The sequence below is a fragment of the Facklamia sp. P9177 genome, assembly GCF_050409585.1.
Taxonomy (GTDB): Bacteria; Bacillota; Bacilli; order Lactobacillales; family Aerococcaceae; genus Facklamia.
In genome coordinates this window covers 1-198,940 of the sequence record NZ_JBNUPE010000001.1, presented here as the reverse complement: position 1 = coordinate 198,940, position 198,940 = coordinate 1, and the positions used below count along the sequence as shown (strand labels likewise).

Annotated in this window: 189 protein-coding genes, 1 tRNA gene, 1 other RNA gene, 2 pseudogenes, 2 riboswitches and 2 other annotated features; of the genes and pseudogenes, 123 read left to right on the top strand and 70 right to left on the bottom strand. The window is 36.2% G+C overall.

Annotation, left to right across the window (positions count from 1 at the left end; translation table 11 throughout):
* Positions 1-212: 212 nt before the first annotated feature.
* On the top strand, positions 213-884 hold the full coding sequence (locus ACQV18_RS00965; RefSeq protein ID WP_428892396.1) for a prepilin peptidase: 672 nt from the start codon (positions 213-215) through the stop codon (positions 882-884).
* 454 nt (positions 885-1,338) lie between these two features.
* Positions 1,339-1,482, top strand: coding sequence for a hypothetical protein (locus ACQV18_RS00960; RefSeq protein WP_428874500.1), 144 nt, complete (start codon positions 1,339-1,341; stop codon positions 1,480-1,482).
* A 320-nt stretch (positions 1,483-1,802) separates the two neighbouring features.
* Here ACQV18_RS00960 and rpoC read toward each other — a convergent pair whose 3' ends face one another.
* The 5 genes from rpoC to ACQV18_RS00935 form a co-directional block, all read right to left on the bottom strand.
* On the bottom strand, positions 1,803-5,429 hold the full coding sequence (rpoC, locus tag ACQV18_RS00955; RefSeq protein ID WP_428874501.1) for a DNA-directed RNA polymerase subunit beta': 3,627 nt from the start codon (positions 5,427-5,429) through the stop codon (positions 1,803-1,805).
* Between the two features lie 89 nt (positions 5,430-5,518).
* A complete protein-coding gene (gene rpoB, locus ACQV18_RS00950) occupies positions 5,519-9,127 on the bottom strand; it encodes a DNA-directed RNA polymerase subunit beta (RefSeq protein WP_428874502.1) in 3,609 nt (1,202 codons plus the stop codon).
* Between the two features lie 370 nt (positions 9,128-9,497).
* Positions 9,498-10,163: a potassium channel family protein gene (locus tag ACQV18_RS00945; protein ID WP_428874503.1), complete on the bottom strand. Its 666-nt coding sequence runs from the start codon at positions 10,161-10,163 to the stop codon at positions 9,498-9,500.
* 16 nt (positions 10,164-10,179) lie between these two features.
* Positions 10,180-11,526: a TrkH family potassium uptake protein gene (locus ACQV18_RS00940; RefSeq protein ID WP_428874504.1), complete on the bottom strand. Its 1,347-nt coding sequence runs from the start codon at positions 11,524-11,526 to the stop codon at positions 10,180-10,182.
* A 48-nt stretch (positions 11,527-11,574) separates the two neighbouring features.
* Positions 11,575-12,195 (bottom strand): class I SAM-dependent methyltransferase, encoded by a 621-nt coding sequence (locus tag ACQV18_RS00935; protein ID WP_428876580.1) that lies wholly within the window; start codon positions 12,193-12,195, stop codon positions 11,575-11,577.
* Between the two features lie 147 nt (positions 12,196-12,342).
* Between ACQV18_RS00935 and ACQV18_RS00930 the strand changes: the two genes are divergently transcribed.
* Positions 12,343-12,966: a thioredoxin family protein gene (locus ACQV18_RS00930; RefSeq protein WP_428892395.1), complete on the top strand. Its 624-nt coding sequence runs from the start codon at positions 12,343-12,345 to the stop codon at positions 12,964-12,966.
* Between the two features lie 56 nt (positions 12,967-13,022).
* On the opposite strand, the gene ACQV18_RS00925 is transcribed toward ACQV18_RS00930, so the two are convergent.
* The 31 genes from ACQV18_RS00925 to rpmH all read right to left on the bottom strand — a co-directional run bounded on the left by ACQV18_RS00925 (position 13,023) and on the right by rpmH (position 41,628).
* Complete coding sequence (locus tag ACQV18_RS00925; RefSeq protein ID WP_428892394.1) at positions 13,023-14,129, bottom strand: hypothetical protein; 1,107 nt, start codon at positions 14,127-14,129, stop codon at positions 13,023-13,025.
* A gap of 21 nt (positions 14,130-14,150) precedes the next feature.
* Positions 14,151-15,152, bottom strand: a complete 1,002-nt coding sequence (locus ACQV18_RS00920) for a hypothetical protein (RefSeq protein WP_428892393.1) — start codon at positions 15,150-15,152, stop codon at positions 14,151-14,153.
* A gap of 940 nt (positions 15,153-16,092) precedes the next feature.
* Positions 16,093-17,481: an LPXTG cell wall anchor domain-containing protein gene (locus tag ACQV18_RS00915; RefSeq protein WP_428892392.1), complete on the bottom strand. Its 1,389-nt coding sequence runs from the start codon at positions 17,479-17,481 to the stop codon at positions 16,093-16,095.
* A 298-nt stretch (positions 17,482-17,779) separates the two neighbouring features.
* On the bottom strand, positions 17,780-19,027 hold the full coding sequence (locus tag ACQV18_RS00910; RefSeq protein ID WP_428892391.1) for a sensor histidine kinase: 1,248 nt from the start codon (positions 19,025-19,027) through the stop codon (positions 17,780-17,782).
* Positions 19,017-19,721, bottom strand: a complete 705-nt coding sequence (locus ACQV18_RS00905; protein ID WP_428874541.1) for a response regulator transcription factor — start codon at positions 19,719-19,721, stop codon at positions 19,017-19,019. The genes ACQV18_RS00910 and ACQV18_RS00905 overlap by 11 nt, the downstream gene beginning before the upstream one ends.
* Positions 19,722-19,838: 117 nt before the next feature.
* Complete coding sequence (rplL, locus tag ACQV18_RS00900; RefSeq protein ID WP_428874540.1) at positions 19,839-20,216, bottom strand: 50S ribosomal protein L7/L12; 378 nt, start codon at positions 20,214-20,216, stop codon at positions 19,839-19,841.
* Between the two features lie 59 nt (positions 20,217-20,275).
* A complete protein-coding gene (gene rplJ / locus ACQV18_RS00895; protein WP_428874539.1) occupies positions 20,276-20,812 on the bottom strand; it encodes a 50S ribosomal protein L10 in 537 nt (178 codons plus the stop codon).
* 38 nt (positions 20,813-20,850) lie between these two features.
* Positions 20,851-20,973 (bottom strand) — a sequence feature (ribosomal protein L10 leader region).
* A gap of 37 nt (positions 20,974-21,010) precedes the next feature.
* Positions 21,011-21,700: a 50S ribosomal protein L1 gene (gene rplA / locus ACQV18_RS00890; protein ID WP_428874538.1), complete on the bottom strand. Its 690-nt coding sequence runs from the start codon at positions 21,698-21,700 to the stop codon at positions 21,011-21,013.
* Between the two features lie 82 nt (positions 21,701-21,782).
* The gene (gene rplK / locus ACQV18_RS00885; RefSeq protein WP_428874537.1) at positions 21,783-22,208 is read right to left on the bottom strand and encodes a 50S ribosomal protein L11; all 426 of its coding nucleotides are present in this window, start codon (positions 22,206-22,208) and stop codon (positions 21,783-21,785) included.
* A gap of 143 nt (positions 22,209-22,351) precedes the next feature.
* On the bottom strand, positions 22,352-23,275 hold the full coding sequence (locus tag ACQV18_RS00880; protein WP_428892390.1) for a lysostaphin resistance A-like protein: 924 nt from the start codon (positions 23,273-23,275) through the stop codon (positions 22,352-22,354).
* Between the two features lie 20 nt (positions 23,276-23,295).
* A complete protein-coding gene (locus ACQV18_RS00875; protein ID WP_428876486.1) occupies positions 23,296-24,096 on the bottom strand; it encodes a hypothetical protein in 801 nt (266 codons plus the stop codon).
* Positions 24,097-24,108: 12 nt separating this feature from the next.
* A complete protein-coding gene (nusG, locus tag ACQV18_RS00870; protein ID WP_428873018.1) occupies positions 24,109-24,648 on the bottom strand; it encodes a transcription termination/antitermination protein NusG in 540 nt (179 codons plus the stop codon).
* A gap of 110 nt (positions 24,649-24,758) precedes the next feature.
* Positions 24,759-24,938 carry a preprotein translocase subunit SecE gene (secE, locus tag ACQV18_RS00865; protein ID WP_090289890.1) on the bottom strand — a complete coding sequence of 60 codons (180 nt, stop codon included), beginning with the start codon at positions 24,936-24,938 and terminating at the stop codon, positions 24,759-24,761.
* Between the two features lie 14 nt (positions 24,939-24,952).
* Positions 24,953-25,105 (bottom strand): 50S ribosomal protein L33, encoded by a 153-nt coding sequence (rpmG, locus tag ACQV18_RS00860; RefSeq protein ID WP_258436941.1) that lies wholly within the window; start codon positions 25,103-25,105, stop codon positions 24,953-24,955.
* 87 nt (positions 25,106-25,192) lie between these two features.
* The gene (gene msrA / locus ACQV18_RS00855; protein WP_428876487.1) at positions 25,193-25,726 is read right to left on the bottom strand and encodes a peptide-methionine (S)-S-oxide reductase MsrA; all 534 of its coding nucleotides are present in this window, start codon (positions 25,724-25,726) and stop codon (positions 25,193-25,195) included.
* A gap of 17 nt (positions 25,727-25,743) precedes the next feature.
* A complete protein-coding gene (locus ACQV18_RS00850) occupies positions 25,744-27,114 on the bottom strand; it encodes a D-alanyl-D-alanine carboxypeptidase (protein ID WP_428873022.1) in 1,371 nt (456 codons plus the stop codon).
* A gap of 288 nt (positions 27,115-27,402) precedes the next feature.
* On the bottom strand, positions 27,403-28,878 hold the full coding sequence (gene guaB, locus ACQV18_RS00845; RefSeq protein ID WP_428875083.1) for an IMP dehydrogenase: 1,476 nt from the start codon (positions 28,876-28,878) through the stop codon (positions 27,403-27,405).
* A 152-nt stretch (positions 28,879-29,030) separates the two neighbouring features.
* On the bottom strand, positions 29,031-29,795 hold the full coding sequence (locus tag ACQV18_RS00840; protein WP_428885063.1) for a DUF1129 domain-containing protein: 765 nt from the start codon (positions 29,793-29,795) through the stop codon (positions 29,031-29,033).
* Between the two features lie 11 nt (positions 29,796-29,806).
* Positions 29,807-30,907, bottom strand: coding sequence for a redox-regulated ATPase YchF (gene ychF / locus ACQV18_RS00835; RefSeq protein ID WP_428873027.1), 1,101 nt, complete (start codon positions 30,905-30,907; stop codon positions 29,807-29,809).
* A 15-nt stretch (positions 30,908-30,922) separates the two neighbouring features.
* Entirely contained in the window at positions 30,923-31,129 is a 207-nt protein-coding gene (locus ACQV18_RS00830) for a DUF951 domain-containing protein (protein WP_428873029.1), read from the bottom strand.
* 24 nt (positions 31,130-31,153) lie between these two features.
* Complete coding sequence (locus tag ACQV18_RS00825; protein WP_428873031.1) at positions 31,154-32,032, bottom strand: ParB/RepB/Spo0J family partition protein; 879 nt, start codon at positions 32,030-32,032, stop codon at positions 31,154-31,156.
* Positions 32,022-32,786: a ParA family protein gene (locus ACQV18_RS00820; RefSeq protein WP_428873033.1), complete on the bottom strand. Its 765-nt coding sequence runs from the start codon at positions 32,784-32,786 to the stop codon at positions 32,022-32,024. The genes ACQV18_RS00825 and ACQV18_RS00820 overlap by 11 nt, the downstream gene beginning before the upstream one ends.
* 13 nt (positions 32,787-32,799) lie before the next feature.
* On the bottom strand, positions 32,800-33,525 hold the full coding sequence (rsmG, locus tag ACQV18_RS00815; RefSeq protein ID WP_428892389.1) for a 16S rRNA (guanine(527)-N(7))-methyltransferase RsmG: 726 nt from the start codon (positions 33,523-33,525) through the stop codon (positions 32,800-32,802).
* Between the two features lie 221 nt (positions 33,526-33,746).
* Positions 33,747-35,654 carry a tRNA uridine-5-carboxymethylaminomethyl(34) synthesis enzyme MnmG gene (gene mnmG, locus ACQV18_RS00810; RefSeq protein WP_428892388.1) on the bottom strand — a complete coding sequence of 636 codons (1,908 nt, stop codon included), beginning with the start codon at positions 35,652-35,654 and terminating at the stop codon, positions 33,747-33,749.
* Entirely contained in the window at positions 35,654-36,145 is a 492-nt protein-coding gene (locus ACQV18_RS00805; protein WP_428873037.1) for an NUDIX hydrolase, read from the bottom strand. The genes mnmG and ACQV18_RS00805 overlap by 1 nt, the downstream gene beginning before the upstream one ends.
* A 10-nt stretch (positions 36,146-36,155) precedes the next feature.
* Positions 36,156-37,532 (bottom strand): tRNA uridine-5-carboxymethylaminomethyl(34) synthesis GTPase MnmE, encoded by a 1,377-nt coding sequence (gene mnmE, locus ACQV18_RS00800; protein ID WP_428873038.1) that lies wholly within the window; start codon positions 37,530-37,532, stop codon positions 36,156-36,158.
* A 261-nt stretch (positions 37,533-37,793) separates the two neighbouring features.
* A complete protein-coding gene (locus tag ACQV18_RS00795) occupies positions 37,794-38,996 on the bottom strand; it encodes a hypothetical protein (RefSeq protein ID WP_428892387.1) in 1,203 nt (400 codons plus the stop codon).
* A 190-nt stretch (positions 38,997-39,186) separates the two neighbouring features.
* Entirely contained in the window at positions 39,187-40,149 is a 963-nt protein-coding gene (jag, locus tag ACQV18_RS00790) for an RNA-binding cell elongation regulator Jag/EloR (protein WP_428892386.1), read from the bottom strand.
* A gap of 18 nt (positions 40,150-40,167) precedes the next feature.
* Positions 40,168-41,007, bottom strand: a complete 840-nt coding sequence (gene yidC, locus ACQV18_RS00785; protein WP_428881933.1) for a membrane protein insertase YidC — start codon at positions 41,005-41,007, stop codon at positions 40,168-40,170.
* Entirely contained in the window at positions 40,997-41,377 is a 381-nt protein-coding gene (gene rnpA / locus ACQV18_RS00780) for a ribonuclease P protein component (RefSeq protein WP_428873042.1), read from the bottom strand. The genes yidC and rnpA overlap by 11 nt, the downstream gene beginning before the upstream one ends.
* 113 nt (positions 41,378-41,490) lie before the next feature.
* The gene (gene rpmH, locus ACQV18_RS00775; RefSeq protein WP_258436956.1) at positions 41,491-41,628 is read right to left on the bottom strand and encodes a 50S ribosomal protein L34; all 138 of its coding nucleotides are present in this window, start codon (positions 41,626-41,628) and stop codon (positions 41,491-41,493) included.
* A gap of 488 nt (positions 41,629-42,116) precedes the next feature.
* Between rpmH and dnaA the strand changes: the two genes are divergently transcribed.
* From dnaA to ACQV18_RS00705, 14 genes are all read left to right on the top strand, one after another.
* Positions 42,117-43,457, top strand: coding sequence for a chromosomal replication initiator protein DnaA (dnaA, locus tag ACQV18_RS00770; RefSeq protein WP_428873043.1), 1,341 nt, complete (start codon positions 42,117-42,119; stop codon positions 43,455-43,457).
* Positions 43,458-43,615: 158 nt separating this feature from the next.
* Positions 43,616-44,764, top strand: a complete 1,149-nt coding sequence (dnaN, locus tag ACQV18_RS00765; protein WP_428873044.1) for a DNA polymerase III subunit beta — start codon at positions 43,616-43,618, stop codon at positions 44,762-44,764.
* A gap of 195 nt (positions 44,765-44,959) precedes the next feature.
* A complete protein-coding gene (yaaA, locus tag ACQV18_RS00760; protein WP_428873045.1) occupies positions 44,960-45,184 on the top strand; it encodes a S4 domain-containing protein YaaA in 225 nt (74 codons plus the stop codon).
* A gap of 8 nt (positions 45,185-45,192) precedes the next feature.
* Positions 45,193-46,302, top strand: coding sequence for a DNA replication/repair protein RecF (gene recF / locus ACQV18_RS00755; RefSeq protein ID WP_428873046.1), 1,110 nt, complete (start codon positions 45,193-45,195; stop codon positions 46,300-46,302).
* A gap of 10 nt (positions 46,303-46,312) precedes the next feature.
* Positions 46,313-48,247: a DNA topoisomerase (ATP-hydrolyzing) subunit B gene (gene gyrB / locus ACQV18_RS00750; RefSeq protein ID WP_428873047.1), complete on the top strand. Its 1,935-nt coding sequence runs from the start codon at positions 46,313-46,315 to the stop codon at positions 48,245-48,247.
* Between the two features lie 24 nt (positions 48,248-48,271).
* The gene (gyrA, locus tag ACQV18_RS00745; RefSeq protein ID WP_428892385.1) at positions 48,272-50,785 is read left to right on the top strand and encodes a DNA gyrase subunit A; all 2,514 of its coding nucleotides are present in this window, start codon (positions 48,272-48,274) and stop codon (positions 50,783-50,785) included.
* Between the two features lie 115 nt (positions 50,786-50,900).
* Entirely contained in the window at positions 50,901-51,200 is a 300-nt protein-coding gene (gene rpsF / locus ACQV18_RS00740) for a 30S ribosomal protein S6 (protein ID WP_428875074.1), read from the top strand.
* A gap of 36 nt (positions 51,201-51,236) precedes the next feature.
* Positions 51,237-51,749: a single-stranded DNA-binding protein gene (ssb, locus tag ACQV18_RS00735; protein ID WP_428873160.1), complete on the top strand. Its 513-nt coding sequence runs from the start codon at positions 51,237-51,239 to the stop codon at positions 51,747-51,749.
* A gap of 23 nt (positions 51,750-51,772) precedes the next feature.
* The gene (gene rpsR, locus ACQV18_RS00730) at positions 51,773-52,006 is read left to right on the top strand and encodes a 30S ribosomal protein S18 (protein WP_428873050.1); all 234 of its coding nucleotides are present in this window, start codon (positions 51,773-51,775) and stop codon (positions 52,004-52,006) included.
* A gap of 121 nt (positions 52,007-52,127) precedes the next feature.
* Positions 52,128-54,125: a DHH family phosphoesterase gene (locus ACQV18_RS00725; RefSeq protein WP_428873051.1), complete on the top strand. Its 1,998-nt coding sequence runs from the start codon at positions 52,128-52,130 to the stop codon at positions 54,123-54,125.
* A gap of 2 nt (positions 54,126-54,127) precedes the next feature.
* Complete coding sequence (gene rplI / locus ACQV18_RS00720; protein WP_428873052.1) at positions 54,128-54,580, top strand: 50S ribosomal protein L9; 453 nt, start codon at positions 54,128-54,130, stop codon at positions 54,578-54,580.
* A gap of 23 nt (positions 54,581-54,603) precedes the next feature.
* Positions 54,604-55,983: a replicative DNA helicase gene (gene dnaB, locus ACQV18_RS00715; protein ID WP_428892384.1), complete on the top strand. Its 1,380-nt coding sequence runs from the start codon at positions 54,604-54,606 to the stop codon at positions 55,981-55,983.
* Between the two features lie 69 nt (positions 55,984-56,052).
* Positions 56,053-56,871 (top strand): hypothetical protein, encoded by an 819-nt coding sequence (locus ACQV18_RS00710; RefSeq protein WP_428873054.1) that lies wholly within the window; start codon positions 56,053-56,055, stop codon positions 56,869-56,871.
* Between the two features lie 33 nt (positions 56,872-56,904).
* Entirely contained in the window at positions 56,905-58,095 is a 1,191-nt protein-coding gene (locus ACQV18_RS00705) for an acetyl-CoA C-acetyltransferase (RefSeq protein WP_428875071.1), read from the top strand.
* Between the two features lie 563 nt (positions 58,096-58,658).
* Here ACQV18_RS00705 and ACQV18_RS00700 read toward each other — a convergent pair.
* Together ACQV18_RS00700 and ACQV18_RS00695 are read right to left on the bottom strand one after the other, a co-directional pair.
* Positions 58,659-59,516, bottom strand: a complete 858-nt coding sequence (locus ACQV18_RS00700) for a cation diffusion facilitator family transporter (RefSeq protein WP_428885072.1) — start codon at positions 59,514-59,516, stop codon at positions 58,659-58,661.
* Between the two features lie 43 nt (positions 59,517-59,559).
* A complete protein-coding gene (locus ACQV18_RS00695; RefSeq protein WP_428876222.1) occupies positions 59,560-60,507 on the bottom strand; it encodes a C39 family peptidase in 948 nt (315 codons plus the stop codon).
* 212 nt (positions 60,508-60,719) lie between these two features.
* Here ACQV18_RS00695 and ACQV18_RS00690 point away from each other — a divergent pair, with 212 nt between their 5' ends.
* From ACQV18_RS00690 to ACQV18_RS00575, 24 genes are all read left to right on the top strand, one after another.
* On the top strand, positions 60,720-62,189 hold the full coding sequence (locus tag ACQV18_RS00690; RefSeq protein ID WP_428873058.1) for an alpha-amylase: 1,470 nt from the start codon (positions 60,720-60,722) through the stop codon (positions 62,187-62,189).
* A 121-nt stretch (positions 62,190-62,310) separates the two neighbouring features.
* The gene (locus tag ACQV18_RS00685) at positions 62,311-62,847 is read left to right on the top strand and encodes a dUTP diphosphatase (protein ID WP_428873059.1); all 537 of its coding nucleotides are present in this window, start codon (positions 62,311-62,313) and stop codon (positions 62,845-62,847) included.
* 12 nt (positions 62,848-62,859) lie between these two features.
* Positions 62,860-64,236: a DNA repair protein RadA gene (radA, locus tag ACQV18_RS00680; RefSeq protein WP_428892383.1), complete on the top strand. Its 1,377-nt coding sequence runs from the start codon at positions 62,860-62,862 to the stop codon at positions 64,234-64,236.
* Positions 64,237-64,265: 29 nt separating this feature from the next.
* The gene (locus ACQV18_RS00675; protein ID WP_428873061.1) at positions 64,266-65,360 is read left to right on the top strand and encodes a PIN/TRAM domain-containing protein; all 1,095 of its coding nucleotides are present in this window, start codon (positions 64,266-64,268) and stop codon (positions 65,358-65,360) included.
* A 73-nt stretch (positions 65,361-65,433) separates the two neighbouring features.
* Entirely contained in the window at positions 65,434-66,906 is a 1,473-nt protein-coding gene (gene gltX / locus ACQV18_RS00670) for a glutamate--tRNA ligase (protein WP_428881941.1), read from the top strand.
* Between the two features lie 110 nt (positions 66,907-67,016).
* Positions 67,017-68,024 (top strand): lipoate--protein ligase, encoded by a 1,008-nt coding sequence (locus ACQV18_RS00665; RefSeq protein WP_428873063.1) that lies wholly within the window; start codon positions 67,017-67,019, stop codon positions 68,022-68,024.
* Between the two features lie 145 nt (positions 68,025-68,169).
* Positions 68,170-69,600, top strand: coding sequence for a cysteine--tRNA ligase (gene cysS / locus ACQV18_RS00660; RefSeq protein WP_428873064.1), 1,431 nt, complete (start codon positions 68,170-68,172; stop codon positions 69,598-69,600).
* A 2-nt stretch (positions 69,601-69,602) separates the two neighbouring features.
* Positions 69,603-70,019: a Mini-ribonuclease 3 gene (locus tag ACQV18_RS00655; RefSeq protein ID WP_428873065.1), complete on the top strand. Its 417-nt coding sequence runs from the start codon at positions 69,603-69,605 to the stop codon at positions 70,017-70,019.
* A 2-nt stretch (positions 70,020-70,021) separates the two neighbouring features.
* Complete coding sequence (gene rlmB, locus ACQV18_RS00650) at positions 70,022-70,852, top strand: 23S rRNA (guanosine(2251)-2'-O)-methyltransferase RlmB (RefSeq protein WP_428873066.1); 831 nt, start codon at positions 70,022-70,024, stop codon at positions 70,850-70,852.
* 8 nt (positions 70,853-70,860) lie between these two features.
* A complete protein-coding gene (locus ACQV18_RS00645; protein WP_428873067.1) occupies positions 70,861-71,403 on the top strand; it encodes an NYN domain-containing protein in 543 nt (180 codons plus the stop codon).
* Positions 71,404-71,415: 12 nt separating this feature from the next.
* Positions 71,416-72,021, top strand: coding sequence for a sigma-70 family RNA polymerase sigma factor (locus tag ACQV18_RS00640; RefSeq protein ID WP_428873068.1), 606 nt, complete (start codon positions 71,416-71,418; stop codon positions 72,019-72,021).
* Between the two features lie 207 nt (positions 72,022-72,228).
* Positions 72,229-72,753: a QueT transporter family protein gene (locus ACQV18_RS00635; protein WP_428873069.1), complete on the top strand. Its 525-nt coding sequence runs from the start codon at positions 72,229-72,231 to the stop codon at positions 72,751-72,753.
* Positions 72,754-72,890: 137 nt separating this feature from the next.
* Positions 72,891-72,990: riboswitch (TPP riboswitch) on the top strand.
* A 47-nt stretch (positions 72,991-73,037) separates the two neighbouring features.
* Positions 73,038-73,592, top strand: a complete 555-nt coding sequence (gene thiT, locus ACQV18_RS00630) for an energy-coupled thiamine transporter ThiT (protein WP_428891955.1) — start codon at positions 73,038-73,040, stop codon at positions 73,590-73,592.
* Between the two features lie 221 nt (positions 73,593-73,813).
* Positions 73,814-74,545: a methionine ABC transporter ATP-binding protein gene (locus ACQV18_RS00625; protein ID WP_428891956.1), complete on the top strand. Its 732-nt coding sequence runs from the start codon at positions 73,814-73,816 to the stop codon at positions 74,543-74,545.
* 1 nt (position 74,546) lies between these two features.
* Positions 74,547-75,236: a methionine ABC transporter permease gene (locus tag ACQV18_RS00620; RefSeq protein WP_428892382.1), complete on the top strand. Its 690-nt coding sequence runs from the start codon at positions 74,547-74,549 to the stop codon at positions 75,234-75,236.
* Between the two features lie 13 nt (positions 75,237-75,249).
* Positions 75,250-76,146: a MetQ/NlpA family ABC transporter substrate-binding protein gene (locus ACQV18_RS00615; RefSeq protein WP_428873073.1), complete on the top strand. Its 897-nt coding sequence runs from the start codon at positions 75,250-75,252 to the stop codon at positions 76,144-76,146.
* A gap of 143 nt (positions 76,147-76,289) precedes the next feature.
* Entirely contained in the window at positions 76,290-77,606 is a 1,317-nt protein-coding gene (gene brnQ / locus ACQV18_RS00610; protein WP_428875067.1) for a branched-chain amino acid transport system II carrier protein, read from the top strand.
* A gap of 575 nt (positions 77,607-78,181) precedes the next feature.
* Positions 78,182-79,702: an ABC transporter substrate-binding protein gene (locus ACQV18_RS00605; protein ID WP_428873075.1), complete on the top strand. Its 1,521-nt coding sequence runs from the start codon at positions 78,182-78,184 to the stop codon at positions 79,700-79,702.
* 63 nt (positions 79,703-79,765) lie between these two features.
* On the top strand, positions 79,766-80,695 hold the full coding sequence (locus ACQV18_RS00600; protein WP_428873076.1) for an ABC transporter permease: 930 nt from the start codon (positions 79,766-79,768) through the stop codon (positions 80,693-80,695).
* A gap of 12 nt (positions 80,696-80,707) precedes the next feature.
* Positions 80,708-81,685 (top strand): nickel transporter permease, encoded by a 978-nt coding sequence (gene nikC, locus ACQV18_RS00595; protein ID WP_428881943.1) that lies wholly within the window; start codon positions 80,708-80,710, stop codon positions 81,683-81,685.
* Between the two features lie 11 nt (positions 81,686-81,696).
* Positions 81,697-82,680, top strand: coding sequence for an ABC transporter ATP-binding protein (locus tag ACQV18_RS00590; protein ID WP_428873078.1), 984 nt, complete (start codon positions 81,697-81,699; stop codon positions 82,678-82,680).
* Entirely contained in the window at positions 82,673-83,692 is a 1,020-nt protein-coding gene (locus ACQV18_RS00585) for an ABC transporter ATP-binding protein (protein ID WP_428875065.1), read from the top strand. Before ACQV18_RS00590 ends, ACQV18_RS00585 begins: the two co-directional genes overlap by 8 nt.
* Before the next feature lie 357 nt (positions 83,693-84,049).
* Positions 84,050-84,307 carry a hypothetical protein gene (locus ACQV18_RS00580; protein WP_428892400.1) on the top strand — a complete coding sequence of 86 codons (258 nt, stop codon included), beginning with the start codon at positions 84,050-84,052 and terminating at the stop codon, positions 84,305-84,307.
* A complete protein-coding gene (locus ACQV18_RS00575) occupies positions 84,300-84,521 on the top strand; it encodes a helix-turn-helix transcriptional regulator (RefSeq protein WP_428892381.1) in 222 nt (73 codons plus the stop codon). Before ACQV18_RS00580 ends, ACQV18_RS00575 begins: the two co-directional genes overlap by 8 nt.
* 171 nt (positions 84,522-84,692) lie before the next feature.
* On the opposite strand, the gene ACQV18_RS00570 is transcribed toward ACQV18_RS00575, so the two are convergent.
* Together ACQV18_RS00570 and ACQV18_RS00565 are read right to left on the bottom strand one after the other, a co-directional pair.
* Positions 84,693-85,397, bottom strand: coding sequence for a YaaA family protein (locus ACQV18_RS00570; protein WP_428892380.1), 705 nt, complete (start codon positions 85,395-85,397; stop codon positions 84,693-84,695).
* Between the two features lie 12 nt (positions 85,398-85,409).
* Positions 85,410-86,063: a YitT family protein gene (locus ACQV18_RS00565; RefSeq protein WP_428892379.1), complete on the bottom strand. Its 654-nt coding sequence runs from the start codon at positions 86,061-86,063 to the stop codon at positions 85,410-85,412.
* 386 nt (positions 86,064-86,449) lie between these two features.
* A riboswitch (Fluoride riboswitch) is annotated at positions 86,450-86,532 on the top strand.
* Positions 86,533-86,575: 43 nt separating this feature from the next.
* On the opposite strand from ACQV18_RS00565, the gene ACQV18_RS00560 reads away from it, so the two are divergent.
* A complete protein-coding gene (locus ACQV18_RS00560) occupies positions 86,576-87,769 on the top strand; it encodes a cation:proton antiporter (RefSeq protein WP_428876234.1) in 1,194 nt (397 codons plus the stop codon).
* Between the two features lie 109 nt (positions 87,770-87,878).
* Here ACQV18_RS00560 and ACQV18_RS00555 read toward each other — a convergent pair whose 3' ends face one another.
* Together ACQV18_RS00555 and ACQV18_RS00550 are read right to left on the bottom strand one after the other, a co-directional pair.
* Complete coding sequence (locus ACQV18_RS00555) at positions 87,879-88,034, bottom strand: transposase (protein WP_428885083.1); 156 nt, start codon at positions 88,032-88,034, stop codon at positions 87,879-87,881.
* A 351-nt stretch (positions 88,035-88,385) separates the two neighbouring features.
* On the bottom strand, positions 88,386-88,688 hold the full coding sequence (locus ACQV18_RS00550; RefSeq protein WP_428875062.1) for a rhodanese-like domain-containing protein: 303 nt from the start codon (positions 88,686-88,688) through the stop codon (positions 88,386-88,388).
* A gap of 167 nt (positions 88,689-88,855) precedes the next feature.
* On the opposite strand from ACQV18_RS00550, the gene ACQV18_RS00545 reads away from it, so the two are divergent.
* The 5 genes and pseudogenes from ACQV18_RS00545 to ACQV18_RS00525 all read left to right on the top strand — a co-directional run bounded on the left by ACQV18_RS00545 (position 88,856) and on the right by ACQV18_RS00525 (position 93,551).
* Positions 88,856-89,122 (top strand): metal-sensitive transcriptional regulator, encoded by a 267-nt coding sequence (locus ACQV18_RS00545; protein WP_428873085.1) that lies wholly within the window; start codon positions 88,856-88,858, stop codon positions 89,120-89,122.
* Positions 89,123-89,239: 117 nt separating this feature from the next.
* Positions 89,240-89,650, top strand: a complete 411-nt coding sequence (locus ACQV18_RS00540) for an OsmC family protein (RefSeq protein WP_428873086.1) — start codon at positions 89,240-89,242, stop codon at positions 89,648-89,650.
* A gap of 47 nt (positions 89,651-89,697) precedes the next feature.
* Positions 89,698-91,017, top strand: coding sequence for a DUF4767 domain-containing protein (locus ACQV18_RS00535; RefSeq protein ID WP_428892378.1), 1,320 nt, complete (start codon positions 89,698-89,700; stop codon positions 91,015-91,017).
* A gap of 130 nt (positions 91,018-91,147) precedes the next feature.
* Positions 91,148-92,419 (top strand): GntP family permease, encoded by a 1,272-nt coding sequence (locus ACQV18_RS00530; RefSeq protein ID WP_428892377.1) that lies wholly within the window; start codon positions 91,148-91,150, stop codon positions 92,417-92,419.
* An 8-nt stretch (positions 92,420-92,427) separates the two neighbouring features.
* Positions 92,428-93,551, top strand: a pseudogene (locus tag ACQV18_RS00525) (glycerate kinase).
* A gap of 58 nt (positions 93,552-93,609) precedes the next feature.
* Here the strand turns inward: ACQV18_RS00525 and ACQV18_RS00520 are convergent.
* The 6 genes from ACQV18_RS00520 to ACQV18_RS00495 all read right to left on the bottom strand — a co-directional run bounded on the left by ACQV18_RS00520 (position 93,610) and on the right by ACQV18_RS00495 (position 102,765).
* A complete protein-coding gene (locus ACQV18_RS00520; RefSeq protein WP_428875060.1) occupies positions 93,610-94,500 on the bottom strand; it encodes an ABC transporter ATP-binding protein in 891 nt (296 codons plus the stop codon).
* Complete coding sequence (locus ACQV18_RS00515; protein ID WP_428892376.1) at positions 94,493-95,563, bottom strand: ABC transporter ATP-binding protein; 1,071 nt, start codon at positions 95,561-95,563, stop codon at positions 94,493-94,495. The genes ACQV18_RS00520 and ACQV18_RS00515 overlap by 8 nt, the downstream gene beginning before the upstream one ends.
* 8 nt (positions 95,564-95,571) lie before the next feature.
* A complete protein-coding gene (gene opp3C, locus ACQV18_RS00510; protein ID WP_428873092.1) occupies positions 95,572-96,642 on the bottom strand; it encodes an oligopeptide ABC transporter permease in 1,071 nt (356 codons plus the stop codon).
* Complete coding sequence (locus ACQV18_RS00505) at positions 96,643-97,584, bottom strand: ABC transporter permease (RefSeq protein WP_428873093.1); 942 nt, start codon at positions 97,582-97,584, stop codon at positions 96,643-96,645.
* Between the two features lie 770 nt (positions 97,585-98,354).
* On the bottom strand, positions 98,355-99,989 hold the full coding sequence (locus tag ACQV18_RS00500; RefSeq protein ID WP_428876237.1) for a peptide ABC transporter substrate-binding protein: 1,635 nt from the start codon (positions 99,987-99,989) through the stop codon (positions 98,355-98,357).
* Between the two features lie 163 nt (positions 99,990-100,152).
* Positions 100,153-102,765 carry a vitamin B12-dependent ribonucleotide reductase gene (locus ACQV18_RS00495; RefSeq protein WP_428892375.1) on the bottom strand — a complete coding sequence of 871 codons (2,613 nt, stop codon included), beginning with the start codon at positions 102,763-102,765 and terminating at the stop codon, positions 100,153-100,155.
* A gap of 320 nt (positions 102,766-103,085) precedes the next feature.
* On the opposite strand from ACQV18_RS00495, the gene ACQV18_RS00490 reads away from it, so the two are divergent.
* From ACQV18_RS00490 to ACQV18_RS00445, 10 genes are all read left to right on the top strand, one after another.
* Positions 103,086-103,556 (top strand): CtsR family transcriptional regulator, encoded by a 471-nt coding sequence (locus tag ACQV18_RS00490; protein WP_428873096.1) that lies wholly within the window; start codon positions 103,086-103,088, stop codon positions 103,554-103,556.
* 36 nt (positions 103,557-103,592) lie between these two features.
* Positions 103,593-106,064 (top strand): ATP-dependent Clp protease ATP-binding subunit, encoded by a 2,472-nt coding sequence (locus ACQV18_RS00485; protein ID WP_428873097.1) that lies wholly within the window; start codon positions 103,593-103,595, stop codon positions 106,062-106,064.
* Positions 106,065-106,249: 185 nt separating this feature from the next.
* The gene (locus ACQV18_RS00480; RefSeq protein WP_258437020.1) at positions 106,250-106,600 is read left to right on the top strand and encodes a hypothetical protein; all 351 of its coding nucleotides are present in this window, start codon (positions 106,250-106,252) and stop codon (positions 106,598-106,600) included.
* A gap of 86 nt (positions 106,601-106,686) precedes the next feature.
* Positions 106,687-107,211, top strand: a complete 525-nt coding sequence (gene tadA, locus ACQV18_RS00475) for a tRNA adenosine(34) deaminase TadA (protein ID WP_428873098.1) — start codon at positions 106,687-106,689, stop codon at positions 107,209-107,211.
* Between the two features lie 117 nt (positions 107,212-107,328).
* Positions 107,329-107,419, top strand: an RNA gene (gene ffs / locus ACQV18_RS00470) — signal recognition particle sRNA small type.
* A 707-nt stretch (positions 107,420-108,126) separates the two neighbouring features.
* Positions 108,127-109,443 carry an ABC transporter substrate-binding protein gene (locus ACQV18_RS00465; RefSeq protein ID WP_428873099.1) on the top strand — a complete coding sequence of 439 codons (1,317 nt, stop codon included), beginning with the start codon at positions 108,127-108,129 and terminating at the stop codon, positions 109,441-109,443.
* Positions 109,444-109,540: 97 nt separating this feature from the next.
* Entirely contained in the window at positions 109,541-110,425 is an 885-nt protein-coding gene (locus tag ACQV18_RS00460; protein WP_428892374.1) for a carbohydrate ABC transporter permease, read from the top strand.
* A complete protein-coding gene (locus ACQV18_RS00455; RefSeq protein WP_428873101.1) occupies positions 110,425-111,297 on the top strand; it encodes a carbohydrate ABC transporter permease in 873 nt (290 codons plus the stop codon). Before ACQV18_RS00460 ends, ACQV18_RS00455 begins: the two co-directional genes overlap by 1 nt.
* A gap of 13 nt (positions 111,298-111,310) precedes the next feature.
* A complete protein-coding gene (locus tag ACQV18_RS00450; RefSeq protein ID WP_428873102.1) occupies positions 111,311-112,444 on the top strand; it encodes an ABC transporter ATP-binding protein in 1,134 nt (377 codons plus the stop codon).
* Positions 112,444-113,178: a glycerophosphodiester phosphodiesterase gene (locus tag ACQV18_RS00445; protein WP_428892373.1), complete on the top strand. Its 735-nt coding sequence runs from the start codon at positions 112,444-112,446 to the stop codon at positions 113,176-113,178. Before ACQV18_RS00450 ends, ACQV18_RS00445 begins: the two co-directional genes overlap by 1 nt.
* Before the next feature lie 265 nt (positions 113,179-113,443).
* On the opposite strand, the gene ACQV18_RS00440 is transcribed toward ACQV18_RS00445, so the two are convergent.
* The 6 genes from ACQV18_RS00440 to sufC form a co-directional block, all read right to left on the bottom strand.
* Positions 113,444-113,644 carry a cold-shock protein gene (locus ACQV18_RS00440; RefSeq protein ID WP_428892372.1) on the bottom strand — a complete coding sequence of 67 codons (201 nt, stop codon included), beginning with the start codon at positions 113,642-113,644 and terminating at the stop codon, positions 113,444-113,446.
* Between the two features lie 197 nt (positions 113,645-113,841).
* The gene (gene sufB / locus ACQV18_RS00435; protein WP_428892371.1) at positions 113,842-115,236 is read right to left on the bottom strand and encodes a Fe-S cluster assembly protein SufB; all 1,395 of its coding nucleotides are present in this window, start codon (positions 115,234-115,236) and stop codon (positions 113,842-113,844) included.
* The gene (gene sufU / locus ACQV18_RS00430; RefSeq protein WP_428875226.1) at positions 115,236-115,745 is read right to left on the bottom strand and encodes a Fe-S cluster assembly sulfur transfer protein SufU; all 510 of its coding nucleotides are present in this window, start codon (positions 115,743-115,745) and stop codon (positions 115,236-115,238) included. Before sufU ends, sufB begins: the two co-directional genes overlap by 1 nt.
* Entirely contained in the window at positions 115,735-116,982 is a 1,248-nt protein-coding gene (locus tag ACQV18_RS00425) for an aminotransferase class V-fold PLP-dependent enzyme (RefSeq protein ID WP_428892370.1), read from the bottom strand. Before ACQV18_RS00425 ends, sufU begins: the two co-directional genes overlap by 11 nt.
* On the bottom strand, positions 116,966-118,135 hold the full coding sequence (locus ACQV18_RS00420; RefSeq protein ID WP_428892369.1) for a SufB/SufD family protein: 1,170 nt from the start codon (positions 118,133-118,135) through the stop codon (positions 116,966-116,968). The genes ACQV18_RS00425 and ACQV18_RS00420 overlap by 17 nt, the downstream gene beginning before the upstream one ends.
* Positions 118,136-118,143: 8 nt before the next feature.
* Positions 118,144-118,911 carry a Fe-S cluster assembly ATPase SufC gene (gene sufC, locus ACQV18_RS00415; protein WP_428873109.1) on the bottom strand — a complete coding sequence of 256 codons (768 nt, stop codon included), beginning with the start codon at positions 118,909-118,911 and terminating at the stop codon, positions 118,144-118,146.
* 164 nt (positions 118,912-119,075) lie between these two features.
* Here sufC and dnaX point away from each other — a divergent pair, with 164 nt between their 5' ends.
* The 12 genes from dnaX to ACQV18_RS00355 all read left to right on the top strand — a co-directional run bounded on the left by dnaX (position 119,076) and on the right by ACQV18_RS00355 (position 128,387).
* Positions 119,076-121,118, top strand: coding sequence for a DNA polymerase III subunit gamma/tau (dnaX, locus tag ACQV18_RS00410; RefSeq protein ID WP_428892368.1), 2,043 nt, complete (start codon positions 119,076-119,078; stop codon positions 121,116-121,118).
* Between the two features lie 316 nt (positions 121,119-121,434).
* On the top strand, positions 121,435-121,740 hold the full coding sequence (locus ACQV18_RS00405) for a YbaB/EbfC family nucleoid-associated protein (protein ID WP_428873163.1): 306 nt from the start codon (positions 121,435-121,437) through the stop codon (positions 121,738-121,740).
* Between the two features lie 27 nt (positions 121,741-121,767).
* Positions 121,768-122,364 carry a recombination mediator RecR gene (gene recR / locus ACQV18_RS00400; protein WP_428873111.1) on the top strand — a complete coding sequence of 199 codons (597 nt, stop codon included), beginning with the start codon at positions 121,768-121,770 and terminating at the stop codon, positions 122,362-122,364.
* 14 nt (positions 122,365-122,378) lie between these two features.
* A complete protein-coding gene (tmk, locus tag ACQV18_RS00395; RefSeq protein WP_428873112.1) occupies positions 122,379-123,014 on the top strand; it encodes a dTMP kinase in 636 nt (211 codons plus the stop codon).
* A gap of 21 nt (positions 123,015-123,035) precedes the next feature.
* The gene (locus ACQV18_RS00390; RefSeq protein WP_428873113.1) at positions 123,036-123,365 is read left to right on the top strand and encodes a cyclic-di-AMP receptor; all 330 of its coding nucleotides are present in this window, start codon (positions 123,036-123,038) and stop codon (positions 123,363-123,365) included.
* Between the two features lie 27 nt (positions 123,366-123,392).
* On the top strand, positions 123,393-124,373 hold the full coding sequence (locus ACQV18_RS00385; protein WP_428873114.1) for a DNA polymerase III subunit delta': 981 nt from the start codon (positions 123,393-123,395) through the stop codon (positions 124,371-124,373).
* Positions 124,374-124,392: 19 nt separating this feature from the next.
* Positions 124,393-124,764: an initiation control protein YabA gene (locus ACQV18_RS00380; RefSeq protein ID WP_428873115.1), complete on the top strand. Its 372-nt coding sequence runs from the start codon at positions 124,393-124,395 to the stop codon at positions 124,762-124,764.
* Positions 124,765-125,553, top strand: a complete 789-nt coding sequence (locus tag ACQV18_RS00375) for a tRNA1(Val) (adenine(37)-N6)-methyltransferase (protein ID WP_428873116.1) — start codon at positions 124,765-124,767, stop codon at positions 125,551-125,553.
* Positions 125,540-125,914 carry a GIY-YIG nuclease family protein gene (locus ACQV18_RS00370; RefSeq protein WP_428873117.1) on the top strand — a complete coding sequence of 125 codons (375 nt, stop codon included), beginning with the start codon at positions 125,540-125,542 and terminating at the stop codon, positions 125,912-125,914. Before ACQV18_RS00375 ends, ACQV18_RS00370 begins: the two co-directional genes overlap by 14 nt.
* On the top strand, positions 125,911-126,798 hold the full coding sequence (rsmI, locus tag ACQV18_RS00365) for a 16S rRNA (cytidine(1402)-2'-O)-methyltransferase (protein ID WP_428875231.1): 888 nt from the start codon (positions 125,911-125,913) through the stop codon (positions 126,796-126,798). Before ACQV18_RS00370 ends, rsmI begins: the two co-directional genes overlap by 4 nt.
* 161 nt (positions 126,799-126,959) lie before the next feature.
* Positions 126,960-127,823 carry a YdcF family protein gene (locus ACQV18_RS00360; protein ID WP_428892367.1) on the top strand — a complete coding sequence of 288 codons (864 nt, stop codon included), beginning with the start codon at positions 126,960-126,962 and terminating at the stop codon, positions 127,821-127,823.
* A 9-nt stretch (positions 127,824-127,832) separates the two neighbouring features.
* Positions 127,833-128,387: a DNA-3-methyladenine glycosylase I gene (locus ACQV18_RS00355; RefSeq protein ID WP_428873120.1), complete on the top strand. Its 555-nt coding sequence runs from the start codon at positions 127,833-127,835 to the stop codon at positions 128,385-128,387.
* Positions 128,388-128,457: 70 nt separating this feature from the next.
* On the opposite strand, the gene ACQV18_RS00350 is transcribed toward ACQV18_RS00355, so the two are convergent.
* From ACQV18_RS00350 to ACQV18_RS00335, 4 genes are all read right to left on the bottom strand, one after another.
* The gene (locus ACQV18_RS00350; protein WP_428892366.1) at positions 128,458-129,138 is read right to left on the bottom strand and encodes a PucR family transcriptional regulator; all 681 of its coding nucleotides are present in this window, start codon (positions 129,136-129,138) and stop codon (positions 128,458-128,460) included.
* 45 nt (positions 129,139-129,183) lie between these two features.
* The gene (locus tag ACQV18_RS00345; RefSeq protein WP_428892365.1) at positions 129,184-130,287 is read right to left on the bottom strand and encodes an ABC transporter ATP-binding protein; all 1,104 of its coding nucleotides are present in this window, start codon (positions 130,285-130,287) and stop codon (positions 129,184-129,186) included.
* Between the two features lie 128 nt (positions 130,288-130,415).
* Positions 130,416-130,790, bottom strand: coding sequence for a large conductance mechanosensitive channel protein MscL (mscL, locus tag ACQV18_RS00340; protein WP_428873123.1), 375 nt, complete (start codon positions 130,788-130,790; stop codon positions 130,416-130,418).
* 86 nt (positions 130,791-130,876) lie between these two features.
* Entirely contained in the window at positions 130,877-132,004 is a 1,128-nt protein-coding gene (locus tag ACQV18_RS00335; protein ID WP_428892364.1) for an NAD(P)/FAD-dependent oxidoreductase, read from the bottom strand.
* Positions 132,005-132,123: 119 nt separating this feature from the next.
* Between ACQV18_RS00335 and ACQV18_RS00330 the strand changes: the two genes are divergently transcribed.
* The 5 genes from ACQV18_RS00330 (at position 132,124) to ACQV18_RS00310 (ending at position 136,827) form a co-directional block, all read left to right on the top strand.
* On the top strand, positions 132,124-132,852 hold the full coding sequence (locus ACQV18_RS00330) for a nitroreductase family protein (RefSeq protein WP_428892399.1): 729 nt from the start codon (positions 132,124-132,126) through the stop codon (positions 132,850-132,852).
* Positions 132,853-133,028: 176 nt separating this feature from the next.
* Positions 133,029-133,287: a binding site (T-box leader), on the top strand.
* A 41-nt stretch (positions 133,288-133,328) separates the two neighbouring features.
* Entirely contained in the window at positions 133,329-134,384 is a 1,056-nt protein-coding gene (locus ACQV18_RS00325; protein ID WP_428873126.1) for a methionine ABC transporter ATP-binding protein, read from the top strand.
* Positions 134,385-134,404: 20 nt separating this feature from the next.
* Positions 134,405-135,121 (top strand): methionine ABC transporter permease, encoded by a 717-nt coding sequence (locus ACQV18_RS00320; protein ID WP_428873164.1) that lies wholly within the window; start codon positions 134,405-134,407, stop codon positions 135,119-135,121.
* 15 nt (positions 135,122-135,136) lie between these two features.
* Positions 135,137-135,964: a MetQ/NlpA family ABC transporter substrate-binding protein gene (locus ACQV18_RS00315; protein ID WP_428873127.1), complete on the top strand. Its 828-nt coding sequence runs from the start codon at positions 135,137-135,139 to the stop codon at positions 135,962-135,964.
* Between the two features lie 125 nt (positions 135,965-136,089).
* A complete protein-coding gene (locus tag ACQV18_RS00310; protein WP_428873128.1) occupies positions 136,090-136,827 on the top strand; it encodes a DUF3021 family protein in 738 nt (245 codons plus the stop codon).
* Between the two features lie 70 nt (positions 136,828-136,897).
* On the opposite strand, the gene ACQV18_RS00305 is transcribed toward ACQV18_RS00310, so the two are convergent.
* The 3 genes from ACQV18_RS00305 to ACQV18_RS00295 are packed head-to-tail and all read right to left on the bottom strand — an operon-like array spanning position 136,898 to position 139,601.
* Entirely contained in the window at positions 136,898-137,302 is a 405-nt protein-coding gene (locus tag ACQV18_RS00305; RefSeq protein ID WP_428873129.1) for a bis(5'-nucleosyl)-tetraphosphatase, read from the bottom strand.
* Positions 137,303-137,313: 11 nt separating this feature from the next.
* Positions 137,314-138,717 carry an HD domain-containing protein gene (locus ACQV18_RS00300; protein WP_428873130.1) on the bottom strand — a complete coding sequence of 468 codons (1,404 nt, stop codon included), beginning with the start codon at positions 138,715-138,717 and terminating at the stop codon, positions 137,314-137,316.
* 23 nt (positions 138,718-138,740) lie between these two features.
* The gene (locus tag ACQV18_RS00295) at positions 138,741-139,601 is read right to left on the bottom strand and encodes a lipoate--protein ligase family protein (protein WP_428892363.1); all 861 of its coding nucleotides are present in this window, start codon (positions 139,599-139,601) and stop codon (positions 138,741-138,743) included.
* 116 nt (positions 139,602-139,717) lie between these two features.
* Between ACQV18_RS00295 and ACQV18_RS00290 the strand changes: the two genes are divergently transcribed.
* From ACQV18_RS00290 to pcp, 10 genes and pseudogenes are all read left to right on the top strand, one after another.
* Positions 139,718-139,790 (top strand) — tRNA-Arg (locus ACQV18_RS00290).
* 31 nt (positions 139,791-139,821) lie between these two features.
* The gene (locus ACQV18_RS00285; protein ID WP_428873132.1) at positions 139,822-140,244 is read left to right on the top strand and encodes a DUF1934 domain-containing protein; all 423 of its coding nucleotides are present in this window, start codon (positions 139,822-139,824) and stop codon (positions 140,242-140,244) included.
* 38 nt (positions 140,245-140,282) lie between these two features.
* Positions 140,283-140,546, top strand: a pseudogene (gene rpoE / locus ACQV18_RS00280) (DNA-directed RNA polymerase subunit delta); the annotation flags it as partial.
* Positions 140,547-141,105: 559 nt separating this feature from the next.
* Complete coding sequence (locus tag ACQV18_RS00275) at positions 141,106-141,951, top strand: hypothetical protein (protein WP_428892362.1); 846 nt, start codon at positions 141,106-141,108, stop codon at positions 141,949-141,951.
* A gap of 32 nt (positions 141,952-141,983) precedes the next feature.
* Entirely contained in the window at positions 141,984-143,243 is a 1,260-nt protein-coding gene (locus ACQV18_RS00270; RefSeq protein WP_428873134.1) for a UDP-N-acetylglucosamine 1-carboxyvinyltransferase, read from the top strand.
* Positions 143,244-143,257: 14 nt separating this feature from the next.
* Complete coding sequence (gene rho / locus ACQV18_RS00265) at positions 143,258-144,523, top strand: transcription termination factor Rho (RefSeq protein ID WP_428873135.1); 1,266 nt, start codon at positions 143,258-143,260, stop codon at positions 144,521-144,523.
* A gap of 94 nt (positions 144,524-144,617) precedes the next feature.
* Positions 144,618-145,790 (top strand): zinc-ribbon domain-containing protein, encoded by a 1,173-nt coding sequence (locus ACQV18_RS00260; protein ID WP_428892361.1) that lies wholly within the window; start codon positions 144,618-144,620, stop codon positions 145,788-145,790.
* A 140-nt stretch (positions 145,791-145,930) separates the two neighbouring features.
* Positions 145,931-146,614 (top strand): DUF969 domain-containing protein, encoded by a 684-nt coding sequence (locus ACQV18_RS00255; protein WP_428873137.1) that lies wholly within the window; start codon positions 145,931-145,933, stop codon positions 146,612-146,614.
* Between the two features lie 83 nt (positions 146,615-146,697).
* Positions 146,698-147,603, top strand: a complete 906-nt coding sequence (locus ACQV18_RS00250; RefSeq protein WP_428873165.1) for a DUF979 domain-containing protein — start codon at positions 146,698-146,700, stop codon at positions 147,601-147,603.
* 32 nt (positions 147,604-147,635) lie between these two features.
* The gene (gene pcp / locus ACQV18_RS00245) at positions 147,636-148,283 is read left to right on the top strand and encodes a pyroglutamyl-peptidase I (RefSeq protein WP_428873138.1); all 648 of its coding nucleotides are present in this window, start codon (positions 147,636-147,638) and stop codon (positions 148,281-148,283) included.
* A gap of 76 nt (positions 148,284-148,359) precedes the next feature.
* Here pcp and ACQV18_RS00240 read toward each other — a convergent pair whose 3' ends face one another.
* The 4 genes from ACQV18_RS00240 to ACQV18_RS00225 all read right to left on the bottom strand — a co-directional run bounded on the left by ACQV18_RS00240 (position 148,360) and on the right by ACQV18_RS00225 (position 152,876).
* Entirely contained in the window at positions 148,360-149,091 is a 732-nt protein-coding gene (locus tag ACQV18_RS00240) for an amino acid ABC transporter ATP-binding protein (protein WP_428876065.1), read from the bottom strand.
* 20 nt (positions 149,092-149,111) lie between these two features.
* Positions 149,112-150,668, bottom strand: coding sequence for an ABC transporter substrate-binding protein/permease (locus tag ACQV18_RS00235; RefSeq protein WP_428892360.1), 1,557 nt, complete (start codon positions 150,666-150,668; stop codon positions 149,112-149,114).
* Positions 150,669-150,835: 167 nt separating this feature from the next.
* Entirely contained in the window at positions 150,836-152,413 is a 1,578-nt protein-coding gene (locus tag ACQV18_RS00230) for an AbgT family transporter (protein WP_428885150.1), read from the bottom strand.
* A 193-nt stretch (positions 152,414-152,606) separates the two neighbouring features.
* A complete protein-coding gene (locus tag ACQV18_RS00225; RefSeq protein WP_428873142.1) occupies positions 152,607-152,876 on the bottom strand; it encodes a type B 50S ribosomal protein L31 in 270 nt (89 codons plus the stop codon).
* Between the two features lie 201 nt (positions 152,877-153,077).
* Between ACQV18_RS00225 and ACQV18_RS00220 the strand changes: the two genes are divergently transcribed.
* The 7 genes from ACQV18_RS00220 to ypfJ all read left to right on the top strand — a co-directional run bounded on the left by ACQV18_RS00220 (position 153,078) and on the right by ypfJ (position 159,865).
* Complete coding sequence (locus tag ACQV18_RS00220; RefSeq protein WP_428873143.1) at positions 153,078-153,734, top strand: NUDIX hydrolase; 657 nt, start codon at positions 153,078-153,080, stop codon at positions 153,732-153,734.
* Positions 153,727-154,464 (top strand): peptidoglycan editing factor PgeF, encoded by a 738-nt coding sequence (gene pgeF, locus ACQV18_RS00215; protein ID WP_428881978.1) that lies wholly within the window; start codon positions 153,727-153,729, stop codon positions 154,462-154,464. The genes ACQV18_RS00220 and pgeF overlap by 8 nt, the downstream gene beginning before the upstream one ends.
* Before the next feature lie 99 nt (positions 154,465-154,563).
* Positions 154,564-154,773, top strand: a complete 210-nt coding sequence (locus ACQV18_RS00210; protein WP_428881979.1) for a hypothetical protein — start codon at positions 154,564-154,566, stop codon at positions 154,771-154,773.
* Between the two features lie 30 nt (positions 154,774-154,803).
* Positions 154,804-155,253 (top strand): hypothetical protein, encoded by a 450-nt coding sequence (locus ACQV18_RS00205; RefSeq protein ID WP_428881981.1) that lies wholly within the window; start codon positions 154,804-154,806, stop codon positions 155,251-155,253.
* A 72-nt stretch (positions 155,254-155,325) separates the two neighbouring features.
* Entirely contained in the window at positions 155,326-157,326 is a 2,001-nt protein-coding gene (gene tkt / locus ACQV18_RS00200; RefSeq protein WP_428873147.1) for a transketolase, read from the top strand.
* Positions 157,327-157,346: 20 nt separating this feature from the next.
* Positions 157,347-158,906 carry a cardiolipin synthase gene (gene cls, locus ACQV18_RS00195; protein WP_428873148.1) on the top strand — a complete coding sequence of 520 codons (1,560 nt, stop codon included), beginning with the start codon at positions 157,347-157,349 and terminating at the stop codon, positions 158,904-158,906.
* A gap of 17 nt (positions 158,907-158,923) precedes the next feature.
* Positions 158,924-159,865 carry a KPN_02809 family neutral zinc metallopeptidase gene (gene ypfJ, locus ACQV18_RS00190; protein ID WP_428873149.1) on the top strand — a complete coding sequence of 314 codons (942 nt, stop codon included), beginning with the start codon at positions 158,924-158,926 and terminating at the stop codon, positions 159,863-159,865.
* A gap of 59 nt (positions 159,866-159,924) precedes the next feature.
* On the opposite strand, the gene pepD is transcribed toward ypfJ, so the two are convergent.
* Complete coding sequence (gene pepD / locus ACQV18_RS00185; protein WP_428892359.1) at positions 159,925-161,340, bottom strand: beta-Ala-His dipeptidase; 1,416 nt, start codon at positions 161,338-161,340, stop codon at positions 159,925-159,927.
* Positions 161,341-161,582: 242 nt separating this feature from the next.
* Between pepD and ACQV18_RS00180 the strand changes: the two genes are divergently transcribed.
* Positions 161,583-162,860 (top strand): RNA polymerase subunit sigma-54, encoded by a 1,278-nt coding sequence (locus ACQV18_RS00180; RefSeq protein WP_428875246.1) that lies wholly within the window; start codon positions 161,583-161,585, stop codon positions 162,858-162,860.
* Positions 162,861-162,904: 44 nt separating this feature from the next.
* Here the strand turns inward: ACQV18_RS00180 and ACQV18_RS00175 are convergent, their stop codons facing one another.
* Positions 162,905-163,588 (bottom strand): hypothetical protein, encoded by a 684-nt coding sequence (locus ACQV18_RS00175; RefSeq protein ID WP_428892358.1) that lies wholly within the window; start codon positions 163,586-163,588, stop codon positions 162,905-162,907.
* Positions 163,589-163,815: 227 nt separating this feature from the next.
* On the opposite strand from ACQV18_RS00175, the gene ACQV18_RS00170 reads away from it, so the two are divergent.
* On the top strand, positions 163,816-165,126 hold the full coding sequence (locus tag ACQV18_RS00170) for a uracil-xanthine permease family protein (protein WP_428892357.1): 1,311 nt from the start codon (positions 163,816-163,818) through the stop codon (positions 165,124-165,126).
* Positions 165,127-165,191: 65 nt separating this feature from the next.
* Here the strand turns inward: ACQV18_RS00170 and ACQV18_RS00165 are convergent, their stop codons facing one another.
* A complete protein-coding gene (locus tag ACQV18_RS00165) occupies positions 165,192-165,599 on the bottom strand; it encodes a transposase (RefSeq protein ID WP_428873154.1) in 408 nt (135 codons plus the stop codon).
* 422 nt (positions 165,600-166,021) lie between these two features.
* Positions 166,022-166,273 carry a helix-turn-helix domain-containing protein gene (locus tag ACQV18_RS00160; RefSeq protein ID WP_428892398.1) on the bottom strand — a complete coding sequence of 84 codons (252 nt, stop codon included), beginning with the start codon at positions 166,271-166,273 and terminating at the stop codon, positions 166,022-166,024.
* A 375-nt stretch (positions 166,274-166,648) separates the two neighbouring features.
* Between ACQV18_RS00160 and ACQV18_RS00155 the strand changes: the two genes are divergently transcribed.
* The 13 genes from ACQV18_RS00155 (at position 166,649) to ACQV18_RS00095 (ending at position 180,754) form a co-directional block, all read left to right on the top strand.
* Positions 166,649-167,347: a zinc metallopeptidase gene (locus ACQV18_RS00155; RefSeq protein ID WP_428892356.1), complete on the top strand. Its 699-nt coding sequence runs from the start codon at positions 166,649-166,651 to the stop codon at positions 167,345-167,347.
* A 20-nt stretch (positions 167,348-167,367) separates the two neighbouring features.
* Positions 167,368-168,573, top strand: a complete 1,206-nt coding sequence (locus tag ACQV18_RS00150; RefSeq protein ID WP_428892355.1) for a YcjF family protein — start codon at positions 167,368-167,370, stop codon at positions 168,571-168,573.
* A gap of 151 nt (positions 168,574-168,724) precedes the next feature.
* Entirely contained in the window at positions 168,725-169,702 is a 978-nt protein-coding gene (locus ACQV18_RS00145) for a metal ABC transporter solute-binding protein, Zn/Mn family (protein ID WP_428892354.1), read from the top strand.
* A gap of 23 nt (positions 169,703-169,725) precedes the next feature.
* Positions 169,726-170,421: a metal ABC transporter ATP-binding protein gene (locus ACQV18_RS00140; RefSeq protein ID WP_428876081.1), complete on the top strand. Its 696-nt coding sequence runs from the start codon at positions 169,726-169,728 to the stop codon at positions 170,419-170,421.
* Positions 170,379-171,203, top strand: coding sequence for a metal ABC transporter permease (locus tag ACQV18_RS00135; RefSeq protein WP_428873159.1), 825 nt, complete (start codon positions 170,379-170,381; stop codon positions 171,201-171,203). The genes ACQV18_RS00140 and ACQV18_RS00135 overlap by 43 nt, the downstream gene beginning before the upstream one ends.
* Positions 171,204-171,321: 118 nt before the next feature.
* The gene (gene purR, locus ACQV18_RS00130) at positions 171,322-172,152 is read left to right on the top strand and encodes a pur operon repressor (protein ID WP_428874163.1); all 831 of its coding nucleotides are present in this window, start codon (positions 171,322-171,324) and stop codon (positions 172,150-172,152) included.
* A 76-nt stretch (positions 172,153-172,228) separates the two neighbouring features.
* Entirely contained in the window at positions 172,229-173,596 is a 1,368-nt protein-coding gene (gene glmU / locus ACQV18_RS00125) for a bifunctional UDP-N-acetylglucosamine diphosphorylase/glucosamine-1-phosphate N-acetyltransferase GlmU (RefSeq protein ID WP_428874164.1), read from the top strand.
* 22 nt (positions 173,597-173,618) lie between these two features.
* Positions 173,619-174,602, top strand: a complete 984-nt coding sequence (locus tag ACQV18_RS00120; RefSeq protein WP_428874165.1) for a ribose-phosphate diphosphokinase — start codon at positions 173,619-173,621, stop codon at positions 174,600-174,602.
* Between the two features lie 187 nt (positions 174,603-174,789).
* Positions 174,790-176,181: a sugar transferase gene (locus tag ACQV18_RS00115; RefSeq protein ID WP_428874195.1), complete on the top strand. Its 1,392-nt coding sequence runs from the start codon at positions 174,790-174,792 to the stop codon at positions 176,179-176,181.
* A 65-nt stretch (positions 176,182-176,246) separates the two neighbouring features.
* Entirely contained in the window at positions 176,247-177,218 is a 972-nt protein-coding gene (locus ACQV18_RS00110) for a hypothetical protein (protein WP_428892353.1), read from the top strand.
* A 137-nt stretch (positions 177,219-177,355) separates the two neighbouring features.
* A complete protein-coding gene (locus ACQV18_RS00105; RefSeq protein WP_428874168.1) occupies positions 177,356-178,846 on the top strand; it encodes a nicotinate phosphoribosyltransferase in 1,491 nt (496 codons plus the stop codon).
* Between the two features lie 13 nt (positions 178,847-178,859).
* Complete coding sequence (gene nadE / locus ACQV18_RS00100; RefSeq protein ID WP_428874169.1) at positions 178,860-179,693, top strand: ammonia-dependent NAD(+) synthetase; 834 nt, start codon at positions 178,860-178,862, stop codon at positions 179,691-179,693.
* 17 nt (positions 179,694-179,710) lie between these two features.
* Positions 179,711-180,754: an MraY family glycosyltransferase gene (locus tag ACQV18_RS00095; protein ID WP_428874170.1), complete on the top strand. Its 1,044-nt coding sequence runs from the start codon at positions 179,711-179,713 to the stop codon at positions 180,752-180,754.
* Between the two features lie 6 nt (positions 180,755-180,760).
* Here the strand turns inward: ACQV18_RS00095 and ACQV18_RS00090 are convergent, their stop codons facing one another.
* Positions 180,761-181,402, bottom strand: coding sequence for a YigZ family protein (locus ACQV18_RS00090; RefSeq protein ID WP_428892352.1), 642 nt, complete (start codon positions 181,400-181,402; stop codon positions 180,761-180,763).
* A gap of 113 nt (positions 181,403-181,515) precedes the next feature.
* On the opposite strand from ACQV18_RS00090, the gene ACQV18_RS00085 reads away from it, so the two are divergent.
* The 17 genes from ACQV18_RS00085 to ACQV18_RS00005 all read left to right on the top strand — a co-directional run.
* Positions 181,516-182,388: a DegV family protein gene (locus ACQV18_RS00085; protein WP_428874172.1), complete on the top strand. Its 873-nt coding sequence runs from the start codon at positions 181,516-181,518 to the stop codon at positions 182,386-182,388.
* A gap of 72 nt (positions 182,389-182,460) precedes the next feature.
* Positions 182,461-183,858, top strand: a complete 1,398-nt coding sequence (locus ACQV18_RS00080) for a DEAD/DEAH box helicase (protein ID WP_428881992.1) — start codon at positions 182,461-182,463, stop codon at positions 183,856-183,858.
* Positions 183,859-183,874: 16 nt separating this feature from the next.
* Positions 183,875-184,633: a ComF family protein gene (locus ACQV18_RS00075; protein ID WP_428874174.1), complete on the top strand. Its 759-nt coding sequence runs from the start codon at positions 183,875-183,877 to the stop codon at positions 184,631-184,633.
* A 118-nt stretch (positions 184,634-184,751) separates the two neighbouring features.
* Positions 184,752-185,324 carry a ribosome hibernation-promoting factor, HPF/YfiA family gene (hpf, locus tag ACQV18_RS00070; RefSeq protein ID WP_428874175.1) on the top strand — a complete coding sequence of 191 codons (573 nt, stop codon included), beginning with the start codon at positions 184,752-184,754 and terminating at the stop codon, positions 185,322-185,324.
* A gap of 225 nt (positions 185,325-185,549) precedes the next feature.
* Positions 185,550-188,006 carry a preprotein translocase subunit SecA gene (gene secA / locus ACQV18_RS00065; RefSeq protein WP_428874176.1) on the top strand — a complete coding sequence of 819 codons (2,457 nt, stop codon included), beginning with the start codon at positions 185,550-185,552 and terminating at the stop codon, positions 188,004-188,006.
* A 77-nt stretch (positions 188,007-188,083) separates the two neighbouring features.
* A protein-coding gene (prfB, locus tag ACQV18_RS00060) for a peptide chain release factor 2 (RefSeq protein WP_428892351.1) occupies positions 188,084-189,194 on the top strand; the annotation gives its coding sequence in 2 pieces (ribosomal slippage) (positions 188,084-188,155 and positions 188,157-189,194; 1,110 coding nt in all).
* A 42-nt stretch (positions 189,195-189,236) separates the two neighbouring features.
* The gene (gene ftsE, locus ACQV18_RS00055) at positions 189,237-189,923 is read left to right on the top strand and encodes a cell division ATP-binding protein FtsE (RefSeq protein WP_428874178.1); all 687 of its coding nucleotides are present in this window, start codon (positions 189,237-189,239) and stop codon (positions 189,921-189,923) included.
* Positions 189,910-190,794: a permease-like cell division protein FtsX gene (ftsX, locus tag ACQV18_RS00050; RefSeq protein ID WP_428874179.1), complete on the top strand. Its 885-nt coding sequence runs from the start codon at positions 189,910-189,912 to the stop codon at positions 190,792-190,794. Before ftsE ends, ftsX begins: the two co-directional genes overlap by 14 nt.
* 137 nt (positions 190,795-190,931) lie before the next feature.
* Positions 190,932-191,699, top strand: a complete 768-nt coding sequence (locus ACQV18_RS00045; protein WP_428874180.1) for a response regulator transcription factor — start codon at positions 190,932-190,934, stop codon at positions 191,697-191,699.
* Positions 191,696-193,453: a two-component system histidine kinase PnpS gene (pnpS, locus tag ACQV18_RS00040; protein WP_428874181.1), complete on the top strand. Its 1,758-nt coding sequence runs from the start codon at positions 191,696-191,698 to the stop codon at positions 193,451-193,453. Before ACQV18_RS00045 ends, pnpS begins: the two co-directional genes overlap by 4 nt.
* Before the next feature lie 177 nt (positions 193,454-193,630).
* Positions 193,631-194,539 carry a phosphate ABC transporter permease subunit PstC gene (gene pstC / locus ACQV18_RS00035; RefSeq protein WP_428874182.1) on the top strand — a complete coding sequence of 303 codons (909 nt, stop codon included), beginning with the start codon at positions 193,631-193,633 and terminating at the stop codon, positions 194,537-194,539.
* Entirely contained in the window at positions 194,539-195,354 is an 816-nt protein-coding gene (gene pstA, locus ACQV18_RS00030) for a phosphate ABC transporter permease PstA (RefSeq protein WP_428874183.1), read from the top strand. Before pstC ends, pstA begins: the two co-directional genes overlap by 1 nt.
* A 1-nt stretch (position 195,355) precedes the next feature.
* Positions 195,356-196,117, top strand: a complete 762-nt coding sequence (pstB, locus tag ACQV18_RS00025) for a phosphate ABC transporter ATP-binding protein PstB (protein WP_428874184.1) — start codon at positions 195,356-195,358, stop codon at positions 196,115-196,117.
* Between the two features lie 20 nt (positions 196,118-196,137).
* On the top strand, positions 196,138-196,797 hold the full coding sequence (gene phoU / locus ACQV18_RS00020; protein ID WP_428874185.1) for a phosphate signaling complex protein PhoU: 660 nt from the start codon (positions 196,138-196,140) through the stop codon (positions 196,795-196,797).
* Between the two features lie 139 nt (positions 196,798-196,936).
* Positions 196,937-197,884 carry a substrate-binding domain-containing protein gene (locus ACQV18_RS00015; protein WP_428892350.1) on the top strand — a complete coding sequence of 316 codons (948 nt, stop codon included), beginning with the start codon at positions 196,937-196,939 and terminating at the stop codon, positions 197,882-197,884.
* 135 nt (positions 197,885-198,019) lie between these two features.
* Positions 198,020-198,604, top strand: coding sequence for a transposase (locus ACQV18_RS00010; protein WP_428892397.1), 585 nt, complete (start codon positions 198,020-198,022; stop codon positions 198,602-198,604).
* A gap of 86 nt (positions 198,605-198,690) precedes the next feature.
* Positions 198,691-198,940, top strand: a 250-nt coding sequence (locus ACQV18_RS00005; protein ID WP_428892349.1) for a transposase, incomplete at its 3' end; no start/stop codon positions are given.

Genomic DNA, 198,940 nt, shown 5'->3' with positions numbered 1-198,940 from the left:
ATAAGTGACAACTTCTATATACTAGCATGGTTTAGATTTTTTGTCAAACCTTTTTGAAGATTTTTTGAATTTTCTTCTAAATATCTGCTTTTTTAAAAGATATTCGCTAGCAGGAATTACATTTTACTATCTTTTTTAATTTGTGTCAATAATTTTTAGCACTTTTTTTCTTTTTTACGTGTATTTAAGCCTATAACTTATAAAAGGAGTTAATGATGACTCATATACTGTACTTTTATATTGGATCTTGTATAGCGAGTTTTGTTTACTATCTTTCTTATTCCATTATAAATAAAAGCTTTAGTTGGAAAGCACGATCTTCTTGTGATTATTGCCAGCACAAACTCTACTTTTGGCAGTTATTTCCTTTGTTTTCATATTTATTGCTGAAGGGGCATTGTTATTTTTGCTGTCGGAAAATAAGTGTCAATCACTTTTACTTTGAATTGTTTGGTGGACTCTGCTCTTTCTTCTTTTTTCTATTCACTGCTTTTTCTTTTTTTAATCTGATTTTATTACTTATCTTTCTATTCATGACCTTCATGGATATACTTGATCAGTGGGTTCCTGATTTTCTACAGCTTTCTTTTTTGACGCTCGGATTACTCTATAATTATTCATATAATATTATTCCCTTTCAGTATTTTCTTATTTTCTGTCTTATCAGCTTTCTTCTTATAAGAACAGAACAGTCTTGGATGGGAGGTGCCGATTTAAAATTCATCTGTATTTCTCTATTGTTTATTCCCCTAAGCTCTATTCCTTACTTTTTATTTTTAGCAGCTTCACTTGGACTTTTGTATTGTTATCTTTCTAAAAGTAAAATAATTCCATTTATCCCTTTTTTAATATTTTCTTTTATAACTAGTTATGTTTTGATATGATGCATTGTAAAATTTAATGCAACACGAGTAAAAATAAAACTCATAACAAATTTAATTCATGTAAAATGTCATTACTATAAAACATACACATGAAAGAGATTGTTATGAGCCCTATATATTACCACGGATGATAGAAGTAAGACTTTTCCCAAATACCTTCTCCTTTAAGACATTCTATAATTGGATATATAAGGAGACTTTATCCGTTTCCTTGCAGGTGTTAAGGAGAAAAGGTCACTCTAAAAAAACGAAAGAAAGAAGAGAAAGATTTGATATCAATACTTCTGTTTAGAAAAGACCCAAAGTGGTGAAGAAGCGCACTGAATTTGGACACTGACAACTTGATATTCTAGTATCTTCTTGAGGAAAAAGCAAAGAATGTTTAGCTACTTTTGCAGAAAGGAAGACTCGTACCTATTTTGTGATAAAAACATCAGACAGAAGTAAACAATCTATGTTAGAAGCGCTTTATCAATTAACAAAATCCTTACCACAAGGAGCCTTTAAAACATTCACATCCGATAGAGGAAAAGAATTCGCTTGCTATGACGTAGTAGAGAGTAAGTTAGGGATAGGTTTTTACTTTGCCGATGCCTAGAGTGCATGGCAAAGAGGCACCAATGAAGGCAGCAATGGCTTGCTAAGGGAATTCTTTCCTAAGAAAACGGATTTCGCACAGCTAAAGGATCAAGACTTGTTTAAAGCTATCTATAAAGTAAACGCTAGACCAAGGAAATGTCTAGCGTTTGAAGCACCCTTTGAACGTTATATTGAGGAATTGAATTTGTTAACAGAAGTGTCGTAATAATTATTGCAATATATCATATAAAAATACCCTTCAATTATGAAAAACTCCCCCTAAAATAGTTTTACTTTTGGGGGAGCAGTTCAATAATTGAAGGGTTTAATCTATTTTGTTTATTTCATTTGCTGTGGTTCCTCTGTTATCTCAGTTGGCATAGGAATAGTATCTTGAGTGGTTTGGATTTCCAAATCACGGTAGCTGTTCATTCCAGTACCAGCTGGGATTAATTTACCAATAATGACGTTTTCTTTTAGACCAATTAAGTAGTCACGGTCTCCACGAATAGCCGCATCGGTCAAGACACGTGTTGTCTCTTGGAAAGAAGCAGCTGAGATAAATGATTTTGTCTCAAGAGCAGCTTTAGTAATTCCAAGTAAGACGGGTCGAGCCGTAGCTGGTGTTTCCCCGCTTGTAATGGTGTCTTTATTAGCTTTAGCAAAGTCTGCGATATCCATTAAGGCCCCTGGTAAAATAGATGTAGAAGCAGGGTCCATTACACGAACTTTACGTAACATTTGACGAGCCATCACCTCAACGTGTTTATCACCAATTTCTACCCCTTGGCCACGATATACGGCTTGAACTTCGCGCATAATGTATTTTTGGACCGTTAAGACGTCAGTAACTGCTAATAATTCTTTGGGATCGATTGATCCTTCTGTTAAGGCTTGACCACGTTCTACACGATCGCCTTCATTGACTTTAAGGCGAGCAGCATAAGCCACTTTATAAGTGCGGTTATCCGTAACTCCTGTAACGGTAATTTCTTTCAACCGCTCGCTTGATTTTTCTTCAATCGAAGTAACAACTCCGGCAACTTCCGTAATGGTTGCTTGTCCTTTTGGAACACGCGCTTCAAAAATTTCTTGAATACGTGGTAAACCTTGAGTAATATCACCACCACCGGCAACCCCTCCCGTATGGAAGGTACGCATGGTTAACTGAGTACCAGGCTCACCGATAGATTGAGCAGCGATTGTACCTACTGCTTCTCCAACTTCTACTTCTGATCCAGTCGCTAAGTTGCGTCCATAGCAATGTTTACATACACCATGGTCAGTATTACATGTAAAGACTGAACGAATAGTTACAGCTTCAATACCTGCTTTAATAATTTCTGCAGCCTTCTCATCTGTAATCAATTCTTGAGCCTTAACAATTTCTTCTCCAGTTTCTGGATGAATGACTGATTTATGTGCATAACGTCCTTGTAAACGTTCTTCTAGGGACTCAATAACCGAATTACCATCGGCAATTTCACGAATTTCAACTCCACGGTCTGTTCCACAATCTTCCTCACGGATAATGACATCTTGAGCGACATCAACTAATCGACGTGTTAAATAACCTGAGTCAGCGGTCTTCAAGGCCGTATCGGTCATCCCTTTACGCGCTCCGTGAGTGGAGATAAACATTTCCATAACGTTTAAGCCTTCACGGAAGTTGGATGTAATTGGTAATTCGATAATTTTCCCAGAAGGAGCCGCCATATTCCCACGCATTCCGGCTAGCTGGGTAAAGTTAGAAATATTACCACGGGCACCAGAGTCAGACATCATAAAGATGGGGTTTAGACGTGGCAAGCTCTTTTGTAGATCCTTTTGAATCTGATCTTTGGCTTTTTCCCATGTACGAATAACATTTTCATAGCGCTCGTCTTCAGTTAGAAGTCCGCGTCGTCTCATTCGAGTAATCTCATCAACTTTAGCATGAGCTTTCTCTAAGATTTCTGCTTTACTATCTAAACTGAGAACATCCGCTACCCCTACGGTGATACCTGATTGCGTAGAATATTTATAACCCAAATCTTTCATCTTATCTAGCATAATTGATGTTTGAGTAATATGATAATGTTTAAAGACTTCAGCAATAATATTACCAAAATCTTTTTTCTTAAACGGTGACACAGGCTCCATCTGTTCAATAGCTTCTTTAACGTTTACACCTGGTTCCAAGAAGTACTTATCAGGTGTTTGTTGCGTTAGGTTCTCATTTGATGGCTCATTTAAATATGGGAATTCATCTGGCATGATTTCGTTAAAGAATAATTTACCAATAGTTGTAACCATTAAACGTTCTCTTTGCCAGTCAGTGAAAGTTTTATTAGTGAAAGACTTAGCAGGAATCGCTACACGGGTATGTAAATGCACATAGCCATTTTGATATGCAATCTCTGCTTCTGAAATGGAGCTTAGAATCATTCCTTCGCCCACACGTCCCGGTTCTTCAATTGTTAAATAATAATTACCAAGCACCATGTCCTGTGAAGGTGTTGCAACTGGCTTACCGTCCTTAGGACTTAGGATGTTTTGTGCACCTAACATTAACAGACGGGCTTCAGCTTGAGCTTCTTCAGATAACGGTACGTGAACTGCCATTTGGTCCCCATCAAAGTCAGCGTTATAAGCGTTACATACTAATGGGTGTAGACGAATTGCTTTCCCTTCAATTAAAACCGGTTCAAAAGCTTGAATACCTAATCGGTGAAGAGTAGGTGCTCGGTTAAGTAGTACGGGGTGTTCCTTAATAACATCTTCAATAACAGGCCAAATCGCATCATGTTGAACTTCAATCATACGTTTAGCATTTTTTACATTGCTAGCTATTTCGCGTTCTACTAATTCTTTCATTACGAACGGTTTAAATAGTTCGATGGCCATTTCTTTTGGTATACCACATTGGTACATTTTTAAAGACGGTCCAACAACGATAACCGAACGACCAGAATAGTCCACACGTTTTCCTAAAAGATTTTGACGAAAACGTCCTTGTTTACCTTTAAGCATGTGAGAAAGAGATTTTAATGGACGATTACCAGGACCAGTAACAGCACGTCCACGACGACCATTATCAATCAAAGCATCTACTGCCTCTTGTAACATTCGTTTTTCGTTTTGCACAATAATATTTGGTGCACCTAAATCTAAAAGGCGTTTCAAACGATTGTTACGATTAATCACTCGACGGTAAAGATCATTTAAGTCAGAAGTTGCAAAGCGTCCTCCTTCCAACTGAACCATCGGTCTTAAATCAGGTGGTATAACTGGCAAAACATCCATAACCATCCATTCTGGTTTATTTCCTGATTCTTGGAAAGAATCCAAGATATCTAAACGACGAATCGCTCGCGTTCTTTTTTGTCCAGTCAACGTTTTAAGCTCTTCTCGTAAACCACTGATCTCAGCATCTACATCAACTGCATGTAGGAGTTCTTTAATCGCTTCTGCACCCATTTTGGCATAAAAACGGTTGCCGAACTCACGTTTTTTCTCACGATACTCTGTCTCAGTGAGTAATGATTTATATTCTAGACCCGTATCGCCTGGATCAATAACTATGTAAGAAGCAAAATAAATCACTTCTTCTAATAGTCTTGGGCTCATGTCAAGGATCAAGCCGATACGGCTTGGAATCCCTTTGAAATACCACACATGAGTAACTGGGGCTGCTAATTCTATATGCCCCATTCTTTCACGACGAACTTTAGCGCGAGTCACTTCCACGCCACAACGGTCACATACGCGACCTTTATAGCGAACACGTTTTAACTTCCCACAAGAACATTCCCAATCCTTGGTAGGACCAAAAATACGCTCGCAAAAGAGTCCATCTTTTTCGGGTTTTAAAGTTCGATAGTTGATGGTTTCTGGTTTTTTGACTTCCCCATAAGACCATGAACGAATTTTTTCTGGGGATGCGAGACCGATTTTCATGGAATCAAATTTATTAACATCTATCAAGGGGCCGACCTCCTTCTTGATTTAAGCTGGTGTTTCCACCAATTAATGGAGTGCCTTTTCTCCAATGGCTCCAAGGCATTTAGACATTACTAGTCCTCTTTAGTTGTATCTCCACTAGTAATTGAGGCTGAACTTTCATTAGTTTCACTTGTTTGAACGACGCTCTTTTCTTCAGCGGCTTTTTGATCTTCTTTATACTTCTCAAGCGCATTAAAGTTAATTACATCATCTTCATCGTCATCATCCAATAGTTCAATTTCTTTATCTTCAGCATCCAAGACTTTCAAGTCCAATCCTAAAGCTTGTAGTTCTTTAACTAATACACGGAAGGATTCTGGTACACCAGGTTTGGGAATAGCTTCTCCTTTGACAATGGCTTCGTATGTCTTCACACGACCTACTACATCATCTGATTTATAAGTCAAGATTTCTTGTAAGGTATAAGCTGCACCATAGGCTTCTAAGGCCCAAACTTCCATCTCGCCAAAACGTTGTCCACCAAACTGTGCTTTACCTCCGAGCGGTTGTTGGGTTACTAATGAATATGGGCCCGTTGAGCGTGCATGCAGCTTGTCATCGACCATGTGTGCGAGTTTCAACATATACATGACACCGACTGAAACTTTTCGGTCAAATGGTTCTCCAGTACGACCGTCATATAGAGTTGTCTTAGCATCCGGTTCTAATCCGGCTTCTCTAACTGTTTCCCAAACCTCTTCTTCATTCGCCCCATCAAAGACAGGTGTAGCAAAATTAATGCCTAATTGACGTCCGGCCATTCCTAAATGTAATTCAAAGACCTGTCCAATATTCATCCTTGAAGGCACCCCTAATGGGTTTAACATAATATCAACTGGTGTCCCATCAGGCATAAATGGCATATCTTCTTCCGGCATGATTAAAGAGACAACCCCTTTATTTCCATGACGTCCAGCCATCTTGTCACCGACTTGAATTTTACGTTTTTGAACAATATAAACACGAACCAATTTATTCACTCCTGGTGAAAGCTCGTCGCCATTTTCACGAGTGAATACCTTAACATCGTGCACAATTCCACCACCACCATGGGGAACTCTTAAGGAAGTGTCACGAACTTCACGTGCTTTTTCACCAAAAATAGCGTGTAAGAGGCGTTCTTCTGCTGTCAATTCAGTCACACCTTTTGGTGTGACTTTTCCGACTAGAATATCTCCATCGCGTACTTCCGCACCGACCATAATAATTCCATCTTTATCTAAATATTTGAGGGATTCCTCACTAACATTAGGGATTTCGCGCGTAATTTCTTCTGGTCCTAACTTAGTATCACGTGATTCTGATTCATATTCTTCAATATGAATAGAGGTATAGACATCGTCTTTAACTAGACGTTCAGACATGATGATGGCATCCTCGTAGTTATAACCATCCCAAGTCATAAAGGCTACCAATGGGTTTTGACCTAAGGCCATTTCACCGTTTTCCATCGAAGATCCATCTGCTAAAATTTCATTAGCATCAACTTGATCTCCAACAACAACAATTGGACGTTGGTTGTAACATGTTCCCGCATTGGAACGTGCAAATTTAGTTAAGCGGTATTCATCAACAGAACCATCTTCTAATTGCACACGAATACGTTCAGCATCCACATAGGTTACTCGACCTGGACGTCGGCAAATCAATGCCGCACCCGAGTCGTGAGCAGCTTTATACTCAATACCTGTTCCGATAATCGGTGCTTTGGGACGAATTAAAGGAACTGCTTGACGTTGCATGTTAGCTCCCATTAAAGCACGGTTGGAGTCATCGTTTTCTAAGAAAGGAATCGATGCCGTTGCTACTGCAACTACCTGTTTTGGTGAAACATCCATAAAATCGACTGTGTTAGTTTTGACCTCTAAGTTTTGGTCTTTATAACGAGCCATAACCGTGTCATTTTCAAAAGTACCATCTTCATTTAAACGAGAGTTAGCTTGAGCAATGATGTATAAATCTTCTTCATCTGCTGATAAATACGCAATTTCTTCTGTAACGGTCTTGTTAGCCTTATCCACTTTACGATAAGGTGTTTCAATGAAACCATAACGGTTTATTTTTGCATATGAAGATAAGGAGTTAATTAATCCAATGTTTGGACCTTCTGGTGTTTCAATTGGACACATACGACCGTAGTGAGAGTAGTGAACGTCACGCACTTCATAACCAGCGCGATCACGTGTTAACCCTCCCGGTCCTAAAGCAGAAAGACGACGCTTGTGAGTCAATTCACCCAATGGATTGGTTTGATCCATAAATTGTGATAATTGAGAAGAGCCAAAGAACTCTTTAATAGCCGCTACAACTGGACGGATATTAATTAACTGTTGCGGTGTCATTGTTGAAATATCTTGTAAGGACATTCTTTCACGGACTACTCTTTCCATACGCGATAAGCCAATACGGAATTGATTTTGCAGTAATTCACCGACTGAACGAATACGACGGTTGCCCAAATGATCAATATCATCTGTTGAGCCCACTTGTTCATTTAATAATAAATAGTAGTTCATTGACGCGATAATATCTGCTGGGGTTAAGTGATGCACTCCTTCAAGATTAGCGTTACCGACAATATTAATCACACGGTCCGAATCAAGAGGGGAGTATACTTTGACCACTTGCAAGTCAATCGGTTCACCAATCACACCATCTGGTGAAGGAGTATAAGTATAAACATTCAAACCATTATCTAAATAAGGGATTAAACGTTCAATATCTCCTGCAGAAAGTTCAGTTCCTTCTGTGAAGAGTACTTCACCTGTTTCTGGGTCTGCCAAAGTTTCTGCGAGTGTCATTCCTAAAAGACGGTGCTTTAAGTGGAGTTTTTTATTAATCTTATAACGTCCAACTGGCGCTAAATCATAACGTCTTGGATCAAAGAAACGAGCCGTTAATAAGTTACGTGAAGAATCTGCTGTCTTCGGCTCACCAGGACGTAGGCGTTCATAAATATCTTTCAAGGCTTCTTCAGCACGGGAGTCAGAAATGTTTTTATGGACATCTTTAGCTAAAGTGTCATTCAATAGGGTAGTTTCAGATAAGATTTCAACAATCTCGTCATCTTCGCCAAAACCAAGTGCACGAATTAAGGCTGTAATTGGCAATTTACGTGTCCGGTCAATTCTGACATAGGCAATTCCTTTAGCATCCGTTTCAAATTCTAGCCAAGCTCCTCGGTTAGGAATAACGGTTGAAGCAAAAGTATGTCTTGATTTTTTGTCTACTTTATCATGGAAGTAGACACCTGGAGAACGTACTAATTGTGAAACAATAACACGTTCTGCCCCATTAATGATGAAGGTTCCCATATCCGTCATAATTGGGAAATCGCCAAAGAATACTTCTTGTTCTTTTACTTCACCAGATTCCTTATTAACTAAGCGCAAATTAACATAGATTGGTTTAGAGTAGTTGGCATCGTGGGAACGAGCTTCCTCTACTGTATATTTAGCCTCTTGAAATGAGTAATCATGGAAATAAAGTTCTAAATTTTCTGTATGATCGACGATTGGCGAGATATCTTGGAACATGGTCTTTAATCCTTCTTCTAAAAACCATTGATAGGAATCGGTTTGGATTTCAATCAAGTTTGGTAATTCCAAAACCTCATCAATTCGTGCATAACTACGACGTTCTGCTTTTTTACCATATTTCACGATATGATGCTGACTCAAACAATTCACCCCTCTTTAATATTACGTAGCGAATGGTGATTCTTCTGGGCTTGCTTTAACTATCGACCAGCAGATTACAATATGTTTACAAATATTATAATTTGATAACAAAATGCTTTTTGTCCTTTTTAAGGGCAAAAAAAAGACAAAAGAATTGATTTTAATCGCCTAAGCTTCCTCAATCTTTTGTTTACTCTGCCAAAATCGCCGACCGGACAATATTTCGGTGCCATTTTGAATTCAATGTTCACGCTATGCGTTATTCAATATTACACTTATTTTTTATCAAAGTCAAGACTTTCTTTCTCAGACTTTAAAAGCAAAAGACCACTCGAATTAAATTAGCAAGTGGTCTTATAAATATAAAATCTTAAATTTCTTTTTCTAATAAAACTTTCGCATTATTGGTGTTGGTTAAGCCGACAAAGAGGTCGCTTTCTTCAATAATAAAGTCTGGATTGACATTAATATCAAATCCTTCTTCAATACGAGACTTAATCGCAATCAAATTAATATCATAACGGCTTCTAAAATTTATTTCTTCAATCGTCTTCCCTATCCAATTCTTACGAGCGGTAAATTCAACAATGTGGCTCTGAGCGTCTAATTGAATTAAATCGAGTACCGAATCATTGGTCAGTTCATTACCAATCCGAATCCCCATATCTGTTTCGGGTAAAATAACGCGATCAACGCCTAATTTCAAAAGCACTTCTTTATACTCTTCTTTGCGCGTTTTTGCGATAATGGTCGGTACTTCTAACTTTTGCAAAGATAATAAGGTAGTAATCGTATTATCAAACTTTGAAGAGGAGGCAATAATTGCCATTTGTGCTTCACCAACTCCGGCTTCTTTTAATACTTCATACTTGGTAAAGTCACCTTGTACAGCTACTTCCACCTTACTAGCAATAGCTTCAACTAGCTCCATGTCGCGATCAATCACGATTACTTGCTTGTGGTTTTCCGCTAAAGTTTTGGCTAAGGATGTTCCGAATAATCCGAGACCTAAAACTGCTGTGATTTCTTTTTTCATGAAAGTTTCTCCCTTTCTATCCTATCATCAAGTTACCATGCGGGTATTTAATCTTTGATGGCTTTCTTCCCATACTCGCTGACCAAAAAATAGTTAACAACCCGATTCGACCAATAAACATCATAAAAATTAAAACGGTTTTACCAATACCAGTTAAATTAGGGGTTAAACCCATACTTAAACCAACTGTTGAAAAGCAAGAGACAACTTCTACTACTACATATTCGATGCCGAATCCTGGAGGAATTGTTTCTGTTATTAACAAGATCATGGTGACAAAGGTAATTAAGCTTAAGCCTGAAATTAAAATAAAGATGGCCTTCAAAATAGCTCCTTCAGGGATGGTACGCTTAAAGATAACCGATCCTCTACGACGAATAGCTGAAGAAGAAAAAATTAAAAGACTTGCTAAAGTAGTGGTCTTAACCCCACCCCCGGTGGATCCCGAAGAAGCGCCTAGAAACATTAAGACAATGGTTAAGAAAATACCGGCAGATGATAAAGCGGTATAGTCCACATTCGAAAAGCCAGCGGTTCGTGGTGTCACCGCTAGAAAAAGATAGTTTACAAGTCTAATAAAGAAGGGTTGGTCCTTAAACAAAGGACTAGGTTGTTCAGTTAGAGCGAATAATACTGTTCCTAAAAGGAGTAAAATAGCCGTTGTAGTCAAAACTATTTTAGTATGCCACAATAATTTACGATTGCGATAAAAGGTTAGCAAATCTCGCCAAACAATGAAACCTAATCCACCAATGATAATCAAACCCATACAAGTTAGGAGAACTAAAGGATTGTCTTGGAAACCAATCATAGAATCTCCCAACAAATCAAAACCGGCATTACAAAAGGCGGACACACTATGAAAGATGGCATAATAAGTTCCTTTTAACCAGCCAAAGCGTGGAATAAAGTCAATTCCTAATAAAGCCGCCCCAATAATCTGTACAATCAAAGAGAATTGGATGATATAGCTCAAAAGATTTCTAACTTCAGAAATATCGGAGATATTTAAAGATTCAAGTAAAACTTTATGCAGTCTTAGATTTATTTGCTTGCCCATATAGATAAAAACGGTAACCCATAAGGTCATAAATCCAAGTCCACCAATTTCAATTAAAACTAGAATAATCGTTCGTCCAAAATAATTCCAATGGTCTGTAGTGTTAACTGTTACATTTCCCGTTACACAAACAGCTGAAACAGCTGTAAACCAAGCATCAATTAGCTTCGTCCATTCACCTGATCGACTAGCTAAAGGAGTGGCTAATAGTATTCCTCCAATAAAGGAAATCACGACAAACGTCAGCACAATATAAATAGGAGCTGAAATCTGAGTAACATAATTTTTAACTTTATCGAACAAATAAACGCTTCCCCTCTAATCAATAATGACTTTTTAAAACCAATGTGTTTAATCTTGAAACAACTTGATGGATTGTAAAATCCAATAGCCTTTAGAGCGATCGATTTCACTGACATTACCAAATGTTTCTTCCATAAACTTTTTCATACTGGGTGCCCCTTGTTTTTTCTGGATAACCAGCCATAACTGTCCTTCCTCTTTTAGTGCTTGATAGGCTTGGGTCACAAATTGCTGAACAATAGTCTTACCAGCTCGAATAGGTGGATTAGTTAAAACATAATCATAAATTGGCTCGAAATTATGAGTGACAACATCTGCTTGTATAAAATCCAGATTTGTCACTCGATTCAACCGCATATTTTCCTTAGCTAATGCCAAGGCTCGCTGATTAACTTCCAAACCCAACACTTGAAGTGACTGCGATTGATCAGCAATAGCAACCGAAATTGGCCCATAACCTGAGCCTAACTCCAATAGTTGGCCGGAATTTATACTTTGATTAAGCTTTAAAAAATTTTCTATCAAGAGGCGCGAACCAAAGTCCACTCTACCTTTGGAAAAAACTCCCGCATCGGTAGAAAACTGATAACTTTGGTGAAAAAGCTGTGCTTCAATATAACGTTCATCATGACTGCTTTGTGGTTGCTGACTATAATAATGATCGGACATAAATACACCCCTTGCTTGAATCGATCTCATATATCTTAACATTATTGCTAAAAAAGTGATATAATTTAATTATTATCATGCTTAAGTAATTAAATATTTTCTATAAGAGTTAAACCATTACTAAGCTTTTTAGAAAGGAAGTTTACAGTGAAATTATTAAATAAAAAATTGTTCCTACTAATGTCAGTCTGTTTCTTACTAACTGCTTGCCAACTAAATGATTCTAAAATAGACAAACAAGAAAATCCAATCACAAATCAAAAAAGCAAGATTGAAAAAAGCGACTACATTGGAGAAGATGGTCAAGTTTCTTTTAAGGAAGACCTTATTCTTTTAAACTTAGATAAAGAAACGAAAGAAAAAGTCTATAAAGAGCTAGACAAGATTGAAAAATATGCCGGTGAAGTAAGTATCGCCCCTTTAAAGATGTCTAACCTTTCTAAAATAGAAGGTCAAACTGCTTATGAAGCAGTTATCGAAGATTCTAAAAATGAAGCCAAACTAATCTATGTAGGTTTTGATTCTTGTCCATATTGTCGTGTTTTTCTACCTAAGTTAAATCAATTAGCTAAAGAAATGAACCTAAATTATCATTATTATAATACCGATGAGCGAATGGAGGATGATAATTTCCGTGATGTTGTCGATAATTTCTTTGAAATTTCCACGGTTCCCCAACTGCTCATTGTTAAAGATGGTAAAGTAGACAGTAAATTGGAAAACTCCAATTCAATGGCTGACTTAGAAAAATTCCTTCTAAAGCTTAATTAATTAAGCTATTTAAAAATCGCCCTCATCTAAATTGAGGGCGATTTTTTAACCAATCTCTAATTTTCCATCGTTGTTTCTTCTGAGTCTTCTAAATAACTTTCCATCTCTTCACTTGATTCTTCTTCTATTTCAAGAGGAGTCATGGTCACTTCTTTTTCAGTATCAGATATTACTTCTTCTGAGAATGTAAACTCACCAGGAAAAGCCTCTTCTACAGCCATTTGAATCTCATCGATAAACTCACCTGTTAATTCATCAGCTTTAACGATATATTGATATTCTTCGCGATCTGCCTCATATTGAACTTCAAAGGTTGCTTCATCGTAAGTTAGCGCTTGGGTTTCGGTGCCTGGTCGAATACCTAAGATGATATCGAATTTATCGTCCACTTTGATCATTTCTCCAGCAACAAAAAGATCCGGATAAATCAGTAATTGCTTCTCTAAGTATTCCTCCGCTGCTTCTTCTGTTTCAAATTCACTCGAAATATAGAATAAAATGTAGCGTCCTTTTTCTTCAACCTCTTCTGCATAGGTCACTCGAACCAAAATAAAGTCTTCATCAATGATTTCTTTTTCAGCAATAAAGCGGTCTTTTGTCGCTTCATCTTCTTCAATCAATTGAATAAAATCATCCGCTTCTGACTCTTCTTTGAAGACATTAGCATTAAAAGTAATGAATTCTCCCTCAAATAAGTCAATCTCTTCTTCTACTTCCGTCTCTTCTTCCATTTCAATACTTGTTTCTGGTATCTTAATCACTTCAATATCTTCTGGTCGATTGGAAGGCTGTGGGCGACTTGGAATATAAGGTTGAGTTGGTCTAGGGTTTGGATTAGGTTGGGGCTGGCTAGCAACCGTTGTTACAGTCGTTTCTGTAGTTTGAACAGTTGTTTCTTTTGGGCTTTCAACTGTAGTGTTAGCAACAGTTGTTTCTTTCTCTTCAGACTCACCGCTACCATTGTTAGGCTTAGTTGTAGTTTCATTTTGAGGTTTACTAGGTGCAATCGTAGACTCCTGTGGTGCAGGCTGATTTCCTTCGTTTGCGGGTGGGGTTTGCTCAGTGTCCGGCTTATTTTCAGTGTCATCCTGAGCAAAAATTGTCCCCACGCATCCAAACGTTAAAACGGTAACTACTAAAAGATTAATAAGTTTATTCTTCATTCTATTTTCTTCCTTTCTTATTTAGCGACGGAAACCTAAAACAATTAAGACAATTCCTAAAAGGAATAAAACAACTGCAACTCCTATAGTTACAATAGAAACATTATCTTCAGAAATCCCTAGGTTCATTAACTTTTCCTTTAAGTTTATCTGTGTTAAATAGTCATCAACTTTGGTGTTGAATTGAGAAAATAGATTTCCTGCCATGTTTGAGCCGTTATCATCACTTTCTACACTCGCTTGCCTCTCAGATAAAGGTAGTTGGCGAAGTGTCACTAACGTTTTGCCATTTTCTTCTACACTTTCAAAACTGAATTCACCAGGAAAACGTTCTTCAATGGCTTGACGATAAGGGTCATCACCATTTGATTCTAATTCATACTGATAAGGCTCTCTTTGATCATAGTATTCAATTTCTTGCTTAGCTGTATCGATACCAAAGCCATCTGCATTGGCATTAACTTTCAAAGCAAAAGCCAGATCATATCCATCACCTTGTGATGTCAGTTCACCTTTTTCAAACAAATCGGGATAATATAATAAATGTTTATCCAAGACTTCTTGGGCTTGACTTTGATCGGAAATATTGACTGGAAAATATAAAACAATCAGTTGACCATCTTCTTTAGCACTGTCACGATAATTAGCTGAAAGTAAAAAGCGACTCTCTTCAGAGACATCCTCTAAAATTATCTGATCATTCAGACTTGAATCATTCTTTACATAATCGGCGAAGTTTTCCAATGATTCTTGATCTTCAAATTCATTTAGGGGATAGACAACAATATCCGTTTCAAACAAACCTTCTTCCACTGTATTGCTAGATGCTTTTTGCTCATTCTGGCCAGCAGATGATTCGTCGTCAGAATTAGTAGATTCTTCTACTTTCTTTAAGTCTGACGGAAGGGCAGGTCGTGGAATGAAAGGGTCAGAAGTTGCTTCTACCATCAAGTTAGAACAAGTATAAAGACTGAACAGGAACCCTATTAACAAACAATAAAAAAAACTCTTTTTCTTTTGCATAAACCGAACTCCTCTAAATTTGTTAACTACATTATAACAGTCTTATACCTTTTTTAATAATAGAAACTTTGAATTTTTTAAAAAAGAGACCTTAACAAAGTCCCAAACAATCAGTCCCAATAATCCGAATGCAGGGTAGTTTCATAAAGGGGATCATAAGCAAGTTTTTGCCTATACTATTCAAACAGCTTGCGATTGCAAGGGGGTGGGTATTAGCTTATAGTGTCTACTCTAGAAATACCCACTATACGCAAGTATTTCGATTACTATTTAAAAAGATTACTCTTTTTAATTCCACTCATCTCATTGCAGAGGCGAGCTATAAAACGCCCACCATCGTTCAATTTCTTTTAAACCAATCCACCATACCAGTGTTTCCTTATACGCGACCAAGACGTAAACCCGAGCATAGAGAGTGTATCTATGATGAATACTATGACTGTTATTTAGATGAAAAAATGGGGTCTATCATTCTACGACCACTAATCAAAAAGGCTATCGAGAGTACAAAGCCTCTCGTCAAGATCAGGAGAACAATCAAAATAAATGTGTAATTAGCCGACATGTGTGGCAAAAAACCCTTGAAAGGTGTGAGGATATCAGGTATTCAGAGGGTATGCGTGCTCTTTATAAAGAATCCAAAGAGTCCGCTGACAGAATATTCGGCACTGCTAAAGAACATCATGGCTTTCGATAGACGCATTTTATTGGAAAAATCTTGATGGAATTTAAAGCAGGGCTCACTTTTACTTGTTTAAACATGAAGAAATTGGCAAATATACTAGAGATGAAGAGCTAGAAAGGCTTCGATTTTTTATTTTACAGGAAACTTTTAAGACAAATAAAGACAAACCCTTCCTTGAGAGTTACTCAAATAGGGTTTGTCTTCAATCTGAGAGCAAAATTATCTTGCTCTTTTAAATAGCTGCTATTAAATTAACTATGCTTCTTCACGTTTCTTAGCAACTAAGCCTAATCCTGCTAATACAGATAATGCTGCTGCACCATAAATTGCGAAGGTTGAACCTTCACCAGTTTGTGGTAATTCAGATTTAGATCCACCATTAGATTCTGGTTTAGATTCTGGTTTAGATCCTGGTTTATCTTCTTCGTGATCACCTTTATTTTGATCTTCTTTATCTTCTTTATCTAACTTATTTTCATCTGCAGCGATTTGATCTTCAATATCTTTGATTTTGTCTAAAGCTTTATCAGTGTCATTCATAACTTCTTTAAGAGCAGCTTCGTGTTCTTTACCGATTTGGTTGACAACTTTAGCAGCATCTACGTTTTCACACTTAGCAAGGTTAGCGATTTCTACTAAAAGCTTAGAAACTTTTACGTTAGCTTTTTTAGCATTAACTTGAGCGCCTAATAAAACTGCTTCTTGCTTCTTACGAGCTTTAACTGCTGCTTTGTGAGCATTCATAGTAGTCTCTACATTTGGTTCTACTTGAGCTAATTTAGTAGCTGCTGCTGTAGCTTTTTCTTCTGCTGCATCTAAAGCTTTTTGAGCTGCTGGGATTTTCCCAGTTTCTTTATAATTATCATTTGTTTCATAGTCAAATTCCAAGTTTTGAATGGCTGTGTTGTATTTATTTACAGCTGTTTCATCTGCTGTTGATTTAGTATTCATCGCTGCTGATTTAACTGCAAGGAATTCTTTTTCTGCAATTTGAACAGCGTTTTTAGCATTATTATGGTTAGTTTCCCATGCTGTAACTTTAGCTATTAATGCTTGATGAGCTTCTTCAGAAGCATCTTCATTTGTATCTGTTGTGGTTTCATAAGCTTCTAATACAGCTTTTGCATTATTCCATTCAGTTAATGCATTTTTTTCTTCTGTTTTAGCTGAGTCAACCTTAGCTTGAGCTGCTCCAACAGTGTTCTCATAAGCTTTTTGAGCTGCAGCTTTTTCTTGTTTCATTAATTCTTCTGCTGCTTTTTTAGCATTAGAATATTCTTTTTTTAATTGATCAAAATGTTTTTGAGCTGCATTTAATTCTGCTTTAGCTTCTTTATCAGCTGCTACTGCTTCATCATAAGCTTTTTTAGCTTCTTCATGTGCTGCTTCTGCTTCTTTTTCAGCATTTAATAATTCTGCTAATTTTTCTTCTGCTGCAATAACTGCTGCTTCTGCGTCACCTTTAGCTGTATTAGCTGCATTTAATTGATGTCCTGCTTCAGCTAATTTAGCTTGAGTTTGCTCTTTAGTGTAACGTACAGCGCACTCATTCGTTTGAGTTTGTGCGTTTACTGATGTTGCTACTGGCATTCCTGCTGCTGCAACAGTTAATGCTGCAACTGAAGTTAATAATAATTTTTTCATTTATTATACCTCTTTCTTTTTTTGTTTTTTACTTTTCTAGCGACGGCTGGAAAGCTTTTTGCATTCCTTACTTTTAATATTAACAAACTTCTAAATAATTTTCAAGGCTTTTTAAAGATAAAATTTAAAAACTTTAGGAATTCTTTAGAGTTTTGTTAGTACTTAAGTTTGAATAAGCATTTAACTTTCTTCCGACATGAATAATTATAACTTTCTCTTAAAGAATAGCAAGTAAATCTAAAGTTTTTAAAGATACAATTCGGTTTCAAATATTACAAGTATTGTAATGTTTGATTCTTTAATGTAAGTCTTCCCTTAAGATTGGAATTTCGACCCGAAAGACAAGATCTTGATCTTCCACAATTCCATAAGCTACCCCTTGATGAAGGGCAACCATATTGCGTACAATCGCTAACCCTAAGCCTGATCCCGGTTTTTGAGAGGTCCGTGAGCTGTCAGCTCGATAGGATCGTTCAAATACTCGTTCCAAATCTTCCTCATTCAATAAGGTGCCATTATTTCGAAACTCGATAACCACCCATTTTTCTGTTTTAATCGTATCCAGTCTGTTTTTTTGATAGCGAGTATATTTTTTATACTCTTGATCAGTCATTTCTGTCACTAATATTTTTTGATAAGTGGCACCTTCTCCGTATTTAAAAGTGTTGGTTATAAAGTTGTTAAATACTCTTACCATTTTTTCAGGATCAATTTCTAATACCAAGTCACTTGGTGTGACTTGACAGAACATTTCAATCCCTGCTTGCTTGGCTTGCAAATTAAAGTCAGCAAGCACCTGTTCTGTAAAAGCTTGCATAGCTATAGCTTGTTTATTAACTTTTGCAGTCGTTTGTTGGGTGGAAGTATATTCAAACAGATCATTGATTAATACTTGCATACTTTTAGCTTTACTATGCACTGTTTTTATATAAGAGGCCAGTTCTTCTTGAGTTAAATCTGAGCTGTCTTGAATCAGTCTTAAATACCCAAGTATTGAGGTAAGTGGCGTTCGAATATCATGACCTATATTATTCATTAATTCATCTTTTGTTTTCTCGGTCTCGTCTCTTTCCTTAAAAGCTTGATTAATAGAGTCCATCAGGGTGTTCACATCCTGAGCCAAAGTGACATAGTCTCCAATTCCCTCATTGGGAATTCTCAGGTCATACTTGCCTTTAGCCATGGCGGAAATATATTTACGAATATACCTTAAAGTAATCCGATTTCTTTCATGAATATATCTAAAAGTCACTGTAATAAATAAAGTAGCAAGATAAAGACCAATTAATATTTGATTACTTTTATTATAGAGTGTATATGCGATAATGTTATCTTTCAAATTTGTTTTAATGGTCCATCCTAAATTGAATGTTAAAAAATTTAAGAGTTGTTGATAGCTAAACATTAGCACAAGATAAATAAAGGAAACGGTACCAGCTACTATAAATAGATTTATCGTCATTTCAATGCGGTCGCTTTTACTTAGTTTAAAACTTTTAAAAGAAGGAATTAGTCCAGCCTTTTTTTCTTCATTCTTATTTATCAATCTTATAGCCCACTCCCCACACGGTTTGAATAACTTTCTCGCCGCCAGTTGCTTCTTCTATTTTATTTCTGAGGTTACTTACATGGACCATTACCGTTTTAGTAGAAGCAGAGGAATTATCCTTCCAAACACTATTAAGAATTTCATCAGCAGACCAAACTTTCCCCCTTTGCTCGGCAAGTAACTGTAAAATTTCAAATTCCAGACCTGTTACTTTAATTTCTTCTCCTTCAGCAGTCATCACTTGATGTCCTTTAGTATCGATTGTGACTGCTCCTAGATTAATAAAGTCTTTACTGTCTTTTTGCGCTAAAGAATGAGCATTCACACCTTGACGTCTTAAGATACTCTTGACTCTAGCGACTACCTCTAAAGGTTCAAAGGGTTTAGTAACATAATCATCGGCTCCTGCAAGCAAGCCAGAAATTTTATCGGTTTGAGTCTGATTAGCTGAAATAAAAATAACTGGAATGTCTACATTTTTATGACGCATGGCTTCTAATACTTCCATCCCCGTCATTTTAGGCATCATAATATCTAAAAGAGCGATATCTAATTCAGGATGTAAGTTAATTATTTCTAAAGCTTCTTCTCCGTTATTAGCTAATATACACTCATATCCCTCATTACGCATATAAATATGTAATAAATCTAAAATTGCTTTGTCATCATCTGCAATTAATAACTTGACCATTTTCTTCCCTCCTCAATCTTTCTCTTCCATTATAGCCCAACTTTTTAAATTTATCTTTAAAAAGGGAAAAACCTGATCAGAAGATCTGACCAGGTTAATATAGATGGGATAGAGAAATTATTTAACTTCTACAGATCCACCAACTTCTTCAATTTTAGCTTTCAATTCTTCAGCGTCTTCTTTAGAAATGCCTTCTTTGATTGCTTTAGGAGCGTTGTCTACTAATTCTTTAGCTTCTTTCAAGCCCAAGCCAGTAGCTTCACGAACCACTTTGATTACTTTAATTTTAGCGTCGCCAGCTGAATTTAATACTACGTCAAATTCAGTTTGCTCTGCAGCAGCTTCGCCACCGCCAGCAGCAGGTCCAGCTGCAACAGCTACAGGAGCCGCAGCAGATACGCCAAATTCTTCTTCAATTGCTTCTACTAATTCGTTTAATTCTACAACTGTTGCTGATTTGATATCTTCAATAATTTGTTCAATATTTAATGCCATTTTGGTTTCCTCCAAATATTTTTTTAGTTTATATTGTACTTATGCGACGAGCGAGCGATTTAGGCAGCACCTTTTTTGTCGATAATTCCGTTCAAAGCGTAAACCATTTGTTGTGCTGGGTTTGCTTGAGAAAGGACAGATGCCACATTGCGCATTGGCGCTTGCAATACAGATAGTAACATTGAAAGTAATTCTTCGCGACCAGGCATTTTCGCTACTTGTTCAATCATTTCTTTAGTAGCTGCTTGACCTTCAACAATTCCGCCACGAATTTCAAGAGTTTCATTGTCTTTAGCAAAGTTTGCTGAAATTTTCGCTGGATTTACGACGTCATCTGAGAAGACAATCGCTGAAGGACCCTTGAATAAATCTTGAGGAACTTCGATTCCTGCTTTTTCAGCCGCACGACGAAGCATTGTGTTTTTCACAACCTTCATTTGAACGCCTGCATCACGTAATTGTTTACGGTAGTCTGTTACTTCTTCAACCGTTAAGCCAAGATAATCCACTACAACGATTGTTGCAGAGTTTTTCATATCTTCAGCAATTTTTTCAATTTCTTGAGCCTTTGCATTTAATACTGCTTCTTTAACCATGTTTCTTCTTTCACCTCCATCAAATAGGTATAGAGATTTTTTAAAATTAAAAATCTCTATGTCACCTAGACATAGAGATAGCTTCCTGTTTAACGGGAACTTCCTCGGTAAGAAATTAAGGCTTAGCCACTTACTGTCTTAGGTCGTTTAAAATACTTATTTATCATAGTGATAAACAAATTATTTGTCAATATGAAATTATAAACTTTCGACGTTAATCTTGATTCCGGGTCCGAAAGTGGTTGCTAAAGCTAAATTAGTAATATAAGTTCCTTTAGCTGTAGCTGGCTTCACACGCATAATTTGCTCATGAAGTGCTTTGAAGTTTTCCACTAATTTTTCATCTTCAAAAGATACTTTACCAATTGGAACATTCACGATACCTGCTTTATCTGCACGGTAAGTTACTTGTCCAGCCTTGATATCGTTAACGGCTTTGGTTACGTCCATTGTAACGGTACCTGTTTTAGGGTTTGGCATTAAGCCTTTAGGTCCTAAGACACGACCCAAACGTCCAACTTGTCCCATCATATCTGGGGTAGCTACCATTACGTCGAAATCTAACCAACCACCGTTGATTTTATTAATTAGATCTTCTTCACCAACAAAGTCTGCTCCAGCAGCTTCTGCTTCAGCGGCTTTTTCACCTTTTGCAATAACTACCACTGTTTGTGTTTTACCTGTTCCATGTGGTAGCACCATTGCGCCACGAATTTGTTGGTCTGCTTTTTTAACATCGATATTTAAATTGTAAGATACTTCAACAGAGGCATCAAATTTTGCAAAATCAATTTCTTTTGCTAATGCGACTGCTTCTGTTACATCATATTTCTTTGTACGGTCAACTTTTTCTCTTGCCGCTACATAGTTTTTGCTTTTCTTAGCCATTTGTTTTTCCTCCTATATTTGTGGTTATTCGGGGTTTCCCTCCCACACCCGATAGAAACGGGGCGAGAAGCTACCTTGGCGCTTAGTCTTCGACTGTAATCCCCATTGAACGGGCAGTTCCTTCAACCATACGCATAGCAGCTTCTACATCGGCTGCATTTAAGTCTGCCATTTTAATTTCTGCGATTTCACGGACTTGATCACGTGTAACCTTTCCGACTTTGTTCTTGTTAGGTTCACCTGAAGCCTTTTTCAAGCCAACAGCTTTTTTCAATAGGATTGGAGCTGGTGGTGTTTTAGTAATAAAGGTAAATGAACGGTCTTCATAGACATCAATAACAACTGGAATAATCATTCCTTGTTGATCTTGAGTACGTGCGTTAAATTCCTTCGTAAAGGACATGATATTAACGCCGGCTTGACCTAACGCTGGTCCTACTGGTGGAGCTGGGCTCGCTTGACCTGCAGGGATTTGTAATTTTACTTGAGTGACAACTTTTTTAGCCACGAATATTCCTCCTTATGTCAATTTTCGTGATGTGGTAATTGGAGCTTTTATCTTTTTTAAACTTGCTCCTCCCACCCAATGCATGGTTTGAATACATGCATTGCAATATTATAACGGAAGGCTTATGAGATTGCAAGAAGTTTTTAAATAGCTTTTTCTTGTTTCGGACATTTATTGATTAAGTAAATACAAGCAGCTACTAAAATAACTGTAACCACAAGACCCCCCTCAAATCCAAAGTCTCCACCATTGATCAAACTGGCCTCAGCTTTGGATTTAGTTAGTAATAGTGTGCCCGGTAATACCAATCCACTCACTTGGGCCCCAAAGACCACACCCATTATAAAATTCCAAAAGGAATGAGCTGCTCCTGTTAACCACATATTATCAGTATTATAGAATAATAAGGAAAAGAAAATACCGGCTAAGGCAATGTTAACTAAGGCTAAAACTGTAACTCCTGGATTGCCATAATGCAACAAACTAAAGAAGATGGAGTTTATCAAAATGGCAAGAGGAACTCCCCAAGCGGCTGCCAAGCCATTCATCAAGTAACCTCTCAAGAGGATTTCTTCAGACATTCCTTGGATCATAAAGCCGACTAATAAGAGGATAAACGCCACTCCATCGGCCTGAGGGTTCATTTGGACAGAGATCGTCCCCATCAAAAGATTAACTAAAAAAATAAAGAACATTAAGGCGGCAGCAATTACGACGCCCATCCCATATTTTTTTAGGAAATTATCTTTATAAAAGCCAAAGGAGTTAAGTCTGCGTCCTTGCAACCATTTAGCCAAAAGGACCGTTGTAATAATAGTAATAATCGTTAAAAATAGTTCTAAATAAACCATTAATGGCTCGTTTAACAGTGCTTGACCTACATCTTCGGTTAAAAAGGAATCACCAAATTTCATATAGATTAATGGACCAATTAAAAAAACTGAAATAAGTGAAGCAAATAGTAAACTAACAAGATTTATAAGCGCAGTAAAAGCAATAACCCTAAATGGTTTTTTGCCTGCTTGTTTCTGCGTCAACTGCATCGATTGATTGAAAGGCCAGTTCATAGTTTTCCTCCTATAAAAATCTAAAAAGTCTTTTGCTTTATTTGATAACGCAAGTAACGTATGTATACGGCTAAGGTCAGAATAAATACAACCGCAATCACAAGATAAAAGAAGTTATGTCTTAATCCAAAGGATGAACGAGGATAATGATGATAGAGTAGCCCTAATTGAAAGATTAAAACAGCCGGCATAATTGCCTGGTTACCATAACGTGCATACAAGTAGCTACTTCCGGCTGCAATAGCAAGAATTAAAAGGCAAGCAAGTGCTATCATCCACCCATTATGACTGTTTAATCCTTTACTCACTAAATAGCTATAAAAAATATGGGCCGTCATACTGATCAACCAACCGGTATGAAGACCAATGGGAAGCTTTAATAGCCAACTTGGTTCGTTCAGGGAGCTTTTATATGAAATTAATTTCATAAAAGAAATAATCCGTCTCAAATAGAGCACCATAAGGATGAAGGTAAATAAATATAATTGTTGCGACCATATCAAAAGATAGACTGTATGGTAAAAAGATAATTCAACTAATTTGGGAGCCACTAACAGTGAATAACTCTGATCAAAAGTTGTAAAAGCCTGTCTCCGTTGTCCCGCAAATAAACCAAACGCTTCCCATAGAATAATGATTGGCCAGAGATAAAAAGTGAATTCTACAGGAAGCAAAACATGAGGAACTTCCTCTAAGACTTGGTTCAAGCTGATGGATTCGATAAAACTGGCATCAAAAACCAACTGTAAGCACAAAACCAAGAGATACATCACCATGGCTAAACGAAAATAGAGGATGTGGTGGTCAGTCTTTTGTTTCATGAAACCACCTAATTAAAGATTATCTTTGCGCACTTGCATAAAGTCCAATTCGGCTACTGTTTCACGACCAAACATTTCAATAACTACTTTAAGTTTTTGATTTTCTTCACTGATTTCTTCGATTTCTCCAGTCATTCCTGAGAAAGCGCCATCGATAATTTCAACTAAATCGCCCACTTCAACTTCTAATTGAACTTTCTGAGCAGGCTTATCCCCCAAGATCGCTTCCATTTCCTCAGGTAAAAGAGGTGCCGGCTTAGATCCAGCGCCATGTGAGCCTACAAATCCAGTCACGCCTGGCGTATTACGAACAATAAACCAAGACTCATCAGACATCACCATTTCAACTAACACATAACCTGGGAAGGTCTTTTGAATCTTTGTTTTCTTCTCTCCATCTTGCATTTCGGTTACCTCTTCTTCAGGTACTACCACATTGAAGATAAAGTCTTCCATATTCATACTTTCTGCTCGCATCATAATATTCTCTTTTACTTTATTCTCATAACCAGAATAAGTATGCAAAACGTACCATTCCTTATTAGATTCCATAGTTAAATCTCCTTTAATTAATTTCTTGTAAAATAAAAAACCTACAAGGGTGTAGGTTTTATTTGTATTCTATTATAACATGCTTAAGCAAATAATAAATATTTTTATGATTATGCGCCTAGACTAATTAACCAGTCGATGAAATTGCCAAATACAAAATCTGTTAAAGCAAAGTATAATCCAAAGAAAATAATCATCATAATTACGGTCCAAGTAAATTTATTTACTTGCTTAGCTGTAGGCCAAGTTACTTTTTTCATTTCTTGGGCAATGCCTTTAATGTAACTCATTATATTCCTCTTTTCTATTTGGTTTCTCTATGAATCGTGTGTTTATTACAATTCTTGCAGAATTTCTTAATTTCTAATCGAGTGGTTTGGCCCGCTTGAGTTGGTATCATTTGATAATTACGGTTTCCACATTCACTACAAGCTAGTGACGCTTTCTTTTGAGCCATTTTCCCACCTCCGTCTTTTGTTTAGAATCATTAAGAATGATAAATAGAAATCTTTTAAATGTCAAGCTTAGCTTAGCATTTACTATCTTAATTCAATTTATCTTTAACCTCTTCAACAAATTTTTTACGCCCGGAACCACGGTAGAAATTTTGATAATGATCCGGTTCTTTGCGGTGAAAGTCTTGGTGATAGTCCTCTGCAAGGTAAAATGTTTGGGCTGGACTGATTGGCACAACAATCGGCTTTTTGAAAACTTGTGACGCTTCAAGTTCTGCTTTCGATTGTTCGGCTTCTTCCTTTTGGGCTTGGGTACTATAAAAAATTTCTGGTCGGTAAGAGGAGCCTCGATCACCGAACTGTCCATCTTTATCAGTCGGATCGACTGAAGACCAATAAATTTTTAGAAGTTCTTGATAGCTTATTTTACTAGGATCGTATTCGATTTTGACAGCTTCTGCATGACCCGTTTGTCCTGAGCAGACTTCTTCATAGGTAGGATTCACACTATCTCCACCCGTATAGCCAGAAGCTACAGAGATAACACCATCTCTTTCATCAAATGGATGAACCATGCACCAAAAACAACCTCCTGCAAAAATCGCCGTTTCTTTATTTTCCATAATTTTACCTCCCTTATTTAATTAAATAAATCCGTAAAGAATTTTCGAACAGCATTCCAAGTATTTTCGCCAGTATTTTGAACATTTCGCCAAGTTTTTTCTAAGATATTGGCTTCTTCGATATCTTCTGCTACTTTTACTGGCACATAATTTCCTCTACCGGACTTTAGAATAGGTAGACGATAATCAGCTATATCGACTTGCATTTTTCCTACAACCTTGCCTGCTTTAACAGGCGCTTTAACGTGATAATTGGTCACTTCTTGATTAGCTGTAAATTGATAAACCAGTCGTGGGGCCGTATCAATAATAGGTACCACTAATTGTAAGTTTGATCCATACATTAATTGTAACTTATTAACTTTGCCATTTTCCACTTTAATGGAGTCTAGGTGAGTAGCTAATGAATTTTCTTCAATAACTGTTTCAATGCGGAAGATATTTTGGGCCCTTTCAATCAATTCTCTACTAACTTGATAAAGCTTTTCGTTTTCACTGACACCTAATACCACTACTATTAGACGTAAATCATTCTTTTCTGTCGTTGCAACTAAATTATAACCATCTTCTTCTGATTTACTGGCAGTCAAACCATCAACATTCTCCATAGCATAAAGTGAATTAGCACTTTCAATTAGCAGATTGGGATTGGTCATTTCAAACTCATCGCTCGTATCTTCTTGAAAAAGCTTTTGATAAATCTGACTAGCTTCCATACATTCAGGGTATTCATTAATCAGATGATAGGCTATGGTAGCAACTGTTTGAGCAGTCATTTTGTTAGTTCGCCCTTGATAAATGCTTTCAGAATCACCCACTTGATAACGATCACTCACTCCAGTCACATTTATTAAATCAAAATCTTCTTCTCCCCATTCATTTAACTGTTCTTTCATTTGCTTAAGTGTTTCTGCTTCGGATCCGGTTAATTCTTCTGCTAAGGCTAAAGCCGCTCCTCTGGCAGCATTTAAACTAACAGCTTCCATTAAATCTTTTAAGGAATAAGACAAGTCTTGTCTTAAAGGAACATTCGGCAAATTATAATCTTGACTCAAAGCGTAAACCTCGTCCGATATCCATACCTCTTGATCACTGTCCAACTGACCTTGATCAATGGCTTGATACACCCTATATAATAAAAGTAATTGACTAAAAGAACCCACTTCAACTAGCTGGTCCACTTCATGCTTATAAAGGATTTGCCCATTGAGGCCGTCTACAATATAGGCCCCCTTTACTTCCTCAAAAACAGGCATCGCGTTTACCAGATTTTCAGCTATACTTTCTTCCGGCAGAGTATCCATTTCTTGCAAGGAAGCCTCATCAGTGGGATTTGAATCTTTCGATGTAGTCACAGCATAACCATCAGTTGATAGAAAGTTATTCATAAGTAATCCTAAGACAAGTATCCTTTTAATACCGTTTATAAGCAATGTTAGGCTCCACTCCTCACTCTTTATGCTCATTTAAAAGTTGCTTTTTCTATTATACCCAACTGAATAAAAAAAGGTAGTTCTCACTTTCCTATTAAAATAAGCTTTTCCTAATTTAGATACAGAGTTATTCAATTGTTAGCAGCTTTTAATTTTACTTGTCTTTTTTAAGTAAAAAATGATAGAAATTAATAAAAAAGTATCAAAGTCTATTGCAGTAGGCTTTGATACTTCAGTTTATCTTTATCTTGAATAGTTTGGTGCTTCCTTGGTGATATTAATGTCATGTGGGTGAGATTCAATCAGTCCTGCACCAGACATTCTTACAAATTGTGCTTCCTCACGCAATTCTTTAAGGTTAGCTGAACCGGTATAACCCATACCAGATCTTAAACCTCCAACCATTTGGAAGATAACATCTTCAACGGCACCTTTATATGCAACACGTCCTTCAATACCTTCAGGAACCATTTTGTTGGCTTCTGATTTTGATTGGAAGTAACGATCACTTGATCCTGAACGCATAGCAGCTAAAGAGCCCATGCCACGATAAGATTTGTATTTTCTACCTTGATAAATTTCCATTTCACCTGGTGATTCATCTGTTCCTGCTAACATAGAGCCGAGCATAGCCGCATGCCCACCCGCTGCAAGCGCCTTAACAATATCACCTGAATACTTAATGCCGCCATCAGCAATAATGGTCTTACCAAATTCTTTTGCTGCTGAAGCACATTCATAGATAGCAGTTAGTTGAGGAACTCCTACTCCGGCTACTACACGAGTTGTACAAATTGAACCAGGTCCGATACCCACTTTTACAATATCAACACCAATTTCAAATAAAGCGCGTGTCGCTTCGGCTGTTGCTACGTTACCAGCAATAATGGTTACATCTGGGTAAGCCTCTCTGATTTCTTTGACTTTACGAATCACGCCTTCAGAATGCCCGTGAGCGGTATCAATTACAATCGCATCAACTTGTTCTTTAATTAAGGCTTCTGCCCTTTCAAATGTATCACTAGTTATTCCAATGGCTGCCGCCACTAATAGTCTACCATGTTGATCTTTAGCAGCTTGAGGATATTGAATGACTTTCTCAATATCTTTTATAGTAATTAGACCTGAAAGACGTCCTTCATCATCTACTAGTGGTAATTTTTCAATCCGATTTTTATAAAGAATCTTTTCAGCTTCTTCTAGTGAAGTGCCAATGGCTGCTGTTACCAGATTCTCATGAGTCATGTGAGAGCCAATATTATCTTGATAATTTTCAATGAAACGCATGTCACGATTTGTAATAATACCTACAAGTGTCAAATCGTCTTCACTTTTTACAATTGGAACACCTGATATGCGGTAATGACTCATTAAATCTTCTGCTTCTTGCAATAGATTCTCAGGAGTTAAATAAAATGGGTCCAAGATAACGCCATTTTCCGAACGTTTTACTTTTCGTACTTCGTTTGCTTGATCTTCAATAGACATATTCTTATGGACAACACCTAATCCTCCCTGTCTGGCTATAGCAATCGCCATGTTCCCATCCGTTACGGTATCCATACTGGCTGATAAGATGGGAATATTTAGTTTTAAATTAGGGGCTAATTGGACTGATAAATCGACATCATTTGGTAATACCTCACTATGAGCTGGAACTAACAAGACATCATCAAATGTGTAACCTTCACGCGCAAATTTTGTTTCCCAAGATGACATTATTTTCCTCCTATATGTTTTTGATTCTCTACAAGCGATTCGACGATAATTTCCAACTAATTTAACATGTTAGTGGGAATGAAACAAGTTTTTTGCAGATGTTAGATTATGAGAAGTATTTAATGTTCGTCTTTTTATCAAACAGCATGCCCTTAAAAGAGTCCACCAACTATTTTCCACTTTCTCTTTAAGTAATAACGTAAGACCAAAGTAATTACACCCAGTATGATATAGCCCATAGGCGGTAAAATTGGGTTAATTACCGGCGGTATAAAGGCTTGACTTAACATAATTAAACCAATCCAAGCCATCATTGCAATTGTAGATGCCATGAAATAGCGCCCATAACCCTTTTGCCCTTTAGGAGCATCCAAGTCTGGTAAGACTTTTGCTGTTCGCATCATCGCATAACCACCGATAGCATAATTGAGGATAACTGTTAGGATACCCATATAGAAATTTTCTTGAACATTTGAACTCCCACTTAAACCAAATACACCCGTTATTAGGGTGAAAATAGCTCCTAACATTAACCCACCATCGACAGCAATTTGCCAATCCGGTGACTTCTCTTTTTCTTCATGCTCTTTTACTGCTTTACTAATAATAATCTGACTAGTTTCACTAGGCGTTCCATAAATATGTTTAGCAGTATGACCATCTTTTTGCCCTTCTAAAAGTGTATCTACCATTTCCAAATAAACTACTTGACAATTTGCTTGTGATATTTGTTCTTCTTTTAAGTAGCGATCAATGTCTAGCATAAATTTTAGATTGCGTTTGGTTAACTGGTCCACCTTTTCTTGTGGTACCCCAGTTAATATCGAGCTTTCTTGACTTTCAACAACCACTTGATTTTCAAGTGGTTGGCTATTTGAGACTTCTTCTACAACTTTTTCTTCTTGCTGATCTTTCATTGAATTTCCTCCTATACATTAAAGCGAAAGAGCATAATGTCTCCATCTTTAACTATATACTCCTTACCTTCTGAGCGATAGAGGCCTTTTTCTTTTACTGCTTGCTCAGAGCCATACTTCACTAAATCATCATAAGCCATGGTCTCTGCACGAATAAATCCGCGTTCAAAATCTGAGTGAATCACACCGGCTGCTTGTGGTGCCTTCATTCCTACTTTAAAAGTCCAAGCTCGAACTTCTTTTTCACCGGCTGTAAAATAAGTTCCCAAACCAAGCAATTTATAAACTGATTGAATTAAGCGGTCAAGACCTGAAGTTTTTAAACCGTAATCTTCTAAGAAACTGGTCTTTTCTTCATCATCTAGTTCTGCAATCTCTTCTTCTAAACGAGCGGAAACGGGAACAACTTCTGCGCCTTGCTGGTCAGCTAATTCACGAACTTTTGCTAAGAACGGGTTTCCTTCTGGATTGCTAACTTCTTCTTCACCTATATTGGCAACATAAAGCATTTTCTTACGTGTTAACAAGAACAAGTTATTGACGTAAGGTAATTGTTCATCGTAAAACTCCACACTATTAGCTAATTGGTTGTGTTCCAAAGCCTCTTTTAATTTTAAAAGTACTTCATGCTCAGCAACAGCCTCTTTGTCTTTAGTACGTGCTAACTTTTCAACTTTAGTAATTCGTTTTTCAATGGTTTCTAAATCTGCCAAAATCAGCTCTAAGTTAATGGTTTCAATATCTTCAATCGGATCAACTTTACCTGAAACGTGAGTAATATTAGAGTCTTCAAAACAACGCACAACGTGACAAATGGCATCTACTTGGCGGATATTGGCTAAGAATTTATTACCCAGCCCTTCCCCTTTACTCGCTCCTTTTACTATCCCTGCGATATCGGTGAATTCTATTGTAGTCGGGATGGTTTTTTTTGGTTTGACAAGGCGAGTAATCTCTGTCAAACGTTCATCAGGGACTTCCACAACCCCTACGTTAGGATCAATAGTAGCGAAAGGATAATTTGCCGCTTCCACTCCAGCTTTAGTAATTGCATTAAATAAAGTTGATTTGCCCACATTTGGTAGTCCCACAATTCCTGCTGTTAATGCCATAATTTCACTCTCTTTCTAAAGGTTTACTTCTTGATGTTTTTTAAGAATTTTTTTCATCTTCTTTTCAAAGTCACGGCGTGTCATGGTAACAATATGCTGACAATTTTCACAACGTATACGAATATCCATACCCATTCGTATAATTTGCCAGCGATTAGTTTGACAAGCATGTGGCTTTTTCATTTCTACTATATCGAACTTATCGTAAGCTTTTGGATCCATTTTGACCCTCCTATTTGTCACTATTTAAACTTGAATGTTAAGTAAGTCTAGAATTCTTGTCAAATCTGAATCGTTGACGAATTCTAATTCAATTTTTCCCTTGTTTCCTTTTGAAACAATTTTAGCGGGTGTCCCAAACTTTTCTTCCATTTGATTTTCAATTGCTAACCAAAGTGGTGATTTATTTTCGGTTCGTCCCTTTTTCGTCATTTTTGGTAATGATTGATTATATTTTTGTACTACTTCTTCTAACTGACGCACTGTAAGCTGTTCTTTAACAACTTTTTTAGCTAAATTCTCCATCTGACTCTTATCTTTTAACCCTAAAATGGTGCGTGCTTGGCCCATGGATAGTTTTTCTTCATTTACTAACTGTTTAATTGGATCTGGCAATTGAAGTAAACGAATATAATTGGCTATATAAGGGCGACTTTTCCCAATACGTTCAGCAACTTCTGCTTGCGTTAATTTTAAACGTTCCATTAGCATATCATATGCTTCTGCTTCTTCTAAAGGACTCAAATCTTCTCTTTGCAAGTTCTCTATTACAGCAATCTCAATCATTGCTTCTTCATCAAGTTCTCTAACAATTGCTGGAATGGTTGTTTTGCCTGCCAATTTAGAAGCACGTACCCTACGCTCTCCTGCAATAATTTCATATCCTTTAATAGAGGATTTTCTAATAATAATAGGTTGGAAAACACCCGTTTGACGAATCGATTCCGCTAACTCATTCAAAGCATTGAGATCAAAGTGTTTTCTAGGTTGGTAGGGATTTGGACGAATATCTTCTAATTTAATTTCGGTGACCATTTCGTGATCGTTAGGTACTTCTTCATAAGCTGAACTAAAGAGAGCTTCCATTCCACGACCTAGTCCACCTTTTTTTGGTTTATTGGCCATTATTGATCACTTCCTCTGCCAATTCTTTATACATGATGGCTCCTCTAGATTTTGGGTCATAATCAATTACTGACAAACCATAAGATGGAGCCTCTGACAAACGAATGTTTCGTGAAATTACCGTATCATATACTTTCTCTTGGAAGTATTTACGTACTTCATCAACTACTTCATAGCCCAAGTTCGTGCGCGCATCTAGCATAGTTATTAATACACCTTCAATTCTGAATTGAGGATTTAATGACTTTTGAACTAAGCGGATTGTATTTAATAATTGACTTAAACCTTCTAAGGCATAATATTCTGCTTGAACCGGAATCAAAATTGTATCAGATGCTGTAAAGGCATTAATAGATAATTGCCCTAAGGACGGTGGACAATCTACTAAAAGATAATCATAATCTTGCTTTATTGATTCTACAGCTTCTTTTAAGCGAAATTCGCGGTCTTTAAAATTTACTAATTCAATTTCAGCAGCTGCTAAAGAAATAGTTGATGGGATAATATCTAGATTTTCTCTAGAAGTGGTTAAGATACTATCCTGAATAGGTACTCGATCGACCAGCACTTCATATAAGCTATAAGTCACATCGCCTCTTTCAATTCCTAAACCGGAAGTAGCATTTCCTTGAGAATCGGAGTCAATAACCAGTACCTTTTTCCCCATAAAGGCTAATGCTGCACCCAAATTAACAGTTGTGGTTGTTTTACCAACTCCGCCTTTTTGGTTGCCGATTGCAATCATTTTTCCCATATGCTTCCTCCTTTTATTTTATAGGCTGTTTGCTTGGCTTACCTGCTTTACGTGGGTATTTATTGGGAGTATCTAATGTTTTTTCTATTAATAATAGTGTTCTCTCACCTTCATCTTCAGGCAGATAAGTTTGCACCACTTGTTCTAACTTTGCTCCTAATATTTTAATCGCCTTTTTAGCTTCTTTTAATTCCGTATTTGTTTGTTCATGGCTGCCTTTTAAAACTATAAATTTTCCACCTTTTTTTAGTAAAGGAAGACAGTACTCAGCTAAAACATTTAAAGGAGCTACTGCCCGAGCAGTCACTAAATCAAATTGTCCACGATAATTTGAATCTTGGCCCACATCTTCAGCCCTGCCATGGAGAAACTCTATTTGTTCAAGTTTTAAATTGGAACTTAAATCTTTTAAAAACTGAATACGTTTATTTAAAGAATCGATAATCGTCAGTTCAATTTCAGGATGAATGATTTTGATTGGTAAGCTTGGAAAACCTGCTCCCGCTCCTACATCACACATCTTCAAATAATAGTTCGCTAAAGGTAAATGCCACAGCGGCATTAAAGAATCATAGAAGTGTTTAAGATAAACTCCTTCTTTATCAGTAATAGCTGTCAGATTAACTTTTTGATTCCATTCAATTAACCACTGATAATAAGTGGAAAACTGTAGTAGTTGATCGGGACTAATTGATAATCCTTGATCTTGCAATTTCTTTTTAAACTGATTTTCTTCCATATAATCCCTCTCATTTTGGTAATTGTGAAACAATGTTTCACAGCAACTTTACTTTACTAAAATAACTACTCAATAGCAACATCTATCCTTCAATAAATTTCGAAAGATAATTAAATTACTTAAATTTATAGTATCTGCTTTTTTCATTTTAAAAAGATCCCTTCTTAATTAGCTTGCTAATTGAGAAGAAGATCTTTATCTTTTTGGTGATTTTTAGCTGATTATTGATGAGATTCAATTTTTGCAATTTTACCCTGTTGAATATAGATTGAAAGAATGGCAATATCAGCCGGATTGACACCTGAAATTCGACTAGCCTGTCCAATGTTAGAAGGTCGAATTAATTTTAATCTTTCTCTTGCTTCAGTTGCTAAGCTATCCACTGCATCGTAATCTAGGTTTTCAGGAATTATTTTTTCTTCCATAGCTTTAACACGATCGACCTTATGGTTAGCTTTATTAATGTAGCCTGCATATTTGATTTGAATTTCAACTTGTTCTCCTACTTGTCGAGTAACTTCAGTCGTTAAAATAGGTAAAGCTTTAATCAATTCAAAATATTTAATTTCCGGTCTTTTTAAAAGTTCACTAGCTAAAATTCCATCTTTAAGTGGCGTTGAATTGATTCTTTCAAAATACTCTGCTAAACCCTCTGTACTTGGCTTAATACGAATAGACGCTAAGCGATCAAGTTCTGCTTTTACAGCAGCTTCTTTCGTTTTAAAATGCTGATAACGTGCTTCATCCACCAATCCAATTTTATAGGCTTTTTCTGTCAAACGGAAATCTGCATTATCATGACGTAGTAATAAACGGTATTCAGCCCGAGAAGTTAGCAAACGATAAGGTTCAGTCGTTCCTTTTGTTACAAGGTCATCAATCATAACACCAATGTAGCCTTCTGAACGCGTTATAATAAAAGGGTCTTTGTCAAAAGCCTTATGGCAAGCATTGATTCCTGCAACAATTCCTTGTCCTGCTGCTTCTTCATAACCACTCGTTCCATTCATTTGACCGGCAGTGAATAAGCCAGGTAAATCTCGCACTTCTAAGGATAGCGTTAATTGATGGGGTACCACTACATCATATTCAATAGCATACCCTGCTCGCATCAATTTTGCTTCTTCTAAACCTTCTACTGAATGGAGCATCTCTAGTTGGACATCTTCTGGTAAAGAAGTTGACAAGCCTTGGACATACATTTCTTTAGTATTACGACCTTCAGGTTCGATAAACACTTGATGGCGTGGTTTGTCACTAAAACGAACTATTTTGTCTTCTATTGATGGGCAATACCTAGCCCCTACTCCTTCAACTATTCCCGAAAACATAGGTGCTTTATGCAAATTATTTCTAATTATATTATGCGTTTGACCATTGGTATGTGTCAACCAACAAGATATTTGATCTTGCAAATAATCTTTATCATCTGTCAAATAAGAAAAATGATTCGCTTTAATATCGCCAGGCTGTTCTTCTGTTTTGTCAAAATGGACTGAGTCATAATGCACTCGTGGAGGTGTTCCAGTTTTAAAACGAGTTAATTCAATCCCTAATTCCATTAAATGTTCAGACAGTTTAACAGAAGGTAGGGTGTTATTAGGACCGGAAGAATAGGCTAAATCTCCAATAATAATTTTTCCTCGTGAAGAAGTACCTGCCGTTAGAACTACAGATTTAGCACGATAAATAGCCCCCGAATTGGTAATAATACCGCGACATTGATTTTCTTCAATTAAAAGTCTTTCAACAAGTCCTTGTTTGAGGTCTAAATTATCTGTTTCTTCTAAGACTTGCTTCATTGTATTGGAGTAATGTTGCTTATCTGCTTGAGCTCTGAGTGCTTGAACTGCTGGTCCTTTACCGGTGTTTAAAAGACGCATTTGGATATAAGTCCTATCTATATTACGTCCCATTTCTCCACCCAGTGCATCAATTTCACGTACAACGACCCCCTTAGCAGGTCCACCAATTGATGGATTACATGGCATAAAGGCTACCATTTCTAGATTCATCGTAATTAAAAGTGTTTGAGCACCTAGTCGAGCTGAAGCTAAAGCTGCTTCCGAACCTGCATGCCCGGCTCCTACAACAATTACATCATATTGACCAGCTTCATATGTTTGCATTATATTTCACCTCTGTTTTTCATAAATTCAACCTGATGGTCGATTAAGTCACCCTTTTTATCATAAGCAAATTTAGCCCAAAAATAAGGTTTGTTTTCTAAGACCCATTGTAAAAAGAGATAATCCCCTTCCCAAATTGGTTTGTCCAAGACATCGTCATAATCCACCCACTCTAAAGTCCCTTCGTCACAGTCCTTTAATAGGTCTCCTTCAAAATCTGTCACTCTATAGACAAAAGAATACCAATCTCTATCATCATGGGTAAAATCTGGAAAAGTTATGAAACCTAAGGGGATTAAGCTTTTGGCCCTTAGACCCGTTTCTTCATAAATTTCACGAATTGCACACTCTTGAGGACTTTCTCCTGCTTCAAATTTTCCACCGACGCTAACCCATTTTCCTCCATGGATATCATTTTCTCTTTTATTACGGTGGAGCAATAATAACTGCTTTCCATTATCCAGATAACAAATTGTAGATAATTGTTGCATTATAGCTTTCCTACTTTCCTAAACAGAATTGACTAAATAACTTATCTAATAATTCATCTTGTACGCTATCACCTGTTATTTCGCCCAAAAGATCCCAGGCTCTAGTAAAATCTATTTGTACCAAATCAACAGGTACGTCTGCTTGACAAGCATTCACAACTTCGTCAAGCGCTTGAATTGCTTGCTTTAGTAAATTAGTATGACGTGAATTAAGTAAATAATTAATATCATTCGACTCTAAATTTCCCGTATAAAACAAATTTTCAATTCTTTCTTCTAGTAGATTTAATCCTTGATCTTTTAAGATTGAAATTGGGATGATTTCCTCTTTATTTACTACATTTGTCAACTTTGTAAAATCAATTTGACTCGGCAAATCGGTTTTATTTAATAAAATAATTCGCTTTTGATCCTTTGTCAAAGATAAAAGTTCTTTGTCAATTTCTGTCAAAGCTTCAGATTGATTTAAAATCAAAATAACTAAATCAGATTCTTCCATAATTTTACGACTTTTAGCCACACCAATTTGCTCTACCAATTCATCAGTTTGGCGAATGCCTGCTGTATCGATTAAATGTAGGGGGACTCCTTTGACATTGATGTATTCTTCAATAGTATCTCGAGTTGTTCCAGCGATATCAGTCACGATTGCTTTGTCAAATCCAGTTAAGTAATTTAGTAAACTCGACTTACCAACATTTGGTTTACCTATAATAGCTGTTCGTATTCCTTCACGGAAAAGACGGCTATTTTGAGCTTTTTTCAAAATTTGGTTTATTTTATTTTTTACATATTGTGCTGTTTCTATAAGAGTTTGACTAGACATCTCTTCAACATCATCATATTCCGGATAATCAATCGTTACTTCAATTTGAGCTAAACTTTCAAGCATTTCTTGGCGCAATTGTCTAATTTGCTGAGATAGGGTTCCTTTTAATTGGTTTAGAGAAGCGTCCATAGCTTTACCTGTTTTAGCTTGAATTAAATCCATCAAAGCTTCTGCTTGTGACAAATCAATGCGACCATTTAGAAAGGCGCGCTTTGTAAATTCACCTGGTTCAGCCATGCGCGCACCTTCTAATAAACAACTTTCCAGGATTCGCTGCATAGCTACGATACCACCATGACAATTGATTTCTACTATGTCTTCACGTGTATAGGTTTTTGGTCCTTTTAAGATAGTGACCATTACTTCATCTAAGACTTTTTGATCCTTATCTACTATATGACCATAATGGATGGTATGACTTTCAACCTGACTCAAGTCTTTGCCTTTAAATATTTTTTTTATTATTGGCAAAGCATCCGGACCACTCATACGTACTATTCCAATAGCTCCCTCGCCAATTGCGGTTGAGATAGCTGCAATTGTGTCTAAAATATACATACTTAATACCCCCTTTAATCATAAAAAAAGTGCTCAACGAAAGATACCTAAGTTTTTTAGGTCATTCGAAAGCACTTTGACTGCCTGTCTATTTATCGTAGTAATTGTATCAAATCGTTATTCTTCTTGCAAGATAGGTGTGAAACTGTTTAGCTAAATTATATTTAAAAGAGAGTGTCTAGCTTTTTTTTAACATAAGCTCTCCAAAACATTTGCCTTAATAAAAACACCATTCCTCTAATTAAGAATGGTGATCTTCACTTATTCTAAGGTTAATTCTTCACTACTCAAAGGCGTTTGCGTATTACTACTATCTTCTTGCTTGACCCATTTGGGATCTATTTGATGAATTCCATTAGGAGGATAAGAAATGGCATTGAGTAGCATACCATTCCCAAATACTTCTAAACTCACTTGATTAACAGAGTAATAGTCAGCAATATTCACCATCATGGCAATTGCTACCGCTTTTTCACCTGCTGGATGTCGGTTTAAACTAGCAACAACACCGCTTGAAAAATTGAGATGGGCAATTCCATTGGACTCATAAATATCAACCACTTGTATTTCGGGAGTAATCCATTGGTTATCGTAATAAAAGCGCTGAAAAGCTGTTGCTAGGGTATCGTTTGTTTGCCAGGCAAAGTCAACTGTCTCTTTTTGAATAAAAGGTTCTTCTGTTGAAGATTGAGGCATGTACCAATCCATTTTGCTTACTAACATTACATTATCTGTAATCGATTCTGCAAGATAATATTCCTCTTTATTTTCTTGCCATTGAGCAATAATCCCTTTATTAGCAGCAAATAGCTGATGTCTTTCGCCCTCTTCAAATTGAGTCACAACTTCAATCACTTCTTGATAGATTTGATCACCGATATTCACTTCTTTATATAAGCCGACGATTTTTGAAGGAATGTTACCGTCATATAACCATTCAGTTCCTACTTTTAAAGGAGATTGTAAAATGATTAGACCTTTTTCTAATTGATTAGCTTCTATTGAGTTTTTTAAATAATTAGTAAATCGACGCTCTTTTTCAAATTTTCCGTATAGTTCAATCACTTCAGTATTCCAACGATAGAGTTCAATGGTTTTTTCATCAGCTAGCGTCTCTCTCACTTGCATCTGTTGGCTTGTTTGATCCATATATTCAACATAGCTAGTTTTACCATTGGAAAGGATTTTTACTTGATTAGCATTATAAGGAAGAAAATTTTCTAAATTATAGTTTACATCTTCTCCTTCTTTAATCCACGAGTTAGGATCAATAACTACTTGGTCGGATGTATTGGCTTTCTTATTATTTATTTGATCTAGCTGTGTTTCTTTATTTTCTGCTTGTTTCTTCTCTATCTTCATTTGGTTTTCTTTACTCAATTTAATCATAGGTTCTTGTTTACAAGCTGATAAAGTAATAACAATTAACAAAAGCCAAAATATCTTTCTGCCAGACAGACTCAAATCCGTCACCTCCTAAAACAAGCTATATTATATCATAATTTTTATAACCTTCTAATATAATTTTACTAGTGCTTCGTTTTAAAAATAAGACCATTGATTTATTCATGATAATTTTCAATTATGACTAAACATTTATAAAAAAGGTTTGAGAGAAAAAATCCCTAAGCAGAGCTTAGGGACGTAATTAATATTATGGGACGTAATCTACCACTAAATATCGATTAGGATCTTTACCTTCAGAGTGGGTTGCAATATGCTCATATTGTCCAAGATAAGCATGAATTTGTTTGCGTTCATAAGCAGGTAACGGATCTAGGATGACTGTTTGTTTGGTAGTTAAAACTTGCTCAGCAGTTCTTTCTGCCATTTGTTCAAGTACATTTAAACGACGGTCACGGTAATCCCCAACATTTAATAAAACTGAGATTCGTTTACGATCACGTCTATGCAATAAAACCTGAACTAAAGTCTGTAAGGAATTGATAATTTTTCCATGTTTACCAATGACTAAACCTGATTTGTCTGTTTCGATATTAAAAACTAACTGATTACCTCTTAATTCGTATTCAATGTGCGATTCTGCACCATATAAACGAATAACTTCTTCGAGGTAATGGCAAGCCGCTTGATACTCTTCTTCTATTGTAGATTCACTTTGTGCAACCTCTGTTTCAGACGTTTGGTTTTCATTTGAAACTTTTTCACTCACTTTTGGCTCGACTGTTTCAGATTTTTGAACAGATTTTTTATCTTCTGCTTGTTTTTCAATGGAAGATTCTTTTTCTAAAACAACATTGTCAGTTTTTTTTGGATCGTGAACCTCTTCTTTAACAGGCTCACTGTGTTTTTGATTATTTTGACGGATATAATCTTTAGTTTTATTTACTGTTTCTTTATGTTTTTGACCTGTTTTATCCTTATGTTCCATTCCAACTTTTTTTTCTAATTGATTGGTTAATTCTTTTAATGATAGATCAGTCTTAGCTTCAATATGAACTACTGCTTCTTGCTTACCGAAGCCAAAGAAACCTTTTTTTCCTTCACTTATAATACGGATATCGGCTTCTTCTCGACTAATTCGCAATTGTTTTAACCCTTTTTCAATAGCTAATTCGACATTTTCAGCCCTAACAGTCATATTATGATCTAACATATCATCACTCCTTTTAATTTATTTACGACTTTTAACTTTTTTCAAGGCCTTACGCAATTGACGCTCTTTTTCTTTTTCATGAGCAATGCGTTCTTGGCGTTCTTTAATCATTTTATATGGATTGTTAAAAATTAAAATAATAATTACAGTAATTAAATTCGATATAAACCAATAAAGTGAAACTGCACTAGGTAAAGCAAAAGATATAGAGAAAATCATAATTGGCATAGTTATCATCATAATTTTCATTGAAACATTTTGTTGAGGATTTGCTTTACTACTTAGGTAAGTAGATAAAAATGTGAATAGAGCCGCTAAAAGAGGGAAAATAAAGTAAGGGTCTGGTTGTCCTAAATCAACCCAAAGAAACTGTCCTTGTCTTATAAGCTCTGTTCGCGAAATCACTTGATACAAGGCCATCAAAATTGGTAATTGAATTAAAGTTGGTAAGCAACCTGCGAATTGATTAACTCCTTTTTCATCAAACAATTCTTGTTGCTCAGCTTGAAGTAACTCCATTGAGTGACGATCTTTGTGAGGGTACTTAGCTTTAATGGCTTCAATTTCCGGTTGTAACTCCATTATTTTATTTTGAGATTTCATCTGCATTAATGTCAAAGGGGTTAGCAAAAGACGAATTAAAAGGGTTAAACTAATAATACCTAAACCAAAATTATGACCCATTAAACCACTTAGCCAAACAATAAATTGAGAGAAGGGATAGAGAACAAATTGATCCAAAAGATTTGATGAATCGTTAGTAATCGGTTCATTAATATTTGCACAAGCAGATAATACCACTACAATAGCTGATAGCAGTGAAAGTTTTAAAATTTTATTTACTTTTTTATTGCTCATTACGACCTCCAGATTTTTCTAGTTTAAATAATGGTTGGATAATTTTAGCTTTCTTCATAACGTGAATAATCGATTTCTTTATTTGCTTTAAATCCTTATCACAAATATCCTTACGAGCAATCAATAGAAAATCAACTTCAGGAATAACCATATCTTCCACCTCATGCAAGGCTTGTCTTAAATAGCGTTTTATTTGATTTCTAAAAACTGCATTACCTAACTTTTTACTTACTGACAAACCGACACGAAAATGTTTTTGACCTGGTTTTGAATAGGTATAAATAACCAGTTGACGGTTTGCTGTAGAGTTTCCTTGATGAAAGACTCTTTGAAAATCCTTATCACTTTTTACTCGATATTCTTTTTTCATTAGACTATCACTCCGATGTTTTAGAGTCCTCATAATATTATATCAAAAATAAGAATAATTGGAATCTCTCTCTTTATTTTATAAAAAAAAGGCCTCACTTGGAAGCCTCAAAATTATGCAGTTAACTTTTTGCGTCCTTTTAAGCGGCGCTTGCTTAATACACGACGTCCATTTTTTGTTGACATGCGTTTACGAAAACCGTGTTCTTTACTACGTTGACGTTTTTTAGGTTGGTATGTTCTCTTAGTCATGCAATACACCTCCTTGTTGCTAAATATAAACAATACTAGAATAGTTTATAAGAATGACTCCTTTAAAGTCAAGTGTTTTTTAATATTCTATTAAATATCTCAATCGATGTAAAATCTTAACAATTGTCAACAACTTATCCACAATTTTTAAACAAACCCTAAAAAAATAAACTTCTTTTAACAAACTAGAGGATAAAATTATCCACATTTTCTAAGCTTGTTAATAAATATTGTTTTATCCACAAACTCTGTTAAAAACATTATTTAAACCTTTAAGGAAGTTGATGGCATAGGAATTGTTATTTTTTTCTTTTGCACAAATCTACTTAATGTTTACTTAACTACTTTTTTATCCACACATTTAATTCACATGTGGATAACTTAAATGTGAGTATGTGGATAGAGCTTTTTACACATTCTCAACTTGTGGAAAACTCTAAATATGTTACAATAATCTTAACTATATTAACTTATTCGAGGTGAAATGAATGGATGAAAAAGATCTTTTTTGGCAAGGAGTTCAAGATTATTTAAAAGAAATCCTGTCCACTTCTTCCTATCGATCCTGGGTTGAACCTTCAATCCCTACTCGAATTGGTAATCAATCAATTACGATTGCAGTTCCTAATCCGATGACTAAAAAATATTGGGAAAATCATTTGGTAAACTATATATTGCAATATAGTCGTGAACGATATGGTATTGAATATGAACCTCAATTTATAATTTATCAAAGCAAGCAAAATGAACCCATGCTTTCGAAATCGATTGATAAGCAAGGAGAGACAGATAGTCTTCCAAGCTTTTCTGACTCAAAATTAAATCCTTCTTATACCTTTGAAAACTTTGTGATTGGTGAAGATAATAAAATGGCTGCAGGAGCTGCTCTGGCAGTGAGTGATGGTCCAGGAAAAACTTACAATCCCTTTTTAATTTATGGTGGTGTAGGTTTAGGAAAAACTCATTTAATGCAAGCTATAGGTAACGATATCCTACGTAAAAACCCTTCTACTAAAATTAAATATGCAACCAGTGAATCTTTTGTTAATGATTTTATTACCAGTATTCAAAACGGTTCTCAAAAAAAATTTAGGGAAATGTATCGTGAAATAGATGTCTTATTGATCGATGATATTCAATTTTTATCGAAAAAAGATGCCACTCAAGAAGAATTTTTCCATACCTTTAACGAACTTTATAATAATAATAAACAAATTATTTTAACTTCAGACCGTTTACCAAATAATATTGATAATCTCGAGGAAAGGCTTATTTCACGATTCAAATGGGGATTATCAACCGACATTACCCCTCCTGATTTGGAAACTCGTATCGCTATCCTTAGAAAAAAGGCTGCAAATAATCGATTGGATATTGATTCTGAAACTCTCACATATATCGCTAATAATGTAGATACAAACATACGTGAATTAGAAGGAGCTTTAATGAGAGTTTTTGCCTATGCAGCTATAGAGGGCAAAGAAATTACAAGTCATTTAGCCGCAGAAGCTCTCTCTTCTATTTTTGGAGAGCAAAAAGAAAAGGTAATTGATGCCGAATCTATCATTTCTACTTGTAGTCAATTTTATAAAATATCCACTGAACAAATTAAAGGAAAGAAAAGGAACAAAGAAATCGTTACTGCTCGTCAAATTGCTATGTATCTTACACGTGAATTAACAGAACTATCTTTTCCTAAAATTGGTGAAGCTTTCGGTAATAAAAACCATACGACGGTTATCCATGCTTATGAAAAAATCTCTGAAGATCTTAAAAGTAATACTACCCTCAAACATGAAATTGCAACAATCAAACAGATGCTAGAATAAAGAATGTGGATAAGTCTACTATAAAAAATCATCTTTACACATAGTCATCAACAATGCTAAAGCCTAGTTTGTAGAACTCTTTATCACTTATACACTCTATCAACAAGCCCTACTATTATTACTTAGATATATAATAATTATTTATAAAGGAGAAAATTATGAAATTTACAATTAACCGATCTGCTTTTACTCAACAAATAAATAATGTTCAAAGAGCTATTCCTTCTAAAACAACCATTAACATTCTATATGGAATTAAATTATCTTTAGATAGTAATGGAATGACTTTAATAGGTAGCGATGCTGATATATCTATCGAAAGTCATATTTCAGTTGATGAACCCTTAGCTAATTTACAAATTGAAGAAACAGGCCAAATTGTATTACCTGCACGTTTATTAAATGAAATTATTAAAAAATTACCACAAGATGAGGTAATAGTGAGTGTAGATGATCAATTTAAAGCAACTATTCAATCTGGTAATGCAAAATTCCAAATTGTTGGTATTGATGGAAATGAGTATCCTCGTTTGCCTATTATTGACCTAGATCATCAAATTCAACTTCCAACACTTACTTTTAAAAATATGATTCATCAGACTATTTTTGCAGCTTCTAATCAAGAATCACGTCCAATTTTAACAGGACTTCACTTAATGCTAGAAAAAGATTACTTAGTGGGAGTGGCAACAGATAGCCATCGTTTAAGCCAAAGAGAAATTCCTTTAAAATTAACTGAGAATTCGCATCATTTAGAAGCAATCACTGTTCCTAAAAAAACAATGATTGAATTGGCTAGAATAGTTCCTGATAATGCTGATTTAATGATGACTATATCGAATCAACAAATTATTTTTACTTTCGAAAACATAACAATTTATTCACGCTTACTGGAGGGTAATTACCCTGCTACTGATCGGTTAATTCCTAATTCATCTGAAACAGAAATCGTCTTAAATGCGGCTGATTTTCTGCAAGCAATTGAACGGGCCTCTTTAATGTCACATGAAGGAAAAAATAATATTGTCCAATTAGATATTCAAACAGACCATATCGAGTTATTTGTAAAAGGAAATGAAATAGGGAATGTGGCAGAAGAAATTCAATTTGTTTCCTCAAATGGTGAAGAGCTTCAGATTTCATTCAACCCTGACTATATGAAAGAAGCTTTAAGATCTTTTGGCGATATAGAAATTACCATTCAATTTAATTCAGCAGTTCGTCCAATGCTTATAACACCAAGTGTAAAGAGTGAATTACCCCACAATGATTTACTGCAATTATTAACACCAGTTCGTACACATTAAAACTTTTTAGCGGGTCTAATAAACGACCTGCTTATTTTTTGCCATTATTTAGCATTTAAGCCTAATTTAACTTAAATAAGCTTTTTATACTCTGAAGGTCAAATTTATTTAAAATGGCATTTTTTCGCCAAAAATTTGAGATTTAAGCTATTTAGTAGTATAATGAATCTAATAAATTACTAATGAGGTGGCCAAATGGAACATAAAAAAGTCAAAATAGATAGTGACCATGTAACACTCGGCCAATTATTAAAAATAGTAGATTTAATATCCAGTGGTGGAATGGCTAAATGGTACTTAGGTGAATTTACTGTCTATTTAAATGGCGAATCAGAAAATCGACGAGGAAAAAAATTATATCCTGGAGACCGTGTGGAGTTTGTTCAGGATGAATTAATAGTAGATGTCGTAGATCAATAAGATAGCTTATGAAAATAAAAGAATTAAATTTAACCAATTTTAGGAACTATAAAGAGCTTTCGATTGATTTTCATGACGGTCTAACTATTTTAGCTGGTGAAAATGCCCAAGGAAAAACTAACATCCTTGAGGCCATTTTTTTGTTGTCTTTGGCTAAAAGTCATCGAACCAATCATGATCAAGAAATGATTAGTTGGGAAGAAGATTATGCAAAGATAGTCGGCCAAATAACCACTAAAAACTCTCAATTTCCTTTAGAAATCATATTAAATGATAAGGGTAAGATTGCTAAATACAATCACCTCGATCAAAAGAGACTTTCTCAATTTATAGGTAAATTAAATGTTATCCTCTTTTCTCCTGAAGACATGCAATTAGTTAAGGGTTCTCCAAGTCTAAGAAGAAAGTTTTTAGATACAGAACTCGGTCAAACCCATCCCATCTACCTACAAAATTTATTAGAATATCATCGCTTACTTAAACAAAGAAATGCTTATTTAAAGCAAGCGCGTGAAAAACATACTTATGATCCAGTTTATTTAGACATCTTAACTGATCAGCTAATTGATGCAGGAAGCCAAGTAATTAAATATCGTTTGCAATTTGTTAAAGATTTAGAAGCAATGGCTCACCCGATTCATTATGAACTTTCTAATGAAAGAGATAGCTTATCAATGGTCTATAAGTCTTCCTCTTCTAAACTTGATTATGAGAAGATTGATTTAATTAAAGATCAAATGAGTGAATTGTTCAAATTGTCTATTCAAAGGGAAATCCATCAAGGAGCTACCATATATGGACCTCATCGAGACGATTTAATTTTTAATATTAATGGAAATTCAGCTCAGCAATTTGCCTCACAAGGCCAACAACGAACAGTTGTTCTTAGTTTAAAGTTAGCTGAATTGGATTTATTTTATACAATTGATCAAGATTATCCAGTTCTTTTATTAGATGATGTTCTGTCCGAGTTAGATGATCATCGTCAATTTATTTTGATGAGTAAAATCGAAGGGAAAGTTCAAACAATTTTAACCACAGCTAGTATTGAAAATATTCATATTCAAGAGCTAAAAAATTCTTCAATAAGACATATAAGTAAAGGTAAAGTTCAATAGGAGGATACAAATGGCAGAAAATAACGACAAGAAAAATGTAACTCAACCCCAATATGATGCTGAACAAATCCAAGTATTAGAAGGATTGGAAGCTGTCCGTAAACGACCAGGAATGTATATTGGATCTACTGCGAGTACTGGATTACATCATTTAGTTTGGGAAATTGTTGATAATTCTATTGATGAAGCTTTAGCTGGCTATTGTAGTCAAATTGAAGTAGTCATAGAAGCGAATGGTTCTATTTCGGTAACAGATGATGGTCGTGGAATCCCGATCGATATTCAGTCTAAAACAGGCAGACCTGCTGTTGAAACGGTTTACACCGTTTTGCATGCGGGTGGCAAGTTTGGTGGTGGCGGTTATAAAGTTTCAGGTGGTCTCCATGGTGTAGGAGCCTCTGTTGTGAATGCTTTATCAAGCGAACTATCAGTGGAGGTTTCACGTAATGGAAAAGTTCATCAAATTAAGTTTGAAAGAGGAGCTATTGTATCTGAGTTAAAGGTGGTTGGAGAAGCAACGGAAACAGGTACTAAAGTTAATTTTGTACCGGATCCGTCAATCTTTACTGAAACAACGGATTTTAAGTATGAAATATTAAATGAGCGTATCCATGAGCTAGCTTTCTTAAATAAAGGTTTACGCATTTCTTTACAAGATCGACGGATGGATCGCGAAGCTGATGATAGTTATTTATTTGATGGTGGAATTAAATCATACGTTTCTTATCTTAATGAAGACAAGGGATTAATTTTTGATGAACCAATCTATATTGAAGGTGAACAAGATGGTATTGCTGTTGAAATCGCTCTACAATATACAGATGCTTACCAATTAAATTTACTGTCTTTTGCTAATAATATTCACACTTATGAAGGAGGAACACATGAATCAGGTTTTAAAACAGCTTTAACACGGGTTATTAATGACTATGGTCGTAAAAATAACTTACTTAAAGATGGTGATGATAACTTATCTGGAGAGGATACTCGTGAAGGTCTGACAGCTGTTATTTCGGTTAAACATCCAGATCCTCAATTTGAAGGTCAAACTAAGACAAAATTAGGGAATTCTGAAGTACGAACTGTAACAGATCGCCTTTTCTCTCAACATTTTGAAACATTTTTATTGGAAAATCCTAAAGTTGCACGTTTGATTTTAGATAAAGGAATTCTAGCTTCAAAAGCACGAATGGCTGCCAAGCGAGCTAGGGAGATGACCCGTCGTAAATCCGGTTTAGAAATCGCAAACTTACCTGGTAAATTAGCGGATTGTTCTTCTAAAGACGCAGAAAAATGCGAACTATTTATTGTCGAGGGAGATTCAGCAGGTGGTTCGGCTAAACAAGGCCGTTCAAGAATGTATCAGGCTATTTTACCAATTAGAGGGAAAATCTTAAATGTTGAAAAGGCCTCAATGGAGCGTATATTGAGTAACATTGAAATTCGCTCGCTATTTACTGCCATGGGCACTGGTTTTGGAGCAGAATTTGATGTGAGCAAAGCCCGTTATCATAAACTAATCATTATGACCGATGCAGATGTCGATGGTGCGCATATTCGTACGTTATTATTAACGCTTATTTTCCGCTATATGCGTCCTTTGATTGATGCAGGCTATGTTTATATTGCACTTCCGCCACTCTATAAATTAAAAGTTGGTAAAAAAGAGATTTATTTAGATACACATGAGCAATTACTCCAATGGGAAAAAGAAAATCCAAATACTAAGTATTCATTACAAAGGTATAAAGGTCTTGGAGAAATGAATGAAGATCAACTTTGGGAAACAACTATGAATCCTGAAAATCGTCGGATGCAGCGAGTGACTGTTGATGATGCAGTAGAAGCGGATGCAGTGATGTCTATGTTGATGGGAGAAGAAGTAGAACCCCGTCGTGTCTTTATTGAAACAAATGCAGTCTATGTACGTAACTTGGATGTATAGAATTACCCTTGAAAGGAGTTAGTCATGACGGAAGATCATTTTGATGTTAGCAAACAATCTTTTGAAGAAATCAATTTACCTGATGAAATGCGTAATTCATTTTTGGACTATGCTATGTCAGTAATTGTCGCAAGAGCCCTACCAGATGTTCGTGATGGATTAAAACCTGTTCATCGTCGTATTCTATATGGTATGAATGAATTAGGTGTTACACCTGATAAACCACATAAGAAGTCAGCCAGAATTGTTGGGGATGTTATGGGTAAGTATCACCCTCACGGTGATTCTGCAATCTATGAAGCCATGGTAAGGATGGCGCAACCCTTCTCCTACCGCCAAATGTTAGTTGATGGCCACGGTAACTTTGGTTCAGTCGATGGTGATGGTGCAGCTGCAATGCGGTATACTGAAGCTAGAATGGCTAAAATCACTCTAGAAATGTTAAGAGATATTAATAAAGATACAATTGATTTCCAAGAAAACTATTCTCAAGAAGAAAAAGAACCGGTTGTATTACCAAGTCGTTTCCCTAACCTTTTAGTTAATGGAGTTTCTGGTATTGCAGTTGGTATGACAACTAATATACCACCGCATAATTTAGAAGAAGTCATTGACGCTTTACAAATTCTTATGCGTAATCCAGAAGCGACTGTGGATGAATTGATGGAAGCTTTACCGGGTCCTGATTTTCCTACTGGTGGAATTATTGTTGGAAAATCAGGTATTCGCCAAGCTTATCGGACAGGTAAAGGAAAAATCACAATTCGCGGTAAAGTTGAAATTGAATACTTTGGTAATAATCAAGACCGTGAGCGAATTATTATTAAAGAATTACCTTATGGTGTAAATAAAGCTAAATTAGTTGAAAGAATTGCTGAATTGGGTCGTGATAAGCGAATTGATGGTATCTCCTATATTGCTGATGAGTCTGGTCGTGAAGGTATGCGGATTGTAGTTGAAGCACGTCGAGACGCTTCTGCTCATGTTATTCTAAATAACTTATATAAACATACTCCTTTACAGACTAACTTTGGTATTAATATGCTAGCGATTGATTTCGGAGTTCCTAAAACACTAAATTTAAAAGAAATTCTTGAAAAATATTTAGCCCATCAAGTTGAAGTGATTACGCGACGGACTAAATTTGAAAAAGGAAAAGCAGAAGATCGGGCTCACATTTTACAAGGTCTACAAAAAGCCTTAGATGTCATTGATGAGATTATTGCTATTATTCGTTCTTCCCACGATTCAGAAACAGCTAAGCAAGAATTGATTAATCGTTTTGAATTTTCGCAAATTCAAGCACAATCTATTTTAGATATGCGATTGGTTCGCTTAACTGGATTAGAACGAGAAAAAATCGATGCCGAGCTAAAAGATTTACAAGAATTGATTGTTCGCTTGACTGAAATACTTTCTTCTCAAGAAAGAATTTATGAAATTATTCATGATGAATTAAGAGAAATACTTAAGAAATATAATGATCCAAGAAGAACTGAAATCAAATTGGGTGAAATTCAGTCTCTTGAAGATGAAGATTTAATTGATGAGGAAGATATTTTGATTGCTTTAACCACTTCTGGTTATATTAAGCGTATGACTGAAGATGAGTTCCGTGTTCAAAATCGAGGTGGTAGAGGGGTTAAAGGAATGGGAGTGAGTGACGAGGATTCCATTCAAAGCTTAGTTTCTGCCTCCACCCATGATACCCTCCTCTTTTTCACTAATTTTGGTAAGGTTTATCGCGCTAAGGGTTACGATATACCTCAATATGGAAGAACTTCGAAGGGCTTACCTATTATTAACCTCTTAAACTTAGATAAAGAAGAGTATGTAAGAGATATAGTTAATATTCGTAGAGAAGCTGATGATGAAGACACTCATCTCTTGTTTGTTACTAAAAATGGGACCGTTAAGCGTACTTTAGTAAGTGAATACTATAACATTCGTACCAATGGTTTAATTGCTATTAAATTAAGGGAAAATGATCAGTTAGTGAATGTATTAATTACTGATGGACAAAAAAATATTATCATTGGTTCTAATAATGGTTATGCCGTTAGCTTTAATGAAAATGATGTCCGTGATATGGGTCGGACAGCCTCAGGTGTCAGAGGTATGAGACTCCGTTCAGGAGATTATGTTATTGGTGCTGCTATTTTAGATGATGATAAGCAAGTTCTTGTAGTGACAGAAAATGGTTACAGTAAGCGAACTGAATCTAACCAATATGCTATTAAAAACCGAGGCGGTAAAGGTGTAAAAACATCTAATATCTCTCAAAAGAGTGGTAAATTAGCTGGTTTAGTCACTGTTGATGGTGATGAAGATTTACTAATCATGACCAATGAAGGAGTCGTCATTCGTGTTCATATCGATTCGATTTCAACCGCTTCAAGAGATACCTTGGGAGTTAAGGTTATTCGATTAGATGATGATTCTATCGTTGATAAAATTGTTGTCATTGAAAAAAATGAAGAAAATACAGAAGAAGATATGTCGGAATCTGATAATTCAATAGAAAATTCAGAGGAATAGAAAAATTAGATTGATTTCTTAAAAATAGAGTGATAAAATTATTAAATGTGAGTTAATAGCTTAATAGCTTAACTCCTTGCTCTATGGAGCCATTAGACCAAAAGGAGGTGCAGTCATGAGTCAACCAACTAAATATGAAATCCTTTATATTATTCGTCCAGATATGACCGACGAAGCAAAGAAAGAATTAATTGCTCGTTTCGATCAAATCTTAGTCGATCAAGGATCAGAAGTTGTCGAATCAAAAGACTGGGCTAAGAAACGTTTAGCATACGAGATCAACGATTATCGTGAAGGTGTTTACCACTTAATTACTTTAACCGCTGATGATGCTAAAGGGATCAACGAGTTCGATCGTCTAGCACGAATCAACCGTGATATCTTACGCCATATGATTACAAAAGTAGAAGAATAATCACTATGTTTCACGTGAAACACTTGTAGGAGGAAAATTATGAATACCGTACAATTAGTTGGGCGTTTAACCAAGGAAATTGATTTACGCTATACTTCTTCAGGAACTCCAGTTGGAAGTTTTACACTAGCTGTAAATCGCAGTTTTACCAATCAACAAGGTGAGCGTGAAGCAGATTTTATTAATTGTGTGATTTGGCGTAAAGCTGCTGAGAATTTAGCTAACTTTACCCGTAAAGGTTCTCAAATTGGAGTCGAAGGTCGTATCCAAACAAGAAGTTATGATAATCAACAAGGACAGAGAGTATATGTTACTGAAGTTGTTGTAAGTAACTTTCACTTATTAGAACCAAAATCAGTGACTGAACAACGTCCAGTTTCCGATGGTAATCAATCATACAAACAACCAAATCAAACGAATCAGTTTAAAGCTCAACCAAATCAAACGAATAGTAATGATTTTAGTTTTAATCAAGACTTCAGTCAAAATAGTAATCCATTTGGTGACAGTCAGAAGGTGGATATTTCTGAAGATGATCTACCATTTTAGAATAATGTAGAGGAGGAAAATGCATGGCACAACGTCGTGGAGGAAGACGCAGAAAAAAAGTTTGTCATTTCTGCGCTAATCATATCGATTATATTGATTACAAAGATACAGATCTTTTAAAAAGATTTATTTCAGAAAAAGGCAAAATTTTACCTCGTCGTGTAACAGGTACTTGCGCAAAGCATCAACGTACATTGACTAATGCAATTAAACGCGCACGGATCATGGCTTTATTACCATTTACCGTTCAAGAATAATATTTGACCACCCTTTGGGTGGTTTTTTTGTTTCACGTGAAACATTAAGTAATTAATTAGTAGATAGAACATTTCACTTAAATATGATAAAATAAGTGATATTAATACTACGAGGTGTACTGTGTTTAAAAAAATAAAACTAAAAGAATTTTTTGATTACTTCCATTCGCTTCAAATTTCTTGGCAGATTTATTCTATTTTATTAATTTATATAGTTTTAATTGGAGTAGCCTTTAAATTAGAGTGGCGTATAGGTGTATTATTACTAATTTTCCTTAGTATCATCATTCTATTTTTTACCTTTAATATTAAAGGTTTTATTAAGGATTTAACGAAGATGGCGAGTCATATGTCAGAAAATGCTTCTTTAGCGCAAGAATATGCCCTATATAATGCTCCAATAGGAGTAATACTCTATGATCAAGAAGAAAGAGTAACGTGGACTAACCCAGCTATTAAGAAGATTTTTGAACAGGATATTATTGGTGAAAAAATTGAAAAAGTGGATGGGAAATTGACACAAATTCTTGGACAAAGTAATATGAGTCAATGGCAAGAAGTGTCTTTAACTAATGGTTATTACCGAGCCTTACATCATCATGAATATAAAGCACTTTATCTTTATGACATTACACAAGATATCGAAATTCAAAAAGTAATCGGTGAATCCATTCTAGTAATGGGATCTTTATTATTAGATGATTTTGATGATCTCATTTATGCGATGGATGATGAAGCAAGTGCAAAATTTGAATCTGATTTAATCAGTCGTCTTAATCGCTGGGCAGATCATTATCAAATATACTTAAAGCAAACTGATGAAGATCAGTTTCTACTTTTGTTGAATGAGAGTTCTTTAAATGAACTCGAAAAAGAAAAGTTTGAATCCATTGAAGCTATTAAAGAGTATTATACCAGTCGAAAAATTCCTATATCGCTTTCTCTCGCTTTTTCTTATAGTCGAAATACTCAACAAAATATAATTGAAGTTTCTAAGCAGGTTAAATCCAACCTAGACTTAGCACTAGGTCGTGGCGGAGACCAAGTTGTCATTCGTGAAATAGAAGGAAAAGCAAGGTTCTATGGCGCAAAGACTAGTTTTACGGAAAACCGTTCGGATATACGCAGTAAAATGTTTTTCCAGGCGCTTAAAAGTACGGTATTGACTTATGATCGAATTTTAATTAGTGGACATCAGTCACCAGACTTAGATTCAATTGGTTCAGCCTTAGCTGTCAGACAAATTGTAAAATCTTTTGATCGCCAAGCCAAAATTCTGATTGATAGAGATGAACTCAACCAAGATATAAAAGGGATTATTAATAATGAGTACTTCGAGAAGTCTGATGAAGAAGTTTTCATTGAAGAAGCAGATTTAGATAACTACTTAAATGAAAAAACTCTACTAATTTTGGTAGACCATCATCGAGCGATGATTTCACAAGCTGAGTCTATCTTTTTTGACTACGATATTGTTATTATTGATCACCATCGCCAGGCAGAAGAATTCCCCAAAAATTGTGTGCTAAGTTATTTAGAACCTTCGGCTTCATCAGCGGTCGAATTACTCACGGAATACTTTAGTGTGATGGATGAAAAGGAAAATGCAATTGATGAAATGCTTGCAACAGTTATGCTAGCTGGTATAATTATTGATACCAATCAATTTTCTTTAAGGACCGGGTCGAGAACTTTTGAAGCAGCGGCATATTTAAAGTCTATGGGTGCAGATAATATAAAAATTAAGCATCTGTTAAAAGAAAGTTTAGAAAGCATTAAAATTAAAAATCGCTTGATTGAGAATACTGAAATAATCGATAAGGTCTTTGCGGTAACAGTAACGGATGAAGATATAGTAGTGGACAATGTCTTAGCTTCTCAAACAGCTGATGATTTGTTAGGAATTGATCAAATTGAAGCTTCATTTGTTATTTATAAACGCCATGAGAACGAAATAGGTATTTCAGCTAGAAGCTTGGGTAAAATAAATGTCCAAGTTATTATGGAAAAGCTTGGAGGTGGAGGTCATTTATCTAACGCAGCAACACAGATAAAAGACCAAACAATCCAAGAAGTAGAAGAACAATTAATTAAGGTAATTAATGTTAAGGAGGACTAAAAATGAAAGTCATTTTGTTAGAAGATGTTCGTAAGCAAGGTAAAAAGGGTCAGATTATAAATGTTTCAGATGGTTATGCTAATAATTACTTAATTAAAAATGGTTTAGCAAAAGTAGCTGATGCTAAAGCAATGAGTGAATTCAAAGCACAAAAGAAAGCTCAAGCAAAGTTGGAAGCGGAAGCATTGCAAGAGGCAAAAGATTTAAAAGTACAAATTGAAAAAGAAGAAACCATCGTTATCATTTCAGCTAAATCAGGTGAAGATGGTCGTTTATTTGGAACCATCCCTTCTAAACAAATAGCACAAGAATTAAAGAAACAATACGACATAGAAGTAGATAAACGTAAAATTGAGTTAGAAAATAACCTTTCATCCTTAGGTTTCCACAATGTTCCGGTTAAATTGCACACCGAAGTAATAGCAACTATTCGTGTAAAAGTCGAAGCAGTTTAGATAAAATATAAAGAGGTGAGACGATGGATATTTCGCAAATGAATCAGATGCAAGCACCTCAAAATATTGAAGCAGAAAGATCTGTCTTAGGTGGTCTTTTATTAGATCCAAAGAAATTAGCAACTGTTCAAACACTTTTACAAGAGCAGGACTTTTATAAAGTAGCCCATCAGCAAATTTTTGCAGCTATGGAGAGAGTTTTTGATCGCGACAATACCTTAGACCATTTGATGTTAAAGAATCAATTAGATGCTTTGGATCAATTAGAAAATGTCGGAGGCTATGAATATATTGTTGAACTAACAGGTTTCACTCCGACCACTGCTAATATTGAAAATTATGCCAGAATTGTTAAAGAAAAATCTATATTGCGACAACTCATTCATGCATCATCGAAAATTTCTCAAGTTGCTTATGATGAAGAACATGCAATAGAAGAGATCATCGATCAAAGTGAAAAGTTAATTTTATCAATAGGAGAAGGCTCTCAGAGTAATAGACCTCAAATGATGAGGCAATTGATAGCCGAGGCTTTTGATAATATCGTAAAATTAGCAGAGGAAAAACGCGATGTTGTTGGTCTTCCTACTGGTTATCATGAGCTGGACAAATTAACTAGTGGTTTTCAACCCGATCAGTTAGTTATTATTGCCGCTAGACCTTCTGTTGGTAAAACAGCATTTGCCTTAAATATAGCACAGAATGTCGCAACTAAATCTATGGTTCCAGTTGTAATTTTCTCCTTAGAGATGGGTGCATTAGACATGGTATATCGGATGATTTGTGCAGAAGGAAGTATACATGCATCGAATCTACGAACAGGGCAATTGACGGATGATGAATGGAAAAGTTTCACGGTAGCAACTGATATATTAAGAGAAGCTCCTATTTATATTGATGACTCAGCTGGTATACGTGTTTCAGAAATTAGGGCTAAGTGTCGTCGTCTAAAACAAGAAAATCCTGATTTAGGTTTAATCGTTATTGACTATTTACAACTTATTGATGGAAATGGAAGAGAAAACCGCCAACAAGAAGTCTCAGAAATTTCGCGTCAGTTAAAGAAACTATCTAAGGAATTATCGGTTCCAGTAATTGCCTTATCACAACTTTCTCGTGGTCTGGAACAAAGGCAAAATAAGCGACCTATTTTAAGTGATATTCGCGAGTCGGGTTCAATTGAACAAGATGCAGATATTGTCGCTTTTCTTTACCGTGAGGATTATCACCAGCAAAATGGTGATACAGACGAAGGACACAAGGACGATTTACCAGATAATACGGTAGAAGTAATTATTGCTAAAAATAGAGCAGGTGCAAGAGATACTGTCAAACTACTTTTTAAAAAAGAGTATAATAAGTTTTCAAGTTTATCCTATCAAAAAGAACCTTTTACTGTATAATATAGTAAAAGGTTCTTTTGTTATTTGACAAAGAGTAGTGATTTGAAAGATAGAATACGAGGAGATAATATGGAAGAATATTTAACAGCCCAGGAATTTGCTGATGAATTAGAAGTTACTCGACAATTGATCTATTATCATGCAAAAAAGATTCCTAATGAGGAGAAAGTGTATAATGAAGAAAACAGATTGGTTTTTACAAAAGAACAGCAAAAGCTATTAAAATCTTTTATGACAGATACATTTGACACTCAAATAGAAGAAACAGTCAAAGCCAAAGCCGAAAATAAAAATGAAGTGACAAAAGAAAAAAGTCAGAATTATGAAGAAAGTATAAAAGATAAACCAGGTGAGGAAAATACTGAATCCCTAGATCATTTGACAGAACTCAAGCGTGATTTTTCTTATGATCCTGAACTGGCGAAGCAAATCTCAATTGTCCTTGAAAATGAACGTGACTCAAAAAACGAAAAGTCAAGTGAAAACGAAGAAGTAAAAGAAAAAGGCTCTTCAAATACTATAAAAAAAAATCTGATGTCAGATGATACGGATCTAAAAAAACAGCAACAAGCCATTAGAACTTATATTGAAAAGACTGTCAAAGAACAACTGAAAGAAAAATGGTTGAAGGATGAAAAAGAAAGAAATGTTCTTATTAATGAACTAAAAGAAAAAAATAAACAAATTAATGATTTACTGCAATTAGTCGACCAGCAACAGCAGCTAATGCTCTTGACAGAAAAGAAGAATAATCATTTAATAGAGACTATTGAACATCTGGGAATAGAAGATAAAGTAGCTCAATCGATGAAAGTCTCTTCGGATGAAGATGATGAACAAAACGAATCAATTAAGTCAAAGTCATGGTTGCAAAGGTTATTTAGCTAATTTTATTCGCAGTAAGAAATTTAGGAGGATTTTATGAATTTAGAGGAAGTAGTGATTGTTTCAGCAAATCGAACAGCTATAGGAAGATTTGGCGGCAGTTTGAAAGATGTTTCGGCAGTGGAAATGACTAGTCAGTTACTCAAAAGGATGCTTGATAATATCACTCTCGATCCTTCTTTAGTTGATGAAGTTTTCATGGGAAATGTCTTGTCCGCAGGTTTAGGTCAAAACGTTGCTCGTCAAATAGCTATTCAATCTGGTATTAGTTTCAAAACACCTGCTACAACTATCAATCAAGTTTGCGGATCCGGAATGAAAGCTGTTATGTTAGCTAGCCAGTCTATTATGACAGGTGAAAATGAAATTGTGGTGGCGGGGGGTTGTGAAAATATGAGTCAAGCCCCTCATATTCTTTCCAATCATCGCTGGGGCTCCAAGCTAGGCAATGATAGGGTAGTGGATACTTTAGTTTTTGATGGTTTGACTGATGCTTTTGAAGGTTATCACATGGGAGTAACCGCTGAAAACTTGGCTGAAAAATATCAAATCAGTCGCGAAGAACAAGATGAATTTGCGTTAAGCAGTCAAAAGAAAGCTGAAAAAGCTTATTCTTCTGGTCGGTTTAAGCAAGAAATTATTCCTATTGTCCAAATGAAGCGTGGTCAAGAAGTTGTTTTTGAAGAGGATGAAAATATTCGCATGGGACAAACTCTTGCCGACTTAGAAAAATTGAAGCCAGTTTTTAAAGAGAATGGGACTGTGACTGCAGGCAATTCCTCAACTATTAATGATGGTGCTGCTGTCTTACTCCTAATGTCTAAGCGTAAAGCGAAAGAGTTAGGACTAGAAATAATGGCTAGTATTCGTTCAATAGGTAAAGCAGGCGTTGAACCCTCTTTAATGGGAACAGGACCTATTCCAGCTACTCAAAATGCTTTAAATAATGTCGGTTTAACCATTGAAGATATGGATTTAATCGAAGGAAATGAAGCATTCGCAGTCCAATCTTTAGTAGTCAATCGAGAATTAGGAATTAAGGACGAAATCATTAATGTTAATGGAGGAGCTATTGCTTTAGGGCATCCAATTGGCTGTAGTGGAGCGAGAATTCTTGTCACACTGATTCACGAAATGAAGATACGTAATGTGGAAAGAGGATTAGCGACCTTATGTATAGGTGGCGGACAAGGAAATGCTGTCATAATAGAAAGAACGCGAGCATAATTTTACAAAAAATAAAGGGGCTGGGACAAAAGCCTTGAATAATTAAAGAAAGTCCGGTCAACGAGACAATCGTTAATCGGACTTTTTCTTTAAAAATATAAACAAAGAAAGCTTTTATTGTTGTAATAGTAGTAATCACAAAACCATTGTGGAGGGTTTTCTACGTAGCAACAGTATACTATGAATTAAAATTGCTTGTCACTGAAAATGGATTGTTTATTCCCTGAAAATCATAGTGTTTAGGTGAATTCATGAGATAGTCGAACAGATTCAACCTGAGATTCAGCAGGCCATGTCTTTCGATCAAGCCGACACTTTCCTGGAAGCCCTCGTTACGATTAAGAAGCGCTTGTAAACGGAAAAGAAAAAGCGAAGTTAGATTTTACTCGCCACCCCCTTTGCGATAAAGATAAGGTGAAGATCGAAGTCAAGCTGATATTTGTGGTCAATAATCTACGTAAATACGCAAAGTAGCGAGCCTAGATTGGAAAGTCACTTTCCAATCTAGGCTCGCTGAAAATTTTGAGGCGGCTGAGAAGCCCTTTTGTTCCAGCCGCTTTAATTTATTCATAGGGTTCAACATGAATGTCGATATCTTTAATTTGAAATTGATCTTGTAAGATAGCTTCGATTTCTTCTGTAATACAATGTGATTGATAGACGGACATACTCGGATCTAAAGCAATGGTAACATCTAAATAGATCAGTTGTGTAGCCATTCTTGCGCGAATGGAATTAATAGCAATCACATCAGGGTGGGAGAGAATACATTTTTCATAAATTAATAATGTTTCAGGGTCAAATCCATCTGATAAAGTAAAAGTCGATTCTTTAAAGACTTCAAAGGCAGACAGTATAATAATAATGCCCACTGTAATTGAAAGAAACGTATCGATAATAGGAAAGCCCCAGCTGACACATAAACTTCCGATAAGAGTTGCTATTGAAATAAGTAAGTCACCTTGCATATCCTTAGCAGTAGCTTTTAAACCGACAGAATTTGATTGGGTGGCTAATTTTTTTAAATAGGACTTCGTTAAAGTCAGAATTACGATTGAAAGAAGTGTAGTAAGAAGAACTTGTTGGCTTGTTTGTGAATAGTCTTTGGAAAAAAGTTGACTCATTCCTGAAAGAATTACTTGAAAGCCAATTGTGAACATTAGCAAAGAGACAATGAAACTGGATATAATTTCGTATTTTTCATGTCCAAATTTATGGTTATGATCAGCAGGCTTCTTTGCTAAATATAATCCAATCCACACAGCAGAAGAGGCAATAATGTCTGATAAGTTATTCAGACCATCAGCTTGTAAAGAATTTGCTTTAAAGATTGAAGCGGTAGTTAACTTGATTGTTGTCAGTAATAAATAAACTGTAATTCCAATCACTGCACCTTTGGAAGCGAGTTTGTAATTATTCATAAAGATTGAAAACTCCTAACGGTTTATTTCTATGAAATTAAATTTAATCATTATAAAAAGACCAGTAGTTTAATCCTTCATCTAGCAAAATTTGCTCATTAATGGGCTGGAAACTATACATTTTTTCAGGATTATCATTGGGATCATTAACATAGACATAGCCAGGTTCATAGCCACGAATTACGATAATGTGACCTACATCGGTAAAGAAACCAGGTTTGACAGATGCAATCACCACTTGGCCTTTTTGGACAGCTTCCATAGCAGAGTAAAAATTATTACCATGATTATAAAAATTAAATCCATGATCGGTTGCATAATCTGAAAATATAGTCCAGGAGGTACCCTCATTTTCGAAAAAATAATCGTGACCGGACCATTCAAGCACTTCTTCTGGCTCAACTAATCGGTTAGATAGATAAGAATATACCATGGCTAAAGATACGATTGCACAACCATTGTCACCTAAAGTATCTTGTTGACTAGCGCCATAATCGATGTCTGAATAAAGGGGTGACTTTTGTAAAATTAATGGAACATCCATTTGTAAATAAGAGTTTTTACTAGCGAAGGAAGGCTGATCAGGGAGAAAGAGGGTTCCTTCTCTTTCAATACTCATCTGGTTCTCATTGATGGCTTGTACAATATCTTGTTGAGCACTCATAATATTTCCTTGATAATCTGTTCTTATAATATCAGCAATCGATTCTTGAACATCTTGAATGGAAGCTGTTTTGGAACCATATTTATTTAATTCAAGGGCCAGCATTTTTTCTTCTTCTGTAGCTGTTTCTTCATTAATGGTTTCATTTTTTACACTCGGTAATTTTTTTTTAATTAGTGCTTGATTGGATGTTGTAACTTTCTCTGGACTGGTATTTTCTTTTGTAGAAAGATGGTTTAAGTAGAAAGTTAAGCTTAGACTTAATAGGATGGTTATAAGGGATAAGAAGGCTGCAAGACGATTTATTTTGTCTTGAAATGAATGCATGGTTTTCCTCCTCAATGGAGCATTACTCCGTAAATTCTTGTTTATGATAGCATAAATTATAAGGGAAACCTATCGAAAAACAAAACTAAAAAATTTGTAATCATATCGCAATTAGGTAAATTTAAATTCTAAATGAGAATCTCTAAGAGCTTATTTGTGACTATTTTTAAGTCCTGTGTTTTAATGGAAGAGTATATAAAGGAGAGAGTACAGTGGAAAAAAATAACTTATTGATGCAGTATTTTGAATGGTATCTGCCTAATGAAGGAAAACATTGGATAAACTTACAAAATGATGTAGATCACTTGTATGAAATAGGTGTGGATCATATCTGGCTTCCTCCTTTTTGTAAAGCCACTTCTATTAATGATGTGGGATATGGAGTCTATGATCTTTGGGATTTGGGCGAGTTTGATCAAGCAGGAAATGTGCGCACTAAGTATGGTAAAAAGGAAGACTTATTGAAGGCTATTCAATTACTCAAACAAAAAGATATTCTACCAATTGCTGATCTTGTGATTAATCATAAGGCTTATGCAGATGGTAAAGAAAAATTTCATGTGATGAAAGTGAATCCTGAAAACCGTCAAGAAATGATTTCTGATCCTTATGAAATTGAAGGTTGGACCCATTTCTATTTTCCAGGTAGAGCGAATAAATACTCAGATTTTGAATGGCACTGGTACCATTTTAGTGGCATTGATTATGATGCGACTAATAATGAAGAGGGTGTTTATTTAATTTTAGGCGACGAAAAAGGTTGGGCTGATGATCAATCGGTAGATAGTACCTATGGTAATTATGACTATCTGATGTTTGCTGATATTGATTTTTCTCATCCTGAAGTAAACGAACATATCAAACAGTGGTTAAAATGGATGGTGAATGAAACGGGAGTTAAAGGTTTACGCTTCGATGCATTAAAACATATTGATTCTCACTATATAAAAGAACTCTGTGAAGAAATTAATTTTACACAAGGTGATGATTTTTATTTAATTGGTGAATATTGGAATCCTGATCTTGAAAAAAAATTAGATTATTTAGAATCGATTAATTATCAGTTAGATCTCTTTGATGTAGGCTTACATATGAATTTATACCAAGCCAGTCAAGCGGGTAATCAGTATGATTTAAGTAAAATTTTTGCAGGAAGCTTAGTTAAGGACAATCCATTAGTCAGTGTAACATTTGTTAATAATCACGACACACAACTAGGACAATCTCTTGAGTCTCAAGTCGAAGAATGGTTTATACAACATGCCTATGCTTTAATTCTTTTGCGTCAGCAAGGACTTCCTACTCTCTTTTATGGCGATTATTATGGAGTACAAAATGGAGAGAAGTCCCCATCCTATCAAGAGCAAATCGATCCTTTACTACACTTGCGAAAATATCATACTTACGGAGAGCAAGTGGATTACTTTGACCATCGAAATACCGTAGGCTGGACTTGTCTAGGAACACAAGAACATCCCTACGGGATAGCAGTAGTGATGACTAATAGTGAGGCAGGTTTTAAAGAGATGAGTATGGGTGAATTGAATGCAGGAGCTATTTATGTTGATTATCTAAATAATCACTCAGGCAAAGTAGAATTAGATGAGCAAGGAAAAGGATTTTTCCCAGTTAATCAAGCCTCAGTATCTGTTTGGATTGATGAAAAAGCTATATGGGACTAGTGAAATAAGATAAATTTAAAACTATTAAAGATAGATATATCTAAAAGAATCACGTATAATATTATTAAGCGTTTTCATATAAACGGCTTATTTAGCATGGGAATGAAAGGATGTGAATAAAATGGAAAAGAAAAATCGGGGCTTTGAAGTTATCCGTTCGTATAAGGATAAAGCGATTCGAATTCCTCAACGGCAAACCAAGTACTCAGCTGGCTATGACATTGAAGCTGCCGAAACGGTTGTACTTCCTTCCTTTTGGAAACAGTCTGTTTATTATTTAATACATAATACCTTTTTAATGATTAAGGGTCAGGAAACCATGAAGGAAGATGACTTATGGCAGGCTACTTTAGTTCCAACGGGTTTAAAGGCCTACATGATGGAAAACGAATATTTGAAGATTGTTAATCGCTCGTCGGGAAGTTATAAGCACCAAACAACCCTACCTAATGGTATTGGTATTATTGATCAAGATTATTATAATAATGAAAAAAATGAAGGACATATATATATTCAACTTATTAATTATGGCTTGAAGGATCGAACCATTCATAAGGGTGAAAGGATTGCTCAAGGAATTTTTTCTAAATTTCTACAAGTAGATGACGATCAAGTAGTTAATAGTGATCGACAGGGTGGTTTTGGGTCATCTGGTTAAGGGAGTGATTGAATGGCAAAAAATAAGGTAATGTATGAGTGTTTAGCTTGTGGCTATGAGTCACCTAAGTGGTTAGGAAAATGTCCAAATTGTGGCAGTTGGAATCAAATGGAAGAACAATTGGTCCCTACAACCACTACTTCAACTACTTTGACTCATACATCACAATCAATGGTCGGCAAAGCCACTCAATTGGATCAAATTCCAAGTCAAGTTGAAGAAAGAATTAATACAAAAATGGGAGAGTTCGATCGAGTATTAGGCGGGGGAATTGTTCCAGGTGGTTTAGTTTTAATTGGAGGCGATCCTGGAATTGGGAAATCGACTTTATTACTTCAGGTATCCATTCACTTGGCTAATTTGAAACAGCGGGTCCTTTATGTTTCTGGTGAAGAAAGTTTAACCCAAATTAAACTCAGAGCTGAAAGACTGGCATTAAGTGGTAAAGATTTTTATTTATTATCTGATACGGACTTGGGTAATATTGTGACTCAAATTCAAGAAGTGAATCCTGAAATCGTAGTCATCGATTCTATTCAAACGATGGCATCACCAGACAATCAAGGCTTAGTGGGATCTGTTTCTCAGTTACGGGCAGCGACTAATATTTTGATGCGAATAGCCAAAGACCATAAAATTGCTATTTTTATAGTTGGCCATGTAACTAAAGAAGGCAATATAGCGGGACCTAGAATGTTGGAACATATGGTAGATGCGGTTTTATACTTTGAAGGTGAAAAACATAATCGCTTCAGAATCTTAAGGGCTGTAAAAAACCGATACGGATCTACCAATGAGATTGGCGTCTTTGAAATGATTGATACAGGTTTAGTAGAAGTAACCAACCCCTCAGAGTTATTCTTAGAGGAGAGGATAGAAGGTGCTACCGGATCCACAGTTGTTGCTGCCATGGAAGGGACGCGAACGGTATTAGCTGAAATCCAATCATTAATGACTCCGACGGTGTTTGGTAACGCCAAACGCACCGCATCAGGAATAGAGTACCAACGTATATCGCTCTTATTAGCAGTCATGGAGAAACATTGTGGTCTTTTAGTTCAAAACCAAGATGCTTTTTTTAAAACGACTGGAGGGGTTCGCTTAGATGAACCCGCCATTGATTTAGCCATAGCTGTAAGTATTGCTTCTAGCTATTGGAATCGAGAAGTGAGAGTAGATGATGTCTTTATTGGTGAGATTGGTCTAACTGGAGAAATTAGAAGAGTCAATCAGATTGAAGAACGAATTAAGGAAGCAAGTAAACTAGGCTTTAAGCGTGTTTTTATCCCTTATAATAATCAATCGCATCTAAAACAACGGGACCTATCGATTGAAGTCATCCCAGTTAAAACGATCAAACAAGCTATTTCAATCGTTTTTCCTAAATAATTGAAAATTCTTACAAAGGAGGTGAAAAAATGATAAAAAAAATGACGATTAGTGTATCAATGATTGTTGGCTTAAGTTTTGGCTATACTTTAGGAGCAGAAATTTGGCGTAGTCTTCGCTTATACCATCAATTATTAATCAATCCTTTTGTGAATAGTATGATTTTCGGACTTATTTTTATGTTATTAGGTATTTTACTTGCGCCGCTTTTTGAACAATTAATTCATAAATTACTATCTATTTTGGAAAAGCAGTCAACGCCAAATCTGTTATTCGGTGCTTTAGGCATTTTATTAGGACTATTAATCGGTTATTTACTTTCGTTGCCGATTGGGTCTTTAGATATCCCTTTCTTATCGAGTACAATGCCGCTTGTTCTGACTGTTTTAGGGGGAATGATTGGTTATCAAATGATGATCAATCGCCGAGATGAAGTCTTACATCTCTTTACAAAATCTGGCCAAAAACTACAATCTGCTTCTTTTGAATTGAATAAAAAACCTAAACAAAGCGAAGTCAAAGCAGGTCAAAGATTGAAGATATTAGACACTAGTGTAATTATTGATGGAAGAATAGCAGAAGTGGTTCAAACAGGCTTTATAGAAGGAAGTTTATTAGTTCCAAAATTTGTCTTATCTGAATTGCAACATATTGCAGATGCTTCTGATTCTTTAAAAAGGGCAAAAGGTAGACGTGGGTTAGATATTCTAAACCTTTTACAAAAGTCTTCCAAAATAAATATTGATTTTTTTGAAGGAGACTATGCGGATATCGAAGAAGTCGATGCGAAATTAGTAAGGCTAGCTAAAGATTTAAATGCGATCTTGGTAACCAATGATTACAATTTAAATAAAGTTTCAGAATTTCAAAATGTTCCTGTCTTGAACATTAATGAGTTAGCCAATGCGGTAAAACCAGAAGTGTTACCTGGTGAGGAAATGCAAGTTCAAATTATAAAAGCAGGAACCGAACGCCGCCAAGGGGTGGCCTATCTTGATGATGGCACCATGGTAGTGGTTGAGGATGGCCAAAATTATATTAATAAGCATTTAAATGTAGTAGTTACTTCATCTTTGCAAACAGCTGCTGGTAGAATGATTTTTGCTAAAATTTTTGAAAATTAAGAGCATTTGAATCTCATTAGATGAAGGAGTACAATAGCTTTTGTAGACTAGATGGAATTAAAGGAGAAATACAATGAGCGATAAAATTCGTGTGCGTTATGCACCAAGCCCTACGGGCGATTTACACATTGGGAATGCGAGAACAGCTTTGTTTAATTATCTATATGCACGTTCACAAGATGGAACGTTTATCATTCGGACAGAAGATACAGATACAAAACGTAATCTAGAACATGGTGAACAAAGCCAATTAGACAATCTAACTTGGCTAGGTATTGATTGGGACGAATCCCCGGTTAATCCTGGTGAATATGGTCCTTACAGACAATCAGAGCGTTTGCATATCTATCAACCCTTGATTGATGACTTATTAGCTCGTGACTTGGCTTATAAATGCTATATGACTGAAGAAGAGTTAGAAGCAGAAAGAGAAGAACAAAAGGCTCGTGGAGAAATGCCTCATTATGGGGGAAAACATGCCCACTTAACCAAGGAAGAACAAGAAACTTTTGAAGCTGAGGGCCGTCAGCCTGTTGTTCGTTTTAGAGTACCAGCAAATGTTACTTATCAATTTGATGATATTGTAAAAGGGCCTGTAAGCTTTGAATCGAAAAATATTTCAGGCGATTGGGTAATTCAAAAGAGAGACGGTATGCCTACTTATAACTTTGCTGTAACTGTGGATGATCATATGATGAAGATCACTCATGTTTTACGTGGAGATGACCATATTGCGAACACCCCTAAACAAATGATGATTTATGATGCTTTTGATTGGGAATATCCAGAATTTGGTCATATGACATTAATTATTAATGCCGAAACTAATAAAAAGTTATCTAAACGTGATGGTGGAATCCTACAATTTATTGAGCAATACCGTAACTTAGGTTATTTACCAGAGGCTTTGTTTAACTTTATTGCCTTATTAGGTTGGTCACCAAAAGGTGAAGAAGAAATCTTCTCGCCACAAGAGTTAGTGGAACAATTTGACCCAGAACGTCTATCAACTTCTCCTGCTTCATTTGATAAGAAGAAATTAGAATGGATTAACAACACTTACATGAAAGCAGCAGATCTTGAGACAGTGGTAGACTATGCATTACCTCATTTACAAAAAGCAGGAAAAGTAAGTGCTGATCCTAATGCAGAAGAATTAGCCTGGGTTAAAAAGCTAGTTAGCTTATACCATGAGCAAATTTCTTATGGTGCTGAGATTGTTGAAGCATCTAGCTTATTCTTCAATGATAAGTTAGAGCTGAGTGAGGAAGCAAAAGAAATTATGCAAGCTGAGAGTGCTTCAACAGTTGTTCAAGCTATGCAAAGCAAATTACAGGCTTTGTCAGATGAAGATTTTGTAGCTAGCAATATCAAACCATTGACTAAGGAAATTCAAAAGGAAACAGGTATTAAAGGGAAAAACCTCTTTATGCCAATCCGAATTGCGGTTTCTGGTCAAATGCATGGTCCAGAATTGCCGGATATGATTGAAGTACTAGGCAAGAAAAAAGCCTTAGACCATATTCAGCAAGTTTTATCGCTTTAGTGAATACAAAGTGGAAACCGATGGTTTCCACTTTTGTTTGAGAGCTTTTTCTTGAGCTTTAAATAATGGAATGTCATAATAAATATGCACAAATTTGAAGGAGGCTACTTATGTATTTCGTAGATAATGAAAATAACTATGATGCGAGTGTCAATATTGCTTTGGAAACTTATTTAGTAGAGAATCGCTTAGTCGATGAGCCAATTTTACTTTTCTACATTAATGAACCTTCGATTATTATTGGCCGTAATCAAAACACTTTTGAAGAAATTAATCAAGCTTATGTTGATGAACATAATATTCGAGTAGTTCGCCGTATGTCAGGTGGGGGAGCCGTTTACCATGATTTAGGAAACTTCTCATTCTGCTTTATCAAAGATGATGATGGAACATTTAGAGATTTTAAAGCATTTACTCAACCCGTCATTGATGCTTTACATAAGATGGGAGCCACTTCAGCTGAATTGTTAGGCCGAAATGATTTACTAGTAGATGGCAAGAAGTTCTCTGGTAATGCAATGTATGCTAAACGTGGGCGTATGACAGCTCATGGAACGATTTTATTCGATTCTGATTTAGACGAAGTCAATAATGCATTAAAACCAAACAAAGCAAAGTTTGAATCTAAAGGTGTCAAGTCAGTACGCTCACGGGTGACAAACTTAAAGCCTTACGTGGATGATAAGTATAAAGAGTTAACTACTGAGCAATTCAGAGACCTTGTCTTATTAGAAATCTTTAATGTTGAAAAACGCGAAGATGTTAAAGAATATCATTTGACAAAAGAAGACTGGGAAAAGGTTTATCAAATTCGTGAAGAGCGTTTTGGTAATTGGGATTGGAACTACGGTCACTCACCAAAATTTGATATTCAAGCCTCTCACAAATTCCCTTTCGGTTTTGTAGATATGCGCTTCAACATTAAAGATGCCATGATTACCGATACCAAAATTTATGGTGATTTCTTTGGACTTGGTGAAATTGAAGATGTAGAAAATGCTATAACTGGCGTTAAATTTGAACGTCAAAGTATTTTAAAGGCCCTAGAAAATATGGATCTTAAAAAATATTTAGGAAATGTTGAAGCAGAAGAGCTTGTTGAAATGATTTTCTCATAAAAGTGCAATAAATTATTGGCCGGAAATATTTCCGGCTTTTTTAATTCTTTATGGACTCATTAAATGCCAATATATTTATTCGAAAGTAAGTGCTAGTAATGATATAATAAGCCTCAAGTTTAATGATAGAAAGAGGGTTCATAAGATGGCTATTCAATTATTTAATACCTTAACACGTCAAAAGGAAAACTTTATTCCCCTAGAAGAAGGAAAAGTGAGCTTTTATCTTTGTGGGCCAACAGTATATAACTATATTCATATTGGTAATGCACGTTCTGCTGTTGCTTTTGATACTATTCGTCGTTATTTAGAGTATCGCGGCTATGAAGTGAATTTTGTCAGTAACTTTACTGATGTGGATGATAAAATTATTAAGGCAGCTGAAAAGGAAGGATTAACAGCCAAAGAGCTTTCTGATAAGTATATTGCTGCCTATAAAGAAGATATGCGTGCGATTAATGTTAAGCCCGCCAGCAATAACCCGCGTGTTATGGAAAATATCCCAGAAATCATTGATTTTATTAAAGTTTTAATCGATAAGGGCTATGCTTATGAAAGCCAAGGAGACGTCTATTATCGGACAGCTAAATTTGAGAAGTATGGCCAATTATCGGACCAGTCTATCAGCGATTTGCGTGATGGCGCTAGTCAACGAATTACTGATGAAGAGAGTGAAAAAAAGGAAAATGCGATTGATTTTGCTTTATGGAAGGCAGCTGGAAAAAGTGCGGTTTCTTGGGAATCGCCATGGAGTAAAGGTAGACCCGGATGGCATATTGAGTGCTCGGTAATGGCTACGAAATACTTGGGTGAAACGATTGATATTCATGGGGGTGGTCAAGACTTACAGTTTCCTCATCATGAAAATGAAATCGCTCAGTCCGAAGCCCATTCTGATTATTCTCATCCATTTGCTAAATATTGGTTACATAATGGGTTTGTAACTATGGGATCCAATGGAGAGAAAATGTCGAAATCATTAGGTAATTTTGTGCTTCTAAGGGATATTATTAAAGAATACGATCCAATGGTTATACGCTATCTTTTAGCTAGTGTGCAATACCGTCGTCCTATCCGTTATGATGCTAATGCCATCGCTACTGCAAGTCGTGAAGTTGAACGTTTGAAAGAACTGATGGATCGCTTAGCCTATCGAATGGATCATTTAGGAAGTGGACAAGCTAGTCTTGATAGAGAACAGGAAGTAAGAGAAGCAATCAAAGAAGGCGTGGATGCTTTTAATCAAGCGATGGAAGATGACTTCAATACGGCTAATGCTTTATCAGCTATTTTTGAAATGAGTAAGCAAATTCATCGCTATCTTGATCAAGAAGCTGTGGCGCTTCAATTGTTAAAAGAAATCAATCAATTGATGTATCAACTTTTAGGGATCTTCGGTTTGGAATTAAATTCGACAGAAGTCCTTGATAGCGAAATTGAAAATTTAATTGAGGAAAGAAATCAAGCGCGTAAAGAGAAAAACTTTCAAAGAGCGGATGAAATTCGTGATTGGTTGAAAGAGCAAAATATTTTATTAGATGATACTCCGCAAGGAACAAGGTGGAAAAGAGGATAAAAGTGACAAATGAAAATACACCAGATAAGTATTCTTTGCTAAATGGCGCAGCCTTAGCCTATGTAGGAGATGCTGTTTTTGAAGTAGAGATACGCAAGCATGTGATTGAATTAGGAAAAACGCATCCCAATAAATTGCACAAAGCCGCCATCAAATATGTTTCGGCTAAGGGGCAAGCGAAAGTGATGCATCATTGGATTCAGCAAGACGATTTCTTAACAGCTGAAGAAATTCAAATCTATAAACGTGGGCGCAATCATAAGGCCAATACAAAAGCTAAAAATGCTTCGATCGGTGATTACCGTCAAGCTAGCGGATTTGAGGCATTATTGGGTTGGCTTAAATTAAGTGGACAAGAAGAGCGTTGCTATCATTTAATTCAACTAGCGATTCAATATATTAATGAAGAAGGAGCCTAATAATGAGAAAGAAAAATCATACAGCGGATTTTCATAAGAAAAAACGCTCCAATATAAATTCTTTCAAAGAGCCTTTGGTAGACTCAAAAGCTTTTGAAAATAGTGAATCGATCTACGGTAAACATGCTGTTCAAGCTTATTTAGAAACAAAAAAGCAAGTTAATAAATTATTTATTCAAATAGGGATTGCAGGAGAAGTAATATCTAGTATAATAAAAATGGCTAAAATTAAAGGAATTGTATTCCAGGAAGTGCCAAAGTCGAAGCTAGATGAAATGGTTGATGGTGAAAATCATCAAGGTGTTGTTCTAACTATTCCTCCTTTTGATTACGCTGAACTAGAAGATGCTCTTCAGTTAGCAGCTTCAAGAGGAGAGGATCCTTTTATTCTTATTTTAGATGGGATTGTCGATCCACATAACTTGGGCTCTATTCTAAGAACGGCAGACGCTACAGGCGTTCATGGGGTGATAATCCCTAAAAGACGTTCAGTTGGATTAACCAATGTAGTTGCAAAAATATCTACTGGAGCCATTGAACATGTTCCAGTGATCCGAGTAGCTAACATTAAACAGGTTATGGATCAGTTAAAAGAAAAGGGAATATGGATCTTTGCGACGGATATGGCTGGAGAAGATATGCGTCAGTGGGATTCACATGGACCAATTGCATTAGTAATTGGTAATGAAGGTCAAGGGGTTTCTGAACTTGTAAAAAAATCAGCAGATGGAATCGTTACTATTCCGATGGTTGGGCATGTGCAAAGTCTGAATGCATCTGTTGCAAGTGCAGTCTTGATGTATGAAGTAGCACGCCACCGTATTGGAAAGTAGGGATTATCATGCGATATAAACGTCAGGAAATTTTATTTGTTGACGGTTATAACATGATTGGTGCATGGCCAGAACTTACCCAACTTAAAAAAATGGACCAGTTAAATCAAGCGCGCGATCAATTATTATTTGAGCTTTCAGAATATCGAAAATACCGAGACCTCAAAATTATCGTTGTCTTTGATGCACAATTTGTTCCCGGAATAACACAAATTTATGAACACTATCAAGTCGAAGTTGTTTTTACACAAGAAGGGGAAACAGCTGATTCCTATATTGAAAGAGAAGTAGCTCATTGGATTTCTCCTCTTAATCGTGTGGTAGTTGCGACAAGCGATATGGCAGAGCAATGGCTAATTTTTCAAAAAGGTGCCATGCGAATGTCTGCTAATGAGCTTTATATGCAGTTACAATTTAATAAAAGACAAGTTCGACAAACAGTTGAAGACCACTATTCACAGTTAATCAGGCGGCGGAGCCCTTGGAAGCTTGACCAATTGAAGCTATTAGATGATCTAAGATTTCGCTTAGATGATGACAAGAATGAATAATGGAGAGATGAAATGAACGAGTTTGACCATTTGACCAATGAAATGTTGATTATGCGCTTGAAAGAAAATATCGCTGATGAGTTTTCATTTATGTTACTAGTTGAACGTTTTATTCCCCTCTTAAAAAAATTTGCTTATCAAATGCCAGTGGATGGCTATGAACCAGAAGACATTATTCAAGAAGGAGTTATCCTGATGTATCGGGTAATTCAACATTATGATCCTGCTTATGGTGGTTATTTTGCCCCTTATTTTCAAAGATCATTGTATAATTACCTGATTAATTTACTCCGTCGCAATTCCAAAGAAGCTCAGACCATTCGCTTTGGAATGGACGCTGAACGCGATCAGCTTGAAATTGGTGATAGTATTAGTCATAAGAGCTTAAGCTATGACTATCAATTAGCAACTACTCCCGAATTACAAGTTATTGTCAATGAAGAAAAAGAACGTTATCTTGCTAAGCTAAGTCTTTTTGAAAGACAGATTATCTTCTGTTATAGTGATTTATCAATGAAACCAAGAGAAATTGCTGAGTATTTAGGCATTGATAAAAATCGAGTCAAAAATGCTTTGAGACGAGCAAAAGATAAGTTAAGAGATATTATCGCTGAATAGAAACTACTAATAATTTATCCAAGAATTAGTCGAAAATAGACCGATTCTTGGCTTTTTTATTAGGAATCTGAGTCTTTACTTGTGCAATCTACTTATGATATACTACGGTCTGTTCTTTATGAACACTATGATTCTTCGGTGGATCAAGCCACCCTCAGTCCTTTGGTCATAGTAATTACTAGAGCCTGCTCTATAAAGGAGACTAATATGAAAAAAAAATATACTACTAATGATTTAACGCGAATAGCATTAGTTGCTGCTTGTTACATTGTGTTGACTTTGATAATTTCCCCTCTTTCCTTTGGATTGGGAATTCGTATCAGTGAGGGATTGAATTTTTTAGCCCTTTATAATAAACGTTATATTTTAGGAGTTACTTTAGGCGTTTTTATTGTCAATTATTTTTCTTACGGTATTTGGGATATGATCATTGGCTCGCTCACTAGCTTTATTTTTTTACATTTAGCTTGCTCTATCATTGAAAAACTATTTCCTTTAATTGATAGTAAGAAAGATGAAATTAATAAGTCGCTGTTTTTCAAATATTTAATTATTGGCCTATCCATGACTATATCGATGGTTAATATTGCCTTGTTAGTTGTTTTTTTAGGAGCTCCTTGGGAAACTTTTATAACCCGACTTGTAAGTATGATGGTTAGTGAAGGCTTATCTCTATTGGCTGGAGGAATAATTATCTATTTTATCAGTGAGCGAATCGATTTAAGACGTTAAGTGATAGATTATTAGAAGCAATCATCAATTTATATTTCAAAAACGGTCAAGAAATATTAGCTTTTTTAAAATGAAAATTGAAAAGAATTAATTTACAAGCAAACATTTGAATGCTAAAATAATGGCAGTTAAATAATCGTAAAGTAAAGGGGAGCCTTGAAGCTGAGAGTGGACTTGTTCCAGACCCTTGAACCTGATCACGGTCAAACGTGCGTAGGAATTACTTTGAAATAGGGACTTTATGCCTTTTCTCTTTACTTTGCAAAAATGTAAGGAGTTTTTTTATGGGAAAGAATAAAAATGTTTTACTTCTAGTAGAAGCAGCTATTTTTGCTGCTATCGCAGTGGTCCTGTCTTTATTACCGACAAATTTCGGTGCTTCATTAACGATTTCTTTAGGCATGGTACCATTGACAATTTTATCCTTAAAACGAGGATTTAAATGGGGGCTGTTTTGCGGCTTTCTATGGGGTTTGCTACATTTCCCCCTAGGGAATGTATATTTTTTAAGCGTTAGTCAGGTATTAATTGAATACCTCCTTGCTTTTGCTTTTGGTGGTTTTGCGGGCTTAATGTCTGAGCGTTTTTATCAGTCTGAAAATAAAGCTTGGCCTTTAATTTTAGCAACTTTCATTGGAACATTTGCACGTTTCTTCTGGCACTTTGTGGCTGGCTATATTTATTGGGGATCTTATGCACCTGAAGGGATGTCACCCTTAGTCTTCTCATTTATCATGAATGGAGCGAGTGCCTTATTAACATCTTTTGCTTCGGCAATCATTCTATTCCTAGTCTATCAAGCAGCCCCTCGTTTATTCGATCGTAAGCTATATAGATAATAAGTTTATATTTAAAGTAGTGAATATTTCTCCACTACTTTTTTTGTGCACATTTTTAAATTAAATTTAAACCAATCACAATAAAAAGTTAAATAAAAGCATTTATACCAACGTTTAAATTTATATTTTCACAATATCTTTTAATCTTCATTTAATGTGAAATATCAAAAAGTTATGTTATAATGCTCTTATGACTTGTGGCAGAAAGGTGGTGATTGGTTGTGATCGAATTATTTGATGTTGCTAAACATTACTATTTGAATAATAAACAAGTTAAAGCGGTTGATGGTATTTCCCTAACGATCCAAAATAAGGAAATTTTTGGTTTGGTAGGAGAAAGTGGTGCTGGAAAATCGACTCTTTTAAGGTTTATTAATCTTTTAGAAAAACCAGATAAAGGAAAGGTATTAATTGATGGACAAGATCTATTGCAACTCAGCAAGGAAGAACTGCGACTCCATCGTAAGTCTGTAGGTATGATTTTTCAGCATTTTAATTTATTGAATAATAAAACAGTTGGTGAAAATATCACCTTACCCCTTAAATTGTTTAAATATTCAAATGCCCTGTCTCTTGATTCTGTTCTTGATTTTGTTGGTCTAGCTGATAAAAAAGATCAATATCCTGGTCAGTTGTCGGGGGGGCAAAAACAAAGAGTTGGTATTGCAAGAGCGTTAATTACTAAACCAAAAATTTTGCTTTGTGATGAGCCGACCTCTGCTTTGGATGTCATGCGAACGAATGAAATTGTTCAAATATTAAAAGCAGCACATCAACAATTCGACATGACAATTATAGTGGTGACCCATGAATTGGGTTTTGTAAGGCAACTTTGCGACAGAGTGGCAATTATGGAAAAAGGTGGTTTAATAGATATAGTTGATAATTTGACCGACCGTGACCAAGAACTAGTAGGAAGTTATTATGATAAAGTGAAGGAGGTCCTAAGCTAAGATGTTGGAAGAAATAATAGTGCGCGTCATTGAATATTGGCCAAAATTATGGGAAAGTCTTCAAGAAACAAGTATTATGCTTTTTTTCTCCTCAGCAGCAGCTATTTTGTTAGGTCTTCCTTTAGGTACTCTTTTATTTTTGACTAGTCCGGGTCAGCGAATGGGTAAAGCAAGAAAGGATTATTTTTTGAATTCTAGCTTAAACCTATTTGTAAATATTGTTCGTTCTTTTCCTTTTTTGTTACTTGTTGTCGCAATGCAACCCCTTATTCGAATGGTTTATGGGCGAGCAACTGGCGATCCGATTGCAGCATCCTTTCCGATGATGTTGATTGCCATTGTCCTTTATGCTCGCTTCGTGGAACAGTCTTTGCATGACATTCCTAAAGGCGTGGTGGAATTAGCTGATTCCCTTGGAGCGAATACTTGGGAGTTAGTCACTCAATTTCTATTTGTTGAAGCACGGTCATCTTTAATTATTGGATTTACCACTGCTTTTGTATCCTTTCTATCTTATTCGACCATTATGGGGGTAGTTGGCGGCGGTGGGATAGGAGATTTTGCTATCCGATATGGTTACCAGAGGTATGAAACGGATATCATGTATTTTGCGATTATTCTAATCATAATCATTGTTCAAATTCTACAATGGTTAGGTTTAAAAATTGCGCGTAAGTTAGATAAGAGATAATAGGAGGAATTAGATGTTTAATAAAAATTTATTTAAGAGCTTTGTTACTTTTGCATCAGTGTCACTAGCTTTAAGCGGTCTACTATCCGTTTCGGCACAAGAAGATAATGTATTAAAGATTGCTTCTCATATGCCACCGATGACTGATATCGTTGAAATTGCAGCGGATGTAATTGAAGAGCCTTACTCTATTGAATTAGTAGAGGTTTCTGATAATATTCAATACAATGAAGCAGTGTTTAATGATGAAGCTTTTGGAAGTTTTGCACAACACCTTCCATTTATGGAAATGTTCAATGAAGAGCGTGAAGCAGATTTAGTAGCCATTCAACCAGTATATAACGCTGTTGTTGGGTTCTATTCACCTGTTTATGAGTCAATGGAAGATATCGAAGAGGGCGCAGAAGTGGCTATTCCTTCAGATCCAACAAATGAGGCACGTGCATTATTCGTCCTTGAACAAAATGACTTAATTGAATTAGATGATGAAGCAGGTCTTTTCCCGACAGTAGATGACATTACTGAAAATCCTTATAACTTCGAGTTTACAAGTGTTGACTTATTAAACTTAACAGGTGCTTATGAGGATGGCGTTGAATTAGTTTTCAACTACCCAACTTATATTGCTTCAATTGATTTAAAACCTGAAGATGCTTTGTTCTTAGAAAAAGATGATGAAAATACTTTTGCTATTATTCTTTCAGTTCGTGAAGGAAATAAAGATAGTGAAGCAGCTAAGGCATTACAAAAAGCTTTCTCATCTCCTGAAGTACGTGAATTTGTCGATAAATTAGCGGAAGAAGGACACTTAGAACCAGCTTTTGATTCTAAAGACAATGAAGACGATGAAGACGATCAGAATGAAGAAGCATCTGATGATCAAGATGATTCTTCAGAAGAAGCAGAATAATAGAAAAAGTAAAAGCTGGCTAATGGCCAGCTTTTTTGATTGTATAAATGAATTCGTTTACTTAATTTTTATTAGAAATTCCTCTTGAAATCCTCATGCAATTTTAATAAAATAAACCTACTTTATTTTCTGGAGGGATTAGTATGAAGAAGAAAGATCTATTAGCTATTGGTTTTATGTTATTTGCCATGTTTTTTGGAGCAGGTAACTTAATCTTTCCAGTTGCTCTCGGCCACGAAGCAGGTCAGAGTTTATTACCAGCTATTTTAGGTTTCATCATTACCGGCGTCGGGTTGCCATTATTGTCGATGATTGTTGGCTCAAGTTTAAAAGGCGGTTATTTTAATGCTTTGAGTAAAATTAACTCTGTCTTTGCGATTGTTTTATTAACTTGTAACTATTTAATCATAGGGCCCTTGTTTGCTATTCCGCGGACGGCCACAACTACTTATGAGATGTCCGCTCTTCCATATATATCTAACGCTAATGGGATTACTTTAGCCTTATTTACCTTCGTCTTTTTTGGTCTTGTTTTGTGGATTTCATTAAATAAGAATTCGATAGTTGATGCGATTGGCAAGTGGCTGACGCCAGCTTTGTTAATTTCCTTAGTCATTTTTCTAGTAAGATCCTATTTCCTTTATCGAACAAATGAACCTTCTGCTCCGATGAAAATAGCATATCAAAACAATCCTTTGGCTGAAGGTTTTGTTAAGGGTTATGCTACTATGGACACACTTGCCACATTAGCCTTTGCTATTGTTGTTAAAAGTGCTTTTGAAACAAAAGGTGTCTTTGATCAAAAAACACTATTAAAAGAAGGAAGCAAGGCTTCATTAATTGCAGCAAGCTTATTGGGACTTTTCTACTTTGGTCTAGCATGGGTTGGTAATCATATTAGTCTAACAGAGGCTCTGCCTGAAGGTCAAAATCTTGGAACTTTTCTATTACAGACTATAGCAAATAATGCTATGGGGCAATCCGGTGTTGCTTTGTTAGGAATTATTGTCTTTTTAGCTTGTTTAACCACCGCTTGTGGCCTAGTAGCAGCAATTAGTCAGTTTTTTCATGATCTATACCCTAAGATTTCCTATCAAAATCATGTTATCATAATGACTGCTGTGTCATGGTTAATGGCCAATCAAGGATTGGATCAAATTATAGCGACTAGTGGTCCTGTTTTAGAGATAATTTATCCTGTCACTATGTCTCTTATTTTCCTTGTCATCTTACATAAAGTGCGACCACTTAACAGAATGCAATTTTTATTACCTCTACTGTTCGTCTTATTAGTTAGCTTTTTTTCTGTTCTATTGAACGCTAAAGTCATCGAGTGGAAGTGGCTTGTAGATATGCCCCTAGTAAAAATTGGCTTTGCATGGATTCCAACTCTCGTCCTTGGAACTTTAGTCAGTGTTATTTTTGTCGACCGTTCCCAAAGCTTAGACTTTACTGTCTAAAGAAATTAAAGCATTAGCCTAATAAAATTTTTAATAATTTATTTTCAAATTAACATTTCAATAAAGTGATATAAAAATGCTGGACTTAGATCCAGTATTTTTTTATTGAATTTTTTGATCTAGAGAATGCACAATCTATAATTACTTAATTCATTGAAATAAAGTCGTTCTTATCCAATAAAGATTGTGAAGAAAATCAAAGAAAAGAAACTATTTAAATGAATAATATGCTCAACAAAAAAATGAAGGTCGTTCATATTTATTTATTCACAATATAAATAAAATATTAACCAAAAATTAACTAAAAAATTTCACTAAATAAATCAATAAATTTTTTGATAGTTACTCATATTATATTTTAGAGCAAAATAAAAATTTTAAAAGATAGCTGTATGTCAATAAAGAAAGCGTTGACAAACAAACAGGTAAAAGGTAGACTGAAAATATGAATCCGCTTGCAACGGAATGAATATTTATGGAAGGAGGATAATGGGTAAGTTATTGTTATCTGGTCTTTGTGAAAAATTTCACTTTTAAGAGAGTTGATTTTTCAAATAAATAAAGGAGCAATTATGATGAAAAGAAAATTAGGATTATTTACGTTATTGTTAATGGGCGTATTTTTATTAGTAGGCTGCTCTGGTGGAGGAAGTGGAGAAACTTTAACAGTTGCTGTATCTGGGGATGCAATTTCACTCGATCCGATTGCCACCAATGATAACCAGTCCAGTCATGTTATGACTCAAATATATGAGGGATTAGTTAAAATCAATGATGAGGGTAAGGCAGAACCTAGCTTGGCTGAAAGTTTTGATCAACCTGATGAAACAACATACGTTTTTAAATTAAAACAAGGAATCAAATTCCATAACGGAGAAGAATTAAAGGCATCTGACGTTGTTTTTTCTCTAAAACGTGCGATTGAAGCACCAAACGTGAAGCACTTATTCGAAACAATCGATATTGACTCTGTAAAAGCTACTGATGACTATACAGTAGAATTTAAACAAACTGAGCCGTTTTCTGGTATTTTAGCTGCTTTATGCCACCCTGGTGCATATATCGTAAATGAAAAAGCAGTAAACGAAGCAGGTAATGATTACGCACGTAATCCTGTAGGAACTAACGCTGTGAAATTTGTTAAGTGGACCAAGGCAGATTCTGTTGAAATGGAACGTTTTGATGATTACCATGGGGAAAAAACTGAATACAAGAATTTAATTTTCCGTGTAATCCCTGAACCAAGTAACCGTGTGATTGAGTTGGAATCTGGTGGGGTAGATATTGCTTATGACATCTCAGCAATTGATCTTGAGAAGGTTGAAAACAATGATAAATTACAATTATTGAAATCTTTTGACTATGGGACAACTTATTTAGGATTTAATATTGCTAAAGAACCATTTAATGATCCAAAAGTTCGTGAAGCGATTTCTTATGCAATTGACATTGATTCGATCGTTAAAGCTGTATTTAAAGGATTAGGTCAAACAGCTACAGGTGTAATGTCACCTACGTTAGCTTATTCTATCTCTGATGAATATGAGCCACGTGCACGCGACGTTGAAAAAGCGAAAGAATTACTAGAAGAAGCTGGTTTCCCAGATGGCTTTGAAACTTCTATTTCAACTAATGAAAACAAAGACCGGATTGATATGGCAACTGCTATGAAGGAACAATTATCAGAAGTAGGTATTGATGTTTCAATAAACGTATTAGAATGGTCAGCATTTAACGAGTTAATTAAGAATGGTAAACACGATATGTTTGAAATTGCATGGACAGCAGATTCTCCAGACCCAGATACTTTCTTATATCCATGCTTCCACTCTTCAGCTAAAGGTGAAGGTGGTAACTACATCTATCTTGAAGATGATGAGTTAGATAAGATGTTAGAAGAAGCCCGTTTCTCTCAAGATGATGAGGAGCGTGCAGACCTTTACCGTCAAGCACAAGAACATTTAATGGATATCACAGCTTGGATTCCAGAGCACAATAAAGAATTGACAGTGGGTGCTCAAAAAGATGTTAAAAATATTAAACTTTCTCCATTTGGATGGTATCAATTAGCGCCGGTAACTAAGGGAGAAAAATAGTTCATTGTATTCTAGAGGAGATGGAAACATCTCCTCTATCTAAAGAAGAGGGTGCGTTAAAACATGCTAAAATATATATTAAAAAGGCTACTGTATTTAATTCCTGTCATTTTAGGCGTCTCTTTTATTGTATTTGCTTTGCTTTATATCACTCCAGGAGATCCTGCACGAAATGCTTTAGGACCTTCTGCTTCTGAGGCAGCAGTTAAGGCTTTAAGACTAGAAATGGGATTAGAAGATCCGTTCTTAGTACAATTTGGTCGTTACATTAAGAATGTATTTACTAAATTAGATTTAGGAACTTCCTATATTACTAAGTCTTCAGTTGCAGCTGAGATTTTTAACCGAGCAGGTGCTACAATAAAATTAGCATTTCTTTCCATTTCTTTTGCTGTTCTATTAGGTATTCCAATTGGAATTATCTGTGCGATTAAACAGTATTCTATTTTTGATAATATCGCTATGGTTTTTGCTTTAATTGGTATTTCAATGCCAGTATTCTGGTTAGGACTTTTACTTATTATGTTATTCTCTGTTAGACTAGGCTGGTTCCCATCATCAGGATTTTCAATGCCATCTCAGATGGTTCTTCCTGCTGTTGCCTTGGGATCCCAGTCCGTTTCGGTTATTACGCGGATGACTCGATCTTCAATGCTGGAAGTTATTCGACAAGACTATATTCAAACAGCAAAAGCCAAGGGTCAGCGGCAAAATGTTGTCGTTTGGAAGCATGCGCTTGGAAACGCCTTGATTCCAATCATTACAATTGTCGGTACTCAGTTTGGTCAGCTTATGGGGGGAGCCTTAATGACAGAGGTAATCTTCTCAATTCCTGGTATTGGTCGTTTGATGGTTGACTCCATCAAGATGCGTGATATGCCGATGGTTCTGGGATGTGTTCTCTTTGTGGCGGTAACCTTTAGTATTGTTAACTTAATTGTGGATATCCTATATACCTATGTTGACCCACGAATTAAGACAAAATATGTGTAAGGGGGTATCAACATGGAAAATCCTAAATTAAACTCTGAAAAAGATGAAGTAGCTGAATTAGACCGTAATCAGATAGTTAGCGGAATGGAAGAAGAGCATTCAGTTGTAAAGGACCATTATCTGAAAGAGCAAGAACATAAGCGTGGTCGCTTCCGTGGTCTGCAAGACATTTGGATTCGTATGAAACGTAATAAATTGGCAATGGTGGGTCTCTTTATTATTGGACTTTTGGTATTAGTGGCTATTTTTGCAGATCAGATTGCTCCTTATGGTTTTGCTGAACAAAACCTACAAAATCAATTTGCACCACCAAGTTCAGAACATCTATTTGGAACAGATGATTTGGGTCGTGATATTTTTTCTAGGGTTATTTATGGATCAAGAATTTCCCTAAAAGTTGGATTTATTTCGGTATCGATTTCACTGATTATTGGTGTAGCGATTGGAGCAGTTACAGGTTATTATGGTGGTCGAGTAGATAATATGCTTATGCGCTTTATTGATATTCTACAATCGATACCAGATATTCTATTAGCGATTGCTATTATGGCAGCTTTAGGGCCCGGATTGGCAAACCTTATGATTGCTGTGGGGATTGCAGCTATTCCAGGTTATGCGCGTTTAGTACGCTCCTCTGTGCTTTCTATTCGTGATATGGAATTTGTGGAAGCAGCTAAAGCAAATGGTTCGAGTGATTTTAGAATTATCTTAAAACATATCATTCCAAACTGTATGGCACCGATTATTGTTCAAGCGACCCTCGGGGTTGCCTATGCAATTATTAATGCTGCTGGTTTAAGTTTTATCGGTTTAGGATTAGAGCCACCAACACCAGAGTGGGGAGCTATGTTATCAGGTGGTCGTTCTTACATTCGAGATGCTGTACATATGACCCTCTTCCCAGGACTGGCTATTGTTACAACGATTTTTGCATTAAATGTCTTAGGGGATGGTCTGCGTGATGCACTCGATCCTAAGCTGAAGCGCTAGGGGGAAAGATTATGGTGGAATTATTAGACTTACGAAATGTTAGTGTACAATATGAGACAGATTCAGGAACTGTATACGCAGTTAATAATTTGAATCTGTCAATCGGTAAGAAAGAGACCTTGGGGTTAGTTGGAGAAACTGGTGCAGGAAAAACAACAACGGCTTTAGCTATTATGCAATTAATTCAAGATCCTCCTGGTAAGATTACCTCAGGTGAAATCTTACTTGAAGATCAAGACTTAATGAATGTTAAAGAAAAGGATATGTTCAATATCCGAGGCAATAAAATTTCGATGATTTTCCAAGATCCAATGACTTCATTAAATCCGATAATGACCGTTGGAGATCAAATTAAGGAAGTTATCGAACTCCATCAAGATCTTACTAAAGAAGAAACCGTTGCAAAAGCAGAAGAAATGTTAGAGTTAGTTGGAATCCGTAAAGAAAGATTGAATGACTATCCACATCAATTCTCTGGTGGTATGAAGCAGCGGGTGGTTATTGCGATGGCTCTTGCATGTAATCCGGAATTAATTATTGCCGATGAACCGACAACGGCTCTCGATGTAACCATTCAAGCACAAGTACTAGAATTAATGAAAGATTTAAAAGATAAATACGATACATCAATGATTTTAATCACTCACGATTTAGGTGTAGTCGCTGAAATTTGCGACTATGTATCGGTTATTTATGCCGGTACGATTGTGGAACATGCTTCTGTTGAGAGTTTATATGAAGAACCACTGCATCCTTATACGCGAGGTTTGTTTGATTCCATTCCAAGTGCCGATGAAGATGTGGATAAATTAAAAGTCATTTCTGGCTCAACACCGGACCCTTCGGATTTACCGTCAGGCTGTCGCTTCCATCCAAGATGTAAACATTGCATGGAAATTTGTAAGTATAAATTTCCAGAATATCGTGAAGTAAAACCTGGTCACTATGTAGCTTGTCATTTATATAACCAGGAAGGGGGAGAAAACCTTGACTAACAATAATCAAGAAGCATTGATTAGTGTGCGTAATCTTAAAAAATATTTCCCCACTAAAGCCGGTGATTTAAAAGCGGTTGATAATATTAGTTTTGATATTAAAAAAGGTGAGACTTTGGGTCTAGTGGGTGAGTCTGGTTGTGGAAAGTCTACGGCAGGACGTGCCATTATTCGTTTACATGAACCAACGGCCGGTGAGATTTACCTTGAAGGTAAGAACATTATGGAATACAAGGGCTTGAAAGAAATGCGCTTGATGCGTCAAGAGATGCAAATAGTTTTTCAAGACCCTTACTCTTCTCTTAATCCAAGGATGTCCACTTTTGACTTAATAGCTGAGCCCTTACGTGTTAATAAATTGACAAGAAACCAGGCTGAATTAGAGCAAAAAGTGTATAAAATGATGGAGACGGTAGGTCTAGCTAGACGGTTAGCTGGTTCATTCCCACATGAATTAGATGGCGGACGGCGTCAAAGAATTGGTATTGCTAGGGCACTTATTCTTCAACCGAAGTTTCTTGTTTTAGATGAACCGGTTTCTGCCTTGGATGTTTCCATTCAGGCTCAAATCTTAAACTTGATGGATCAACTGCAAGAGGAATTTGGTCTGACTTATCTCTTTATTTCACATGACTTATCAGTTGTTCGGCATATTTCTGACCGGATAGCTGTTATGTATCTTGGTCAGATCGTGGAATTAGGTACTTATGATCGGATTTTTGAAAATCCATTACATCCTTATACGAGAGCTTTACTTTCAGCTATTCCGATTCCAAAAGTTGGAGTTAAACGAGAGCGGATTTTCTTAGAAGGAGATGTACCAAGTCCGGTGAACCCTCCAGAGGGTTGTCGTTTTGCTGGTAGATGTAAACACTGTATGGAGATTTGTAAGACAACTCCAGTTGAACTCAGAGAAGTTGAACCGGGTCACTTTGTGGCATGTCACTTATACAATGATATTAAATTTGCACAGTCGGTAGAATTTCCTGAAGAACAGATGAAATTGATTTAAATTAATATCCCTTCTAAAACACCTCTGTACTAGGTAGTTAGAAGGGATTTTTATAATGATTTTATTTCATTAAGCAATAGTTGATTTGTTTCTTTTGGAAATTACCTTTCATATAAGCGTAGTTAAAAGCTTTATTCTCATAAAAGCTTTCTAAGTCAGAGGATTTATGCGAAGGAGATGTTTGAGCCAATCAATTCATAGTTTTTTCGTAATTATTGAAGATAATAAATTTTTATCTTGACAAGTTAACTTTGCAAATATACAATTTAAGAAAAGTAAACATGGCAAAGGGGAGATAAACTTGGAAAAAGATGATTTTTTAAAGCTGGCTCAAAAGGAAAAAAAGATGAGGGAGAGATTTTTGTTAATGATAAATCGAGCGTTTGGATTTCGAGGGCATTAATTGGTATCGCTGCATTTATTTCCGCTATTAAAGAATCGCAGAATCTCCCTTTTTTGGATATTCTTGCCATGCTGTGTCTTTCAATTGGAGTAGGAGAATTATATAAATACTTTGCAAGGAAAGAAATAAAATATTTATTTTTGTTTATCCTATTGTTTATAGTGGGAATAGTTGCAATAGTGTTTTTTGTAAAGGATCTTTATTATGGATGAAAAGTTAAAACTAAAGAATAATCTAAAAGGTTTACGAAAAGAATTAAAACTAACTCAAGAAGAATTGGCAAATATGGTTGGAGTATCTCGAAATACTATTTCCTCAATAGAAACAGGTCAGTATAACCCAACTGCAAAATTGGCCTATTTACTATGTTTAGCACTCGATAAGAAATTTGAAGAAATTTTTTATCTATCTACTGGAGATAATTAATACGATATTTTAATCAAAATTTATTCTTAACTAAGATTTTATAGAATATAGTTTAAAATGTAGGTAAAATCTGTAGAGTTTCCAGCAGATAAATGAAATTGATTTAAATAAGAACCCTCTTAAACACCTTATCAAGTTGTTTTAAGAGGGTTTTAGATTTTGAATATTTTACTAATTGAGACAGTAGTTAATTTCTTTGTTTTCGAAATCACCATTGGCATAGCTATATTCAAAGGCCTTAAATGCTTTAAAGGTATTTAAATCTAAAGATTTTGTTTGTAGTAAATAGTTGAGTAGAGCCCCTCTCAATTTTTTACTGGTGGCTGAAGGTGCCTTTTTACCTAATTCTATATCTTTATAGAAGTTAATCTGGATGAGTTGCATTTTTTTAGGGTCTAGTAAAGAAGCAAACTCATTAGAAGCGAGATTAATGACGGTTTGTTCTTCGAACACATTATTGTAAAGAGGTTTCCACAAGCTTTTTAAGCTTTGATTTTTGATTTTTAGCGAGGTATTAAAGTCTAAACGGTAGGGATTGATTGGTTGAAGAGGAGAGATTGGCCCATATAAAGCAGATAGAATTTTAAGATGGTTTTTAGCATAATTCAAGTCTATTTTATCCCATTTGATTTGCCGAAAGGCTAGGCCTTGATAGACTTGATGAGCAGGACGAGCTGTTTTTTTATTAATGACTTGATAACGATGATAGATATCTTGAGCAAGTTCAGCTGAGCATTTAAAGAGTTTTTCTAACTCAGTCGTATCTTTTAAGGCAAGCTCTTTGATAATGGCTTGGACGGGATCTGATTGTGGTATTAAACCATTACCGACTATCGTATCCATCTCTTTACTGGGAGAGAAAATAATTAAAGTCATAGGCACACTCCTTTATTGGGCTTTAGCAACGGATGAAGCTTTTGGTAAGTCAAAGCTAGGAAAATGTAGTTCGAATTGACCAATAATTGTTGATGAAACTAAAGTGGTAATAAAAGAAAAGATCAGGTGTTGTGGAGCAATATATAGCAGTGAAAGTAATAAAACCACGCCATCTGTTAACAAATAGGCTTTTGTAATTGATACGTGGGCCCTCTCAGAAATAACCATTGCCAAAGCATCATCGCCCCCTGCGGCACAACCTTGACTGATACATAAACCACATCCTACGCCGATTGCAACGCCTCCTAAGATAGCAGCTAATAAAGGTCTATCATAAAGGCTTGGAAGAACGGGTCCCATCCATAGACAAAGGCGATAGAAAACAGCAAATAGAAAGGATGCGTGAATGACACGGCGAATAAAATCTTTACCTAATAAGGATAAGCCAATAAGGTAGCAGCTAATATCTGCTAAAAAACTTAATTTAGATGGCTCCCAGCCAAAGAAATGATAGCAGAAGAGAACTAAACCAATGACACCCCCTTCTGTAATTTTAGCGGGCATATGAATGTTCACCAAGCCAAAAGCCATGATAAAGGCTCCTAATGCAATAACCAATATTTCTTTTTTACTTAATAAAAAGCGACTCAAAAAGCGCTTAAGCATATTTACACTCCTAATTTTTATTACACGAAGTCTCATTAGGACACAAAAAAAGACTGCTTGTGTCGTAGGCTAACCTCGTACGGCAATCTTAAGATGGTATGGATGCTTTTTTTGTTTGCTAATTTTTCTTTTGGTAAAACTCTGAGCTTCTAGTAATCTTTTTAGCCTTTGCAGACTCCACATCAGGTTTCAACTAGGCTCTTTATCGACGATATAAGCATCAGATAAACCCTACTGATCGAAATGAACGAACCAGTATCCATCGTAAAACGATACTATAAAAATTATAGCACGAACTAGGAATTTGGCAAATAAAATTACCCTTTTAAAATTATTGTTTTTCTTAAAAGTTTAGCTTGCCTAACAAAATAGAATAGGGTAAACTAAGATTTAAAGGAAATGAAGTACTTCCTATTTACCTTCAGCAAGGTAGATAAACCGCTAATTAGCTGATGACTTCTGTATGCTTTTTTGGCATACAGAAGTTTTTGTATTTTAAAGGAGGAAAAGCAATGTTGTGGAGTTTAGGGCTTGTCTTGATATTGGGGTGGTTGTTTGGAAAACTATTCGAAAAAATTAACTTACCAAAACTGTTAGCCTATTTGGTATTAGGTATTTGTTTAGGTCCAAATGTTTTCAATTTATTATCTGGTGAATTAACACATTTGGCGGGAGAAATTCGTCAAATTGCTTTGATGATTATTTTGATTAGAGCTGGACTAACTTTAAAATTTTCGGATTTAATTAAAGTAGGAAGACCAGCTATTTTAATGTGTTTTTTACCTGCAATTTGTGAAATTTTAGCTATTGGTTTGATTGGACCTTATCTTTTAAACATATCTTATGTTGATTCATTTTTATTAGCTAGTGTACTGGCGGCTGTATCACCTGCGGTATTAGTACCGAGAATGGTGGGGTTAATTGACCGAGGATTAGGAACTAAACAGGCCATTCCTCAAATGATTTTAGCAGGCGGGACAGCAGATGATATTTTAATTTTTGTATTATTTGCAGCCTTTATGCAATTAGCTCAAGGTCAAGGTGTTTCAGCATCAACGGTATTATCTGCACCTATTTCAGTAGTCACAGGAATATTTTTGGGGTTTTTAGTGGGGCATAGCTTAAGTTATTTCTTAAACCGCTATCAGTGGGAAGGGCAACAAGCTTTAATTGTCTCTTTAGCTATTTCTTTTTTAGTTCTTGGTTTAGAGAGCTTATTAACTGACATCCTGCCTTATTCAGGTGTGCTTGCTGTTTTAGTGATTTTCCTAATTGTGCAAAAGAAAGCGCCGCAAAGGGCTGTCACTTTAACAGCCTCGTATCAAAAAATTTGGCAGTTTGCTGAAATTTTCCTCTTTGTCTTCCTAGGAGTGATTGTCAATCCGAGTTTAGCCTTAGAAGCGGGCTGGCCGATAGTAATCATTATTGTAATAGGTCTTATTTTCCGTATGTTGGGGGTTGCTTTATCCATTTTAAAGACACCATTTGCAAAGAAAGAGCGTTATTTTATTATGGGAGCTTATTTACCAAAAGCTACGGTTCAAGCTTCCCTCGGTGGACTCCCATTAATGGCTGGTATTGCTAGTGGTTCTTTAATTTTAATAGCCGCCACTGTATCTATTTTAATAACAGCTCCATTAGGCGCTATCTTTATTGATTATTTTGCGCCGCTTTGGTTAGAACATGAGGATACTTCAGTCAAATAATTAGCACAAAAAGCCATCATGATCTGTTGTGGCACTGTACCCCATAAATGGGACAGAATAAAAAACACCTTTGTTAGGCTGCTTGTTGTCGGTATTGAACCGGTGACACCTAGCCTAATATTTGTTGAACTCGCTTATGATTAACAGTTTTTTCTGTTTCTAAGTTGATTAAATGGGTGATTTTACGGTAACCATAGGTGAAAGGCTGTTTCTTACATAATTGTCCAATTTTAATTTTCCCTTCATTTTCTAGGTTAGCATTTATACGAACTTTCCAACGATAATAAGTAGATCGAGCGGATCCATAAGCAGGAGAGGATTAAACTCACCGAATCATGCGCTTTTAAACTTTCAACTGTTTCGACGACCACTTTTGGTACCCACTCCTCTTCAACTCTTTGTGTTTTTTTAGGACATCCATCGCTGCTTGATGACGTTTCAATTCAATACATTTCCATTTTGTTTTTGCAGAATAAGCTAGGTGATTAACCCTAATCAAACACCTCCATTAAATTCATTTCATACGAATTTAACGGAGGTGTTTTTATGTTTGTCTCACTATTCGGGGTCCGTGCCTTATTAGATCTGATGGCTTTTATAATTTAATAATTTCTGCTTAGTCGGTGGTTAGTTCACCAGGCCAAGAAGGTGCTCCAGGTGTAACATTAGTCACTTGATAATCCATTTTAGATAAGAATTGGCTAGCCCTTTTAGAACGTCCACCCGAGTGGCATACTAAATAGTATTCTTTATCTTGATTAAGAGATGTATATTCATTTGGGAGCTGATTCAAGGGGATGTTTTTAGATCCAGGGATATGTCCTTCTTGGAATTCAGCTTCACCTCGAACATCAATAATATTAAGCGATTTTTCCTGAGATTTTTGATAAAGTTCTTCAATGGAAATCGTTGGGAACATGGTATCTTCCTTTCTGTTTGACATATAAAAGTGATTTTTTATAAATAAGTGGTAGTTTAAGCCAATAAATTATATACTTAACATACCCGGTAGGGTATATTAAACATCAATGCAAAAGATTTGTCAAGTTTTAAAATTTAAGAACAAATACATAAGAGGAGTTTATCATGCATAAAGATAATAATAAGAAAAACCTACTTAATCGTTTAAAACGAGCAGAAGGTCAATTAAGAGGGGTCCAAAAGATGTTAGAAGAGGACAGAGACTGTATGGATATAGTAACCCAACTAACTGCTATTCGTTCGAGTGTGGATCGTATTATGGGCATAATCATGGTTGAAAATTTAAAAGAATGTTTAACTACTGGTGATAAAGATTCAGAAAAGCAGAATCAACGACTAGAGCAAGCTATTTCGATGATTATAAAAAAATAGAGTGTGAGCTATCAAGTAATGAAAGCGAAAGATTTAGTTTTTAGTGAGACATAGATAGCATATTCTAAAAAAAGCTTATACAATAGTATCAGAAAGAGTACAGGAGGTTTTTTGCAAATGATGGAAGGAAAAACGCTTTATCAAACTAAAGTAGTTAATCGAGACGGTATTCAAGGCAAAACCTTTGTTGAAGATCCAGCAGGTTTTGAAGTTAAGGTTTCCAGTCCATTAAGTGAAATAGAAGGTAGTAATCCGGAGCAACTTCTGGGAATGGCCATAGCAACTTGTCTAAATGCTACCATAGAAGCAGAAGAAATTCGTCGAGGGATTAAACACCAGACTCAAGTATCTGTCTTGGTCGAACTACACCAAGATAATCCCGGCTATCAATTTGTGGTTAAAGTTCAAATCTCTATGCCCCATGTTCAAGCAGATTTAGCTGATTCTATCGTAGAAGTTGCTCTTGAACGCTGTCCCATGCATAAGTTAATGAAAGCTAATGCTACTTACCAAGTTGTTATCAACTAAAAGTGTTCAATCGTTATGAATAAAAAATAAGGGAAAGGGTGTTAGCAATGAAGAAAATTTTACGACTTGGCCTGATGATGGTGACTGGCTTCAGTGGTATGGGGATGGTTCATTCTCCTCATCAAAGTTACTTTGCTCAAGGTGAGAATTTAGTCTTTGCCGAAGAAGCAGTAGATATTCAAGAAGTTCGACAAGCAATGGAACTGTGGCAAGAAACGGTACAATCCTATTCATTAGATGCTCCCCAATATACTATTGCTAGTTTACAGCAAATGGGGCCGGCTAATTTTGATACCTCCTATCATTGGATCATTCCAAAGCTTTACAATGATTATTATGAGAATCTTATTGAATATCAAAGTGTTGAAGAAGACGCGAATCATATTGCCAATTTAAGAGAAATATTTTCACATTCTTTTGGTCTAGAAAAGATGTTGTTAGCTGAATTAAGTTCAGCAGATCAAAAAGCTTTGAATCAATTACGTCTTTTCATAGTCAGTGCGATTATGGAATCTTATCAAGCCGGTATCAATCAGAACTTACCGGGCTATTTTCTATTAGAGGGGACTGATTTTGCAAAAAACATTGTGAAATATTTAGCACTTGATGATCAACATCTCGACCAATTAATTCGCATCAGTCTAGCTTCTAGCTATGCACCAGAAGCCTATAGTTTTGGTTTTGGTGACGAGATGTTTACTATTCCTGAAGAGTTAGAGTATCCGAGTGAACAATATGAAATGTATACCATCACCAACGGAGCATTTGTACAAGATATTGGGGGAACGACTCCTTATTATTTCCATATTCCTTCTGGTAAAATCACAGAGGGTCACTTGGCTAGTCCTGAGCTACATCCTTTAGTAGCTTACGATTGGTCACAAGTATATGGTCGAGTGATTAATAATTATTACCCCAATTATCAAGTCCAGTCATTATCGACTGAAGCAAAAGAGCAATCATTAAATGGGTCATCAAAGCAAAAACAAGCATTGATGACAGCAGTCAGAGACTGGCAAGCAAAAATGGGTCAAAAATATGAGTTTGTCACTCCAGAGACGCCTATAGACTTCTTAGGTGGGGACCTTCCTTTAAAGTCAATGGTAATTCACTTAGATGGTCAGGAACGAAAGGCTCATTATCAAGCTGAACAGCTTATTAATGATGAAATCAATGTCTTAATGGCAATGACTGATATTCGTGATCAAGATAATCCTAGAGCGGAACGACATTTTTATTTATTTGTTGAAGATCAAGGAATCCCAAGAGTTTTGATTACCATGGAAGGACCTGACAATTTAGCGGTTCATCATTTTAAAGACACAGCCAATGTAGAACTTTATCAACTTTTTAAATCCATTTATTAAATCATTAGAAAAAGATAGCTTCTCTTTTGAAGCTGTCTTTTTATATAGTCACTGATTGGCTGATAAGATTGGCAAAGATATTAAGAAACAATATAATGAAGCCATTCAATAATCAATTAGGAGTGGGGAAATGGAAGTAGTAACAGTAACGGCTATCGGCGCTTTGTTAGGTCTATTATTGGCTATCTTATTAATCTTTAAAAAGTTTCCAGTTTTTTATGCTTTATTTATCGGCGCTTTATTCGGAGGATTATTAGGAGGAGCGAATCTAAGTGAAACCATCAGTCTCATGACAAATGGTGCGCAAGGCATGATTACCTCTATCTTAAGGATACTAGCAGCTGGAATCCTTGCAGGTGTTTTAATTAAGACAGGTTCGGCAGCTGCCATTGCCCATGCTATTATTAAGGGTTTGGGAAGCGAAAGAGCTTTATTAGCGATCGCACTTGCTACTATGATTTTAACTTTTGTGGGGGTTTTTATTGATATATCTGTCATAACGGTTGCGCCTATCGCTTTAGAGATTGGTAAAGAATTGGGTTATTCACGGACTGCACTTTTGATGGCTATGATTGGTGGCGGCAAATCAGGTAATATTATTTCACCAAATCCTAACTCTATTGCTGTTTCCGATGGTTTTGGTGTTTCCTTAACTCAAGTCATGTTAGCTGGTCTTATTCCAGCCTTGATTGGGGTGATGTTTACAGCTTGGCTAGCCAAACGATTAATTAATAAAGGCAGTCAAATTGAACAAACAGGAACTTCAAGAGACGATCAAACAGCAGAAAATTTACCTTATTTATGGAAAGCCTTGTCAGGACCTATTTTAGCGATTGTTTTACTATCTTTACGCCCCTTGTTTAATATAATGATTGATCCTATGTTGGCTCTTCCTCTGGGAGGTCTTTTTGGCTTGATAATGGTGGGACATGTTAAGCACTTACAAGAATATACTCAATATGGTTTAAGTAAGATGATTAATGTGGCTATTATCCTTTTAGGAACAGGTTTAATCGCAGGAGTGATTACCAATTCTACTTTAGGAGATGTCCTTACTAATAGTCTAGACTCTTTAGGTTTACCTGCCTATCTTTTAGCACCTTTAGCAGGAATTTTTATGAGTGCGGCGACCGCTTCGACTACTTCAGGATCGGCAGTTGGCTCAGCTGTTTTTTCACCAACTATTCTCTCGTCAGGTGTTTCTCCTATCAGTGGAGCTGCTATGTTACACGCAGGGGCGACAGTATTAGACCATTTACCTCATGGTTCATTCTTCCACGCGACAGGAGGATCCGTATCAGCCGATTTTAAAGAATGTCTAAAACTAATTCCATATGAATCATTAGTAGGTTTCGTTTTAACTATTGTTTCAACCAGTATCTATGGCATTTTAGGAGGTTAGTAAAATTAATGAAAATTGTGATGGCCTGTGATTCTTTTAAAGAAGCGGTTTCGGCAAAACATGCTTGCCAGGCTATAAAAAAAGGTGTGCAACAAGTCTTTCCTCAAGCAGAAATTCTTCAGCTTCCGATGGCAGATGGAGGTGAAGGTACCACTGAAGCCTTGATTGATGCGAGTCAGGGAGTTTATTATACAGTCGAAGTGCAGGGACCTTTAGGAGAAAAAATTCAAGCCCGGTATGGTATTTTAGGAGATGGCAAAACAGCCGTAATTGAAATGGCCAGTGCATCAGGCATTCATCTTATTGAAAAAGAAGATCGTAATCCTTTATTAACATCAACCTATGGAACAGGTCAAGTCATTAAGGCATGTCTAGATCGAGGAGTTCGCTCATTTATTTTAGGGATTGGAGGGTCTGCTACGAATGACGGGGGAGCCGGTATGGCTCAAGCCTTAGGCTATCGTTTATTAGACATAGAAGGTCAAGAGATTCCTTTCGGCAACCAAGGCTTATCGCATTTGGATAGGATTGATTGTCAGACTATTCATCCTGGTCTAGAGCATGCTATCTTCAAGGTTGCCTGTGATGCCAATAATCCGCTGTGTGGTCCGCAAGGAGCTTCGGCTGTAGTCGGTCCGCAAAAAGGGGCAAGTCCAGAAATGATTGAAAAGCTTGATGCGAATCTTGAACATTTCTCACGCCTTATTTATCGTGACTTGAATCGTGAAGTGGCTCATATTGCTGGTTCTGGGGCTGCTGGTGGGTTAGGGGCAGGATTATTAGCATTTACTTCTGCAAAACATAAAAGAGGCATCGATATTGTTATAGAAACAGTCAATTTGAAGACAGCTTTACAAGATGTCGATATTTGTTTTACAGGAGAGGGTCAGATTGACTTTCAAACGCAATACGGTAAACCCCTTTTGGAGTCATGCAATTAGCTAAACAAGTAGCTTTCCGGTCGAAAGTGATCGCATTATGTGGTTCTGTCAGAAATGATATTGAAATCTTATATCAGTTAGGCTTTGATGCGATTTTGAGTATTACGCCTGGGCCAAGCTCCTTGCAAGACCTACTAACTCATACAGAGGAAAATTTAACAGCAGTAGCCAAGCTGTTTGTCAACTATTAAAGAGTTAAAAGTAAAATCACCATTGAATAAACTTATTCAATGGTGATTTTTGTTTAGTTTATTGAGCAAGCCAGTGATTAGGTTTGACTTCTTTAAGGATCTCTTCAGCCAACTTTTCTGGATCAACCTGATAATGAATACGTTGACGTTGACGTTCGTAATCAGGATCTGGTAAAGGAATTGCTGAGAGTAAGGACTGGGTATAGGCATGTAAAGGGTTTGCATACAATTCCTCAGCTTCGGCTAACTCTAAAATCCGACCACGGTTCATAATGGCAATGCGATCACTGACATATTTAACCATGGATAAATCATGGGCAATAAAGAGATAGGTTAGTCCTCTTGATTCTTTTAGTTCTTGTAATAAATTGACCACTTGAGCTTGAATGGAAACATCTAAAGCTGATATCGGTTCATCGGCAACAATGAATTTTGGTTCAACTGCTAAAGCTCGTGCTATCCCAATACGTTGACGTTGACCGCCAGAAAATTCATGAGGATAGCGACCAGCGTGATCAATATTGAGCCCTACATCTTCTAAGAGTCGATTGACTTTTTCGTCTCTTTCCTCTTTTGATTGTGCGAGTCCATGAATATCAATGCCTTCAGCAATAATATCACGAACCTTCATACGAGGATTTAAAGAAGCATAAGGGTCTTGGAAAATCATCTGAATTTCTTTATGGAATTTCAAACGTTCCTTTTTGTTGTAGCTACTCGATAAAGCTTTGTCTTGAAAGATAATTTCACCACTGGTCGGTTGATAGAGGTTAACAATTGCTTTGCCAATCGTTGATTTACCAGAACCTGATTCTCCAACTAACCCAAAAGTTTCTCCAGGAAAGATTTCAAAGGAAACATCGTCTACCGCTTTGACTTCCTTATCAGTTCCTTGGTGGTAGTATTGTTTCAAGTGCTTAACTTGTAGAATAGGTGCATGCTTATTCATAATGCTCCTCCATTCCACTCTTATCGGTCTGTGACTGCTTTTTTCGACAACGTTGATATCTTTCTAAGATAGCAGTTGGCGGGGTCATTTTTGGAGCCATTGGGTGGAGTAACCAAGTGGCTGCATAATGCCCAGGTTTGACTTCAAACATGGGCGGTTCCTCCTCAAAATCGATAGCCAAAGCATATTCTGACCGATAGGCGAAAGCATCTCCTTTAGGAGGATTTAAAAGGTCAGGTGGGCTACCGGGGATAGCATATAATTGATCTTGTTTGGAAATGGTTGGCATAGCTGTCAAAAGTCCCCAGGTATAGGGATGTTGAGAATGGTAGTAAATATCATCCACTGTCCCTATTTCAACGATTTTACCCGCATACATAACGGCAATTCGGTCTGCTACATTGGCAACCACACCCAAATCATGAGTGATAAAGATAATGGTCATATTCTTTTCTTGTTGAATTTTTTTAAGTAATTCAATGATTTGTGCTTGAATGGTTACATCTAAAGCAGTTGTGGGCTCATCGGCAATAAGCACTTCAGGATCTCCCGCTAAAGCAATCGCTATCACAATCCTCTGTCTTTGACCACCTGAAAATTGATGTGGATACTGATTAATTCTTTTCTCTGATTGAACAATTCCACATAAATCCAAAAGGTTAATGGCTTCTTTACGCGCTTGTGAGTGATTAAAACCGCGTTTACGAATTAAAACTTCAGTAATTTGTCTTCCGATGGTTAGGGTAGGATTGAGGGCGGTCATTGGATCTTGAAAAATCATGGCAATTTTGCTACCACGTATAGCTTCCATTTCTTTTTTAGATAATTTTAAAAGGTCTCGTTTTTCAAATATCACTTCGCCTGCTTCAATGGTCGCATTTTTAGCTAGAAGCCCCATCAATGCACGTGTGGTTACTGATTTACCTGAGCCTGATTCGCCAACAATTGCTAATGTTTCACCGGCATACAAGGATAAGTTGATTCCACGAATAGCTTTTAATTGGCCAGCAAAGGTTTTGAAGGAAATATTTAAGTCTTTAATTTGAATGATAGCCTTATTCATGAAGTCACCTACTCTTTCATTTTGGGATCAAAAGCATCACGCAGTCCATCTGCTAATAAGTTAAAGGACAACATGATTAATGAGATAACAGCTGCTGGATACCACATTAAATGGGGTAAAAAGCGAAAAGTCTTGTAACCTTCACTCAATAAAGTTCCTAAGGAAGCGTTGGGTGCAGGGATTCCAATCCCGATGAAACTTAAAAAAGCTTCAAAGAAGATGGCAGATGGTATAGCAAACATCATTTGGACAATAATAATTCCTAACATATTGGGAAGGATATGTTTTAATAGAATCTTGCCAGTCGATTGGCCTAATACCTTAGCAGCTAAGACATATTCTTGTTGTTTTAAACGAAGTGTTTGCGCTCTTACCACCCGGGACATTGATATCCAAGAGGTGAGAGCAATCGTAATAATAATAGATAGTAAACCGGGCTGCAATACTAAAAGCATCAGAACAACGATTACTAAATTGGGAACACCTGAAATAATTTCCAGTATTCTTTGCATCAGTGTATCTACCTTACCGCCTAGCCAACCAGATATCATGCCATAGGTTACACCGATAATGACATTGATTAGAACAGCAATAAATGCGACTAAAAGTGAAATTCGAGTTCCATATAAAATACGTGAGAGGAGGTCACGACCTAAACCATCTGTTCCAAGATAGTAGTAGGTTCCCTCAGCCACATTGGCATTTTGATAGGCATCAGTCAAAGCACCACCTCGGTTGACACTTTTACCACTAAACCATGAAAAATCTTCTAAACCTGGTATTTTAGGAGGGAGGTTTGCTTGAGCTGGATTTTGTTGGAACGGTGAAGCGGGTGCAATCCATGGGGCTAAAATAGCAAGAAGTAGAATTAAAATAACGAAAAAGAGTGAAATCATAGCACCTTTATTCTTTTTTAATCTCCGCCATGAATCTTGTAGAAAGTTCAGTGAAGGGGCTTCAATCTTTTCGTTGTCTTCACTTTGGATAGAAATTTTCGGTTGAAAGAGCTTTGGATCTATATCCGCTGTGTGTTTTGTTGAGGCATTATTCGCCGTATTTAAAGAATTTTCGATTGGCATCTAGCCACCTCCTTCAACTTGTCGCATTCTAGGATCTATAAAGCCGTATAGAATATCGACGATTAAAATAATAACAACTAATAAGACAGAATACATAATTGTAATTCCCATAATGGTTGGGTAGTCATTCACTAAAATTGACTTGGTAAACTGCTCACCAATTCCAGGAATTGAAAAAATTTGTTCAATTACCAGTGAGCCGGTCATGGCAGCTGCTGTCATGGGTCCTACTATTGTTAATAGAGGTATAATCGCATTACGCAGCGCATGCTTAGTAACTATATAAAATTTTGAAAAGCCTTTAGCGGTTGCTAATTCAATATAGTCAGAGTGAAGCACTTCAATCATCTCAGTTCGAACGAAACGCGCAGACTCTGCCATAGGTGAAATGGCTAAAGCAAGACTTGGAAGAATAGTTGAGGCATAGCCGTCACGCCAGAAAGCAATTGGTAGCCAATCTAGCCAAACAGCAAACAGAAATTGAAGGACCACAGCATAAACAAAGTTGGGAACAGATCTTCCGCCAATAGCAAAAACGGAGGTGAAGGTATCGATCCAAGTGTTTTGTTTAACAGCTGCAATCATTCCTAAGATAGTTCCAATTACCACACCAAAACCCATGGCTTGAGCTCCTAAAATCATAGAGGGGCCGGCTCGATCTAAAATAATTTTAGTAACAGGTAAGTTATTATATTGAAAGGACACCCCTAAATCCCCTTTTAATATATTTGCTAAGTAGGAAAAATAGCGAACAAGTAAAGGTTGGTTGAGACCATATTTTTCATTTAAAAGTTGAAGTTGGGTCTCGGTTAAAAGATCTTGATTGGCAAAAGGGGAACCAGGTAAGAACTGTAAGAGGAAAAAGGTAACGGAAATAATAATCCAAAGCGTAATTAACATATAAAAAACACGCCGGATTATAAATTTTGTGTAGGAATTCATGGTTATCCACCTTTCGTATTTTAAAGTTAAACAGTATAAACCCTTTTGTGTCAATCATGCCATTATTGCTTATATTATCTTTTATTTTAATACAATTAAGTAAGAATTATCCACTTCATGAGCTGATAGAGTCAAAAATTTATAATGGAAAGCCATTAAATTTTAAAGCTTTAGTAGAATATTGGCAGACTATTAATAGTTCTAGCTAATAATACTACATGGCTGTTTAATGATCTAGCTTGTATAATACTTGATAAATGGATAAAATCCAATAATAATTAAAGCTTTTAAACTAAATAAATTTGTTATTCGAACCATAAATAATTAAAGAATGATTAATTTTAAGGGAGTGACACATGGGTGATATTAAGAAAGCGATTTGTCTCAAAGATTTAGATAGAACAGATATCCGATAGCTAGAATTCGTTGAGTAGAAGCTATTAAACAATCGGATAAGTTAGTGACCTTTGACGACTTTGAACGTAATACTTTAGCAAGAAGGAGAATATCCTAAAGCTGAAATTGAAGGGAAGCAGGCATTATTTGTGGTAAATCTTGAGCCAAGAGAGATGCTTGTGATTCAATCACATGGTATGTTAGATAATATTAGCTATTCTTAAAAAAGAGATTCCTAACGGAAGTTGAGCAGGTTGGTATCTATTGAACGGATGATAAATACCGAAAATTAGGCTACCTGGTAGTGGATCTTCCACAGCTAGGTAGCCTAATTATTTTAATAAAGAAAGTTTAGAGTTTCATTTATTATAGATTTACTCTGCAGTTCGATATGCAGTTCTTAAATTGATTGTTCGACCAAATGGTAAAACTTCGAAGCCTTTTACGTTAGTATCCAATAAGTAGGTAGTAGATGCTTGATAGAATGAAGACTGAGAAGCTTCATCAGCGACGGCAATCTTTTCTGCTTCAATAAGAGCTTGACGACGTTTTTCTGGGTCATTGGCAAACTCGTTTCTGGCTTGATCAATTAATTGATCCACTTTCTCATTGGAGTATTGACCAAAGTTGATGCCTCCGTCTGATTCCATTTGTTCTACAAAGTTGATCGCATCTTGATAGTCTGGAGCCCAAGTTCCATAGAAGATATCGAAATCAAGTGATCTTTGTAATTCTAAACGATTTTGTAGAGGGACAGAACGAATTGTAATCGTTAATCCGGGAAGATTTTGCATTAATTGAGCTTGAATATACTCAGCTGTACGACTAGCTAAATCTGAGTCAGAAATTAGTAATTGTAACTCAATATTATCTTGTCCTAATTCTTTTTGAGCTGTTTCCCAATCTTTTTGAGCTGCCTCAATATCGAATGTAAGCATTTCACCCGCTTCTTCACGGTAATCCACGCCTTCATCATTTACATCAAATCCTGAAGGAACGAAACCGTTTAAAGAAGTTGACCCATCTTGAATGACTGACTGGGTATAAGTGTCTTTATCAATCGCTTGAATAATGGCCCTACGCAAAGCAATATTATTGGTTGGTTCTTTGGTGGCATTGAACTGTAGGTGTCCGACAGTTGCTTTAGGAATCTGGTTGAAGAAATCAGCGCCATTGTATTGTCCTACAAATTGATCATTCAAGATAGTATAGTCTAGTTCGCCGGCGTCAAATAAGTCAGCTCCGGTTCCTGTTTCCTTAACAACAGACACTAGGACTTCTTCTAAAAAGACCTTTTCAGCATCCCAGTAATTTGGGTTTTTAATCAATTTCCATTCTAAACTGGTTCCTTCCCATCCTTCAATGAGGAAAGGACCATTCATAGCAATACTGTCTGCGCTTGTTCCATAAGCTTGACCTTTTTCTTCAACTACCTTTTGGTTAACTGGCATAAAACGAGAACCTGTGAGTAATTTTGGTAGATATGGAGCTGGATATTCTAACTCAATTACCAAAGTTTTTTCATCAGGAGCAGTCACTCCTAAATCAGAAAGTTCAGCTTCACCATTACGAACTTTGCTAGCGTTTTTAAACACTTCAACAGAAGAAGAGGTATTGGCGTTATTCGGATCGACTAATCTTTGATAAGTAAAGACATAATCGTTAGCTGTAACAGGGTCACCATTAGACCAAGTTAAACCATCTCTTAAGGTGAAAGTATAGGTTAAACCGTCTTCAGAGATATCGACATTTTCAGCTTGCCCCAATTCGACTTCACTACCAGTTGAAACACGGTAAAGTCCTTCAAAAATTTGTCCGATCATATCTGAAGATGGGGTATCATTATAAAGCATAGCGTCTAGAGTTGCTAGTTCTCCAATCGACATAATAGATAATTTTTGTTCGACATTGGGATCTATTTCTTGAGCTGATATCGGCGCAAGATTTCCTATGAGAAGACCAGTAACTGCGATAGAAATCGTTATAAATTTGAATAGTTTATTTTTCATAAGCCGCTCCTTTTTAATTTTTCTTTAATATAACATAGATAAGTGAAAAACTCACAAAATAAGATTGGGGGGTCGATTAAAAGAGAAATTGATAAACCTTATCTCAAGATTAAGATAAGGTTTATCAATTAGAGATTACATTTGTGCAAGCAAATTTAAATACTTAGAGACCACATCGTAACTGAGCATTACAATTTGTACAAGTGTTACAACCCCCAATATCTTCAACGATTCCTTTACGACAAATTGGACAAGTATCTCCTACTTCTGAACCGTAGACCACATCATCAGTATGACCGCTTTGGGTATAATGATCTTTCTCAGCTAAATCAACTAACTGACGCAATTCTTCAACTTCATCGACAACACGTATTTCTTGATCTTCAACCTCAAAAAGAGCAATATTTTGATCTTTTTCATTTTCCTCTGCTTTGAGAGTAAGAACTTGAGAATCTCTTGAACCATCAACATAAACGGTTCCGCCTTTAGCTCCCCCACTGTATAAACGTTCATATATTTCTTCGACTTGTTGAACAGTATAACCTTTGGGGGCATTCACTGTTTTAGAGATGGATGAGTCTACCCATCGCTGGATAGTTGTTTGAACATCGACGTGTTCTTCTGGCTTTAATTCCATGGCTGAAACAAAAGTTTCTGGTAAGTGATCAGCATCTGCTTCTGGATGACGCTCTAAATATTCTTGAACAATTCCAGCGTTTACTTCAATAAACTTACCTAAACGTCCAGAGCGATAATATTTAAAGGCAAAATAAGGCTCAAGACCCGTAGCTACTCCAACCATCGTACCGGTTGATCCAGTAGGAGCGACTGTTAGTAAGTGAGAGTTTCTAATGCCATGTTCTAAAATACCCTGATGAATGTGCTTAGGTAATTTCTGCATATAACCTGTTGAAATAAAGTTTTGACGCAATTGTTTCGTTTCTTCATCGGTTGAACCTATTAGGAATGGGAAACTTCCCTTTTCTTTGGCTAATTCAATCGAAGTTTCATAAGCAGTGATCGCAATCGTTTGGAAGACTTTATCAATCAATTGATTACCTGAAGCAGAACCATAACGTTGATTAGTATAGATCAATAAGTCAGCTAGCCCCATAACACCTAAACCGATTCGGCGCTCTCCTAAAGCTTGATGACGATTGGCTGCTAAGAAATAAGGGGTAGCATCGATAACGTTATCTTGCATACGCACACCAACACGAACCGTTTCTTTCAATTTTTCAAAATTAACCGTGTGTTCATCTTTATTAGCCATATTTGCTAAGTTTATAGCTGCTAAATTACATACAGAATATGGAGCTAAAGGTTGTTCACCACAAGGGTTAGTGGCTACGACTTTTTGGCCATAGGCTTTAGCATTGGTATCCTTATTAGCATTATCAATAAAGAAAATACCAGGCTCTGCTGAATAGGTGGCACAAATATTAATCAATTTCCATAGTTCACGAGCGGGAATACTTCGGTATGTTCTGACTGCATAACCCATCTCTTCCCAATCACGTACATCTCCTACTTGATGCCATTGAGTATTATAAGCATGCATTTCTTCTTTATTATAATGTTCGACATCAGGGAAACGTAAGTCCCAATCTAGGTTTTGCTCTACCGCTTCCATAAATTCCGAAGTGATAGTTACTGAGATATTTGCTCCTGTTAAAAAGTCTTCATTGTGGACTTCATAAGCACCCTTATCACGTAAAACAGCTCTAGAATGCTCAATGATATCTACATTAAAGCCACCAAAATCCTCTTTATTTTGATAGGAAGCAATTGTTTCATGCATTACTTGGTCATTAGGAGTGAGTGGAACAAATTTAAGTTTTTCCTGTGCTAGCTTTTGAATTAATTCATCTTCTGTTTGTTCAATTAAATAACGTAGAACGCGGGGGTTTTGCATTTTAGAAATGATAAATTCAATAATATCTGGATGCCAATCTGCTAACATAATCATTTGTGCACCCCGGCGCGAGCCACCTTGCTCAACAAGGTGAGTTAATTGAGCAATATCGTTTAACCAAGAAACAGAACCCGAGGACTTACCGTTTACTCCTCTTGCCAGAGTATTTCGAGGTCTTAGAGTGGAGCCGTTAGTTCCTACACCGCCACCGCGCGACATGATTTCCATTACTTCTTTGCGGTGTTCAGCGATTCCCTCGCGAGAATCAGGGACAAACGGCATAACGTAGCAATTAAAATAAGTAACATCCGTTTGTGAGCCTGCTCCATATAGGACACGACCAGCCGGGACAAAGTTTAAATTAGAAAGCTGATTATAAAAAGCTTCAAAAGAGCTTTCTTGTTTTTCTTTTGTATTTTCAATTTCAGCTAAACCGACTGCATTACGGTGGGCGATTTGTTCATAATATATTTCTAAAGGCTTATCTAAACTGTCAATGCTTCGCAAGATTAAGCCACTAAGGCGCTCTTTTTCGTTTTCAAGATTACCACGGTATTCTTCTTCTAATAAAACAAGAGCTTGACCTTTTTCCCAATCAAGTTCTTGCACAATACCAATACCTCTTGCAGGATAGGATGGATCAGGCTTTACAGTTAAGACTACTAAATCGCCAGCTTTTAGAGTTTTCTTAGCGGTGTCTTTAAAAGAATACCTGTCTAACATAACCATTCGTGAGACACCAGAGTGAGTGATTTTCATTTCCGATGTAACAGGAGTTACTTGAGGGAAATGTTTGATAGCCTCATTAAGATCTTGACGGTTCCATTCGACAGTCTTTGGAATTAAAGTATTCGTTTCCATAATCAGTTCAGCCTCTCTATTAAGATCTTCGATACATTTTGAATATTCTAACAAACATAGTAAGAAACACAATATATAGGATATAAAGATAAAATAAAGCCCAATATATTGTGTTTATTAAGTTCTGTAGTTTAGTATACTTGCTAAAAAACAAAATTTCAATCTTAAAAACACAAACATTGAATGAAATTATACCTATGACTACTTAATCGTGATTAAGAGACAAGTCCAAACAAATAGCTTTTCAAAAATAAAAAGATTGTGTATAATGGTCAAAGAAAGTCAATGTTAAACAAAATTAGCTTGAAGGAGGGTTGAATTTGTCCAGAAAAAATATGTCCGATATAATTGAAGCTTATCTTAAATCCTTCTTGCAAAACGCAGAACATGTAGAGATAAAGCGCAGCGATATTGCTGATCAATTTGACTGTGTCCCTTCACAGATCAACTATGTTATTAATACACGATTTACTCAAGAGCATGGTTATCTGGTTGAAAGTAAACGAGGGGGCGGCGGTTATATCCGTATTTTAAAAACTCAATTGACCTCGGATGCAGATGAAGTTGCTTCAATGTTAGAATTAATTGGCAATCAAATTTCATATCGAAATGGTGTGAATATTATTGAAACGTTGATTGAAAGAGAAATAATCACACAAAGGGAAGGAAGACTTATTTTATCAGTGATTGAAAAATCTGTCCTTCATGCGATTTCAAATCAAGATCAAGTGGCTCGAGCCATGTTGTTAAAAACTTTTCTCCATCAATTACGCTATGAATTAACTAGTTAGCTCTCAGTCGAGGATTATTAAATAGAGGTGAAATAAATGTTTGAAGAATTATTTACAGAAAGTGCACGCCAGGCCATGATGTTTGCAGCCGAGCATGCCTATGTTTTCCACCATCAAGCAGTTGGTACGGAACATATTTTGTTAGGATTAGCTCGTGAAGAAAATGGAATTGCCGGTAAAGTCTTAAGAGATTATGGGGCAGAATATGCTGTGCTTGTAGATGAATTAGAAATGATTCATGGAAAAAGCTTAAAAGCAGGTAGACGTGGTGAAGTGGTCATTCCTTATTCTCCACGCGCCAAAAAAGTAATAATGAATGCCTCTAGTGATGCTAAACGTCTTGGCGCTCCAAAAGTAGGGACAGAGCATTTACTTTTAGGCTTACTGAAAGAAGAAATACTCGCTACGGTATTATTGAAAAATATAGGAATTAATCTGGCAGAATTACGTAAAGGAATATTCGAGGAAATTGGAATTAATCAGCAGAAGCGTTCAGATAGTCAAAGTAAAAGAGGGCGACGTCAACAAAACACGAATACTCAATCTAATACTGCTACTTTGGATGGAGTTTCAAGAGATCTAACACAATTGGCACGCGAAGGTAAATTAGATCCGGTTATCGGTCGCGAAAAAGAAATTCGTCGTATGATTCAAATTATTTCTCGCAGAACGAAAAACAACCCTGTTCTTGTAGGAGAACCGGGCGTTGGAAAAACAGCGATTGCTGAAGGGTTGGCTCAAGCAATGGTGACAGGGAAAGTACCAAGTGAAATTGCTGAGAAACGTCTAATGATGTTAGATACAGCTGCTTTAGTTGCAGGGACTAAATATCGAGGCGAATTTGAAGAACGAATGAAGAAGATAATCGAAGAAATATCTCAAGATGGTAAAGTAATTCTCTTTATAGATGAACTCCACACACTTATTGGAGCTGGAGGAGCCGAAGGAGCAATTGATGCTGCCAACATTCTTAAACCGGCTTTAGCAAGGGGAGAAATTCAAACAGTGGGAGCTACAACCTTCGATGAATATCAAAAGCATATTGAAAAAGACTCTGCCTTAGAACGTCGTTTTTCTAAAATTGTGATTGAAGAGCCTTCTCAAGCTGAGTCTATTCAAATTATAACTGGACTAAGGTCTAAATATGAACAGCATCATCATGTGGAGATAAGTGATGAAGCGATTGAAGCGGCAGTCAAATTGTCCTCACGCTATATGAATGAGCGTAAGTTGCCTGATAAGGCGGTTGATTTAATCGATGAAGCATCGGCTAAAGTAAGAATCGAAGAAGGCAAGCAAACTGATAATTTAGCAGAGCTAGAATTGCAACAAAAAAACCTAGCGAATCGTAAAGAACAAGCCATTCTCGACCGCAATTTTGAATTAGCTGCCGATATTCGAAAAGAAGAGCAAGATTTAGAAAAAGTTATTGAGAAGGCTAACAAAAAAGCCAAGAAAAAAAATGAACAAAAAGAATTAAGTTATCCAAAAGTAACCGCTGAACATGTAGCTGAAGTAACAGCACTGGCAACAGGTGTGCCAATCTATCAAATGGATGTAGCGGAAGCTAAACGTTTAGTTCATTTAGAAGCTGAGTTGCATGAACGCGTAATAGGACAAGATTCAGCCGTTTCTTCAGTAGCGCGTGCTATTCGGCGTGCTCGTTCAGGCTTGAAGAGTCCACAAAGACCAATTGGCTCCTTCTTATTCTTAGGACCGACTGGTGTTGGAAAAACAGAATTAGCCAAAACCTTAGCTAACTCCATGTTTGGTTCACAAGATAATATGATTCGTGTTGATATGTCTGAGTATATGGAAAAACACGCCGTTTCTCGTTTAGTCGGTTCTCCTCCAGGATATGTCGGTTATGACGAGTCTGGACAATTAACTGAAAAAGTTCGCCAAAAACCATATTCAGTGATTCTACTAGATGAAATTGAGAAGGCGCATCCAGATGTCTTTAATATCTTATTACAGGTTTTTGATGACGGTCATTTAACAGATGGTAAGGGTCGTCGGGTCGACTTTAGAAATACAATTATTATCATGACATCTAATATCGGTGCTACTGCTCTTCGCGACGAGAAGTCAGTTGGCTTCAGCGCGGTTAGCTTTGCTGATGACTTTAAAGCGATGGAAAAGCGTATCTTAGAAGAGTTAAAACGTGCTTTCCGTCCAGAATTTTTAAACCGTATCGACGAAACGATTGTCTTTCACTCATTGGATAAAGAACATATTAAAGAAATTGTTAAACTTCAAACCAATGAGATTGTTAAACGATTAGATGAATTAGAAATTAATGCGCGTATAACTGATACAGCAATCGATATTATAGCGGAAGCAGGATTTGATCCAGAATATGGAGCGCGTCCAATCCGCCGAGCTATTCAAAAACAAATTGAAGATGAATTAAGTGAGATGCTCTTGAATGGAGATATTGCTTTAGGAGATAAAATAACAATTGGTGGTCGCTCAGGATCCATTCGGATTAACAACCGATCAAAATAGCTGGAAAAATCGATGATCTTATCTAGAATAGTAGCCGAGTAAGCCTAGCTTATTCAGCTACTATTTTTTGATTATAATAATTGATAGTCTATCAAAAGCTGAAAGCATTTTACTATCTATTTTGTACGTTTAGTGATAAGGTTTATATGAAGTAAAAAGAAATTAATAAAGAGGTGGAATATATTATGTTGAATAAAAAGAACAGATTGACCAATATCATCGCTGGTACAGCAATTGTTGCAGCCGTTACAGGCGTTATTCTTTATGCATATTTAGATGATGATGCTAATGAACGTGTAAGAGGCATGATTAACCGTGAGAAAGTCAAAGCTTATGTTAAGCATCAATTAAAAGGCTCCGATCATTTAGTGAATATCGTAAATGACCTTTCTGATGAAGAAGTAAATACTTTAGTAGGTATTGCTAATAAGACTAAGGCCACTCAGTCTCAAATGAGTGAAGGTTTTATTCAGATTATTAACCGTGCTAAAGAACTAGCTGATGATGCTGGTGAAAAAATGCATAATCTGTTTTAATAATTACAGATATATAGTTAAAAGCAACCTATAGATGGAGGTTGCTTTTTAATTTGAAATACTTTTATTTAAATAGGAGTCAGTGAATGGAGAATTTATTATTTAAAGAGTTGGATTCAAATCAACAGGTCCAGCATAAAAAATGGATGCTTGAAGCAATTAAGGAAGCAAAAAAAGCTGAAGCAATTGGTGAGGTGCCGATTGGAGCTGTCGTTGTATACAATGATGAAATAATTGGAAGAGGCTTTAATGTTAGAGAAAGTCAGCACCAAGCTACAGGTCACGCTGAAATATTAGCGATAAATCAAGCTAATGAAAGGCTACAAGCATGGCGGCTTCAAGGGGCTAAATTGTATGTAACTTTAGAACCTTGTCCAATGTGTGCTGGAGCATCTGTGTTAGCGAGACTTGAACAAGTAATTTTTGCTACCAGAGATCCTAAAGGGGGTTGCAGTGGCAGCTTAATGAATTTATTACAAGAGGAACGCTTTAATCATCAAGTGGAAGTTATTGAGGGGGTTTTAAAAGAAGAATGTAGCCAGATGATGTCTAATTTCTTTAGACAACTGCGACAGAAGAAAAAAGCAAAGAAGAAAGACAAGGCGAAATAGGAGGATATCCACAGAAAAGTTGTGCAAAAGACGACTTATGCACAACTTTATACACAGGCAAGAGATGAACCTTAGCTCTAAAACATGAATTTTACAAAAGGAGCCATTCATGCTATACTATAAAAAGGCAATGATGGATTCACGAACCGAGTCAGGACCGGAAGGTAGCAGCTATAAGTGATGAAGTCATGTGCCTATTTTATTTTGTCTAATTTCCTTATTAGATAGGCTTTTACAGTATTTTTTAAACTTAAAGGGTAGCAAAAAGATAACTTCTTATATTCTTGAATATTTTTATGAGGTCATCAAAAGCTATCATAACAACACATAATCTAAGCGCTGTCACATTGTTGTAAATGTGTGAAAGTGACTCATGCGACTTTTTGTCTTGATCGTCTATTTTATAAGCTTCTGAGGGGATCTATATCTAAAAGAGAGTACTCCTAGAAGATTATATAATTGAGATTACATACCATGGTGAGTGTTTTTTTACTTTTAAGAGACAAGCTAATAATATAGTTAATGTTGATTAAAAAATAGATTATTATATAGTTTAAACTTGTTGAAAAGGTTGATGATATTAAGTATACATAAATTAATACTTATTAATTTGCTAATCAATATAAAGATATATCGAATGTTTGTAGGGGTATTTTGCATAAGAAACTAAGCGACATACCTACAAGGGTGCATGGGGGGAAATTACCTTTAGTATATTTAGTATTATAGGCGCCTTGAAAATCGTTTTTGATTTAATGTAATTTTCCACCTTATAAAGGTGTTTTTTTATTTTCTGAAAAAATTGCATGTAAATTTACAAAATATTTACAATGAATTTACTTAAAGTTAATACTAGCATGCTATATTTTTGTCAACGGTCACTTTAAAAGGATCGATAACAAAGGAGGAAGCACCATGAAAAAAGTAATTAAGAAATTGATGGTGGGATTACTATCAGCTTCAATGTCAGTAGCGAGTGTATTACCTTTAAGTCAAACTGTTCAAGCTGCAGAGCCAGTTAAATTATCATTCTGGCATGGAATGGGTGGCTCTGTTGGAGAAGCTTTACAAAAACTAGTAGATCAATATAATGAATCTCAAGATGCGGTGGAAGTTGATGCACAGTATCAAGGGTCTTATGACGAAACATTAACCAAATTACGTTCTTCTGCTTCAGGATCAGAAGTGGGTGCAGATGTGGTTCAAGTATTTGAAGTTGGAACAACCTTTATGATTGATTCAGGTTTAACGGTTCCAATTCAAGATTATGTAGATAAGACAGATTTTGATTTAGATTTATTGGAGCCTAATTTATTGGCTTATTTCACTATTGAGGATCGATTACACTCGATGCCTTTTAATAATTCGACCCCTTTAATGTACTATAATAAAGATATTTTTGATAAAGCTGGCGTAGAAGTTCCAACAACCTTAGAAGACTTAATTGAAATTGGACCCAAATTACAAGAAGCTGGTGCCGCTATGCCAGCATCTATCGGAATCTATGGTTGGTGGATTGATCAATGGTTTAACAAAATGGAAAAAGAAATCTTTGACTATGCTAACGGACGCGATGGAGCACCTGAATCAGTGGCCTTTATTGAAAATGGAGGTATGGAAAAGATTTTAACCATGTGGAAAAAAGGTGTGGATGCGGGTGTTATGCCTAACGTAGGTCGTGAGGGTGGACATCCAGAATTTATTGCAGGGCAATCAGCTATTACTTTTGGTTCCACTGCAAGTTTACGTCAATTGTTAACTGAAGTAGATGGGCGTTTTGAAATTGGTACGGCTTATTATCCTGGTATCGACTCAGAAGATAAGGGTGGCGTATCCATTGGAGGCGCTTCTCTTTGGATGATTGAATCAGATGATGAGGCTAAAAAAGATGCAGCTTGGGACTTTATTCAATTCTTAGTATCTCCTGCCTCACAAGCACAATGGAATGTTGATACAGGATATTTCCCAGTTAACCTAGCGGCCCACGAGGAGCAAAACTTTAAAGACAATTTAGAAGCATTCCCGCAATTCCAAACAGCGATTGATCAGCTGCATGATTCGACCGCAGATGATCAAGGGGCTTTAGCAGGTGTTGCTCAAGAAGCACGTCAAGTTTTTGAAAATGAACTTGAAAAAGTTATTAATGGTGAAACAGATCCTAAATCAGCTGCACAAGCTATGGCAGATCAAATCAATAAAGCGATTGAAAACTACAATCAAGCCAACCAATAATTTAATGAATTAAATGTATAGATAATCGAGGGAGCTTCATTATTGGTGTTCTCTCGATTTTTTATGTGGAAGGTTTTTGATGGGAAGAGGTGGAAAGATGGAAGAAATTGTAATCATCGAGCCAAAGAGAAGTACTTGGGAAAAAGTAAAAGGATATGGCTATTTACTCCCAGCGATGACAATCTTATCTGTATTTATGTTCTGGCCATTTTTTCAGACCATTTATCGGAGTTTATTTTTGACCAATAATTTAGGACAAAATGCAGAATATCTTGGTTTGGGGAATTATACAGAACTTTTTGCAAGTGAAAGCTTTTGGAACAGTGTTTTAGTATCTTTTAAATTTGTTGTTATAGTTGTTTTTGTAGGCGTTGTATTAGGCTTTATTACAGCACTTTTATGTCAAAAAACATTCCCAGGAATTAAAATTTTTTCAACTTCATACGCTATGCCAATGGCAATTGCGTCTGCTGGAATGGCCATGATTTTTCAAGTGATGTTAAATCCAACGGTTGGGATTGTGAACCGGATTTTGGGAACTTATATTAATTATCTCTCTCAACCAAGCAGTGCCTTATTAGTTGTGGGTATTTTGACCGGCTGGTTGAATTCAGGGATGAATTTTTTGTATTTCTCATCTGGCTTAGCCAGCATTGACGATTCTCTTTATGAATCAGCTTCGATTGATGGGGCAAACGGGATTAAGAAATTTATTTATATAACCATTCCATCATTGAAGCCAACCCTTTTTTTCGTGGTTGTAACCAACGTTATTAACGCTTTCCAAGGGTTTGGACAGATAAATATTTTAACCAAGGGTGGTCCAGGTCAAGCAACGAATGTGATTGTTTATGATATTTATCGAAATGCCTTTATGAATTATCGCTATGGCTATGCTTCAGCCGAGTCAGTTGTTTTATTTTTAATCGTTATGATCTTGACCATTATCATGTTTAAAATCCGTGGAAAGGAGAGTGCATAATGGCAGAACTTATTAAAGAAAATAAGGACAATAAAATTAAAAAAAGACGCGAATCAATCACTGTATGGAGTATTGTACGATTGCTTTTAAATATAGTTATGTTACTGATTGTTCTTTCGCCTTTATTGTACGGGCTAATGATGTCCGTTAAACCTTCTGGAGAGTTATACGATCCAGAAAGTGTTTGGTTTCCTAAAAATCCTACATTAACTAACTTTCTTGATGTTTTTAAAATAGCACCGATAGGAATTTATATAAGAAATTCAATGATTGTTGCAGTAGCCATCACTCTTAGTCAGTTAATAACTTCTGTCTTAGCTGCTTTCGCCTTTCGCTTTTTGAACTTCAAAGGTAAAGGGCTGTTATATGCATTGATCCTATCGACAATGATGATTCCAGGCGAAGCCGTTATTATTTCGCAATTCTTAATGATTTCATCTTGGGGTTGGAATGATTCCCTCTACGTGTTAATCATACCCTTTATTATTTCAGCCTTTAATATCTTCTTATGCGTTCAAGCCTTGCAGAGCTTTCCTTATGAAGTGTATGAAGCTGCTAAGGTAGATGGTTGTACAGATTTCAGATTTGTTTTAACCATTTTGATGCCTTTGATTAAACCAACCTTAGGAGCTATGTCTGTTCAATCATTCTTATCGGGATGGAATATGTATATGTGGCCTTTACTAGTGACAAATAATGATCAGAATCGTACCGTTCAGATAGGTATTAGCATGCTGAATTCGGTGGATTCACAGTCACTGGTTTTAATGGTTGCAGGGGTTATGATCTGTATGGTTCCAAGTCTGCTTATTTTTATTGTTGGATCAAGGAATATGGTAAAGGGACTTACGGCCGGAGCAGTGAAAGGATAAGGAGAGAATATTTATGGCGAAATTAAGTTTAAGAAAAGTTGCTAAAATCTATGATGATGGCTTTAAAGCAGTCAAAAATATTGATTTGGAAATTGAAGATAAAGAGTTCATCGTATTAGTAGGTCCTTCTGGCTGTGGCAAGTCAACAACTTTACGTATGATTGCTGGTTTAGAGAGTATTTCAGAAGGAGAACTCTGGATTGGTGATTTAAGGGTTAATAACTTACAGCCAAAAGATCGTGACATTGCCATGGTTTTCCAATCTTACGCGCTTTATCCACATATGAATGTTCGTGATAATATGGGATTTTCAATGAAGATGAATGGAATCAGTAAAAAGGATCGTCAATTACGCGTAGAGCAAGTTGCTAAAGCGCTTCAGTTAACGGAACTACTTGACAAGAAACCAGGCGCTTTATCAGGGGGACAACGTCAAAGAGTGGCTTTAGGTCGAGCTATGGTGCGAAATCCTAAGGTTTTTCTATTAGATGAGCCTCTATCCAACTTAGACGCTAAATTACGGGTATCGATGCGGTCTGAAATTACCCAGTTGCATCGTGAATTAGGAACGACCTTTGTTTATGTTACCCATGACCAAACAGAAGCCATGACAATGGGAACGCGAATAGCTGTGATGAATGCTGGAAGTATCGAACAATATGACACACCGGCCAATTTGTATTATAATCCATGTAATAAGTTTGTTGCTGAATTTATTGGGTCACCCATGATTAATATGTTCAATGGTAGATTAGTCATTAAAGATGGGAAAGTAAACCTTAAAATTGCTGATCAATCGTTTGAGCTCGCTGAAGAAGTTAAAGATCAGTTGCTTGTTGAAGTAGAAGACCAGGAAGTTTATATTGGCATTCGCCCGGAGGACATGCACCATAAGGCCGAGGGTTTAAACACCTCAGGTTTGAATGTTATCGCTAAAAATGTTGAGCAAGTAGGCTCTGACACTTTTGTTTATTTTGATCATCCTACTTCTAGTCGGGAGTTGGTGGCTCGTTTTTCACCGGCACGTCCTGTTAAAATTGGCGAAGAAGTTCAAGTTCAGTTGGACTTGAATAAAATCATGTTGTTTGATCAGAAAACAGAAGCATCGATACTCAATCGAATAGTGGGAGAGGATTTTGATAAATAATGGTAAAAATTATTGCACATCGCGGTTATTCTGGAATATATCCTGAAAACACCATGTTAGCTTTCAAAGAAGCGACAAAATTTCCGATTGAAGGCATTGAGTTAGATGTCCATTTAACCAAAGACCAAGAGGTAGTCATCATTCATGATGAAGCGATTGATCGCACTTCAACAGGTAGTGGCTATGTAAAAGATATGACCTTAATTGAATTACGTCAGTATAACTATTATGCTAACTTCAAAGAAACACAAGTTAAGTCCGCAAGAGACATTCAAATTCCGACTTTGCGCGAATTTTTTGAATGGATGCAGCCTCTAGATATTAAAGTTAATATCGAGTTGAAAACTAACATTTTTCGCTATGAGGGTCTTAATGCTAAAGTTTTAGAATTAATCAGGGAATTTAAATTAGAAGATCGTGTTTTGATTTCATCTTTTAATCACCACAGTGTGCGTGATTTTATGCGCCTAGCAGGGGATAGTAAAATTGAATACGGCTTTTTAACGGCGTCGGGTCAATTAAACCCTGGTAAATATTGTAAGGAACATGGTGTCGGTCATTATCATCCTGCTTTTGTGACTTTAGACTTAGAAGATATTGAAGAATGTCATCGTCAGGGAGTCGAAATTAACACTTACACAGTCAATGAAGCTGATCATATCCAGATGATGATTGATGCAGGTGTGGATCGCATTATAACCAACTATGTTGAGAGAGCTTTAGAATTAATTTAAGTTCTAGCAAAAAATTCCTTCTGGGTAAACAGAAGGAATCAGACTGTAGACAAAGCCCTCTAAATCACTATTTCTTAGTGGTTTAGAGGGCTTTTTTATGTATAATAATGGTTCTATAATAAATAGGGTTGAAGGAAGAATTTTTCTTCCATCAACCCTATTTGACATAGAGCCAAACAAAGACAAACCCTTATTTGAGATTAACTCAAGCAGGGTTTGTCTTCAATCTGGGACATCCACTAAAGGATGCCTTTGATAAGGTTAATTATAGTTTAACAATATTAGTAGCTTGGTTGCCACGTGGGCCAGCTTCTATGTCATATGTTACTGTTTGACCTTCGTCTAAGGATTTAAAGCCGTCACCTTGGATGTTAGAGAAATGTGCGAATACGTCATTTCCATCCTGACCTTCGATAAATCCAAAACCTTTGTCTGCATTAAACCATTTTACTGTACCTGTGTTCATAATGTAAATCCTCCTGTGTGCGTCTTAAGCACTTTGTATTGCAATAACTAAATAATTTAAAAGAAGATTTTACATGGTTGAATGAAAATGACTTAATTAACTTATTTCTTTACTACAAGACACAGTATGTTCCTTATTGGATGACTTGTCAACACTTATTTTAAAATAAATAACAATTTAAATCATTTAATAGAGATTTAACCCACGCTACCTTCCATCTCATAAGCAATCAGACGGTTCAACTCGACAGCATATTCCAATGGCAATTCCTTGGCAAAAGGTTCGACAAAGCCCATGATGATCATTTCAGTCGCTTTTTCTTCGCTAATACCACGACTCATTAAGTAAAAGAGCTGTTCTTCAGAAATACGCGACACTTTCGCTTCATGTTCTAATGAGACATTAGAATTATGGACTTCATTGAAAGGGATGGTATCTGATTTTGATTTTTCATCCATGATAATGGTGTCACACTCTACGTGGGATTTAGCCCCATCTGCTTCAGGGCCAAAGTACAACTGCCCCATATAATCGACATTTCCCCCATCTTTAGCAATCGATTTGGAAACAATGGTTGAGGAAGTGTTTGGAGCATTGTGATAGATTTTAGCTCCAGAATGTTGATGTTGTCCCTCGCCGGCAAAGGCAATGGATAAGACAGTTCCTCTAGCTCCCTCGCCATTTAAGCGACAGGAAGGGTACTTCATCGTTTTATAAGAGCCTAAGTTACCATCTACCCATTCCAAGGTACCACCCTCAGCAACTATTCCACGCTGTGTTACTAGGTTGTAGACATTATTGGACCAGTTTTGAATGGTTGTGTAGCGACATGTTGCATTTTTCTTAACAACGATTTCCACCACCCCAGTATGCATGGAAGTGGCGGAATAAGTTGGAGCAGTACAACCTTCCACATAATGCACGCTCGCCCCTTCATCCACAATAATTAAGGTGCGTTCAAATTGTGCCACACTCGAATTGTTTAAACGGAAATAGGCTTGAAGTGGCATATCAACTTTAACCCCTTTAGGAATATAGATAAAAGATCCACCACTCCAACAAGCTGAGTTCAAGGCTGTTTGAAAGTTTTCATTGGGATGAATGACTGAGGCAAAATGTTCTCTAAAAAGTTCGGGATGGTCTTTTAAAGCAGAGTCGGTATCGGTAAAGATTATGCCTAATTTATCCACTTCGTCTTTCATTCGCGAATATACGGTTTCTGATTCATACTGAACACTGGTTCCAGCTAAGAAAGCCCGTTCGGCTTCTGGCACACCTAGACGTTCAAATGTTTCTTTAATTTTGTCTGGCACCTCATCCCATGTACGAACAGGTTGGTCGGTTGCTTTTAGATAGTAGATATAATCGTCGAAATTTAAATCAGATAAATCAACGCCCCAGGTAGAGGCTTTTTTATTGCGGAAAGTTTCATAAGCTTTTAACCGGAAGTCAAGCATCCACTCGGGTTCATCTTTTTCTTTTGAAATCGTACGGATGACTTGCTCATTAAGTCCTTTTCCAGTCGAAAAGAGGATTTTAGCATCGTCTTTAAAACCGTATTCGTATTCACCTAATACAGGAACTTCTGACATTATTCATCTTCCTTTCTTTCAATGCCATCTTGATGGAGCAATTGTTCATTGCGGTTTTGATCGAGTCCGTACTCGACGGCTCGCCAAGAAAGAATGGCACATTTATAACGGGCTGGAAAATTTTTGACGCCAGCCAAAATAGCTGCATCTTTTAATTGTTTGCGTAATTCAGCTTCATCTTTTTCTTCTTCATCATCACCGATTGTTCCACCTACTAATTGATTGAAGTCATGCACTAATTGGATGGCTTCATCAACCGTTTTACCAATCATTAAATCGGTCATCATACTGGCTGAGGAAATAGAAATGGTGCAACCTTCACCATTAAAAGCAATTTGTTCAATCTGATTATCTTTAACGATCATATCCACAGTAATGGCATCACCACAAGTTGGGTTGAGTAATTGCATTTGATGGGTAGGTTTTTCTAAATGCCCTCGATGATGAGGGTTTGAAGAATGGTCAAGTACAATCGTACGATAGAGTTGGTCTAATCGACTAAGTGCCATAAGTGAAAAACTCCTTTATTTCTTTGGTAGCTTCTATAAAACGGTCGACTTCTTCAAGGGTATTATAAACCATCAGGCTGGCTCTTAAAGTCGCTGGGGTTTCTAGCAGACGCATCAAGGGTTGAGCACAGTGGTGTCCTGCTCGGACTGCGATCCCTAATTGATCATAACCTGTTGCAGCATCATGCGGATGGACTCCCTGAATATTAAAAGAAAGAATACCATGACTTTTAGCCGATTCAGGAGTATAAAGAACGACGTCCTCTAACTCTTTCATTCCTTGATAAAGTCTATCGCCTAATAATTTCTCTTGGGCTTGAATTTGATCAAAACCAATAGCTTCAATCCACTGAATTGCTTGAGTCAACCCAACCACTTGAGCGATTGCCTGGGTGCCGGCTTCAAACTTCCATGGAGCTTGTTTGTAGTTGGATTGAGTATCCTCTACTAGGTGAATCATCTCACCACCGAAGCTAACCGGTAAGCAGCTTTCATGATGTTCTTTAGCTAAATAGGTGATCCCCAATCCCATCGGACCATACATTTTATGGCTTGAGAATGCATAGGCATCAACTTCCCATTCCTTCAAATGTAAACGAATATGTGGACTGGCTTGAGCGCCATCAACAATCAAAAGGGCACCTTGTTGGTGGGCCCATTGACTGAGAGCTTGAATGGGTTGCTGTACACCTAACACATTTGAAAAGTGTTGAATAACAATTGCTTTGACTGGCTGATCTTTATACTTACGTGATAAAGCTTCTACATCCACTTGATAATCAGCAGTTAGGTCCATAAATTTGAGCTTAGCTTCGGTGCGTTTACATACTTCTTGCCAAGGCACTAGGTTGGAATGGTGCTCTAAGCGCGTTGTGAGTATGATATCTCTATCTTGAAGGCGTGGTTCGATGAGTCCACGAGCAATTTTGTTGATGCTATCGGTTGTCCCTGAGCTAAATGAGATGCAGGCACTGGCTTCTGCCCCGACAAAAGCCGCAATTTTTTCACGACCTTTTTCAAAGGCTTGGGTAGCGCGCTCACTTAGGGTATGTACGCCACGGTGAACATTGGCATTATCCTGTTGATAATAGGCAACAATTGCCTCGACCACTGATTGAGGGGTCTGGGAAGTCGCCGCATTATCAAAGTAAATAAGTGGCTCATCATTAACGATTTGATCGAGTATAGGAAATTCTTGACGAACTTTTAAAAGATTTTGTCTAGTCAAGGCTATCACCTGAATTTATGCTTTCTAATTTTTGGTCTAAAGCATCAATCATCATTTGTCTTCTCTCAGGATCTTTAATTTGATTTAAAGTTTGCATTAAGAAGCCACGGATGACTAGATATTCTGCTTTAGTGCGATTTACTCCACGAGTCATTAAATACCATAATTGACTGTCATCTACCTTGGATACGGAGGCAGCGTGTCCTGCAGTCACTTCAAATTCATCAATTAAAAGAATGGGGTTAGCATCACCACGGGCTTGATCAGAGAGCATGAGTAAACGGTTTTCTTGTTGAGCATCCGCGTTTTTAGCATTTTTGAAAATTTTGCCAATACCATTCATTGTCAGGACTGCTTGGTCTAAGGCAACACCTCTTTGGTTAATGTGTCCAATGGAATGGTTGCCATAATTACTGATTTTGGTGTCTAAAATTTGTTTAAAGTTTTGATTAGAAATAGCCACTTCTGATAAATGAGCGTGTGAACCTTTACCTTTTAAATTAGAAGCTAAATCGACAATCGTTGCTCCATCATTAAATGAACCAATTGACCATTGAATATGAGCGTCGTTCTTAGCCAAAGCATGGCGACGAATATAGCTAGCTTGGTCGGTTTTCGTTTGATCAATAGCCATATAATGCAAGTTTGCTCCATCTTCGAGGATGATTTCTACTGTGTAGCTTTGACTATGGTTAGCCACTTGATTTTGTTTTAGTTTTTCAAAAAAAGTAAACTGACTGTTTTTGCCAACGGCAAGTAGTAGATATTGATGGGCTCCATCATCGAAATTTTGCTCCCATTCAAAGGTTTCATTGCCTTGATAGTTATCAGGAACATAAATCAAGGTGCCGTGATTTAAATGAGCTAATTGGAAAGCAGAAACTTTATCTTGATTAGCAGGAACTGCTTGGAATAAATACTTTTTTAAAAGTTCTTCGTGATCAGTTTGAGCGCTTTGCCAATCAGCAATGATAAGGTCCGGATGAGTAGCTAATTTTCTTTCAGCTGCTGAAGGCCTACTTTGAGCTTCAACAAATAAAGGCCAGGTTTCGATCTTCGATCGTTCGATGGTGGGAAGTCTTGTATTCTCGAATGCTTGTTGACTTTGGTCAAAGATATCCTTAAGCCAGTTGACAGTTGGTGCGAATAATTGTTGAGTCATCTTTTCACCTACTCTTCATTTAATTCAATGCCGTTTTCGAGAGCTATCTCTTTATACCCTTTGGCTTCTAATTCTAGGGCTAACTCAGATCCACCTGATTTCACGATGCGTCCATCCATCATAATATGAACAAAATCTGGCTCAACATAGTTCAAAAGGCGTTGATAGTGGGTAATAATTAAAGCGCCAAAATCTTCACCACGTAAAGAGTTGATGCCTTTGGATACAACTTGTAAAGCGTCAATATCTAAGCCAGAATCAATCTCGTCTAAGAGAGCAAAACGAGGTTCGATCATTAACATTTGAAGGATTTCATTGCGTTTTTTTTCGCCCCCTGAGAATCCTTCATTCACATAACGTTCAACCATTTCATCAGACATATCTAAAAGCGCCATTTTTGCATCTAATTTGTCTAAGAATTCAAAAATAGGCATCTGATCATCTTCTTTACGGCGTGAGTTGATGGCTTCACGCATAAGAGTGGCATTAGTAACACCTGAAATCTCACTTGGGTATTGAACGGCCATAAACAGACCGGCTCTAGCACGCTCATCGACTTCCATTTCTAAGAGGTCAACACCATCAAGTAGAACCTGACCTTGTGTAACTGTATAGTCAGGGTGCCCCATGATAGCTTGTGAAAGAGTAGACTTACCTGTTCCGTTTGGTCCCATAATAGCATGCACTTCATTAGTGTTAATTGTTAAATTAACACCTTTTAATATTTTTTTATCTTCAATTTCTACGTGTAGATTTTTGATTTCCAGTGTGGACATAAACTCGCTCCTTCTAATCATTTTCACAAGCTATATTCTACCATAAATTGTGAAGATTAAAATCTTGAATTTTAGAGTATCTATTTAGGCAGATTTTAAAAGCATTCGCCAAGCAGTGACAAATTCGATATAATAAGTTTACTAAATGGAGGAGGCTATAAATAATGAGTTATCAGGCATTATACCGTGTTTGGCGACCGCAATCTTTTAATGAATTAGTCGGGCAAGAAATGATCGCCCAAACTTTGAGGAATGCGATTGCTAAACAGCAATTAAGCCACGCCTATCTCTTTTCAGGTCCAAGAGGAACGGGTAAAACTTCTGTTGCTAAGATACTTGCAAAAGCGGTCAATTGTCCTAATTCAACGGATGGAAATCCTTGTAATGAATGTTCTATTTGTCAAGGGATTACTTCAGGAGAGATTAGTGATGTGATTGAGATTGATGCGGCATCGAATAACGGAGTTGATGAAATTCGTGACCTGAGAGACCGTGTTCGCTATGCTCCTACACGTGCCAAGAATAAAGTATATATTATTGATGAGGTTCATATGTTAACAACTGGTGCCTTTAATGCACTCTTAAAAACATTAGAAGAGCCTCCTGCCAATGTAATTTTTATACTTGCGACGACGGAGCCTCATAAAATACCGGCCACTATTTTATCAAGAACTCAGCGCTTTGACTTTCAACGGATTAAAGACCTTGATTTGATTAGAAGGATGCAATATATTTTGGACCATGACCAACAAGACTATGATCTTGAAGCGTTGAAAGTTATTGCTCGAGCAGCTAACGGTGGAATGCGGGATGCTCTAAGTCTACTAGACCAAGCGCTTTCTTATGGGCAAGATCACCTAGAACTTGAAACGGCTTTGTTAGTATCCGGTTCTTTTGCTCAAACCGTTTATGTTCAATATATTCAAGCGCTTGCTCAATCACGAGTAGAAGAAGCCTTGCAGATCTTGGAAGAACAATTACAAGAGGGAAAACAGGCTGGGCGATTTATTGAAGAACTGATTTTATTTGCTAGAGATGTCCTTTTAAGTTTATTTTCAATTAAGAACCATACACTGCTAACTGACCAAGAATTACAGCCATTGAAAGAAAATGTTGAGCCAGCATTCTTTTATCAGTTAATTGACTTTTTGAATCAAGCGCAAAATAAGATACGTTTTTCTACACAACCAGAAGTTTATTTAGAAGTTATGACGGTTCAATTAGCACAATTAGGGCAGGACCTACTTCTAAGAGAAGAAGTAGAGCAAGTAGAGCCTCAAATGTCTGGACAGATAGAAAGTCAGATTAGACTGTTACAAGAGGAACTAGAAAAACAAAAAAAATTACTTGCTGAACTTATAAATAATCAAAAAAGTACTACTCAAGGAGTTAATAATCAAACGGAATTAATTCCGCGTAAAAAGCCTGATTTTGCTCAAAAAGATTATGTGGTCGACTTACATGCGATTTATAATGTTTTGAATCAAGCAACTAAAGAAGATATTAACCATTTAAAAAAAGAGTGGTCAGCTATTTTAGCTGAACTAGCTCCTAACCAAAGAGTTCGCTTGAATAATACTAGACCGTTAGCGGCAGGGCCAGACTGCGCTTTGATTTCCTTCGAAGACCAAAATTTATGCGCGATTGTTCAACATGATAGTCATTTAATGGATCAGGTGAATAATATAGTGAGTCAGCGTTTAGGTAAGGCGATTCACTTCACTTATTTGTGGCAGGCTGATTGGTCTGGTATTCGAAGGGATTACAAAATCTTGTTTGAACAAAATGGTAGAAAGCCGATAGAACTAGCTAAAAAGTTATCAAAAGTTCAAGAAAGTATAACTCCGTCAGAAGGAACTATTGATTCGCTACAAAATGATCAGACAGATTCGCAGGACAATCCCCCAGGTCACATTAATCAGGATAATTTATCAGAAATTGATCAAACTGAAAAAAATAGGCCTCAAAATGAAGAGTTAGAATCAATTGAAGCTCAATTACCTGAGCCGGCAGAAGATGTAGCAGCTTTATTCCAACGGAGTCAAATTCACCATATTGAAGAGGGAGAAAGTTCAAGTATTCAACCGGCGGATGGGCAAACGGGATTTTTTGATATAGAGGATACTCAGGAGCAAGAGAATCTAGCGGTCCAAAAAGCCATCGAACTCTTTGGTGAAGAAAATATCACTATTTACAATGATCGTTAAGAAAATTAGTTGGTGATGAATTTAATTAATTCTTTAAGTATCACTTTTACTGCTGAAATAATATGAATTACAATTGATAGTTAGTCAATAGAGAATCCAAGTGTTTAAGCGCTTGGATTCTTTTGGTTTATTAATACTTTACGAATGGTATGAGGTGGAGTATGAGTTGAGGTGAATTTGAATTATTTAATTTGATTATAAAAGACTTCTTTTGTAGTCGAAAGAAGTTATTGCCGTATGCTATAATTGAAGCGTAGTCGAAATAAAAGACAAATTTTACAATAATATTGAAACAATGGAAGGAAGATGCAAAATGATGCCAAATATGAACAATATGATGAAGCAAGTTCAGAAGATGCAAAAAGAGATGGAGAAAACACAAAAAGAACTAGAAGCTAAAGAATTTATGGTGGAGGATGCACAACAATTAGTTAAAGTGGTTATGACTGGTAAAAAAGAAATCAAAGAATTAACCATTAAACCAGAACTAGTTGATCCAGAAGATATCGAAATGTTGCAGGACGTAGTTTTAGCAACAATTAACCATGCGATTCAAGAAGTTGAACAAACAACACAAGATCAAATGGGCCAATTCACCAAAGGGCTAAACTTGCCTTTCTAGTAGTAAGAAAAGAAAGGGGGAGTTGGAATGGATTATCCATCACCCATTGCCAAATTAATAAATAGCTTCACTAAATTACCAGGTATCGGAAGTAAAACAGCCGCTCGTCTAGCTTTTTATGTTTTAGAAATGTCTGAAGCAGATGTTTCTTACTTTGCTCAGGCCTTGATAAACGCTAAGCGTGATCTTAAATATTGTTCGGTTTGTGGGAACATTACTGATACAGACCCATGTATGATTTGTAGTGATTCGTCAAGAGATCGATCGATTATTTTAGTTGTTGAAGATAGTCGTGATGTGATGTCGATGGAAAAAATGCAAGAATTTCACGGATGCTATCACGTCCTGCAAGGTGTACTCTCGCCTATGGAAGGCACAGGACCTGAGGATTTAAATATTGCCTCACTAATAAAGAGACTTCAAGATGAAGAAGTTAAAGAAGTTATTGTGGCAACTAATGCCACTGCTGAAGGTGAAGCGACAGCCATTTATTTATCAAGGTTGATTAAGCCGGCCGGCATAAAAGTAACGCGTCTCGCTCATGGATTATCAGTGGGATCCGATATCGAATACGCAGATGAAATGACCCTCTTTCGTGCCATTGAAGGCCGAAGAGAGTTATAATAAAGGAGTATCAAATGCCAAAAGGGAAGTTTATTGCGTTTGAAGGACCAGATGGATCAGGGAAAACCTCGATTATCAAAGTTTTAGGTCCAATGCTTGAAAAAGAAGGTGTAGAAGCAGTATTTACTAGAGAGCCAGGGGGCAGCCCGATAGCTGAGCAAATTCGCGAACTCATTTTAGATATTAATAATACAGCTATGGACTATCGAACAGAGGCCTTACTATATGCAGCAAGTCGTCGGCAACACTTGAGTGAAACAATTTTACCCAATGTTCAAGCGGGGAAAATGGTGATTAGTGACCGTTTTGTGCTGTCTTCATTAGTCTATCAGGGCGTTGCAAGAGCAATCGGTTTAGAGGCCGTTTGGCAGATTAACCAGTTCGCCATTGAAGACCACTTACCAGACCTTACTATTTTAATAGATGTTCCTGCTGACATAGGTTTGGAGAGGATCGAGAAAGCTCGTGGTAGTAGACAGTATGATCGCCTCGATCGGGAGGCACTTGCCTTTCATCAACGAGTCAGACAAACCTATCTCGACTTGATACCTCAATGGGAAAATATTGTGGTAATTGATGGTAATCAAAGTGTAGAACAAGTTAGCTTGGAGTGCTTCGAAACTCTAAAAAAACGTGGTATGATTAAGTAATAATACATCAGGAGGGATAATATGAAATTACTAGTAGCGATCGTGCAAGATCAAGACCAACAAGTTTTGGGGAAGGCTTTATTAGAAAATGATATTCGTGCGACAAAATTATCTTCAACTGGAGGTTTTCTTCGTTCAGGTAATACAACATTCTTATTAGGAGTAGAAGATGAGCGAATTGAGGAAGTGCTTGAAGTTATTAAAGCTTCATGTCAGTCTCGTGAGCAATATATTTCAACACCTATCCATCTAGATATGAATTTGGAAGTTTCAAATACTTACCCATTAAAAGTTGAAGTTGGTGGAGCGACTGTTTTTGTTCTACCTATTGAAAGTTTCTTCCATTTCTAAGAGACAAGCATTTGAAAGAGGGAGTCTATGCGGTTAGAAGCTGCCAAAAAGCATTTTAATCTATTGATACAACATAAGCGACTCGCTCACGCTTATTTATTTACTGGCGAATTAAACCCAGCAAAAAAAGAATTAGTGGATACAATTACTCAAGCCCTTGTTTGTAAGCATTTTGATGCAGAAGGAAGGGCTTGTTTAAATTGCATGGACTGTCAGAGAATTACTAGGGGTCAGTTTGCAGATTATATGACTATTGAACCCGATGGGCGTAGCATCAAAGTGGATCAGATCCGAGGGCTAAAAGAATGGTTAGGAACGAGTCCGATTGAGGCTGATTTTAAAATTGCTACGATTGAGCAGGCAGATTTAATGGGCCCAGCAGCAGCCAATGCTCTTTTACTTTTTTTGGAAGAACCAAGTCCTAATGTTTATATCTTTTTATTTAGTCGTCAGGCTGAACAATTACTACCGACTATTCAATCGAGAGTTCAGGAAGTGATCTTGGAAGATGATAAAGAACACTCTCAAATTGATCAGATGGTGCAAGCAGGTATTCGTGATCAGCATGCAAGAGTAATGTTAAAGCTATCAGCCAATCGCTTGGAGAATTTAATGGATGACTATGAGGCGGAGTCTTTCGAAGCTTGGCTAAAAGCCATAGAATATTTTTATCAGTTATTGATACAAGAAAACCCTTATGCTTTTGTTGCTATCCAGCAACATTTAAAACCCTATCTTAATTATAATCAAGGCCAAGATGGTCTCGATTATTTAAATTGGTTGAATGCCCAATTGTTATTGAGTCACTATCCATCTAAAGAAAACCACTTAGGAAGTTTACAAAAGAGGGTAAATAGAATTAAAGAGAGAATCGATCATCAAATGAGTCAAACAAGCTATCATAGAATGAATGAGCTCTTAATGGATAGTAAAAAACTCCTTTTGTTTAATGTCACACCACAGTTGGCCTATGAGCGCTTAGCGATTAAAATGTGTGAATGGAAGTAATATGAAGAGAGGTGTTAGCATGTCTGAAATAAAAATTGAAGAACTTCTTATGCAAGTTAACCAAGAGCTGAATCAATTGTTCGAAACGGTTAACACCTTGTCGGAAGAAGTGACACGGTTAACTAATGAAAACAATCGGTTAAGGATGCAGCAGTACCAAGCAGTTGAGCAAATAGAAATTAAGCCATTAAAAGATGAGGAAAATCAAAAAAATCAAGTTATTGATAAATCAGAGCAAACGCTTGAGCATCGTCAAAGTGGGCAAGCTCGTCTTCAAGCCTTCTATAATGATGGTATTCATATTTGTCATCATTATTTTGGTAGTAAGCGTGAAACCAATGAAGAATGTATCTTTTGTCAAGACATTATTGACTCTTTAGGAGAGCAATAGATGACAAAAGAACTGTTTATGCCAAAACTGACTGATGAACAAATACGATTGGTGAAAGATGAAGAACGACTTGATTTTCTGATTCGAGAAAACCGTTATGTAATACAAAATCCAAATTACTTTCCTTTTTCTGTGGATGCCGTTTTGCTGGCGAATTTTATCACATTCAATCAGCGGTCCTCTTCCTCAAGGATAATGGATTTTTGTACAGGCGGTGGCATCATTCCTCTACTCTTATCGCATCGGACAGATGCTAAAATTCAAGCTATTGAGTTGCAAGCAGATATTGCAGATATGGCAAAACGATCGGTTCGATTAAACGGTTTAGAAGAACAAATTGAAATCATCCAGGGGGATTTAAGGCAATTAAAAGCAAATAATCAGCGATTAGATGTTATCAGCTGTAATCCTCCTTATTTTTCGCTCAATGAGGCAGCTAAATTACATTCTAATCCTTATCATGCTATTGCTCGTCATGAAATTCACTTAACTTTAGATGAATGGGTGAGCAAAGCGAGCCAATTACTTAAGCAAAAAGGCAGGCTATTTATTGTTTATCGCCCAAATAGATTAGACGATCTAATGATGAGTTTATTAAATCATCACTTTGCTATCAAACGCCTTTGCTTTGTCCATCCAAAACAAGCTGAAAATGCCAATAGTGTCTTGGTAGAGGCCATTGCCAGGGGAGGAAGACAAGGCGTTCGAGTTGAACCTGCAATTATCGTACATCAAGAAGATGGATCCTATACCCCTATGATGCAGGAGATCTACTATGGAAATCATTAATGATGAAGGGTTCTACTTTTATGTTTTATACTGTCATGACAAAACACTTTATGGAGGATTTACAACCAATCTTAGGCAAAGGTTAGAAGCTCATAATAAGGGCAAAGGAGCGAAGTATACTCGCGTTAAAAAGCGGCAGCCTTTAAAACTAATCTATGTTGAAAAGTGGCCGAATAAGTCTTTAGCGATGTCTGCGGAGTACCATTTCAAACAGTTAAATCGTCCCAAAAAAGAATATTACTTGGCTAAAAACGGTATGGCTAATTTTGATAAGGGTGTTTATATTATTAAAGATTACAGTCAGCATTTGATTTGTCATTTACAAAGAGATTTAAGCTTAAAGGAAGTGAGTGCATTTTGAATATTCAAAAGAGTTATCAAACAGAAAGCTCTTGTCTCTACTTGGTTCCTACTCCAATAGGTAATTTAGAAGATATGACTTTTCGAGCGGTTAGAATTCTTCAAGAAGTCGATCTAATCTTGGCTGAAGATACGCGAAAAACAGGAATTTTGTTGAAGCATTATGATATTAAAACAAGAATGTTTTCTTTCCACGACCACTCGAATCAATCGGAAGTAGATAAGTGGACGGCCTATATTGGAGAGGGACATACGGTTGCCCTAGTCTCAGATGCTGGTATGCCACTAATCAACGATCCTGGCCATCCTCTAGTACAATCCCTACTGGCTAATTCATTAGCCGTAATAAGCCTTCCAGGAGCGAGTGCCGCCATTACTTCTTTGGTTGCTTCAGGTTTACCTGCAAACACCTTTACTTATTATGGCTTTTTTCCAAGAAGTAAAAATGAGCAAGTTGAGTTACTAACAGATATCGGAAGGCGAAAAGAAACGGCTATTTTTTACGAGTCGCCCTATCGATTAAAGCAATCCATTCAGCAAATTAATCAGCTGTTAGGAACGGATACAAAAGTGGTTGTAGCTCGTGAAATCAGTAAAAAGTTTGAGGAATATCTTAGAGGCACAAGCCAAGAACTAATCAATCATTTTGAGGAGCATTCTTTAAAAGGTGAATGTGTCCTTTTGTTGCAGTCTATGGGTCAATTAGATCAAAGGCAAACGCTGCTCAATCCAGACTTAAGCTATAAAGACCAGGTTCAATCTTTAATGGATAAAGAGAAACTTTCAGCCAAAGCAGCCATTAAACAGGTTGCCCAAGCACAAAATGTCAAAAAACAAGAAATTTATGCGGCTTATCATGAATTGGATCTCGACAGAAAGGACTGAGCGGTTTGTTGTATTTTCTGTCTTTCATTTTATTTGTCTCATCCGTTTTGGTCTACGTTTTTAAATGGCGCAAAGTCTCATTAATTGCTTTGCTTTATTTTTCACTCCTGATAGTTTTTTTTGCGATACTTAATGAATCAAGATGGTATCTATTATCACTTATGCGCTATTTATTGTATTTTTCAAGTTCAGGAATTGCTATCATTATTCCCTTTTTTCTTTTGTTGTTAGCCTATTTAATGTTAAGTCGAATAGAAGATGACCGTTCGCTATCAGGCATGCGTATTTTTTTTAATTTGACGATCTCTTTTACTTTTGTTGGGATTGTTATTTTTACAGCATGGGTTGTTATACAAAGAAACTATTATATGAGTCGGTTCTTAGCTATTTATACCTTAGTGGCTATGTACTTAATTATTAATTTTTTTCTTTTTATTGTTCTCAACCTTCTCTTGTTACTATTTAAGTTTAAAATGCGATCTAATGATATTTTATTAGTTCTTGGCGCTCAATTAACAGCGAACGGTGAGATGGACAAGACTTTAATTTATCGATTAAAAAGGGCATTAAAAATTTTTAAACAAAGTAGAGCAAAAGGTCAAAAGCTGCATTTAATTGTCAGTGGGGGAAATAGTCACGAAAATATTGCTTCAGAAGCTGAAAAAATGGCGAAATTTTTAATTGCTAATGGTATTGACCATCACTTCATTACTATTGAAGATCAGGCTCGAACGACTAGAGAAAATCTCATTAATATTCAAGAGCTTTTAAATGATTGTTTTCCTGAACGTGGGAAGACGCTCATTGTAACAAGTTACTTTCACCTTTTAAGGACTTATCTTTATGCTTGGCGCTTCGGTTTTGATTTAAGAGTCGTCGGGGTAAGAACCCAATTTGGTCATGGTTTTTTTGCTATTTTAAGAGAATACCTTGCTTTTTTTGTATTAACTAAAGAATTAAATTATTTTTTTATGATTGGATTATTAATTTATGGTATTCGTCAAGTGCTTATGATTTTCCAGTAGGAGGTAAAAATGCAAAGATGCCAATGGGTAGCGAATAAGCCTGATTATTATATTCAGTATCATGATAAAATATGGGGAAAACCAGAACATGATGATTTACTTTTGTTTAAATGGTTGGTGTTAGAAACGTTTCATATCGGCTTGTCGTGGCAACTAATTTTATCTAAAGAACAAGCTTTTGAACAAGCTTTTGATCAGTTTGACTACCGAAAGATAGCCAATTATCAAGAAGATAAAGTTGAGGCTTTATTAAAAAACGAAAAGATTATTCGTCATCGCGGTAAGATAGAAGCTACAATAACCAACGCTCAAGCTTTTATCAAAATTCAGCAAGATTTTGGTAGTTTTGATAATTATATCTGGCATTTCACCAACAGACAGCTAGTATTAAGACCAAAAAGTCAGAAAGAACCTAAGACTGCTTCAAAGTTAAGTGATGAAGTCGCTCGTTCCCTAAAAAATTATGGTCTTAAATTTGTAGGTTCAGTAACTATATATTCTTACTTACAAGCTATTGGTGTTATTAATGATCATGATGCCGATTGTACCTTTCGTTTAAAATAGTAAAAGCCCAATTACTTCCAGTAACTGGGCTTTTCATGTGTAATGTGTTTAAAATAATCGGTTATTCAAATTAGCAAATCAGTAAATATAAGAGAGTCAAGTCTGATATTAAGCGTAAATTCAAGCCGCTTGACTTATTTAAACGGTCAATTCGATAATTAAGCGTGTTGCGATGTAAGTACAAATCCTGGGCGGTTTTACTAATATTCCCCCCATTTAGAAAGAGTTGGCGTATCAACGCACGATCTTGATCATCTGAAATCGTTTGACCATAGTTAGCAAATTGGGCGAGATGACTTTCTTGTAAGTTCTTACCAACTTGTTGTAAAAGCAAATGGCTCATGCGATTAATGGTGTTTTTCTTAAGTAACCTCTGATGACTTTCTATCTGAGCCACGTCAAAAGAAATTTGATCTTCAACACTTTCTATACCAGTATAAGGAGACCCTATGATGACAAGCGCTGATTGTCCAAAGTCATCATTAAGCATTTTTAGAATTCCTTCCATCATTTGGGATCCTTGGTTAGCCCAAAAAGAATTGTGGATGACATAAACAAAGTGATGTGAATTTCGTTTTATATAATCAATAATGTTTTGACTGCTTGATCTGAGAGTAGATAACCACAAGGATTGATCAAAGTCTGTTTGCAAATGCTCTAAAAAGATATGAAACAGACAATAACCTTCTTTATGAGAGCCCTCTAAATCAAGAAGAGAGTGAGGAATTTGAATGACTCCTTTTGCTTTCATTGTAAGACCTCCTCGTAAATAAACGGTTTAAAGATTATACTTAATTTAGCGAATAACTTTTTCGCTTTCTTTATCGAAGAAATGAATTTTTTCCATATCGAAGGCTAATTCAATGGATTCTCCTGGAGTATATACTTCTTGTGCGTTTACTCTAGCAATGAACTCATCTGATCCAATCGTTAGATACAGCATGGATTCGGACCCCAGCAACTCTGCGACAGAAATCTTAGCATTAACAAGCGAGTCTTTAGATTTCGCAACAATGCTTGTTTCCGCGTGAATATCTTCCGGACGAATGCCAAGAATAATTTCTTTTCCTAAATAACCCTTATCTGATAACAACTTTTTGTGATGAGGGCTTAATGGCAAGTTAATACCTTGATTATTGGTTAAGGTATTACTTTCAATAGTAACAGTAAAGAAGTTCATAGCTGGTGAGCCGATAAAGCTTGCCACAAAAACATTATTGGGTTTATTATAAACTTCCTGAGGGCTACCTATTTGTTGAATATAGCCGTCTTTCATAATAACGATTCGACTGGCCATTGTCATAGCTTCAGTTTGGTCATGGGTTACATAGATAGTAGTTGTTTTTAATTGCTGATGCAGTTTGGCAATTTCTGCCCGCATTTGTACGCGCAATTTAGCGTCAAGATTTGATAAAGGCTCATCCATTAAAAAGACTTTGGCATCACGAACAATCGCTCGACCTAAAGCGACTCTTTGTCTTTGACCACCGGACAGAGCGGCTGGTTTGCGGTTTAAAAATTCAGTTAAGCCGAGTAAGTCAGCGGCATGATTGACACGTCGGGTAATTTCACTTTTATCATACTTACGCAGCTTTAAACCAAAAGCCATGTTGTCGTAGACAGTCATGTGCGGGTAAAGGGCATAATTTTGAAAGACCATAGCGATGTTTCGATCCTTAGGTGCTACGGCGTTCATCAATTTACCATCTATAATCAGTTCGCCTGCTGTTATTTCTTCTAAACCAGCAATCATTCTTAAGGTGGTTGATTTTCCACAGCCGGAAGGTCCAACAAAGACGATGAACTCTTGATCAGCTACATCTAAATTAAAATCAGTTACTGAATTGGTTTTTGCGCCTTCATATCTTTTATTAATCGACTTTAAGTTTATTTCAACCATTTTAATCCTTCTTTCTTACATAATAATTCTAGCTTAACTGAAATTTGTGGATTATACGATAGTCAATGTGCACAAGAAAAGGGAAATCCCAGAAAAGCTGGGCTTGTCTGGGTATTAAAACTAATTAATTATTTACTTTTTAATTCTGAGAGTATATCTTGTAATAGTTCGACTTCTGAAGGGCTTGCTGGCTCTTCTTCTGGAGAAATAATTTTTTTATTTTGTGCTTTTTCTAAAGCTTTAAGTGTGATAAATAAGAAGCTACCAATTAAAAGAAAATTAATAATTGCTTGGATAAATGCTCCATAAACAATTTCAGTCTTACCAACTGTCAGAACAAGACCTGAAACATCTGCTTGACCTGTAATGGCTATAATGAGTGGCATAAAAATATTATCGACTAAAGAAGTAACAATTGCTGTAAAAGCTGACCCTAAAATAATCCCAGTTGCCATAGTAACAACATTTTTATTTGCAATAAAACCTTTAAATTCTTTCCACATAAAAATTAATTCCTCCGTAACAATTCATTTAATACTTATAGAGTACCATGAATTCGAAATAAATCAATGTCGAAATTTTTCATTTGCTATATTTTATGAACAAGTTGGTGACTGGAAATAATTTCTTCGGGAAGATCCCAATAATTATTGATGATTTTATGGACCCATTGATAAGCTAGATAGGGTCCACTTGTTAAGCCGGAAGACCCTAAGCCAGAAATTGTCCATAGATTGGATAAATCAGGGATGGATCCGATTAAGATATCGCCATTGTCAGTGAAGGCTCGAGTACCTACTTTTACTCGATAAAGAGGATAGTTAAAAACATCCGGAAAAATTTGCTCAGCCTTTGTTTTTAGCTCTTTGATAACCATGGGATTAATGGTTAAGTCTTTTGCTTGGTCATCTTCATGACTTGCGCCAATTACTATCTCACCATTATCAAAGGGAAGGATATCAATGCCACCCGGTGACATAATAACAGGCCAGTTGTTATCGACCCATTGTGGGTGGTAGATAGAAAATAGCTGGCCTTTTTGAGGGCGCAAGTTACAATCAAACCGCAAGGAGCTTAGAAGTTCTTTGACAGCGGGTCCTGCTGCCAAAAGGACCTGATCTGCAGTAAATGAGTCTTGATCAGACTGAATCAAAAAGCTCTTTCCTTCTTTAAGCAACTGAACTTCTTTTTTAACTATTTTCCCCCCTTTTGTTAGAATCGCTTTATGTAATAAAGCAACCAATGCCTGCCCATCTACTCGGCCACCCCCTTTAATTAAAGAGCCAGGCCAAGGGCTATCAATAAGAGGAAACAAATCATGAATTGCTTCTTGTGTTAGTGTTGAAACTTTTCCGATAGAAGGAGATTGCTCTCTTTTTGAATCTGCGTTTTCAAGATCTCTGTGTAAGTCTTTTTCATTTTTACGTAGAATCAAAGTCCCAGTTTCCTTAAAAAGACTGGAAGCATCAAATCCGTCTTCAGTTAAATCTTGAATAAATTGACGGTAGAATTCTGCACCATGAAAGACAAGGTGATACCATTTTTTATTTCTTCTTTTAGAAAACCAAGGACAAATAATTCCAGCCGCCGCCTGGCTGGCTTGACCAACTTCTTTATCGAGAAGAATTACTGGATAGCCAGAACGAGTCAGATAATAGGCAGCTGTCGATCCAACAATACCACCGCCAACAATGATAAAAGGAAAATGTTTTTTCAAAAATATCCTACCTTTCATTAATAGAAATTAAAATCAGTAAATGCTAAATTAGAGACATCAAATTAAAAGGAGACCTTTTTATGGAAGAAACACTCAGACAGATTTAAAATCACCGTAGTATTCGCTTTTATAAAGATCGCCCAGTTGCAGTGGAAACTCGTCAGCAACTAATGGAAACTATGAATGCCAGTCCGACTTCAAATGGGTTGCAGGCCGTTTCAGTTGTCCGTATTACTGATCGTATTTTACGCGAAGAATTAGCCAAGGTTGCAAAACAAGCCTATCTTGCCGAGGTGCCTGAACTATTGATTTTTCTTGTGGATTGGCATCGCAATGCTGAAATAGCTAAGGCTAAAGGCTATCAAGGAGAAAAATATCGCTCAATGGATTATTTCTTTCAGGGAGTGGCTGATGTTTATATTCAAGCTCAAAGCTTAGTGATCGCTGCTGAATCTTTAGGATTAGGAACGGTTTATTTTGGATCGATTTTAAACGATTCAGCTAGAGTCATTGAACTATTAAAACTACCTGACTTGACTTTTCCTTTAGTAGGGGTTGGGTATGGCTATCCGGACGATCAACCCCCATTGAAACCACGAATGCCAATCGAATTTAAATTATCTGAAAATTATTATCGCGCAAATCCAGATTATCTTCAAATGTTGGCAGACTATGACAAGGAAATGACACAATACTATGACACTAGAAATAGCAATCAAAGAGTGGATAGCTTTACTAATCAAGTTAAAAATAAAATTGCTATTGGCGAAAAGAAAAGAGCCCAGTTAATGCAAGTTGTTAGTAAACAAGGCTTTAATGTAATGCTAGAAGATGGAATGGATTATTAAAAATTAGAAAATAATATTTTTGATGAGAAAAGAGTGAGGGATTTAATCTAGCGATTCCTTAAATATAACTAGCTATATGCTTATTGCTAAGGTAGTTATCCTTCAATAAAAATTTTTTGTAGATTAATGGTTGACAGGATTGTTTTTTTTGATTAGAATACTTCTAACAAATCGAATGAAACACGTAGATGTGGAAAGTAGATCGTCAGACTATTTTAAAGAGAGCTTGAGTAGGGTGAAATCAAGCAGTAGGAAGCGATTGAAAATGGCCATGGAGTGGTTATCCTGAATGCATAGCAATAAGGATAAACGGCTGCAACCGTTAGTAAGCCTCAGTATAACAAGTGATACTCACTTGCGTACTGGCAGAGGTAACCTTAGTGATGAGGTTACAAATTAAGGTGGTACCACGAAGTATTAACTCTCGTCCTTTATTGGAGGAGAGTTTTTTGTGTTTTATTGAAAGGAGTGAATACTTGATTGAATTAAAAAATGTATCTGTCACTTTTGAAAAAGAAAATAAAAAAATCCAAGCGGTTTCAGGTGTAAGCTTACAGATACAAGCGGGGGAAATCTTTGGCATTGTGGGTTATTCTGGTGCCGGCAAATCCACTTTAGTTCGAACAATCAATCTTTTACAAAGACCTTCTAGCGGGCAAGTGATAATAAATGGAGTTGATTTGATGCAACTGTCAGCGTCTGAATTGAGAAAATCTCGCAAGAAGATAGGGATGATCTTTCAGCACTTTAATTTGATGAATTCAAGAACGGTGGCAGAGAATGTTGCTTTCCCACTTAAAGATTTAAAATTATCTACTGCTGAAAAAGAAGCGAAAGTGTCTGCTTTGTTAGAAATGGTTGGCATATTAGATAAAGCTCAAGCCTATCCTGAACAGTTATCAGGTGGGCAGAAGCAAAGAGTAGCGATTGCTAGAGCCTTAGCTACAGACCCTTCAATTTTATTGTGTGACGAGGCAACCTCTGCTTTGGATCCTAAAACCACACATTCTATTCTTGATTTGCTAAGGCAGTTAAATCAAGAATTGGGCTTATCGATTATAATGATTACTCACGATATGAATGTTGTTAAAAACCTCTGTCATCGAGTGGCTGTAATGGCTGAAGGGCAAGTGATTGAAGAGAATGGCATTGTCGAAATGTTTACCCAACCTCAAAACCCATTGACGCAAGAGTTTATAAATATGGCTACCCACTTTGATTGGGACTATGAATTAGTGCTTAAAGAAATGCGAGGAGCTAACTCTTCAGAAGATTATTTCATCGCTCGCTTATCCTTTGTCGGTCAAGAGGTGACGGAGCCCTTTATTGCACAGTTAGCCAGAGACTATCAGGTACATTGTAATATTTTATATGGTAATATTGAAGCTTTAAGAGGATCATTTGTAGGTAATCTTGTTGTCACGGTTGAATCAAAGTCGCAAGATTGGGAACGAGCTTTAGTCTTTCTGGAAAAACATAAAGTAAATGTCGAGATTTTAACCGATAGGGAGGGTGTTAAGTGGATGAATTAGAAGTAAATGTATATTCCTTTATTAATGACCAATTCCCCAATTTATCATCTTTTTTAGAAAAATGGTTACCCAATGCTTGGCCCATTCTCGACGAATTTATTGTTGCAACTATCGAAACCTTATATATGCTGATACTGACCATCCTTTTTGCAGGTTTATTAGGTTTAATGCTTGGCGTAGTTATTGTTGTAACAGGACCAAAAGGTATTTTAAAAAACCAATGGATTTATCAAGTCTTAGACAGTTTTATTAATATTTTTAGATCCATTCCTTTTATTATTCTTTTGGCTTTATTAGTCCCTTTTACACGTATGCTTGTAAATACTTCCATTGGCCCGACGGCGGCTGCCATTCCTATCATTGTAGGAACGATTCCCTTCTTTGCTAGGCAGGTGGAGATTGCTTTGTTAGAGGTAGATGAAGGGATTGTTGAAGCGGCTCAGGCCATGGGGTCTTCACCGTGGGACATCATATGGCGTGTCTATATTCGAGAGGGCTTAGGATCTTTATTAAGAGTATCTGCTTCGACTGTTATTAATGTTATTGGCTTGACAGCTATGGCGGGTGTAGTAGCTGGAGGTGGTTTAGGAACCGTTGCGATCGCTAGAGGCTATCAAAGAAGTCGTTTTGACGTTGTCATAGTAGCAACCTTATTGATTTTATTAATTGTTTTGATCAGTCAATTGCTATTTAATTGGTTGATTCGAAAGGCAGAAAAACATAAAAGAAAGTATTAGAAAAGGAGAATTATGATGAAAAAATTTTTAAAAGTATTATTAGTGGGTTCTTTATTAGGGGGGGTTACTCTCAATAATGTCTTCGCTGAAGATAAAGAAGATTTTTCAGGTCAGAGTGTTTCAGTGGGTGTCGCTTCAGAATATGAAGAAGATGTTTGGCAAAGTGTTGCTGATATTGCAGAAGAGGAGGAAGGAATAAAAATCAAACTGGTTCTATTCAATGACTATGTTCAGCCAAATATATCTTTGTCTGATGGGTCGATTGATTTAAACGCCTTCCAGCATGTTGAGTTTTTAAATGATTGGAACCAAGCTAATGACGGAGATTTAGTATCGATAGGTTATACATATGTTGCACCTTTGAAAGTTTACTCTGAAAAAATTGATTCTCTCGATCAATTAAAAGAAGGAGATAAGATTGCTATTCCAAATGATGCGACAAATGGGGGGCGTGCTTTACTAGCACTTGAACAAGCAGGTGTGATTGAAGTGGATGATGAAGCGGGTGTGTTAGCTGAAGTAAGTGATATCACCAAAAATGAATTGAATTTAAAGTTTGAAGAATTAGATGCTGCACAATTAGTGTCGGCTTTACCCGATGTAGCGGCTGCGGTTATTAATAATAATTTTGCCAATGATGCAGAACTCGAAGAAGATCTCGTTATTTTTAACGATGCGGCGGATATTGAAAAGCTACCAGATTCATATAAAAATATTATTGCTAGTCGTAAGGAAGATAGTAAAAACCCACTATTTTTAAAAATTGTAGAACTTTATCAAAGTGAACAAACAGCTAAAAAAATAGAAGAAGTTTCAAAGGGTTCGGATCAACCTGCTTGGTAATAATAGTGATACGACATGTTGAGCATTGTTTTTCGACTGTATAAAAATACAATTCGTTTAGACGGCTTATTGTCTCAAATATGGTATAATTGAACCATCAGTACAGACATAGAGGAGGAATTTCAATGTTCAAGCGTGCCGGATCATTTGTGCAATATGGTTTATTAGTTACTTTACTAACTTATGGATTATTAACCAGTTTGGGAGGACCTCAAATTTATACTTTCTTATCCATTGTAATTTTAGGAATTATTTTAGGTCTATTGTTCCTAATCTATTACACAAAATCACTAACTTTTGGTCAAAAGTTAGCGAGTCATATTGGGGCTTCAGCCTTAGTGATAATTGCTGTTGCTTTATTCAATGGTTGGATGCAAGTCGATTGGGATAAGGTTCTTGCAGGAATACTTATCTTATCTGTTTTATGTTTGTTTGTTTATTTTGGCTATCACTATCTAATGAACAAGCGTCAAAAACCGCAAGCTACTATTGAGCCTGAGGTCACTGATAAAGTGGCTCCGAGGTCGGATTTTGATCCTAGGACAGGTGAAGTCCTTCATCAAGAGTCGGTATCAAAAGAAAAAGACACTCATAAAGCCGACTTTGTAAAAGAGGAAGCAAAAGACATTGACCCAAGACAAACAAAGGAAGTTGAAGTTGCCGAGCCAATGGATTTTGAGGTAACAGAGCCCAACCAATTTGAGGAAGTTGAAACTTATGAAGTAGTTGAGCCTTCTGATGAAGCAGAAGAAGTTGTTGCTGTTAACACAGATCTAGAAGGGGATCTCGTTCTGGAAGAAGAGGTAAAGTCAGACGAAAGCTATGAAACTCTCAATAAGTCAGAAGACCAAGAAAAGATTTAAAATGAAAAAAGATTAACCCATTAACTATGAGCAGTGTTTATCTCACCGCTTCATAGGTTAATGGGTTTTCTTAATGAAGAAAGTTCTGAGCTTTGACTAATAAGTCTTTATCATTCGAATAAGTAATTTTATCTAGAGCTTCTTGGTAAGGAAGCCATATGAATTGACTCACTTCTTCTAATTGACGAGTGACTTTATTTGAGTTTGTCTTTGCTATAAAATAGACGACTTCTTTCATAACATCTTTTTTAGGAGAAAAGAGAGTAGTCTCTCTGAATTGATTATTCAATTCAACTTCGAGACCTGTTTCCTCTTTAATTTCTCGAAGGGCTGTTTCTTCTTCCGTTTCACCTTTTTCAATATGTCCTTTAGGAAATGCCCAGTGGCCACCATTTTCATGTTGGATGAGGAGAAAAAGAAAGTCTTGATTATCTTTATAGTAGATAACTGCTCCACATGATTTTTCTTTTTTCATAGATTTCCTTTCTAGAATAAGCGTTCTTGAATATTGTGGGTAACATCGTGGCGTTCATTGGTATAAGCATCTAAAATTTTCTTTTGACTATCAGTGAGACTTTCTTGAGGCAAATTGTATAAATCAGCAATAAACTCTCTAGGAAAGAAAATACGATGGTCTCCTCTGACTTGACCTGTTAAGGAATGAACTAAACTTGAAACTTGAGAAAGTTCGACAACTTGATTGGTTTTAGTGACTAAGTCAATTTGTACTTTTTGACTTGAGTGATAAGGTCGATAATAATCGTAAGGAAGGTCAAAGCTGGAATCTTCATTAATATAATAGTTAGGGTCAAATCCGACTTTACTTAATTCATTGAAGATGGCAGTACGTAGCTCTTCTCTTTCATTGTCATTTGTAATGACTGATTTAAAAGGCTTACGATTAATAAAACGGTAGGCCAAATCAGCAAGAATGGGATCTTTTTCATCTGCCCATTGGATAAAATAAGCGTTCATTATATGATCATCTAACTTGAGATAATCATCAAGGGTCCAATTGTTTTTTAAAAAAGGTTCGAGTAAGTGGATAGGAGCCTCAATTTTTTGACAGTTGTCACGTTCAAGATAACAATCTTTAGCACGAGCTAAAAGTCCCTTGAGGACTTGTTCCATTCCTCTAGAAACTGGGTGGAAATAAACTTGCATATACATTTGATAGCGACTCATAATATAATCTTCTACCGCATGCATACCAGAAAAATCAAAAACGATTCTTTTATCAAACGGTCGGATGACACGCGAAATGCGAGTTAAGTCAAATTCACCATAGGATACCCCTGCATAAAAGGCATCTCTTCTTAAATAATCCATACGGTCGGCATCAATTTGACTGGAGATTAATTGAACAACTTGTTGATTAGGATAGGTTTTATTGATGACGGACGCTACCTTTTCAGGGAAGTCATCACCTAATCTTCTTAAAACTTGGTTAACTTCCGTTTGCTTAGAAGTGATAATTAATTGAGTTAAGGCCTCATGGTCAGTATTAAAAATAGCTTCAAAAGTATGTGAGAAAGGACCATGTCCAATATCATGTAAAAGGGCTGCGCAAATAGCAACCATTCGTTCATCATTATTCCATAACCCATCGCCATCCGTTTTAGAGCGATAATTACGGTCAAATTGGCTGATAATGCGACGGGTAATTTCGTAAACACCTAGCGAATGGTTAAAACGAGAGTGTTCTGCACCGTGAAAAGTATAAGAAGAAGTTCCTAATTGTTTGATGCGGCGCAAGCGTTGAAACTCTCTGGTGTCAATTAAATCAATGATGATACGGTCACGAATATGAATATAATCATGAACAGGATCACGGAAAACTTTTTCACGTTCAAGTTTTTGATTGGCAATAATATTTTGGAATTCAGACACCTATTTCACTCCTTTAGACTTTTCTATGTTAGTGGTTGAATTTTTTGACTACGTTGATAGGCTTTTTCAAATAGCGGTTGATAGATAGAAATTAATTCAGGGTCTTTATAATTTCCTTGATCAATCGCTGTTTTTTGAGAGAGGTAGTTTATAAAATGTTTTTGATAATCAGATAAGGAAAGATCTTGGCCAAGAATTTCAGATAGCGTTGACATAGAACGAGGTTCAATAGTAGGAAAGCGTTGATCGGATTGACTAAGTGAGTAAAATTGCTTCATTAGTTGGCCACGAGCAAATTGGTTACCATTGACACCAATATAAGCAGCAGTAGTAACAGCATCTTTATAGCGACGCTGTGCAATTCCACCTACCTTTTTTTGGTTAATGACCACATCATATTTACCTGGACAGTAAGAATCAGCAATTTCATAAGCCTCTACTGTTAAACCGTAATGATTTAAAGTCGCTTGAATTACTGCAATGGAAAAGCTAAAAGCTTGATCAATTGATAAGTTGATTGAACGATTGTCTGTTACAATTGCAAAATTTAGGATGCCTGCATCTTCAACCACTCCCAATCCACCATGTGGTCTTACAGATACTTGATAGCCTGCTTCTTTTAAATAGCTAACACCCTTGGGTAAGTTTTTTAAAAGTTTATCTTTAGCTCCTAAGAAGACACTCGGTTTAAAAATAGGATAAAAATGAAAAACACCATAAGCTTTATCTTTTTTTTGAAGGTCATTTTTTTGTAGGAGATATCTAAGAAAACTATCTTGATAAGCTAAGGCTACATCTCTTTGATCTTTCAGTGGGTTTTCTTGTTCTTGAAAAACTAACCATTTATGTTGTGATAGAATAGATAATAGATTTGAATCAGTCATTGACGAATACTCCTCAAATTGTTAAATTTTAAAGGCTATTAACACTTTGATTATAGCAAATTTTGTTTTATAATAACATGAAAGCTTTAAAGTAAAACTACTTATTAATCAATTAAGCACCAGTAGCTCAGCTGGATAGAGCACTCGCCTCCTAAGCGAAAGATGATGGTTCGAGTCCGTCCTGGTGTATCAGTGACGACATAAGGATGAGAGGAGAAAGATGGAAAAACAAGCAGTCGATGTTTATGTCGAGCAAAAAATAAATTATGCACAAACGAAACATTCAGACCGATGGGAGCACTCCTGTCAAGGTCATACTTATATTCTTTCTACCTATCAAAAACTAATTTATCATGATCAATTAGAAAGAAAAATTGAAGTAAAATGGCAACTGGATGATTCAAAACAAAAGATTAACAAAGTGAAGGTAGATCAAGGAAAGCAGACTTTAGTTTTTAATATAAATCATGCAACCACCACTCTATATGAAAGTGATCAAGGTATCTTATTATTAGAAATCAAAACGGATAGAATTGACTATAGTAAGACAGCTGACGGTCAAATGATACAAATTCACTATCAAATGCATACGAACGATCAATCACTAGGTGATTATTTCTATCAATTGAAATTTACATCATAAATTAGCAATTCCTAGTGAGAATTTTAAGGAGGATAAAAATGGAATTAAAGAAATTTGAAGGCCAAATAAAGGAAGAATTATCGTTAATTGAAGTGGCATATGCTATTTTAGAAGAAAATGGTGAGGCTATTGATTTTACTCAACTGCTTTTAGATATACAAAGTTATCTAAAAGTTTCAGATGAGTTTATTGAAGCCAAAATGATTCGCTTTTATACAGATTTAAATATTGATGGGCGTTTTATCTCAGTAGGTGACAACCGTTGGGGATTAAGATCATGGTACGCAGTGGATGAAATTGATGAGGAAATCATTACCTCTTCTGAAGAAGAAGCTTCAAAACGCCGTAAGAAGAAGTCAGGAAAAGTGAATGCTTTCGCTGACAATGAAGAAGATATGATTGATTACAATGATGATGACCCTGAAGATAGCGATGATGGGTATGTTTATGATGAAGACGAAGATGAAGAAGACGAAGAGGACGAAGAAGATGAACCAATCGAAATCCTAGTTGCTGACGTTGAGGAAGATGAGCCAGATGAAGATGAAGAGCTGAATGAGTATGCAACGGATTTATCTGAATTAGGTGACGAAGAAATCGACCTCGATGAAGATGAAGATTTTGACGAAGAGGACGATGATTTAGAAGAATTAGAAGAAGACTAAAAATAAAAAAGTTAGAGAGACCGGTTCATTTGAATGGGTCTCCTTTTTATTCCAGATAAGATAATTGTAGTTAGCTAAGTTAAAAAATCTATTTTAATGCTATCACGATTTGATGACAATTTGCTGCTTCGTTCGAAATTTAAGCTTCAATATGATAAAATACGCCTATATTATAAGAAATTAGGATGTGGATTCATTGTCACATAATAGTATTCACAATAATCAGACTCAATTTGCTTTGCTGAAACAGTTACTTTATCATCAGCATTATCAAACAATGCTCAAATTTTTAGAAGACAATCCTTCTTGGGAAAGTCAAGAATTATCTAAACTTTTGCAATTAGGTCATGCTTATATTCATACAGATTTGAAAACGATCGAAGAATTATCTGGGCAAGTTGAAATGGACTATCTTACAAAGCCTAGTCTTTTAGAGCGTCGTGTCTATTCTTCTATTCCAGGCTTAGCCCTTGAATTGGAAATTAAAGAAGATGATGATTATTTCAGAGCAATTACACCTTTATTGGTAGATGTATTAAGGCTAACTTTAGAAAACACGGTATTCCCCGATCTTGAACGTTATTTGGTTGAGGTAATGAAAGAAACTGATGAAGGGATCCCTATTTATCGCGGTTTACAGTGGAACCAGTCTTTAATCGAAGCTGATAAAAATGGCAAAATTAATAGAACTTGGGAACGCTACTATGGGAAACATTTTAATTATTCGCACTATGTTTCTTCTAGTCACTTATTAAAGTTAGTAGAAGACTATGTAAAAGACCCGAAAATTTTAAAGTTAGCTGTTCAAATACGACATATTGAAAAATATGCGAGAAATATTGTGGCCCATGAATTAATCTATGTAGATGATGCTTGGTTAAAACATCGTCTAAAAATTGAAGCTAAGGAAGTTCATCAGCAAATTATTAATATGATAAATGCTGCAGGGTTAAGAGATCCTCAGCAGTGGCAAGGCTTAGCTAGTATTCAAGCCGCTATTGAAAAAGAATTAGAAAAAAATTATACGAAAATGTCGAAATAACGACTAATCTTGATAAAAAGGAGTCATTATCTATGAAAAAATTGATCATCCGTGGAGGCAAAGCACTAAATGGTGAAATTAATATTAATGGAGCAAAAAATTCTACCGTTGCCTTAATTCCAGCAGCCATTTTAGCCGATTCGGAGGTTATCTTAGAAGGAGTGCCAGATATTCAAGATGTCCACTCTCTACTTGAAATTTTGGATGAGTTCCACGTCAAGACTTCTTTTGAAAATAATATATTAAAAATTGACCCTTCTCATATGCAGTCAATCCCTATGCCAACAGGTAAAATTCAGAGTTTGCGAGCTTCTTATTACTTTATGGGAGCAACCTTATCAAAATTTGGGGAGGGCGTAATAGGGTTACCCGGAGGTTGTTTTTTAGGACCTCGTCCAATTGATCAGCACGTAAAAGCCTTCCGAGCTTTGGGTGCGGTGGTTGAGGATGAATACGGGGTAATTACCCTCTCAACTCCCGAAGGGCTTAATGGAAACCGAATCTATATGGACGTGGTTTCAGTTGGAGCAACTATCAACACTATTTTAGCCTCAGTTAGAGCTGAGGGGAAGACGATTATTGAGAATGCCGCACGTGAACCAGAAATTATTGATTTAGTGACTCTATTAAATAAAATGGGGGCAAAAATTCGTGGAGCTGGAACTTCAGTTATACGAATCGAAGGTGTCGACCGTCTAAAAGGAACCACTCATACAATTATTCCCGATCGAATTGAGGCAGGAACCTATATTTCAGTTGCAGTAGCAATGGGAAATGAAATTAAAATTAATAATGTAATTTTTGAGCATATTGAAAGTTTTATCGCCAAACTAAATGAGATGGGTGCTAAGATGGAAATTGGAGAAGATAGTATTCTCGTTCATCGCTCAGATGATTTAAAAATGGTTTCATTAAAAACCCAACCTTATCCAGGATTTGCAACGGATCTACAGCAGCCATTAACTTCTGTATTAATTAAAGCAAATGGAAAGGGAACGATTACGGATACCATATACCCTCAAAGAGTTAAGCATATTCCTGAATTAAATCGTATGGGAGCTAATATTAAGGTGGATGGCGATATTATTCGTGTGGAGGGCCCGGCTAAATTGACTGGTGCTCCAGTTCGTGCCAGTGACTTAAGAGCAGGAGCCTGTTTAGTTATTGCTGGTTTAATGGCAGAGGGTCAAACAGAGATTACAGGTGTTGATAATATCTTAAGAGGTTATTCAAATATTGTTGAAAAACTGCAAGAAGTCGGAGCTGATATCCAAATGGTTGAGGATGAATAGAAAGGAAGTACCCAGTGAGTGATGCATTTTCCTTAGAGAATTTATTAAATAAAGAAGTAAAAGACTTATATGCTTATGCTAGGGAATTAAAAATCCCTGATTTTAGTCAACTGTCTAAAAAAGAATTAGCTTTAGCTGTGATGCGAACACAAAAGGAAAAGCAAGGTTTTTTCCAAGTGGAAGGTATCTTAGATATTCCTAATGATGAAGGCCTAGCCTTTATTCGTCCGATTAATTTCTCTCCTAGTAGGGAAGATGTTTATATTTCAGATTCACAAATCCGCCGGTTTTCCTTGAGAAATGGTGATCGAGTAGGAGGACCTGCTCGACCGCCTAAGGACTCAGAACGTTATTATGGTTTGATGCAGATATCGAGCGTCAATGGGAGAGATCCTGAAGAAACGCTTAATCGAGATGCTTTTGCCAGTCTAACACCCATTTATCCAGACCGGCAGATAAAATTGGAATATAAACAAAATGTTTTATCAAACCGCCTGATTGATGTGATTGCACCAATTGGGTTCGGTCAAAGGGGATTGATTGTCGCACCACCTAAGGCTGGTAAAACAACTATTATAAAAGAGATAGCGCGAGGGATTGCCAGTAATTATCCTGATAGTAAACTCTTTATTCTCTTAATTGATGAGCGTCCTGAGGAGGTAACTGATATTGAGCGTTCAGTCAAGGCAGAGGTTGTCTCATCAACTTTTGATGAAAGACCGCAAAACCATGTGCGTTTGGCAGATTTACTACTTTCTCATGCACGTCGCTTGGTGGAAGATGGACAAGATGTTGTTGTCCTTTTGGATTCAATCACACGGTTAGCACGAGCTTATAATTTGGTGGTGCGACCGAGTGGAAGAACATTGAGCGGAGGGTTCGATCCTGCAGCTTTTTATTTTCCTAAGCGGTTCTTTGGTTCAGCTAGAAACATTGAAAATGGCGGGTCTTTAACGATTTTAGCTACTGCTCTAGTAGATACTGGATCAAGAATGGATGACATTATTTATGAAGAGTTTAAAGGCACGGGCAATATGGAACTTCATTTGTCCAGAGAATTAGGCCAAAGACGTATCTTCCCAGCTATTGATATTAAAAAATCTTCTACCCGTAAAGAAGAATTATTAATTGAGGAAAACTATTTAAGTCAAATCTGGGACTTGCGCAATTTAATGACTTCTAACGGTTTAGAATATACCGAACAATTAATACAATTAATGCGTCAGACAGATAATAATCAAGACTTTTTTGCACAGTTATCCAAACTTTCAAGTAAATAAATAAGAAATACCCTTACTAAGTGAGGGGTTCTTTTTTGAGAAAAATATATATTTCTTATAGATTTGGTTGAATATATTAAGAAGGAGAATACTTATGAAATGTTTGAATTGTGGTTATGAAAATCTGCCAGATGCTAAATATTGCTCAGAGTGTGGCTTGCCGTTAAACAATGATCATTTATATAAAGAAAATGATAGTGCATCCTTTGATGGAAGAGTAAATCTATTAGAAAATGAAAAGAGTCCAAAAGATTCTGTTCTGTCCCAAAGTAGAATGGATTTATATCATGGACAAGATGAAAGAAACTTGTCAACAGACCAGGTGGATAATAAATCTGAGACTACACAATTAGATCATAAAGACCACAGGGTACTAACTAAGCGAGAAGGCTTTGATTGGAAAAAGCTTGTTGGTTTTAGCCTGATTTTTTTAGGAGTAATTAGTTTTGTCATGATTTATCGCTTAAATTTTTCTAAAGCAGCAGTTGAAGAGCAATTCACTAAGGCTATTAAAAAGAAAGATTATTTAAAGGCAGCAGCGGTAGTAAAAACACCTATTACTGAAGCGCCCTGGACAGATTTAGATGTCAAACGAACAATTGAACATTATCAAGAAGCTCATATTGATTTCCCACAATTATTGCTAAATGGTAATTTATCAACAGGTATTGAATGGCAAGGAAGTAAGTTGGCGAAAACAGAAAAAACGGGAAGCTTTCTGTTGATATTTCCTAAATATGCGATTAATCTTTATCCCTTACCAGTCCAACTCTCTCTTTCTAATGAATATCGTGACCTAAAAATATTGAGTGAAGACCAAACTACTCAGTCTATTAACTCAAAAGGAGGCATTTTAATTGAGCCTCGAATACAAAATGTGATGATTCAATATACTTATCAAGGAAAAACCGAAGAGGTTTGGTTTGATTTAGATTATAGTCAATTAGAAACACTCCGACATAAGCTGTCCTTAGTACCAGTGACTAACACTTTAATGGTGGATAAAGCTCTATTAGGAGTAAGACCTGATCTACCTTTTCAAGTAATTTCATTTAATATTGATGGTCAGGAGTATTCACAGAATCAGATTCAATTGTCAGGCTTTGTTGGTCAAATTTTTGAAGTGAGCTTAAAGGCTAATTATAATGGCCACGAATTACAGACAGAAACCATTCCAGTCAAACTAGTCAATAAAACAAAAACCACTTTAGACTATTCCCAAGATCAAAACCTCAAAGCGCAGATCCAACAAGCGGAGTTAAAATAAAAAAGAAGGCTCGTTTTGAAGCCTTCTTTTTCAATAAATAAACTATCCATATTAGCAAAAGATTATAATAATAAAACGAACTTGTTATAGAGTTAGCTCTATGGTACTATTAGAATCTAACATAAAAAAGGAGGTTACTTATGGAATGGATTAAATTAATTGGAATTATTATTATCGTTCTTGGTTTTTATTTTAAGCTAGATACCTTAGCAACTGTTATACTGGCAGGATTAGCTACAGCTTTAGTTTCAGGGATTTCCCTGGCTGAATTTTTCACAATTTTGGGAGAAACTTATACTAAACAGCGAGTTGTATCTTTATTCTTTTTATCTTTACCAATGATTGGATTATCAGAAGCTTATGGTTTGAAACAGCAAGCTGTTAAACTGATTGGAAAATTAAAGGGGTTAACCACTGGTTGGCTATATTCTCTTTATATGTTGATTCGTATAATTGCAGGATTTTTATCAATTCGTTTGGGAGGACACCCACAATTTGTGCGTCCATTAATCTACCCAATGGGTGAAGCAGCAACTAAGTTAAAAGTAGGCGACGATCTTAATGAAGAAGAAACCGAATTGATTAAAGGGCGTGCGGCGGCTAATGAGAACTTCGGAAACTTCTTTGGACAAAATACTTTCATAGGTTCAGCTGGAGTCCTCTTGATTGCTGGGACTTTAAAAGAGTTAGGTTATGAAGGAACGACGGCTAATGTAGCCGTTGCTTCAATGCCAATTGCTATCATTGCTTTAATTGTAGTGGTCGTTTACAACTTATTATTGGATGTCAAAATTAGACGTCATCATAAAGGGGAGGTTAAATAATGCTACTCTTAAGTAATTATGCTGGGTTTCTAGCGATAACTTTCCTTGAAAGCTTCAATGCCGCACTTGAACCTTATGTGCCAATGCTTTTGGAAATCACTTTTATTCTTATTGGTTTGCAACTTCTCCACACGGCATGGCGAGCTTTTACAGACGAAACGAATCCTAATCGAGTTGGAACAGCCATGTTTTGGGGTTTATCTGGTCTCACTTTTTTAGGTGGACAATTTATCCCCCCTATGATTATCGGAATTATCATCTGTGTCATGGGTGCTTTATCACTCTTTAAACAAGTTAAAGTGGGAACTTTACCAATAGTTGATGAAGATAAAGCAGAAGCTCGTTCTGAAAGAGTCGGTAATAAAATCTTTATCCCTGTATTAACACTTGGGATAGTGGCTTTAATTATTGGATTTACGATTCAAAGCTTTAATGTAGTCGGGATCGCAATGGGTGCAGTTTTAGCCACCGTTATAGTGTTCATCGTTTCAAAAGCTAAACCCTATGAGTTTCTTGATGAAAATAGTCGAATGGTACAACAAGTTTCTACTACAGGTATTTTACCTCAGCTACTAGCCGCTTTAGGAGCAGTCTTTACAGCGGCAGGTGTTGGTGATGTCATTGCCAGTTTGATTGGTGGCGTCGTTCCTGCTGATAGCCGTTTCTTTGGAGTGGTTGCTTACGTAATGGGAATGGTAATCTTCACTGCCATTATGGGCAATGCTTTCGCAGCCTTCACCGTTATTACTGCAGGAATAGGAATACCTTTTGTATTTGCCTTAGGGGCAGATCCTTTTGTGGCAGGAGCCTTAGCCATGACTGCTGGTTATTGTGGAACTTTGATAACGCCGATGGCTGGAAATTTTAATGCTTTGCCAGCAGCTCTATTACAAATGAAGAATGAGTATGGCGTCATTAAACAGCAGATTCCAGTTGCAGTGGTAATGATTGTAGTCCATATTGTATTAATGTATTTCTTTGCTTTTTAATTGTAAAATAGAAGTGAATAGGGAGGAATTTGATGAAAATTTTAGTAACAGGCTTTGATCCCTTTGGTGGCGAAGACGTAAATCCAGCCATTGAAGCAGTAAGAATGTTGCCTGATGAGATTGCAGGAGCAGAAATCATAAAATTAGAAATACCGACTGTTTTTCATAAATCAGCGGAAGTTGTTCGTGAAAAAGCCTTGGAAGTAAAACCGGATGTTATTTTAAACATCGGTCAAGCAGGGGGGCGTGCGGAGTTAACACCTGAGCGTGTGGCCATTAACCAAGATGATGCGCGTATCCCAGATAATGAAGGCAATCAACCGATTGACGTTTCTATTCAAAAAGACGGAGAACCTGCGTATTTTGCTAGCTTACCTGTTAAAGCAATGGTAGAAGCTATTCGTAAAGCCGGTCTACCCGCAAGCGTTTCGAATACTGCTGGGACTTTCGTTTGTAATCATATTATGTATCAGTCACTTTATTTTGCGGCAAAAGAGATGCCGAATACTAAAGCAGGCTTTATGCATATTCCTTTTATGACCCAACAAGTGGTTGATAAGCCAAACGTTCCTTCAATGTCATTGAAGGATATTGCTAAGGGAATTGAAAAAGCAATTGAAGCGATTGTTGAGTATAATGAAAAAGAAGATATCAAAGCTGTTGGTGGCGCTACTCATTAATCTTAGAATTAAAAAAAGAAATTAAAACAGCACTCTCTTTGATGGGGATTAATCCATCAAAGAGAGCGTTATTTATTTAGGAAATACTTTCAATAAAAGCTTGTGTTCGTTGATGTCGTGGATTATTAAAAACATCGTAGCTGCTTCCTTCTTCTAAAAGGATACCTTTGTCTAAAAATACGACTCGGTCTGATACTTGTTGGGCAAATTTCATTTCGTGAGTTACAAGGATTAAGGACATATGCTGGTGGGCAATTTTTTGAATAAGGTCTAAAACGCCTCCAACCAGTTCAGGGTCCAAAGCAGAAGTGGGTTCATCTAATAGGATAACTTTGGGCTCAATCGCTAAAGCCCTAGCAATTCCAACTCTTTGCTGTTGTCCGCCTGATAGCTGGTGAGGGTAGTCATCTAGATGGTCCCCCATACCAACTTGATGTAGGAAGGGGATGGCCCTTTCCTTTGCTTGAGATTTAGAAAGTTTTTTCACCATTAAAAGATGTTCCATCACATTCTCCAGCGCAGTCTTTTTAGAAAACAATGCATAATTTTGAAATACCATAGCTGTTTGTCTACGGAGGTTAAGAACATCAGTTTGAGAGACCGTTTCAACATTCAGTGTTAACTGATCCAAACGAATAGTTCCCTCGTCAGCAGGTTCAATAAAGTTAATTGTTCGTAGTAGAGTCGATTTACCCGATCCAGAGGGTCCGATAATAGTCAGGACTTGTCCAGCCTCAACTTTTAAATGGATATCTTGAATAGCTTTTTTATTTTGAAATGACTTTGACCAATGATTTAGTTCTAACATTTTAAGTTCCTTTCTAAAAATCAGCCCACTTGGTAATAGCTTTCCAGTTTTTTAATCATCCATTCTAATAGAATGCATAAGAGCCAGTATATCAATGAAATAGCAATATAAGCTTCAAAAAAGCGTAAATTAGAGCCAGCAGTTATTTTGGCTTGTCCCATCATATCAACGACCGTAATGGTAAAGGCTAGGGATGTCCCTTTTAATAAGCGAATAAGACTGTTTCCTAGGTTAGGTATGGCATTAATCATAGCTGAAGGTAAGATAATTCTCCACATGGTTTGACTAGCATTTAAGCCAATAGAATAGGCAGCTTCAATCTCCTTATGATCGACAGAAAGAATGGCTGAGCGAATCGTTTCAGAGTTATAGGCAGATTCATTTAGTCCCATGGCTAAGAAAGCGTAAAGAATGGCAGGGACTTGATTCACATCCCAATCAGTACCAATTGATCGATTAAGCCATTGTAGAAAGATGGGTAAGCCGTAATAAGCAAGAAATAGCTGAACAAGCAAGGGGGTTCCACGCATAAAAGAAACAAAAAGATTGACGAACCCTCTTAGACCTTTGATCTTTTTGAGTTTGATGATAGCTAAAATAAATCCAAGTATTAAGCCGATTATCCCAGCAATAAGAGTAATTAATAAGGTAATCGGAAGTTTTTCAAGAATCCGTGGGAAAGCGATTTTAATGGCATTTAATGAAATAAGTTGACTGTTCGTTTGTTCTTTAAGTCTTTGGGATTCAAAGCTCTGATTGCGCTGAATAATTGCTTCATTTAGCAGAGTATCATCTTGACCTAAATATTTCAGTGAAATTTCACTCAGACTACCATCTTGTCGCATAGCTTGTAGGGTTCGATCAACCACTTGCCGCAATTCAACTTCATCTTTGCGGAAAATAAAATAAGAGCCAGGAATTCTAATTTCTTCTTCGTTAGCTATCGGATGCATTTTTAATTGGATGCCGTAAGTATCCTCAACATCCTTTAGATAGGTTGTGGCGTAAATAGTCGCGTCGATTCGACCGTTATAAACATCACGTATTAAAGAGGCTGGGTCAGACTCTGCATATTGGATAACAACTGCCTTATCAGGGTGAGTCTCATTCCAAGCTTCTAGGTAGATAGATTGCGGGGAAGAAGGAACGACACCAAAAGATTTGCCTGCCATTTGTTCAATGGTGAGGCCTTCCCTACTATCATTAGCTGTAATTAATACATTGTGAGTGATGACATATGGGTAGAGGGAAAATAAAAATTTTTCACGTCGTTCGGGATTTTCACCCAAATTATTGGCGACTAGATCGAACTGACCAGAATCCAGTCCTGCGAAGAGGGAAGAAAACTCAGTAATTTCAAATTTGAACTCAATATCTTCATTACGTCGATCAATTTCTTGCAGGATTTCAATTTCAATTCCTACTAATTGACCCTTATCATCAAAATAGTTGAGTGGTTTGGTTTGACCGGAAGTTCCAATCGTATACTCTTGTTTAGCTAATATGGAAGGATGAGTTAAAATTAAACTTATGGAAATAAGCAGTAAAGTAAAGATCAATTTATAAAGTTTTTTCATGGAATTCTCCTAAGCACAATAGAATATGATTATTTTATCAAAAAAATGAATAGATAGATAGATTATGTGAATAAGAAAACAAGCAAAAAACAATCCCACCTATACGCTGATTGGGTAGGATTGTTTTTGTAGCAATTAAGAAACACCTGTTTTGACTATATGAAATCTTATAAAAGCCCTAATAGAGGTTGAATCATTGAAACTTGTACGGGTGCGCCAGGTCCTAATGGAAGGTTGAGACTGTACCATACAATTAATAAGATTGACCAGAAGATTAAGAAAGCAATAGAGTATGGTAGCATAGTTGAAATAAGGGTCCCAATTCCACTCTTCTTATCATATCGTTGCATAAACACAAGAATCATTGCAAAATAGTTCATCAATGGTGAAATAATATTAGTGGATGAATCAGCCACACGATAAGCCATTTGGGTCATCTCTGGGGACAAGTTAATGGCAATAAACATTGGAACAAAGATAGGAGCTAAGATTGCCCACTTGGCAGAAGCTGAACCAATAAACAAGTTGATAAAAGCTGCAAAGAAAATAAAAGCAAGGATTAAAGGAATTCCTGAAATCTTTTGACTTTTTAAGAAATCTGCACCTGTTGAAGCTAAAATAATTCCCAAATTAGACTCGGTAAAGTAAGCAATCAGTTGGGAAGCAAAGAAAGCCATTACGATGAAACCTGCCATTGATCGCATAGCCTCAATCATTGATTCCACGAAGTCATTAGAATTTTGAATTTTGCCAGTTGTACGACCATATACATAGCCTGGTATACCAAATAATAAGAAAACCATAAATATTAAGCCGGTATTCATAAAGGGTTGTAAAGTCTTTAGACCGGTCTCAGGATCGATTGATTGGAAGGGACCAAACCAAGGGTTCATTAGTAGAAAAGCCGCGACTAATGAAACTAACAATGCGATCCCGGCATTCTTTAGACCTTTTTCTTCCTTAAGGGATAGCTCGCTAGTTTCATGTTTATCAAAGTCGCCATGGTATGAACCAAGATGTGGTTCAACAATTTTTTCGGTTATTAAAGTACCAATAATGGTTAAGAAAACAGTAGAGACGATTAAGAAATACCAGTTACCACTAATGGAAACTTCATAATCAATGCCACTGGCATTTAAAGCGACGTTAGTGATCCCTCCTAATAAGGCATCAGTTGGTCCAAACATAAGGTTGGCTGAAAATCCGCCCGATACCCCAGCAAAGGCAGCAGCTAGACCAGCAATTGGGTGACGCTTAGCACCAGCAAACATAATAGCGCCAAGTGGCACAACCACTACGTAACCAGCATCAGAGGCAATATTTGAGATAATACCGGCAAAAACAACCACCATGGTTAAGAGTGAATTAGGTACCTTCATAATTAACTTAGTCAAGGCAGAGCCGATTAAGCCTGACCATTCTGCAATTCCAACACCCAACATGGTGACGAGAACAGTTCCTAAAGGAGCAAAGCTAGTAAAGTTTGAAACCGCCGATTCAAATATATAGCGTAAGCCATCACTGTTTAAGAGTGAGACGGCTGCTATAGTACTGGTTTCATCTGCTTTCGCATCAAAGAACTCTACTGAAACGCCTGAGCGGTAAACCAAGTCAGAGATTAAAATAGTGATAGCCGACAAGATGATAAAAATTACTACTGGGTGCGGCATCTTATTACCGACTTTTTCCACCCAATCTAGTGAACGCTGTACAAAACTTTTTTTATTCTTTCCATTTGATTCCATACTACTATTAATTATTCCTCCTATAACAATATTTTAAATCATTATAATAATAAATCTTATTAAATTATTTAAAGAGATGCAAGGCCTTTTCAAAACAATAGAAAGTCATCAATGAGTCTCTAAAAACAAATGCAAATAAAAACCGACCGGAGCGCTTTTAAGCACCTGGGTCGGCTTTTTGAGCTGTTTAAAATTAGTCTTCTTTTTTTGCGTTTTTGTCCACAAATCCGAACTTTTTGTTGAACTTGTCGACGCGTCCATCGGCTTGTGTAAATTTCTGACGTCCAGTATAGAATGGATGTGAATCAGATGAAATTTCAATCCGGATTAAAGGGTAAGTGTTTCCATCTTCCCATTCAACTGTCTCTGAAGAAGACTTAGTTGATCCTGATAAAAATTTATAACCTGTCGAAGTATCCATAAACACAACTGGATGATATTCTGGATGAATGCCTGCTTTCATGTGTATACTTCCTTTCTGCCGTAAATTATTTGCTAATCTACAGTTATTCTTTGCACAGGGTGCAACATAAGAATAATAACAAAATTTTATAGTGCTGACAATCTTTTTTTGGAATATAATGAACTATCCCATCTCTTTTATTTCGAAAACGAGATAAAAAGTGCTATAATTTATGAAAATACTTTAGAGGGGGGGAAGAAGTTGAAACGAGAAGAAGAACAGATTAGACAATCGCTTGCTAATTATCGGCCGAATCAATTTAAAGATAAGACACATTACGCTGTTTTAATTCCTCTTATTCAAAGAGAAAATGAATGGCACCTCCTTTATGAAGTAAGAAGCTCTTTAATTTCTCAGCCGGGCGATACTTCTTTTCCGGGAGGAAAGGTGGAAGCGGGTGAAACTTTTGAAGCAGCGGCAGTTAGGGAAACGATGGAAGAATTAAATATCAGTCGTAAACACATAGAAGTTATTGGAGAGTTAGATGGATTGATTCATGATGCAACAATGATTCATTCTTATGTAGCTTTGATTAAAGATATTACTTTTGATAATATAAGTCCGAATGCCAAAGAAGTCGCTTATTTGTTTACCCTTCCCTTAGACTATGTCTTAAATAATAATCCAACTTATTACGATGCATCTGTATTGACGGAAGTAGGGGAAGATTTCCCCTTCCACTTAATGGCTCATGGTGCATCTTATCAATTTAGAGTGGTAAAACGTAAAATTCCGTTTTATAATTTACCTAGTGGAGAGTATCTATGGGGATTTACTGCCAGTATGACACAATGTTTTGCAGAGGTCATTCGTAATCATTATGATATCAATGTTCAGGAGGAAAAAATTAATGAATAATTTTTTTCAGCCATTCGAAAAAATGGGTCTACAAGTATTTTTAGCAGGAGCAGAATATAATTTTAGAGTCGCTAAAATAGGTGAAGCAGCGGTAAGCCAACAAATTACAAAAGCGCTTGAAAAAGGAGGTTTTGACTTCCAAAGTTTCTATACTGGAGAACAAGTTCATGGTCCCAAGGTTGCATTTCCTCAAGAAGAAATTAGCAATCCGTTTGCAATTGGGCATATAGTGCCTCAATCGGATGGTTTGTTAACTAATCAACCTCAGCAAGTTTTAATGATAAAGTTTGCGGACTGTACTCCTGTCATTATTTTTGATGCCAACCAAAAAGTTTTTGCAATTGTTCATTCAGGCTGGAGAAGTACGGTGCAAAAAATCAGTCAATTGGCTGTTAAAAAGATGCAAGAGAAATTTGCTTGTAAATTAGAAGATCTTTGGGTCTATATTGGTCCTTCCATTGACCAAGATCATTATGAAGTGGGCGAGGAAGTCTATCAAGCTTTTGCCGAGTGGGATAATCATGCTTTTTATATAAAACCAGGTCAAAAAGAGGGCAAGTATCAATTGAGTATGACTGATGCTAACATGAAGTTAATTCAAGATTTGGGGATCCCTCAAGAAAGAATAATGGTAGATAGGCGTTCTACTTATCTATCTTCCGAGCTTCACTCTGCGCGCAAAGAAGGCAGTGACTATCAATTGAATGGTCTTTTTGCCATGATTAAGTAAAAAAAGAACCGAGCTTTTGCTTGGTTCTTTATATTTTTTCTAGCTTTTAGTTAAGGATTGTTTAGAATAAAGGATATTAAAAGGAATTGGAGATTTTATATGGCAGAGGATAAGTTTAGTAAAGAGGACTTCATGGCTCATTATAAAGGGCGAGGCTATTCTTACGAATCCATTCAAACAGAGATAGATAGTGAAAATAACAGTCGGGTTGTCATCAAAGAGCTGGAGGCGCAAGTAACAAAACAAGTTCCGAAATTTTCATCTAAATTAAGCCATCGCTTAGTTGAGATGCCGGACGAAATCTATTAAGCTTCTGGAATTCGGATTTTTGGTCATCGAATGAAGAGTTTATTATTTTCGCCAGATGTGGCCCTTATTCGAAACTCAAATGCCCATGCTGTTATGTCAGTTTATCCTTTCACACCACAAATGGCTATTAATCAGTCATTGATTAATGTCTCATCCGTACCAGTTTTTACCGGAGTAGGAGGAGGAACGACCAGTGGCGAGCGCAGTATTCAACTAGCCTTTCAATCTGAGCAAGCGAGAGTCTTTGGAGTAGTCGTTAATTCACCAATGGAAAATGAGCTAATCCGTCAGATTGCCCAGGTGGTTGATGTTCCTGTAGTGGCAACTGTTTCAAGTGAGCATGATGATGATATTGGGAAATTAAATGCAGGGGCTAATATGTTAAATGTTTCTGGAGGTGCTAATACCATTACCTATAGCCCACCTGCTTCTGCAGATATCTTCGCTGAATTGATGGCTAAATATCGTAAAAAAAAATAAAATAAGACGGGATATAAAAACTAAGCAGAAAGATGGTATAATAAATTTAAAATAAGTATAAGGGAGTTCAATATGTTTTCTAAAAAAGATCAAATTGCTGTAAATACGATTCGTGCTTTAAGTGTTGACCAAATAGAAGCGGCCAACTCAGGACATCCAGGATTACCACTTGGAGCAGCGCCAATGGCCTATGCTTTGTGGTCGAGTCATTTGAATATTAATCCTAAAGATAGTCAATGGATTAATAGAGACCGTTTTGTGCTATCTGCTGGACATGGTTCAGCCATGCTATATAGTCTATTACATTTATCTGGCTTCAAAGTTACAATGGAAGATTTAAAACAATTCCGTCAATTAGGTTCTATAACACCAGGGCATCCTGAATATCGTCATACTGATGGAGTTGAAGCGACTACGGGACCGCTTGGTCAAGGAATTGCGCAAGCAGTTGGTATGGCTATGGCAGAACAACATACGGCTGCTTTATATAATACGGACCAACATCAAGTTATTAATCATTACACCTATGTATTAGTGGGTGATGGCGACTTAATGGAAGGTATTTCTTATGAAGCTTGCTCTTATGCTGGCCGTCAAAAATTAGGCAAATTAGTGGTTCTCTATGATTCAAACGATATTTCTTTAGATGGTGACTTAGACTTATCATTTGTGGAAGATATTAAAAAACGTTTTGAGAGTCAAAATTGGCATTATCAAAGAGTAGAAGATGGTAATGACCTAGAGGCTATTTCTCAAGCAATCGAAGTTGCTAAAGAAGTAAGCGACCAACCTTCAATTATTGAAGTAAAAACAGTGATTGGTTTTGGGTCACCGAATGAGGGAACTTCTAAAGTTCACGGAGCGCCATTGGGAGCAGACGCTTGGTCACAAACTAAAGCTAAATATGGATATGATTATCCAGCCTTTACTGTGCCCGAAGAGACTAAATCTGTTTTTAATGAAAAAATAGTGGAACGTGGAAAAAAAGCTCAAGATGAATGGCAAAATTTATTTGAACAATATCAAGAAGCTAATCCTGAATTAGCAAAAGAATTAAAAGCAGCTTTTGCAAATGAATTACCTGAAGATTATGCAGCTGACCTTAAATTTCTCGATGTGAATGCTAAAGCTGAAGCGACAAGAAGCTCTTCTGGAACAGCCATTCAAGGCCTAAAAGCTAGAGTTTCATATTTATGGGGAGGCTCTGCTGACCTTTCTGGTTCAAACAAGACCATGATTAAAGAGACAGAAGACTTTATGCCAGGAAGTCGACAAGGACAAAACATTTGGTTTGGTGTTAGAGAATTTGCCATGGCTGCCATGATGAATGGAGCTGCTTTGCATGGTGGAAATAAAATTTATGGTGGGACATTCTTTGTATTCTCAGATTACTTAAAAGCGGCCATTCGTTTGTCAGCTTTATCTCAATTACCCGTTACTTATGTTTTAACACATGATTCAGTTGCTGTAGGTGAAGATGGTCCAACACATGAACCGATTGAACATTTAGCAGCTTTTCGTGCCATGCCAAATCTTAATGTCATCCGACCGGCAGATGCAAACGAGACAATGGTGGCTTGGAAGATTGCCGTGGAATCTCAAACAACACCTACTTTATTAGTTCTTAGCCGTCAAAACTTACCGGTTATCAACAACTCTAATGAATTAGCAGAAGAAGGTGTTCGTAAAGGTGCTTATATCATCTCACCTGCCAAGGAAGACGCACAAGGTGTTTTAATTGCTACAGGATCTGAAGTTTCAGTAGCCATTGAAACTCAAGCACTATTGGCTGAAAAAGAAGTTTATGTAAATGTTATTTCGATGCCTGCTCAAAATATTTTTGATCAACAAAGTGACGAGTATAAAGAAATGATACTACCTAAACAGCTTGACAAACGAGCTTCTATAGAGATGGGATCTAGCTTTGGATGGCATAAATATATTGGTATGGATGGCTTAACCATTAGTATTGATGAATTTGGTACCTCAGCTCCAGGCCACCAAGCCATTGAACACTTTGGTTTTTCAGCAGAAAAAATCGCTCAAGCTTATCTTAAACACTTTGAATTATAAAATTAAAAGGGGGAGAAGGTATGGGGAAAAGAACAAATGAGACAAAGCCTCTAATTGTTCGTTTATTAATTATCGCTGCCTTAACTATTCTCCAGATTATATGGATAGTTGTATTGGTCAAAGATCTAATTGCCTATTCTGTTTGGCTAAACCTCTTTATGACTATTGTATCTTTTGGGATCATCATTTATTTGCTAGATAAGAACGAAAGTCCTGCTTATCGCTTATCATGGATTGTGTTATTAGCAGTTTCACCTATCATAGGCTCTTTGTTTTATCTCTATGCTGGTAACAAACGACCTTTGGCAGATATGACAGAACGACTTAATCGTCAGAATCGCTATCATTTAAGGGACTTAAAAAAGGTGCCCAATGCCTTAGGGTCGCTAGCACAAGATAATCCACGGATTGCAGGCATTGCAAAGTATGTCAATGATTACGCAAAAATGCCTGTTTCTGCGGGGGTAGACGTTAAGTATTTTGCGAATGGCGAATCAATGATGGAACCACTTATTCAAGACCTAGAGTCAGCACACTCACATATTTTTCTTGAATTCTTTATTATTGAACAAGGTCAAATGTTTGATCAAATCTTTGACGTGCTTAAAAGAAAAGCTCAAGAAGGTGTAGAAGTACGTTTAATATATGATGATTTCGGTTGTCTTTTAAGACTTCCTAAAGACTTTGTCGAACAAATGGAGGCATTTAATATTAAGGCCCTTAAATTTAACCCAGTGCGGCCAATTGTTTCTCTTGTTTACAATACTCGAGATCACCGCAAGTATATTGTTATCGATGATAAGATTGCTTATACAGGGGGTCTAAACATTGCAGATGAGTATATTAATGCGGTGGAGCGATTTGGCTATTGGAAAGACACTATGATTCGTATTAAAGGTGCTGCTGTATGGAACATCTCACAAATGTTTTTAACTATGTGGAATGCCTACGTAACTGAAGATTCAGATGACAAAAAATTTACTGACCAAGCCAGTTTAGATGAAAGTTTAAGTATTATCGAAGGTAATGAGTCCAGCGGCTATGTCCAACCCTTTAGTGATACACCTTTAGATAGTGAAGTAATAGGTGAAAATGTCTATCGTGAGATTCTCAACACCGCAGAGCGTTATGTTTATATTTTTACTCCCTATTTAATTATTTCCTATGAGTTACAAACGGCTATGACTTTAGCAGCTAAAAGGGGTGTGGACGTGCGCTTGATGACACCAGGAATTCCTGATAAAAAATTAGTTTATCGAATTACTAGGTCTTTCTATCGTCCTTTGATAGAAGGTGGAGTAAAAATTTATGAATATACTCCCGGTTTTCTACATGCTAAGTCATTCGTTTCAGATGATCGGGTGGCGATAGTCGGTACCCTTAATTTAGATTATCGTTCACTATATCTTCATTTTGAAACGGCTACCTTGCTATACTATCATCCAGAAATAAAAGCGATTAAAGATGACTTTATTCAGGCACAGAGTGTGGCTGAATTAATTCGGATGAAGCACCTAAGACGTTCGATTGCTGGAAGGATTATCGACGCATTATTGAGATTGTTAGCTCCATTCGTCTAGTATTAAGGAGGCCGAAAATGAGATGGGAAGATTTAAGACGAAGTAAAAATGTTGAAGACCGTCGAAGCCAAGGCGGAAGTTCTTTTGGCGGAGGAATGGGCTCAGGCCGTTCGGGTGGTATGAGTGGTAATCTCCTAATGATGTTATTGATGTCAAAAGGGAAATTTAAATGGATTTTGATAGGAATCTTGCTTATTTCCTTTTTTACAGGAGGATCTTCTTTGTTAGGAGGCGGGCAACCAACGAATCGCAACTACGGTGATTCAGGTGTCGTTTTTGAAGATGCTAGTGAAAAGTCCGACTCTAACAATCAAATAACTGATGAAGAAGGAGAGTTTCTTTCAGTAGTATTAGCTAATACCGAAGATTTTTGGACTGAAAAGTTCGCTGAATACGATTTAACTTATAAAAGACCAAAATTAGTCCTTTACACAGAAGGAACAAATACTGGTGGATGTGGATTTGGCCAAAGTTCTGCAGGCCCCTTCTACTGTCCAGGTGACCAAGCTATCTATATAGATGTTAGTTTTTATCGTGAATTAGCTAATAAATATGGCGCTCCAGGAGACTTTGCGATGGCTTATGTTCTGGCTCATGAAGTGGGGCATCATGTCCAACAACAGCTAGGGACAATGGATGATTATCAGAAACTGGCTCAACAAAATCCAGGCGTTAAGAATGAATTAACGGTTCGCTTAGAATTGCAAGCAGATTATTATGCAGGAGCTTGGGCACGCTATGCTGATGAGCAAGGCATCTTAGATGAAGGAGACATTGAAGAAGCACTTCAAGCAGCCTTTTCAGTAGGGGATGATACTTTACAAAAAGAAACGATGGGGTATGTAGTTCCTGATTCCTTTACTCATGGAACATCTAAGCAAAGACAAGAATGGTTTGCTAGAGGCTATAAATATGCTGGTGATTTCCAAGAAGCAGATACCTTTAATGGTGATATTTAACAAAAAAGAACGCTTTATGAATTTTCATAAAGCGTTCTTTTTTGTTCTAAAGCTTTTCTCTAAAGCTTTTCAAGCAATTTGTTGATAAATTTAAAGGTTCTTTCAGTTGAAGAAATCGAAAGTCTTTCATTAGGGCTATGCACGTCTTTCATCGTAGGGCCTACTGCAATCATTTCCATTTCAGGGAAAGTGTCTGTAAAAACAGCCGGTTCAAGAGCAGCATGGACAACCTCAACTTTCATTTCTTTATTAAAAGTCTCTTTAAATGCTTCTAGGGCAGTCTCTCTAAGACTAGACTCTTTTGCAAATTCCCAAGCTTGATAATAATCTGCTTCAATCACATCAAATCCATTTTTTTGATAGATTTTTGTCACATTTTCAGTATGTTTATCAAAAGATTCAGGATTCGAACTTCTAAGGGAAATAGTGACTTTTAATTGACGATCTTGAATATCAAAGATAGCGAGATTGTTAGAACACTCAACAATATCAGGATATTCTTCCATCATACTATAGACACCGTGTGGAACTTCAGCGGTAAATTGCTCAATATTTTCTTGGCTTTGTGCCGATAAGACCTCATCTATATTATCAATTTTTTTAATGGTTACTTGCATGTCTTTGTCAAGAGGATATTTAGCGATTAAGTTTGTAAAATCAATAGAATAATCTTCTTCATCTGATGCAAATACTACTCTTGCATCGCGGGGTATCGCGTTATGTTTTGATCCGCCGACAATCGACACTAATTCATAGTCGGACACCTCTTTAATTAAGTTCATAGCCTGTAAGGCAAATTTAATGGAGTTTCCTCTTTTTTGGTGGATTTCCATTCCTGAATGTCCACCTAACATATTATTAATGGTTAATTCAAAAGTGTTTTTTAACTGGCGAGCTTGATATTTAAGTTTTTGCTTACCAATAAGGTTATGGCCACCAGAACAACCGGCCAGTAAGATGCCTTCTTCTTCTGCATCAATGTTAATTAATTTTTTGCCACGAATATTTTCTTTTTTTACAGCTCGTGCACCAGACATGGTGGTTTCCTCATCCGTAGTAACCAGCAATTCAAGAGCAGGGTGTTTAGCTTCTTTGTCTTCAATGATTGCTAGACCCATAGCTACTGCAATTCCATCATCTGCTCCTAAGGTTGTCCCTTTGGTTTTAACCCAATCCCCTTCTACTGCCAATGGAATAGGGTCTTTGGCAAAGTCGTGTTTTATGCCTTCTGCCTTTTCAGCCACCATATCCATATGTCCTTGAATGATGATTGGTTCATGATCCATATAGTCGGGATGGGCTGGCTTTCTAATAATAATATTATTAGCTTCATCTTGAATAGTTTCATAACCCAATTCTTTTCCTAAATGATACAGGTAGTCGCTAACTGCTTGTTCATTACCAGATTCTCTAGGTATTTTGGTTAACTCTTCAAAGTAGTGGAAGACTCGATTAGGTTGTAGATTTTCTAACAATTTAATTTCTCCTTTCATCTTAAGCGTCGACAAAATCAAACGCTATCAAATGGCTTTTAAGTTGATTATAAAACTAAAAAAAAGCAGATACAAAGGTTTTCAAAATTATTTTTAAAATTTTAGTCTTTTTAAATAATTTAAGCACATTAAATTGTGCTAGTACAAGAATTATGATTAGACGAAATTCTAAGCATTAGCTATAATAGAGAGAGAATGATAAAAGTCAGAAAGAAGGTGATTAGATGTCAGAAGAAGTAAAAATTTTTCGATCGCTTACACAAGAAGAAGTCACACAAAATCCATTACTTTTAGAAATTTTAGACTTAAATGGCGAACAGCTAACCTATTATTTTGAAGAAAAGTTTTTGGATAATCCGTTTATAGAGTTTGAATACCCTATTGAGCATAAGGTTTCCCAGATTTTACAAGAAAGAAGGCCTGCAGCTGATCCAGATATTGATATTCAAAGTCCAAGCTCTCCTCAAACATTAGAAACCTTCCTTTTCGAGCAGATTATGTTATATAGGCAAACACCGATTAGAGATGCTATGGTGCAAATGGTTCCCTTTTTAGATGAACGTGGCTATTTACCTTATAAATATGGAGAACTTGCAAAAAAACTACAAATAGACCCTATGATTGCCTTAGATGCCATTACTCTTTTTCAACAATTAGAGCCGACTGGGATTGGGGCTTATGATTTGAAAGAATGTCTAATGTTGCAAACAGACCAAGACCAACATTCGCCAAATCATGCCTATTTTTTATTAGAAAATTATTTTGCTGAATTATTAGAAGAAGATTATGCAGAGATTATGGAGCGTACAAACTTAACGCTAGCTGAAATCCAACAAATTGTTAATTATTACCATACATTGCGGACACGCCCATCTTCATTATATGAACGAATTGAGCGAATTAATTTGATTCCAGATGTTGAACTGCAACTCATGGGAGAAGAAATACAAATTCACATTAACCGTCAGTATTATCCACGGCTAATTTTTGATCAAGATTATTATGATGAAATGGAAGCTAAAAATAATACTGAGCTTCAAGAATATATCCAACCGCATAAGGAATTCTACCAGCAAATGTTATCAAGTATTCGCTCTAGAGAGAAATTGTTAATTGCAGTGACTAAGATTATCGTTCAATCTCAGCTGCAATATCTCAAAGGAGAAGACAAAAGCCCAACGCCTTTATTAATTAAAGACATTGCTCATCAGCTGCGCTTATCTGAGTCTATTGTCAGTCGCATTATTATCAATAAGAACCTCGCTTATGGAGAGAATGTGTCTCCACTTTCGGATTTTATTAATGTTTCAGCAAAAGTCGGACGTAGTGGGTTGTCTGCTCTAAATATTCAAGCTTTTATTCAAGATGTTATAACAAAGCATGGCCAAGATGTTTCTGATCAAGAAATTATCGATCAACTGGCAGATAAAAAAATCATTATCAGTCATCGTTTAGTAGAGCGCTATCGTCAAAACATTCTAAAAAAGCAAGCAAAAGGATAAAGCATAAAGTCCCAGCCATTTAACAAATGGCTGGGACCTTATGCTTATTGCTGATAGAAAAAGAGTGAGTGTGTTGAATTGACCAGATGCATAGGAATAAGTTCCTTTGTTTGAGGACGATAATAAGCTAATAGCACTAATCGGTTTCCTACTTGTGTTAAAGCGTGGTTTATTAAACGTGTATCGTTATCACTGGCAATCTTTTCGGCTTCTTGGTAAGTTAAGGGTACGATGATGCGAGGAATAAAGATTGTTTCTCCATTGATTTGGAATTGGCTTTGATCAATAGAAACATCTAGTTGGCTTAAATCTTCCTCCGAATTAATTTGTGAAAGGATTTGATTTAAATCCTTACTTGCTACTTTATTTTTATTAACTTGTTGCTCTTGATTTGTAAAATTATTTAGATAATAGCTTTCCATGGCTTGATTAATATCTTGAGGCACTTCATCTGGAAGTGTCAAATTAGGGAAATCAGAAGAAACGCTTAATTTCTCTTTTAAAAAGCGAGGGGCTGTATTGCTCTGTTTATTTTTTTCTGTTTGCTCCTTTTGGCTATCTTCTGATTCAAGGTTTTCAGTTGTTTGACTAGTTATTTGGTCTTGGGAGACAGCAGCCAATTCTGATTGTTCATTTTTCTCATTAGCGGTTGGTTCTTGAAAGTATTGGAAAATCTGACAGGCAGATAATAAAAGAGATGCAATCATAAGGCTGAGTATTTTTTTCATGAAATCATTCCTTTTTGTTTCGTTCCATCAGTGTATCAGAAAAATATGGATATTAGGTAACAAGTTGATAACAAATTACTAAATTAAATCCTAAAAAGAGTGTGACAACTTGGTCAAACAATGATAAAATCGATTAGAAATGTAAGGACTTTTAATGCATTCCAGCGAGGATGCCAAAGTCTACTGAGTATTTTAAGTCCTTATTTTCAAATAAAGGGCTCTTTTTTATGCCTTCATATAAGGAGATTAAAATGGAAAATTCAAAAGATAAAATGACGCTATTGCTGCAACCTCACGAAAAGCCGGAGTTTACCAAAGGATTATTATTAAGTTTTCAACATGTTTTTGCTATGTTTGGAGCAACGATCTTAGTTCCCTCAATTTTAGGGCTATCTGTTTCAACTGCTTTGTTAGCAAGTGGGATAGGAACATTGATTTACCTTACTATAACAAAAGGGGAGGTGCCTGTTTATTTGGGATCCTCTTTTGCTTATATTGCTGCCATGGCTTTAGCAATGGAACAACTAGGTGGGGATGTTTCTGCAGCGCAAACTGGAATCATGATGGTCGGTTTATTTTACGTTGTGATTGCTGGAGTAATCAAGTATACCGGCACCGATTGGTTGAATAAAATATTACCACCGATTGTTATTGGGCCGATGATTATTGTTATCGGTTTAGGATTAGCTTCTTCTGCAGTAAATAATGCTGGCTTTGTATCGGGTGGGGATTGGCGAAACATTTTCGTTTCAGTAGGAACGCTACTCATTTCAGTTTACATGCAGATATTTGGTAAAGGCTTCTTTAAAGTAATTCCATTCTTAATCGCTATTATTGGCGGCTATCTTCTTTCGTTAATGGTTGGAATCGTTGATTATACTCCCGTAATAGAAGCTAGTTGGATTCGTTTGCCGGATTTATCCCTTCCATTTGCTACACCTGTTGCAAATTGGCAACAATATAAGTTTTATTTTGGACCAGAAGCCTGGGCGATTTTACCAATTGCTTTGGTTACCATTGCTGAGCATACAGGTGATCATGTGGTTCTTAGTGAAATTTGTGATCGTAATTTTTTATCAAAGCCAGGATTACACCGAACTTTAGCAGGAGATGGGTTAGCTACTTTCGTTTCAGCTTTAATTGGTGGTCCTGCAAACACAACTTATGGTGAAAACTCTGGTGTGATTGCTTTAACAAGAATTGCATCTGTTAGTGTCATTAGAAATGCAGCTTTTCTAGCTATTTTGATATCTTTCTTTGGCAAATTTAATGCTTTAGTGGCATCAATACCTTCCGCAGTATTGGGAGGAATGTCGATTCTATTGTATGGTGTGATTGCTAGTAATGGTCTGAAGGTATTAATAAAAGATCACACTGACTTTTCACAATCTAGAAATTTAATTATTGCTTCAGCTATGTTGGTTATCGGATTGGGGGGAGCTGTTTTAGATTTGGGAGGCTCATTTGTTGTTTCCGGAACAGCCTTAAGTGCACTGGTAGGAATTACTTTGAATGCTATGTTACCTGAATTAAAATAAAAAATAATTAAGCATTTAGAATTTTGATGTGAACCCATAAACACGAACAATAATATTAAAATTAATTATGCGGCCTGCAACCTATATTCAATAGGTGAAAGGCCGTTTAATTTTTCTTTTAGCCTATGATGGTTATACCAATAAATAGATCTTTTTATTTCTTCAGCTAATTCATCTATACTATCATACTTAACCGCATAAAATATTTCTTGTTTTAGAAGCCCAAAGAAGTTTTCCATAGGCGAATTGTCTAGACAATTAGCTCGTCTTGACATACTTTGTTTTATAGTGTTATCTTCAAGGTTTTTTACCCATGACTTAGGTTGATAATGAAATCCTTGATCTGTATGAACTATTAAATGGTGATCTTGTGGAAGTTTCTTTACAGCATCTTCTAAGGACTTATTGGTAAAATATACAGTAGGTGATATATTTAAATGATATGATATTATTTCACAGTTAAATAAATCCATTATTGGTGATAGTTATAACCTGTTTTCAGAAGATTTAACTTTAAGTTTTGTTATATCACTCACCCATACTTCATTAGCTTTTTCTACTTTGAAGTTTCTATTTAATTTGTTATCTGCTATCCTACCTATTTCTCCTCTATATGAGCTATATTTCATTGTTCTTGTGTGGAATTTTTTACATAGAGGTTTACTAACTTTCATGATTCTTAATACTCTTTTATGGTTAACTCTATCTTGCTTTTCTTTCCATTCGTAGAAAGATGTTCTTGGTAGTTTTGCTATATCAAGCCATATTTTTAACTTAATATCCGGTTTAACTAGCCTATTTCAAGTACTATTTTTGTCTTTTTTTTGTTTGAGATTTTTTCTTTTGAATTAAGTCATCTAACTTTTTTAGATAGAGTATTTCTGCTTCAAGATATTCATTTCTTTGCCTTAGCTCTATTAATTCTTCTCTTTGATTTTTTTAACTTCTTAATTTCATTTGATTTATCGGTGTTTTTAGACATAGTCGTATCCCCATTCTTTATAGGTCTTCCTTCATTAGCATTGAATCCTTCAAAACCTTCTTGTTTATATTTTCTTTTCCAATTAGCAATTATTGAAGGATTATTAATTTTAAAGTACTCTGCTGTTTCTCTATAGGATAGTTCATTGTATTGCCTATATTTTATTACAGATTTTTTAATTCTCCGCTGTATTTAGTTTTAGACATAGATTTTCTAAGTCCATTTTCTCCATACATTTTATCTTGTCTTATCCAATTAGAAACGTTTGAAGCTTTGACTCCAGACCTTCTTGAAAGAAATTTTCTTTCATATCCTTCTTCGATTTCTCTTACTAACTATAATATAAATTCAAAATTATATTTTGCCATACAACCCCCCTAAATCCTTGTTCGGGTTTAAGGGGTCAGTACATTTCTAAATGTTTTTTAATTTAAGTATCAGGACTGGGAAATTTTCATCTAAAAGTTACTAAAATAGAAAACCAAAGGAAGTTTTGATAGAATACTGTTTATAGTGTTTGAACTTTAAAGGAGGAATTCAATGTACCCCTACGGTTTTTATTTTGATTCAACATATATTTTAATACTAATAGGTATGGCTATTGTAATGTATGCTCAATGGAAGGTTAAATCAACCTTTGCTAAATACAGCGAATTAATGAGTGAGCGTAATATAAGTGGACAAGAAGCCGCGGAATTAATTCTGCAAGCAAATCAAATTCAAGATGTGAGAGTTGAAAGAGTAGCTGGGAACTTAACAGACCACTACAGTCCCAAAGAGAAAATCTTAAGATTATCGGAAGCTACTTATAGCAACAGCTCTGTAGCAGCGGTAGCAGTTGCAGCTCACGAGTGTGGTCATGCCGTGCAAGATGCTAAGAACTACCAATTTCTAAAATTAAGATCAGCTTTAGTTCCCGTATCACAATTTGGCTCAATGATTGGTATGCCAATTATCATTTTGGGTTTTCTTTTCCAAATGATGGGATTGGTAACAATTGGTATCATTGCACTATCAACGGCTTTATTATTTCAAATAGTAACTTTACCAGTTGAACTAGATGCAAGTAAACGGGCTTTAATTTCTTTGGAACAGCTAGATATCTTCACTCAAGGGGAGTTGCCCGCTGCTCGTAAAGTTTTGAATGCAGCAGCCTTTACTTATATAGCGGCTACTTTTTCAACGGCTTTACAAATTTTAAGGCTAATAATTTTATCTAATCGCTCGCGTAGGAATTAAGGCATAGATGGAGGCGAATTATGGATTTATGGAAGAAATTTAAGACTAGTCCTTTAAATCTTAACTTAGCACTTGATCTATTAAGGCAAGCAGATCAGGAAGTGGAAAAGATGGAGCCCATTCGCATTTTACTCGCTGGTAAAACGGGATCGGGAAAATCCACTCTTGTGAACGCTCTTTTTAGAGAAAATATTGCTTCAACAGGAGTAGGTCTTCCAGTGACTCAAAAGGTCCAGAAAATAACTAAAAAAGGCTTACCACTAGTTATCTATGATACTAAAGGATTAGAGTTACATTCAAAGTCGCAAGATGAAAGTATCCAACACTTACTTCATTTAGTAAAGGACGCTAAAAAAGGCGATGCGGTAGAGCCTATTCACTTGGTTTACTATTGTATCCATGCGACGATGGCAAGAATTGAACCGCAAGAAATTACCCTAATTGCAATGCTGGCTCAAGAACTGCCGGTTATTGTGGTCTTAACACAAGCAATTGGTGAGGATATTAAAGGCTTTAAAGATTCTGTTAAAAAAGCAGTCCCTCAAGTCCAAGTGGTTATTCCTGTTTTAGCCAAAGACTTTGAATTAGCAGGTGGCCAAAAAATTAAAGCTTATGGCTTAGAAGAGTTGACTAAACATAGTTATGAGTTTGTTCCGGAAGAGGTAGAGAAGGCTTTTATTAATGCCCAACGAGTAGACTTGGCTTTAAAAATAGCTCAATCTAGAAGTTGGGCAAACAAGTATATGAAAACAACTTTTGGAATTGGTCTAACCCCCTTACCGATTGCTGACTCAGCTCTTTTAGTTCCTATCCAAATTACAATGCTAGCTCACATTACTAGTATATTCGGCTTGTCTATCGATAAAAAACAAATTGTTAGTATGATGGCTGGGGTAGGAGGGACAGGTTTAGCGAGTATGGTGGGTAAGTACCTAGCTTCGTCAGCTGCTAAATGGGTGCCAGGAGTGGGATCAGTTACAGGAGGAATGGTTAATGGTTTTACTGCCTCAACTGTTACTCTAGCATTAGCTTATTCATACATTGAAATACTAAAGCAGATAACGCTTGCAGAGAATCAAGGGAAAAAGTTATTACCTAAGGAGATAACAGCTTTGATGCGCAAGACATTTGGTCAGGAGCTCGAAACAATCAGTCATCGATTTCCCGACAAGGTCAAAGATTCATTGCCAGAATGGATGACTAACAGTTTAGATCAATACGAGTAATATCAATTTAGCGGTTTGCCTTCTTAATAGAGGACTTACCGCTTTTTTAGTGAATTATATCTTAAAATTTACCTTGACAAACTTCTAGTAGGAAGATACTATACATAAAGATATATGTAACTATTACTATTTAAACGGAGGGTAAAATAATATGAATAAACTAATGAAAATAATAGCTACTATCTTTTTAAGTCTAGCGATGGTAGGTCATACAACTTTTAAAATTGTTTCTGCACAAGACAGGCCAAAAGTTATGGCCACTTTTTATCCAGTGTACTTTTTGGCTTCAGAAATAGCAGGAGATAAAATGGAGGTTTCTATGCTACTAGATGCCAATCAAGATGCTCACGCTTATGAAGCAAGTGCACAAGCTGCAATTAAAGTTCAAGAAAGTGATCTATTTATTTATCAAGATGATGAAATGGAATTTTTTATAAAGGATTTAATGTCTTTAGTTGATTTAGATACTACCAAAGTTTTAGAATCAACCGACGGCATTGATTTGTTATCCGGTGATGGTGAAGAGCACGATCATGAAGGTGAAGAGCACGATCATGAAGGTGAAGAGCACGATCATGAAGGTGAAGAGCATGGTCACGAAGGACACGTTCATGAATTTGACCCTCATACCTGGTTAGACCCAATGGTTTATAGTCAACAAGCCAAAAACATTAAAGAGGCAATGATAGAAATAGATCCTGATAATCAGAAGGTCTATGAAGAGAACTGTAAGGCTTTGGTTGAAAAACTTGAAGCATTAAATACAGAATTTCAGACTAAATTAAAAGATTTAGAAAATAAAACCATCGTGGTTCAACATAAAGCTTTTAGCTATTTAGCTCAGGCCTATGGTTTAGAGCAAATTTCAATTGGAGGACTTTTTTCAGATCAAGAACCTTCAGCCAAACAAATTGCTGAAATGCAAAAGCTATTAGCAGAAAAACAAGTGAACAAAATCTATGTTGATCCTGCTATTGATTCTAAGATTGCTCAAACAGTAGCAAGCTCTACTAAAGCAGAATTACTGCCCTTAAGAACTTTGGAATTAGTTTCTGAGGAAGAGGCAGCAGCAGGGGAAAACTATTTTACATTAATGCGTAAAAATCTTGAACAACTACTTCAAAATTAGAAACTAGTGTAAGGAGGCCAAAAATGAAGGTGTTATCCGTTAAAAACTTGTCTTTTTATTATGAAGAAGAAAAAGTTTTGAATAATATCACTTTTGATATCGCATCCGGAGAATTTGTTATTTTAACGGGAGAAAATGGAGCGGCTAAGTCAACGTTAGTTAAAAATATTATCGGTCTGTTAAAGCCAGCAACAGGAGAAATAAGTATTGCCAAAAAAAATAAAGCAGGAGATAAGCTATCGTTGGGTTATGTTGCACAAAACATTTCCGCCTTTAATTCAGGCTTCCCTAGCACGGTTCAGCGCTTTGTAGAGTCGGGTCGTTACAGTCAAAATAGATGGTTTAAATCTTTAGATGCTGAAGATTATGAACACGTTGATCGTGCCCTTGAAGCAGTGGGTATGGCGAATATGCGAGATAAATTAATCGGGCAACTTTCAGGCGGCCAAAAACAGCGGATTATTTTAGCGCGCGTTTTTGCATTGGATCCAGATTTATATGTTTTAGATGAACCGACAAACGGTATGGATAGCCAATCACGCCGAAAGTTCTATCAACTTTTGCAACATCTTACCAAGCATCATGGTAAATCCATCATGATGGTGACACATGCTGATGATGAAATTGAAGGCTTCTATGATCGTGAAATTCGCTTAATTAGAGAGGAGGGTTCTCCTTGGAGATGTTTCAGTATGACTTCATCCAACGCGCCTTTATAGCAGGATTAGCCATGTCCTTTATAACACCTATTTTAGGTCTCTTCCTCATTCTCAGAAGGCAATCTTTAATGGCAGATACCTTATCTCATATTTCTTTAGCTGGAGTTGCTTTAGGAATTATACTAGGTATCCAACCTACATACTCGACCATAGTGATTGTTGTGATTGCTTCACTGGGAATTGAGTATCTTAGAACGGTGTATAGACATTTCACTGAAATATCTGTGGCTTTAATGATGTCCACTGGTATGGCTTTAGCCTTGTTTCTTCTAAGCTTTAATTCCAATAGTGGTGTATTTAAAGTAGACCAATATCTGTTTGGATCGATTATCTTAATTCAAGACCAAGAGGTTTATTTATTAATTGGACTAGCGCTGGTGATTTTATGCTTATATCTAATTTTTAGAAAACCACTTTATATTATATCTTTTGATGAAGCTACTGCTAAAACAGCAGGACTGCCGGTTCGTTTTATTTCAACTTGTTTTTCAATTTTAACAGGGGTTGCTATTTCCATTATGATGCCAATTGTTGGTGTTTTATTAGTATCAGCATTAATTGTGATTCCTTCTTCAACAGCTATTAGACTTTCTAGGTCCTTTGAACAAGCAATAGCGATTGGTTTTGTGATAAACATCGTGGGAATTTACTTGGGATTATTCGCTTCCTACAGATTAGACACCCCTCCTGGAGCATCTATTACTTTAATATTTATTTTGATATTCGTTTTAGTAGCTGTTGTTCAAAGCCTACAAAGATACTTACGCAAACATAAGCATTGATAATTTTTAAGAGTTCTAACAGCTGTTAGAACTCTTTTTCGATAGAGATTTTTTGTTGAAAATTCGAACAAATAATGATAAAGTTTGCTTAATGTTTGGAAAAGGAGGCTTTTTATAAATGATAAAAAAATATAAACGAAACCAGCGCTTAATAGCAATTACCCAACAACTAATGAATAATCCCAACCAACTCTTAAACTTACAAGATTTTGCGCATAAATTTCAATGTGCTAAATCATCAATTAGTGAAGATTTGGGAATGGTCAGAGGAGTTTTTGATGAAATGCAACTAGGGCAACTTGAAACATTGACTGGTAAAACAGGAGGTGTTATTTTTCGTCCACATCTGTCGGGAGAGGAAGTTGAAATTATTCAGCGTCAAGTAAAAGAGCGACTCTCTCAAGGTAAGAGAATTCTCCCAGGAAACTATATTTTCGTGAATGACCTACTACAAGATCCGAGTGTTTTAAATCCGATTGCTCAACTTATTGCAGCTAAATATGCAGATAAAGAAATTGATACCATTCTTACCATAGAAGCTAAAGGGATAGGATTAGCAGCGGCAGTAGCATTATATCTAAACAAACCTTATGTTGTGGTACGTCGAGAATCTACCTCTGGAGAAGGATCAACCATTTCGATTAATTATACTTCGGGTTCTACGCAGACTGTTAAGAAAATGGAACTCTCGAAGTCAGCTTTGCAATCGCAAAGTCGTGTATTAATTGTGGATGATTTTCTTCGTAATGGCGGAACATTAACAGGGCTTTTAAATTTAATTGAAGAATTTGATTCGCAAGCAGCTGGAATATGCGTTTTTGCAGAGAATAAGGTAAAAAATCGAATGAGTATTCCAAATTATCACGCTCTTTTTGAAACTCAATTACGTTATAACAATGAGTTAGGTCATTATCAATTGGAAATTGAAGCAGGAAATTTTTTTAATTAGGAAACTGCATAGCCATATGGTCCTTAAATAGATATAATATAAGGGTAAATGTCGCAGATAGAAGGAGTGTGAGTGAATGAAAAGAATGGCGGTTATTTTAGCAGCTGGCAAAGGTACACGCATGAAGTCAGCCTTACCTAAAGTTCTCCATAAAATTAGTGGAATTTCCATGGCAGAACATGTTGTTCGATCAGTCTTGGAAAGTCGTGCCGAGCAGATCGTAACTATTGTTGGTAATGGGGCAGATTTAGTGAAAGAAGAATTAAAAAACCTCACTGATTTTGCTTTTCAATCCGAGCAATTAGGAACAGGTCATGCAGTACTCCAAGCTGAGAATCTTCTGGCAAATGAAAAAGGAAGTACCTTAGTTATATGTGGAGATACACCCTTATTGTCAGGAGAAACATTAACTAAACTCTTTGAGCATCATGAAAGCACAGGTTCAAAAGCAACCGTTTTGACTGCAAGAACCTCAGATCCTACTGGTTATGGTCGAATTGTTCGTGATGATGAAGGCCAAGTTCTTAAAATTGTGGAGCAAAAAGACGCTTCGTCAAAAGAACTTATTATAGATGAGATTAATACAGGGACCTACATTTTTGATAATTTAAGTATGTTTAAAGCTTTGAAATCAGTGAGCAATCGGAATGCCCAGGGCGAGTATTATTTACCAGATATTATTGAAATTCTTCAAAAACAAGGAAAAAAAGTTCATGCTTTTAATATGGATGATTTTGCAGAATCAATTGGAGTGAATGATCGAGTAGCGCTTTCTAAAGCTCAGCAGCTAATGAACCGACGTATCATTACAAATCATATGCGAAATGGCGTGAGCTTTATTAATCCTGAAATGACTTATGTTGAAGCGGATGTAAAAATTGGTGAAGATACGGTGATTGAGGGGGGAGTTCAGCTTAAGGGCGAAACATTTATTGGTAAATCAGTAAGAATTGGTGCCAACAGTGAGATTGTAGATAGCCAAGTAGGGGACTCAGTAATAATTACTCAGTCAGTTATTGAGAAATCAAAGGTTGAAGATAAAGCAAAAATAGGACCTTTTGCGCATTTAAGACCGAATAGCTATTTGGCAGAGGGCGTCCGTATTGGGAATTTTGTTGAAGTTAAAAATTCTCAACTAGGTAAAGATACCAAAGCAGGTCACTTAGCCTATATCGGTGATGCTGAATTAGGAAAAGATGTCAATGTAAGCTGTGGTGTTATTTTTTGTAACTATGATGGTAAAAGAAAATATCGTTCGAAAGTCGGCGATCAAGTATTTCTTGGAAGTAACTCTAATATCGTCTCTCCACTTGAGATTGGGGACCGTGCCTTTATAGCTGCTGGTTCAACTATTATAAAGGATGTTGAAGCGGAAGCCTTAGCTATTTCACGTAGCGAACAGGTTAATAAGTTAGGTTATTGGACTAAATACATCAATAAATAAATTTAAGGAAAGAGGGATTTGGTTGGCAAGTGAACACTATAAGGATCCAAAATTAAAGATCTTTGCATTAAGTTCTAACGAAAAGTTAGCGGCAGCAATTGCAAAAGCTGTTGGAGTAGAATTAGGTGAAATTTCTTTATCTAGGTTTGCTGATGGAGAGATACGTGTAAATATTGATGAATCGACTAGGGGGGCACATGTATATATCGTACAATCGACCTCCTCACCAGTTAATGATAATTTAATGGAATTATTAATTACGATTGATGCTTTGCGTCGCGCATCAGCAAAAACAATCAATGTAGTGCTTCCTTACTATGGTTATGCACGTCAAGACCGTAAAGCACAGTCTCGTGAACCAATTACAGCTAAATTGGTAGCAAATATGTTAGAGCAAGCAGGAGCAGACCGTGTAGTGGCATTGGATTTACACGCTGCCCAAATTCAAGGGTTTTTCGATATACCTGTAGATCATTTATTAGGTGCTCCTTTACTGGCAAATTACTTTATTGATAACAAACTTTTTGGCGATGATGTTGTTGTTGTATCACCTGACCATGGCGGCGTAACTCGTGCACGAAAACTAGCAGAATTTTTAAAGGCACCAATTGCTATTGTTGATAAACGTCGCCCACGTCCTAACGTTGCAGAAGTGATGAGTATTGTTGGAGATGTAAAAGATAAAACAGCAGTGATAATTGATGACATGATTGATACGGCAGGAACAATTACAATCGCTGCTCAAGCTTTGATTGATCGTGGAGCCAAAGAAGTTTATGCCACCTGTACTCACCCGGTTCTTTCTGGGCCAGCTTTAGAAAGATTGCAAACTTCTGTTATCAAGAAGGTAATTGTTACAGACACCATTCTACTGCCTGAAGACAAAAAAATTGATAAAATTGAAATTGTGTCTGTTGCACACTTAATTGCTGAAGCAATTAAACGTATTCACGAGAACCGTTCTGTTTCACCTCTTTTCAATGAAAAATTCACTATCATTGAGTAGACTTTAATTGTAAATTTTTTATTTGAAGCTTAAGCTCGTTCTATCTTTAAATTAGATGGGACGAGCTTAAGTTATTTCAATACAAATATATGAGAGCGTAAAAATTAATCAGACTAAATGTTGATGGTTATTTTTTAAAGAAGTCGGTATAATGAGTAAGAACCAACGGAAAGAAAGAGGTTTTATTATGAACCATCGAAAAGAATGGAATAATTTATTACGCTTTGTTGTAGTTATAATGGGTTCACTGGTATGTCTTTTAGGAATTCTATTATCCTTTTATTTAAAATTTTCAGGCCAAATTCCCTATAGAAATTTTATAGCTTTTGAATCAAGTTATTTCTGGATAGCAATAGGTTTTATTTTGATCAACTTCTTCTTTGGTACCTATATATTTTATAATAAAACTTTAATGGACCTTTTCTACTTTACCATGCTATCTCAATTATTTTTGTCTTTTTTTATGATGGCCGTTACTTATGCTGGGTCTTGGCTAACTTTTCCGCGATCTGTTATTTTACTTAACCTTTTCGTAGGGACAATATTGGTATATTTATTTAATGCTGTAGCTTACATCCTTTATCATCGATTATCTGGCCGTAAAAGAGTTTTAGTCGTAGGGGAGAATAAAAAGGCGTTAAATGCAGTGGTTAATTTTGATAGAATGACCAATCGTAGACATGAGGTAACTCATGTAGTCTTGTCAGATTATTACCAGCGTGTGGTTAAATTATCGGATGCGGTCGATATTGTTTACCTTACTGGTTATATCGAAGAAACAGAACGACTAAAAATATACGATTATTTGATGCGGAATAACAAAAAGCTCTTTTTATCGACTAACTTTGCAAATTTAATGATGGTTAATCCAAATATAATGAGCTTTGAAGATGAAAGTTTAATTGAAGTATCTACTTTTTCAATTGCTTTTGAACAAGCTATTATCAAAAGGACGATTGATATTGCTTCTTCTCTTCTTTTATTAATTTTAGCTTCGCCTATCATGTTAATAACAGCCATAGCTGTAAAACTAGACAGTAAGGGACCAATTTTTTATCGTCAAGTTAGAATTACAAAAGGATCTAAACCTTTCAACATTTTAAAATTTCGTTCAATGACTCAAACGGCTGAAGAAAAATCTGGACCCGTATTAGCTAGTTCTAATGATTCACGAGTGACGAGAGTAGGAAAGTTTATTCGCACTACTCGGATTGATGAACTTCCACAATTAATCAATGTGTTAAAAGGTGATATGTCGCTCGTTGGACCGCGACCTGAACGTCCTTTTTTTGTTAATCAATTTAGTCAAGAAAATGCTTATTATGAATTGCGTCATCATGTACGTGCAGGAATCACTGGCTATGCTCAAGTCTATGGAAAATATGCTACAGACTTTAATAATAAATTAAACTTTGATCTGCTCTATATTAAAAATTACTCATTAGCCTTTGATTTTAAATTGTTGTTTCAAACATTAAAAATATTATTTGATAAGGTTTCTTCAAGAGGTTTAGACCAAGAAGATCTCTGCCAACCTTCATGGAAGGATTTTCAATCCAAAATTCATATTTATGAGTAAGCTATTTCTAGATGTTGTTTATTGTTTATGTTAGGCTTTTGCTAGTAAATTATAAGGAGGATATTATGAATAAACGTAATAAGGTAAAAACACTTTTTTTAATGATAATGGTTAATCTGCTGCTAATCCCTCAGTCTTATGTGAGTGCTCAAGAAACAGTTTCAGATGCTTGGCAAGATGTGGCGGTAAAAGCAAACCAACAAGAATTCCAATCCTTTCATATGGAAGGTACAGTAGGTGTGAAAATTTCCTCGCAAAATATGACCAGTGATTTTGGAAACCTAGAAATTGACGCATTAGTAAATGCTCAACCGATCGCTTTACAAATGGTAGCAAAAATTGTTTCTCCATTTGTAGGTTCAGAGGCTGTAGGTTTTGAAAGCTATGCTAAAGAAGGATTTAATTATATTTACAACACTCAATCTAAAGAGTGGAAGACTTCAGAATGGACGGTATCAGAAGAAGATATCTTAGATAGTCTTCAAGCATCCTTTAAAAATGTATCAAATGGCTTAGTAGAAAGCGAAATGACTTCAGAGGCCAAAACATTTATTGATAAATACTTTGAATTTGAAGAAAAAGGTCAAGATTATCTTTTTAAGTTGAAAAAAGATATTAATGGAGCTAGCTTTTACAATGATTTAGATAAGGCAATCGATTTAAAACAGTTGGTTAAGCAATCAGCTAACAAAGCGATTGAGCAATCAGAAGATCTGGGACAACCCATCGACCGAGAATATGAAGAATCTCTGGGGGAATTCTTGAATCCTGATATGTTTGAAGATTTCTTTAATATGAATCCACAAATGACTGTTACATATGAGAGTGTGACAGGGCTGATAAAGAACTTTTTCTTTATGATTGACACAGACCCTAAAGTTTTTATCGATTCAGTGAGTCAAACAGACCGGTCTAACTTACCAGAGCTTATAAGTATTTCGGCTAATTTTGACTTTGACCAGTATGGTCAAAGCTTTAATATTCAGGTTCCTTTGGAGGCCATGCAAACTTCTGAAGAAAATACCATAGAAGAGTAATTAGTAAAAACCTTTAGTTGAGCATTCAACTAAAGGCTTTTTTATAATGAGCTTATAACTTATGCACTCTTTTTGAATCAACATTGAGGGCAATAGTATGATACAATAAATAAAATTATTCAGTTGAGGAGATTAAAATGATCTATAAATATTCTGATGACAGCTTAATGACCCACACCGATCTTTATCAAATCAATATGTTGAAAACATATTGGGAAAAAGGGATTGATCGAAAACTGGCTGTTTTTGAAGTCTACTTTCGCAAAAACCCTTTTAACAATGGCTACGCTATTTTTGCTGGTTTAGAAAGAGTTGTTCACTATTTGAATCAATTTCATTTCTCAGCGACTGACTTGGATTATCTAAGAAGCTTAGAAATATACCCCGAAACATTTATTCAATACTTGGCAGATATGAAACTAGAGTTATCTGTTAGGTCTATGCAAGAAGGCGAGCTTTGTTATGCAACCGAACCTTTGATGCAAGTTGAAGGACCACTTGGTCAGTGCCAATTAGTTGAAACAGCTATTTTAAATATAATAAATTTCCAAACTTTAATTGCCACAAAGGCATCACGTATTCGTTCGGTAGTGGGTGAAGGGGATAAAATTTCTGAATTTGGTGCTAGAAGAGCGCAAGAAATGGATGCGGCTATTTGGGGAACGCGTGCAGCCTTTATTGGAGGCTTTGATTCAACTTCAAACGTTAGGGCTGGGAAATTATTTGGTATTCCTGTTTCTGGTACTCACGCTCATTCTTTGGTACAAGCTTACCGAGATGAGTATCAAGCTTTTAGAGCTTATGCTGAAACGCATCGTGATGTCGTCTTCTTAGTAGATACTTATGACACATTACGTTCAGGCATACCTATCGCTATAAAAGTAGCTAAAGAAATGGGTGACAAAATCAATTTTATCGGTGTTCGAATTGATTCGGGAGATATGGCTTACCAATCAAAAAAAATTCGTGAGCAATTGGACGAAGCAGGTTTCACCGAAGCGCGCATAATAGCTTCCAATGATTTGGATGAAAAAACCATTTTAAACTTACGAATGCAGGGTGCAAAAATCAACGATTGGGGTATTGGAACTAAAATAATAACTTCTTATGATCAGCCTGCTCTAGGTGCTGTTTATAAATTAGTTGGAATCGAAGATGACAAAGGTGAGATTGTACCGACAATTAAAATTTCTTCCAATACAGAAAAAATCACTACACCCGGTATGAAACAAGTTTGGCGAATTACTCGAAAAAAAGATGGCAAGGTGGAAGGTGACTATATTGCTTTAATAGATGAAAGGCCCGATCTTTTAGAGGAACTTTTCATGTTCCATCCAGTTCATACCTATATCAATAAAACTGTTAAGGACTTTGAAGCGCGTCCACTTTTAATAGATATATACAAAGAGGGTCAGCAAGTATATGATTTACCAGATATATTAACTATTAAAGATTATTCAGAGGATAAGATTAACTGCTTATGGGAAGAGCATAAGCGCATTTTAAATCCACAAGTTTATCCAGTTGATTTATCGCAAAAATTATACGATTTGAAAATGGATAGTATACAAGAGGTTCGCGACCAAGTTGATTTAAGAGTTGAGGCGTTTCAAACAGATCAATTCTGATAAGGAGAATAATATGAGACAATTGCAAAAAGAAATCATAGGGAATTTAAAAGTTTCACCAAGGATTGAACCAGAAGCTGAAATTCGGCGATCTATTAACTTTTTGAAAGATTATCTCTATCAAAATGCAGGTTTAAAGTCATTGGTATTAGGTATTAGTGGAGGACAAGATTCCACTTTAGCAGGGAAATTATCGCAAATGGCTATTGAAGAAATCCGAACTGAAACAAACGATAACCAGTATCAATTTATTGCTATACGACTTCCTTATGCTGTCCAAAATGATGAAGAAGATGCACTAAAGGCTCTAGATTTTATTGCACCAGACCGAATTTTAAATCTAAATATTGAAGAGGCGACTTTAGGAGTTGTTCAAGCTTTGAAAAAAGAACAAATTGAAGTTAGCGATTTTAATAAAGGAAATATTAAAGCGAGACAGCGTATGGTGATGCAATATGCGGTAGCAGGACAGTTTTCAGGTGTTGTAGTAGGAAGTGACCATGCAGCAGAGAGTGTCACAGGATTCTTTACTAAATATGGAGATGGGGCAGCGGATGTAATGCCTTTGTGGCGCTTAACCAAAGATCAGGGTAAGCAGTTGCTACAGTCCCTAAACTGTCCGGCAGACCTTTATCAAAAAATACCGACAGCCGATTTAGAAGAAGACCGTCCTATGTTATCCGATGAAGAAGCGTTGGGTGTTTCTTATCAAACCATTGATCGTTATTTGACAGGACGTGAAGTAAAAGACCATGAAGCAGCAATAATTGAAAAATGGTACTTAAGTAGCCAACATAAACGCCATCTGCCAGTCACTGTCTTTGATCAGTTTTGGAGGGAATCTTGATTTAAGGAGATGAAATAATGTCCATTGTACTGGAAATAATAATGAGGGTAGTGCTTGCTTTCATATTGTCATTAGCATTTTCCTATTCCTTATTAAAGTTGCTTAATTTTACAAAGCCCCTTGATTTTAAGAATAGAGAGAATAATAGCAAAAGAACACCACCTGCTTACGGTGGTATTGCTGTATTTATGGCATATTGGTTAAGCTATTACTTATTAAATCCTTTTACTCTTTGGGATAAGCAAGGGAGTCTTTTTGTAGCCTCCTTAATTATCCTTGTAACGGGCGTTTTAGATGATAGGTTAAATTTATCTGCTTTAAAAAAATCAATCGGTATTTTAATCGCCTGTCATTATGTCTATTTTTATAGTGACATTTCTTTTTCATCTCAACTCATTAATTTTGAAGACCCATTACTTTTTAATGGTTTGAAATATCTCTTAACCATAGTATGGATTTATTTAGTAACTAATGCATTAAATTTATTAGATGGGATTGATGGCCTAGCTTCAAGTGTTAGCCTGGTGAGTCTTTTTTCAATGGTTATAATAACTTTAGGTTTTTCTTTAACCATTCAATTGGATTTTGTATTAAAGTTGTTATTTTTATTTGCAGCAATTGCTGGTTTTTTAATATTTAATTGGCCACCTGCTAAAATTATGTTGGGAGATACTGGGGCTTTATTTATTGGATTTATGTACGCTAGTTTAACCGTTACTAATCTAAAAAATGCCAGTCTTTACTCTTTTATTTTTCCAATACTTTTATTTGCTGTTCCACTTTTTGATACTGTTTTTGCCTTCATGAGGCGTTTACACCAACGAACCCCGGTTACTGAAGGAGACAAAGAGCATATCCATCATCGGTTACTGCGAAGGGGTTATAATGAAAGTTCAATCAATAAAATGATGATGGCTTTATCTGCCGTTTTTTCATTGATTACCCTAGCCCTCCATGCCTTTCCTAATTTAAAGTGGCTGATATGGGTGATGACAATGGTATTGATTGTAGCAATGGTTTATTTTACTGTGCATATTGGAAAAGAGTCTCCAAACAAATGAATCTTTTTAAGTTTTAAAAGGTATATTTATATCTCGATTACCTAAACTGTCTATTTTAACTTGTCCACTTAAAAAATTGACTAAATAGCTATCAAATTCCTTTAGGAAGTCAGAATGAATAGCGATTGTCATTTGAATTTTTTCGAGATATTCGATGGTTAGAACAGAAGGTAAGCCAGGCATTTGAGCAAGATTATGATTAAAGCGATCAAGCTGTGCATAATCCATTTCAACTTGAAGAAGGGTCTGGTTAACATTTTTAATTTTATTGGCCAATTGGCAGCTTTCACTAACTACTTGGGTGTAAGCGCGAATTAAACCACCTGCACCTAACTTGTTTCCACCAAAATAGCGAACAACAATGGCTGCGACAAAAGTTAATTCCTCTTTTTTAAGAACTTCAAGCATTGGTAGACCTGCTGTACCACTTGGTTCGCCATCGTCACTCATGCGTTGAATACTTGAGTCAGCCTCTAAACTAAAAGCATAGCAGTGGTGATTTGCTTTATAATGCTTTTTTTGTATACTAAGCAAGTGTTGATTAAATTCTTCTTCACTTTTGATTGGAAACAGAAAACAAATAAAACGAGATTTTTTTATTTCAATTTCATGTACAATTTCTTTTTGGATACTTAAATAATTAAACATATAGCTTTCCTTTCATTTATGTTAGGATAATAGATAACATATAGATTCTTTAAACAGTGTAACATATTTAAAAAACAACTGATTATTAGTCAGACAGGGAATGGTAGTGAAAAATGAAAACAGCAATTATAGTAGATTCTACAGCATATTTAAACCAGGAAATAGCCAGTCAATCAAACGTTTTTCAAGTCGATCTTAGTGTTATTTTTGATGATGGGACTGTTTTTAAAGATTCATCTGATATTGATGAGCAGACGCGGTTTTATCAGTATATGGAAAAAAGTGATCGATTACCTAAATCTTCTCAACCACATCCAGGTGACTACTACCAATTGATGGATCAGATTGTTGAAGAAGGTTTTCAAGCAGTCATAGCTATCCATCTATCTTCAAAAATATCAGGAACTTTAGCTTTAGCGCAATCGGTACTAACTGAATACCAAGATCGTATTCAAAGTTATATTATCGATTCTAAGTCTTCATGCATAGTCATTGAAGGTTTGGCAAGGAAAGCCTTAAAAGGACTCGAAGCGGATAAGGAATTAGAAGATATCGTGGCTGAACTAACCTGGCAAGCAAATCATACACAAACTTATTTGATGGTCGAAGAGTTAGAGAACCTAGTTAAAGGTGGACGTTTAAATGCAGGTTTTGCTACACTAGGCCAATTGCTTAAAATTCGTCCTTTATTGCATTTTGATGAGGAAGGAAATATTCTTCTCTTTGAAAAAATCCGTACTAATAAAAAGGTGTATGCTAGATGGATTCAACTAATTAAAGAAGCAATTGAATCATATCCCCAAGGTATTCAGCTTATGATGACACATGCCAATGCTAAAGACGAATGTAGTGTGGTTGTAGAATTAATTGAAAAAGAGTTAACGATCTCTGATATAGAAATTAACTCGATCGGCCCTGTTATCGGTACACATACCGGAAAAGGTTGTATTGGCTTGGCCATAATGCCTAATTACGATCCTAATTAAACAAGTAAATAATAGCACTAATTATTCTCCTTCTGTGTACTTTATAAAAAGACATGGAAGGAGATTTTTTTGATGGAGTGGAAAGAGTATTTTATTGGTCAATTAATGACTCAAAGAGAAGTAACAATAATCTGGGATAAATTTCTTTCTCAATCCAGCTGGAAATTAGAGACGATATTTAATCATCTACACGCAATGCCTGCTATACAAATAAAACAAAAGCACATCCTTTGTTCCAGGTGCAATTGTCAAGATCAACAACAATACTATAAGTTTTATTTTAATAAAAAGAAGATTATATATTGTTGTTCGTGTCTTCAAATGGGACGAATTTGTAGTAACGATTTGCTTTATTATTTACCAAACAATCAACCTTTAACTATAAGAAATCAAAAATCCTTTCTCACCTGGCAAGGGAAACTTTCGCCACAGCAAAATAAGGCTTCACAAGAAGTTGCGGAACAATTGGATGATAGTAGTCACCCACATTTAATCCATGCTGTAACGGGAGCTGGTAAAACAGAAATGCTTTTTCCAATAATCGATGAAATATTAAGAAAGGATGGAAAGATAGCTTTAGTCTCTCCAAGAGTTGACGTGTGCATTGAACTTTTTCCAAGAATTAAAGCTGCTTTTAATTCGGTCAAAGTTCTTTTGCTTCATGGAAAGAGTGAAACAAAATATGAGCCCTGTGAAATTTTAATAGCAACTACCCATCAGTTGCTAAGGTTTTTTCAAGCCTTTGACCTAGTAATAGTGGATGAAGTAGATGCCTTTCCCTATGTTGATAATGAGAGTTTACATTTCGCGGTAAATCGAGCAGTTAAAAAGAAGGGTAAATTAATCTTTCTGACAGCAACACCGGATAAAAAAATTGTGGAAGCGGTCAAAAAAGGCTTGATTCACCAGACCATTTTACCAGCGCGATTTCATGGTTTTCCTTTGGTTGAACCCATATTTTTGTGGTTGGGAGATTGGAAAACTAACTTAGTAAATCAACAAAAGAATTCCAAACTTCTCTTAAGCCTAAAACATTTTATTGCGCTTGAAGGTCGAAAACTAATTTTTATAGCCAATATCAAGTTGGCAATTCTATTATCTGAGTGGTTAGAGAAACTTTTTAAAGGCCTTAGACTTACCTATGTATATTCAACAGATCCTCTAAGACATCAAAAGGTAGAAAAAATGCGCAAAGGTCATTATGACATACTAATCTCTACAACTATTCTTGAAAGGGGAGTAACTTTTGAAAACTGTCATGTGTTTGTCCTTGGTGCTGAGGACCCTCTTTTCTCTAAATCAGCTTTAGTTCAAATGAGTGGCAGGGTAGGAAGGAAGGCTGCTTATCCATCAGGTAAAGTTGTTTTTGGTCATTATGGTATTACAAAAGAAATGAAAAGAGCGGCTATAGAAATTAAGGGAATGAATCAGTTAGCGAGCAAGAGAGGACTTTTAAATGCAAATGCTTGATGAAAGGGTCTGTTTGATGTGCCAGAAAAATTACCAACGTGATTTAAGTTGGCAACAGTTATTTTCCTGGCAAGCTATTGAATTTGAACCATTGTGTTCAGACTGTTTAAAATCATTCGTTCCTTATCATTATCAGAGTGAAAGTTGCAGAGCCTGTGGAAGAAAATTAGATGGTAGCAACCACTATCAAACTACTTATAGAATCAAAGATACTGATGAGAATTACTGTCTAGATTGTTATCGCTGGCGCCAAAAATATCCTCTAAAGCTAATAAACAATCAAGCCTTATTTGACTACAATGCTGGTTTTAAAAATTGGATCACTCGTTATAAATATGATGGAGATTGCCGGATGGCGAATGTAATGAAGCAAGTCTTAAAGAAAACATATAAACACTATCCAAACTACCTTTGGTTAATTTTACCTAGCTCTGAATCAAGCTTGAAAAGGAGATTGTTTCATCCGACCGCATATTTATTAGAAATAGCCCACATCCCTTATTGTTGTCCCTTCCATTACATTGGAAATGAAATTAGACAAGCAGCAAAAAGTCGAAAAGATCGTTTAACACTCAATCGTCCATTTGCTTGGATAAATATAGAAAAAGAAAAATTAAAAGAAAAGAAAGGTCTAATGATTTTTGATGATGTTTATACAACAGGGGCAACTATGATACAAGCAAAATTAGAGATAGTTCAACATTTTGAAGCTATTGCTAAAGAAGAAATGGATTTAAAAAGTATTACTTTAGCAAGAAATCAATCACTTGCTTAGAATGTGTAGCGCTTTCAATCGATGTGGGCATGTGTTATAATAATTTTAAGCTAGTAATAGCTTTTGGGTTTATGGCTCATTAGCCTTAGACCAAATAGAGAGGAAATGAGGGATATTTATGTTTAACTATAATGTTCGTGGAGAAAATATCGAGGTTACTCAAGCTATTCGAGAATACGCCGAAAAGAAAGTTTCAAAACTTGAGCGTTTTTTCAATGATGTACCGAATGCAACTGCCTATGTAAATTTGAGGGTTTATCCTGATAAAACAGCAAAGGCAGAAGTAACTATTCCTTTATCTTTCTTAGTGCTCAGAGCTGAAGAGACAACACCTGATTTATATGCGAGTATTGATTTTGTAGTTGATAAATTAGAGCGACAAGTACGGAAATATAAGACTAAAATTAATCGCAAATCACGTGAAAAAGGCTTCGAAGGAATTACTACATCAGATTTGGTACAAGCTTCAAATGTAAATAATCATGAAGATGAAAGCGAACCCGATTTACAAATAGTTCGTTCAAAGCGAATTGCTTTAAAACCGATGGATTCAGAAGAAGCAGTCTTACAAATGAATATGCTAGGCCATGACTTCTTCGTATATAAAGAAGGAGAAACAAACGAAATTAATATCGTTTACCGCCGTAAAGATGGTCGATATGGATTAATTGAAACAGCGAGAATGGATTAAGATTAAGTTGTATCCTTAGAATATAGTGAATATCAAATGTTAAATGAAGAGCTTATCAATGCTCTTCATTTTTTATTGTTAAAAAGCAGAAGGAATTAAACTTTTACAATACACTAGCAGATAAAAATGTTTGAAAGTCGAGTTTTTAATGATACAATGTTACAGTGAGAAAATTTATTCATGGAATGGGTAAATGAGGATTATGGGAATTAAAGGAGCATATTAATGGCCAACTTTTTAAAAAATTTAATTGAAAATGATAATGCTGAATTGAGAAGAACCGGAAAATTAGCTGACCAGGTAATCGACTTAGAAGAAGATTACCGCACGATGACTGATGAAGAACTGCGTGCCCAAACTACTATTTTAAAAGATAAATTAGCTAGTGGAAAAAGTTTAGATGATATTCAGGTAGAGGCATTTGCTGTTGTAAGAGAAGCTGCTTATCGAGTATTAGGCTTATTGGCCTATCGTGTCCAAATTCAAGGCGGCTTTGTCATTCATAAGGGTGATATTGCTGAAATGAAAACCGGTGAAGGTAAAACTTTGACAGAGACAATGCCTGTTTATTTAAACGCTTTGTCAGGTAAAGGGGTTCATGTTGTTACTGTTAATGATTATTTAGCAACTCGTGACTCTAAAGAAATGGGAGAAGTTTTCCGCTTTTTAGGCTTAACAGTCGGCTTAAATCTAAACTCAATGAACGCTGCTCAAAAGCGTGAAGCTTATGCTTGTGATGTGACTTATTCTACAAATAACGAATTAGGTTTTGACTATTTAAGAGATAATATGGTTGTTTACAAGTCTCAAATGGTTCAAAGACCATTATATTTTGCGGTAGTAGACGAAGTGGACTCTATCTTAATTGATGAGGCTCGTACACCGTTGATTATTTCTGGTCAAGGTGAGAAATCGACAGCCCTCTATAATCGGGCAGATTATTTTGTTAAGGGATTGAAAGAAGAAGAAGACTACACCATTGATTTGACTTCTAAGTCAATTGTTTTAACAGATATTGGAGTTGACAAGGCTGAAAAAATCTTTCGCTTAGAAAACCTGTATAATGTTGAAAATTCATCACTGGTTCATCATATTGATCAAGCTTTACGCGCAAATTACATTATGATTCATGATATTGACTATGTGGTAGACGAAGAGGAAGTTAAGATTGTCGATCCATTTACAGGTCGTATTATGGACGGTCGTCGTTATTCAGATGGACTTCACCAAGCGATTGAAGCAAAAGAAAATGTTGAAATCCAAGATGAGTCCAAGACAATGGCAACGATTACTTTCCAAAACTACTTCCGTATGTATGAAAAATTATCTGGAATGACGGGAACGGCTAAGACGGAAGAAGAAGAATTTAGAGAAATTTACAATATTAACGTCGTTTCAATCCCAACCAATCGACCAGTTATTAGAAAAGACCACCCAGATTTGCTTTATCCAAACTTAAAAGCTAAATTTGCTGCCGTCGTAGAAGAAATCAAAGAACGTCATGCTAAAGGGCAACCTATTTTAGTAGGGACAGTGGCTGTAGAAACTTCAGAGTACCTATCAAAATTATTAACAAAAGAAGGTATTCCTCATGAAGTCTTGAATGCTAAAAATCACTTTAAAGAAGCTGAAATTGTTATGGCTGCCGGTCAAAGAGGTGCGGTAACCATTGCGACCAATATGGCTGGACGGGGAACCGACATTAAGTTAGGATCAGGAGTTAAAGAAGTAGGCGGACTCGCTGTTATCGGAACTGAACGTCACGAATCACGTCGAATTGATAACCAGTTACGTGGACGGGCAGGACGTCAAGGAGATCCCGGGGCATCACAATTCTATTTATCACTAGAAGATGATTTGATGCGTCGTTTCGGATCAGACAGAATTCAAAAGGTTTGGGAAAAACTGAATATGACAGATGACAACAATGAAGGAGAAGATCTTGCTATTCAAAGTAAGATGTTATCTCGTCAAGTTGAATCAGCCCAAAAGAGAGTGGAAGGTAATAATTACGATACTCGTAAGAGTGTTTTAGAGTACGATGAAGTTATGCGTGAGCAAAGAGAAGTTATTTATGGTCAAAGATTGGCGGTGATTAATGAAGAAGAAACCTTAACACCTCATATTAAAGCAATGATTAAACGGACCATCGAGCGTGAAGTGGCCTATGCTACTGAAAACGATGAAAAGGATTGGAATTTAGACAGTCTATTGGACTTTGTTCACAATACATTATTTAGTCCAGAAAAAATCTCAATAAAAGACTTAGAACGTAAGAGCAGAGAAGAATTAATAAATTATTTGTATAATGAATCTGTGTCGGCTTTTGATGAGAAAATTGCTTTACTAAATGGTCCTGAACAAGTTTTAGAATTTGAAAAAGTAATTATTTTGCGTGTGGTTGATTCGAAATGGACAGACCATATTGATGCGATGGATCATTTACGTCAAGGTGTTGGTCTAAGAGCATACGCTCAAACGAACCCTCTAACAGAATATCAAACAGAAGGCTTTGATCGCTTCCAAGAAATGATTGCTGCAATTGAATATGACATCACTCGATTCATAATGAAGGCACAAATTCGTCAGAATTTGGAGAGGGAGCAAGTTAATTCCACAAGCCCTCGGGTAAAACCAAGTTCAATGCCTAAACACCAAAGTGTAAAAACATTAAAAGGCTAATATGACAGAATAGCAAAGGTCCTGCGGATTAACTCCAAAGGACCTTTTGTGTCAATTTTAAAAAGTAAGGTGATATGATGGAAATATATGAAATTAAGGACCAAATAGAATCAGCCCAACTTAATATTGAAAAAATAAGGGGGTCCCTTTGACATCGATAAATTGGAAGCAGACGTTGCTGAAATGGAATCGAAGATGTTAAAGGAAGATTTTTGGGACGATAATCAAGCTGCTCAATCTTTAATTCAAGAATTAAATAAATGTAAACTCGAAAAAAATTGTTTTTATCAATTAGAAGAAGGACTGGATGATGCAATGATTGGACTAGAGCTTATTGAAGAAGGCCAAGATCCTGAATTACAAAAAGAGCTAGAAGAAAAGCTGGTCTTACTCAATAAACAAATTGATGATTATCAACTATCTCTTCTTTTGTCGGGAGATCATGACCATCTCAATGCGATTATGGAAATTCACCCAGGAGCGGGAGGGACAGAATCCCAAGATTGGGGCGAAATGTTGTTGAGAATGTATGAACGCTGGGCGAGTCACAATCATTATGCGATAACATTTATAGATTATCAAAATGGGGATGAAGCAGGCATTAAAAGCGCTACTTTTGAGGTTTCTGGCTATAAAACTTATGGACATCTGAAGTCGGAAAAAGGGGTTCATCGTCTCATACGGATATCGCCTTTCGATTCTAATGCGCGCAGACACACTTCCTTTTGTTCAATTGATGTTACTCCGATGATTGATGGTTCGATTGAGCTAGAAGTAAATCCTGAGGATTTACGTATCGATACTTATAGAGCTTCAGGAGCTGGTGGACAACATATAAACAAAACTTCTTCTGCCGTTCGAATTACACATCTTCCGACAGGAATTGTTACTCAAAGTCAATCCAATCGTTCACAAATTCAAAATAAAGAGCAAGCTATGAGCCTCTTGAAAGCAAAACTTTATCAAAAAGAAGTGGAAGAAAAAGAAGCTGAATTACAAGCGATAAAAGGTGAGCAAAAAGATAATGCCTGGGGTTCACAAATCAGGTCCTATGTTTTCCACCCTTATTCAATGGTAAAAGACCATCGAACGAATTATGAAACGGGGAATATCGACGCTGTAATGGATGGAGAATTAAATCCTTTTATTGATGCTTACTTAAGGTGGAATATCCAAGAAGAAAAATAAGTAATAAAGAGTGAAGAATTACTAGTATGTGAGGTGAAATTGTTGATTAAGCTAATTAAAGCGAGCAAACAGTATGGTAATGGAATATGGGCTGTTAAAGATGTGAGTCTCGAGATAAATAAGGGAGAATTTGTTTATTTAGTAGGACCTAGTGGTTCGGGGAAGTCTACGCTGATGAAATTGTTAAATCGTCAAGAAAAAGTTACAAGCGGACAAGTGATTGTTAATCAGTTTAAAGCGCATGACTTAGCTGAAAGGAAAGTTCACCTATTACGAAGGCAAGTTGGTGTAGTTTTCCAAGATTTCAAACTTTTACACCAATTTACAGTAGCTGAAAACATTGCTTATGCATTAGAAGTTACAGGAGAGAGTAAAAAGAAAATTAAAAAACGTGTGTTGGAAGTTCTTGATATCGTTGGTTTAAAGTCTAAAATGCATCAATTACCGAACGAGTTGTCAGGTGGAGAGCAACAAAGGGTTTCCATAGCGAGAGCTTTAGCTAATCGTCCTCAAGTGCTTGTGGCGGATGAACCGACGGGTAATTTAGATCCAACCAGTGCAGTTTTGATAATGCGAGCTTTAGAAAAAGTTAATCGCTCTGGAGTAACTATTCTAATGGGAACTCATAATGATAATATCGTTAACTCCCACCCTCACCGAATTTTACAAATGCACCAAGGTAGATTGGTAAGAGATATAAAAAGAGGTGTAAAAAATGAAATGGATTAGATCCCGTATTCGTCATTTTAGAGACGGAATGAGAAATTTATTTCGAAATGGCTGGCTGACTTCTGCATCAATCGTAGTTATGAGTCTAACTTTATTTTTATTAGGCACCTTTTTTGTTCTCGTATTGAATATTAATCAATTGACAGAAACGATTGAAAATGAGATTCAAGTACGAGTGATGATTGATCCTTTAGCAGAGGTTGCTGATGAGAGAAAACTTGGTGATGAAATTGCAGCGATGGATAATGTTGTTAAAGTTGTCTATCGGTCGGCAGAAGAAGAATTAGAGTCTTACCAAGAAGTTATTACAGAAGATTTTGATGTATTAATGGATCAAAATCCTCTTAACAATATGTACTTAGTCACTGTAAATTCAGCTAATTCATTAGAGCAAGTAACCAAAAAAGTTCAAAAATTAAAATGGGTTCAAAGTGCTAATATTGGTTCAGTCAATCTTGAGAGCTTGATCCAAACAATTGAAATTATGCGATATGCTATAGCTATTTTAGGAGCTATTTTTATTCTGATAGCTATCTTACTTATCTCCAACACAATTAAAGTAACTATTCAGTCGCGCTCAAGAGAAATTGAAATCATGGAGCTGGTAGGTGCAAAAAAATCTTATATAAAGGCACCTTTCGTTATTGAAGGGGGAAGTGTAGGAATTATAGGCGCTGCCATAGCCAGTATTGTTTTATATTTTTCCTACCAAGCAATCCTTAGCCTGGCTCAAGAGTTACTGGCTTTTAATCCGGAGTATGCCATGCCTATTTATCCTAATATCTTGTATATATCTGGTATTTTGCTGGTTTTGGGCTATCTATTAGGTGTTTTAGCAGCAAAAAGAGCTGTAAACAAATTTTTTAAATAGAAATTTAAAAGACTTCCCTTTTCTTTTAAAGGGAGGTCTTTTTATAGTAGTGAAAGCTATTGATTAGAAGATATCTTTTAATAGATGAAGGCGTCTGATAGAATAAGAAAGTACTTAGAGATCCTAGGAGGTTGGCTATGAAAAGAGTGCTGGTTGTCGATGATGAACAATCGATATTAATGTTATTAGAATACAATTTAAATCAAGCTGGTTTTGATGTGGTCACTGCAGAAGACGGTAAGACCGCTTATAAATTGATTAAAAAAGAAAAGTTTGACTTTATCATTTTAGATATTATGCTTCCAAAAATGGATGGAATGGATGTATGTCGCCGTGTGCGTCAAGAAAAAATTGAAACACCTATTTTAATGTTGACGGCCAAAGATGATGAATATGATAAGATTATTGGCTTAGAATTAGGAGCAGATGATTATATGACCAAGCCTTTTAGCCCAAGGGAGGTTATTGCCAGAATTAAGGCAATTGGGCGTAGGATGCAAAGTAGCGAAAAGAATGTAAAAGAGGTTGAAAGTCAGACAGAATCAGTAGATATTACACCTCTACAAGTTCCTACTAATGCATCTGAGAATTCAAATGATGTGATAAGGCTCGGTAAGTTAGAAATATTTCCAGACCGCTATGAAGTGATATGTGATGGTAAATCAATTGATTTAACGCCCAAAGAGTTTGAACTCTTACTCTATATGGCAGTTAGAAAAGGGCGTATACTTAGTCGTGACCAACTGCTTAATAACATATGGAATTTTGACTACGCGGGTGAAACGCGTATCGTCGATGTCCATATTTCACATTTAAGGGAAAAAATTGAAAGCGACACAAAAAGTCCTGAATATATTAAAACGGTAAGAGGGTTTGGTTATAAATTTGAGGTACCACAAGCATGAAACTGATAGACCCGAGCCAAAGACGCCGACAATTGGGACTAGGAATTGTCCTATTTATGATAGGTATTTTATCTTTAGTTTATTTGGGTTACAGACAAATTGAGCAGACAATTTATACGATTTTACAAGATCAAGTGCAAACTCATTCAGCTTACATATTCATTAAAGATCAAAGTCGGATAGAAGATTATTATCAAGACCTAGATAGTATCTTTAGTGGTGAAGATCGCGAGGTTTTTTTAATTTCTCAAAGAAATAATTCGAAAAATCGCTTAGTACCCAATACTTTATGGAGAAATTCAAAAGAAGGTAATACAAAGAGCAGTCTGAGTCTCATTCATCAAAAGATTATTAAAAATAAAGGTCAAAATATAATTTCCTGGAGAGCTGATCAACGGATCTATGCTGGTAAGAAATTAAATTGGAACAAACAAACTGTTTGGTTGGTTGAATCGGTCGATAAGAACTACTTTTCTTTCAAATGGCAAGAATATTGGAAGCTGGTAGCAATTTATATTATGGTTCAGCTTTCCCTTATATTCTTAGCTATTCGATTAGCCTTGCTAAAAACTACGGGTCCGATTCAATCAATAAGGCAAGGGATAGAAAAGGTTAGAGATTCCGATTATCATTATGAATACCTTGAACATTCGATTCCCGAAGTTAATCAATTAGGACAATCAGTTACCGATATTGTCAAGTATTTGGGAGAAGACCGCAATGATCTGATTTCTGGACAACAGCAATACTCTTTATTACTGGAGAACATCAACCTTGGAGTATTAGTCATTGACTCTCAAGGAAAGATTGATCTCATGAATCCAGCTTTAGGAAAAATTTTAGGACTGTCGCCAACAGTAATTGGGCGTCCTTACCAAGCAATTTTAAAATCTTTTCAATTAATCAGTTTGATTAATCGAGTGATGCAAACACATTTGCCTGTACAAGAAGAAGTAGAAGTTTATGTACCTAAATCAAAATTCTTGGATGTCAATATCCTTTCCTATCAAGAATATCAAGCCAGTGAAATGTCTTTTTTGGTATTACTCTATGATATAACTGAAATCCGTCGTTTAGAAACGGTAAGAAGTGAATTTGTAGCCAACGCTTCACATGAACTAAGAACACCTGTGACTGCTATCAAAGGTTTTGCAGAAACACTCTTAAACGGAGCGCTAAAAGATAAGAAGGCAGCTAATAAATTTGTTAACATTATTGCCAAAGAAAGTAATCGACTGGAAATGATTATTGAAGATATTCTTGAGTTATCTCGTGTTGAAAAAAGTGAAAACAATTTACCTAGATCAAGCTTTTATGTGGATAAAGTAACAGAAAATATGATCGAGTTTCTTTCTCAAAAAACTGCTCAAAAATCAATTAAGGTCGAATTGATTTCTAATAACAATATTGCTTTGAAAGCAGACCAATATCGCTTTGAGCAAATTTTAACCAATCTATTAGACAATGCTATTAACTATTCAGATGAAGGCAGTCAAATAACAATTAGTATTAAAGAAAAAAAGAAAAAAATTGAATTAACTGTTGCTGATACAGGAATAGGGATACCCGAAACAGAGATGGATCGAATCTTTGAAAGGTTTTACCGAGTTGATAAAGCACGCAGTCGAAATTCAGGTGGAACAGGCCTTGGGCTTTCGATTGTGCGCAATTTAGTCAAAATGATGGGTGGTAAAATCGAGGTAAAAAGTCAAGTGGGGGTAGGGACATCGTTTACGATAATTCTCCCTAATTAATGATGACGCTTACAGTTAAGAATGTTATAAGAAAGCCCTTCACCCAGGGTCTTGTAACATATTTGTAACATTATTTGCTGAAAATTTACAAAGAATTTACATAGGTGAAGTACAATAACAATGTACTATCAATGCAAGAGTTATTGTAGTCAAGTAAATTGTGGAGGAGTTGTCTTAATGCAGGGCAAAGTGCTAGAAAGATTCATGAAATATGTCTTTATGTTTTGTGCATTCTTATCTATTTTATCAATTGTTTTAATCTTCTATTTCATCTTTGTAGGTGGAACAGTTGATGACGGAGTTTGGAAATTCCAAGGTGGAATTCCTTTTCTAATGAAGCATGGCTTCTTAAAAACCTTTGTAGGTCAGCAGTGGCAGCCTTCTTGGAAAGAGCCTCTTTATGGTATTTTCCCTTTCATTATGGGGTCTATTTATGTTACGGTTGGCGCTATTGTTGTTGGAGTTCCCATTGGAGTTCTAACGGCTATTTTTATGGCATATTTTTGTCCAGATTTTTTATATAGAATCTTTAAGCCAGCAATTAACTTAATGGCAGCCATTCCTTCAATCGTTTATGGTTTTTTTGCTCTTCAAATGATGGTTCCATTCATCAGAGGATTAAAGTTTTTACCAGCTAATAATGGAATGAATATACTGACAGCTTCGGTCTTATTAGGTGTAATGATTCTACCGACTGTAATTGGACTTTCAGAAGCAGCTATTCGAGCGGTGCCGAGACACTATTATAATGCCTCAATGGGTCTTGGCGCTACTCATGAGCGATCTGTTTTAAATGTCATTGTCCCAGCGGCTAAATCTGGTATTCTATCTGCCATTATCTTAGGGATTGGTCGTGCGATTGGTGAAACAATGGCGGTTGTTTTAATTGCTGGAAATCAACCAAGGTTGGCTAAAAGCTTGTTTGAAGGAACAAGAACACTGACTACCAATATTGTGTTGGAAATGGGATATGCAAGTGGTGATCACCAGCACGCACTAATTATGACAGCCTCAATGTTATTTGTTTTTATCTTAATTATTAACGGTACCTTCATGTGGATTAAATCGAAAGGAGATAGAACTTAATGAGCGCAAAAATCATTCGCTTTATTGTTTGGCTAGCAGCCTTTTTTACCATAGGTATGTTGCTCTTTATCATCGGTTTCATTCTTTGGAACGGCTTGCCGGTTATGAACACTCAACTTTTTGCCTGGGAATACAATTCAAACAATGTATCGATGATGCCTGCTATTATTTCAACCTTAATTATGATTGGCTGTTCACTTTTAATATCTGCTCCAATCGGAGTCTTTTCAGCTTTTTATTTAGTTGAGTATGCAGACCGTGGAAATCGATATGTACATTGGATTCGGTTAGCAACCGATACACTGGCTGCGGTTCCTTCAATTGTTTATGGTTTATTCGGGATGTTACTGTTTGTGAATGTAATTTTTAAAACCTATTCTCATATTGCTGGAATTTTAACGTTATCCATTATGATTTTACCAATCATTATTTCTTCAACAGAAGAAGCTTTACTTTCGGTTAATAATTCTTTAAGGATGGGTTCCTTAGCTCTTGGTGCTGGTAAATTAAGAACGATATTTACAGTTGTTCTTCCTGTTGCTATGCCAGGTATCTTATCCGGAATTATCTTAGCAATTGGCCGTATTGTAGGGGAGTCGGCGGCCTTAATTTATACGATGGGTACGTCCTCAGGTATGGTTAAAAACCTATTGAGTTCGGGTAGAACATTGGCTACACATATGTATGTTTTATCTTCAGAAGGTTTTCACGTTAAAGAAGCTTATGCAACAGGAGCGGTTTTGGTACTGCTGGTCTTAATTATCAACTGGCTATCTACACTCTTAGGCGCTCGATTAGGTTCAGGAGGAAAATAAAATGGCAAACAGATCAAAATTCTCAGTTCAAAATTTAGACTTTTATTACAGTGAGTTTCATGCCTTAAAAAATATTGATATGGAAATAGAAGAAAATTTGGTAACAGCCCTTATCGGACCTTCTGGTTGTGGAAAGTCTACTTTCTTAAAAATTTTAAATAGAATGCAAGATTTGACACCGGGTACACGAGTGGATGGAAAAGTTGCTTTGGATGGCATGGATATTTACGATAAACGGATGGATGTTAATGATTTACGTAAAAGAGTCGGAATGGTTTTCCAACAACCCAACCCTTTTCCAAAGTCTATCTATGACAATATTGCATACGGACCAAGAACTCACGGTATCAAAGATAAAACACAATTAGATCAAATAGTAGAAGAGTCCTTAAAAGGGGCAGCTATTTGGAACGAGGTTAAAGATAAGCTTCATCAAAATGCTACTGCCGTATCTGGTGGTCAGCAGCAAAGAATTTGTATTGCGCGTGCAATTGCCAACCAACCTGAAGTTATTCTAATGGATGAACCGACTTCTGCTTTGGACCCTATTTCAACAAACAAAATCGAAGATTTAGTGAGTGAATTGAAGAAAAAATATACCGTAATTATCGTTACGCACAATATGCAACAGGCCGGACGTATTTCTGATAAAACTGCCTTTTTCTATGAAGGTGTAGTGGTTGAATTCGATGAAACCGAAAAAATCTTCTCGAATCCAGCTAATGATCAAACGCAAGATTATATTTCTGGACGCTTTGGATAGACACTTGAAAGGAGTCAATCATGAGAAATATTTACACAAAGGATTTAGAAGACTTTTCAAATAAGTTATCAGAACAAGCAACAGCAGTCATCGAAAATGTGCATTTAGCTATTAACGCATTCAATAATGACGACACCAGTGCAGCTTCAAAATTAAAAGAAGCAGATCAAGAAATTAACCAATTAGCCAATGAGATTGAAAAAGAAGCTTATCGTTTAATCGCCTTACAACAACCCGTGGCGGAAGATCTACGTTTGATTTTTACAGTAATGAGCATCAGTGTTGACTTAGAAAGAATAGGTGACCATGCTGTTTTAATAGCAAAAAATGTTAATCGAACTAATGAAGATACAGAAAAAATTAAATCCTTAACAGAAATAATAAATAAAATGGCTCAAATGGTTTTTGAAATGATCAATGATGTTCTAGAAGCTTTTTCGGAAAGAGACGCGGTAAAAGCACAAGAGATTGCCGACCGTGACGAATTAGTTGATGCCTGTCTTAAACAACTTTATAATGACTCTGCTTTACGAATGGAAAAGAATAGAGAGTCTGTTAATACAGGAATTAACTATCTAGCAATTGGGAATTCAATTGAAAGAATTGGTGACTATGTCACTAATATTTGTGAGCGAATTGTATATCTTAAAAAAGCAGAGATAGTTGATTTAAATCACTAGTATTTACTCAAACTTAACACTAAATTTACACTAAATTTACAATTTTTATGTATACTATGAATGTGCTAACGTTGAGTGAGTTCGATGTTGGCAATGTAGTTGTGTTGCTGATTTGATAAAATTTAAGGAGATGTAATTAATGAAAAAATCATTAAAAGCTTTACTATTAGTAGCTGTAGCAGGCTTAGGGTTGTCGGTAGTTGTTCCAGCAATGGCTCAAGAAGGGCTAATTAATGTAATTAGTCGTGAAGATGGTTCAGGTACCCGTGGCGCATTTGTTGAAATTGTCGGTGTTGTTGATGAAGATGATAACGACCTAACTACGCAAAATGCTACTGTTCAAAACCAAACATCTGGTGTAATGCAAACAGTTGCTGGAGACCCTTCAGCAATCGGATATATCTCATTAGGATCACTTGATGATTCAGTGAAAGCATTAAAAGTTGATGGTTCTGAAGCGACTCCTGAAGCTATCAAAGCTGGAGACTATCCAATCGCTCGTCCATTTAATGTTGCATGGTCAGCAGAAAAAGAATTATCTGAAGTTGCAAATGACTTTTTAACATTCATTCATTCTCAAGAAGGACAAGCAGTAGTTGAAGAAGAAGGATACATCAGCGTAACACCTGCTGGTGAAGAGTTAGATGAAACTGTAGAAGCAGAAAGTGAAGAAGTAGAATCAGAAGAAGCAGCAGAAACTGAAGAAGTAGAAAGTGAGCTAGCTCCTTATGAAGCAACTGCAGAATTAGAAGGAACTGTTGAAGTTGTTGGATCAACTTCTGTATCTCCTTTAATGGAAAAACTTGCTGAAGCCTATAAAGAATTCCAACCAAACGTTGAAATTAATATTACTTCAAACGGTTCATCTGCAGGTATGGAAGCAGCAATGAATGATACCGCTGACTTAGGTATGGCTTCTCGTGAATTAAAAGATGAGGAAATGGAAGCTTTAAAACACGACGCAATTGCTATCGATGGTATCGCAGTAGTAGTAAATAATGAAAACCCTACTGAAGAAATGACTCTAGAAGCAATCCGTGGAATCTTCTTAGGAGAAATTTCTACTTGGGAAGATACGGTAAAATAATTAAGTGAATAAGTAAATAATCAAGGCGTACCTTGGGTGCGCTCAGACTGAAGACAAAGCCCTCTAAACCACTATTTCTTAGTGAATTAGAGGGCTTTTTTGTGTATAATAAAAAGAAAACGGGTGATTCGTATGATGACAAAAAATGCTGACAGTAAAACCTTTGAAGCACGTAATCAAATGGCATTTTATGCCCTTGAAGAACTGGTACCTCCCAATCATCTTTTGCGGAAAATTGATCATTATATTGATTTTAATTTCATCTATGACTTGGTAGAGGACGTCTATTGTCAAGATAACGGTCGACCAAGTATTGACCCGATAACTTTGATTAAAATCCCTATGATTCAATATCTCTTTGGTATTCCAAGTATGCGCCAAACCATTCAAGAGATTGAAGTGAATGTTGCTTATCGATGGTTTTTAGGGCTTTCTTTAACGGATACTGTGCCACACTTTTCAACCTTCGGTAAAAATTATAAACGACGTTTTGAATCTCAAAGTTTAGCCGAGCAAATATTTGCCCAAATTTTAAAGCAATGCGTTGAGGCTGGCGTGGTGGATTCAAAGGATATTTTTATCGATGGTAGCCATGTTAAAGCTTGCGCCAATGGCCGAAAGTATACGAATGAAGAAGTGATCGTCCAAGCAAAATGGTTGGCAGAGGAAATGATGGAAGCCGTTCAAGAAGACCGAGCGATTCACGGCAAAAGCTTCTAAAAAATACCGAAAAGGAGCACTTAACAAAATCCCAAACAATCAGTCCTAATGATCCGGAGGCAGGATGGCTCCATAAAGGAGATCATATGCAAGTTTTTGCCTATAACATTCAAACAGCCTGTGATCGTAATGGGTGGGTTTTAGGATATAGTGTCCATCCGGGAAATACACACGATACCCAAGCTTTTCCTTTAATCTTTGAAAAGATTATTCCTTTTAACCCTAAGCATGTCATTGTAGACGCGGGATATAAAACGCCTACTATCGCTCAATTCCTATTCAAACAAGAAATTACACCGGTGTTTCCTTATACACGGCCAAGACGTAAACGGGAGA

What these genes read in the sequence shown, in the direction of transcription:
- ACQV18_RS00520 (WP_428875060.1), bottom strand. Translation starts at nt 94,500, where the DNA reads ATGAATAAGCATGCACCTATTCTACAAGTTAAGCACTTGAAACAATAC.
- ACQV18_RS00165 (WP_428873154.1), bottom strand. Translation starts at nt 165,599, where the DNA reads ATGGATTTATTTAACTGTGAAATAATATCATATCATTTAAATATATCA.
- mnmE (WP_428873038.1), bottom strand. Translation starts at nt 37,532, where the DNA reads ATGTATATTTTAGACACAATTGCAGCTATCTCAACCGCAATTGGCGAG.
- ACQV18_RS00945 (WP_428874503.1), bottom strand. Translation starts at nt 10,163, where the DNA reads ATGAAAAAAGAAATCACAGCAGTTTTAGGTCTCGGATTATTCGGAACA.
- ACQV18_RS00225 (WP_428873142.1), bottom strand. Translation starts at nt 152,876, where the DNA reads ATGAAAGCAGGCATTCATCCAGAATATCATCCAGTTGTGTTTATGGAT.
- ACQV18_RS00710 (WP_428873054.1), top strand. Translation starts at nt 56,053, where the DNA reads ATGGAAGAATATTTAACAGCCCAGGAATTTGCTGATGAATTAGAAGTT.
- ACQV18_RS00820 (WP_428873033.1), bottom strand. Translation starts at nt 32,786, where the DNA reads ATGGGAAAAATGATTGCAATCGGCAACCAAAAAGGCGGAGTTGGTAAA.
- ACQV18_RS00170 (WP_428892357.1), top strand. Translation starts at nt 163,816, where the DNA reads ATGCCTTCATATAAGGAGATTAAAATGGAAAATTCAAAAGATAAAATG.
- ACQV18_RS00905 (WP_428874541.1), bottom strand. Translation starts at nt 19,721, where the DNA reads ATGGTCAAGTTATTAATTGCAGATGATGACAAAGCAATTTTAGATTTA.
- ACQV18_RS00105 (WP_428874168.1), top strand. Translation starts at nt 177,356, where the DNA reads ATGATCTATAAATATTCTGATGACAGCTTAATGACCCACACCGATCTT.
- ACQV18_RS00590 (WP_428873078.1), top strand. Translation starts at nt 81,697, where the DNA reads ATGGTGGAATTATTAGACTTACGAAATGTTAGTGTACAATATGAGACA.
- ACQV18_RS00965 (WP_428892396.1), top strand. Translation starts at nt 213, where the DNA reads ATGATGACTCATATACTGTACTTTTATATTGGATCTTGTATAGCGAGT.
- ACQV18_RS00495 (WP_428892375.1), bottom strand. Translation starts at nt 102,765, where the DNA reads ATGGAAACGAATACTTTAATTCCAAAGACTGTCGAATGGAACCGTCAA.
- ACQV18_RS00180 (WP_428875246.1), top strand. Translation starts at nt 161,583, where the DNA reads ATGTCAGAAGAAGTAAAAATTTTTCGATCGCTTACACAAGAAGAAGTC.
- sufB (WP_428892371.1), bottom strand. Translation starts at nt 115,236, where the DNA reads ATGTCAGAAGTTCCTGTATTAGGTGAATACGAATACGGTTTTAAAGAC.
- ACQV18_RS00370 (WP_428873117.1), top strand. Translation starts at nt 125,540, where the DNA reads ATGGAAATCATTAATGATGAAGGGTTCTACTTTTATGTTTTATACTGT.
- ACQV18_RS00545 (WP_428873085.1), top strand. Translation starts at nt 88,856, where the DNA reads ATGCATAAAGATAATAATAAGAAAAACCTACTTAATCGTTTAAAACGA.
- ftsX (WP_428874179.1), top strand. Translation starts at nt 189,910, where the DNA reads ATGAAATGGATTAGATCCCGTATTCGTCATTTTAGAGACGGAATGAGA.
- ACQV18_RS00605 (WP_428873075.1), top strand. Translation starts at nt 78,182, where the DNA reads ATGAAAAGAAAATTAGGATTATTTACGTTATTGTTAATGGGCGTATTT.
- ACQV18_RS00015 (WP_428892350.1), top strand. Translation starts at nt 196,937, where the DNA reads ATGAAAAAATCATTAAAAGCTTTACTATTAGTAGCTGTAGCAGGCTTA.
- ACQV18_RS00565 (WP_428892379.1), bottom strand. Translation starts at nt 86,063, where the DNA reads ATGCTTAAGCGCTTTTTGAGTCGCTTTTTATTAAGTAAAAAAGAAATA.
- cysS (WP_428873064.1), top strand. Translation starts at nt 68,170, where the DNA reads ATGGCTATTCAATTATTTAATACCTTAACACGTCAAAAGGAAAACTTT.
- ypfJ (WP_428873149.1), top strand. Translation starts at nt 158,924, where the DNA reads ATGAGATGGGAAGATTTAAGACGAAGTAAAAATGTTGAAGACCGTCGA.
- ACQV18_RS00935 (WP_428876580.1), bottom strand. Translation starts at nt 12,195, where the DNA reads ATGTCCGATCATTATTATAGTCAGCAACCACAAAGCAGTCATGATGAA.
- ACQV18_RS00560 (WP_428876234.1), top strand. Translation starts at nt 86,576, where the DNA reads ATGTTGTGGAGTTTAGGGCTTGTCTTGATATTGGGGTGGTTGTTTGGA.
- ACQV18_RS00695 (WP_428876222.1), bottom strand. Translation starts at nt 60,507, where the DNA reads ATGCATTCATTTCAAGACAAAATAAATCGTCTTGCAGCCTTCTTATCC.
- ACQV18_RS00345 (WP_428892365.1), bottom strand. Translation starts at nt 130,287, where the DNA reads ATGGTTGAAATAAACTTAAAGTCGATTAATAAAAGATATGAAGGCGCA.
- rlmB (WP_428873066.1), top strand. Translation starts at nt 70,022, where the DNA reads ATGAGAAAGAAAAATCATACAGCGGATTTTCATAAGAAAAAACGCTCC.
- ACQV18_RS00080 (WP_428881992.1), top strand. Translation starts at nt 182,461, where the DNA reads ATGGAGTGGAAAGAGTATTTTATTGGTCAATTAATGACTCAAAGAGAA.
- ACQV18_RS00925 (WP_428892394.1), bottom strand. Translation starts at nt 14,129, where the DNA reads ATGAAGAATAAACTTATTAATCTTTTAGTAGTTACCGTTTTAACGTTT.
- secE (WP_090289890.1), bottom strand. Translation starts at nt 24,938, where the DNA reads ATGAGTTACATTAAAGGCATTGCCCAAGAAATGAAAAAAGTAACTTGG.
- ACQV18_RS00250 (WP_428873165.1), top strand. Translation starts at nt 146,698, where the DNA reads ATGCTTTTGGAAATCACTTTTATTCTTATTGGTTTGCAACTTCTCCAC.
- ACQV18_RS00420 (WP_428892369.1), bottom strand. Translation starts at nt 118,135, where the DNA reads ATGACTCAACAATTATTCGCACCAACTGTCAACTGGCTTAAGGATATC.
- dnaB (WP_428892384.1), top strand. Translation starts at nt 54,604, where the DNA reads ATGGATATTTCGCAAATGAATCAGATGCAAGCACCTCAAAATATTGAA.
- ACQV18_RS00270 (WP_428873134.1), top strand. Translation starts at nt 141,984, where the DNA reads ATGAAAAAATTGATCATCCGTGGAGGCAAAGCACTAAATGGTGAAATT.
- ACQV18_RS00620 (WP_428892382.1), top strand. Translation starts at nt 74,547, where the DNA reads ATGTTGGAAGAAATAATAGTGCGCGTCATTGAATATTGGCCAAAATTA.
- ACQV18_RS00455 (WP_428873101.1), top strand. Translation starts at nt 110,425, where the DNA reads ATGGCAGAACTTATTAAAGAAAATAAGGACAATAAAATTAAAAAAAGA.
- ACQV18_RS00915 (WP_428892392.1), bottom strand. Translation starts at nt 17,481, where the DNA reads ATGAAAAAATTATTATTAACTTCAGTTGCAGCATTAACTGTTGCAGCA.
- ACQV18_RS00285 (WP_428873132.1), top strand. Translation starts at nt 139,822, where the DNA reads ATGGAAAAACAAGCAGTCGATGTTTATGTCGAGCAAAAAATAAATTAT.
- ACQV18_RS00465 (WP_428873099.1), top strand. Translation starts at nt 108,127, where the DNA reads ATGAAAAAAGTAATTAAGAAATTGATGGTGGGATTACTATCAGCTTCA.
- ACQV18_RS00450 (WP_428873102.1), top strand. Translation starts at nt 111,311, where the DNA reads ATGGCGAAATTAAGTTTAAGAAAAGTTGCTAAAATCTATGATGATGGC.
- ACQV18_RS00705 (WP_428875071.1), top strand. Translation starts at nt 56,905, where the DNA reads ATGAATTTAGAGGAAGTAGTGATTGTTTCAGCAAATCGAACAGCTATA.
- glmU (WP_428874164.1), top strand. Translation starts at nt 172,229, where the DNA reads ATGAAAAGAATGGCGGTTATTTTAGCAGCTGGCAAAGGTACACGCATG.
- ACQV18_RS00875 (WP_428876486.1), bottom strand. Translation starts at nt 24,096, where the DNA reads ATGAAACAAAAGACTGACCACCACATCCTCTATTTTCGTTTAGCCATG.
- radA (WP_428892383.1), top strand. Translation starts at nt 62,860, where the DNA reads ATGGCAAAAAATAAGGTAATGTATGAGTGTTTAGCTTGTGGCTATGAG.
- ACQV18_RS00700 (WP_428885072.1), bottom strand. Translation starts at nt 59,516, where the DNA reads ATGAATAATTACAAACTCGCTTCCAAAGGTGCAGTGATTGGAATTACA.
- sufC (WP_428873109.1), bottom strand. Translation starts at nt 118,911, where the DNA reads ATGTCCACACTGGAAATCAAAAATCTACACGTAGAAATTGAAGATAAA.
- gyrB (WP_428873047.1), top strand. Translation starts at nt 46,313, where the DNA reads ATGGCAGAAAATAACGACAAGAAAAATGTAACTCAACCCCAATATGAT.
- ACQV18_RS00045 (WP_428874180.1), top strand. Translation starts at nt 190,932, where the DNA reads ATGAAAAGAGTGCTGGTTGTCGATGATGAACAATCGATATTAATGTTA.
- dnaA (WP_428873043.1), top strand. Translation starts at nt 42,117, where the DNA reads ATGGATGAAAAAGATCTTTTTTGGCAAGGAGTTCAAGATTATTTAAAA.
- pstA (WP_428874183.1), top strand. Translation starts at nt 194,539, where the DNA reads ATGAGCGCAAAAATCATTCGCTTTATTGTTTGGCTAGCAGCCTTTTTT.
- rplL (WP_428874540.1), bottom strand. Translation starts at nt 20,216, where the DNA reads ATGGCATTAAATATTGAACAAATTATTGAAGATATCAAATCAGCAACA.
- pstB (WP_428874184.1), top strand. Translation starts at nt 195,356, where the DNA reads ATGGCAAACAGATCAAAATTCTCAGTTCAAAATTTAGACTTTTATTAC.
- gyrA (WP_428892385.1), top strand. Translation starts at nt 48,272, where the DNA reads ATGACGGAAGATCATTTTGATGTTAGCAAACAATCTTTTGAAGAAATC.
- sufU (WP_428875226.1), bottom strand. Translation starts at nt 115,745, where the DNA reads ATGGCACTTAGTCGATTAGACCAACTCTATCGTACGATTGTACTTGAC.
- ACQV18_RS00350 (WP_428892366.1), bottom strand. Translation starts at nt 129,138, where the DNA reads ATGAAAGCAAAAGGAGTCATTCAAATTCCTCACTCTCTTCTTGATTTA.
- ACQV18_RS00540 (WP_428873086.1), top strand. Translation starts at nt 89,240, where the DNA reads ATGATGGAAGGAAAAACGCTTTATCAAACTAAAGTAGTTAATCGAGAC.
- ACQV18_RS00385 (WP_428873114.1), top strand. Translation starts at nt 123,393, where the DNA reads ATGCGGTTAGAAGCTGCCAAAAAGCATTTTAATCTATTGATACAACAT.
- rsmG (WP_428892389.1), bottom strand. Translation starts at nt 33,525, where the DNA reads ATGGAAGAAAATCAGTTTAAAAAGAAATTGCAAGATCAAGGATTATCA.
- cls (WP_428873148.1), top strand. Translation starts at nt 157,347, where the DNA reads ATGGGGAAAAGAACAAATGAGACAAAGCCTCTAATTGTTCGTTTATTA.
- jag (WP_428892386.1), bottom strand. Translation starts at nt 40,149, where the DNA reads ATGTTAGATCATAATATGACTGTTAGGGCTGAAAATGTCGAATTAGCT.
- ACQV18_RS00230 (WP_428885150.1), bottom strand. Translation starts at nt 152,413, where the DNA reads ATGGAATCAAATGGAAAGAATAAAAAAAGTTTTGTACAGCGTTCACTA.
- ACQV18_RS00140 (WP_428876081.1), top strand. Translation starts at nt 169,726, where the DNA reads ATGAAGGTGTTATCCGTTAAAAACTTGTCTTTTTATTATGAAGAAGAA.
- tadA (WP_428873098.1), top strand. Translation starts at nt 106,687, where the DNA reads ATGGAGAATTTATTATTTAAAGAGTTGGATTCAAATCAACAGGTCCAG.
- ACQV18_RS00830 (WP_428873029.1), bottom strand. Translation starts at nt 31,129, where the DNA reads ATGGATCCAAAAGCTTACGATAAGTTCGATATAGTAGAAATGAAAAAG.
- ACQV18_RS00615 (WP_428873073.1), top strand. Translation starts at nt 75,250, where the DNA reads ATGTTTAATAAAAATTTATTTAAGAGCTTTGTTACTTTTGCATCAGTG.
- ACQV18_RS00570 (WP_428892380.1), bottom strand. Translation starts at nt 85,397, where the DNA reads ATGACTTTAATTATTTTCTCTCCCAGTAAAGAGATGGATACGATAGTC.
- ACQV18_RS00635 (WP_428873069.1), top strand. Translation starts at nt 72,229, where the DNA reads ATGAAAAAAAAATATACTACTAATGATTTAACGCGAATAGCATTAGTT.
- ACQV18_RS00115 (WP_428874195.1), top strand. Translation starts at nt 174,790, where the DNA reads ATGAACCATCGAAAAGAATGGAATAATTTATTACGCTTTGTTGTAGTT.
- ACQV18_RS00685 (WP_428873059.1), top strand. Translation starts at nt 62,311, where the DNA reads ATGGAAAAGAAAAATCGGGGCTTTGAAGTTATCCGTTCGTATAAGGAT.
- ACQV18_RS00380 (WP_428873115.1), top strand. Translation starts at nt 124,393, where the DNA reads ATGTCTGAAATAAAAATTGAAGAACTTCTTATGCAAGTTAACCAAGAG.
- ACQV18_RS00205 (WP_428881981.1), top strand. Translation starts at nt 154,804, where the DNA reads ATGAAGAGTTTATTATTTTCGCCAGATGTGGCCCTTATTCGAAACTCA.
- ACQV18_RS00295 (WP_428892363.1), bottom strand. Translation starts at nt 139,601, where the DNA reads ATGACTGATTCAAATCTATTATCTATTCTATCACAACATAAATGGTTA.
- ACQV18_RS00600 (WP_428873076.1), top strand. Translation starts at nt 79,766, where the DNA reads ATGCTAAAATATATATTAAAAAGGCTACTGTATTTAATTCCTGTCATT.
- ACQV18_RS00960 (WP_428874500.1), top strand. Translation starts at nt 1,339, where the DNA reads ATGTTAGAAGCGCTTTATCAATTAACAAAATCCTTACCACAAGGAGCC.
- dnaX (WP_428892368.1), top strand. Translation starts at nt 119,076, where the DNA reads ATGAGTTATCAGGCATTATACCGTGTTTGGCGACCGCAATCTTTTAAT.
- nusG (WP_428873018.1), bottom strand. Translation starts at nt 24,648, where the DNA reads ATGGAATCTAATAAGGAATGGTACGTTTTGCATACTTATTCTGGTTAT.
- ACQV18_RS00010 (WP_428892397.1), top strand. Translation starts at nt 198,020, where the DNA reads ATGACAAAAAATGCTGACAGTAAAACCTTTGAAGCACGTAATCAAATG.
- ACQV18_RS00085 (WP_428874172.1), top strand. Translation starts at nt 181,516, where the DNA reads ATGAAAACAGCAATTATAGTAGATTCTACAGCATATTTAAACCAGGAA.
- ACQV18_RS00405 (WP_428873163.1), top strand. Translation starts at nt 121,435, where the DNA reads ATGCCAAATATGAACAATATGATGAAGCAAGTTCAGAAGATGCAAAAA.
- ACQV18_RS00485 (WP_428873097.1), top strand. Translation starts at nt 103,593, where the DNA reads ATGTTTGAAGAATTATTTACAGAAAGTGCACGCCAGGCCATGATGTTT.
- ACQV18_RS00235 (WP_428892360.1), bottom strand. Translation starts at nt 150,668, where the DNA reads ATGAAAAAACTTTATAAATTGATCTTTACTTTACTGCTTATTTCCATA.
- ACQV18_RS00110 (WP_428892353.1), top strand. Translation starts at nt 176,247, where the DNA reads ATGAATAAACGTAATAAGGTAAAAACACTTTTTTTAATGATAATGGTT.
- ACQV18_RS00805 (WP_428873037.1), bottom strand. Translation starts at nt 36,145, where the DNA reads ATGCAACAATTATCTACAATTTGTTATCTGGATAATGGAAAGCAGTTA.
- rnpA (WP_428873042.1), bottom strand. Translation starts at nt 41,377, where the DNA reads ATGAAAAAAGAATATCGAGTAAAAAGTGATAAGGATTTTCAAAGAGTC.
- ACQV18_RS00375 (WP_428873116.1), top strand. Translation starts at nt 124,765, where the DNA reads ATGACAAAAGAACTGTTTATGCCAAAACTGACTGATGAACAAATACGA.
- ACQV18_RS00840 (WP_428885063.1), bottom strand. Translation starts at nt 29,795, where the DNA reads ATGAAAGATCAGCAAGAAGAAAAAGTTGTAGAAGAAGTCTCAAATAGC.
- rplJ (WP_428874539.1), bottom strand. Translation starts at nt 20,812, where the DNA reads ATGGTTAAAGAAGCAGTATTAAATGCAAAGGCTCAAGAAATTGAAAAA.
- yidC (WP_428881933.1), bottom strand. Translation starts at nt 41,007, where the DNA reads ATGAGCAATAAAAAAGTAAATAAAATTTTAAAACTTTCACTGCTATCA.
- ACQV18_RS00575 (WP_428892381.1), top strand. Translation starts at nt 84,300, where the DNA reads ATGGATGAAAAGTTAAAACTAAAGAATAATCTAAAAGGTTTACGAAAA.
- ACQV18_RS00825 (WP_428873031.1), bottom strand. Translation starts at nt 32,032, where the DNA reads ATGGCCAATAAACCAAAAAAAGGTGGACTAGGTCGTGGAATGGAAGCT.
- tkt (WP_428873147.1), top strand. Translation starts at nt 155,326, where the DNA reads ATGTTTTCTAAAAAAGATCAAATTGCTGTAAATACGATTCGTGCTTTA.
- pnpS (WP_428874181.1), top strand. Translation starts at nt 191,696, where the DNA reads ATGAAACTGATAGACCCGAGCCAAAGACGCCGACAATTGGGACTAGGA.
- rpmG (WP_258436941.1), bottom strand. Translation starts at nt 25,105, where the DNA reads ATGGCTCAAAAGAAAGCGTCACTAGCTTGTAGTGAATGTGGAAACCGT.
- mnmG (WP_428892388.1), bottom strand. Translation starts at nt 35,654, where the DNA reads ATGCAAACATATGAAGCTGGTCAATATGATGTAATTGTTGTAGGAGCC.
- nadE (WP_428874169.1), top strand. Translation starts at nt 178,860, where the DNA reads ATGAGACAATTGCAAAAAGAAATCATAGGGAATTTAAAAGTTTCACCA.
- ACQV18_RS00095 (WP_428874170.1), top strand. Translation starts at nt 179,711, where the DNA reads ATGTCCATTGTACTGGAAATAATAATGAGGGTAGTGCTTGCTTTCATA.
- guaB (WP_428875083.1), bottom strand. Translation starts at nt 28,878, where the DNA reads ATGTCATCTTGGGAAACAAAATTTGCGCGTGAAGGTTACACATTTGAT.
- ACQV18_RS00175 (WP_428892358.1), bottom strand. Translation starts at nt 163,588, where the DNA reads ATGAAAAAAATACTCAGCCTTATGATTGCATCTCTTTTATTATCTGCC.
- gltX (WP_428881941.1), top strand. Translation starts at nt 65,434, where the DNA reads ATGAGCGATAAAATTCGTGTGCGTTATGCACCAAGCCCTACGGGCGAT.
- pgeF (WP_428881978.1), top strand. Translation starts at nt 153,727, where the DNA reads ATGAATAATTTTTTTCAGCCATTCGAAAAAATGGGTCTACAAGTATTT.
- ACQV18_RS00535 (WP_428892378.1), top strand. Translation starts at nt 89,698, where the DNA reads ATGAAGAAAATTTTACGACTTGGCCTGATGATGGTGACTGGCTTCAGT.
- purR (WP_428874163.1), top strand. Translation starts at nt 171,322, where the DNA reads ATGATAAAAAAATATAAACGAAACCAGCGCTTAATAGCAATTACCCAA.
- ACQV18_RS00920 (WP_428892393.1), bottom strand. Translation starts at nt 15,152, where the DNA reads ATGCAAAAGAAAAAGAGTTTTTTTTATTGTTTGTTAATAGGGTTCCTG.
- rpmH (WP_258436956.1), bottom strand. Translation starts at nt 41,628, where the DNA reads ATGACTAAGAGAACATACCAACCTAAAAAACGTCAACGTAGTAAAGAA.
- pcp (WP_428873138.1), top strand. Translation starts at nt 147,636, where the DNA reads ATGAAAATTTTAGTAACAGGCTTTGATCCCTTTGGTGGCGAAGACGTA.
- hpf (WP_428874175.1), top strand. Translation starts at nt 184,752, where the DNA reads ATGTTTAACTATAATGTTCGTGGAGAAAATATCGAGGTTACTCAAGCT.
- ACQV18_RS00500 (WP_428876237.1), bottom strand. Translation starts at nt 99,989, where the DNA reads ATGAAAAATAAACTATTCAAATTTATAACGATTTCTATCGCAGTTACT.
- rplI (WP_428873052.1), top strand. Translation starts at nt 54,128, where the DNA reads ATGAAAGTCATTTTGTTAGAAGATGTTCGTAAGCAAGGTAAAAAGGGT.
- yaaA (WP_428873045.1), top strand. Translation starts at nt 44,960, where the DNA reads ATGGAACATAAAAAAGTCAAAATAGATAGTGACCATGTAACACTCGGC.
- ACQV18_RS00090 (WP_428892352.1), bottom strand. Translation starts at nt 181,402, where the DNA reads ATGTTTAATTATTTAAGTATCCAAAAAGAAATTGTACATGAAATTGAA.
- pstC (WP_428874182.1), top strand. Translation starts at nt 193,631, where the DNA reads ATGCAGGGCAAAGTGCTAGAAAGATTCATGAAATATGTCTTTATGTTT.
- ACQV18_RS00210 (WP_428881979.1), top strand. Translation starts at nt 154,564, where the DNA reads ATGGCAGAGGATAAGTTTAGTAAAGAGGACTTCATGGCTCATTATAAA.
- ACQV18_RS00550 (WP_428875062.1), bottom strand. Translation starts at nt 88,688, where the DNA reads ATGTTCCCAACGATTTCCATTGAAGAACTTTATCAAAAATCTCAGGAA.
- phoU (WP_428874185.1), top strand. Translation starts at nt 196,138, where the DNA reads ATGAGAAATATTTACACAAAGGATTTAGAAGACTTTTCAAATAAGTTA.
- tmk (WP_428873112.1), top strand. Translation starts at nt 122,379, where the DNA reads ATGCCAAAAGGGAAGTTTATTGCGTTTGAAGGACCAGATGGATCAGGG.
- ACQV18_RS00390 (WP_428873113.1), top strand. Translation starts at nt 123,036, where the DNA reads ATGAAATTACTAGTAGCGATCGTGCAAGATCAAGACCAACAAGTTTTG.
- ACQV18_RS00665 (WP_428873063.1), top strand. Translation starts at nt 67,017, where the DNA reads ATGTATTTCGTAGATAATGAAAATAACTATGATGCGAGTGTCAATATT.
- rplA (WP_428874538.1), bottom strand. Translation starts at nt 21,700, where the DNA reads ATGGCTAAGAAAAGCAAAAACTATGTAGCGGCAAGAGAAAAAGTTGAC.
- ychF (WP_428873027.1), bottom strand. Translation starts at nt 30,907, where the DNA reads ATGGCATTAACAGCAGGAATTGTGGGACTACCAAATGTGGGCAAATCA.
- mscL (WP_428873123.1), bottom strand. Translation starts at nt 130,790, where the DNA reads ATGTGGAAAGAATTTAAAGGTTTTATTGCAAATAAAAATGTTGTTACT.
- ACQV18_RS00515 (WP_428892376.1), bottom strand. Translation starts at nt 95,563, where the DNA reads ATGAATAAGGCTATCATTCAAATTAAAGACTTAAATATTTCCTTCAAA.
- dnaN (WP_428873044.1), top strand. Translation starts at nt 43,616, where the DNA reads ATGAAATTTACAATTAACCGATCTGCTTTTACTCAACAAATAAATAAT.
- ACQV18_RS00145 (WP_428892354.1), top strand. Translation starts at nt 168,725, where the DNA reads ATGAATAAACTAATGAAAATAATAGCTACTATCTTTTTAAGTCTAGCG.
- recF (WP_428873046.1), top strand. Translation starts at nt 45,193, where the DNA reads ATGAAAATAAAAGAATTAAATTTAACCAATTTTAGGAACTATAAAGAG.
- ACQV18_RS00305 (WP_428873129.1), bottom strand. Translation starts at nt 137,302, where the DNA reads ATGAAAAAAGAAAAATCATGTGGAGCAGTTATCTACTATAAAGATAAT.
- ACQV18_RS00150 (WP_428892355.1), top strand. Translation starts at nt 167,368, where the DNA reads ATGGATTTATGGAAGAAATTTAAGACTAGTCCTTTAAATCTTAACTTA.
- ACQV18_RS00260 (WP_428892361.1), top strand. Translation starts at nt 144,618, where the DNA reads ATGAAATGTTTGAATTGTGGTTATGAAAATCTGCCAGATGCTAAATAT.
- ACQV18_RS00075 (WP_428874174.1), top strand. Translation starts at nt 183,875, where the DNA reads ATGTGCCAGAAAAATTACCAACGTGATTTAAGTTGGCAACAGTTATTT.
- ACQV18_RS00440 (WP_428892372.1), bottom strand. Translation starts at nt 113,644, where the DNA reads ATGAACACAGGTACAGTAAAATGGTTTAATGCAGACAAAGGTTTTGGA.
- ACQV18_RS00460 (WP_428892374.1), top strand. Translation starts at nt 109,541, where the DNA reads ATGGAAGAAATTGTAATCATCGAGCCAAAGAGAAGTACTTGGGAAAAA.
- ACQV18_RS00255 (WP_428873137.1), top strand. Translation starts at nt 145,931, where the DNA reads ATGGAATGGATTAAATTAATTGGAATTATTATTATCGTTCTTGGTTTT.
- ACQV18_RS00530 (WP_428892377.1), top strand. Translation starts at nt 91,148, where the DNA reads ATGGAAGTAGTAACAGTAACGGCTATCGGCGCTTTGTTAGGTCTATTA.
- ACQV18_RS00505 (WP_428873093.1), bottom strand. Translation starts at nt 97,584, where the DNA reads ATGAATTCCTACACAAAATTTATAATCCGGCGTGTTTTTTATATGTTA.
- rpsR (WP_428873050.1), top strand. Translation starts at nt 51,773, where the DNA reads ATGGCACAACGTCGTGGAGGAAGACGCAGAAAAAAAGTTTGTCATTTC.
- ACQV18_RS00355 (WP_428873120.1), top strand. Translation starts at nt 127,833, where the DNA reads ATGCAAAGATGCCAATGGGTAGCGAATAAGCCTGATTATTATATTCAG.
- ACQV18_RS00640 (WP_428873068.1), top strand. Translation starts at nt 71,416, where the DNA reads ATGAACGAGTTTGACCATTTGACCAATGAAATGTTGATTATGCGCTTG.
- rpsF (WP_428875074.1), top strand. Translation starts at nt 50,901, where the DNA reads ATGAGTCAACCAACTAAATATGAAATCCTTTATATTATTCGTCCAGAT.
- ACQV18_RS00315 (WP_428873127.1), top strand. Translation starts at nt 135,137, where the DNA reads ATGAAAAAATTTTTAAAAGTATTATTAGTGGGTTCTTTATTAGGGGGG.
- recR (WP_428873111.1), top strand. Translation starts at nt 121,768, where the DNA reads ATGGATTATCCATCACCCATTGCCAAATTAATAAATAGCTTCACTAAA.
- ACQV18_RS00310 (WP_428873128.1), top strand. Translation starts at nt 136,090, where the DNA reads ATGTTCAAGCGTGCCGGATCATTTGTGCAATATGGTTTATTAGTTACT.
- opp3C (WP_428873092.1), bottom strand. Translation starts at nt 96,642, where the DNA reads ATGCCAATCGAAAATTCTTTAAATACGGCGAATAATGCCTCAACAAAA.
- ACQV18_RS00445 (WP_428892373.1), top strand. Translation starts at nt 112,444, where the DNA reads ATGGTAAAAATTATTGCACATCGCGGTTATTCTGGAATATATCCTGAA.
- ACQV18_RS00155 (WP_428892356.1), top strand. Translation starts at nt 166,649, where the DNA reads ATGTACCCCTACGGTTTTTATTTTGATTCAACATATATTTTAATACTA.
- ACQV18_RS00850 (WP_428873022.1), bottom strand. Translation starts at nt 27,114, where the DNA reads ATGAATAACTTTCTATCAACTGATGGTTATGCTGTGACTACATCGAAA.
- ACQV18_RS00675 (WP_428873061.1), top strand. Translation starts at nt 64,266, where the DNA reads ATGATAAAAAAAATGACGATTAGTGTATCAATGATTGTTGGCTTAAGT.
- brnQ (WP_428875067.1), top strand. Translation starts at nt 76,290, where the DNA reads ATGAAGAAGAAAGATCTATTAGCTATTGGTTTTATGTTATTTGCCATG.
- nikC (WP_428881943.1), top strand. Translation starts at nt 80,708, where the DNA reads ATGGAAAATCCTAAATTAAACTCTGAAAAAGATGAAGTAGCTGAATTA.
- ACQV18_RS00645 (WP_428873067.1), top strand. Translation starts at nt 70,861, where the DNA reads ATGCGATATAAACGTCAGGAAATTTTATTTGTTGACGGTTATAACATG.
- ACQV18_RS00240 (WP_428876065.1), bottom strand. Translation starts at nt 149,091, where the DNA reads ATGTTAGAACTAAATCATTGGTCAAAGTCATTTCAAAATAAAAAAGCT.
- ACQV18_RS00880 (WP_428892390.1), bottom strand. Translation starts at nt 23,275, where the DNA reads ATGAACTGGCCTTTCAATCAATCGATGCAGTTGACGCAGAAACAAGCA.
- thiT (WP_428891955.1), top strand. Translation starts at nt 73,038, where the DNA reads ATGGGAAAGAATAAAAATGTTTTACTTCTAGTAGAAGCAGCTATTTTT.
- msrA (WP_428876487.1), bottom strand. Translation starts at nt 25,726, where the DNA reads ATGGAAAATAAAGAAACGGCGATTTTTGCAGGAGGTTGTTTTTGGTGC.
- ACQV18_RS00480 (WP_258437020.1), top strand. Translation starts at nt 106,250, where the DNA reads ATGTTGAATAAAAAGAACAGATTGACCAATATCATCGCTGGTACAGCA.
- secA (WP_428874176.1), top strand. Translation starts at nt 185,550, where the DNA reads ATGGCCAACTTTTTAAAAAATTTAATTGAAAATGATAATGCTGAATTG.
- ACQV18_RS00360 (WP_428892367.1), top strand. Translation starts at nt 126,960, where the DNA reads ATGCGCTATTTATTGTATTTTTCAAGTTCAGGAATTGCTATCATTATT.